Raw genomic sequence first — 228925 nt, 5'->3', positions numbered from 1 at the left:
GCCGCTCGGAGCTGTCTGGTTCCGTACCGGTGGACGTCATGCTCTTCGTCTGACCCGTACACGCCGGTTCAGTCCACCCACGCGCCCCCAACTCACGCTGTTCCCGGAGGAGTCGTGCGGGTTTCAGTCGCCGGTCACACCGTCAAGCCGCTCCCGCAGCAGGTCGGCGTGGCCGGCGTGGCGGGCGTACTCGGCAATGAGGTGGACGTGGACCAGCCGAAGAGAGTACGTCTCCCCCCGATGGACGAAGGTGTCGTCGAGCGAAGCGGCGGCGATGACCTCGTCCGCCAGCCGGACCTCCTCCAGCAGCCGTGCGTAGTCTTCCTCGGCGCGCTCGGGGACGAGGTCCTCGAAGTCCGCGTCCTTGCCCTTGGCCGGATCGTACATCGGGGGCAGGCCCTGGCCGGCGAACCGCTCGCGGAACCAGGTCCGTTCGACCTTGGCCATGTGCCGTACGAGACCGAGCAGGCTGAGGTTGGAGGGTTCGGTGGTCCGCCGTGCCAGTTGCTCGCCGGTCAGCCCGGCGCACTTGCGCAACAGGCCGCCGCGGTAGGAGTGAAGGAACGAGGTCAGGGTCTCGCGCTCCGGGGAGTTCAGGGCGTCGGGGGTGGGTTCCGGTTCAGGGGCGATCCATGTCATCGGGCGATGATGCCTGGCGGTGGCCCGGATGGCGAAGCCTTTTCACCGGTGCAGCCGGTAGGTGCCGGGGGGCTCGTCGTCGTGGGGGACAGTGGACCAGGTGACGCTGCTCGCGAGGCCGAGCACGAGGAAGAGGACGACGAACGTCCCGCCCGCCCGGCTCATGATCAGCGGGCGGGTCGCGGAGCCGTTGCCGTACGGGACGGCCTCCAGACCGTCGTCGCCGAAAAGGCCCTTGGGGTAGGCGGGAGTGAGCATCGACACGTAGGCCTCGAACCGCATCTGGTGGCGCAGGGTGGCGGCCGTGGCCTCGAACAGGGGTTTCGGCATCCGGCCGAGGATCAGGGTGACGAGCCACCAGACGAAGGAGAGGGTGAACCAGCCGGTGACGGCCAGGGCTTGGACGACGAGCGCGGGGATCATCAGGAGCAGCCGGAAGAGGACGGCGAGCCGGTTGAGCCCGGTGGGGCGCACCTCGACGCGTACGGGGTAGTCCCCCGGCGCCCGGAACGAGAAGGGCGGATAACGGTCCACCAGCAGCATCTCGTTGGCGAGGACACGCGTCTGGTAGCCGAGCCGTCCGGCGAGGAAGCGGAAGACGGGATCGGGCAGACGGCCGAGGACGAGCGCGGAGAACCAGCCGACGACGACCATGACGGCTGCCACGACGCAGAGGAAGAAGAGGACGACGAAGTGCGGCAGGAGCAGCAGGAACCGGAGCAGTACGGTGAGCCGGCGCTGGCGCGCGGGCTCCACGACGTCCAGGGCGGGCTGGAACTCCGCCACCTCGGGTGAGACGTGGCCCGGGCTCCACCGGCCGTCGGCCATGCGACTCCTCCTCGGCGGGTCCTCGGGGCGCCTCCGGCTCGGTAGACGTCACCGCCAACCTCGCGCGGCGCACTCCGGGGGGCAATCCGCCCGGGTCCGAACGGGTGTCCCCGGCGGGCCAGGGGCGGACCCGCCGGGGGGTGGAACGGCGGAGGTGCGGGGCGTCCCGTTCAACCCGCACCTCCACCTGCTCGGATCACTCACCTCAGGAGGTCGGAACACGCTCCCTGGGCGAGTGCGATGCCGGACCGGGCCCGGTGGTGGGTGAAGACCGGAGCGGCCCCGCCGTCCGGGTGGGCCCGCGCCTTCAGCCGCTCCCGGTCGTCCGTGCGAGGGGAACGGAGCGCCAGCAAGGTGGACCTGTCCTCGGCGGTCTCACCGTTCGGCATCGTGCCGGTCCGGCCGCAGGGGGCCTGGACCGGGTGGTCGAAGCGGTTGGGGCCGGCGCGGGTCTCCGGCACCCTAATGCCGGCGTCGCCCTGGCACTGGCCCCTTGCGGCATCGAGGGGCCGACGGCCTGGTCCGCCCGGGACGTCGAAGGGCCGACGGCCTCGCCCGCCCGGGACCAGGTGCCGTTCCCCTTGTTCGTGAGCCGCCGGCTCCCCGCCTGCCGGTGCGTGAGGGTTCAGCCGTCCAGGGCCGTGGCGCCGCGGTCGGTGCCTGCGATCGCAAGGCGGAGGGCCGCCCCGATACTGGATGTACCGGGGTGATACCGACCACGCGGCGAGGGTGCGTGCCGGGCGTCGCCGGACGGGCGGGACAGTCGAAACACACGCTGGACGGAGGCCGCCCGCGCCTGCGTTCCGGCCACGGCCGTCGTCCCCCGAGGGGAGAAGAAGTAGCGTCGCGAGGGCGGTCCGCAACCGGTGCGAGCGCGCTCCGCTTTTCCCGGGGCTGCCGGGTCGTGTCGATGCCCACGTACTTCGTGCGTGTCCCGATGGCATGCGTGGGTTCCTCCTCTCGGCTCTGAGGATCATGGGGGGGGTGCAGGGGGTGTGCGGGAATTGAGCACAAGCCTTGAACTAGTGGGAGCGCTCCCAGCATGGGGAGAGGGAAAATCGGAGTCAAGAGACTTGAAGAGTCGAATAAATTCGACTGATCGAGTTCAGAACTGGCCTGTTGACCAACATCAGTTGACGCTCTAACGTCATGGCCGACCAGTGGGAGCGGTTCCATCAGTCGGCGTGCCGTAGGGGGCACACCCGGCCTGACGGAGTCGCTCGGGCAACACCCTCCACTCGCCGTCCACATGCGCAGTACGTGTGACGCCTGCTTCACGGAGCAGTTCTGGCCACGGCCGGCTTCGCCGCCGAACCCGTGGCCCAGGCCTCCGGAAACCATCCCTCTCCGTACGGTGGACCACACCTTCACCGGCCAACGACGGGTGGTTTCCGGGAGACCACCGGATTTATCAACTCAGCTTCACTGTCGGCTGGTTGGAATCTCCGACTCGGCTCCCGTCCGATGACCGGACGGTGGCTCGGGGCCGGTACGCCCGGTGGTCGCGGTCCGGCGGGACCGTCACCGCCGCCGATGGATGCCAAAACGGTTCTCTCGCAGCGGGTGCGAGCGTTCCGACCGGCTCCGTCGAGAGCGGTAAGGCTCTGAACACGGCCTCGATTCAGCGGCGTTCACGATCAACGGCATGTCTCCAGCGCGGATCCGGACCCGGATCCGACCAACCCCACGGATCTCTGACCCGATCCGGCAGACCCATCGACCCGACCAACGTGGCGGTTCCCCGATCCGCCCGCGCCGGCCACCGGTGCGCCCGGGACGAGCCTCCCGGGCGATCAGCTCGCCGACGAGGACCGCGCCACCCGGCGCCTCCCCAGAGTCGACCACTCCGGCGGCGGGTTCACACGCACGGGACCCCGGAATTCCCGACGGTCCCGCCGACGACGCCCCGTCCGCACCCGCTCGGAACGGCACGTCGAAACCGCTCGAATTCCCTGACCGAGGAGTGCCGACTGGAACTGAAGGACATCGATCCGTGAAATACGGAATCAATTGCGTCGCGCCGTCGGGAAAACTCGTCCGGAGTTGCGAGAACCCACGGCAGAACGCCCGGCCGCATCGGGCCCGGGACCGGTACACCGCCGATTCGGCGGCGGGCCGTCCCCTCCTCGCTGACGCCACCTGCCGGATGCTTCACCACCGCGACCGCACCGCCCCGAAGTCCCCTTCCTCGGGCAACCGGGCAAGGACACCTGCCCCCGCCGCACGGCCGGCCGGGTCATGAGGTGTCCGCGACCGCGGACTCGTACCCCGGACGGATCCGGACCACGTGGGACTGCTCTTCGGTCCGTCCTCGACCAGTGATGACGACGGCACACCCGTCGTGTACGGAATCGGGCCGCGGGGCCACCTGCTCGCCCCCGACCCACCAACAGGAAACGGAAATCTCATGAGCCGCACCACCATGTATCGGTCACGGACCGCGCTTCTCGCGGCGGCAGCCCTCGTGGCCGCCGCCGGGACCGCCGCCGGGCCCTTCTCCGCCTCGGCTGCCGCCGCCCCGGCGTGTTCCGTGGACTACAAGATCCAGAGCCAGTGGAACGGTGGCCTCACCGCCGCGGTGACCGTGACCAACAACAGCGCCGCCGCCCCCTCCTGGCAGCTGGAGTGGACCTTCGCCGGCTCCGAGCAGGTCAGCCAGGGCTGGAACGCCACGGTGACCCAGAGCGGGTCCGCCGTGACCGCGAAGAACCTTACGTACAACGGGGCGCTGGCGACCGGAGCTTCGGCCTCCTTCGGCTTCAACGCGTCGGGCAACGGCAACAGCGCGGTGCCCTCGACGTTCAAGCTGAACGGCGTCACCTGCGACGCCGGGGCGGTCGACCCGACCGATCCGACGGACCCGACCGACCCCACGGACCCGGCCGACCCGGGCACCCCCGCGGGCTCCCTCGTGGACAACCCGTACGCCGGCGCCAAGGTCTACGTGAACCCGGAGTGGTCGGCGAAGGCAGCGGCCGAGCCGGGCGGCAGCCGTGTCGCCGACCAGCCCACCGGTGTGTGGCTCGACCGCATCGCCGCGATCGAGGGCGCGGGCGGCTCCATGGGCCTGCGCGACCACCTCGACGCCGCGCTCGCCCAGAAGGGCAGCGGCGAGATGGTCGTCCAGCTCGTGATCTACGACCTCCCCGGCCGCGACTGCGCCGCGCTCGCCTCCAACGGTGAGCTCGGCCCGGACGACCTGCCCCGCTACAAGTCCGAGTACATCGACCCGATCGCGGCGATCCTGAAGGACTCGAAGTACGCGAGCCTGCGCATCGTCACCACGGTCGAGATCGACTCCCTGCCCAACCTGGTCACCAACACCTCGGGCCGCGCCACCGCCACGGCCAACTGTGACGTGATGAAGGCCAACGGCAACTACGTGAAGGGCGTCGGCTACGCCCTGAACAAGCTCGGCGACGCGCCCAACGTCTACAACTACATCGATGCCGGCCACCACGGATGGATCGGCTGGGACGACAACTTCGGCCCCTCCGCCGACACCTTCCTGGCCGCCGCGACCGCGGAGGGTGCCACGCCCGCCGACGTCCATGGCTTCATCACCAACACGGCCAACTACAGCGCTCTGAAGGAGCCGTTCTTCACCATCGACAGCTCGGTGAACGGCACCTCCGTCCGCCAGTCGAAGTGGGTCGACTGGAACCGCTACACGGACGAGCTGTCCTTCGCCCAGGGCTTCCGGAACAAGCTGGTCTCGGTCGGTTTCGACTCGAAGATCGGCATGCTGATCGACACCTCCCGCAACGGCTGGGGCGGCACGGCCCGTCCGACCGCCGCGGGCAGCACCACGAGCGTGGACACCTACGTCGACGGTGGACGCGTCGACCGCCGCATCCACATGGGCAACTGGTGCAACCAGTCCGGCGCCGGTCTCGGCGAGCGGCCGACGGCCTCGCCGGAGCCGGGCATCGACGCGTACGTCTGGATGAAGCCCCCGGGGGAGTCCGACGGTTCCAGCTCGGCCATCGCGAACGACGAGGGCAAGGGCTTCGACCGGATGTGCGACCCGACCTACACGGGCAACGCCCGCAACGGCAACAGCCTCTCCGGCGCGCTGCCGAACGCCCCGATCTCCGGACAGTGGTTCTCCGCCCAGTTCCAGGAGCTCATGAAGAACGCCTACCCGGCGCTCTGATCCGGCACTCCGTGCTCCCTCCGGCGCCCTGCCGCCGGAGGGAGCACGACAGTGACGGCACAGAAGTACGGCACAGCAGCACGGCATGACGACGCGGATCGTGCCGGGCCGGGCGGAAAGGCCCGGCACGATCCGCGAGTACGCCGCACAGGCTCCGCGGCACCTGACGGACCGCGGTCGACCGCTGACCGGGGCGCCCTACCGTCCCGGTCAGCGGTTGCGGAGCCTCTCCAGCAGCGTGCGCCCGCCCCCGGGCCGCGCCGCTCCGGCGTTCCCGGCCCCGGCCGGAGCCTTCGAGGGACGCTTGTCCGCCACGGTGGCCGGCACTTTCGCGGTCCGGCCGTTCGCGTTCACGTCCCCGGCCCGTGCCTTCGCGGTCCGGGTCACGCCCGCCCTCGCGGTTGCCGCCGCGACCCGTTGCCTCAAGCCGGCCCGGCCGCCGGGGGACCGTCGGCCGGACGCGTCCTCGGCGACCGGGGCGGTCACCGGGGCGGGCTCGGGACGGACCCTCGCGAAGGAGTGGTAATGGTGGCTGATCCGGCGCCCGACGAACAGGTAACCGAGCAGCGCACCGGTGGTATTGAGGATCACGTCGTCGATGTCGAATGCCCGGCCCTCCACGACGGCGCCCTGGGCCAGCTCCACGACCACCATGACCACGCCGGTCAGCAGGATCATGCGGAGCATCCGGAGCCGGCGCGGCACGAGCACCGGGATCAGCACCCCGAAGGGGGCGCCGAGCAGGATGTTCCCGCCCGCCTGCTTGCAGGCGGCGAGGAAGGTGTAGTCCTCGGCGTACTGCCGGAGCGAGCGGCCCGGGGTCATGTTCGAATGGGCGATCCCCGCCGAGGCGGGTGACGGCGTGAGTGTCACCTTCGCCAGGACGACGGAGAAGGCGACGAGCCCCACGAAGGCCACCACCAGAATGCTGGCGCGCACCAGCACGTGCGCCCAACTTCTCTTCCGCACAGTGCGGTTCGCGTCTGCGGTCATGGCCCTCGGATGCCCCGGGCCCGTCCGGTCACACCTCGATCCGGCCACGTCTCCCCACCGGGCTTCGCGCGCCGGCCCCGGACCTCCGCGGGCCGCGGGCCTCCGGCCCCGCCGCGGGTCCCTCCGGCGGGCCGCGCGACGACGCCCCGCCGGAGCCTGCCACCATGTCACCCATGGATACACCGCAGAGGGACGAACTGCTGGCCGACGCCGTGCGGCTGCGTACCGGGGGCCGCCCTGAAGAGGCCCGGGAACGGCTGCTCGCCCTGACCGCGAGGTTCCCGGAGGACGCGGAGATCGCTTACCAGACGGCGTGGGCCCACGACGTCCTGGACCTGGAGGCCGAGGCGGTGGCGTACTACGAGCGCTGCCTCTCGGTCGGACACCTCGGCGAGGAGGACCGGCGGGGCGCGCTCCTCGGTCTCGGCAGCACCTACCGGGTGCTCGGCAGGTACGGACAGGCCGTCGAGACGCTGCGGCAGGGGGTGGCGGAGTTCCCCGACGACGGCGCGCTCCACACGTTCCTGGCGATGGCGCTGTACAACACCGGCGAACACCACGAGGCGATGGGCCTTCTGCTGCGGCTCGTCGCGTCGACCAGCGAGGACCCGTACGTGAGGCGGTACCGGGCCGCGATCGAGCACTACGCGAGCGGCCTGGACGGAACACCGTGACCCGGCCGGCCTCACCCGGCACTCCCCCGTACGCCTGAGAACCCGGCTTCCCCGCGGACGACCGGTACTCCCCGAAAGGCCGGTTCGCGTACTCCTGAAGGTCATCCGTGCCTCCTATCGTGCTCCTGGTTGACGCGTTCGCATCAACTTCGACGACGTGGGTGAGGGTGAGGGTCCATGAAGCAGGGATGGCGCCGGTGGGCGACCGCCGCCGCGGCCGGGGTGTTCTGCGTGGCGGTCTCGGCCGGCAGCGCGCAGTCCGCCACGGGCCCGGGCGGCAGCTCGTACGGCGCGACGACGGGCGTCGGGGTGCACAACGCGTACGAGAAGTCGACGTACACCTACTTCGCCGATGCCCTCGACTCCGGTGCGGCGATGCTCGAACTCGACGTGTGGACCAACGTGTTCGGCAGCTCCTGGCGGGTGTCGCACAGCAACCCGCTCGGCAACGACAACAACTGCGAGAACGCGGCGAGCGCCGCCGAGCTGCGCAGCAAGGCGCGCAACCAGAACCTCGCCGGCTGCCTCTCCGACATCCGCGCCTGGCACGACGCCCACCCGGGACACCGGCCCGTCGTGCTGAAGGTCGAACTCAAGGACGGGTTCCTCGCCACGAGCGGCCGCGGTCCGGCCGAACTGGACGCGCTGCTCACGGCGAAGCTCGGCGACGCGCTGTACCGTCCGGCCGACCTCGTCGGCTCGCACGCCACTCCCGACGAGGCCGTCACCGCCGGGGGCTGGCCCACGCGCGACGCGCTGGCGGGCCGCTTCCTGGTGGAGCTGATCCCGGGCACGGTCGAGGAGGGCAACCCGCTCGACACCCTGTGGACGGACCGCGAGTACGCGACCCGGCTGCGCGACCTCGCCGCTGCGGGGCGGCTGCGCGAGGCCTCGGCCTTCCCCGCCGTGCACGCGGCTCAGGCCGGTGACCCCCGCACGCGGTACACCGACACCTCGATCCGTCCGTGGTTCGTGATCTTCGACGGGGATGCCTCCGCGTACGCGGGCGGTTCCATCGACACCGCCTGGTACGCCCGCAGCAAGTACCTGGTGCTGATGACGGACGCGCACAACGTGGCGCCCGCCATCGACGGCACCGGCCCGACGTCCGCCCAGGCGCTGGACCGGCTCACCCTCCTCGCGGGGAAGCACGCCAGCATCATCTCCGCCGACTGGCACGCGCTGACCGGCGTACTGTCCACGGTGGTGCCGCGCGCGGCCGGCTGACCGGCCCTGGTACGCGCCCCCGGTACGTCACCGGGGGCGCGTACGGCCCTGTCCCGGCACGCGCGGGCGCGGGATACGCAGCCTCCCGGCATCGGCGCGCCCGAGAATGGCCGGGTGTCCTCTTCCTCCTCTTCCGCTCCTGGCCGATCGGCCGAGGACGCCCCGGCCGGTCGGGTCACCTGGGCCCTGCTGCTGCTCTCGGCGGCCTCCGGGGCGGCCGACGCGTTCGTCTTCCTCTGCGCCGGGCATGTCTTCGCGGGCGTGATGACCGGAAATCTCGTGCTGCTGGGCGCGTCGGTGACGGGAGCGGGCGACGAGGGCTCCGCACCGGGCGTGTGCGCCGCGCTGGTGTCGTACGTGGCCGGGGCCGGGTGCGGCGCGCTGATGGGACGGCGGTGGAGGTGGCCGGTGGCGGCCCTGCTGCTGGCCGAGGTGGTCCTGCTGGGTACGGCCGCGACCGCGTGGGGGCTGGGGTTCGTCACCTCGGGGGCGGACCGGACCGGGCTGCTCGCCGTCGTGGCGCTGGCCATGGGAATCCAGGGGACGGTCCGGGTGACCCCGACCAACTACTTCACCGGCACGCTGACCTCGCTGGCGGGCCGGCTGGCGCTCGGCCGGCCGGCCCGCGACGACATCCGGGTGTTCGCCAGGCTGGCCGCGGTGGTGACGGGCGCCGCGCTGGCCGCCGCGGCGACGCGGTGGTGGCCGCCGGGTGCGGCGTCCGTGGCGGCGCTGGCGGCCCTGGGGGCGCTGGCGCTGGAGACGGCCGGCCCGTGGGGGCGCCGCCCGCGGGGCTGAGCGTCTTCGGGGAGAGCGGAAGCCGCACCCGCGGCCCGCCCCGGGCAGCAAGAAGCCCCGGCCGGATCGGGGGAATCCGGCCGGGGCCGTTCATGAGGTACGAGGGGCGGTCGCCTCTCGGCGGGTTGCTCCACGGGGCTTCAGCCGAACGATCTTCCCCGTGGGCGGAAGGTGAGGCCCGGGGACACTGTCCCCCTCGCACCACGTATAGATGAACGATAAACCACACCCGGGTGTTCCCGTACCTCCGGGTCCCGGGTGTGATCCGGGGCACCCGTCCGCCGGACGACGGTCCGGCGGACGGACCAGAGGCCTCGTCAGTGTCCGGCCGCGGCGTTCCCGTAGCGGCGGCGGAACCGGTCGATCCGGCCGGCCGGGTCCAGCACCTGCCGGGTGCCGGTGTAGAACGGGTGGCTGGCGGACGAGGTCTCCACGTCGACCACCGGATAGCTCCGGCCGTCCTCCCATTCCACGCGCTCGGCAGCGTCGGCGGTCGAGCGGGTCAGGAACGCGACACCGGCGGCCCGGTCACGGAAGACGACGGAACGGGTGGCGGGGTGGATGTGCTGCTTCACGGAGTGTTCCTTCCTGGGGCGGATGTCGGGTTCGAGCGGTACGTGTCCGGCGGGGCGGGCGCACCGAAGGTGTCACCGGGTTCCGCCGGGTCAGCGGGCTTCCCGGAAGACCACGTGATGGCCGGCCACCGGGTCGAACTTCCGCAGTTCCAGCCGGTCCGGGTCGTTGCGGCGGTTCTTGCGCGTGACGTAACGATGCCCGGTCCCTGCCGTGGACCGGAGGGTGACGACCGGCCTGAGTTCACTGCGCGCCATGGATCCTCCTCCTCTGGGCGACCCCATCCCCTCTGGGCGGGATGGTTGTCGTTTTCATTCTGATGCGGTAACACGAGCAACCCACGCGGCATTCCCGCCCTCGGAGCGCCCTCCCCGGAGGAACCGGAAGATCACCCTCCGGAGGCACCCTCCCGCCCCGACACTTTCGGCACCCCCTCCCCCTCCCCTCAACACCTCATCAACGAAAGGACGTTCGAAGTCTTCCCTGTCGCGCCAGCCTCTGACATATGCCAAAAGCAAGAACGCAACGAGTGTCGGCAAACCCCTTACGAGCCCCACTCCCCTGTGTCACAGTCATCCTCGGTTCCTCTCCCGTTCCTCCCCGAGAGCCGGCAGCAGCGTCTGTATCGGAGTTCGAGATGCCGTCCCCCCTCTTCGCGGACCGCCCGGCCGCACGACCGTCCGAGCGGGACGCCGTCGACGCGATGATCAACCGCGCACGCCGACTGCGCGGAGACCTGGACTCGGTGTGCCGGGCCTCGGTGGTCATCGACGAGGACGATCCTCAAGCACGCTGGCAGCGCGCGCTCTGCGACCTCGCCGCCCACCATCTCGACGACCTCGGCGCCCGCCTCGGGCAGCTCAGGGAGGGCCCGCCCGCGCCCTCCCCGGACACCGCTCCGGCCGACCCGGCGCAGAGCCCGCTGTCGGGCAGGGCGGGCAGCGCCGAGTGGAACCTGCTCGACGACGGCGTCGAATGGTCCGCCGAGCTGTACGAGATCTTCGGGCGGGAGGTGGCCGCGGGTCCGCTCTCCCTGGACGAGCTGCCCACCATGCTCGTCCCGGAGGACCAGCCCCTGCTCACCGCCATGGTGACCCACTGCCTGATCGACGGAAAGCCGATGGACGGCGAGTTCCGCATCCGCCGTCCGGACGGCAGGATGCGGACCCTCCACGCCATGGGCGAGCCGGTACTGGACCCCGAGGGCCGCACGGTCTCCCTGTGGGCGGTCCTGCGTGACGTCAGCGCGCTGAACGACAGCCGGCAGCTGGAGGTCCGTACCCGCGACTCCCTGCAGCGCCAGGACGACATCGCGAGGACCGAACACCGCATCGCGGTGGAACTGCACCAGGCCGTCCTGCCGACGCCGCACGACTCACTGGGGCCCACGCCCGCCGTGTCCGGCGCCATGGACGTCGCGGCACGGCTTCTGCCGTCGCAGGCCTGCGGTCCGACCGGCGGCGACTGGTACGACGCCATGACGCTGCCGGACGGCCGGACCCTGCTCACCGTCGGCAGCCTCACCGACCACGGCATCCCCACGGCTTCCTCCATGGCCATGGTGCTGGGCGCGCTGCGGGGCATGGCCGTGGCGGGCATCGAGCCCCGGGCCCTGCTGACCCATCTGAACCAGCTGCTCCAGACGTCCGTCCAGCCCACCCTGGGCAGCGCCCTGTGCGGGCTCTTCGATCCTTCCACCGGCCTCCTCACCTGGGCGCAGGCGGGACACCCCGCTCCCCTGCTGTTCCGCGACGGTGCCGGCGCCCCGCTGCCCCCTCCGGAAGGGGTGCTGCTGGGCGCCGCGCCGGGGGTCGCCTACGGGCAGGAGACGGCGCGGTTGATCCCCGGCGACGTGATCCTGCTGCGCACCGACGGGTTGGCCCCGGCCGCCGGCCGTGGCACCGCCCCGGAGAAGCTGCTGGGGCTGGCACCACGGCTCTTCCGGTCCCGCACGGCAGCCGAGTGCGTACGGACCGTCGTCGACGAGTTCGGCGGGGACGAGCACCCGGCCCGGGGATGCGTGCTGGTCGCCCGCGTCGACGGCCGGAACTGACACCTGACACCTCACTGCCACCCGACAGGACACCGGCCCGCCGCAGAGGCTCCGGCCCGCCCGGACAGGGACCACGGACGTTCAGCCCGGCCGACCGGACTCACGCCTCGGAGCTCCTCGTCCGCTTGACCTGCCGGGGCATCACGAGTTCGAGCTCCTCCCGGAGATCGCGGATCGCCGGGTCGTCGGCGTACCGGTCGGTGAGGTCGTACATCTGGCGCAGCCTGTCCCAGGTGCGGTGCGAGGAGGTCTCCCCCATCGACACCAGAGCCCGCCGGGCATAGGCGTCCGCCTGCTCCGGATCGCCGGCGATGAAGCACGCCGACGCGAGCGAGATGAAGTCGAAGAGCTTGGAGCGCTGGCGGCCGTCGTTCCGCATCCCGAGGGCCTTCTTGGCATGCTGCTGCGCGAGGGCGGCAGCCGAGGGATCGTGGTCGGCCAGCGTACGGAACGCGAGCGCCTGCATGCCGTAGAGATCGGCTTCGTCGAACATCTGCATCCAGCCGGGCGCCTTCTCGACGTTCCGGTCCGAGACGAACAGTTCCTCCGCCTCGCCCAGGGCGCGGCGCATCGCCTGTCCGCGGCCCATCGAGGCGTACGCCCACGCCTCGATGGTGTGCAGCATGGCGCGGGTGCGCGGCAGGGCCTCGTCGCCCGCCCCGGAGTGGGCGAGCTTCATCAGATCGAGTGCGTCCTGCGGACGCCCCAGGTGGACCATCTGGCGTGCGGCGCGTGACAGGGCCTCGCCGGCGCGCGGCCGGTCGCCGCCCTCGCGCGCAGCGTGGGCGGCGATGACGAAGTACTTCTGGGCGGTGGGTTCGAGGCCGACGTCGTGGGACATCCAGCCGGCGAGCACGGCGAGGTTGGCGGCGACTCCCCACAGGCGCTGCTGTAGGTCCGCGGGGTGACGGTACGCCAGCAGACCGCCCACTTCGTTGAGTTGACCCACCACCGCCTTGCGCTGGAGTCCGCCGCCGCGTTGGGCGTCCCACTTGCGGAAGATGTCGACCGAGTTCTCCAGCGCGGTGACCTCGGCGGATCCGATGGGGGCGGTGTCGTAGCGGTCGAACCCCGCCGGGTCCGCGGGGAGGGGGCCGTCGGTTCGGGGCACGTCCGCCGCCGGAGCGGGATCGGCGTGCAGCCAGTCGTTCATGGCGCCGGTGAGGGCGGGGCCGGCGGCGAGCGCGGCGCCCGCGCTCACCAAGCCGCGTCGGTTGAGCATGAGGTCCATTCCCGTGAATTCGGTGAGGACCGCGGCCGTCCGTTCGGGCGCCCACGAAAGGCCGTCGGGATTCTCGTCCTTCCCGGCGACCCGCCGTTTTCCCGTGCGCCCGCGTCGGCCGAACCCGAGGTCCTCGATGGTCACGACACGGCCGAGCCGCTCGGTGAACAGAGCCGCCAGCACCTCCGGCACGGGATCGCGCGGGGACTCCCCCATGTCGATCCAGCGCCGGACCCGCGAGGTGTCGGTCGCCAGTTGGGAGTGGCCCATGGCCGCTGCCTTCCGGTTCACCATCCTCGCGAGCTCCCCCTTGGACCATCCGGCCATGCCGAACAGATCGGAAAGACGGGTGTTGGGTTCTCCGGTCACGTCAAGCCCCCAGGTTCTCGGCTGAGTTGCACACTAACCCCGAGTCAGATGCGCCGTGCATATTCGCTACCCCTTCGCCAGGGCACGCCATCTGCACTGCCACGGGCGACGCGGTGTCAGGTAGGAGTGCGCCACCCCGCCCGGCAGCCCTCGGTACTCCCCAGGGTGCCGGACGGCCGCCGGCCGGGGTGGTGCACGCAACTTGTCGGCGCACGAAGGGATCTGTTTCGCCCATGTACACAGCATCGTCCTCCGTGTCCGCCCCGCCCCGGCCGCTCCGTCCGAGGGGATCCGGAGGCGGACCGTACCTCGCCCCCCTCTCCGGCACTCCGGTGCAGGGGCTGGGCCGGACCCGGCGGACGGCGGGCCCGGGCACCCAACCGCTCAGCGGGAGAATCGACTTGTCGGGTCCCCAGGGCGCGCAGGTACGCATGGCCATCGCCTCCGTGCAGCGCATCTGCCCCGAGTTCAACCCGGTCCAGGTACTCCGGCGCAGCGGTCGCTCCGTACTGATCGTGGGCATGACCGGACGCACGACGGCGGTGGCGAAGTGTTTACTCGACCACTCGCCGGCCTGGACCGAACGCTTCCGGCACGAGATAGCTACGTACCGCTCGTTCGTCCGGCACCGCCCTCCGGTCAGGGTGCCCCGGCTGATCGCGGCGGACCCGGAGAACTGCACGCTGGTGATCGAGCGGATGCCCGGACGGGTGGCGGCGCTGACGCGCCACCCCGTGGAGCCTCCGCCCCGCACGGATGTGCGCCAGGTGCTCGGCGCCATCCGCAGGGTCAACGAATGGCGCCCGCCGGCCGGTCTCTTCGACGCTCCGCTGGACTATGCCTCGCGGATCTCCCGCTACCACGAGCTGGGGCTCTTCACCGATCGCGACCTGGGTGACCTGCAGAAGCTGCTGCACGGTCTCGCGGTCGCGGGCGGCCGGCAGGGCATGGGGCAGTTCTGCCACGGTGACGCGCTGCTCTCCAACATCCTGCTGTCGCCCACCGGGCCGGTCCTCCTGGACTGGGAGCACGCGGGCTGGTACCTCCCGGGGTACGACCTGGCGACGCTCTGGACGGTGCTGGGCAGGGACGCCATGGTGGCGCGCCGTGAGATCAGTCAGCTGGCCCAGTCGCGGGGCGCGGACGCGAGGGACGCGTTCCTGGTGAATCTGATGCTCGTGCTGACACGAGAGATCCGTACCTACGAGACGGCCGTCCAGCGGACGATGCGGGAGCCGGGACCGGCTGGGGCGACGCACGACCGTCCGGGCACCCTGTCCTCGGGCGAGGAACAGCGGCTGCTGCTGCGCCGGCTGCACGACGACTGCGCCATGGCCCGCCGGGCCGTACGGGCGGCTGTCGGCACACGCTGACCGCCGGTCGGGCGTGGTACCCGACCGGCCCTCAAGGGGGAGCGCGCTCGCGGGTGGTGCCGACACGCCGTCCCGCGGGCGCGCGGTCGTGTCCGGGCGGGCGCGGTCACGTCCGCACGCCCGGACCGGGGCGCCACGTCAGCCGACGCGGACCACGTCCACGTCGGTCGCCTTCACGAACCCGACCCGGTGGCCGATCTGGACGCTTCTGTACGTCTGTCCGCCGGCGAAGTACGTGTGGTCGTACGGGGTCGACGCGTCGATGGTCGGCGCGTAGTAGTAGCCGGTCGGGGCCTCGCCGCCGCCGGGGAAGGACTGTCCCGCCTTGATCGTGTAGACGAGCGGGGAGCCGGTGCGGGGCGTGAAGCCGGCCGGGTAGTCGGCCGCGTCCGGGTAGGCGACGCCGTAGACGGGGACGTCGGTCCGGCCCGCCTTCGGCCGGACGACGGTGCCCTTCGTGGGGACGGTGACACGTGTGCCGGCGGGAGTGCTGAGCCATGCCTTCTGGCCGTACCACCAGATCGCCGTCCAGCCGGGCACGCGTTCGGCGACGACGGCCTGCTGGCTCGCGCTGATCTTGCTGCCCCAGTCGGCGGCGCAGTCGGTTCCCGCCGAACCGTCCGGGTGCAGGCCCGGGTCGGGGAAGAGCGGGGCGTCGGCGGAGGGCGCGGTACGCAGGGGGACGGCGCTGCTGCCCTGGAGCGGCAGGTCGACGCCCTTCTCGCAGTCGCGGAACTCCTGCTCGTTCGCCCGGAAGTCCGGTGCGACGGTGACGAGTTCGCTCTTCTTCGAGCCGGAGGGCCGCACCGCCTCGCCGAGGAGGGCCATGAAGCGGTTCCAGTCCCAGTAGGGGCCCGGGTCCCAGTGCATGCCCGTGGTCCCGGCGGCACTGGTGGGCGGGACACCGTCGTGGCCGAGGATGTGCTGCCGGTCGAGCGGGATGTCGTACCGGGCGGCGAGGTGGAGGACCAGCTTGGCGGTGGAGCGGTACATCGCGTCGGTGTACCAGGCGGCCCCGTCGGCGGCGAAGCCCTCCTGTTCGATGCCGATGGAGTGGGTGTTGACGTACCAGTTGCCCGCTTGCCAGGCGATGTCCTTGGTCTTCACCATCTGGGTGACGTGCCCGTCCGAGGAGCGGACGACGTAGTGGGCGGACGTCTTGTTGAGCGGATTCTGGAAGGTCCTGATGGTTCCGTCGAAGTCGACCTCGGTGTCGTGCAGCACGATGAACTTGATCGCGTTGGTCTTCGGCCGGTCCGCGGTGTCGTAATTGCCGTACGTGGCCTTGTCGGCCGGATCACCGGTCTGCTGGTAAGCCGCCGGGACCCAGTCGCAGGCGAGGCTGCGCGGGCACTCGGGGCGCACGCCGTCGGCGTGGGCGGCCGGGGCGAGAAGGGCGGTGCACAGCGCGCCGGCCGTGATCAGCGCGAGCGCGAGCCTGGACCTCTTCTTCGACGTCATGACAACCCTTCTGGGAGCGGGACTTGCTGTGCCGTGGGGCGAGTCGATCTCTCGTTCCGTCGTGGCGGCACACTCTCCGACGCTGAATGACGGCACGTCAAGACCGTTGTGCACAGCGACGGATGAGCCAGTGGTGCAGACCACTGACAGCCACCGTGACCTGCGAAGGGCAGGAGCGCACGGGACGGGTGACGGGTTTCGTTACCGGAGTTTTACTCCACCGGCGAGAGGCCGTCGTGATTATGCGACTTATGACCGGCGTGCGTAGCCCGGATGGCCGAGGGGTAGTGCTGGCGCGCAAGACGGGTCCGCGCGAACGGCGCGCGGAGTCTCCTGGAAAGGCCCGACGCACATGGCACAGCCCTTCTCGTTGCCGGACTTCTACGTCCCGTATCCGGCACGGCTCAGCCCGCATCTGGAGGAGGCGCGGCGTCACACCAAGGAGTGGGCACGCGGAATGGGGATGCTGGAGGGATCCGGCATCTGGGACGAGAAGGACCTCGACGCGCACGACTACGCGCTGCTGTGCGCGTACACCCACCCCGACTGCTCGTCCCATGCTCTGTCGCTGGTCACCGACTGGTACGTGTGGGTCTTCTTCTTCGACGACCACTTCCTGGAGCTGTTCAAGCGCACCCCGGACCGGGAGGGCGCGAAACGTTACCTCGAACGGCTGCCCGCCTTCATGCCGATGGAGCGGGGTGCCGCGACACCGGACCCGGTCAACCCGGTCGAGGCGGGGCTCGCGGATCTGTGGGCGCGTACGGTGCCGAGCATGTCGGACGCGTGGCGGGCGAGGTTCGCCGAGGCGACCGAGAACCTGCTCAACGAGTCCCTGTGGGAACTGGCGAACATCAACGAGGGGAGGATCGCCAACCCCGTCGAGTACATCGAGATGCGCCGCAAGGTGGGCGGCGCCCCCTGGTCGGCCGGGCTGGTGGAGTACGCGGCGAACGCCGAGGTCCCCGAGGCGGTGGCGGACGCCCGGGCCCTGCGGGTCCTGCGCGACGCCTTCTCCGACGGCGTACACCTGCGCAACGACCTCTTCTCCTACCAGCGCGAGGTGGAGGACGAAGGCGAGAACAGCAACGGGGTGCTGGTGCTGGAGAAGTTCCTCGACTGCTCGACGCAGGAGGCCGCCGAGGCGGTCAACGACCTGCTCACCTCCCGGCTCCAGCAGTTCGAGAACACGGTGCTGACCGAACTCGGCCCGCTCAGCGCGAGCAAGGGACTGGATCCGGCGGAGAGTGCTGCCGTCCTCGCGTACGTGAAGGGGCTCCAGGACTGGCAGTCCGGCGGGCACGAATGGCATCTGCGCTCCAGCCGCTACATGAACGACGGTGGCTCGAAGGCCGCTTCGGGCCGCCTGGGGATGTCGGACACGTTCGGTACGGCCGCCGCGTCGATCCGCTTCACCCCCCGCTCGGAGACGGCCCGGCTGCGGGGGCTCAGCCATGTGCCGCACCAGCGGGTCGGCCCTTCCCTGATTCCGGACCTGCGGCTGCCGTTCGGGACCACGCTCAGCCCACATCTGGACGGTGCGCGGGTGCGGGTCGTCGACTGGGCGCGCCGGATGGGCGTCCTGGAGGAGCAGCCGGGGGTGCCCGGCTCGCACATCTGGGACGAGGACCGGATCCTCGCGATCGACCTCCCGCTCTGCGCGGCGGGCATTCATCCGGACGCCTCGCCCGAGGAGCTGGACCTCTCTTCGGCGTGGCTGGCCTGGGGCACGTACGGCGACGACTGGTTCCCGGTGGTGCACGGGCGCAACCGCGACCTGGCCGGGGCGCGGCTGGCCAACGAAAGGCTGTCGCTCTTCATGCCGTTGGACGGGACGGGGACGGGTGTGCCGGAGCCGGTCAACGCGCTGGAACGTTCACTCGGGGACCTGTGGCAGCGGACCGCGGGCCCGATGGACGAGGAAGGACGGCGGGCTTTCCGGTACGCGGTCGAGTCGATGACAGAGAGCTGGCTGTGGGAGCTGGCGAACCAGGCGCAGAACCGTATCCCCGACCCGGTGGACTACATCGAGATGCGGCGCATGACCTTCGGGTCGGACCTCACGATGGCCCTGTGCCGACTGGCGCACGGGAAGAAGGTGCCGCCGGAGATCTACCACAGCGGTCCGATGCGGTCGCTGGAGAACGCGGCGGCGGACTACGCGGCGCTCCTCAACGACCTGTTCTCCTACCAGAAGGAGATCGAGTACGAGGGTGAGGTGCACAACGGGGTCCTGGTCGTGCAGAACTTCTTCGGCGTCGACTACCCGACCGGGGTGGCGGTCGTCCACGACCTGATGAACGGGCGCCTGAGGCAGTTCGAGCATGTCGCCGAGGTGGAACTTCCCCTGCTGTACGACGATTTCGCGCTGGACGCGGAGTCCCGTGAGGTGCTCGCCGGTTATGTGCGCGAGCTGCGGCACTGGATGGCGGGCATCCTGATCTGGCACCGGGGCTGCCGCCGGTACCGCGAGGAGGACCTGCGCAGGGAGAACGCGGCCCGGTCGCCGTGGGGCATGCTGACGGGTCCGTCCGGGTTCGGCACGTCGGCGGCGCGGATCGCCTCGCTGATGGCGGGGGCGGTGGGCGGACGGGGGTAGCGGGGGCGGGGCGGTGGGTGTTCCCGCACGGCGCCGCTCCGCCGGCCGCGCGGTGGGTGTTCCCGCGCGCCGCCGCCCCGCCGGCCGGGGCGGCGGAGGCTCTCTCAGAACGTGTCGAGCCAGAGCACGATGCCGGTGTGTCCCGAGAGCACGGCCGCCGTCCCCGCGCGGACGGCCGCCGCGCAGCGGGCGGCGGTGAAGCTGGCGGCGTCGTACGCGGAGGACATGCCGAGGCCCTCGCCCCGGAAGGAGGCGCCCGTCCAGTCGACCGCCGTGACGTTGTGGGTGGGTTCGGCGAGCTCGGCGCCGACGACCAGGAACTCCTGGTCGAGGTGGCTCGGGGTGACCGTGGCGAGCGGGTCGATGAGGCTGTTGCCCGCGCTGATGACGAGGTCGGGGTGGAGGTCCATCGCCCTGAGGGTCGCGGGGAGCAGATCTGCGGTGTCGGCGGCGGTCACGGTCCGCAGATCGACGTCCTCGTCCTCCGCCCACTTCCGCACGGCGGTGACCAGGGTCTTCGTGGGCCGGTCGTGGCCCGCGGCGAGGAGTACGACGCGGGCTCCGTCCGAGGGGCGGACTCCGGACCAGGAGCCGGGATCGGGTGTGACGGTGGACTCCGGTGCGGGCGACTTGTCCGGGCCGATGAATCCCGCGCCCAGGGCGCCGATCGCGGAGGGGCGCGGGTGCGGCTGCGACCAGTCGGCTTCCGAGGCGCATCCGGCGAGCAGGGCGAGGGCGGCCGCGGTGGTCACGGCGGCGGCCAGAAGCGGGCGGTGCAAGACGATCGTCCTCCGGTAGGGGGCCTCCCGGCGGCACGACGGCATGCCTGTGCGGCCCGGCGAGTGCGGGCGGGCCGGTAAGGGGCGGCTTTCCCCACATCCTGCGCGGTCGGCGCACTGATCTCCAGGAAACCGACCGTCATCGAACCTTTGTTTGTTCATGCTTCGCCGACCGGCCGCTTCCGGTTCATCCACGACCTGCACGGTGCACGGGCAACCTCAAGGAGATCCATGCCTCACCGTGTACGCCGCCCCTTGCTCGCTCTCGCCGCGGCGGCCCTCTTCCTGCTCTGCCTCGCCCGGCCGGCAGCCGCCCACGGCTTCTCGTCGACCGTGTACGCGCACGTCACCGGCGACGGCGACGGGCCGCTCCGCACCCGACTCAAACTGGAGTACGACCTGCTGGTGGTGTCGGCCGCCGACACCGGTGACGACGATCCCCTCTTCCGCGCGGGCACCGACGCCTTCGACGCCGGGGACGCGGCCGCCGAGGCCGCCGCGCTCAACTCCCACCGCGAGACCGCCCTCGGGTACGTCACCCGGCGCCTCTCGGTCAGCGCCGGCGGGAAGGCCTGCACGCCCACCCCGGCCGGCGACTTCCGGATGGGCACCGAGGAGGGCGTACCGTACGCCCTGCTGGATCTCGACTGGGCCTGTGGTGCCCACGGTTCGGGCGACCACGAGGTGCGCGGCACTCTTTTCCCCGACTCCGAGGGGTACGTCAAGGGCACCAAGACGATCGTCACGTACGACGTCGGCGGCCGCTCCGGGAGCGCCGCGCTCGACTCCGGGCACCCGTCCTTCTCGATCAGCCAGGCCTGGACGCAGCGCTTCTGGGAGTTCTTCCGGCTGGGCGCGGAGCACCTGCTGACCGGCACCGACCACATCCTGTTCCTGCTGGCGCTGATCGCCGGGTCCCGGCGACCGCGCGAGGTCGTCCTCGCCGCCACCAGCTTCACGCTGGCCCACTCGGTGACGTTCCTGCTGGCCGCTCTGGGCCTGGTCGACGTGCCCTCCGGTCTGGTGGAGCCCGTCATCGCGCTCTCCATCGCCGTGGTCGCCGGCTGGCACCTGTGGCGGATACGGGGGCGGGGCACCGGGGTCGCGGAGCTCCGGTCGCCCGGTGAGGGGCGGTTCGCCCTGGACCGCGCGGGCTGGACCCGACTCGGCGTCGTCTTCTGTTTCGGCCTGGTGCACGGTCTGGGATTCGCGGGCGCGCTCGGTATCGAAGCCGCCTGGACATGGACCCTGCTGTGGTCCCTCCTGGTGTTCAACGTCGGTATCGAAGCGGTCCAACTCGGCATCATCGCGGTGGTGTTCCCGCTGCTCCTGCTGCTGTCGCGCCGCTCGCCGCGGTCCGCCGCGTGGACCACCGGCACGATCTCCGCCTGCGTCGCGGCGATGGGGCTCATCTGGTTCGTACAGCGTGTGGCCGGCGCGTGAAAACCGCAGGCCAGTGGTGATGTTCAACCCCATCCAAGATCGCATTCAGATGTCGTTCATCTCGCCCCGACAACTTGGCGATCGCCCTTGCATGCGCACCGTATGCACACAGAAGAAACGACACTTCATGAGATCGAACGCTTCCCACCAGGCCCGGGGGCCCGTGCGGACCCGCGTGGCCACCGGTGCCACCGCCGCCTTCCTCGGCCTGACCGTCGCCTTCGCGGGCGGAGTGACCTCCCCCGCCTCCGCGGCCGAGGCATCCACCCTCTCCGGCATCGTCCTGGGCGTCGGCGCCAACGAGACCCAGCGCACCGTCAGCTGGTACTCCTCCGGCGACACCGCCCAGAAGGTGCAGCTCGCCCCCACGGCGCAGCTCACCGGCGGCGAGTTCCCGGCCGACGCGGTCACCTTCGACGCACTGGGCGCCGCGAACATCGCCACCAGCGGCGGCTACAACCGCCACGCCACCATCACCGGCCTGAAGGAGAAGACCGCTTACTCCTACCGCGTCGGCAGCGAGGGCAACTGGTCGGCCGCGTACGCCTTCAAGACGCAGGACTTCGAGGGCGAGTACGACTTCCTCTTCCTCGGCGACCCGCAGATCGGCTCCTCCGGCGACCTCGCGCAGGACCAGGCCGGCTGGTCGGACACGCTGGACGTGGCGACCAAGGCCAACCCGAACGCGGAACTCCTCGTCTCCGGCGGCGACCAGGTCGAGAGCGCCAACAACGAGGACCAGTGGAAGTCCTTCCTGGCCCCCGACCAGCTGCGCCAGATCCCGTACGCCGCCACCATCGGCAACCACGACGTCGGCGGCAAGGCGTACGAGCAGCATTTCTCGACGCCGAACACGGACAACTCGGCCTCGAAGTACGCCAACGGCAACCCGGCGTCCAACACCTCGGGCGGTGACTACTGGTACATCTACAAGGACGTCCTGTTCATCGACCTGAACAGCAACAGCTACGCCACCTCGCAGGGCGGCGGCGGCGACGAGGCGCACACCAAGTACGTCACGGACGTCATCGACCAGCACGGCTCCGAGGCCAAGTGGAAGGTACTCGTCTACCACCACTCGATCTACTCGCCGGCCTCGCACGCCAAGGACGGGGACAACAAGGCCCGTCGGGTCGACTTCCCGACCACCTTCTCCAAGCTCGGCGTCGACCTGGTTCTCCAGGGCCACGACCACAGCTACTCCCGCAGCTACCTCATCAAGAACGGCCAGAAAGCCGATCCGAAGGAGCAGCCGGGCGCGGCCGACGTCTACCCGGGTCCCGGCGGCGTCATGTACGTCACCGCCAACTCCGCCTCGGGTTCGAAGTACTACGACATCACGGCGCCCGACAGCAGCGGCACCAGTGGCGCGGGCAACGGCGCCGACCCGCTGAACCCGGGCAACTACTGGTACAACTCGGTGCAGAACCAGGAGCACGTCCGCAGCTACGTCAAGGTCCAGGTGCGGGACGAGAAGCTCGTCGTGGAGAACGTCCGCAGCAGCACCTGCGCCGCTCCCAACTCCGAGGTCTCGCACGGCGACTGGTGCAACAACACCGACGCCGCGCAGCCGGTCGGCTCCGTCGTCGACAAGGTGAGCGTCCACCCGTACAACGGGGACAGCCAGTCGCTCCAGGTCAACGTGCCCGACGCGGCTCCGGGCGAGTTCGGCTGGACCGTCGACGGCTACAACGGCCTGGTGGACCTCGGCACCGCCGAGGAGAAGAACGGTGACCACTTCACCGCCTCCGGCAAGATCAACCCGATCCTCGTGTCGGACACCCGCCGCACGCTCTCCCCGTGGTCGGTCTCGGCGAATGTGAGCGCGTTCAAGGACGCCGGCAAGACGTTCGCGGGCTCCTACCTCGGCTGGTCGCCGTACGTGCTCGACCAGGGCGCGGGCGCCGTGGCCGGCTCGCCGGTCGCGTCCGGGTACGACGACCAGGGTGACGGTCTGGCCGTCTCCCGCGGTCTCGGCTCCGCGGAGCAGGGTCACGCACGGGGAACCTCCAAGCTGGGCGCCGACCTGGATCTCAAGATCCCGGACAGCGTGCAGAAGGGCGGCTACCGCGCGACCCTCACGATCACCGCGCTGAGCAGCTGACCGATCCCGCTCCACCGGTGGGGCAGGTTCCGGTCCGCCGGAGCCTGCCCCGCCTCCTCATCCCAGAGAGACCCCGAGATGCACGCAGTGGCACCATCCCGCCCGAACCCCGCCGTCGGCCTCGCCCGTGCCGTCGCCCTCGTCCTGCTCACCGTGCTGGCGCTCTCGGGCGTGTGCGCCGCTCCGGCCCGCGCGGCGGACGGTGACGTCACCTGGACCGTGCGGACGGCCTCGAACGACTTCGGGAACGACCGGTCGAGCTTCGGCTACAGCGTGAACCCGGGCGGTAAGACCGAGGACGCGATGGTCGTCGCCAACCACGGCACCACCGCGCTGACCCTCGCGGTGTACTCCGCCGACGGCTTCACCACGGACAAGGGGCAGCTCGACCTGCTGACCCGGGACAAGAAGTCCCGCTCCGTCGGTGCCTGGGTGCGCGCCGCGCACGAGACGGTGACGGTCGCCCCCGGCAAGACCGTCCAGGTCCCGTTCACGGTCTCGGTCCCGGGTGACGCCACCCCGGGCGACTACGTGGGCGGGATCCTCACTTCGCTGGGGCAGCCCGACGACGCGGAGGGCATCGCGGTCGACCGGCGTCTGGGCATCCGGATCAAGCTGCGGGTCAGCGGCGCTCTGCGGCCGAAGCTGGCCGTGGAGGACCTGCACGTCTCGTACGGCGGCTCCGCCGGGCCGTTCGCCCGGGGAGACGCGACGGTGACGTACAGCCTCCACAACACCGGCAACGCGCTGCTCTCCGGCACGCAGAAGGTCACCGTCACGGGTCCGTTCGGCACGTTCAGCACCGATGCCGGCGCCGTCGCCGCGCCGCCGGAGCTGCTGCCGGGTGAGCGCTGGAAGGTCACGGTCCCGGTCCACGAGGTGACTCCGGCGTTCCGTCTGGCCGCCACCGTCACCGTCACCCCGGTCCTCACGGACGCGGCCGGCTCCACGACCGCCCTCAGGCCGGTCGTGGCCACGGCCAGCGGCTGGGCCGTCCCGTGGACGCTGACTCTGCTGGTGGTCCTGGTGCTCGCCGCAGTCGTCGTGGCGGTCGTCCTGACCCGGCGCGGGCGCGCCCGTCGCAAGCGACTGGAGGACGAGCGGGTGCGTGAGGCGGTGAGCCGCGCCCTGCGGGAGGAGACCGGACAGCGGGCCTGAGCGGCCCGCCCGGATCGGCTCCCGGAAACACGGCGTCCCTGTGGCCGGCGGAACCCTCTCCGTCGGCCGCAGGGACGTTTCGTCGGTGCTGGGGACCCTGGGTCAGCCCTGCTGGAAGAGTTCCGCGGGCAGCGGCTTGAGCAGCGCGTAGAGGTCGTCCGTGATCGGGCGGTCCCAGCTGGCGATCGTGACGAGGACGCCGTCGCTGCGGTCGAACTGCACGCAGGCGATGCGCGTCTCGGAGAGCTTGACGCGGCGCACGATCAGCAGGTTGTCGCCCTGCATCACGGGGAGGTCCTCGGTGGCGGTGACCTCCACCGGCTCGTCGTTCTCCAGGGCGAGGAGCAGCTGCGCGACCTCGAAGGGGACCTGGCCCTCCTCGGTCTCGCGGGCCGGCGAGCCCGCCGGGAGATTCCCGATGATCATGGCCGGACCGCGGCCGCCGTAGAGGTCGTACCGGAGGAAGACGCCCTGGCAGGTGCCGTCGGGCGCGGGCAGCAGACCGGCACCGAGGTTCCCGGGCCAGTCCCCCGGGTCCATGGCGAGGACATCGAAGTCCGGGCCGGCGGGAGTGGCGGCGCTGCGACGGCGGAGGAAGGACATGCAGCCATGTTACGTGGCCCGGCTCACGTCGCGGAGCCGGGCCCGCACGGGTGCGCAGGGGAGTCGGGGCACCGCTGTCTCCGAGCGACCGGCGGCCGGGGAACGGCTACTCGGCCGCGAGGGACTCCAGTACGCCGACGGCTTCGGCGGCCCGCTCGTACGGGACGAAGAGGTGATCGTGGTGGTATCCGGCGATCACGTTGCAGCTGATGCCCACGTCCGTCAGCGCGAGGGAGACGGCGGCGGTGAGCCCCACCGCGTCGAGGGCGGAGTGCACCCGCAGGGTGATCCAGCCCGCCACGAAGACGTGGGGGAGGCCGGCCTCCCTCGCCTCGTGCTCCGGCAGGACGAGGGTCAGGCCCTCCCGCTCCATGACCGTCACGACGGGCGAGACGCCTGCCGGTACGGAGTCCCGGCGCACGCTGGTGAAGACGTACCGGCCGTCGTTCAGCTCGGGCCTCATGGTGCTCAGGAGGGTACGGAGGTCTCGCTCGCCGCTCATGGGGTCATGGTAGGTCCGACGGGTCGGGCAGGCCCGGACGGGCGGACCGGACGGGCGGACCGGACGGGCGGAGGGCTCATACCGCGTCCTTCGCGTACCGCTCGCGGAGCTCGCGCTTGAGGATCTTGCCACTGGCGTTGCGCGGCAGGTCCTGCGCGAAGATCACTCTCTTCGGGGCCTTGAAGGAAGCCAGCCGCTCACGGACGTGGGCGATCAGCCGGGCGGCGGTCGGCTCGGAGGCGGTCACCCCGTCGCGCAGGACGACCACGGCCGTGACGGCCTCGATCCAGCGTTCGTCGGGCAGTCCGACGACTGCGGTCTCGGCCACCTCGGGGTGGGTGTAGAGGGCGTCCTCGACCTGCCGGGACGCGATGAGGACGCCACCGGAGTTGATGACGTCCTTCATCCGGTCCACGACGGTGAAGTAGCCCTCCGTGTCGCGCACCGCGAGGTCGCCGGAGTGGAACCAGCCGTCGCGGAAGGCCTCCTCGGTCTCCTCCGGCCGCTCCCAGTACCCCTGGCACAACTGCGGTGAGCGGTAGACGATTTCTCCGGCGGTGCCGTCCGGGACCTCCGTGCCGTCCTCGTCCACCACGCGCGCCTCGACGAAGAGGACGGGCCGGCCGCAGGAGTCCATCCGCCCCTCGTGCTCGTCGGGCCCGAGGACGAGGGCGAGCGGCCCGATCTCGCTCTGGCCGAAGCAGTTGTGGAAGGCGAGGCCGGGCAGCCGGGCGCGCAGCCGTTCCAGTACGGGCACCGGCATGATCGACGCCCCGTAGAACGCTTTGCGCAGGGCGCTCAGGTTCCGGGTGGTGAACTCCGGGTGGTTGGCGAGGGAGATCCAGACGGTGGGCGGGGCGAAGAGGCTGTCGGCCCGCCCCGCCTCCACGAGGCCGAAGATCCGGCCCGGGTCGGGAGCGTCGAGGACGGTGTTCTCCGCGCCGACCGCGAGGTAGGGCAGCAGGAAGACGTGCATCTGCGCGGAGTGGTAGAGGGGCAGCGCGTGGACGGGCCGGTCGGCCGTGTCGAGGCCGAGCGCGGTGACGGCGCTGACGTACTCGTGCACGAGCGCACCGTGCGTCATCATCGCGCCCTTCGGCAGCGCGGTGGTGCCGGAGGTGTAGAGCAACTGGACCAGGTCGTCGGCGCCGGGGGCGCGCTCCGGGGTGAACGGGCGGGCCGTGGCGAGGCCTTCGAGCAGGGACCCGGGCGCATCACGCAGCGCCCGGACCGCGTGTCCGGCGGGGACCCGCTCGGCGAGTTCCGGATCGGCGAGCACGAGGGAACTGCCGGACTGGCCGAGCACATGGCCCAGGTCCGCTCCGGTGAGGTTCTGATTGACCGGTACGTGAATCAGACCGGCGCGGGCGCAGGCGAGGTAGGCGATCAGGTAGACGTCGGAGTTGTGGGCGTAGGTCGCGACCCTGTCCCCGAACCGCAGCCCGTGCTCCTCGGTCAGGACGGCGGCGGCGGTCGTGACGGCGGTGTCCAGTGCGGCGTAGGTCCAGGACCGGTCCGCGTACCGGATCGCGGTGCGGCCGGGGGCGCGCCGGGCGCTGCGGGTCAGTACGCCGTCGACCGTGCTGCTTCGTACACCTGTCATGGCCGAGATCCTGTGCGGGCGGGGGCCGCCGGTCAAGGGTGGCGCGGACACCGGGTCCGGGCGTCCACCCGGCCTCTTTTCTGACGGCACGTCAATTACTGCCGCGCGCAACCCGGTACGGATCAGCGGCGGCGACAGTACCCTCTCCTTCGGCAACAAGTTTCACGATCGGACGCATTTTCGGAAGTTACTTTCACGCGCGTGGCGACATGGACCGAGAGGGGTCACGGATGACCGGGGACACGAGGGGTTTCGGAATCGGCCGGCGGAGGCTGGGTGGCGGCATACTCGCGCTCGGCGGGGCTCTCGCCCTGGCGCCGCTCCCCCTGGCGGGTGTGGCGGCGGGCGCGGAGCGCGGCACGGAAGCCTCCGGGACGGCGACGGCTTCGAGCACGGGAGGGGGAACGGGCATGACGGCAGCGACGAAGCGGCCCACCCTGCGGCACGGCTCCGCCGGACGGGCCGGACTGATCGAGGAACGGCTGAGCGAACTCGTCGAGGTGGCCGGCTCCTACCTGGAGGACTCCCCCAGACACCCCTGGTACGCCGGGGCGGTCCTGCTCGCGGCACGCGGCGGCACGGTCGCACTGCACCGGCCGATCGGGATGGCGGTCCGCTACTCGTCGTACGACGAGAAGACCGACACGGGCGTGGAGTTCCCCGCCGACCAGCAGGTACCGATGACCGAGGACACCGTCTTCGACCTGGCCTCCGTGTCCAAGCTGTTCACCTCGATCCTGGCGGTGCAGCAGATCGAACGGGGCCGGCTCACGCTGGAGGCCACGGTCGCCTCGTACCTCCCCGAGTTCGCCGGCGGCGGCAAAGGTGAGGTGACGGTACGTCAACTCCTGACCCACACATCAGGTTTCCGGGCGTGGATCCCCCTCTACAAGGCGCCGACCCGGGAGGGAAAGCTCCAGCTCGTCTGGGACGAGACCCTCGTCGCCGCTCCGGGGACGGCGTACCTCTACTCCGACCTCAATCTGATCTCGCTCCAGCTGATCCTGGAGAGGATCACCGGCCGGACGCTCGACGTCCTGCTCCGGGACGAGATCACCGAGCCACTCGGGATGCGGCGCACCCGCTACAACCCGCCCGCGTCCTGGCTGCCGGACATCGCGGCCACCGAGGACGCCCGGCTGCCGTGGTCCGGACTGGACCGGGGGCTCGTCCGGGGGGAGGTGCACGACGAGAACGCGTTCTCGCTCGGCGGGGTCGCCGGGCACGCCGGGGTCTTCTCCCGCGCCTGGGACCTGGCGATCCTCGCCCGTACGCTGCTCAACGGCGGGAGCTACGGGCGCGCCCGCATCCTGTCCGAGGAGTCCGTCGAGCTGATGTTCACCGACTTCAACACCGCGTTCCCCGGCGACGCGCACGGGCTGGGGTTCGAGCTCCACCAGCACTGGTACATGGGTGCGATGGCCACCCCCCGCACGGCCGGCCACACCGGGTTCACCGGCACCAGCCTGGTGATCGACCCGACGACCGACTCCTTCCTGATCGTGCTCGGCAACTCGGTCCATCCGGTGCGCAATTGGCGCTCGGGCAGTGCGCCGCGCGTCGCCACCGCCGACCGGATGGCACGTGCCGTCGCGGTCCGCCCGGCGCGTGGACGCACCGCGTGGTTCTCCGGAATGGCGAGCGCTTCCAGCGCCCTGCTGACGCTGCCCGCGCTGCGCCCGGGCTCCGACCGGGCCCGGCTGGAGTGCGCCCTCTGGTGGGACACCGAGCCGGATTCGGACGCCCTGTACCTGGAGGTGTCCACCGACGCGGGTACCGGCTGGCAGCCGGTTCCGTTCACCACCGTGCCCGCCGGTGCCGGAGCGCACGGCACGGCGACCGCGCATCCGACGGGAGCCGTGTCCGGCTGGTCCGGGCGGGTCTGGCACACCGTGGACGCGGAACTGGGCGCCTGGCACGGCCAGGAGATCGTGCTGCGCTGGCGCTACGCGACGGACAAGCTGTACGTGGGACGTGGGGTCTACGCCGACGCCATCAGAGTGACGGACGGCGGCCGGGTGCTCTTCGACGAGGCCCGCTCGGCCGACGCGGCCCGCGTCACGGCGGTCGGCTGGGCCCCTTCGGCCGACTGAGCCGCTCCTCGGGTGCGCGTGCGCGGTGGGCGGTACCCCGGTGGTCCCCGTCAGCGCCCCAGCGCGGCCATCGCCGCGTTGTGGCCCGGGACCCCGCTGACTCCCCCGCCGCGCACCGCCCCCGCGCCGCACAGCAGGACGTTGTCGTGCGCGGTCTCCACGCCCCAGCGGCCGGTGCGCTCGGTGGCGTAGGGGAAGGAGAGGTCCCGGTGGAAGATGTGACCGCCGGGCAGGCCGAGCTCCCGCTCCAGGTCGAGCGGGGTCTTCACCTCGACGCAGGGGGCGCCGTTCTCGTCGCGGGCGAGGCAGTGGGCGATCGGCTCTTCCAGGTGGGCGTCGAGTTGCGCCAGGGTGGCGGCGAGGAGAGCGTCGCGGGTGCCCGCGTTGTCGGCGGCGAACAGCCGGGCCGGGGTGTGCAGTCCGAAGAGGGTGAGGGTCTGGTACCCGCGTTCCGCGAGTCCGGGGCCGAGGATCGACGGATCGGTCAGGGAGTGGCAGTAGATCTCGGACGGCGGCGCGCTCGGCAACCGTCCTTCCGCCGCCTCGCGGTGGGCGGCGCCCAGCGCTTCGTACCCCTCGGCGATGTGGAACGTACCGCCGAAGGCCGCGCGGGGGTCGACGGACCGGTCGCGCAGCCGGGGCAGCCGGGTGAGCACCATGTTCACCTTGAGCTGGGAGCCCTCGGGCAGGGCGGACGGTTCGCCCGCCTCCCCGGTGAGCGCGGCGAGCGCCGTGGGTGAGGCGTTGACCAGGACACGGCGGGCGGCGACGGTGTACTCGCCGCGGTCGTCGCGGGCGGTGACCTCCGCGCGGGTGCCGTCCGTCTCGATCCGCACCGCCTCGTGCCGGGTGCGGATCTCGGCACCGGCGGAACGCGCCGCTCCGGCGAGGGCGTCGGTGAGGGCGCCCATGCCGCCGACGGGGACGTCCCAGTCGCCCGTGCCGTTGCCGATGACGTGGTAGAGGAAGCAGCGGTTCTGGCGCAGCTCCGGGTCGTGGGCGTCGGCGAAGGTCCCGATCAGCGCGTCGGTCAGGACGACCCCGCGCACCAGATCGTCGGCGAACCGCTCCTCCACGGCGACGCCGAGCGGTTCCTCGAAGAGAGTCCGCCACGCGGTCTCGTCGCCGACGCGGGCCCGCAACTCGTCCCGTTCGGGGAGGGGTTCGGTGAGGGTCGGGAAGACGCGTTCGGCCACTCGGCGTGTCATGCCGTAGAACCGCCGCCAGGCGTCGTACTCACGGTCCCCGCCGGTGAGAGCGGCGAAGCTCTCCCGGGTGCGGCCGTCGCCGACGAGCAGGCCGGTGGCCGCCCCGCCGCGCACGGCCGGGGTGTACGAGGAGACCGTGCGCCTGCGCGTGGTGAAGCGCAGCCCGAGGTCGCGGACCACCCTGTCCGGCAGCAGGGAGACCAGGTAGGAGTATCGGGAGAGCCTGGCGTCGACGCCCGCGAACGGGCGGGTGGAGACGGCCGCGCCACCGGTCGCCCCCAGCCGCTCCAGCACGAGGACGGACTGCCCGGCCCGGGCGAGATACGCGGCTGCCACCAGCCCGTTGTGTCCGCCGCCCACGATCACGGCGTCATAGCTCTGCTGGAGCGTGCTTCCGGGTACGGTCATCCGCCTTGGTAACACGTGACGGCCGCGTCCTGCCAGAGGTGGGCGCCGGCGGGGCTTCCGGGCCCCAGGGGATAGTTGGGCACCCTGGGGGTCTCCGACGGCCGCCCCAAGGAGACCGCCCTGGTCCTCGGCTCCTTCCGGCGCCGTACCGGCGGTGACGGGGATGTCGTGGTGGGCGGCAGGGGGTACCGGGGCGGCCTGACCGAACTCGTCCGGGACTACGGCCTCGACGTGGACGAGAGGCGCGTGGGGGCACGGCCGCCGGCCGCGGGAGTGGCGGTGCGCCCCGTAGCCTCCTCCGGCGACCCGGACTCCCCGGGAGCCGGTCGTTGCGGCGGAACCCACGACCGCGTTTCCGCACACCGGCCCCCGGCCGGGCTCGCGTGCGAGGATCAGGCCCATGCTGCAAGTCTGTCTGAACGGTGCCCGCGTCCGCGCCGAATGCGCTCATCTCCCCGTGACTCCTGCGGAGTTGGCCACGTCGGCCCGCGCGTCCGTCGCGGCCGGCGCCCGCGACATCCACCTCCATCCCAAGAACCGTGACGGCGAGGACACCTTGGATCCCGCCGCCGTCGCCGCGGCCGTCACCGCCGTGCGGGCTGCCGCTCCCGGGGTCCGCGTCGGCGTGACGACGGGAGCCTGGACGGCGCCGGACCCCACGGAGCGTGCCGCGCAGGTCCGTTCCTGGACGGTGCTGCCCGATCACGCTTCCGTGAACTGGCACGAGGACGGCGCGGCCACGGTCGCCGCCGCCCTGCTGGACCGGGGCATCGGCGTCGAGGCGGGCATCTTCTCGGGGACGTACGCGGCAGAGCGCTTCCTCCAATGGCCGGACCGCCACCGTGTGTTGCGCGTCCTGGCCGAGATCACGGACGTCGATCCGCGGACCGCGGTCCACGCGGCGGCCGGGCTTCTGGGAGAACTAGGCGCCGCCACGGAGTCGGCGGTCCTCCTCCACGGCGAGGACGACGCCGCCTGGGCCGTCCTGGGGTTGGCGGCTTCCCTCGGGCTGGACATGCGGATCGGCCTCGAAGACGTGCTGCGGCTGCCGGACGGGACGCCCGCCGGCAGCAACGCCGACCTCGTCCGGGCCGCACGCGCCCTCACCCGGTAGGCCGTCAGTGATCGACCGGCGAAGGCCCGTCCTCGGGAAGGTCGAAGAGCCGGCCCCGTCTGCGCCCGTTCTCCTGTCGCAGGAGAGTGATCCACACCCCGAAGTCCCCCGGTCGCAGATACGGGCAGACGAGGCGGTGCGGGATGCGGCAGCGGGTACCCGGGAGGGGTTCGGAGTCCCAGAGGTTCATGGCTCTGCCGTCCGGAGTGATGATCCAGCGGTCGTGCGGGGGGACCGTGTGGGCGGCGACGGTCGTACGGGGTTCGAGGAGGACCCAGTGGTCGGCGTAGTGGGTGAGGTAGCGGTCCTGGCGGAGATCGCAGAAGGGGCAGTCGGGCGGATGGGGCGGGCGCGGGGCGATGGCACCTTCGAGGAGAGCCTGGTAGATGTGGTCGGCACTGTCCGGTCCTGGCGCGGTATTTCCGGTATCCCCCATGTATCCAGGGTCCGGACGGGTCGTCAGGTGCGGTAGGACGCGATCCGGCCGTGCCGGGAGGGGAAGGAACGCGCGGGTGTGACGTGCGGCGACCGGGGAGGTGCTCCGTTTCTCACCCGCACCACGGGGACGGGCCGATTCCGCGCGGTACGGACTTCCCTCCCGTGCGGCCGTAGCGCTCGGCGAGGGCCCGGCGCCCAACGGCGGGACGGAGCTCGACTGTGGGACGAAGCTCAGCGGTGGGGCGACGCTCCCGGTCGGGGCGGCGCGGGCGGCACCGAGGGCTGTGGCGCTTCCGTGAAAGCGGCTGAGTGGCCCAGCTGTTGGAGGCAGCGCGCCTCGTCGTCGCGGCTCGCCACCGCGTCGGGGTGGCCGACGCCGAGCACCCGGGTACGGGCCTCGGCGACCCGCCGGTAGAGGACGAGCGCTTCCGCCCAGCGGCCGAGCCATCCGAGCGAGACGGCGATCTCGCGACAGCTCACGAGGGTGTCGGGATGGCCGGGGCCCAGAGTGCGTTCTCGTGCGGCGCAGACCGCACGCGCCTCGGCCAGCGCCCCTTCCCACTGGCCCAGGCGTCCGAGGCTGACGCCCAGACCGTGCCGGGCCCGGAGCGTCTCCGCATCGTCGGGCCCGTTCGCTTCGGTCCGGTCGTGCACGAGGGCGCGGTAGAGCTCCGCGGCTTCCGTGCCCCGTCCGAGGCGGCCGAGGCAGATGCCGATCTCCTGGCGGGTGGAGAGCGTCTCCGGGTGGGTGGCGCCCAGCACGAGGGCCCGGCCCCGCGCGACCCGCGTGTAGGTGTCCAGGGCCTCCTGCCACCGCCCCGCCCGGCCGAGGGCGTACCCCACTTCGAAGAGGGTCGCGAGGGTGTCGGGGTGGCCTGCGCCGAGGACCCGGGCGCGCGCGTCGGCGACTTCGCGGGACATCCGGTACGACTCGTCCGTGCGGCCCAGCCGGCCGAGGTTGAACGCCATGTCGTGGCGGCAGCCCAGTGTGTCCGGGTGGTCGGGGCCCCCCGTGCGCTCCCGGGCGGTGAGCACCGCCGCGTACACCCGGTGCGCCTCCGCGTGCCGCCCGAGGCGTGCGAGGACGTACGCCGTCTCCTGACGGGCCGCCAGGGTATCGGGGTGGTCGGGCCCCAGAGCACTCGCCCGCCCCTCGGCCACCTGGTCGAACTCTCCCAGCGCCTCGGTGTCGTGCCCGGTGCGGCTGAGGCAGACACCTCGCTGGTACCGGCCGGCGAGTACCTCGGAATGGGCGGCCCCCAGCAGCCGGGCGCGTTCCGTCGCGACCGCTCGGTGGATCTCTCCCGCCTCCGCCCAGCGCCCGAGACGGGAGAGGGCGAGGCCCTCCTCGTGGCGTGCGGCCAGGGACCGGAGCGCGCCGGAGGTTGCACCAGCGCTCGGGGCCGGCAGCGCCGGGGGGCGGACGCCGGTCGTCCACGCGCCGGTCAGCGCGGCGGCGTGGTCGACCGGTTCGGCGTCTCCGTGCCGCGTGCCGGCGACCCGCAGGCCGGTCGTCATCGACCGGGTCCAGAGGGGCAGTTCACCCGGACCGGCGGACGGGGACAGCGCGGGGCGGGAAGCCGGCAGGAGGTACGGGGGTCCGCCCGGGCCGGCCTCCCGCTCGCCTCCGGTACGCGCGAGGACGATCCGCCGCCGCACGGAGTCCGCTTCCTGTGGCCTCTGTTCGGGAGACTTGGCCAGCAGGTCGAGTACGACCCGCTCGAAGAACTCGGGGAGCGCGGCGCGGTGGGTGCGCGGTGGACGGGGCGGTGTGTCCCGGTGGGCGACGAGGATGCCCCAGGCGTCGTCCAGGTCGAACGGCGGTACCCCGGTGGCGATTTCGTAGAGAACGCAGCCCAGCGAGTAGAGGTCGCTGCGCTGGTCGACGCCGACCCCGCCGATCTGCTCGGGCGACATGTAGTGGGGGGTGCCCATCGAGATCCCGGTACCGGTCAGCTTGGAGGTGAAGCCGATGTCCTGGGCGAGGCGCGCGATGCCGAAGTCGCAGATCTTCACCGTGCCGTCGCTGAGCCGCATGATGTTGGCGGGCTTCAGGTCGCGGTGCACGATGCCCTGCCGGTGGGTGTAGCCCAGGGCGTCGGCCATCTGTTCGGCGATGTCGATCACGTCGTCGACGGGCAGCGCCCGCCTGCCGTTGTCCTCCAGGAGCTGGCCGAGGTTGCGCCCTTCGAGCAGTTCCATCACCAGGTACAGGACGCCTTCGTGTTCTCCGAAGTCGTGGACGACGGTGACGCCTCGGTGCTGGAGGGCGGCGGCCACCCGGGCCTCACGGCGGAACCGCTCCCGCAGGACACGGGTGAAAGAGCGGTCGTGCGGGGGGCCGGAGGGCTTGAGGCATTTGACGGCGACCTGGCGGCCCAACGACTCGTCGCGAGCCCGCCACACTTCGCCCATTCCGCCGCGCCCGATCAGATCGAGCAGCTGGTACCGGCCCTGGATCAGCCTGGTCTCCGCCATGGTCCGCCCTCGCCCCCGTCGCTCCGTCACGTACGCGCCCTCCCCGGCGGATCCAGTATGGCGGCCCTTCCCGGCAGTCGGCGCGGGTCGGGTCGGCTGCCGGGGCCGAGTCGGGCCATCGCGGTCTCGATCCGGCGGGGCGGCAACTTCCGGCGCAGCCGCGCGGGTACGGCCCGCAGGAGCCGGCCGGTGGCGCGCAGCCGCCGGTCGACGGTGGCGGCGGGCGGGACGGGGCGGCCGTAGAGCTCGTGGGCGTACGGCGGCAGGGAGTCGTAGGCGAGCGCGGCGACCCGGCTCCAGACCACCGCGCGGGCGGGCACCAGCAGTGCGGGGACGGGCGGGCTGCGCAGGAAGTCGTCCACCTCCGCGGCCTCCTCAGAAGCCGCCAGTTCGGGCCGGACCCGGTCGAAGTAGGCGTCGAGCCGGCCGGTGGTGTCGGGGACGGTGGCCGGGTCGAGCCCGACGAGCCGGGCGCTGCGGCGCTGTTCGTCGACGTAGCGGTCGGCCTGCGCGTCGCTCAGCGGGTAGCCGGAGCGGCGCTGGACTTCGAGGTAGGAGGCGATTTCCGCGCAGTGCACCCACAGGAGCAATCCGGGTTCCCCGACGCCGTAGGTCTCGCCGGTCACCGGGTCGGTGGCCGTGATGCGGCTGTGGATCCGGCGGACCCGGGCCCCGGCCTCCTCCGCCTCGTCGGTGGTGCCGTAGGTGAGGACGCCCACGAAGTCGGCGGTGCGCAGCAGCCGGCCCCAGGCGTCTTTGCGGAAGTCGCTGTTCTGGGTGACGCCCCTTACGGCGCGCGGGTGCAGCGCCTGGAGGTAGAGGGCCCGCACTCCGGCGACCCACATCATCGGGTCGGCGTGCATCTGCCAGGTGACCGTACGGGTGCCGAAGATCCCGGGGTCGGCATCGTTCATCGCGTGGGCCTCCAGCTCGGAGCGGGGGCGGCTACCGGGCGCGCGGAAGATCGTGCACCATGGTACGCCGGGCGGGTCCGGGTGCACCGGGTCGCACGGGCGGTGGGCGCGGTCGCGCCGACGACGGGGAGAGCGGGGCAGCGGATGACCGTGTGGGGACTGATCGTCGAACAGAATCTCGGGCTCGGAGGTAGGCACCGGGTGTGGTCGCCGGAGGTCCTGGGGCAGCTGGAGGGCACCCGGGACGAGGCGCTGGCGGCGCTGCGGGTACGGGCCGAGGCTTTCCGGCCGATGCATCCGGGGAGTCCTAGGAGGCGGGTACTGTACCGGCACGGCGACGGTTTCCTGCTGGTGCTGACGGGTGCGTGGCAGGACTTCCACTGCCGCTTCTCGGTGGCGGAGCTGCTCTCCGACAGCGGGACGGTGTAACTGCCCACGGCGTGTCCGGGCCGGCGGCCCCTCCCGAGCGGCCACCGGAACCCGCCCGCCCGTACCGGCCGCAGCCTCCTCCGCGCCGCGCCCGTCGAGTCGGCACCGCCCGGGCCCGGAGCGCGGCCGTACACGGGGTTCCCTCATGGTTCGGGCGGAAGGCTCTCGGCTGAGGCAGGACGGCCCGGGCCCCGGAATCACGCGCGGGGGGCCATGCGTCGGGACGACGCCCGCCCGGCACGTACCACCAGCGCAGTAGGGCGGATGACGGCAGACGCACGACGCCCTCCGACGCGTGCCCGGAGAGAGTGGAGGAGTCCCCACGACTCCAACCGGAAGGCCCGTCACCGTGGCCAGTCTCCTGTACCGCCTTGGCCTCGGGGCCTTTCATCGGCGCCTGCTCGTGATCGCCCTGTGGGGGTTGGTCCTGGTCGGCGCCGCGGTCGGTTCGGCCGTCGCCCCGCAGGCGGAGGACTCCACCACCACCATGCCGGGGATCGAGTCCCAGCAGGCGTACGACCTGATGGCGGAGCGCTTCCCCGGCGCCGCCTCGGACGGGGCCACCGCCCGCGTGGTGTTCGTCGCCCCGGACGGGCAGCTCGTCACCAGTGCCGGGAACCGGGCGGTCGTCGAGGACGTGGTGTCCGAGGCCGCCGACGCCGGAGCGGTCGCGTCGGCCGTCGATCCGTTCGCGGCCGGGGCCGTCAGCGAGGACGGTGGTACCGCCTACGCCACGGTGACGTTCAAGGAGACCGCGAACGATCTCACCGACGCGGAGAAGGCGCCCGTCCAGGACGCGATCGACGAGGCCCGTGCGAGCGGGATGACCGTCGAGGTGGGTGGCGACGCCCTCGCGGACCAGGTGGAGGCGGGCGGACCCGCCGAGGGGATCGGTGTGCTCGTGGCCGCCCTGGTACTGGTGATCACGTTCGGTTCGCTGGTCGCGGCCGGTCTGCCGCTGCTGACCGCCGTCGTCGGTGTCGGCGTGTCCGTCCTGGCGATCGGGGCGCTGGCCAGTACGTTCGGCCTCTCCTCGTCGACCAGCTCGCTGGCGTCCATGCTCGGCCTCGCGGTCGGCATCGACTACGCCCTGTTCGTCGTCTCCCGCTACCGCGAGGAGCGCGGTAAGGGCCGCACGGCCCGTGAAGCCACTGGGATGGCGGTCGGGACGGCCGGCTCCGCGGTCGTCTTCGCCGGACTCACCGTGATCATCGCCCTGGCGGGCCTGTTCGTCGTCGGTATTCCCACCCTGACCACCATGGGCTTCGCCGCGGCGGGCGCGGTCGCCGTCAGCATCGTGGTCGCGCTCACCCTGGTCCCCGCGCTCCTCGGCTTCTGGCCGAACGCCGTACTGCCCCGCCGTCTGCGCAAGGTGGCACGGAACGCCAGGAAGGCGGCCCTGCGCGGCTCCGCCTCCGGTGCGGGGCGTCACGCCCGTCGGCGTGCCGCCGTGCGGGCCGCCGACGGAGCCGTCGCCGCCGCGTCTGCCGAGGACGTCCACGCGGCGCCCAGGAACAACGGTGGCAGCCGCTGGGCGCGCTTCGTCACCCGCCGGCCGCTTCCGGTCCTGATCGCGTCGGTGATCGGGCTCGGGGTGATCGCCCTGCCCGTACTGGATCTGCAACTGGGCATGCCGGGCGCCGAGTCGAAGTCCGTCTCCTCCACCGAACGCCGGGCGTACGACGCGCTGGCCGAGGGCTTCGGCCCCGGCTTCAACGGGCCGCTCACCATCGTCGTGGACGCCCAGGGCTCGGCCGATCCCCGCAGCGCGGTGACGGACATCCACGACCGGCTGGCCGGAACGGACGGCGTGGAGTCGGTGTCCGCGCCCCGCTTCAACGAGGCCGGTGACACCGCGGTCCTGTCGGCGGTGCCGTCCACCAGCCCCACCGACACGGCCACCGTCGAACTCGTCGGCACCATCCGCGGCGACCGGGCTCCGATCGAGGCCGGCACCGGAGCCACCTTCGAGGTGACCGGGACGACCGCGCTGAACATCGACGTCGCGCAGAAGATCCAGGACGCCCTCGTTCCCTATCTGATCCTGATCGTCGGACTCGCCCTGCTGTTGCTGATGGTGGTCTTCCGCTCGGTGCTCGTACCTCTCAAGGCCACGCTCGGATTCCTCCTGTCGGTGCTGGCGGCGCTGGGTGCCGTGGTCGCCGTCTTCCAGTGGGGCTGGGGCGCGGAGCTGCTGGGTGTGGAACAGGCCGGACCGATCATGAGCATGATGCCGATCTTCCTGGTGGGCATCGTCTTCGGCCTGGCGATGGACTACGAGGTCTTCCTCGTCTCCCGCATCCGCGAGTCGTACGTGCACGGCGAGAGCCCGAAGCAAGCAGTCGTCAGCGGGTTCCGCGCCAGCGGCAGGGTGGTCGTCGCCGCCGCGCTGATCATGATGTCGGTCTTCGCCGGCTTCGTCACCGCGGACGAGTCGATGATCAAGACGATCGGATTCGGTCTGGCGATCGCCGTGCTCTTCGACGCGCTCGTCGTCCGGATGGCCTTCGTACCGGCGGTACTCGCGCTCCTCGGGCGGTGGGCCTGGTGGCTGCCGCAGCCGCTGGCGAGGATTCTGCCGATGGTCGACGTGGAAGGCGAGAAGCTCACCGGCGCGGCCGGAGCGCCGAGGCCGGACTCCACGGAGCCGTCGGAGCGGCAACCCGCCGGCGTCTGAGAACCCCTGGGGTCCGTCCCCGCCGATTCAAGGCTGCCCGTGTCCCCCACGACACGGGCAGCCCGCTCGCGACCGCGTACGAAAGAGATCACGATGAGACGGACAGCCAGAAGGAGGACGCCGATGAAGGCTCGGGCCCTCGTCGCGCGCTGGGAGCGACTCGTGCGGCGGCGCACCCTGGCCGACGCCGTGCTCGCGCTCTTCCTGTTCGTGGTGACGGTCACCGGGGGTGTCATCACCAGTACGCATCCGGACGACGGCAGTCAGTGGGTCTGGGGGGCGGTGCTCGGCGGTGCGGGAAGCCTGGCCCTGATGGCCCACCGGCAACACCCGCGTGCGACGGTGGGGGTCACCGCCGTGTGCGCTGCCGGTGCCACTGGTCTGGGGTTCCTCCTGACGCCCCTGGTCCTCGGCCCGCTGATGGCGTCGCTCTACTGGCTCGCACGGGACGAGGACCGGCACGAGGCCTTCCGCTGGGCGGCCGCAGTGGCCCTGCTGCTGGTGGGTGTGTCGCTGTTCGAGGACACGGCGAACTACTCCTTCGTGCTCCAGGCCGTCAACCCGGTCGCCTGGCTGCTGCTGATGCCCTATGTGGGAGGCGCCGTCCAGCTGCGCCGGGCGTACCTCGAAGCGGTGGAGGCACGGGCCGTGTTCGCCGAGCGGACCCGCGAGGAGGAGGCCAGGCGACGGGTGGACGAGGAACGCATCCGCATCGCGCGCGACCTGCACGACGTCGTCGCCCACCACATGACTCTGGCGAACGCGCAGGCGGGCACCGCCGCGTATCTCGCCCGCCGCAACCCCGACCCGCGAGTCACCCGGGTGCTCGAAGAGCTCGCGGGCACCACCTCGTCGGCACTGCGCGAGCTCAAGGCGACCGTGGCGGTGCTCCGGGAGGCCGGTGACACGGACTCGCCTCTCGAACCGGCTCCGGGCCTGGAGGATCTGCCCGAGCTCACGGAGTCGTTCGCGCCGGCGGGACTCCGGGTGGCCCTGCGCACCGAGGGGGACCCGCTCCCGGTCTCGTCCGGGGTCGGCCTCACCGCGTACCGGATCGTCCAGGAGGCTCTGACGAACGCGGCCAAACACGCGCACACCGATGCGGCTACCGTGACGTTGCGCTACCACCGCGACCGCATCGTGCTGACCGTCACGGACGACGGCCCCACCGGAACCCAGGAACGCCCGCGAACACCGGCCGGGGCGCCCTCGGGGTTCGGGCTGCTCGGCATGTACGAGCGGGCCCAGCTCGTCGGCGGCACGCTGACGGCAGGACGCCGGGGAGCCGGCTTCGCGGTGGTGGCGGAACTCCCTCTGCTGCCGGGCGAGCTGAGCGCCGGCGACCCCACTTGCGAACAGGACCCCACCACATGACCTGCACCGTTCTGCTGGCGGACGATCAAGGGCTGCTGCGTGCGACGTTCCGCATGCTCATCGACTCCACCGACGATCTCGTGGTCGTCGCCGAAGCGTCGGACGGGGCGGCGGCGGTCGGAGCGGTGCGCACTCATCGCCCCGACGTGGTCCTGATGGACATCCGTATGCCGGGAACCGACGGTCTGGCGGCCACCGAGGCCATCTGCGCGGACCCGGACCTGGCCCCCACCCGGGTCCTGATCCTGACCACCTTCGAGACCGACGAGTACGTGGCCCGCGCACTGCGCGCCGGGGCGAGCGGCTTCCTCGGGAAGGACGCGGACCCCGACACCCTGCTCGACGCGATCAGGACCGTGGCCGCGGGAGAGGCGCTCCTGTCGCCGGTGGCGACCCGTTCGCTGATCGCCTCGTTCGTCGGGATGCCGCCACCCTCGCCGCCCGCCGACGCGGACGCGCTCGGCGGGCTCACCCCCCGGGAGCGGGAGGTGGCGGTCCTGGTCGCGGAGGGGCTCTCCAACCACGAGATCGCCGAACGGCTGTTCCTCAGCCCGCTGACCGTACGCACCCACGTCCACCGCACGCTCGCGAAGACGCACTCCCGCGACCGGGCGCAGCTGGTCGCGCTGGCCTACCGGACGGGGCTGGTACGGCCGCCCGCCTGACCCGGCGTGAAAGCCCGGCGCCGGGCTCCCGGCCTGAGTTCTGGTGGTCGTCGCAACACCCCGGCTCAGAGGATGCGACGGACTTCGGGGTCCGGGCGGATCGACGGCCACGAGGGCCGAAGAGAGCCGCGAGCGGGCGCAAGGTCACGCGTTGCGACGACCACTGGAATCCACCGGCGGCCGGGCCTTTCCGTCTTCTCCTCGTCAGCGCTTCACGGCACGCAGGACCACGAACTTCGGGTCACCCGCGACGGTGGTGCAGTTGCCGAAGATCCGGCGCAGCTGGGTGTGGTAGCCGAGGTGTCGGTTGCCGACGACCCAGAGTTCGCCGCCCTGCCGCAGCGCGGTGCGCGCGCCGTGGAACATGTTCCGGGCGGTGGCGTCGGTGGTGGCCAGATGGGAGTGGAACGGCGGATTGGTGAGGACCAGGTCCACGCTGCCCGGCTCCACGTCGGTGAGCACGTCGCCGACGACGAAGGACGCCTCGCGGCCAGGCTCCGTACCGGCCCGGAAGGTCTCCTCGGCGGAGGCGACGGCCTGGTACGACTCGTCCGTGAAGAGGACGGAGGCGTCGGGGTTGGCGAGCGCCGCCGCGAGGCCGACGACGCCGTTGCCGCAGCCGAGGTCGACGACCCGGTCGGGGCCGGAGCGCGTGGGCAGGTGCTTCAGGAAGAAGCGGGTGCCGATGTCGAGCCGCTCGGCGCAGAAGATGCCGGCGTGGTTGACGACCGTGCGGCCCGCGGCGGTCCCGATGTCCGTGGGCAGTTCGTACCGCAGCGGCCAGGGGCTGGGCGTACTCGCCGGAGCCGGGTCGGGGGTGGAGAAGATCAGCCGGGCTTTGCGGACCGCGAGCGAGGTGCGGGTCGGGCCGACGATGCGCTCGAAGAGCTTGAGGGTGGAGGTGTGGATCTCCTTGACCATGCCCGCGCCGATGACCACGGTGCCCTCGTGGAGAGAAGGCGCGAGACGGTGCAGCTGGTCTTCCAGGAACGCCAGGCTCTTGGGCACGCGTACGAGCAGGACGTCGATCCGGTCCGGCGGAGTGTCGCGCGACGACAGCAGACGCACCTCCCCGGGGTCGACGCCGTTGCGGGCGAGGTTCGCGCGGGTGGCGCTTTGGGCCAGGAAGGAGTCCGAGATCTGTACGGGCCGGTGCCGCGCCAGCACCGTGGAGAGCGCGCCCCAGCGGTCGCCCACCACCACGACGGTGCCGGAGAGATCGACCGGGCCGGCCGGTCCGGCTTCACCGGGTTCCGCCGGGCCGTCCAGTCGATTGAGGAGGTACTCGTCGGCGGCGTCCCAGGCGCGGAAGGGGTCGCGCGGGTGCTCGGGGAAACGGGCCAGGTCGACGGGGCCCTGTGACGTCGTCAAACAGTTCATTGTGCGTTCAGGCTAACCCGGGAAGGAGCACCCGCCGTGCCGGGCGCCCCGTCCCGGAGCCCGTCGGCCTCAGGGCAGGCGCTTGTCGATGGCCGAACGGCCCTCCTCCGCGAGTGTGCGCCTGGCCCATTCCAGACTCGCCGGTGTGACGTCCCGGCCCGACGCGAGGACCAGGTCCTCCGGACTGGGATGGTCCACCGCTCCGGTGTGGAGCAGCCGGTCCGGCGTGACCTCCTCACGCGTGATCGCCTGTGCGTCACGCGTGAGGTATATGGATTCGGGATCTTGGCTCATGCCGCCTCCTCGTCCTTTCGCCAATTCTCGCGCCGCGACGCGACACGCGCATCCGAGGCCGCCAGGGCCGCCGCCACGGGAGCCTCCGCCGCGCACGACGGAAGCGAACTCGACGGAAGCGGACTCGACGGACCCGAGCGCCAACTCCCCGCGTGATGCGCCGAGGGATGCGGGCCCGACGGGTGCGACTTCTGATGCGGCAGGGGCCGACGGGACCGGCCATCACTTGACCTGCACATGATGATTACTTTCCGTTCATGCATGGAGTACGGCGCGCATGGAAGGCTGCCGAACAGATCGCCCTTCAGATGACTGCCGCATCCCCTCCCTCCCCCACGAATCAGAGGGTGGCCGCAGCCCTTCCCGTCCCGGAGAGGACACCCCACATGTCCCGTCAGCCAAAAATCTACGCGCGTCCACTCCTGGCCGCCCTCGCCTCCGTCGCCGTTCTCGCCGGCACCGGCGCGGCCGCCCCGGCCGCTCCCGCCGACAGCACCCCGGCGTCCGTCGCGGCGGTGGCGCCCACTACCACCCTGGACGACACCTACTACGCCAACGCCCTCGGCAAGTCCGGCACCGCCCTCAAGGCAGCCCTGCACACCATCATCAGCAGCCAGACCAAGGTCTCCTACAGCCAGGTCTGGGAGGCGCTGAAGGACACCGACGAGGACCCCACCGACCCGGACAACGTCATCCTTCTGTACACCGGCGAGTCCCAGTCCGAGGACGACAACGGCGGGAACGTCGGCCAGTGGAACCGTGAGCACGTCTGGGCCAAGTCGCACGGCGACTTCGGTACGGCGACCGGCCCCGGTACCGACCTGCACCATCTGCGGCCGGCCGACGTCCAGGTCAACTCCATCCGGGGCAACAAGGACTTCGACAACGGCGGCAGTCAGGTGTCCGGCGCTCCGGGCAACTACACCGACGGCGACTCCTTCGAACCCCGCGACGCCGACAAGGGTGACGTCGCGCGGATGATCCTCTACATGGCGGTGCGCTACGAGGGCGACGACGCCTGGGCCGACCTGGAGCCCAACGAGAAGGTGAACAACGGCTCGGCGCCGAACATCGGCAAGCTCTCCGTACTGAAGGAATGGAGCCAGGAGGACCCGCCGAGCGCGTTCGAGAAGAACCGCAACGAGGTCATATACACCCAGTACCAGCACAACCGGAACCCGTTCATCGACCACCCGGAATGGGTCGAGTCGATCTGGTAGACCCGCCGTTCCGGGCCGGCGCCGCCATCGGCCGGTGGCGGCCCGGAACACGGCCGGGCAGCGGGCTCGCCGTTCAGGTCCCCCGCTCGCCGTCCTCCCGCGCACACCGCGCCACCGCCTCGTCGCGCGAGGGAAAGTTCGGCGGTCCGGCGGACGGCGGGCCGTCGTCCCCCGGCCGCGCACCACCGGCGGAAGCCGGGAATCCGTCACCGGGCGCGGCGCCGACGCCGTACGGGGCGCCCAGCCGCCCGGCCGGATCGACCAGGGCCACGTGGTGGCCCGCCCGCTCCAGCCGGGCCAGCCCCTGCCGGAGCATCGCGTACGCCACCGGCTCGATCCCGTTCACCTGCCGCAGATCCAGCACCACGGACGGGGCGCCGCCGGAGCCGGCCTCGTCGAGTCCGTACAGCACCCGTTCGGCGGCGGTGAAGTCCAGCGATCCCTGAGCGGCCACGACCGCCACTCGCCCCTCCGCCGCCCGGCCGCCGCCGGGCGGCGGGTCCTCGCCCGTGGTGACGAGTGTGACGGTGGACCCGGGCAGCGCGGGGTTGAGCATCAGATGGAGTCCGAGGCGTTCCGAGAGGGCGGCGAAAGCGGCCCGCCCGCGCACCGAGGTCCCCGCGGCATCGAGCGGCGGGCTGTAGGCGGCGAGCCCGAATCGCGCGGGCCCGGCGGCGATCAGACCGCCCGAGACCCCGCTCTTGGCCGGCAGTCCCACGCGCAGCAGCCACTCCCCCGACGCGTCGTACATCCCGCAGGTGGCCATGACGGCCAGTACCTGGGCCGCCACCTCCTCGGACACGACCCGGTCCTCCGTCACCGGGTTGACACCGCCGTGCGCCAGGGTGGCCGCCATGACCGCGAGATCCACGGCGGTCACCCGTACCGCGCACTGCCGGAAGTACGTCCCGGTGGCGGTGACCGGATCGACGGGAAGCCCTCCGGCGCTGCGGACGAGGTAGGCGAGCGCCCGATTGCGGTCACCGGTCGCGGACTCGGAGCGGTACACCGCCTCGTCGACGTCCAGGGCCCGTCCCGCGAACCGGCCCAGGAACGTCAGGATGCGCTCGAACCGCGGATGCTCCGGGGTGTCCGGGACCAGCGAGGAGGCGACCAGCGCTCCCGCGTTGACCATGGCGTTGGCCGGCCGGCCGGTTCCACGCTCCAGGTTGATGGCGTTGAACGCCTCACCGCTGGGCTCCGACCCGACCCAGGCCGACACCTCGTCCAGCCCCAGCTCGGCCAGCGCCAAGGCGTAGACGAACGGCTTGGAGACGGACTGCACGGTGAAGGGGGTACGCGCCTCGCCCGCGCTGTAGACGTGACCGTCCATGCTGACCAGGGCGAGTCCGAAGGCGTCCGGGTCGACCCGGGACAACTCGGGGATGTACGAGGCCACTTCGCCCTGCCTCATCCCCGCGAACCGCGCCCGCAGCTCGCCGAGGGCGACGGTCACCGCACCGGCGGCCCCCGGTCCGGCGCCGTCCGAGGGAAACGGCTCCCCGGACCGCGCCCCGAGCCGCTCCCCCGACGCCGACCGCGCCCCGGGCGGCTCCGCGCCGGCCGGACTCACCTGTCCCCGTCGGTGGCTCCGGGGCCCTCGGCGAAGACGCTGCGGAGCCTCTCCTCGCTCGCCGCGTCCAGGTTGCTGTGGAGCAGCTCGGCGCCACCGCCGGGGAGCTCGGCGCCGATGCGGTCGGTGACCTCGTCCACGGTGAGCAGGAAGAGCGCGGAAGTCCCGGGCGTGACCTGCTCCTTGACCTCGTCGATGAAGTCGTCGTCGATCCCCACGTCGGCGAGCTTGCCGCCCAGCGCCCCGGCTGCGGCGCCGATGGCCGCGCCGAGCAGCGGCATCAGGAAGAGCAGCCCGAAGAGCATTCCCCAGAAGGTGCCGCCGAGAGCCCCCGCGCCGACCAGACTGCGCAGCTGTCGGGTACGGGGCTTCGCGCGGCCGGCGGGCCAGCTGACCACCGCCGCATCGATGATCCTGATCAGCCCTTCCTTCTGCAGGGACGTGAGCGACGCCTCCACGTCCTCCGCGGCGTCCGCCGTCCGGAACTTCCACACGGTGAGGGTGGACATACCGCTGCCTCCCGAGCACGAGCGCGACATCTACTAATTGGCCCATATTAGGATCAAAAGGTATGAATTGACTCGTCGGGCCTTCCGTCACCTGGAGCGGGGAACGGCCCGGGCCCCGCGGCACGCCGCGCCGGCCCTCCACCGGAATCGAACCCCTGGGAGGGAACGATGGACACGGACGCCCTGACCACCGGAGTGCTCAAGGAATTGCGGACGACCCGCACCTATCCGGTCCTGTCCCTGACGATGCCCACGCATCGCCGCGCTCCGGACAACGCCCAGGACGCCGTACGGCTGCGCAATCTGGTCGCCGGGGCGACGAGCCGGCTGGAGGCCGATCCGCGGGTGTCGCGCGAGACCGCCGCCGCGCTGCGGGCGCAGCTGGACCGGGCGGTCGCCGAGGTGGACGCGCGCAGGGCTCTGGAATCCCTGGTGCTCCTCGTGAGCACGGAGGAGTACCAGATCTGGCAGTTGCCCCGTACCGCCCCCGAGCGGGTGGTGCTGAGCGACACCTATCTGACCCGCAACCTGGTCGCGGCCAAGGCGCAGTCGCAGCCGTACTGGGCGCTGACCGTCGCCGCCGACCACGCGGCCCTCTGGGGCGGCACGGCGGACTCCGTGCACCTGGAGGAGAAGGGGGGTTTCCCGCTGACCGCCCCCAGCGAGGCACCCAATCCGCAGCGGATGGAGCGGATCGGGGACACCCCGAGCACGTACACCGACGAGGAGACCCGCCAGTTCTTCCGTACGGCGGACGAGAAACTGCGCGCCGTACTCGCCGCCGACCCGCGTCCCCTGTACCTGGTCGGCCTGCCGCCCGCGCTCGCGCTCCTGGACGACGCCGGCGAAGGCGCCCACGCGGCCGTCGGCCGGGTCGCCAAGGGGGCGCCCGCCGACATCACGCCGGCTGCCCTGCTGGCGGAACTCGGTACGGCGATGGCGGAGCACGCGGAACGCCGCGCCGGCGAGGTGCGCGCCCGGCTGGACGGTGCGCGCGGGGCCAAGACCTTCGCGGGCGGGCTCGACGAGGTGTGGACCGCCGTGCGGGAGGGCCGCGCCGGGCTGGTCGTGGTGGAGGAACACTTCCAGGAGACGGCGCGGCTGACCGAGGGGCACCTCGTGCCCCTCGGTGACGAGGAGGTGGCCCCGGGCGACGAGACGGTACGCGAGGACGTGGTGGACGAACTCGTCGAAGCCGCCCTCGACAGCGGGGCCGAGGTCGTGTTCCTCCCGGACGACACCCTGAACGAGCACCACCGGATCGCGGCGGTGCTGCGCTACTGAGCACTGCCCCGCGACCGGCCCGGTCCGGCTCACGCCCCAGGGGCCGTGTCCGACCGTGGGCGGCGGCGGATCGGCGGGAACGGTCAGACACGGCTCAGGAGCCGGACCGGTGCGCCCGCGAGGTACGCCTCGATGTTCTCGACCGCTTCGCCGTAGTAGCGCGCGTAGTTGGCGCGGGAGACGTACCCCAGGTGCGGGGTGGCCAGCAGGCGCGGCGCGGTGCGCATCGGATGGTCCGCCGGGAGGGGCTCGGTGTCGAAGACGTCGACGGCGGCGCCCGCGATGGTTCCGGCGTGCAGGGCCGCGAGCAGGGCGTCCTGGTCGACGATGGCGGCTCTGGAGGTGTTGACGAGGTAGGCGTCCGGGCCCATCAGCGCCAGCTCCGGGGCGCCGATCAGGCCCCTGCTCCGCTCGCCCAGCGCCAGATGGACGGAGACGAAGTCGCTGGTGGCGAGCAGTTCCTCCTTGGAGGCGGCGAGTCGCGTGCCCACCTCTGCCGCCCGCTCGTCGGTCAGGTTCGGGCTCCAGGCGATCACGTCCATGCCGAAGGCGAGCCCGACCGCGGCGACCCGGCTGCCGATCCTGCCGAGTCCGAGCAGCCCCAGGCGCCGCCCGTGCAGGTCGGCGCCGACGCTCGACTGCCAGGGTCCCCCGGCGCGCAGCGCGGTAGCCTCCGGGACGAGTCCGCGGGCGAGGCCCAGCAGCAGGGCCCAGGTGAGTTCGACCGGCGGGGCGAAGGAGCTGGCGGTCCCGCACACGGTGACTCCCTTGCGCGCGGCGGCCGCGTGGTCGATGACGGTGTTGCGCATGCCGGAGGCGACGAGGAGGCGCAGCCTCGGCAGCCGGTCGAGCAGGCGCGCCGGGAAGGGGACGCGTTCGCGCAGGGTCACGACGATGTCGAAGTTCTCGATCGCCGCGGCGAGTTCGTCCTCGGTGGCGAAGTGTTGCGGGAAGGGGACGATGTCCACCCGGCCTGCCAGCGGGGACCAGTCGGCGGCCGTGGTGGAGACGGACTGGTAGTCGTCGAGTACGGCGCAGCGCAGTGTCATCGGTTCGGCTCTCCTGAGGACGGGCGTTCGGCCCGGCCATGATCGCTGACCGCCGACGGCGTGCGCAGACCGGGCCGGGGCCGCCCCGGCGTGCGGGCGGCCCCGGAAGGTACCCGTCGGGTCAGCCGGTCCAGGTCCAGTCGGTCACCTCCGGCATGTCCTCGCCGAACTCGCGGATGTAGGCGTGGTGGCGGGTCCGCGCGTCGGCCATGGCCTGGCGTACGGCGACCGCGCGGACACCGAGTCCGGGCACCCGGTCGACCACGTCCATGACGAGCCGGTACCGGTCGAGGTCGTTGCGGACCACCATGTCGAAGGGGGTGGTGGTCGTGCCCTCCTCCTTGTAGCCGCGCACGTGGAGGTTGGCGTGGCCGGCCCGGCGGTAGGCGAGGCGGTGGATCAGCCAGGGATAGCCGTGGTAGGCGAAGATGACCGGCTTGTCCCGGGTGAAGAGCGCGTCGTACTCGTTGTCGGGCATGCCGTGCGGGTGTTCGCCGTGGGGCAGAAGTCGGGTCATGTCCACGACGTTCACCACGCGTACGGCGAGGTCGGGCAGGTGGCGCCGGAGCAGGTCGGCGGCGGCCATGGTCTCCAGGGTGGGGACGTCCCCCGCGCAGGCGAGCACCACGTCGGGTTCGCGGCTTCCGTCCTCGGTGCCCGCCCATTCCCACACCCCGGCGCCACGGGCACAGTGGACGCGCGCCTGGTCCATGGTCAGCCAGTCGAAGGTCGGCTGCTTGCCGCAGACGACCACGTTGACGTAGTCGCGGCTGCGCAGCACGTGGTCGGCGGTGGAGAGCAGGGTGTTGGTGTCGGGCGGCAGGTAGACGCGCACGACCTCGGGGCTCTTGTTGAGGATGTGGTCGACGAACCCGGGGTCCTGGTGGGAGAAGCCGTTGTGGTCCTGGCGCCAGACGTGCGAACTGAGCAGGTAGTTGAGCGAGGCGACGGGGCGGCGCCAGGGCAGCCGTCGCGAGGTGCGCAGCCACTTGATGTGCTGGTTGACCATCGAGTCGACGATGTGGGCGAACGCCTCGTAGCTGGAGAAGAGCCCGTGGCGCCCGGTGAGCAGATAGCCCTCCAGCCAGCCCTGGCAGAGGTGTTCGGAGAGGATCTCCATGACCCGGCCGTCCCGGGCGAGGTGTTCGTCGGTCGGGAGGATCTTTCCCTGCCAGCCCTTGCCGGTCGCGCCGTACACGGCGTCGAGCCGGTTGGACGCGGTCTCGTCCGGGCCGACGAGCCGGAAGTCCCGGCGCTCCGACGTCGCCTCCATGACGCCTTCGAGAAGCCGGCCGAGCGCCCGGGTGGGTTCGTGGGACGAGGCACCGGGCTTGTCGACGGTGACGGCGTGCTCGTCCAGCGGGGGCACCGGGAGGTCACGCAGCAGCAGTCCGCCGTTTGCGTACGGGGTGGCGCCGAGCCGGAGGTCGCCCTCGGGGATCGCCGCGAGCACCTGGGCGGTGGGGCGGCCAGCGTCGTCGAAGAGTTCTTCGGGCCGGTAGGAGCGCAGCCACGCCTCCAGTTGCCGCAGGTGGTCGGGGTTGTCGCGGACTCCGGAGAGCGGGACCTGGTGGGCGCGCCAGGTCCCTTCGACGGGCAGCCCGTCGACCTCTTCCGGCCCGGTCCAGCCCTTGGGCGTACGCAGGACGATCATCGGCCAGCGGGGGCGCCCGGTGGACCGTCCGCCCCGTGCGGCGCGCTGGATCTCGCCGGTACGGTCGAGCGCCGCGTCCAGCGCGGCGGCCAGTGCGCGGTGGACCTCGGCGGGGTCGTCGCCGCTCACGTGGATCGGGTCGTGGCCGTATCCGCGCAGCAGCTGGTCGAGTTCGTCCTCGGGGATGCGGGCGAGCACCGTCGGGTTGGCGATCTTGTATCCGTTGAGGTGGAGGATCGGCAGGACGGCTCCGTCGTGCACCGGGTCGAGGAACTTGTTGGAGTGCCAGGAGGTCGCGAGCGGTCCGGTCTCGGCCTCGCCGTCGCCGATGACACAGGCCACGAGCAGGTCGGGGTGGTCGAAGGCGGCGCCGTAGGCGTGGGCGAGGGCGTAACCCAGCTCGCCGCCCTCGTGGATGGAGCCGGGTGTCTCCGGCGCCACGTGGCTCGGCACTCCGCCGGGGAAGGAGAACTGCTTGAACAGTGCCCCCATGCCTTCGGCGTCCCGGCCGATGTCGGGGTACGTCTCGGAGTAGCTGCCCTCCAGCCAGGAGTTGGCGAGTACGGCGGGGCCGCCGTGTCCGGGTCCCCAGACGCAGAGCGTCCGCTGGTTCCGCGCCTTGATCACCCGGTTGAGGTGGGTGTGGACGAGGTTGAGTCCGGGTGAGGTGCCCCAGTGGCCCAGCAGCCTCGGTTTGATGTGCTCGCGGACGAGCGGCTGTTCCAGCAGCGGGTTCGCCATGAGGTAGATCTGTCCCGCCGCGAGGTAGTTGGCGGCCCGCCAGTGGGCGTCGAGGGCGGCGAGTTCGTCGTCGCCCAGTGTGGTGGAGACGGGCGCGGTGGAGCCGGGCGGGGCGTCAGAGGGTGCCGGGTGCCCGGCGGTGCTGGTCACGAGGGATTCTCCTCCTGGGAGTCGGACATGGCGCCGGGCCGGCTGCGACGGCCGGCCCGGCAGTGGGCGGGGTACGGGGCGGCGGTCGGCGACGGGCGGGGCCGGGTCACGCGCCGTCGTCCCCCGTGGGGCCGTACCAGACGGTGGTCGCGTTGCAGAACTCACGGATGCCGTGGCCGGCGAGCTCGCGGCCGTAGCCGGAGCGCTTCACCCCGCCGAAGGGCAGTGCGGGGTGGGAGGCGGTCATGCCGTTGAAGAAGACGCCGCCGGCCTCCAGGTCGCGGACGCAGGCCTCCATCTCGTCCGGGTCCCGGGTCCAGACGTTGGAACTGAGGCCGAAGGGGGTGTCGTTGGCGATCTCCAGGGCCTCTTCGAGTCCGGAGACCCGGTAGAGGGTGGCCACCGGGCCGAAGGTCTCCTCGCGGTGAATCCGCATCTGCGGGGTGATGCCCGCCAGGACGGTGGGCGCGTAGAACCAGCCCTGTTCGAGTTCTCCGCCGAGGCCCCGCGGCCGTCCGCCGCCGCAGAGGGCCTCCGCGCCCCTGCCGAGGGCGTCGTCCACGAGTTCCTCCAGGTCGGCGCGGCCCTGCTCGGTGGAGAGCGGGCCGACATCGGTGGCTTCCTGGAGCGGGTCGCCCACGGTGAGGGCGTCCATGGCGGCGGTGAAGCGTTCGGCGAAGGCGTCGTACACGTCGGTGTGGACGATGAACCGCTTGGCGGCGATGCAGGACTGGCCGTTGTTCTGGACCCGGGCGGTGACGGCGGTCTTCGCCGCCCGTTCGACGTCGGCGGAGGGCATGACGAGGTAGGGGTCGCTGCCGCCGAGTTCGAGGACGGTCTTCTTCACCGTGTCGCCGGCGGTCGCGGCGACGGAGCGGCCCGCGGGCTCGCTGCCGGTGAGGGTGGCGGCCGCGACCCGGTCGTCGCGCAGGACCGCCTCGACGGCGCCGGAACCGATCAGGAGCGTCTGGAAGGCGCCGGCCGGGAAGCCGGCCCGGCGGAACAGGTCGCCGAGGTAGAGGGCGGTCTGCGGGACGTTCGACGCGTGCTTGAGGAGCCCGACGTTGCCCGCCATCAGCGCGGGCGCCGCGAAGCGGACCACCTGCCAGAGCGGGAAGTTCCACGGCATCACGGCGAGGACGACGCCGAGCGGCCGGTAGTGGACCCGGGCGCGGGTGGCTCCGGAGTCCCTGACGTCGTCGTCGGCGGGGTGTTCGTCAGCCAGCAGCCGTTCGGCGTTGGCCGCGTACCAGCGCATGGCCTTGGCACATTTGGCGGCCTCGGCGCGGGCCGCCGCGAGCGGTTTGCCCATTTCGAGGGTCATCGTGCGGGCGATGGCGTCGCGGTCCGCGTCCAGCAGGTCGGCGGCCTTCTCCAGCAGGGCGGCCCGCTCGGCGAATTCCGTGGTGCGGTAGGTGCGGGAAGTGGCGTACGCGGTGGCGATCCGTCGTTCGGTCTCCTCCTCGCCGATCGCGTCGAATGTCTTCAGCGTTTCGCCGTTCGCGGGGTTGACCGTCGCGATGGGCATGGCTGTGGCCTCCTTGCCTGGGTTCTTCGACCGTCCCGCGCCTTCGCGCCCGGCGCAACGCGGGCCCGTCGCAGCACCTACCCGGCCGTCGCGGATCATGCGCGCCGGGGGCACGCGATCCGGATCGGCCGGGCGGGGAGGAGGAGAGCGGTCAGGCGGGAGCCGCCGCCGAAGGCAGCGGACGGGCCTCGGGGGTCGTGTCGAGCGGCGCACGGGGCAGCAGGCGGGCCGGGCGGGGCACCTCGGCGTACCGGGTGAACCAGACGACTTTGCCGTCGTCCGTCCGGCAGGTGCCCCAGCTGTCGCTGAGCGCCATGACCCGGCTCAGTCCGCCGCCGGTGGCGAGCAGCCTCGGCATCCCCTCGCCGTTGTCGGCCACGGCCACCGTAAGATGGCGGCCGGTCCAGCGGAGCTCGACGACGCACTCGTTGTCGCCGCCGACGTGCCGGTGGACGTTGGTCAGAAGTTCCCCCAGCGCCCGGCAGACCGGGCGGACGTGCAGTTCGAGATTCCAGTGGCGCAGGTGTGCCGCGACGATGCGCCGCAGCTGGGAAACGCGTTCTGCCGACACCTGCAGTTCGACCAGGTAGTGCCGGTCGAGTGGAACGGTCATCGTCGGGGCTCCTCACCGCGAGGCCCACGTGCGTCTCCGTCGTGGAAGTACCGACGGCCCCTGAGCACGAAGCGTGAGCGGTCATCACTTCTGTGTCACTCCTCAGGGTGACGCCGCTGGTCCGGGTGCGCAACAGTTGGCCGTCGCCGCTGGTGGGCGCGGCGCCCACGGGGTAGGAGGCGCCCTCGGCGGCCCTCACGGCAGGTACGGCAGGACCTTGTCCGGGGTGAGCGGCAGTTCGGTCAGCCGTGCCCCGGTGGCATGGCGGACGGCGTTGCCGATGGCGGCGGCGGTGCCGACGATCCCGATCTCGCCGATGCCCTTGCTGCCCATGGGGTTGAGGTGGGGGTCGTCCTCGTCGATCCAGTGCGCCTCGACGGCCGCCGGCACGTCGGCGTTGGCCGGTACGTGGTAGGCGGCGAGGTCACTCTCGGTGAAGTCGCCGAACACCGGGTCCATGGTGCTGCCCTCGGTGAGCGCCATCCCGATGCCCATGACCATGCCCCCGATGAACTGGGAGCGCGCGGTTCGGGAGTTGAGGATGCGTCCGGCGGCGTAGACGCCGAGCAGCCGGCGCACCCGGATCTCGCCGGTGAGCGAGTCGACGGCGGTCTCGGCGAAGTGGGCGCCGAAGGCGTGCCGGGCGTACGGGGACTCCGCGCCGGTCTCCTTTGACGTGTCGGCGCGCACCGTGATCCCCTCGGCGGGCAGCGGCCCGCGGTGCGCGGCGAGCCGGGCGGCGAGACCGGCGGCGGCCTTGTGCACCGCCCAGCCCCAGGAGGCGGTGCCCGAGGAGCCGCCGGCGAGCGGCGCGGTGGGCAGACCGCTGTCGCCGACGGCGACTTGGACCCGGTCGACGGGGATGGCGAGCGCCGAGGCCGCGATCTGGGCGAGGACGGTACGGGCGCCCGTACCGATGTCCGTGGCGTTCACCTCGACGAGGCAGCTCCCGTCCGCGGCGGCGTGCGCGGTGGCCGAGGAGGGCCCGACGAGTACGGGGTACGTCGCCGAGGCCACGCCCGTGCCGATCAGCCAGCGGCCGTCCTGCCGGGAGGCGGGCCGCCGGTCGCGGTCGTACCAGCCGAAGCGCTCGGCGCCCTCGCGCAGGCAGGCGACCAGGCCGCGGCTGCTGAACGGCTTCCCGGAGTCGGGCTCGGTGGCGGGTTCGTTGCGCACCCGCAGCTCGACGGGGTCGATGCCGAGCGCGCACGCCAGTTCGTCCATCGCGGACTCCAGGGCGTACATCCCGGACGCCTCACCCGGGGCGCGCATCCACGAGGGGCTTGGCACGTCGAGGGCGGCCACGCGGTGGGCCGTCCGGCTGTGCGGGGAGGCGTACATGATCCGGGCGGGTACGGCGGCCTGCTCCACGAACTCCTTGACGGTGGAGGTGTGGGTTTCGACCTCGTGGCTCAGGGCGGTGATCGCGCCGTCGTCGTCGGCGCCGATCCGGACGCGGTGCACGGTGGGCGCGCGGTGGCCGACGACGGCGGACAGCTGCTTCCTCGGCAGGGCGAGTTTCACGGGCCGGCCGGTGTGCAGCGCTGCCATCGCGGCGAGCACCACCTGGGGGCGCGGGGTGCCCTTGGAGCCGAAGCCGCCGCCGACGTGTTCGGAGATCGCGGTCACCCGGTCCGCGTCGATCCCGAAGACGGCGGCCAGGGTGTCGCGGACCGTGCCGGAGCCCTGGCTGGAGTCGTGGACGGTCAGCCGGCCGTCCTCCCACCGGGCGGTGGTCGCGTGCGGCTCCATGGGGTGGTTGTGCAGGGGGCCGATCCGGTACACCGTGTCGATCCGGTTCTCGGCGTCCTCGAAGGCCCGCGCGAAGTCGCCGCGTTCGCGGACGGCCGGGAAGCCGCCGTTGGCCTTCTCGGGGGTGTACAGCCCGGGGTGGTCCTCGGTGAGTACGACGTCGTGCGTCTCTCGCGCGTATTCGGCGACCACGGCGTCGGCTCCGGCCCGGGCCACTTCGAGGCTGTCGGCGACCACCAGAGCGACGTACCAGCCCCGGTGCGGCACCCGGTCGTCCTGGAGCACCGCGAGGGTCGGGTCGTCGGGGGTGTGGAGGCGGGGGGCGTTGTCGTGGGTGAGCACGGTGTGCACACCGGGGAGGGCGAGCGCGTCGGCGGTCCGGACCGCGGTCACCCGCCCCTTGGGCACGGTCGCGGGGACGGGCCAGGCGTGGAGGCAGCCGGGCGGGGTGTGCTCCGCAGCGTAGCGCGCCGCCCCGGTGACCTTCTCCCGGGCTTCGCGGCGGACGACGGGTGCTCCGAGCGGCTGGGCGGCGTGGCTCATGACGGGTCCTCAGGCGGGTCGGGGGCGCAGGTCAGACGGAACGGGAAGCGGCGGTCCGCCCGGTGAGTTCGGTGAGTACGTCGACGGTCAGCCTGCGGGCGAGGCCGACCTTGAAGGCGTTGTCGCGCAGCGGCCGGGCGGCGGCGAGTTCGGTGTCGGCCGCGCGCGCGAAGGTCTCGGCCGTGGCGGGTGCTCCCCGCAGCACCGCCTCGGCGGTGATGGCCCGCCAGGGGCGGTGCGCGAGGCCGCCGTAGGCGAGGGCGGCGTGCCGGACGTGGCCGTCGCGCACCGTGAGGACGGCGGCCACGGAGACGAGTGCGAAGGCGTACGAGGCACGGTCGCGGACCTTGCGGTAGAGCTGCTCCGACCCTTCGGGGCTCGGGGGCAGGGTCACCGCGGTGATGAGTTCGCCGGGGCGGATCACGGTGTCCTGGTCCGGGTTCTCCCCCGGCAGCCGGTGGAATCCGGCGAGGGGGACGGCCCGTTCGCCCTCGGGCCCGTGGAGCAGGACGGTGGCGCCGAGGGCGGCGAGGGCGGCCGACAGATCGGAGGGGTGGGTGGCGACGCAGCTCTCGGAGTGGCCGAGGACGGCGAGGTCCCGGTGGGCGCCCTCGCGCGCGGGGCAACCGGTGCCGGGGACGCGCTTGTTGCAGGGTTTGGACACGTCCTGGAAGTACGGGCAGCGGGTGCGCTGGAGGAGGTTGCCGCCGGTGGTGGCGACGTTGCGCAGCTGTCCGGACGCCCCGGCGAGCAGCGCCTGGGTGAGGACCGGGTAGTGCTGCCGTACGAAGGGGTGGGCGGCGAGATCGCTGTTGCGGACGGTCGCCCCGATGCGCAGCCCGCCCTCGGGGGTGGGTTCGGTGCGGTCCAGGGGCAGCCGGGTGACGTCGATCAGGACGCCCGGTGTTTCGACGCCGAGCTTCATCAGGTCGACCAGATTCGTCCCGCCGCCGAGGAACCGGGCGCCGGGGTTCTCCGCCGCCGCTCGTACCGCTTCGGCGACGGAGGCGGGGCGCAGGTATCCGAAGGGTCTCATCGGGCCACGTCCTGGATCGCGTCGACGATGCGGGGGTAGGCGCCGCACCGGCAGAGGTTGCCGCTCATCCGCTCGCGGATCTCCTCGGGACCGAGGGCGACGGGGCCTCCCTCGGCGAGGGCGGCGGCAGGGGTGGCGTGGGAGGGGAAGCCGGCCTCGGCCTCGGCGAGCATGCCGACGGCGGAGCAGAGCTGGCCAGGGGTGCAGTAGCCGCACTGAAGGGCGTCGCGGTCCACGAACGCCTCCTGCACGGGGTGGAGCCGGCCGTCCTCGGCGAGTCCCTCGACCGTGGTGACGCGGGCACCGTCCTGGGCGACGGCCGGCAGCAGGCAGCTGTTGGCCCGGCGGTCGTCGACGAGGACGGTGCAGGCCCCGCACTGCCCGTGGTCGCAGCCCTTCTTCGTCCCGGTGAGCCCGAGGTGTTCGCGCAGCGCGTCCAGGAGTGTGGTGCGGTGGTCGAGCGTCACCGTCCTGGTCGCGCCGTTGACGTGGAGGGTGACGGGGGAACGGACGGGGAGTCTGCCGTCCTCCGGTGCGCGCCGGGAGAGCGGGCTCTCCGGGTCCTCGTCCGGCCGGTGGTGTTCCATGTGCGGTTGCCTTCCGTTCTGTCCGGCCGGACGGTGGCGGTGCGGGCCGGGCGCGTCAGCGGCTGGTGAGCCGCAGCCTGACTTCCTCTTCCTGGTCCCCCGCCGCGGTTCCGACGTCCTCCACCGAGAACACCTCTGCGAGACGCGCCCGGAGCCGGTCGACGGCCCAGTAGCCGCCCTGGGCGTCGAGGGTGACCTCCCCGGCGAGTGAGGCGGGGCCCGCGGACTCCTTCTGCGTGGAGACGTCGACGGTGGCTGACCACACGGTCGGGCGGGGCCCGTTCGCGTCGGCGGGCGAGTCGGCGGCGGACCGGTCGGAGGTGAAGGCCCGGCGGAGCACCTCGAACACGGTGCTCGCGTCGTCGGTCGTGCATTCGCTCAGCGAGACCAGGACGTCGTAGTTCTCCTGATGCCCGGAGGCGGCCTTGTCGCTGGTGTTCACCATGGTTCCTTTCTCGGGAGCCGGACGCGGCGGAGCCGGCCCGCTCCCAGGCTCGCCCCGTGGCCGGAAGTCGGCGACACGGGTACGGCAGTCGGCGCATTGCCCGTCCCGGTGTCCTGCCCGGGAACCCGCCGAGCAGACATGGGGCGGGCTACAGGGAGCGGAGCGCGGGCAGCAGCTTCTTCTCGGCCCAGGAGATGAAGGACTGCTGGTGCGCGCCGCCGACCTGGATGAGGGCGATCTCGGTGAAGCCCGCGTCGCGGTAGGCGCGTACCGCCTCGGTGAACTCGTCCACGTCACTCCCGCAGGGGATCGCGTCAGCGGCGTCCTCGGGACGTACGTACGCGGTGGCCTGGTCGAATCCGTCCGGTCCGGGCAGTTCGGAGTTGACTTTCCAGCCGCCCAGGGACCAGCGGAACTGTTCGTGCGCCCGGGCCACGGCGGCGCTCCGGTCGGGGTCGTAGCAGACGGGAAGCTGGCCGACCGAGGGTTTCCCCGCGCCGCCCTGGCGGGCGAAGGCGTCGAGCAGGTCCGCCTTCGGCTCGGTGGCGACGACGAGGTCCGCCAGCTCGCCCGCGATCGCGCAGGACTTCGGTCCGGAGACGGCGATCCCGATCGGCACCCGGGTCTCCGGAAGGTCCCACAGCCGGGCGTTCTCCACCTGGAAGTGGGTACCGGCATGGTTCACCACCCCTCCGTCGAAAAGGGCACCGATGATCCGCACGGCCTCCTCCAGCATGTCGAGCCGGACCCGGGCGCGCGGCCACCCGGCGCCGGTGACGTGCTCGTTGAGGTTCTCGCCGGAGCCGAGCCCCAGCCGGAATCGGCCCTCGGAGAGGATCTGGAGCGTCGCCGCCTTCTGTGCGACGACGGCCGGGTGGTAGCGCACGGTCGGGCAGGTCACGTACGTCATGAGCGGGATGGTGGAGGTGGCCTGAGCGGCGGCGCCGAGCACGGTCCACGCGTACGGGGCGTGGCCCTGTTCGGACAACCAGGGGAAGTAGTGGTCGGAGGTGACGGAGAAGTCGAAGCCCGCGCGCTCGGCGGCCACGACGTCCGCCACCAGCTCACGGGGGCCGGTCTGCTCGGTCATCATCGTGTAGCCAATTTTCACCATGCAAAACACTTATCCGGTCATATAGCTACAAAACATGAATTCAAATGAATGACTGTCTGACGGTGCGCATCCGGGGTATCCGGCATGCATGGACGTATCGAACGGAGCCCAGGCCGCCGCATCCTCCACGCTCGCCGTATCGGGAGCGCTGGGAGCCGGCCTCATCATCGCCGCGGTCGCTGTCGTGGCCCTGCTCATCGGCGCCTTCTGGTTCGGCATGCGCCGCCGCGACAAGGAACTGCCGCCCCCGCGCGCCGACGAACAGCCCGTCCCGCCGGCCCATCGCTCGCACATCCAGCAGGAGAACGTGCACGGCGAGGACCGCTTCCCCGGCGACGGCACGGCCCTGTCCCCCTACGAGCTCGGGGAGCACGGCACCGGCAGCACCCCGCCGGAGAGCGACCGGCCCCGTGACTGAGGGCATACGCACCGAGCGCCGGACCACCGGCGCTCCACCGGACGCACCCGACCCGGGGGCGGCGGGCGCGGTGAACGGGAAGGACGCCGACCGGCGGACCCGGATCACCGTGCTCGTCGCCCTCGCGGCGAATCTGGTGATCGCCGCCGCCAAGACCGTGGGCGGCCTCCTGTCGGGCTCCCCCGCCCTGCTGTCCGAGGCGGCGCACTCGGTGGCGGACAGCGTGAACGAGGTCTTCCTCCTCGCCGCCCTCCGGCGCAGCCGCCGCCCGGCCGACGCGCGTCACCCGTTCGGCTACGGCAAGGAACGGTACTTCTGGTCCCTGCTGGCCGCCGTGGGGATCTTCGTCATGGGCGGCTGCTTCTCCTTCTTCCAGGGCTTCGAGGCGCTGCGAAGCCACGAGGAGGAATCGGGCCCCTCCGGCTACGCGGTCGGCCTGGCCGTTCTCGGTGTGGCGCTGGTGGCCGAGGGCACCTCGCTTGTACGCGCCCTGCTCCAGGTGCGTGACGAGAAGGGCGGCGCGAAGGACCCGGCGCTGCGCACGGTGGTCGCGGAGGACGCCACCGCCGTCGTCGGAGTGGTCCTGGCCATGGCCGGCATGGTGCTGCACCTGGTCACCGGGAACGTCGTCTGGGAGGCCTCGGCCTCGCTCGCCATCGGACTGCTGCTCGTGTACGTGGCCTTCCGGCTCGGCCGGGACGCCCGCGACCAGCTGATCGGCGAGTCCGCCGATCCGGCGCTGCGCAGGGGCATCGAGGAGTTCCTGGGCCGCCAGGGGGAGATCGACAGCGTCGAGTCCCTCCTCACCATGCGGCTGGGGCTCGACTCGGTCCTGGTCGCCGCACGGGTGGACCTCTCGCCCGGCATCGACAGCGAGGAGGTCGAGCGGGTCTCCGTCCGCATCAGGGAGACGATCAACCGGACGTGGCCCCAGGCCGAGCACGTCTATCTCGACATCACCAATGCGCCTCCCCGCGGAGGTGTCTGAACCCGCCGGTCGTGTGTTGCGGGACCGGTCCGGTCGGCCGACGCTGGTTCTGGCCCCGCGGCAGTCTGCAGACGGGCCCGCCCGACCGGACGAAGGCAGTGTGAAGATGACCGGAAGCGATCCCCGTACACCCCCCTCCGCCGCGCCGCTGAGCGGCGCGGCGGCACCCTGCTGGGTCAACCTGCTGACCCGGGACCTGGAGGCCGCGCAGCATTTCTACGGCCTGGCACTGGGCTGGACCTTCCACCCCAGCAAACTCGGCCCCGACTTCGCCGTCGCCCGGCGCGACGGGGTGCCGCTCGCGGGCATCGGAGGCGTCTCGTCCTCGTACCAGACCGCCGTCGCCTGGCTGCCGTACTTCGCCGTCCAGGACGCGGACGTCGCGGCCGGGCGGGTCCGCGAGCGCAGCGCGACGGTGGCGGTGGGACCGCTGAAGCTCAACGAAGGGCGCGGGGTCCTGGCGTCCGACCTGGACGGAGCGGTCTTCGGTCTCTGGGAGCGCCTCACGCCACCGTCCCCCCGGTCCACACCCGTCGACCGCTCGTACGCCTGGCTGCGTCTGCGTACGCGGAACGCGTTCGACGCGGCGATCTTCTACGGCGGGGTACTCGACTGGGCCAGCGGCCGGCCCGGCGGTTGCGAGGTCTCCTACGAGGACGAAGAGGTCATCGTGCGCTGCGAGGGGCGCCCCCTGGCACGGATCAGTTCGGGGGCGGTGGAGGCTTCACCCGATCCGGTCGTGCGCCCTCACTGGCAGGTGCAGTTCCTGGTGGAGGACGTGACCGGAACGGCGGAGGCCGTCCGACGCTCCGGCGGAACGGTCGTCGCCGTCAACGAGGTCCGGGGCGGTACCGAGGCGGTGGTCCGCGACCCCGACGGTGCGGTGTTCGGCGTCACGGACGTCGGCAGCCCGGAGGTCGCCGGAGCCTGAGAAGGGGCCTGGGCGGGATCCGGGCTGCGCGGGGTCCGTTCAGGACTCCGATGACGTGGCCTCCTGCCGGTTGTCGCGGGCGATCGCCCACAGCGGGAAGACGAACCAGCAGACGGCGAACCACAGCGCCATGCCGGCGACGAGCCAGAGCGCCAGCTGGTTGTGGAGCGCCACCCTCAGGATGAGCAGCAGCGCGCTGCACATGGTGCAGAAGAGCAGCACGAGTCCGAGTATGGTCAGCCGCGCCGCCCATGCGACGGTCTGCGGCTTCATCCGGCGGCCCGAGAGCAGCCGGTGGTAGGAGACGGGGCCGATCAGGGCCGCGGCCGTCGAAGAGCCCAGTATGACCGTGACGACGTAAATGGTCCGGTCGGCCTCGGCCAGTTCGGCGAAGCGCGGCTGGAAGACCACGGCGAGCAGGAACCCGAAGAGGATCTGCACGCCGGTCTGCGCGACCCGTAGCTCCTGCAGCAGCTCCCCCCATTGCCGGTCCGCGCGCTCTTCCGGGCTTTCCTGCCGTCCGTCGTCCCGAGCGACCGCCACTGGACTTCTCCCCTCGTCGACTTGCCTGCCGGGGGTCGTCCTCCGGCCGGAGCCCTACGCCTTCCCCTCACTCCTTCCAGTGAATCCCGTGATGGTCGTACCGGCGTGGTGCCTCTCGGTGCAGTCCCTCCGGCGGGTGTACCGCGGTCGTGAGAGGGAGCGTCAGGGGCGGGATTCCGCGTGGACTTCCCGATGCCGTTCTCCCCCACCAGCGCCACGATCCGGCCGGTGGTGAGGGTGAGGCTGAGGTTCTCGGGGGCCGGGTCGTCGCCCTTGCCCGGGTAGGCGGAGGTGACGTCCCTGACCCGGAGCGCCCTCGTTCCCGTCCAGAGCGGACCGCCGAGAGCCGAGTGGGCGACGACGGGGGCGAGCCCGGTCCCGGGTGACGGGTAACCGGCGTCCTCGTCGGAGGGGCCGCCGCGTGGCTGTCCGAGAAGGCGGCATTCCAAGGCGCGCTCGACGTTGACGAGAACACGGGGTGAGGCCGCGACGCCGGCCCGCGGCCCTCGGGGACTGCGCGCGCTCCCCCGACACCATGGCAGCAGCGCGAAACAACTGCCCTTCTGGTCATGGCAGTTATAGTTACGGGCAGCGTCGCGTGCCGGTGGCGGATGGATCGTCAGGCATGGAGGCGTCGTATCGAAAGGTGGCTCCGGCCATTCCCACCCCCATTGCGCAAAGGATCACGCTTTACCCTGCCGAGGACCGGTTCTTCGGCCCGCGGCCCGCCGTCCTCGTCCTGCCCGGCGGCGGATTCCGGGAACTTCCGCCGCACGAGGGCGAAGGCTACGCGCGCTGGCTGTCCGGCCTCGGCATCCACGCGTTCGTCCTGTCCTACCGGCTGCTGCCGGACCGGTTCCCGGCCCCGCTCGAAGACGCCCGGGCCGGCTTGGACCACATCCGCAACGGCGACCACGGGCTCGACGTCGGCCGGGTCGGCGTCATCGGATCAAGCGCAGGTGGCCAACTCGCCGGCCTGCTCATGACCGGCCGGGTCCTGTCCGTCGAGGAGGACGTCGCCGACCCGCCCCGACCGGACTTCGCGATCCTGGCCTATGCGCTGGCCGATCTCGACCTGCTGCCGCCGTCGGTGGTCGAGAACCTGCTCGGCGACCTGCTGCCCATCAAGGACGAGCTGTCCCCGGCCAAGCATCTGGACGCGTCGGTGTGTCCGGCCTTCGTATGGGCCACCGCTCAGGACCCGCCGGGCCTGCCCAACGCCCTGGAATGGACCCGGGCGCTGGCGGCCGCCGCGGTACCGGTGGAGCTGCACGTCTACCCGGGCGGCAGCCACGGCATCGGCCTGGCCGACGGCGTGGAATACGGCGGCGAGCCGCACAAGTTCATCGCGCGCGAGCCGCACACCGCGTCCTGGACGACCGCGTGCGAGGCCTGGCTGCGACGGGAGGGCGTTCTTGCCGACCGACAGTGACATCGCCCCGGGCGGAAAGCCGCAGCGGGTGCACGAGAAGCTGCGCAATGCGTTGGCGCGGGCGGGACTGGACGGCACGGACGCCGACTTCGACCGCACCGAGATCTTCGGCCCGATCGGCTGAGCCGCGTCCCGGTCGCGCCGCCCGCCGACGGCGGGACCGGGAATCCACCTGGCCGGGGGCCTGCGGAAGAAGGTGGTCGATGAACAGGCGGGTCAGATGGCGTTCGCTCACCCCCGCCTCGGCTGCCAGTGCGGTTGCGGTCAGGTTGCCGGCCAAGTGGCCGGCGATGTGATCGACGACTCGCCCGACCAGGCTGTTCGTGAGTACTGGGGCCGCTGTGAACATGCCCATCTGTGCCTGGTTGCCCGGCCGTTGCAGACAGGTGACCAGGCCGCGGGCCACTGAGCGCGCCCATTCGACCAGGTCCCCGAGTCCTTCGCGCTGATCGTGCCCGGTGGGACCGAGCCGACCCTCGCCACACTGGCCGACGAGCCCCTGCTGAGCTGGATCCGCCGGGCCGCGCGGACGGCTGAGGTCGTCGGCTCGGTGTGCACCGGCTCCCTGATCCTGGGTGCCGCCGGCCTGCTCGACGGTCGCCGGGCCACCACTCACTGGGGATTCCGCGACCTGCTGGCCAAGTTCGGCGCGACGCCCGTCACCGAACGCTGGGTCGAGGCCGGCCCCGTGCTCACCGCCGCCGGGGTGCCGGCCGGTATCGACATGGCCCTCCACCTGGTCGGCCGCCTCGCGGGCGAGCAGACCGCCCGCACGGTCCAGCTCCTCATCGAGTACGACCCGCGGCCACCCCTGGGCGGCATCGACTGGCGGTCGGCCGACCTCGACTTCTTCAGGCCCCATGCCCGAGCCATGTTGAGATCGGCCCTGGCAGAACATCCCGCGCTCCTGGACCGCCTGACGACCTGAGCGCCGCCGCGGCGGCGAGGGCCCCCAGTGCCGCACCACGGCAGACCGCAAGCACGTCCCCCTCGCCTGGTGGTGTCACGGATCGAGTCGTCACCCGTGGGAGGAATGGCTCCCGGCCCGTGCGGCGGGCGCGGACCGGCTGCGGCGCGGTGACAAGGTCGGGCCACCGGGCCGTTCGACGCTTCAATGCCGGCCCCGGGACTCGCTGTCCCGGGCGGGCGCCGCTCAGGCGATGGGGAGCATCAGTTCGGGCCGGTCCCACATCACGTACGGCGGGGTCGCGGGAACGGTACCGGTGCGTTCGGCGCCGACACTGCGGTAGAAGCCCTCGGCCGGCGGGTGGGAGACCACCCGGACGGCGTCCAGGCCGGCCCGGGAGGCCTCCTCACGCAGGTGGTCGATGAGGCGGCGGCCGATCCCGCGCCCCTGGGCGGCGTCGGCGACGAACATGAGGTCCAGTTCACCGGTGGCGGCGGGGCCGTGCGGCTCGCCCGTGTCGAGCACCAGGGAGTAGAAGCCCAGCACGGGGGTTCCGGCTCCGGTACCGGGACCGGTTCCCGCTCCGGCGACCGCGACGAAGACCCGGTGGGCCTCGATGTAGTCGGGCCCGACGCGGTACCCCTCGACCATGGGCGCCCAGTGGCCCTCGTACGCCCGCGACGTCCTGACCAGGCGGGTCAGCCGCTTGGCGTCCTTGGCGACGGCCCGCCTGATGAGTACCGCACCGGGGTCGGTGCTCCGCGCGTCCATGACGCCAATTGTCGCTCAGGGACCGTACGGCGTGTCCCCCGTCCCTCGCCGCCGGACGAGGCGGAGGCCCGGCATCATGATCGGAAACTCTCTGGCGCCCCCGAAGGAGGGGGAGTTAGGATCCCCGCCATGACTGCACACTCCCTTTTCAGATTGGGGGACCCGTCCGCGCAAGGTGAGTGCTGATGCTCACTCGGATCGCGTACGGAGACTCCCGGCTCTCCTTCTGGCCGCGCGTGCGAGAGTTCGCCGTGCCGCCCTCCATGATCGAAAAAGCGACCGCCCGTCGGCACGTGGGCGACTGGGCGGGCGCGTGCGCCGCCGCGGGTATCGATGTCGGTCTCGATCTGCGCCGGCTGGCGCGTACCCACGGCCGGGAACCCGCGGCCTCGGTACGGACCGATCTGCGTCGACCGGCCCCGGATCCGCCGCGGTGGCGCATGCCCAGGATCGCCGCGCAGGGGTTGCGCCCGGGGCTGACGCTCACTCCGGCCCGGTACCCCGTAACCGGGCACGACAGGTACCGCCCCCTGGACCGGCTGCTGGGCGCGGCCGTCCGCTTTGCCGCCTCCGGTTCCGGAGCGGGCGACGACTACAGCTACGGCCGTCCCTCCCGGCGCTCCGCCGGCATTCCCGGGGCGCTGCTGCCGGGTCTCCGGCGCAGACCGCGGCCGGGCGTGGTCGCGGTCCTGACCGACGGACAGACGCCCCGGCCGAGTACGAGGCCGCCCTGCCGGCCGGTGGTGGGGCTCTTCCCCCGCTCCCGCCCGGCGGGCCACGGCGAGGACGATCCCGGCTGCGTTCCCGACACGCCGTCCGCCTGGGCACGGGTGGTGACGATCGGATGATGCCCCAGGTGCCGGATGCTCTCGTGGCTCTTCAGATGTCGGCGTACCGAAAGCGGAGTGCGCTGGCCGACTTCGTCCGGTCCAACGGTCCCGTCAGGGACGGGAGCGCTGTCGTCCGGGAGGAGGCTGACAGGCTCCAGCGGTCCCTGGAACAGTCGGAGCGCACCTTGCGACAAGCGGTGCACGGCGCCGCGCGCACGCAGGACGAGGTTCGCGCGTTGCGGCGCGCTCTGATGCGGCGGGCGGCGATCAGCCTCGCGGAGACGGGTTCGGATCCGGCCACCTGATCGGGCGTCGTGCGCTGGTCGGTGCCCGAGCCACGGCCACCGGAGGCCGGGTGGCGGCATCGATGTCAGTGCCGTGTGCGAGGCTGCTGGGCCATACAGAAGACCGAGATCTGGGGGTTGCAAAATGACCGCGAAGGCCAGTGGATCGTTCGACGTCACGTCATTCGAACCGGAGGTGCTCGACAAAGGCCCGGGTGCCGCGCTCGGCCGCGTGCGGATGAGCAAGACCTTCCGAGGCGGTCTGGCCGGCACCAGCACCGTGCACATGCTGTCGGTGGCCGACAGCGCGGGCAGCCCCGCCGCCTATGTCGCCGTGGAGCGGTTCACCGGCGAACTCGACGGCCGCACAGGCTCGTTCGTCTTCCAGCACAGCGCGCCCGGGAGCCACGGCGAGCAGATAGTGATCCGCGTGGCCCAGGGAACAGGTTCCGGGGACCTCGCGGGGATCACGGGTACCTTCGAGATCGACCAGTCCGAGCACGGCAGCCACTCCTACGTTCTGGAGTACACGCTGGGCTGACACATGCCCGCTTCACCGTCCGGACCAAGTGGTCAGCCACCGAAGGACTTCGGGCGCTGACCACTCGGTACTCCGGTCGTACGTTCCCGGCCTTCGCCCACCGGCCTTCGCCACACCGCAAACGTCCTCCCGCGCACAGGACGGCGGGCGGACGCGCGCCCCTCAGACACTGTGGGGGCGGGTGCGGCCTCCGTTGATCAACGGCGGTGGAGGCAAACGGTCACGGGACGCTCGGGCGACAGCGTGCGTGGATCCGCCGCAGCCACGCGGCCCAGCCGCCGGACGCGTTGATGCTCACCCGGGCGTCCCGCCGGCCGCGCCGGCCGTCACGAGCGGCCGGACGCGTCCTGACCGGCGCGGCCGGAGCGCGCCGCGCGCCATTCGCCGACCGTCTTCTCGACGTCGAGGCGCCCGAGGTTGAGCGGTGGGCCGGGCGGAGGCATCCGTACGGCCTCGTCGATCTTCTCGTTGACCGCCCCGATCAGTTCCCGCACCCGGCGTTCGGAAACCGCTTCGGCGATCGCACGGCGGACGTCCTCCACCTCCTTGCGCAGAGCGAGGGCGGGCGGGAGGACCGAGAGACCTTCGCGCTGCATCTTCTCCTTGATCCACCAGTCCTCGTCGTAGGTACGTCCGAGTCCGGGGAGCGGCTTGCCGAAGCCGGGCAGGGAGGCGAAGTCACCGCGCTGCTCGGCCTCGTGGATCTGCCGGTCCACCCACGAGTCGAAACTGACACCAGGGGGCTTGCGTTCGGTCACGGCACACCTCTTCTTCCGTACTCCGGTCGCGGCGCTTCCACGATACCCAGCACCTCTGTGCGAACGGCGCTGTCTCGAACCGCCGGTCGGGGGTACACGACGTCACGCACCCCGCTCGGCCGGACCAACCGGCCGGAGCCCGGATCGGAGGGAGTTGACGACCGTGCGAGAGAACTGCGTACCGGACAGCGAACGGCGGGAGACGCGCTCATGACGACCGTACTGATCATCGTTGGCGTGGTCGTCGTCGTGGCGATCGCCGGTTACTTCCTCCAGCGCGGCCGGGCGACCGGCGCAGGCGGGCTGAAGCGCCGCTTCGGACCCGAGTACGACCGGGTACTCGCCCGCCACCAGGGCGACACCAAGCTTGCCGAGCAGGAGCTCGGGGAGCGGGTGAAGCGGCACGGCTCGATCAGCGCGCAGCCGCTGTCGGCGGAGGCGCGGGAGCGGTACACCGCGCGTTGGACCCGGGTGCAGGAGCGGTTCGTCGACGCTCCCGAGGACGCGGTCGCCGAGGCCGGTGACCTCCTCGACGAGCTTTCCCGGGACCGTGGTTTCCCGGAGACGGGCAGTGCCGAGGACCGCGCTGAGGCGCTGTCGGTCCACCACGGCGCGCACGTCGACGCTTACCGCCGGGTGCACGGGGCACGCGACGGTTCGGGGGGCACCGAGGAACTGCGCAAGGACCTCGTCGGGGCCCGTGCCCTCTTCGACACGCTGCTCGGGAACCCGACCGGGCAGCAGGTCGAGCGGGGCCGGACGGACATGGACAAGCAGCACGACGCGAAGGGAAGTGTGACGTCATGACTTACGGATCTTCTACGAACGGTGAACGGGTCGACGGGGCGGCAGACGCCCGCCGCACGGACGACACGGTCTCCACGGACGACAAGGCGCGCTCAGGGGTGACTTCCGAGGCCTCCGACCGGACCCGGACCGCACCCGTTCCGGAGCGCGCGGCGGGCGCCGAGCCCGTACACGCCCCCAGGACGAAGGCGGCGGGGGTGGAGACCACGCCTGCCGACGGGAGCCGCGCCCACCGCCCCGGCAGCGGTGGCACGACGGACCACCCCGAGCGTACGGACGGTTCGGAGCGCGTGGACCGTACGGGTACGAAGAACGCGGCGGACGCGGAGCACACCGCCCGCAGCAGCCGCACGGAGGCCACCGGCGTGGACCGCACCGGGTCCCTCGGCGCGGGGACGGGCACGGACCGCACCGGCTCGCCCCGCACCCCCGGCGCGAAGACGGACGCCGCCGGCACGCGCCACGAGACCGCCGCGAACGGCGCGAACGGCCGCGGCTCCGGCCTCGACGGGGCCCTGCTCGCGGGAGCCGACCACGACGAGCTGGAACGACGGATGCGGGACGCGGTCAGCGACTTCGTCGAGGACCCGCAGCGCGCGGTCCGGGAGGCCGGTGCCACTCTGGACGCCGTGACCGAGAACCTGGTCAAGGCGCTCACCGAGCGGAGCACCGCGCTGCGCACCGAGGAGAACCCGGACGGCCCGGGCGCACGGAACGGCGAGCGGACCGAGCAGCTGCGGATCGTGCTCCAGCACTACCGCGACCTCACCGACCGGCTGCTGGCGGTCTGACCCTGGTCCGGAAGGGCCCCGGACGACACCCGGAACACGAGCGGCCGGGAGGCACACGGACACACCGTCCGCGTGCCTCCCGGCCGCTCAAGCGTTCCCCGACCGCCGCCCCGTGCCTACACCGGCACACCGACGGGGACGGTCAGCTCCGCTCGCAGCCGCTCCACCACCGGTTCCGGCAGCCTCAGCCCGCTGCGCACATAGCCGTCGAGCCCGCCCCACCTCTCCTCCACCGCGTCCAGCGCCACGTCGAGGTAGCGGGGCCGTGCCTCGATGACGGCGGAGGCGATGGCGGGATCGCCGCCCGCGTCGAGGAAGCGCTGCACCGAGGGGGCGAAGGCGAGGCGTACGGCGGGGTTCACCGCGAGGAACTCGGCCCGGACGGTCTCCCGGGAGGCCCCCAGGATCATCAGCAGTACCGCGGTGGCCCAGCCCGTGCGGTCCTTCCCCGCCGTGCAGTGGAAGAGCACCGGCCTGGCCGACGCGTCCGCCGCCGTCTCCAGGAAGGCACGATAGGCGGACGCGGCTCCCGGGGAGAGCACCATCTGGCGGTACGTCTGCGCGAAGACCTCCTCGGCCCTTCCCCCTCCCAGCGCCTCCTCCGCGGCGGCCGGATCGGCGAGGAGGGCCCTGAGCCGGGCGGGGGCGACACCAGGGTTGCCGCCCAGTACGTCCGCCACGAAGAGCCGGGCCCTCGGCGGCAGCCGGTCCGGTGCCCAGTGCCGTTCGTCGGCGGTCCGCAGGTCGACCACCGTACGGACACCGAGCGCGACGACCGCCATGTCGTGCTCCGGATCGAGTTCGCTCAGCTGACCCGAGCGCAGGAGGATGCCCTGCCGCACCCGCTGGCCGTGGCTCAGGGCGATGCCACCGAGGTCCCGCAGGTTGACGACGGTGGTGGCCGGGACGGCCCGGGCGGTCTGCACGATGAACTGCCTCTTTCCCGACGTTTTACGCATTTGCCTATCAACGTCGCACGCCAGGGGCGATTCGACAACGGAGAGCGCCGGAGCGGACCGGTCCGCCGACGACCGGGGCCCGCTGCCCGCCCCCTCCCCCGACCCGGCTCCCGGCCCTGCCCGGGCGCCGGCCGCATCGCCCGATCGAATGACGGGGCACGCGTCGGCCGACCGTAAGCCGCCGGTCCGTCGGACGGTGGCGGACGGTGCCCCCGAGGGCGGAACCGGATCGCCACCCGTCACCTGGTCCGTCGGACCCCGCTGTCACGCCCTGCCGCCGCCCACGACCACCCCGACTGTCCGGCAGTCGCCCACGGCTGCCCCGCGACACGCTCCGTGAGGGCACGGACGCGCATCGGAGAGGGATAGGTCACAGCGGCTCCCTCTGCTGGATCGTCACCGGACTGCCCTAGCATCTGGGCATGACGGTCCTGCCTGCTGACGGGCTCCCCCTGGCCGCCGAATTCGCTGACGCCTCCCCGGACCAGTGGCAGACCCTCGTCGAGGGCGTGCTGCGCAAGTCGGGCAAGGACGTCACGGGTGAGGCCGCGCTGGAAGCCCTGTCCACGACGCTGGAAGACGGGCTCATCACCCGCCCCCTGTACACCTCCCGGGACAGCGCGCCCCCGGCCGGGCTGCCCGGCTTCGCGCCCTTCACCCGGGGCGGCGGACCTGCCGGGAACGCGGCAGGCGGCTGGGACGTGCGGCAGCGCCACGCGCTGACCGACCCGGCCCGGCTCAACGAGGCCCTGCTCGCCGACCTGGAGAACGGCGTCACCTCGCTGTGGCTCGGTGTCGGCGGCCCCGGCGGCGTACCCGTCTCCGGCCTGGAGCGGGCGCTGGACGGCGTCCTCCTCGACCTCGCCCCGCTCACCCTCGACGCCGGGGACGACTCCCATGCGGCGGCGGAGCTGCTGCGGCTGTACGCGGACCGGGGTGTCGCCCCGGAGGCCGTACGCGGCGGGCTCGGCATCGACCCGCTGGGCCGGTCGGCCCGTACGGGTGCCAAGCCCGACCTCACCACGGCCGTCGAGTGGGCCGCCCGGTGCGCCGGGGAGTGGCCGGGGCTGCGGGCGCTGAGCGTGGACGCGCTGCCCTACCACGAGGCCGGTGGCGGCGCCGCCCAGGAGCTTGGCCTCTCGCTCGCCACCGGGGTGGCGTACCTCCGGGCGCTGACCGCCGCCGGGCTGTCCGTCGAGGCGGCCTGCTCGCAGCTGGAGTTCCGCTACGCGGCGACCGCCGACCAGTTCCTGACGATCGCCAAGCTGCGGGCCGCGCGCCGGCTGTGGGCGCGGGTCGCTCAGGCCTGCGGGGCGCCCGGCGCGGGTGCGCAGCGGCAGCACGCGGTGACCTCGTCGGTGATGATGACGCGGCGCGACCCCTGGGTGAACATGCTCCGCACCACGCTCGCCTGTCTGGGTGCCGGGGTCGGTGGCGCGGACGCGGTGACCGTCCTCCCCTTCGACGAGGCGCTCGGACTGCCGGACGCCTTCGCCCGGCGGATCGCCCGGAACACCTCCACCATCCTGATGGAGGAGTCGCACCTGGCACGGGTCGTCGACCCGGCGGGCGGCTCCTGGTACGTGGAGCGCCTCACCGAGGAACTGGCCGTCGCCGCCTGGGCGTTCTTCCAGGAGATCGAGGCCGCGGGCGGCCAGGAGGCGGCCGCCGCCTCGGGGCTGGTCGCCGAACGGCTCGCCGCGGCCTGGGAGAAGCGCTCCCGGGACCTGGCGCGCCGCAAGGAGCCGGTGACGGGGGTCAGCGAGTTCCCGCACCTGGCCGAACCGCCGGTGGAACGCGAGGCGGCGCCCCCTGCGCCGTCCGGAGGCCTGCCGAAGGTCCGCCGCGACGAGGCGTTCGAGGCGCTGCGGAGCCGGTCGGACGCCCATCTGGCAGCGACCGGTGCCCGCCCGAAGATCTTCCTGGCGGCCCTCGGTCCGGCGTCGGCGCACACCGCCCGTGCCTCCTTCGCCGCCAACCTCTTCCAGGCCGGCGGCATCGAGACGATCCACCGGCCGGCGACCGTGGACGCCGTCACGGCCGCGGACGCCTTCGCCGCGTCCGGTGCGTCCGTCGCCTGCCTCTGCTCGTCGGACGCGGTGTACGAGCAGGAGGCGGCCGGGGTCGCCGCGGCGCTCGTGGCCGCCGGGGCCGGCCGGGTGCTGCTCGCCGGCCGCCCCGCCGAGATGGACGGGGTCGACGCCTACGTCTTCGCGGGCTGCGACGCCGTCGCCGTGCTCTCCTTCGAACTCGACCGACTGGGAGTGGCGTGATGCGGAACCCCGTGAACCCCGAAGCCGCAGGCACGTCCGGGGCAGCCGCGAGCCCCGTGCCGGACTTCTCCGCGGTGCCCCTGGACGGGGACACTCCCCAGCCGCCCTCGGCCGACCACTGGCGGGCCGCGGTGAAGGAGTCGACCGGCAGTTCGGTGGACGACCTGCTGTGGGAGACCCCCGAGGGCATCACCGTCAAGCCGCTGTACACCGAGGCCGATCTGGCGGGCGTCGACTTCCTCGACACCTTCCCCGGCATCGCCCCGTACCTGCGCGGCCCGTACCCGACGATGTACGTCAACCAGCCGTGGACGATCCGTCAGTACGCCGGTTTCTCCACGGCCGAGGAGTCCAACGCCTTCTACCGGCGCAACCTCGCGGCCGGCCAGAAGGGGCTCTCGGTCGCCTTCGACCTGCCCACGCACCGGGGGTACGACAGCGACCACCCCCGGGTGACCGGGGACGTCGGCATGGCGGGGGTGGCGATCGACTCGATCCTCGACATGCGCCAGTTGTTCGACGGCATCCCGCTGGACCGGATGTCGGTGTCGATGACGATGAACGGCGCGGTGCTGCCCGTGCTGGCGCTGTACATCGTGGCCGCCGAGGAGCAGGGCGTACCGCCCGAGAAGCTGGCCGGGACCATCCAGAACGACATCCTCAAGGAGTTCATGGTCCGCAACACCTACATCTATCCGCCGGGCCCCTCCATGCGGATCATCTCGGACATCTTCGCGTACACCTCGCGGAAGATGCCGCGTTACAACTCGATCTCCATCTCCGGGTACCACATCCAGGAGGCCGGGGCCACGGCCGACCTGGAACTGGCCTACACCCTGGCGGACGGGGTGGAGTACCTGCGGGCCGGGCGGGACGCGGGTCTGGACGTGGACGCGTTCGCGCCCCGGCTGTCGTTCTTCTGGGCGATCGGCATGAACTTCTTCATGGAGATCGCCAAGCTCCGGGCGGCCCGGCTGCTCTGGGCCAAGCTGGTCGGGGAGTTCGAGCCCAAGAACCCCAAGTCCCTCTCGCTGCGCACCCATTCGCAGACCTCCGGCTGGTCGCTGACCGCTCAGGACGTGTTCAACAACGTCACCCGCACCTGCGTGGAGGCGATGGCCGCCACCCAGGGGCACACGCAGTCCCTGCACACCAACGCGCTGGACGAGGCGCTCGCGTTGCCCACCGACTTCTCGGCGCGCATCGCCCGCAACACGCAGCTGCTCCTCCAGCAGGAGTCCGGCACCGGGCGGGTCATCGACCCGTGGGGCGGCAGCGCCTACGTGGAGAAGCTGACGTACGACCTGGCGCGGCGGGCCTGGCAGCACATCGAGGAGGTCGAGGCGGCCGGCGGCATGGCGAAGGCCATCGACGCGGGCATCCCCAAGCTGAGGATCGAGGAGGCCGCCGCCCGGACCCAGGCACGCATCGACTCGGGCCGTCAGCCGGTCATCGGGGTCAACAAGTACCGCGTGGAGACGGACGAGAAGATCGACGTCCGCTCGGTCGACAACTCCTCCGTGCGCACCCAGCAGATCGAGAAGCTGCGGCGCCTGCGGGCGGAACGGGACGAGAGCGCCTGCCAGGACGCGCTGCGCGCGCTGACCGAGGCGGCCGGGCGAGCCCCGGGCCCCGATCTGGAGGACAACCTGCTGGCGCTGGCGGTGGACGCGGCACGTGCCATGGCCACGGTCGGCGAGATCTCGGACGCGCTGGAGAAGGTGTACGGACGCCACGCCGGCCAGATCCGTACGATCTCCGGGGTGTACCGCAAAGAGGCAGGAGAGTCCCCGTCGGTGGACCGCACCCGCGAGTTGGTCGACGCCTTCGAGGAGGCGGAGGGCCGCCGCCCGCGCATCCTGGTGGCGAAGATGGGCCAGGACGGCCACGACCGCGGCCAGAAGGTGATCGCGTCGGCCTTCGCCGACCTGGGCTTCGACGTGGACGTCGGCCCGCTGTTCCAGACGCCCGCCGAGGTGGCGCGGCAGGCGGTCGAGGCGGACGTGCACATCGTGGGCGTCTCGTCGCTGGCCGCCGGTCACCTCACGCTCGTTCCCGCGCTGCGGGAGGAGCTGGCGGCCGAGGGGCGCGAGGACATCATGATCGTGGTGGGCGGGGTGATCCCGCCGCAGGACGTCGAGGCCCTGCACGAGGCGGGCGCCGCCTCCGTCTTCCCGCCGGGCACGGTCATCCCGGACGCCGCGTACGACTTGGTGCGGCGGCTCGGTACGGCGCTCGGCCACGAGCTGTGAGCCGCTGAACCGATGGCGCCGACGATCGACATCGAGAGTTACGCGAAGGGGGTACTCGACGGGAAGCGCGCGTTCGTCGCGCGCGCCATCACCCTCGTCGAGTCCTCCCGCCCCGACCACCGGGTGCTGGCCCAGGAGTTGCTGAGCAGATTGCTGCCGCACGCGGGCCGGGCCCGTCGGGTGGGGATCAGCGGGGTGCCCGGGGTCGGCAAGTCGACCTTCATCGACGCGCTCGGCACCCTGCTCACGGGGCTGGGGCACCGGGTCGCGGTGCTCGCCGTGGACCCGTCGTCCACCCGGACCGGCGGCTCCATCCTGGGTGACAAGACCCGGATGGAGCGCCTCTCCGTGGACCCTCGCGCGTTCGTCCGCCCGTCGCCCTCGGCCGGCACGCTGGGCGGGGTGGCGAAGGCGACCCGCGAGTCCATGGTGGTGATGGAGGCGGCGGGTTACGACGTGGTGCTGGTGGAGACGGTCGGCGTCGGCCAGTCGGAGACCGCGGTGGCGCGGATGGTCGACACCTTCCTCCTCCTCACCCTGGCGCGTACGGGCGACCAGCTCCAGGGCATCAAGAAGGGCGTTCTGGAACTGGCGGACGTCATCACGGTGAACAAGGCGGACGGCCCGCACGAACGCGAGGCCCGCTCGGCCGCACGCGAACTCGCGGGCGCCCTGAGGCTGATGCACCCCGCCGACGCGGCGTGGACCCCGCCGGTCCTCACCTGCAGCGCACGTGAGGCGACGGGCCTGGACACGGTGTGGGAGAGCTTGGTGCAGCACCGCACCCTGCTGGAATCGACGGGGCGCCTGGCGGCGAAGCGGAGCGAGCAGCAGGTGGACTGGACGTGGAGCATGGTCCGGGACGAACTGCTGGAGAGCCTGCGCTCCCACCCGGACGTACGGGCGCGCGCGCCGGAGCTGGAACGGCGGGTGCGCGAGGGCGGTCTGACGGCGACGCTGGCCGCCGAGGAGATCCTCGCGGCGTTCCGGGGCGGTTCCGGGCGCGGGTGACGGGCGGTCCGGACGCCCGGGCGGGGTTACGGGCGGGGGTGTCCACTCCCTGGAAGCCCGGCCGTGGCGGGCCCCGTAACGGTCGCGCGGGGGCAGCCCCGGCGGCGGGCCGCCGCGCGGACGCGCCGGGCCGCCGCCGGCTCCTCGGGCTCCCCTCCCCCGTCACGGGGGCCCGCCACGGCCCGCGCTCGTGGAAACCAGGCGGAACACCGTTCCCTGCGAGCTCCCATCGTGGTACTCTCCGAAAAAGCACTCGTGTACGTCCCCGTCGGGACGCCGGTGCCGATTCCTCTTCATCGCTGTCGCACCTGTCGAGTCACGACCCGCGATTCAGCTCGCTCCCGAAGCAACTCACATCTTTCTTTTCCCGCACGCGCCGAGCCGGCCCGTCGTGCCCGTGACACACACGGCGTGACGCGTTCACCGCTCCCCGCGATGCCGGTCCGCGCGGCGCGCGTCGAGGCGCGCAACCACCGCCTCCGGGCCGCCCGCACCGGGCTCTCACACTCTTCCGTCCCCGAAAGGACATCCCCGTGACCACCACACTCGAACGCCCCGTATCCGCCCAGCACGCGCCCGTCGCCGCCGCCGGTGTCCTCGACACCCCGGAGAGCGGCCACGGCATGCTGCGCGGACCGCACGGGCATCCTGCCCCCGGCGACGTCCGCGTCCCGGCCGCGTTGATCAGCAGGTACGGGCTGCGCAAGGGCGACTTCGTCCAGGGCGGCTGCGACCGTCCGGGCGCGCTCACCGTCGTCGACCTTGTCAACGGGCTGCCCCCGCAGGCCCTTCGCCCACGCCCGCACTTCCACGAACTGACGCCGCTGCACCCCCGGGAACGGCTGCGCCTGGAGACCCGTACGGGCGGACCGGCGCCCCGCCTCGTCGACCTGATCGCGCCGGTCGGCAAGGGACAGCGTGGTCTGATCGTCGCTCCTCCCAAGACCGGCAAGACGGTGCTGCTCCAGCAACTGGCGGCGGCCGTCGCGACGAACCACCCGGAATGCCATCTCATGGTGGTGCTGCTCGACGAGCGCCCCGAGGAGGTCACGGACATGCGCCGGTCGGTGCGCGGCGACGTGCTCGCCTCCACGTTCGACCGTCCGGCGAAGGAGCACATCGCACTGGCCAACCTGGCCGTGGAGCGGGGCAAGCGGCTCGTGGAGCAGGGACAGGACGTCGTCATCCTCCTCGACTCGCTCACCCGGCTCTGCCGGGCCCACAACAACGCGGCGGGCCCCGGTGGGCGCACGCTGAGCGGCGGCGTCGACGCGGCGGCGCTCCAAGGCCCGAAGAAGCTGTTCGGGGCGGCGCGACTGACCGAGGAGGGCGGCTCGCTGACCATCCTGGCGACAGCGCTGGTGGAGACCGGATCGCGCGCGGACGACTTCTTCTTCGAGGAGCTCAAGGGCACCGGCAACATGGAACTCCGCCTGGACCGCGCACTGGCCGACCGTCGAATCTTCCCTGCGATCGACATCGCACCCTCCGGCACACGACGGGAGGAACTCCTGCTCTCCGAAGCGGAGTTGACGGCAACGCACGGACTGCGTCGCGCCCTGCACGGCCGGGACAGCAAGGCCGCGCTCGAAGCCGTACTGGACAAGGTCCGCAAGACGCCCGACAACGCGGCCTTCCTGCGGCAGGTGCACCAGACGGTTCCCGGCGCCTGAACACGGCACCGGCGAACGCCCTCAGGGCCTCCGCTGCCCCGGATCGGATCAGGAAGGGGGCGGGGCCCCGGCGTGACGGCCGGCGACGGCCGCCCATAGTCTGCCGGGACCACAGCCACTGGTGAAGATCCGCAGGGGGGCACGCATGGAGCACAGCTCCTTCGACCGGGGTGACGCCGACGGCGCGGCTCGCGCCCGGTACACCCAGGACATGCGGCGAGAACGCCACTCCGTGCGCGAGGCGCTGCGCTCGGACCTGCCTGCCGCCCACATCGGCCTCGGCGTGACGGTCATAACCCTGATCGTGGTCGCCAGTCTCTCCGGCCCACGATGGACCTTGATCATCGGCGGCGCCTTCTCGGCGTGGTTCCTTCTCGCGCTGGCGGTGATTCACATCGGCAGCGGTCGCGGCCGGGACGCCGTCCGGCGGGCCTGCATCGCCACGTTCGGCTGGGGCAACTGGATTTGAGCGCCCTCCTCACCCCCGCCCGCGCGTCGAAGCCGGACGACAGGGGCAGGATTGGCCCTCCGGTACGCCACTCCCCCGCAGGAGGCACCACATGACCCACCGTTCCGCCGTCGCCCTGGCCGCTCTGCTGGCCGGTGCGGGAGCGCTGCACCTCGCGGCGCCCCGCCCCTTCGACTCACTCGTCCCGAGCACCCTGCCGGGAACCCCGCGCACCTGGACGTACGCGAGCGCCGGCGTCGAACTCGCCCTCGCGGCGGGCGTTCTCGCTCCGCGGACCCGCCGTGTGGCGGCTCTCGGGGCCGCCGCGTTCTTCGTGGCCGTGCTCCCCGGCAACGTGAAGATGGCGGCCGACTGGCGCCACCGCCCCGCACCGCAACGCGCCCTGGCCTACGCGCGCGTGCCGCTCCAGGTACCCCTGGTGATGTGGGCCCGCCGGGTCGCCCGGCAGGCGTGAGCCGCCCGTCCGGGCACCCGCACCGTTCGCAACCGTCACGCCGTCACGCCGTCACGCCGTCACCTGGGCGAGGAACGCGGCGATGTTCGCGGAGGTCCGCCCGATCTTCTCCTCCAGCGTGAGCGACTCGCGCAGCCGGGCGCCGGGGCCCGCGTCCTTCTTGCCCCGGACGTACAGGGAGCAGGCGAGGTCGCTGCAGAGGTAGGCGCCCACCGAGTTGCCCTGCTGTCCCGCCTTGCCGGCCTTCGGGGCGACCATCAGGGAGACGCCGCCCGAGTGCGTGGTCAGGCACATCGAGCACATGCTCCGTCGCTGGCGGCCGGCCACCGCGCCGGAGCTGCGCAGCACGATCGCCTTCGGGCGGCCCTCCGATTCCGTGACGAGGTAGGCGCGGTCGGGCGCCTGGGGGTCGCGCCAGCCGAGAAAGTCCAGGTCGTCCCACTCGCGGTCCGCCAGGTCGCGCGGAACGGCCAGACGCTTCGCCTCGCCCTTGCTGCAGTTCACGAACGCGGCGCGGATCTCTTGTTCAGTCAGCGGATTCATGAACGCTATGCTAATTTACCTAAAGCCTGTAGGCAAATGAATAAATCGATCAGGCAGATGAGGGGGAGGTCATGGCACGCGCGGGACTCACTGCGGAGAAACTGGTCCGGGCGGGGGCGGAGATGGCCGACACCGCCGGCTTCGACCAGGTGACCCTTTCCGCGCTCGCCCGGCAGTTCGACGTCAAGGTCGCGAGCCTCTACTCGCACCTGAAGAACTCCCAGGAGCTGAGGACGCGGATCGCTCTGCTCGCACTGGAGGAAATGGCCGACCGGGCAGCCGCCGCCCTGGCGGGCCGCGCCGGACGGGACGCGCTGACCGCCTTCGCCGACGTCTACCGCGACTACGCACGCGAACACCCCGGCCGTTACGCGGCGGCCCAGCTCAGGCTCGACCCGGAGACGGCCGCCGCGAGCGCGGCACCCCGGCACTCGCTGATGACGCGGGCCATCCTGCGGGGCTACGACATCGCGGAGCCTGACGAGACACACGCCGTCCGCCTCCTGGGCAGCGTGTTCCACGGATACGTCAGCCTGGAGGCATCCGGCGGCTTCAGCCACTCCGCCCCGGACCCCCAGGAGAGCTGGATCTGGGCCCTGGACCGGCTCGACGCGCTCCTGAGGAACTGGGCCGCTCGCTGAGCCGCCGGCCCCTCCCGACACGCGACATCCACCATCCGACCGACGACCGACGGGCAGAGCACCTTGAGCACTCCACCGAGCACTTCGCACCGCTGGATCACCACACCTCTCACCGCCGCGCTCCTGCGGGGTGCCCTCGATCTGGAGCGCACCGCGCACGGTGTCCTCCCGCACCGGCTGCCGGCGTGGGCGCGCGCCCAGTACGCCGACCCCCAGCTGGCCTTCGCCGAGTCCCAGCCCTCCGGTGTCCGGCTGGCCTTCCGTACGCGGGCGACCGCCCTGGAGCTGGACACCCTGCCCACCAAGCGGGCCTACGCGGGTGCGCCGCCGCGCCCGGACGGCGTGTACGACCTGCTCGTCGACGGCCGCCCCGCGGGCCGGGCCACCGCGTCCACCGGCAACACCGTGATCGTCGACATGGTCACCGGATCGACCGAGCACCGGCCGGGTCCGGTCGCGACGATCCGGTTCGCCGGTCTGCCCGAGGGCGACAAGGACATCGAGATCTGGCTGCCGCACAACGAGACCACCGAACTCGTCGCGCTGCGCACCGACGCCCCCGTCGAACCCGCACCGGACCGGGGCCGCCCGGTGTGGCTGCACCACGGGAGCTCGATCAGCCACGGTTCCGACGCCGCGAGCCCCAGTGCCATCTGGCCCGCGCTCGCCGCGCGTCTCGGTGGCGTGGAACTGATCAATCTGGGGCTGGCCGGCAGTGCCCTGCTCGACCCCTTCACCGCTCGCACGCTGCGGGACACCCCGGCCGATCTGATCAGCCTCAAGATCGGCATCAACCTGGTCAACACCGACGCGATGCGGCTGCGCGCCTTCACCCCCGCCGTCCACGGCTTCCTCGACACGATCCGCGAGGGCCACCCCACCACCCCGCTGCTTCTGGTCTCACCGATCCTGTGCCCGATACACGAGGACACCCCGGGCCCGAGCGCACCGGATCTCTCGCAACTGAGCATGGGACAGCTGAAGTTCGTCGCCATGGGCGACGCGGCCGAGACCGCGGGTGGAAAGCTGACGCTGAACGTCGTACGCGAGGAACTGGCCCGGATCGTCGCACAGCGGTCCGCGGACGACCCGCATCTGCACCACCTCGACGGCCGCGCGCTCTACGGCCCGGCCGACGCGGACGAGCTGCCGCTGCCGGACCAACTGCACCCGGACGCCGCGACCCACCGCCTGATGGGCGAGCGCTTCGCCGCGCTCGCTTTCGCGACGGACGGCCCGTTCACGGCCACGCGCGCCTGAGGGGGCGGCGCCCCGTCAGATGGTGACGGGGCGCCGCCCTGGCCCGGCCATGCCTCAAGGGTGTGGGGACCACCAGGCGTGCAGGAACTCCCCCACCGCCTTGCTCTGATCCGCCGGCCACCGCTGCCAGTCGCCGCGGACGAACGAGCGTCGGACCTCGTCCATCCCGAACATGGGTTCCACACGGCCGCCGACCAGCGCCCTGTCGAACTGAGGCAGAATCCGGCGCAGCACCGCGCCGTGGTCACTCCAGTCGGAGGCGTCCCAGGTGCGACGCAGCAGGTCCGGGTCGAGCAGCAGGTCCGGGACCATCAATCGCGCGAGCTCTTCTTCGGTGCCCCAGTGGCAGTCGCACTGGTTCTCGTCGCTGCGGGCGGTCATCCCGCGAAATATGACGTCCAACCGGTCCGGGGCACGGTCGAGTCGGCGTCGCGCCGGAGTGTCGTCGGGGTTCGTCATCGGCCACACGACCTCGGGGGCTCCGGGCGGCTTCCACCGGCCGAAGGTCACCACCTTACCGGGTCCGCTCACCGCTCTCACCGGGTTTTCCTCCTGCCAGGCCCGGGGCCGGCGGCAGCCTGGCGGTGAGCGGTGGCGGAACACACGTGTACGGCCGGTTCCGCCGGACCGGGACCGGCCGTACACACGGGAGGGGTCAGCCCGCGGCGCCCAGGACCGTCGAGACGAGGGCCTTGGCCTCGTCCTGGACCAGGCTCAGGTGGTCGGGGCCCTGGAAGCTCTCCGCGTACACCTTGTACACGTCCTCGGTGCCGGAGGGGCGGGCGGCGAACCAGGCGCTGTCGGTGCAGACCTTGAGGCCGCCGATGGCCGCGCCGTTGCCCGGCGCCTCGGTGAGGACGGCCGTGATGGCCTCGCCCGCGAGGGTGTCGGCCGTGACCTGCTCGGGCGAGAGCTTGGCGAGTACGGCCTTCTCCTGGCGGGTGGCCGGGGCGTCGATGCGCGCGTAGGCGGGGGCGCCGAAGCGGGTGGTGAGCTCGGCGTAGTGCTGGGACGGGGTGGAGCCGGTGACGGCGGCGATCTCGGAGGCGAGCAGGGCGAGCAGGATGCCGTCCTTGTCGGTGGTCCACACCTGGCCGTCGCGCCGCAGGAACGAGGCGCCGGCGGACTCCTCGCCGCCGAAGCCGAGGCTGCCGTCGAACAGGCCGTCCACGAACCACTTGAAGCCGACCGGGACCTCCACCAGCCGGCGGCCGAGGTCGGCGGCGACCCGGTCGATCATCGAGGAGGAGACGAGCGTCTTGCCGATGCCGGTCCCGGCGGGCCAGCCGTCGCGGTGGGTGTAGAGGTACTGGATGGCGACGGCCAGGTAGTGGTTGGGATTCATCAGCCCGCCGTCCGGGGTGACGATGCCGTGCCGGTCGGCGTCGGCGTCGTTGCCGGTGGAGATGGCGTACGCGTCGCGCTGGGCGATGAGCGAGGCCATGGCGTACGGCGAGGAGCAGTCCATCCGGATCTTGCCGTCCCAGTCCAGCGTCATGAAGCGCCAGGTCGGGTCGGCCAGCGGGTTGACCACCGTGAGGTCGATGCGGTGGGTCTCCGCGATACGGCCCCAGTAGCCGACGGACGCGCCGCCGAGCGGGTCGGCCCCGATCCGGATGCCCGCGTCGCGGATCGCGTCCAGGTTCAGTACGGACGGCAGGTCGTCGACGTACCCGCCGAGGAAGTCGTGGCGCCCCGTCGTCCCGGCGGCCAGCGCGCGGGCGTACGGGACGCGGCGCACCTCCTTGAGCCCGCCCGCGATCAGTTCGTTGGCGCGGTCCTGGATCCAGGAGGTGGCGTCCGAGCCGGCCGGCCCGCCGTTGGGCGGGTTGTACTTGAATCCGCCGTCGGCGGGCGGGTTGTGCGACGGCGTGACGACGATCCCGTCGGCCGGCCCTTCGGTCCGGCCGCGGTTGTACGTCAGGATCGCGTGCGAGACCGCCGGGGTCGGGGTGTAGCCGTCCTCGGAGTCGATGAGGACGGTGGCACCGTTCGCGGCGAGCACCTCCAGGGCGGTGACCCGCGCCGGCTCCGACAGGGCGTGGGTGTCCGCGCCGAGGAAGAGCGGCCCGTCCGTGCCCTGGCGGGTGCGGTACTCGCAGATCGCCTGGGTGGTGGCGGCGATGTGGTCCTCGTTGAACGCGGTCGCGAGCGAGGAACCGCGGTGACCCGACGTGCCGAAGGCCACCCGCTGGCCGGGTTCGGCCGGGTCGGGGTGGAGGGCGTAATAGGCCGTCACCAGCCGTGCCACGTCGACCAGGTCGTCGGACTGTGCGGGTTTACCGGCCCGTGCGTGCACCATCGGTTCTCCTCGTTCGTGGGTGGCGGTCGTCGGTCCGTCGGGACCGGGCCACCACCCGGGGGGACGATCACCACGATTTGTACCCGATCCTGCCCCCTCCCTCCCGCACTGGCGTCCGGTTTCCGTCGCGGGCGAACGCGGCGTTCCTCACGTCCGCTCCCCCGCCGGAGCCCGCAGGCGCAGCTCCGTACCCGGCCACCGGGACCTGAGCCACCGGTCGTGGCTGGCGACGACGACCGTTCCGGGGCCGGTGCCGAGCGCTTCCTCCAACTCGTCGGCGAGCCGGGGCGAGAGGTGGTTGGTCGGTTCGTCGAGCAGCAGCAGGTCGGGCGGGTCCGCGACGAGGAGGGCGAGGGCGAGCCTGCGGCGCTGACCGGCCGACAGTTCGTTGACCCTGCTGTCGAGATCCCGCACGGCGAAGAGCCCGAGCCCGGCGAGCGGGACGCGTTCGGCCCGCTCCTCGCCGATCCCGAGGGCGTACGTCTGTGCGACGGTGCGGCCAGGGTGGTCGAACACCGTGTCCTGGGCCAGCAGTCCGGCCCGGAGACCCTCCCGGCGGCGCACCCGGCCGGTGGGGGCCGTCAGTCCGCCCGCCAGGATAGCGAGGAGCGTCGACTTGCCCGCGCCGTTCGGTCCGGTGACCAGCAGGCGGTGGCCGGGGTGGAGGTCCAGGCGCTCCAGGGTGAGGCGTCCGGGTACCCGGACGTCGCGGAGGGAGAGCAGCGGGGCGTCCTCGCCAGGGTTCACGGGCGCGGCGGGTTCCGGTCCCGGCGTCCGAAAGCGCAGCGGCTCCGGCGGGGCGGGGACGCGCTGCCGCTCCAGTTCGCCGAGCCGGCGGGCGGCGTTGCGCACCCGGCGGGCGATCTGGTTCTGGACGCGGCCCCCGGCGTGGCCGTACCCCATCTTCTCGTTGTCGCGCGGACCCCGGTCCGGGGCGACCCGGTGGGCCGTGACCTCCACGGCGCCGCGCAGGTCGGCGAGTTCCTTCTCCTCCTCCTCGAAGCGGCGTTGCCAGCTCTCCCGGGCTGCCCGCCGCTGGTCCTGGTAGGCGGTGTAGCCGCCGCCGTAGTGGACCGGCCCCCGCACGGCGGGATCGAGGTCGATCAGGTCGGTGCAGACGGCGTCGAGGAAGGCCCGGTCGTGGCCCGCCACCACGACGGCTCCGGGCATCTCGCACAGCCGATGTTCCAGGAAGGCGGCGGCCTCGTCGTCCAGGTGGTTGGTGGGTTCGTCGAGGAGGAGTGCGGTGGGCCGGCGGATCAGCAGCGCCGCGAGGGCGAGACGTCCCCGCTGCCCGCCCGACAGGGAGTCGAGGGTGCGTCCGTGGGGCAGGGCGCCGAGGCCGAGGCCGTCGAGCACGAGCCCGGCACGCCGGTCGGCGTCCCAGGCCTCGTGCTCCTCGGCCTGCTCCAGGCACTGCGCGTACCGGGTGAGGAGGTCGCCGTGGGCGGGCGTGCCCTCGGGTGCGGCGGCGATCTCCCGGGAGAGCAGGTCGAGCCGTGCGGGGCCGGCGCGGGACTCCGCGAGGGCGTCGTCGAGCACGTCGCTGATGCTCGCCCCTCTCTCGTACGGCATCTCCTGGTGGAGATATCCGAGTCCGGCGGGGCGGACGACGGTCCCGGAGTCGGGTTCGTCCACTCCGGCGAGGATTCTCAGCAGGGTGGACTTGCCGGCGCCGTTCTCCCCGATCAGGCCGATGCGGCGGCCGGGCGCGGCGGTGAGGGAGACGCCGTCGAGCACCCGGCGCCTTCCGAGGGTACGGACGAGGTCGTGGGCGAGCAGGGCGGGTCGGCTCATGGGGGACCACCTGGATCAGGTCGGTTGCGGTGCCCGTCGGGCAGGGCCTCGGGCGCGGGCGGGTCGGAGAGGAACGCCGGGTCGTGGGGGACGCCGGGCGGTCAGTCGTCGCCGGGCGCGTCCGCCTCCGTGAGCCGTCCGTCGGCCAGGTGGAGCCGCCGGTCGATCCGGATCTCCGCGAGGAACCGCTCGTCGTGGCTGACCACCACGAAGGCTCCCTGGTAGGCGTTGAGCGCGCTCTCCAACTGGCCGACGCTGACCAGATCGAGATTGTTGGTGGGTTCGTCCAGCAGCAGGAGTTGCGGGGCTGGTTCGGCGTAGAGGACACAGGCGAGGGTGGCGCGCAGTCGCTCGCCGCCGGAGAGCGCCGCCACCGGCAGATGCGCGCGCGAGCCCTTGAAGAGGAAGCGCGCCAGCAGGGTCATCCGTTCCGCCTCCGGCAGCGAGGGCGCGAACGCCGCGAAGTGCTCGGCGACGGTGCGTGCGGAGTCGAGCAGGTCGAGGCGCTGGGAGAGGTACGCGATGCGGCCGTCGGCCCTCCGGAGCGTGCCGCTCTCCGGCTCCTGCCCGCCCTGGACGATCCGCAACAGGGTGGACTTCCCCGCCCCGTTGGAGCCGGTGAGCGCGATCCGCTCGGGGCCACGGATCTCCAGGTGCGCTCCTTCCCCTGCGAACAGCTCGCGGTCGCCGCCGCGGACCCGTACCCCGTCGCCGAGGAAGACGGTCCGCCCGGCCGGGACGCGGGTTCCGGGCAGTTCCAGGGTGATCCGCTGGTCGTCGCGGAGCGCGCGGCCGGCCTCGTCGAGCCGGGCCCGGGCGTCCCCGACGCGGGCGGCGTGCGTGCCGTCCGCCTTGGCCGCCGACACCTGGGCACTGCGCTTCAGTCCACCCGCCACGATCTTGGGCAGCCCGGCGTCCTTGATGGTGCGGGCGGCGTTGCTCGAACGGCGCTGGGCGCGTTCGCGCGCCTGCTGCATCTCCCTCTTCTCCCGCTTCACCTCCTGCTCGGCGCTGCGGACGTTCTTCTCGGCTACCTCCCGCTCGGCGCGCACCATCTCTTCGTAGGAGGTGAAGTTGCCTCCGTGGAAGCGGACTTCGCCCCGGTCGAGCTCGGCGATGCGGTCCATCCGGTCGAGCAGTTCCCGGTCGTGGCTGACCAGGAGCAGACAGCCGTTCCACTCCTCGATCACGGCGTAGAGCTTCTTGCGCGCGTCGAGGTCGAGGTTGTTGCTCGGTTCGTCGAGGAGGAGGACGTCGGGGCGCTTGAGGAGCTGCGCCGCGATCCCGAGCGAGACGATCCGCCCTCCGCTGAGGGTGTCCAGAGGCTGTGTCAGGGTGACGTCTTCGAGACCGAGGCGGTCGAGTTGCGCCCGGGTGCGCTCCTCGACGTCCCAGTCGTCCCCGATCACGGCGAAGTGTTCCTCGCTGGTGTCGCCGGATTCGATGGCGTCGAGCGCGCGGATCACGGGGGCGACACCGAGCACCTCGGCCACGGTGAGGCCGCCGGTGAGCGGCAGGTCCTGCGGGAGGTGGCCGAGTGTTCCGCTCACGGAGACGGAGCCGGTGGCCGGCTCGTACTCACCGGTGATCAACTTGAGCAGGGTGCTCTTGCCCGCACCGTTCGGCGCGACGAGTCCGGTACGGCCGGCGCCGACGGTGAAGGAGAGGCCCTGGAAGACGGGCGTGCCGTCGGGCCAGGAGAAGGAGAGGTTCGAGCAGGTGAGGAACGCTGCGGACATGAAGACGTCCTTGTGACGTGATGCGGGCGCGCCTCAGAAGCGGCCGCCCGGCGGCGAACAGGGGTGGGGGTACGACAACGGGAGCCATCACAGCGGCGCGGAAACGCGCCGACCGGTGGCCGATCACCTTCGGGTGTCACCCGGAGATGTCGTCGTCACCCTTCACAGCTGCTCTCCTTCATCGATGATCACATCGCTGATCACGTGTCTTTCACGATAACAGCCGGCTCCGCGCGTCGCCGGGAATTGTCGAAGGGCCCGGTACGGGCGCCCCGCGCCCCCACGCCTCGGGCCGTCTCAGCAGGTAACGGCGTCGACCAGCGACTCGGGGGCTTCGGGGGCCCGGGCCGTCCGGCGTCCGGCCACCCGGCACCCGAGGCACTCCGGATGCCCCGCACGGGCCCCGGTGTCACGTACGCGCCAGCTCCACTCCCCCTCGGGCCGGGGGCCGCCCGGCTTGCCCCAGCCCGCCAGATGCAGCAGCCACGTGGCGACGCCCGCCGCGACGGTCACCGCTGCGGCCAGCACCACGCCGAGCAGGGAGGCCGCGCATACGGCGACTCCCGCTCCGGCGGCCCCGACGACGGCGAGGGCCGTTCCGGTCCAGCCGGCCAGGGTGTGCCCCAGGTCGACATCACCGTGTGCGCTCATTGCTTCCCCCGTCCAGGAAAATAGCGGCAGCAGGCTCCGAGAAGAAATTTCATCTCACGAGCTAAGTAACTTAGATGCTAAGGAGAATGCTCGTGGAGGGCAAGCCCCGCCCCTCGGCCTCGGCCGAAAAGGCACTTCAGCGCATGGACCGGTTCGTCGCGCTGAGCCTCGTGGGCCAGAGCGACGTCGCCCAGTCGCTGGGGCTCAACGTCACGGACCTGACCTGTCTCGGGCACATCCTCGGGGCGGGCCCGGACGCCCTGACCGCGGGCGACCTCGCCGAGCGGGCCGACCTCACGACCGGCGCCATCACCGGAGTGCTCAATCGGCTGGAACGCGCGGGCTTCGCCCGCCGGCAACCCGATCCGGGGGACCGCCGACGGGTCCGGATCGTCGCCGACGAGTCCGCGGCGGGCCGGGTCGTCGCCGTGTACGAGCCCTTCTACCGGCGGCTGACGGCCCTCTTCGCCGACTACTCGCCGGATGAGACGGCGGTGCTGGCGGACTGGTTCGCCCGCGCCGCGGACGAGATGCGTGCCCACCTCGCCGAACTGCGGGGCTGAGGGCTGCCCCGGACGCCTCGGCCGTCGGGCCCGGTGCGGCCCGGCGGCCCGACGATGCGCCGATGCCGCCCGCCGGAACGCCTCCGCGCGGTCTGCCGGCCAGGTGCTCCGCGAAGAACCCGGTGAGCTCGGCGACCGCGGCGGTGACGTAGGCGCCGGCGGTCTCCGACACCTGTCGGTCCCGCCCTCGCGCCGTAGACCGCATGCCGTAGACCGCACGTCGCGGGCCGCGGGCCGCACGCCAAAAAGCGGTGCGCGTCCCGTGGTGGGACGGGCACCGCCTCCCGGACGAGCCGGGGCGCTCGTACTGCGGCCGCGGGCTACAACTGCGGGTAGACGTCCCCGCTGCTCATTCCGGACTGCTGCTCGCTGCGGTCCCGCATCTTGCGGGCCTTCTCCGCGAGACGCTGCCGCTCGTCGGGGTCACTGGCCTTCTCGGCGGCCTCGCTCAGTTGTCGTGCCTTCTCCCGCATCTGCTGGGCCAGCTTGGCGGGTTCGTCCGCTCCGCTCATCACCACTCCTCGTCCGCTGGGCATCCGACGCTCCCAGCGAACCAGCAGGACGGGGCCGACGCATCTCGGCGGGCCGGCGGGGACCTCCTTCCGCCCGGCCACCGGCCCGCCGCCCGCCGCTCGCCGCTACTCCTCAGCGGTCCCCGCGGTCCCCGGCACTTCGGCGCGGGCACGTCTGCCGGCGCTGTAGTCCGCCACCGCCGCCTCCAGGCCGATGTCGTGCTGGGCCCGCTCCGAGAGGAACCACCGGTGCTCCAGCAGCTCGTGGTAGAGCTCGGCGGGGTCCATGGAGCCCCGCAGGTCGAGCGGGACGGCACGGACCGTGGGCCTGAACTGGTCGCGGACCCAGCGGTGCGCGAGCACCTCGGTACGTGCCCCGAGCGGGTCACCGGGGGCGTAGTCGTCCTGGGTGGCCATCCAGCTCTCCAGGTCGTTGAGGAGCCGCCGCGCCTGGTTCTCCTCGGTGTCGAGGCCGGTCAGCCGCAGCAGCTGGCGCTGATGGTGGCCCGCGTCGACGACCTTGGGCACGAAGGTGACGGTGTCGCCGTCCGGAGAGTTGACGATCTGCATCTCGGCGACGTCGAAGCCCATGTCGTTGAGCCGGCGCACCCGTCGCTCGATGTAGTGGTACTTGCCCGCCGGGTAGACCGAGGTACGGGTCAGCTCTTGCCACAGCGCGGCGTACCGGCGGGAGATCTCGGCGCCGAACGCGATCGGGTCCACCGAGGGGTGGAGTGCTCCGGCGGCCTCCAGGTCGAGCATCTCACCGCTGATGTTGACGCGGGCGAGGTCGATGTCGTACTCCCGCTGGCCGTCGCTGAGCCGCTCGTGGGTCTCGCCGGTCTCGGCGTCCACGAGGTAGGCGGCGTAGGCTCCCGCGTCACGCCGGAAGAGGGTGTTCGAGAGCGAGCAGTCGCCCCACGCGAATCCGACGAGGTGCAGCCGGACGAGCAGCACCGCGAGGGCGTCCATCAGCCGGTGCACGGTGGACGGGCGCATCGTGGTCTCGAACATCGAGCGGTAGGGCAGCGAGCCGTTGAGGTGCCGGGTGATCAGTACGGGCTCCAGCGCCTCCCCGTCCGGCCCGGCCCGTCCGGTGACCACGGCGAGGGGGTCGACCGCGGGTATCCCGAGCCGGTCGAGCGTACGGAGCTGGTCGTACTCGCGTACGGCCGGGCGTTCGGCGAGTTCCTTGACGGCGATCACGTCCGCCCCGGCGCGGGCGTAGCGCACCACGTGACGGGAGATGCCGCGCGGCAGCGGTACGAGGTACTTCTCCGGCCACTCCTCCAGCGGCAGGTGCCACGGCAGCTCCAGAAGGAGTGCGGGGTGTTCCGGGTTGGTGGCGCTGATCTGCAAAGCCATGGCTCGCCTCGCTCGAACGGGTGACGGGCCACCAGTGTGCGGGACGCCGTCGTACGGGCCGGGGGGCGGGGTGGTGCGGGGCGGGCCCCGGCCCGTCCCTGCCGCTCCCCTACTCCTCCCCGGGCGTGGCGCCCGGGCGTGCGGTGTGGTCGGGGCGGCCCCGGGTCCGGCGGGCCTCCTTCAGCTCCGCCTCGTACAGGTGGGTCCGTCCTGCCGCGAGTTCGCCGGTCAGACGCCGCTCGATCGCGGCGAAAGGGCGGTAGTAGGTGCGGTCGTACGCCTCGACGATCTGGAACGTCCAGTGGCCCGGGATGACGTTGCGGCCCACGATCTCCCGTTCGACCAGGTCCGCCGCCGGGTCGTGGCCGGCCTCGCGCAGGAGCCGTACCGCCTCGTCGAGCTGGAAGTCGGCGCCGCCGGTGAGCTGGTGGAACGTGTAGAGGGCGCCCCGGGCGCGCTCGGTGGTCTCCAGCGCCTCGGAGAGGGCGCCCAGGGCACGTACGGTCTCCTCGCTCACCCCTTCGGGGCGGCGGTGGGCGGTGTCGGGGCGGTCGGCGTGTTCTTCGTCCATGCCCGGTACCTGCCCGGTCCCGGGCTCCCGGTACCGGGCTCGGGGCGCCCCGGCCACCCGACCGGGCGACGCGGCCCCGTACGGCCCACGCCCCGCGCCGGGGACCGGGCGGGGCGTGGGCCGTGGGGACGGGCTCGCGGCACTGTCTGTCGCGGACCTGCTCAGAGAGCGGTCATGACGTGCTTGATGCGGGTGTAGTCCTCGAATCCGTACGCGGAGAGGTCCTTGCCGTAGCCGGACTTCTTGAACCCGCCGTGCGGCATCTCGGCGACCAGCGCCATGTGGCTGTTGATCCACACGCAGCCGAAGTCGAGGTTCTTCGACATCCGCATCGCGCGGGCGTGGTCCTTGGTCCAGACCGAGGAGGCGAGGGCGTACTCGACGCCGTTGGCGAACTCCAGGGCCTGGGCCTCGTCGGTGAAGGACTGCACGGTGATGACGGGGCCGAAGACCTCGTTCTGGATGATCTCGTCGTCCTGGCGAAGGCCGGAGACGACGGTCGGCGCCCAGAAGTAGCCCCTGTCACCGACCCGGTGGCCGCCCGCCTCGACGGTGGCGTGCGCCGGGAGGCGGTCGACGAAGCCGCTGACCTGCGCGAGCTGGCCGGCGTTGTTGAGGGGGCCGTAGAGCACGTCCTCGTCGTTGGGCAGGCCAGTCTTCGTGCCCTTGGCCGCTGCCGCCAGGGCCGCGACGAACGCGTCGTGCACCGATTCGTGCACCAGCACCCGGGTCGCCGCCGTACAGTCCTGGCCCGCGTTGAAGAAGCCGCCGACGATCAGGTCCTCGACGGCCTTCTCCAGGTCCGCGTCCTCGAAGACGACCGCGGGGGCCTTGCCGCCGAGCTCCAGGTGGACGCGCTTGACGTCCTTGGCCGCCGAAGCGGCGACCTGCATGCCCGCCCGGACGGAACCGGTGATCGAGGCCATCGCGGGGGTGGGGTGCTCCACCATCATGCGGCCGGTCTCCCGGTCGCCGCAGACGACGTTGAAGATGCCGAGCGGCAGGTCCATCCCGGCCAGTACGCCGCCGATGATCTCGGCGATCAGCACGGTCGACGCGGGGGTGGTGTCGGAGGGCTTGATCACGACGGCGTTGCCCGCGGCGAGGGCGGGGGCGAACTTCCAGACCGCCATCAGCAGCGGGTAGTTCCAGGGGGCGACCTGGGCGCAGACGCCCACCGGCTCGCGCCGGATGAGGGAGGTCATGCCCTCCATGTACTCGCCGGCCGAGCGGCCCTCCAGCATCCGCGCGGCGCCCGCGAAGAAGCGGACCTGGTCGATGGCGGGGTCGAGTTCCTCGCTCCGCGTCAGGTGGAGCGGCTTGCCCGTGTCGCGGCTCTCGGCGGCGACGAGCTCGTCGGCCCGCGCCTCCATCGCGTCGGCGATCTTGAGCAGCGCGCGCTGGCGCACGGCGGGGGTGGTGTCGCGCCACACCGGGAACGCCGCGGCGGCGGCCGCCATGGCGGCGTCGACGTCGGCCTGGCCGGAGAGGGGCGAGGTCGCGTAGACGTCACCGGTGGTGGGGTCCACCACGTCGAGGGTGCGACCGTCGGCGGCGTCCACGGATACGCCGTCGATGTAGTTGCGGAACGTGGTGCTCATGGAACGGTTCTCCTGGTCAGACGGTGGTGCGGGCGGACAGGTGCTCGTGGACGGCGGGCCAGCCGCCGTCGGCCGTGCGGGCGAAGACGATCGTCTCGCGCTCCAGCAGCGTCTCCTCGCCCGAGGACGTGGCGACGCGGGTGGCCACGTCGTGGCTGAAGACCGCGGTGTCCCCGAAGTGCTGGATCAGCTGGTCGGTGGAGGTGCAGGCCAGAACGCGGAAGTCGTCCTCGTCCACCCAGCGCTGCCACAGGGCACGGTACTCGGCGGTGGAGGTCAGCCGCTGGGGGGTGGTGTGGAAGACGAAGGTCGCGTCCGGGGCGAAGGCGCCGAAGTAGTCGTCGAGGCGGCCTTGCGCGAAGGCCGCGACGAGTGCGTCGGCGGCGGCGGCCACGTCCTCGTGTCCGGGGGGTTCGCTCATGTCGTTTCCTTGTCGGTGGGGGCGTGGGAGCTGTGCGGGCGGGCTGTACGGGCCCGCGGGGTCAGCCGGCGGCGGTCGCGGTCGCCACCGGTTCTCCGGCCGGGCCCGTGATGGGTGTGACCTCGGTGTCGGCGGCGCGGACGAGGCGGGGGCCCGCCGGGCCGTAGACCGCGCGGGGCTCGGGGAAGGCCGTGAGCAGCGCGAGGTAGATCACCGCGGCGAGGACGAGGCCGACCGGCAGGGAGATGTCCGCACCGTCGGCGAGGTCGCCGAGCGGCCCGACGAATTGGCCGGGCAGGTTGGTGAAGAGGAGGGCGACGACGGCGGAGACCAGCCAGGAGGCCATGCCGCGCCAGTTCCAGCCGTGGGCGAACCAGTACCGGCCGCCGCGCCGGCGGCGGTTGAAGACCTGGAGCGCGTCGGGGTCGTACCAGCCGCGCCGGGTGACGTAGCCCAGCGCCATGACGACCATCCACGGGGCGGTACAGGTGATGATCAGCGTCGCGAAGGTGGAGATGGACTGGGCGAGGTTCAGCGCGAAGCGGCCGACGAAGATGAAGGCGATGGAGAGCGCGCCGATGAAGAAGGTGGCCTGCACGCGGCTGAAGCGCGGGAAGACGCTGGAGAAGTCGAGGCCGGTGCCGTAGAGCGAGGTGGTACCGGTGGAGAGGCCGCCGATGAGGGCGATCAGGCAGAGCGGCAGGAAGTACCAGCCCGGCGAGATGGCGAGCAGTCCGCCGACGTAGTTCGGGGCGGCCGGGTCGACGTACTTCGCGGCCCTGGAGGCGATGATCGACGCGGTGGCCAGGCCGAAGAGGAACGGCAGCAGGGTGGCGACCTGCGCGACGAACGCGGCGCCCATCACCCGGCGGCGGGGCGCGCCGGCCGGGATGTAGCGGGACCAGTCGCCGAGGAAGGCGCCGAAGGAGACCGGGTTGGAGAGCACGATCAGTGCCGCGCCGATGAAGGACGGCCAGAACAGCGGGTCGGCGGTCGAGGCGAAGGAGCCCGCGTAGCCGGGGTCGAAGTCGCCCCAGAAGGCGAAGGCACCGAGCACGAAGAGCGCGGAGGCGGCCATCACGGCGATCTTGTTGACCAGCAGCATGAAGCGGAAGCCGTAGACGCAGACGACCAGGACGAGCCCGGCGAAGATCGCGTAGGCGATGCCGTACGACACGTCGGACTCGGGGACGTGGACGAGCCGGTGGGCTCCGCCGACGAGGGCGTCGCCGGACGACCAGACCGAGATCGAGAAGAAGGCGACGGCGGTCAGCAGCGAGAGGAAGGAGCCGACGACGCGTCCGTGCACGCCCAGGTGGGCGGAGGAGGAGACGGCGTTGTTGGTTCCGTTGGCCGGGCCGAAGAGCGCCATCGGTGCCAGCAGCAGCGCCCCGGCGACCAGGCCGAGGACGGTGGCGGCGAGGCCCTGCCAGAAGGAGAGCCCGAAGAGGATGGGGAAGGCGCCGAGGACGCACGTCGCGAACGTGTTGGCGCCACCGAAGGCGAGGCGGAACAGGTCGATCGGGCGGGCCGTGCGGTCCCCGTCCGGGATCCGCTCGACCCCGTAGGTCTCGATTTCGGTGATCGAGCTGGTCACGGGCGTGTCACCTTCCGTTCTTGTCGTGCAGCAGTGACGAGCCCACAGTCTGGCGCCCGGGGTGATCGGCGACAATTGTGTCAGGCACAGAGCGATAGGCTCCTTTCTGTGGCAAGCGACAAACTCACCGTGGAAGATCTCCTCTCATTCCCCGCTCTCCAGCTCTCCGTGAAGGCGGGTGGCGCGGGGCTGGGGCGGTCCGTCTCCTGGGCGCACGCCAGCGAGCTGGACGATCCGACGCCCTGGCTGCTGGGATCCGAGCTGATCATGACGGCAGGGCTGGCGGTACCGGCCACGGGCGCCGCACAGCGCGCCTACCTCGAACGTCTGGACGACGCCGGGGTCTCCGGCCTCGCGCTCTCCGCACAGCTGCACATGCCCGTCCTGCACGACGACTTCTTCCGGGCGGCCGAGGAGCGGGGCTTCCCGGTGCTGGAGGTGCCGCTCTCGGTTCCCTTCATCGCCGTCGCGCAGGAGGTCGCCGCGGCGGTGCAGGAGGACGCCCGGCACCGGCTCGGCGCCCAGCTCCAGGTGTTCGGCTCGTTGCGCTGGCTGGTCGCGGAGGACCTCGACACCCCCGCCCTGCTCCGGCGGCTCGAACGCCTCTCCGGGTACGACGTGTACCTCTGCACACCGCAGGGCCGCCCCCTGCTGCCGGGCGTCCCGGTGCCGGACCCGTCGGTACTGCCGGACTCCGTGGACGCGCCGCCCACCGTGCCGGGCGGCTTCGTACTGCCCGTACCCGCGCCCGGCGGTCCGGCCGGGTTCCTCGTCGCGTACGAGCGCGAGGGTGCCCGGCCCGCCGGGCTCGCGGTGGCCCAGCACATCGCCACGGTGGCCGCGCTGCGGCTGGCGATGGTGCGCAACGAGCGCGAGACGCTCCGCCGCCAGGGTGCGGAGACCCTCGCCGAGCTGCTCCAGGAAGTGCTGGACCCCGAAGCGGCCCGCCGCCGGCTCGCCCGGCACTCGATCGAGGGGGAGACCGTCCTGATGGTGGTGCGCCACACCACCGACGAGGCGCTCCTGCACGTTCTCGCGGACCAGCCGCACCTCCTGCTCACCCGGGGCGAGGACCGTTACGTGCTCGGCGCGCCGGAACTCGCGGAGGCGGTGGGCACCCTGCCCGTGGCGGCGACCGGGATGAGCCGCCCCTTCCGGCCGGGCGCGGCACTGAAGGTGGCGCAGCGGGAGGCGGTCTGGGCCGCTTCGAAGGCGGCCGAGTCGGGACGGCCGGTGGTCCGCTACGGCGACGACCTGACGGGCCGGTGGCTGCCGGACGATCCGGCGGTGCTGTCGGCCCTGGTCGAGAACGTGCTCGGCGAGGTGCTCAGGTACGACGCCGCCCACGACTCCCAGCTGCTCGTCTCGGTCCGTACGTGGATGGAGCGGGACCGGCGGACCGAGGCCGCTGCCGCCGCGCTGCACATCCACCCCAACACCCTGGCGTACCGGCTCCGCCGCTTCGGGACGCTGGCGGATCGCGACCTGGCGTCCACCGGCGCCCTGTCGGAGGTCTGGCTGGCGATCCAGGCGGCCGGCACGCTGGGGCTCGCCGACCGGACCGTCTGAGCGCGCCGCACGAACGGGTGTCCGCACGGCCGGAGGCGGCCGCGCATGTGCGGACCGGGTGGATCGCCGGACGGCGGACGGCCGGACCCCGGACAATCCGGGGAGCACCGTCCGCGAGCCTGTCCTCGCCGCCAGGAGTCGCCCGTGCGCACGCTCATCAACGTCCCCGAGACCGCACGAGGTCAGGCCGCCGGCTCCCCGGCGCCCTCCGCGGCGATCGTGAGGCGGACGCTGCGGCTGACGCCGTCGACGGTCACCGCGAGAGTGACGGTGCCCGGTCGCAGGGCTGTCAGCGTGCCGGTGGCCGGGTCGAGGAGGGCGACGGGCCTGCCACGCGCTCCGCGGACCTCCCCGATCCGCAGGTTCGGCGACCCCGTCCAGTCGGCGCTCACCGGGAAGGCGACCGGCACCTGACGCGTGCCCTGGGTGATCCGGGCGGACACCTCGGCCCGGTCTCCCGGTGCGAGCGTGGTGGGCGCGTCGAGGGTGAGGTCGTCGACGTGGGCCCGGGTCTGTACGGAGATCCAGTCGGGCCCGCCCGCCCAGGGCCGCTGCCGGGCGGCCGCCTGCTCGGCGGGTGTGACCCGGTCCGTCCCGACCAGACTCCAGCCGGTGAACCCGCCCCCGTCGACCGGGCCGGAGGGGGTTTTGCCCGAGTTGCCGTTGACGAGGTAGGGCACGCCGTCGACGTGCGAGGCGTGGAACACCCCGACGTGCCCACCGATGAAGGCGGCCCCCTTGCCGGTCGTACGGCGGAACCCGGCGAGCCACTCCTCCACGAGGGCCGCCTCCTTGCGGTCGCCCAGCTGACTGGCTTTCTGCACCGTGGGGTCGCGCGGCGGTACGTGCTCGATCAGCACGACGGACCCGATGGCCGGGTCGGTGGCCGCAGCGTCCAGTTGTTCACGGAACTCGCGGATCTGCGCGTGTCCGCCGCCCCGCAGGCTCAGGCTGGAGGTGTCGAGCGTGATGAAGCGGGTGCCCCCGTGGTCGAACGTGCGGTGGGCGGGGCCGAACCGGTCGGTGAAGTCGCCGATCGAGCCGCCCATCACCTCGTGGTTGCCCGGCACATAGGTCCAGGGCAGGTCGTCGCCGAGCTCCTCGTCCAGCACCTGGCGGGCGAAGTCGAGGTCTGCGGGCGCCCCCTCGTCCACCAGGTCTCCGTCGATGACGAGGAAGTCCGGGTGCGCGGCCTTGATCTCCCGCAGGGTGCGCCGGGCCTGGGCGACGATCGCGCTGCCGGGGTCGCGGGCGACGAACTGCGCGTCCGACATCACCGCGAACCGGGATTCGCGGCCCTCGGTGACGGCCGCCGTGTCGATCAGCGGGTCGGCCACCGGCTCCCGGGCGGGCAGGTCGGCGGTCGGCACCACCTGGGCGACGAGGTCGTCGATGACGATCTCGCCGGTGTACCGCGCGGCGGCGGCGGTCTCGGCCAGGTAGAAGCGGTGGACGATGAGCGGCGTCGGGGCTCCGGCGGGCACCGCGAAGGTGACCTGCCGCCAGCCGGTCCAGGTGACGTACGGGCCTCGGAGCAGTTGGTCCGATCCGGCGGCGTCCTTGAGATGGAGCGTGGGCCAGGCGCCCTTGCCGTCCCCGTCGATCCAGAGGGTGAAGGACTGGGGACGGCCCGGGACCGCGACCGGCTGCGGCGGGGCCGCGTAGGCGGCGCGGGTCGCGGTCGACCGGGTGAAGTCGTAACTGAGCTTCAGCCCCGTGCCGGTGTGCCCGTCCTCGGTCGCGGCCAGCGAGCCCCCGGCACGGGCCTGGCTGAATTTCCAGGCGTCCGCGTCGTCGAAGCCGGATACCGCCTGGTCGGCGAGGCCGACCGTGACGGCCAACACGGTGGTGGTGCCGTGGACCGAGGCGGTGATGAGCCCCGCGGCGCCCTGACCGGCGCGGGCCGTGACGGTGAAGGCGCCCCGCCCGTCGTCCCGGACGGCGAAGAGGGCCCGGTCGTAGTCGAGGACGACGTCGCGGGGTTCGACCGGGGCGCTGTCGCCGTGGGCGTCGGATCCGACGATGCCGAAGGTGCCGGTGGCGCCTTCTCCCTGGAGGCCGAGGCGCTCGGTGGTGGGGCTCACGCGGGCCAGTTCGTCGAGCACGGTGAGCCGGACCGAGCCCCGGGCCCTCCCCCGCTCGGCGACGGCCTCGGCCGTGCCGCCGTGCCGGGCGGTGAACAGGCCGCGCGCGTCGACGGTCCCGACGCCGGGGGCGGTGGTGCGCCAGTGCGGGGTGCCTGTCGCCGGTCCGTACGTCTCGTCGTACCCGGCGGCGGTCAGGGCCCGGGTGAGGCCGGGGAAGACCCGGTCGGGGTGGCCGCCCGCGACGGGGTCGTCCCCCGGAGCGGCGGCCGGGGGCGTGCGGGTCTCCACCCAGTAGCCCGTGAGGGTGCCGCTGCCGTCCGGCGCGGTGAGGGCGAGGCCGTTGGGGACGGTGCGTTCGCTGCCGTCGGAGGGGCTGTTCTCCACCTGGAGGGCGTCGCCGCCGGGTTCGCGCGCCACCAGGGTGGAGGAGCCGCCGCCGTCCAGGTTGAGCGCGCTGAAGGCGCCGGCCTCCCGCATCATCCGGCCGAGTTCGGTGAGGGTCGCCCCGCCGCTGTCGGCCTGCCTGCCGTCCACGGTCAGCACGTGCATGGTGCGGCCGTCCCGGGAGAACCCGACCGCGGTGCGGGGCGCCGCGGTGTTGTTGCTCTCGCCGTCGTGGTTCTGCTCGACTCCGTCCACCACGAGCGGTTCGCGCCCGCCGACGGCGGTGCTCGGCAGCGGGCCGTCGTCGCCGGTGCGCGCCCGGTACGTCAGCCCGACCGGGTCGCCCGGCCGCAGCGCCGTCAGGAGCTCCGCCCCGGCCTCGCGTCCGACCAGGACGGTGGTGTCCTCGGGGACGGGCCCGCTGCCGGGTGCCGACGACACGGAGACCACCCGGCCGTCGCGTACGACGGCCTCGGCGACCGGCCGCGCCGCGTCCACGGTCAGCGCGCGGTCCGCGTCGCCCCAGGCGGAGGTGTACGCGCCCACGGAGCCGGCGGGGACGTCGGCCGCGTTGTAGGCGCCGAGCGGATGGTCGCCGGAGGGCAGGGTGAGGGTTCCCTCGAAGTACAGGTCCAGGATCCGCCCGGCGTTGCCGGCGCCGATTCCGACCGCGTGGGAGGATCCGGCGGCCGGCGAGTGGTCGAGGGCGCCGTCGCGGACACCGGGCCCCTGCGGCGCGCCGGTCTCGTTGATGTCGAAGAAGTCGGCGTTGACGGCGGCGACGGTGCGGCGGCCCGCTCCTGGGTCGTGACCGGCCGCCAGCTCGGAGACCGTACGCCGCTCGCTGACCTTCCCGGTGGAGAGGTAGTCGGCGCGGACGTCCTTGCCCAGGTCCACGGTGAGCGCGTCGACGCGGAGCCACTTGTCGGCTTCGAGCCGGTCGTACGAGGCGAGGCCGATGCCGGGAGCGACGGGCCGGGAGGTGCGGGCGGTCTCGATGCCGTGATCGTCGATGACGGGGCCGCCGGATCGTCCGGCGCCCGTCGGGGCGCTCGCACCCGGCGGAGCCACCGGTCTCAGGACCTCGGCCGCGTTGCGCGGGTGGGGGTCGGGTGTGGTGTCGGCCGCGGCGGGGGAAACGACCCCCAGCGCGACTCCGCAGACGGTGGCGAACAACACGAACGCCCGCGCGGAGCGGACGGCGGGCCCTGGACGTCGACGCACAAGTCCTCCTGCTGAGAGGCGGGTTGGACGGTTCATCAGCGCCGGGGCGTGGTCCGGATGCGGCTTTGTCCAGCCGGAGGGCGGGCAGCGCGACTTCCGGAACACGCTCTGGTGGCGGACAGCATGCCGGGGACGCCCGGGCGGCGCCAGGGGGCGGGAGTGACGGCGGGGACAACAGAGTACGGCCGGGGCGCGTCGGCACCGCTTTCGCGACACCGCCTCGGCGCCCTCGTCCCAGGGACCGCGCGGGCGGCCGATTCCGAGGCGCCCGGTATGCCCGAACCGGTGGCGACGCAGGCGCGATGTACGGAGAATTGACGACATGTCGATGAGCAAGCGCAGTGCGGGGGTCCTTCTCTACCGGACCGGGGCCGGGACGGACGAGAGAGGTGTGGAGGTGCTGCTCGGGCACATGGGAGGCCCGTTCTGGGCCGGGCGGGAGGACGCCGCGTGGTCGATCCCCAAGGGGGAGTACGAGCCCGGCGAGGCGGCGGAGACGGCGGCCCGCCGGGAGTTCGAGGAGGAGGTCGGGCTGCCGGTACCGGACGGCTTCTGGGTGCCGCTGGGCCAGTCCCGCCAGGCGAGCGGCAAGACGGTGGTCATCTGGGCGGTGGAGGGCGAGGTGGACACGGCCGAGGCGGTGTACGGCACCTTCGCGATGGAGTGGCCGAGGGGCTCGGGGGTGGTCCAGGAGTTCCCCGAGATCGACCGGGTCGCCTGGTGCACCCCGGAGCAGGCGGCGTCCCGGCTGGTGACCGGCCAGCGGGTCTTCGTGGAACGGCTGCTGGCGCACCTGGAGCGGTAGGCGGTTCCCGCCCCCTTCCCCCCGGCCCGGGGTGTCCGGGACGGCTCGGGCGTCGCCGGGCAGTCGGGACTTTCGAACACGCCCCGGGCCGGCACCACGCTCCGGCCGTCGCCCGTCAGGCGCCGACGGGACGTCCGTCGCGCAGTTCCAGCACGTCTCCGGTGAACCGGCTGCGGAAAGCCCGGTCGTGGGAGACCACGACGACCGCTCCCCCGTACTCGGCGAGCGCGGCCTCCAGTTCCTCGACCAGGTCGAGGGCGATGTGGTTGGTCGGTTCGTCCAGGACGAGTACGTCGGCGGGTCGGGTCACCAGCCGGGCGAGGGCGAGTCTGCGCTGCTGGCCGACGGAGAGGTCGCACACCGCGACGCCGAGGTCCTCGGCGCGGAACAGTCCGAGGGCGAGCAGGTCCGCCGCGTACTCCTCGGGCGCGCCCGGCCGGCCGGCCGCGTAGGTGGCGAGGAGCGAGCGGCGGGTCAGCCTGGCCGGCAGCTCCTGGGGGAGGTATCCGACGCGGCCACGTCGGGCGACCGTCCCGGAGTCGGGGGCGAGGTCACCCGCGAGCACCCTGAGCAGAGTGGTCTTGCCCGCCCCGTTCGGGCCGGCGACCAGGAGACGCTGCCCGGGCAGCACGTCGAGCGCGGGCAGGCGCAGTCGCTCCCCCACCGAGACGGACTCCAGCGCGAGCACGGGCGCCGGGGTGCCGATGGCGTCGATGCCGCCCGTGGCCTCGATGCCGCCCATGGCCTCCACGCCGTCCGCAGAGCGGGTGGCGTACGCGGGGCCGGTGGCACCCGTGTCGTCGGTGGCGAGGGAGAGACCCGCCCTGAAGCGCAAGGGCTCCGGCGGCGGGGGCACGGGGGTGGCGAGCAGCGCGTCCCGGCGCGTCCGCGCGGCCCTGACCCTGCCGGAGAGTTTGGCGTCGTGCGAGCGGCGGTGCTTGCCGAATCCCTCCGCCGGATCCTTCCCGGAGGAGCGCAGCCGTCGGCCGGCGGATTCCACCAGCTCTTCGGCGCGGGCGAGTTCGGTGAGCCACTCCTGGTGCTCCTGCACCCAGCGGCGCCGCGCCGCGGCCTTCGCCGTCCGGTAGCCCTGCCAGCCGTCGCCGTGGCGGGTGACGGCGCGCCGATCGCGGTCCACTTCCAGGACGACGTTGGTGGTGGCCTCCAGGAACGCGCGGTCGTGGGTGACCACCACGAGGGTGCCCCGGTGGGCGCGCAGGCGGTCCTCCAGCCAGCGCACGGCGGGCACGTCGAGGTGGTTGGTCGGCTCGTCGAGCAGGAGCGACTCCGGTGCGGCGGCCAGCACGCAGGCGAGGGCCAGCCGGGACTGTTCGCCGCCGGAGAGGGTGGCCAGGGGGCGGTCGCGGGTCAGGTGTGCGAGTCCGAGGCCGTGCAGCGCCGCGTCGGTGCGGGCGTCGGCCTCGTACCCGCCACGGTCCTGATAGGCCGTCAGCAGGTCGCCGTAGGCGTCAAGGTCCGCCGCCCCCGGGGCGGGCCCGGACAGCCTGGCCTCGGCTTCGCGCATCCGGTGTTCCAGGGCGCGGAGTTCGGCGAGGGCGGTGTCGACGGCGTCCTGCACGGTGTGGTGCGGCGCCAGGGCGAGGGTCTGGGCGAGGTGGCCGACCCCGCCGGGGAACCGGGTGACGACCTCTCCGGCGTCCGGGGCCTCGGCGCCGGACATGAGCCGGAGCAGGGTCGACTTGCCAGAGCCGTTCTCACCGATGACGGCGACGTGTTCGCCGCCCCCGACGGCGAGGGAGACGCCCGCCAGGACGACCCGGTCGCCGTAGGCCAGCGTGACGTCCCGGAGAGTGATCTGGGAGCGGTCGTGCGTTGCGGACATGGGAATCTGATGCTTTCGCTGAGGGAGGACCCGGACACGGCCGTCGGGACGGGCGTGCGGCGGGGGTTGGTTCCGGTCGGCCGGAGGTACCGGGACAGCGCGCTCGGCGCGGTGCCGCGACGGTCCTCACCGGAGCGGATCAGCGGAAGTAGAAGTACGAACCCATGGCGCGAGTGTAAGGGCTGTCCCGCAATTCGTGGTGGATCAGTGCGCGGCGTCAGATGCGGTGCATCGCAAGGCGGAGGGGCGTCCGCATACTGGATGTATGTGGACGTTCCGACAACGCGGCGAGGTGCCGTAGCTGTCGTCGCGCACCCGCCAGGAATTGCGGGACAGCCCTTAGGGCTTGCAGATCATTAACACGTCGTCTTGATCTTGTTGTCCTCGCTGGTCTGTGCCTGGACCCGGTCCTGAAGGGCGGCGAGGGCCGTGGGTGGGGTTGTCGCCGGTGGGATGGTGATGCCGTGTGCCTCGAGCAGTCGCCGGTTCTTCAGGAGGGTGCGGTGCATCGCGGTGCGGCTGGTGCCGAACAGCACGGCGAGGGGTTCTGCGGCCAGGGCGTCCCGCAGGTGGAGCACGGTGGCCAGGACCTGGTCGGCGAAGGCCAGCCGAGGCGGCCGACCGCGCCGGGTATCCCCGTCCGGGGCCAGGGTCTCGGTGAGGTCGTTCAGTTGCTGGCGGGTCATCCCGGTCAGTGCTGAATCGGAGAGCAGGGCCTGGTCCCACTCCGGGTCCGGCGTCTTCGGGGCCCGGGCCGCCGGGATTCCCGGTGATGGTTGGGGGTGCAGTGCGTAGTTCCAGGCGCCCTGGAACGCGTGCCGGGTCAGCGGTAGGGCGGCCATTGCCGCGTCTTTGATGCGGACTCCGGTCGGGTAGGTGTTGGTGTCGAGTTCGGCTCTCACGCGCAGTCCGGTGCGGGTGGTGGTCGCGGCGATCGACTGCACGATGACTTCGTGACTGGTCAGCGGGCGGCCGTTCCAGTTCATGGTGATGTGCGAGAAGAGCCGGTGCTCGATCTTGTTCCACTTCGATGTGCCTGGTGGTAGGTGACACACGGTGATCGTCAGCCCGGTTTCAGCTGCGAGTTGGGCCAGCTCGAGCTTCCAGGACCGGGTGCGGTAGCCGTTGGATCCGCCGGCGTCGGCGGTGATCAGCAGCCGTGTCGCCCGCGGGTAGGCAGCCTGGCCCTGGCCGTGCCACCAGCGGCGGATCGATTCCACTGCGAACGCGGCGGTGTCGTGATCGGTGCCGACGTTGACCCAGCCGGTGTTCGCGGTCAGATCGTAGATCCCGTAGGGGACGGCTTTGCCCAGCTGCGGGTCGGCGAAGTCGTGGACGCTGACCGGGACAGGCTCGCCGGTAGGACGCCACTGGCGGCCGCTGTTCTTGAAGACGCCGACGAGCTCCTTCTTCTTGGTGTCCACGCTGATGACCGGCTGGCCGGCGTCCCGGTAGTTGCGGGCCTGCTCGTTGAGGTAGCGGAACTGGGCGTCCCGGTCCGGATGCTGACTGCCCTCGAGCTTCTTCGCGTTGGCCTGAAGACTGAAGCCTTCCTGCCGCAGCAGGTCGCCCACGGTATCGGCGCTGATCCGGTGCCCGGCCCGGGCCAGCTCCGCAGCGAGCGTACGGGTCGATTTCACCGTCCACCGCAGCGGCGACATCGGGTCGCCTCTCTCCTCGGGCTCGACCAGCGCCAGTAGTGCCGGCCGCAGCCCCGGATCCAGATCGGCGACCCGTTTGCGTCCTCCGCCGGGACGCCGGACCCGCCCCAACGGCTCCTCTCCGGATTCCAGCTCGAACACGCCGTTGCGGACCGTCGTCTCGCTGACCTGGGCCGCCCGGGCGACAGCGCGGATGCCACCATGCCCCAGCAGCCGGGCCTCGGTTCCTATCAGCAGCCGTCGCTGCCGCTCGTCCAGATGTGGGAACAACACCGCGAACTTTGCGAAGAGTTGGTCACGGGTCTCGTCCGGGATGCGCATACCAGACCAACGAGCCCCAGGTCGGGAAGCAACACCTTGATGATCTGCAATCCCTTAGGGGAACGGGCCGACGGACGTCTCCGGGAATACGGCGGACCGCCGCGTTCAGTCGCGCCCCGGGGCCGAGCCCGGCAGGCGGATGACGGCCCGGCCGCCCTCCAGGTCAACGGTCGAGCGGTGCGGCGGGGCGCCGTCCTCCTCGTCGTCACGCATCAGCAGGGCGCTGGTGCGTTCCTTCAGCTCGCTCTGCTTGCCGGGCGAGAAGGTGGCGTGCAGCTGCTCGAACCCGGTCGCGGAGACCTGGCCCCGCCGGGCACCGTTCCGCCAGGGCAGGACACCAGCGCGGGAGCCGCGCAGCATCAGCTGGTCGACGAAGGCAAGCACGGTCAGACCGACCACGAGGGTGGGGAGCGTGAGCAGCGCGGCGAATCCCATGGCCGCAGTATGACCGCGAGTGCGGGCGGAGGGCACTGATCGAACAGCACCGCCCCGCCGAGGCCGTCCCCGACGTCGCCGCCCGGCGAAGGGAGGAGGCCAGCCGTTGGCGTGTCTGGAGGCGAGAGGCGGATTGCGGCGAAGCCGCCGCCGGACTTTCCCCGTAGAGACACGGCGCAGCCGGAGGGCCGCGGCACGACGAGCCGCGGTGGGTCCGGAGGCGGTCTCGGCGCTGTTCCGTGCTCCGAGGCAGCTACTGCTTCGAGGACACCCTCACCCTGCCCTCCGGCGAAGGTCCGCCCTCCGCTTCCCGGACACGCCGACGCGGGCCGTCACCGTGGTTCGGCGGCCCGCGTCGGGTTGCTCCGTACCCCGGTCCCGTACGAGCGACGAAGGGACCGGGCCCCGCCCGTCCCGGGGGGAGGACGGACGGGACCCGGGGTGTGTGTCAGCCGTTGGGCAGGATGACCGCCCGGCCGTTGATCTTGCCGTCGTGCAGACGCTCGTAGGCGAGCGGTGCCTCGTCGATGGAGTACGTCTCGACGTGGACGTCGACGGCGCCGGCGTGCGCCAGCTCGATGACCTCGGCGAGCTCCTTGCGGGAGCCCCAGTACGGCGCGGTGACCGAGGTGGCGAACGGCAGAACGCCGAAGCCGACGGGCAGGAGACCGCCGCCGATGCCGACGATGGTGACGTCGCTGTCCACGGAGGCGACCTCTCCGGCCGTCTTCACGGTCGGGGGGACGCCGACGAAGTCCAGCACGACCTTGGCACCGGTCCCGCCGGTGAGCTCGCGCACCTTGGCGGCTGCGTTCTCGTCGGAGAGCACGGTCTCGTGGGCGCCGACCTTGCGGGCCAGCTCCAGCTTCTCCTCGGTGACGTCGAGGGCGATGACCTTGACCGCGGTCATCGCGCGCAGCAGCTGGATGGCGACGTGCCCGAGGCCGCCGGTGCCGATGACGACGGCGGTGGCGCCGGGCAGCAGCTTCGGCAGCGAACGCTTGATCGCGTGGTAGGGCGTGAGTCCGGCGTCGGTCAGGGACACCGTCTTGACCGGGTCGAGATCGCCGATCGGGACGAGGTGGCGGGTGTCGTCGACGATCATGTACTCGGCCATGGCGCCGGGGTTGCCGAGGCCGGGCGGCATGATGCCGAGCTCCGCCGCGCGCAGGCAGTAGTTCTCCCGGCCCTCGGCGCAGTTCACGCAGGTGCCGCAGCCCCAGGGGCCGTAGACGGCGACGTTGTCCCCGACCGAGACGCCCTGGGCGCCCTCGCCCAGCTCGACGACGGTACCCACGCCCTCGTGGCCCAGGGTGAGCGGCAGCGGGTAGGTGAGTTCTTCGGCGGACCAGCTCATCACGGCGATGTCGGAGTGGCAGACACCGGCCGCGGTGACCTTCAGCAGGACCTGTCCCGGTCCGGGCACGGGCTTCGGAATCTCTACGACCTCGGGTGCCGCGCCGACGGTGCGGTACTGAACTGCCTTCATGGTTCTCCCTCTGTTCTGTACCGGGCCCGCCCCCGCTTCCGGCCGGGTTACGGCCGGTCGGCGGGTGACGCGCCCCTCTTGCTGTGCCCCCGTCTTGCTGTGCCCCCGTCACCCCTGGCGCTTGTCCAGGAGGAGGCGGTCAGGAGGCGGAGTAGCCGCCGTCGACCAGGTGGTAGCTGCCGTGGACGAAGGAAGCGCGGTCGGAGAGCAGGAACGCGGCCAGCTCGGCGACCTCCTCCGACGTGCCCAGACGGCCCGCGGGGTGGAGCGAGATCAGGTGGTCGCGCGCGGGGCCGTCGGTGTTGCGCAGCAGCGGGGTGTCGATGAAGCCCGGGCCCACGGCGTTGACGCGGATGTTCTGTGCCGCGTACTCCAGGGCCGCCGTCTTGGTCAGGCCGACGACGCCGTGCTTGGCGGCGACGTAGGCCGGGGACTGGGCGAAGCCGTTGGTGCCGAGGATGGAGGAGATGTTGACGATGGCACCGCCGCCGGTCTTGAGCAGCTCCGGGATCTCGTAGCGCATCGAGTGGAAGACGCCGCTGAGGTTGGTGGCGACGACGCGGTTCCAGTCCTCGACGGCGTACTCGCCGGTCGGGGCGGCGGGGCCGCCGATGCCGGCGTTGTTCACGGCGAGGTGCAGGGCCCCGAAGGTGTCGACGGCGAACCGGACGCCCGCGTCGACGGAAGCCGGGTCGGTGACGTCCATGCGGACGGCGGCGGCGCGGGCGCCGGTGGCGGTCAGCTCCGCGACGGCCTTGCGGGCGCTCTCCTCGTCGTAGTCGGCGACGACGACCGCCGCGCCGCCGGCCGCGAGGCGCTTCGACAGCGCCAGGCCGATGCCGGAGGCACCGCCGGTGACCAGGGCGACTTTGCCGGTGAACTCGGTCGCGTAGGAAAGGGTGAGGTCAGTGCTCATGGCGTGGTGCTTCTTTCTGTGGTGCTGCGGTGCGCCGGCCCTTGTGGGGCCGGGGTCAGAAGGTCCGAGGAGAGGGCGTCGAACGCCTGGACCACGAGTTCGGGCAGGGCCGCCGGGAGACCTCCGCGGACCCATGCGGCCTGCGCGGCGAGCAGGGCTCCGGCCCCCGCGGCGACCGTCACCGCGGGACGGATGTCCTCGCGGCGGTCCACGCCGAGCCGGTCGGCGAGGATGCCGACGGATTCCTCCTGGGCGTCCACCCTGATGTGGTGGTACGCCGCGTAGAGGGTCGGTTCCTCCTCGGCCATGACCAGCAGGTCGAAGATCCGGGGGCGCAGGTGCCAGGGCCCGGCGGCGGTGTCGTCGAGCCAGTCGAGCACGGCACGCCGGTAGGCGGTGAGCGGGGGCTCGTGGGCGGGCCTGGCGCGCAGGGCCTCGTTGATGCGGTCGCCGTCGCCGCGTACGGCGTCGAGGACCGCGTCCTCCTTGCTCCGGAAGTACCGGCTGAAGGTGCGCCGGTCGACGTCGGCCGCTTCCGCGATCTCCTCGACCGTCACCGTGCGCAGGCCCCGGTCGAGTACGAGCTCGAACGCGGCTCGGGCCAGCGTGTCCCGGGTCCGGCGTGCCTTGCGGCCCCGCCTCTCCGGTTCCCTCTGCTCCGTGCTCATGTCTGCACCGTACACCTAAAAATGTCGCAGTGGGACACATGTCGCGCCGGGACTTTTGGAGGCGGTGGGACACCGCTCGACGGGTCTGTCGGATGATCCGCCCCATGACACGCGCCGACCTCGTCCTGGCCGACCGGCTGCCCACCGTGGACGAACACCGGAGGATCGCGGAGGCGGTGGGCTGGTCCACGCCTTCGCCCGGGATTTCCTGGCCGCCTCCCTCGCCGGCTCCACGGCCGGTGTCGTCGCACTGGACGGCGAGGAGGTGATCGGCATGGGACGCCTGGTGGGCGACGGCGTCTCCTACTTCTCCGTGCAGGACCTGGCGGTCATCCTTCCCGTCAGGGTGAGGGGATCGGGAGACTGCTGCTGCGCCGGCTCCTGGACCACGTGCGGGCCACCGCGCCCGCGCCCGCCTTCGTCGGGCTCTTCTCCACCGGGGAGGGTGCGGCGCTCTGCACGGACGAGGGGTTCACGCCCGGCGACATGACCGGCATGTTCCGCCTGGTCGACCCGGCCTCCTGACCGGCGCGTCCGGCCGGGTCGCCACGGCGCCCCGCCCCGTGGGTACGCGTACGTACGGGGCGGGGCGGGGCGCCGCGGCCCGGCCTCGGTGCCCCCGGCGACCCGGCCGGGGGACGAGGTCCGCCGTCAGACGCAGGTCAGCGGGCGGGCAGGACCGCGGGGGTCGTCGCCCCCCGGAACACGGTGGTGCGGCGCAGACGGAAGCCGAGTGACTCGTAGAGCCGGACGGCCCCGGTGTTCTCGGCCGCGGCATGCAGGAACGGGATGTCACCGCGCTCCGTGATCGCGTGGGCGACGGCCAGGACCAGCCGGGTCGCGAGGCCCTGGCCCCGAACGGACTCGTCGGTGCAGACCGCGCTGATCTCGCTCCAGCCCGCCGGTCGCACCCGTTCCCCCGCCATCGCGACCAGTACCCCTTCGCGCCGGACACCCAGATACGTACCGAGCTCGACGGTGCGCGACAGGAAGGGGCCGGGACGGGTGCGGTCGACCAGGGCCAGCATGTCCGGTACGTCCTCGGCGCCGAGGAGCACCGCTTCGGGGTACGGCTCCGGGCGCAGCCCCTCGCCGGTCAGCTGCACGCCCTCGATCTCGAATTCGATCTCCCAGTCCAGGGGCGGGGCCTGCTGCACGCCCATGAGCGCGACCGGGGCGCCGGGCCCGGCGAGTGCGGCGGCGTCCGCCCAGTCCCGCGCGTCGGGCTCCTGGGGAAGCGCGAACCAGGGTGCCACGTCGGCGGGGAAGCGCGCGACGCGTCCGAGCCGTTCGGCGAAGTGCGCCTGGCTACCGGTCAGTGCGGAGAGGGACGGGTTGTCCAGGGGGTGGAGGGGATGACCGGAACTCTCCCGCGCGGGGGCGGGTGCGCCCACCGTGCCGCTCCCCCTGCTCGCGGGGGCTCCGCGGTGATCGGTGACGTAGACCTCGGACATGCTTTCCTCGCTCCGGTGTTCCTCGGTGGGCGCGGCGCCGGACCGTGACACCGCATCTGGCGGAAAGCGCCTACGGCGATCCGGATATTCCCCGCTCGGACGGTGGGCATCGTCACGGACGGGGGAAGCCTGGCCGGTACGCCTCCCCGCGGCGCCCACCTGTGGCACTCTGGTGGCGACCGCCCCACCGGGCTCCCCCGTACCGGTGGGGCGGTTCTGTACGCCGAAGGGCCCTCGGCCCCGCCGGTGACGGCGGGTCCGCGCTGACACCGTCGCTTCCAGGCCAATCCCGAACTCCTGTCCTGATCCCTTTCGCTGACGGCGCATGAGCCTCCCGGCCCGGGGAAGGTGCCAGTACCTGAGGGCCTTCGACCAGGGGAGCGTGACGGGATGACCGCACACACGGCACGGATCACCAGCGCGGGCAGGGCGGAGGTGACGGACGGGCTGCCGTGGATCGAGGACGCAGGGAAGGTCGCCCCTCAGGACGCGCGCCAGCTCTCGCGCGTGTTCTTCGACCGCCTCCAGGAGCTCGAAGAGGGTACCCACGCGTACCAGTACGCGCGGAACACGCTGATCGAGATGAACCTCTCTCTCGTCCGCTTCGCCGCCGGCCGGTTCCGCAACCGGGGCAGCGGGGACATGGAGGACATCGTCCAGGTCGGCACCATCGGCCTGATCAAGGCAATCGACCGCTTCGACCTCTCGCGCGAAGTGGAGTTCACCTCCTTCGCCGTGCCGTACATCGTCGGCGAGATCAAACGCTTCTTCCGTGACACCAGCTGGGCCGTCCACGTGCCCCGGCGACTCCAGGAGCTGCGGGTCGACCTCGCCAAGGCGAAGGACCTCCTCGCCCTGGAGCTGGACCGCGACCCGACGGTCCAGGAACTCGCCGCCCATCTGGAGCTGACCCCCGAGGAGGTCACGGAGGGCATCGTCGCCTCGAACGGCTACACCGCGGGTTCGCTCGACATGCCCACCGACAGCGGTGAGTCGGGCCACCCGCACACGAACGGCCGGACCTTCGCCGACGTGCTCGGCGAGCCGGACTCCGCCATGGAGGGCGTGGAGAACCTCCAGGCGCTCGCCCCGCTCATGGACCGGCTGGACGCGCGGGAGCGCCGGATCATCGACATGCGCTTCGGCCAGGAGCTGACGCAAGCCCAGATCGGTGCCGAACTGGGCATCTCCCAGATGCACGTGTCCCGGCTGCTCAGCCGGATGCTGCGCAAGCTGCGCGACGGAATGCTGACCGAGGAGTGACCCCGCCGGGACGGGCACCGTCCGGCAGGGGAGAGCGAGGGGCGCGGCCTTCAGGTCGCGCCCTTCGCACGTGCCGCTCTCCCCGCCCCCTTCGCACGTGCCGCTCTCCCCGCGCCCCCTTCGCACGTGCCGCTCTCCCCGCGCCCCGGAACGGCGGAGGGGGACGCGGGGCGGAGAACCGCCTCGGTACGCTCAGGTCCCGGCGGGCGGGGTGGCCGCGTGGTGGGCGGCGTCCAGCAGGGCCAGATCCTCCTTCGTCAGACGCAGGGCCCCGGCGGCCACGTTCTCCTCCAGGTGCGCCGGATCGCCGGTGCCGGGGATGGCCAGCACGTGCGGGCCGCGGTGCAGCGTCCATGCCAGCCGGACCTGGGCGGCACTCGCGCCGTGCGCCCGCGCGACTTCCGCCACCTCGTCCCGCTCCGGTGCCGCACCGGCTCCCTTGTCGCGACCGGCGCCGGCGATCGAGTAGAACGGCACGAAGGCGATGCCCTGCTCCCCGCAGCTGTCGACGAACTCGTCCTGGTCGGGGCGTACTTGGATTCCGTAGAGATTCTGTACGCACACCACGGGGGCGATCTTCCGCGCCTCGGCGAGGTGCTCGGGGCGCACGTTGGAGATGCCCAGGTGGCGGATGAGTCCACGCTCGCGCAGTTCGGCGAGCGCGCCGAAGCGTTCGGCGATCGAATCCGCACCCAGTACCCGGAGGTTGACGACGTCGAGATGGTCGCGGCCGAGCTGGCGCAGGTTCTCCTCGACCTGCTCGCGCAGCCGTTCCGGGGTCGCGTGCGGGATCCACTCGCCCGAAGGGGCACGGCCGGGGCCCACCTTGGTGGAGATGACGAGGTCGTCCGTATAGGGCGCGAGCGCCCGGTTGATCAGTTCGTTGGCGGAGCGCAGGCGCGAGAAGTAGAAGGCCGCGGTGTCGATGTGGTTGACGCCGAGCTCGACTGCCCGGCGCAGCACGCCGATCGCCTGGTCGCGGTCGCGCGGGGCGGCGTCGGGGTCGAACGCGGCGCCGGTCTGCGGCAGCCGCATGGAGCCGAAGCCGATCCGGTTGACCGTCCGGTCGCCGAGGGTCCAGGTGCCCGAGGCAGCCGCTGTGATGGTGGGTGAGGTCATGGCGCCATGTTCGGTGCGGTACGGGGTTCCGGGCAAAACCTTTCGCCCCTCGACCGGCCCGCGGGGGAAACGCTCGTCGAGCAGCCGGGCGCCCCGCGGCCGGTGCCCCGGTGTTGCCGCCACATTGCAGGTTCGTGGCAGGTCGGGCGAGCGCCTTCCCGACCTGCGCGGCTCGCCCTACGGTCCGTAACCGGCCTGCGGCGAAGCCGCGTCGGCACCCCTTCTCCGCATCCTGAGGAGCACTCGTGGTTCACGCACCGCTGACCGAGTCCGCGTACGACCGGACGCGCATGCGCCAGTGGGCCGGTGGCCGGGCACGGTCGGCCGGGATCGACCGGCGGGATCTGCTGAGGCTGGTGGCCGCCGCCTCCGTGGCCGTTCCGCTGGCCTCGGCCGCCGCACCCGCGTACGCGGCGGAGTCGCTGCCCGGTGTGGTGAAGCCGCTGCCCGCGGACCTGTTCACGATCCGGGGCACCAACGCGGAGACCAACTTCGCCGCGCTGCGCGGGACGGGAGTACTCACTCCCACGGACCGCTTCTTCGTGCGCAACCACACCGCGACCCCTCGTATCGAGGCCGCCGACTGGAAGCTCACCGTGTGGGGCGACGGGCTGACGGGCGCCCCGGTGGACTTCTCGTACGACGCCTTGCGCGCCCTGCCCTCCGTCACCCGGACCGCGTTCGTCGAGTGCGCGGGCAACGGCCGCAGCTTCTACACCTCCCAGCAGAACCAGCAGGTCAGCGGCACGGCGTGGACGCTCGGCGCGATCGGTACCGCGCGCTGGCGCGGAGTGCCGCTGCGTACCGTCCTGCGCCGGGCGGGCATCGGCCGGCACGCCGTCGACGTGCTGCCGCGCGGCGTGGACGCGGAGGTCGTGACCGACGGGACGAACCTGGGGCGGGTGCGGCGGCCGCTGCCGGTGTCCAAGGCCCTGGACGACGTGCTGCTCGCCTACGAGATGAACGGTGAGCCGCTCCCGCCGGACCACGGCTTCCCGGTCCGGCTCGTCGTGCCCTCGTGGGTGGGCATCGCCAACATCAAGTGGGTGGGCGACATCGAGGTGAGCGCCGAGCCGCTGGTGTCCCCGTGGAACACCACGCTCTACCGGCTGTTCGGACCCGGCTATCCCGCTGAGGGCAGCGCCCCGCTGACCCGGCAGACGCTCAAGAGCGCCTTCGAGCTCCCGCTCGGCGCGTCCTTCACCGCGCACCGGCCGGTCCACCTGACGGGGAGGTCCTGGTCGGGCGGGGCCCCGGTCCGGTCCGTGGAGGTCAGCACGGACGGCGGCGTCCGCTGGCGCCGGGCCCGGCTGCGCGACGAACCGCGCGCGGGAAGCTGGGTGCGCTGGTCGGCTCCGTGGGTGCCGGACCGTACCGGGCCGGGCGTCCTGCTGGCGCGGGCCACCGACCGGTCCGGGCGGACCCAGCCGGAGACCGCCGCGCACAACACGCAGGGGTACCTCTTCGACGCGGTGGTCCGCCACCCGGTGACGGTGGTCTGAGGGGCGGCGGCCCGGCGGTCCGTCATCCGCGGGCGCCCCCGGGACCACCGCCCGGACGGCTCCGCTCACGCCCCTCGCGCGGGTGGGCCAGCGCACCTTCGAGTACGGCCGCGTGCACCGCCCTCGCCAGGCGTGCGCCCCAGCGGGAGCGGGGTCCGGCGAACGGTTGCGCGCCCTCGGGCCCCGGGGCGGGCACGGCGACGCAGACGGCGTCCGTGGGGGTGCCGGAGCAGTCGAGTCCGGCGTCCAGGAGCGCCTGCACCTTTGCCTCGGTGGCGGTGGCGACTGCGTTGACCAGGGCGGCGTCGCTGAGGGCGACCGGGAGCGTGACGACGATGTTGACCGTCCCGGCCGGCAGCGGGCCGGCCGTGCCCGGTGCCGGTGCGGCTGCCCAGCCGCGTACGCCGAGGCCGCTGGTGACGGTGGCCGTCACCCCCTCGTCCCGCGCCTCGGTGTACGCGCTCACGTCGGCGGCGGTCATGAGTCCGGCGCCCGGTCCGTCGAGACCCTCCGCCGCCGCGATCTGGGCGAGGTGCCGGTCGGGGTCGAGCCTCGGGTAACCGCCGGGCACCTGGGCGTTGAGGATCCAGGCGCGGTCGCCGATGCCGCCGCCCAGGACCGCGCTGCTGCAGACGCGGCTGCCGGGGGCCAGCCGCCAGACCAGATGGCCCAGCCGGTGGCCGTCCTCGTGCCGGATGCGCAGACGCCTGCGCGGCGCCGGGAGCTGGAGGGGGAGGGAGGTGATGGCGGTTCCCTGGGTGTGCGGCGGCGGCCGTGGCGGACGGCTCGCCGGTACGGACGACGATGGCCGGACGATCCTATGCGGGGCCCCGGTCGGCGGGGCACCGCCCGGTCGCCGCCCGTCCGGGGTCCCGGCCGGGGTCCCCGGGCGGTCTGTCGCCGGGCCGCCACCAGGGCCAGTCACCCGTATGGCCTAACGAGTGGTCCGGGTCACCTTTCCCGGCGGGCGCGGGCCGGGGCGGGCGCCACGCGCCCCGGCCGCCCGGGCCAGGACGGCCGGGGGGTTGCAGGGGCCATCCGGGTGAGGCGCGATGGAACCGGGCGTGCCGCACCTGAGTGGACCCACCACAGGACGCGTCCGGGCGAGGAGGCATCGGTCATGGCAGCCGCTGACGGTTTCACGGATTCCGGAGAGCTCGACGGTCTCACCGTCTACGACAACGGGGGCGAGAAGGTCGGCAATGTCGGCCGGGTGTACGTCGACGACGACACCGGCAAGCCCGACTGGGTCACGGTCAAGACCGGCATGTTCGGGATGAAGGAGAGCTTCGTTCCGCTCGCCGGAGCCCGTCGGGTCGGCTCGGACCTGCACGTGGCGCACCCGAAGGAGAGCGTGAAGGACGCTCCCCGGGTGGACGCGGACGCCCACCTCTCCGTCGCCGAGGAGGAAGAGCTCTACCGCCACTACGGACTCACGAGGAAGCCCAGGAGTACCGCGGGTACGGACATGGGCGCGGACGGCCGGACGACGGCCGGTACGGGCGCGATGGGGGGCGCGGCCGGAGCCGCCGCGGGTGCGGGAGCGGCGGGCGCGGCCCGCCCGGGCGGCACCGGCAAGGCGACCGGCGGTACCGCGGGCATGACGGGCACGGGCATGCCGGGCGCCGGCAAGCACCGGGACGCCGATGCCGCGGCCGGAACCCGGCCGCTGGTGGGCGCCGGAGCGGAGCGCTCCGCTCCCGACATGTCGAAGGCCGGTCTCGCCGGCCAGGAGGAACTCATCCGCTCCGAGGAGCAGCTGCGCGTCGGGACGGAGGAGTACGAGAGCGGGAGGGCCCGCCTGCACAAGTACGTCGTGACGGAGGAGGTCACCCGCACGGTGCCCGTCTCGCACGAGGAGGTACGCGTGGTCCGGGAGCCGCTGGCGCCGGGCGAGAAGGTGACCGGTCAGACCGCCATCGGCGAGCAGGACGTGGAGGTGACCCTGCACGCCGAGCGCGCGACCGTGCGCAAGGAGGCCGTGGCCGTGGAACGCGTACGGCTGGAACGGGACCGGGTGACCGAACAGAAGGAGGTCTCCGCCGAGGTCCGCAAGGAGAAGATCGACTACGGGGACGGGATGGACACCGGCACCGGCACCGGCAAGGACACGGGCGGCGAGTTCGGACAGGGAAGGCGCCGCTGACCCGGTCCGCCCCCGGCGGCGGACCGGGGGTGTGAACGGGCGGGGTTCGGGGCGGATCCGAAGTGACGGATCCGCCCCGAGGGCGTGTGTCGAAAGTGGCGCCGTCCGTCCGGAGGGCGGGTCCGGCGGCGTCCGGTGCGTGCGATCGCACGGCGGAGGGTCACCCCGACACTGGATGTATCGGGGTGATCGCGGCAACGCGGCGAGCGTGCGTGCCGGGCGTCGCCGCACAGGCGGGACTCCCGCAACACGCCCGAGCCCCGCCCCGAGCGCCGCGCCCCGTCCGCGTCACACTGCGGCGGGAGGCAGGGCTGGAGGCAGGAACCGCACGCTGGGCCGCCCCTGCGGGCCGTCCGGGGTGACCACCGACCGCACACGGTAGACGTCCGCGATCAGTCGCTCGGTGATCACCTCGTGCGGGGGGCCCGCGGCGACCACCCGTCCGCCGTCCATCACGGTGACCAGGTCGCAGAACATCGCGGCCAGGTTCAGGTCGTGCAGGGCGACGACGCAGGTGAGCGGGAGTGCGGACACCAACGCCAGCAGCTCCAGCTGGTGCTGGACGTCCAGGTGGTTGGTGGGCTCGTCCAGCAGGAGTTCGCGAGGCCGCTGGGCCAGGGCGCGGGCGATCTGGACCCGCTGGCGTTCGCCGCCGGACAGGGTGTGCCAGGACTGCCCGGCCCGGTCGGTCAGCCCGGTCCGTTCCATGGCCTCGCGCACGGCTTCGTCGTCCGCGGGCCCCGGCCCCGACCAGGCCCTGCGGTGCGGGATGCGCCCGAGGCGTACGACGTCCAGGACACTCAGTTCGACCTGGGTGGCCGCGTGCTGGTCGACCACGGCGACCCGCCGTGCCACCGCGCGCCGGCTCGTCGCCGCCAGCGGCTCGCCGTCGAGGGTGACGAGGCCGTCTTCCGGCGGGAGGACGCCCGCGAGCACCCGCAACAGGGTGGACTTTCCGGATCCGTTGGGGCCGATCAGGCCGACGGTGGCGCCGGGCGCCGGGGCGAGGGTCACTCCGTCGAGGATGAGGCGGCCTCCTGCCGTCCGGCTCACCCGGTCGGCCCGCAGGCCCAGGGCGGGGGCGGTCATACGACCCTCCGGGTGCGGTGCAGGACCAGTACGAAGGCCGGTACCCCGATCAGTGCGGTGACCACGCCCACCGGCACCTCCTGCGGGTCCAGGACCGTCCGGGCCAGGGTGTCGACCCAGACCAGGAAAACCGCTCCGGCCAGCGCCGTGACCGGCAGCAGCCTGCGGTGCCCGGCACCCGCGAGGGCCCGCGCGGCGTGCGGCAGCACCAGGCCGACGAAGCCGATCGCCCCGGCCGAGCTGACCAGTGCGGCGGTCAGCAGCGCGGTGGTGCAGAGCAGCACGGTCCGGGTGCGCGCGACATGGACGCCCAGGGTGGCCGCCGCGTCCTGCCCGAAGGCGAAGGCGTCGAGTGTACGGGCGTGCCCCAGGCAGATCATCAGGGTCACGAGAACGATGCCGGTGCAAAGACGTACGTCCGTCCAGCCGACCCCGCTGAGTGAGCCGAGCAGCCAGAACAGCACCCCGCGGGTCTGTTCGGCGTCGGCGGCGGTCATCACGACGAACGAAGTGAGCGCGGAGAACAACTGCATCACCGCGACGCCCGAGAGTACGACCCGGTCCGTGGTGCCGCCGAGGGTGTGGCTGAGCAGCAGGACGAGCGCGAACGAGGCGAGCGCCCCGACGAACGCGCCCGCCGAGAGGGACACCGCTCCCCCGCCGACGCCCAGCACCACGACCACGACCGCGCCGGTGGACGCGCCGGAGGAGACGCCGAGGACGAAGGGGTCGGCGAGCGGGTTGCGGAGCAGCGACTGCATGACGGTCCCGCACACCGCGAGCCCGGCGCCGCAGACGGCCGCGAGCAGGGTGCGCGGCATCCTGAGGTCCCAGACGATGCCGTCCCGGATCGGGCTGAGTTCCGTGCCGCCGAGGCCCAGATGGGCGGCGACCACCGACCACACGTCGGCGACGGAGATCCGGGCCGGGCCGATGGTGACGGCCACCGCGACGGAGGCCAGGAGGAGGACGGTGCCGCCGCCCCACAGGAGGGGTTCGGGCGCCTTCCGCAGACTCGGCAGCCCGGACGGTACGACGTGACCGGGCCGCGCACCGGAGCCGGTCCCGGCCGGGGCGTTCGCCGACGGCCGCGGGCGGACGGCTGCCGGGTCCGGGCCGGCGGTCATCCGGCGAGCCCCAACTCGCGCAGCCCGGCGGCGACGAGCTCGATGCCCTCCACCGTACGGATGGTGGGGTTCATGGCCTGGCCGCTGAGCAGGACGTACCGCTTGTTCCGTACGGCGTCCATGTTCCGGGTGACCGGGTTGGACTCCAGGAACTCGATCTTCTTCTCGGCGCTTTCGGCCGTCTGTGACGTGCGGGTGAGGTCGCCGATGACGAGGACGTCCGGGTCACGGTCGGCGATGGTCTCCCAGTTGATCTGGGGCCACTCCTCGTGGGTGTCGTCGAAGACGTTCTCGGCGCCGAGTTCGGTGGTGATGACGCCGGGTGCCCCGCAGCAGCCCGCCAGGTAGGGGGCCTCGGAGTTGGCGAACCAGTAGAGGAGGGTGGTGTGGGAGGCGTCGATGCCGTCCGTGGCCTTCGTCACCCGGGCCCGCAGGCCGGCTATGAGCTCCTCGCCCCGTTCCCGTACGCCGAACACCTCGGCGAGGTCGCGTATCTCGCCGTAGACGCTGTCGAGGGTGAGGGCGGTGGAGCGGGCTCCGTCACCGTCGCCGCTGTTGTCCTTGCCGGTGCAGTCGGAGGGCGAGACGTACGTGGGTACGCCCAGGCCCTCGAACTGCTCGCGGGGCGCGACTCCGCCCTTGCCGAGGGTTGATTCGAAGGAGGCGCTGACGAAATCGGGCTCCTGTTCCAACACCTTCTCCGAGGAGGGGGCGTTGTCGGAGAGCCTGGGGACCTTCGCGTTGGCCTTCTCCAGGCTCTTCATGACGGGGTCGGTCCAGGTCGCGGTGGCCGCGAGCCGGTCGGCGAGGCCCAGGGAGAGCAGGATCTCCGTCGATCCCTGGTTGAGGGAGACCGCGTGGTGCGGTGCGGACGTGACGGTGACGGTGCGTCCGCAGTTCTGGAGCGTCACCGGATAGCCGTCAGCGGCCTTTTGGGCGGCGGGCGCGCTGTCGTCGGCGCCGCCGCAGGCGGTCAGCAGCAGGATGCCCGCCGTCAGCAGCGCAGCGGAACGGGCGGATCGGGCCATGGGGGGCACGAGGTACCTCGGCGTCTCTGGGCCCATGCGCGGGGCCCGTTGTACGGAGTACTGCGACCCGTACGGGACGCAGGGCGCCAGCAGGTCTTCGGACTCGGGTTCGTGCGGACGGGGCGCCTTCCCAGGACACCCGTGGGTCTCCCAGTGGCCGTGGCCCCGCCCGTCCCCCTCACCGCTGCGCGTCAGTTCCGGACTCTCACCGGATTCCCTGACCCCTGTGTGGAGTGCGACTGGCACTGGGAAGCTATCACGCCCTCCGGACCACGCCGGGGGGCCGCCCGAGTCCCGTACGGCCCCCCGGCCGGGTGGCCGGGGAAGGGTGTACGACGGCGGGCGCCGCCGGGGATTCGTCCGGCGGCGCCCGCGTCCCACGGCCCTGTGGTCAGGGAAGCCGCAACGCGATCACGGCGTTGTGGCCGCCGAATCCGAAGGAGTGGCTGACGGCCCGGCTGACGGCGACGGGCCGGGGCGCCTTGGTGACGCAGTCGATGTCGAACCCGGGGGCGGGAGAGTCCAGGTTGGCGATCGGCGGGACGAGCCGGTGCTGGAGGGTCAGCACGGTGAGCGCTGCCTCGATGGCGCCCGCCGCCCCCATGCAGTGGCCGAGCACTCCCTTGGGGGCGGTGACCGGCGGCCGGTGGGGGTAGGCCCGGGCGATGAGGGCGGCCTCGGTGGCGTCGTTGAGCGGGGTCGCCGTGCCGTGCGCGTTGACGTGTCCGACGTCCTCGGCTCGCCAGTCGGCGTCCCGGAGGGCGGCGTCGACGGCCGCCTGGGCCACCTTGCCCGAGGGGTGCGGGCTGGTGGGGTGGTGGGCGTCGGTGGTGGCCCCCGTGCCCGCGATCAGCGCCCTGGGCACCGCCCCCCTGGCCACGGCGTCCTCGGCCCTCTCCAGCACCATGATGGCGGCCCCCTCTCCCATGACGAGGCCCGCGCGGTCCTCGGCGAACGGACGGCACAGCCTCGACGGGTCGCCGTCCGGCAGGGCCGCCGCCCCGGACCGGGCCAGACCGGTCATCGCCACCGGGAAGACGATCGACTCGGTGGCTCCCGCGACGGCGATGTCGCACTGGCCGCTCATCAGCATGTCCCGCGCCACCGAAAGGGCGGTGACCCCGGACGAACAGGCCGTGCACGGAGCCAGACTGGGGCCGGTGGCACCGAGCTGGATCGCGATCTCGGCCGCGGGCATGTTGGGGATGGTGAGCAGGATGCCCGCCGGTGAGGACGCCTCGGCCCCCAGCCGGTCGAGCACCACGGCCTGCTCGGAGAGGGCCGCCGATCCACCGCTGCTGGTGCCCACCACGACCGAGACCCGAGCACCGTCCCAGCCACCCGGGTCGAGTCCGGCGTCGGCGACCGCCTCACGGGCGGCGAGTACGGCGAACTTGACGTACTTGCCCATCCGGTAGGCGGTCCGGCCGCCGACGGCCTCGTCCAGATCGATGCCGGTGACCGTGCAGGCGAAGTCGACGGCGCATCCGGCCAGTTCGGGGACCGTGCGGGCCGAGGACTCCCCGGCGAGCACGCCTTCCCAGGTGGAGGCCGTGTCGTTGCCCGCCGGGGTGATCATGCCCAGTCCGGTGACGGCGATCTCGGGCCTCTTCATCGGGCGTTGCTCACCGGTTCCGTGCGGCGGGACGCCGAGCGGATGAACTCCGAGACGTCCGCGAGGGTGGCGTCCCGGTGAAGGGTGCCGACGGGCGTGTGGATGCCGAGGGTTTCCTTGATGATGACGGCGAACTCCGCCACCGCGAGTGAGTCCATCTCCAGGCTGTCCATCGTGGACTCCGGGTGAATCTCGGCCGGGGGCACCTTGAACGTATCGGTCAGCACGCCGACGATCTTCGGATGAATGGCCTTCATGATCTTCCTCTTGTGTTCGGCACGTACCTGGGGGTGGCGGGCACTTCAGCGGCCCGGAACTCGCTACAGGCCCTGAGGGTCGTCCCGCAATTCGTGGTGGATCAGTGCGCGGCGTCAGATGCGGTGCATCGCACGGCGGAGGGTCGCCCCGATACTGGATGCATCGGGGTGATCCCGACGACGCGGCGAGCGTGCGTGCCGGGCGTCGCCGGACGGGCGGGACTGTCGATACACGGCCTAACTCGCTGAGCCCCGTCTGGTTACGCATTCCGGCGAACCGATTCCTCTACGCCCACCTGCGGCTTCTTCCGCCCCATCGAGACCACGAAGGCGGTACCCCAGTACGCCAGAAGGACGGTCTTCACCCCCAGTGAGCCCATGGCCTCGCGTACCGTCCGGCCGCGCCCGTGGCGGGTGTTCATCGCCCGGACTTCCCACCGGACCACCGGCGGCCTCCTCCCCCGGTCATCGCACGGCCTCCCCGGCCGCACCGGCGGGAGCGGTCCGGTGCCAGGCGCCTTCGGGGTCGTCGTAGGCATCGGCGTACGCGGGCCCGGCGATCGGGCGCTCCGCGAAGAGTTCGTCCGGCAGCGCGAACGACTCCACCAGCGCGGGAGCGTGCGCGGCGACGGTGGCCACGGCCTCCTCGTGCAAGTCGGGCAGTGCACGTACCTGTTCGGCCGTCATCCGTCCGACGGCCAGCAGCTCTCCGGCGCTGCGGCCGACCTGCCGGAGCAGGAACAACCACTCGACCTCGGTGAGCCGTTCGCGCGCGGCCCCTTCCGGCAGGGCGGCTACGGCCTCCGCGAACGCCTCGGCCGCCTGCCGTACCGCGTACTCCTCCACCCCCCGCAGGGCGGCACCCGAAGCCGCGTTCCAGCGGCCGAGCGCGTCCCCGGGCGGAGCGGCGCCCATCCGCGCCCGGGCCCGCGCGAAACGGAGAGCCTCCACAGCGGCGAGCAGCCCACGCAGGACGGCCGGGTCCCGGAGGCCGGCCGGCGCCGTCGCCCCGTCGGCGGCGTGCGCCGGGGCCTGTGGCGCCAGGAGCAGCATCTCGGCCGCCGCCTTGGCGTGCGCGGGAAGGTTGTCGCCCTCGGCGGTGATGGTGCCCTCGATGCCGGTGACCAGTGCGGCGAGCCCGTTGTGCTCCAGCAGCCCCTGCGCGCCGCAGCGTTCACGGCATTCCACGATCACGTCCCTCGCCTGCCAGGTGATCCACCCCTTGGCGACCGCGACCAGCCTCTCCGCCGCCGCCCGGTCGGCCTCGTCCGCGCTCACCTCCCAGCGGTCGAGCGCACGGCGGTGCAGCAGGCTCATCGCGAAGACCGTCGCCAACGCCTCGGCCAGTGGGCCGTGGTGGGTGCGGTGGGCGTACACGGGAATCGCGCCGGTGCCACGCGGGCCCGCGACCGTACGGTGCCCGGCGTAGCGCACGGCGACGGCGAGCGCGACGCGCGCCGAGCCGACCGCGCAGGCACTCATGGCGAGTTTGCCGGGGGTGACCCTGCGGATGGAGACGAGCAGGCGCCGCCGCCTGCTCGGCAGCGCGCCGGCGAACTCGCCGCCCTCGCCCACGTGTCCCTGAGGTCCGGCGAGCAGTGCCGTACGGGGCACGAAGCAGTCGTCGAACGACGTGAGGCAGTGGTCCACCGGCGAACCCATCCGGGCCGGCAGCCTGCGCACCCGTACGCCCGGGAGGGCGGCGACGGCGTCGGTGAGGGGGACCAGCAGGAGGAAGACGCCGTGGTCGGCGCCGTCGACGACGAGCCGCGCGGCGACCAGCCCGCTCTTGGGGCCGCCCACCGGGCTGGTGTTGGGCATGAACTTCTGCGCGCCCGCGTGCGGGGTGCGCAGCACGAATCCGTCGCGCGCGCGGTCGTACGTGGCGCTCGTCTCCACCTCGGTCGCGTCGTTGCCGTGCGCGACCTCCGTACAGAGGAAGGTACCGATCTCGTCCATGCGCAGGGGACCGGAGAGGTCGCGGCGGCCCTCGGAGTCGTGGTCGAGCAGACTGCCGAGGAACAGGTTGTAGTGAATCCCCGCCACCGTGGCGAGGGTGGGATCGACCGGCCCGAGCCATTCGTGCATCGCGGTGAGGGCGCGTACGTCGCAGGCGAGCCGGGCCGCACTGTCGAGGGAACGGTTGATCAGCCGCAACCGCTGGTAGGAGAGAGCGAGTTGCTCCTCGGGGGTGGAGCATGTACCGCTCCGGAAGGGCTCGGTGGTGGTCAGCCGGCGCCAGAAGGCGTGCTCGCGGCGGAAGTCGGGACCGAAGATCACGGCGCTCAGCGCCTCCGTGACGGCAGACGGCGGTGCCGCGGCGGGGAGAGGGGTCATGTTCCGTTGAACGATCACGGAACGGCGAGGACACCCCCTCGCCGGCCGCCGGCCGCCGGCCGTGCCGGGCGCCCCCGCGCCGGCCGCGGAAGCGGAAGGGGGAAGGTGAGCCGCCCCGCCCGCCCGGGGCGAAGCGCGCCACCTGCATTCGGCCTGCCGCGAGTCCGGCCGGACGGGAGCGGCACGGACGTGTGACGCTCCGGGGCCGGCAGGCCCGCACCTGTGTCCGTCGCACCCGTGACGGCCCGTCAGGCGCTCCGGAAGGCCAGCGCGACATTGTGCCCGCCGAAGCCGAAGGAGTGGCTCACGGCGGTCTCGACGCACTGTCCGCGGGGCTCCTTCACCACGCAATCGAGCTCGAACGCGTCGGTCACCGAGTCGAGGTTGGCGATCGGCGGGACGAGCCCGTGTTCCAGCGTCAGCACGGTGGCCACGGCCTCGATGGCCCCGGCCGCGGCGAGGGTGTGCCCGACGACGCCCTTGGGCGCGGTGACCGTGGGCGCGTGCGGGAAGAGCCGGCCGATGAGGGCGGTCTCCATCGCGTCGTTGAGCAGGGTGGAGGTGCCGTGTGCGTTGACGTGATCGACCTCGCCGGGTGTCCAGCCGGCCTGCCGCAGGGCCTCCTCCACCGCCCGCTGCGCGCCCCGGCCGTCGGGTTCGGGTGCGGTGGGGTGGTAGGCGTCGGTGCTGGAGCCGGCGCCGACGAGCAGCGCGCGGGTGTGCCCGCTCCGGGCCCGTACGTCCGCCTCGCGTTCCAGTACGAGCATGGCGGCGCCCTCGCCCATGACGAAGCCGTCCCGGTCGGCCGCGAACGGGCGGGAGGCGCCCGCCGGGTCGTCGGACCGGGTGGAGAGGGCGCCCATCCGGGCGAACGCGGTGACGACGAGGGGGGTGAGGACGGATTCGGCGCCGCCCGCCACCACGATGTCGCACTGGCCGCTGTCGAGCAGATCGCGGGCGACACTGATGGCCGTCGCACCGGAGGCGCAGGCGGTGACCGGGGCGAGGCTCGGCCCGTGGGCCCCGAGCGCGATGGCCACTTCCCCGGCGGCGGCGTTCGGGATCATCATGGGGACCAGCAGTGGTGACACGGCGTCCGGTCCGTCGTCGGCCAGTCTGCGGGCGTTGTCGACGAGCACCGAGACGCCGCCCACCCCGACTCCGAGCACCACGCCGACCCGGCCGCCGTCCCAGCGCGCGGGATCGTGTCCGGCGTCCGCGACCGCCTGCCGGGCGGCGACGAGGGCCAGCTTCACGAACCGCGCCATACGCCACACCGCGCGTCCGCCGACCGCCGCGTCGAGGTCGACGCTGTCCACGGGGCAGGCGAAGTCGACCGGCAGCCCGGCGAGTTCCTCGCACCTTCGTGCCGTCGACCGGCCGGAGCACAGCCCCGCCCAGAAGGAGTGCTCGTCGGCGCCCGCGGGGGTGACCACCCCGAGACCGGTGACGGCGACGGCGGCACCGGCCCGGCCCCCGTGGCGCGCGCCGCGTGGCGCGGGGCGGCGGGCCGCTCTCGCCGACTCGGCGGCCCGGTCCCGAGAAGCGGCCCCGGTGCTCGGGTCAGCGGACTGCGACATGCTCTGTTCCTTCCGTCGTGGTCGTCGGCGAGGCTTCCGGCCAGCGAAGCGCCGCGGAGCCCCAGGTGAGTCCGCCTCCGAACGCGGTGATCAGCACGCGGTCCCCCGCGCGCAGGCGCCCCTGCCCCTCGGCGTCCGCCAACGCCAGCGGGATGGAGGCGGCACCGGTGTTGCCGACCCGGTCCACGTGGGTCACGCAGCGGTCCGGCCCGATGCCGACACGCTGGGCCACGGCGCTCATGATGCGGCCGTTGGCCTGGTGCGGCACGAAGTGGTCGACGTCGGCGGGTTCCCAGCCCACCGAGGCCAGGAGGGCCCGGCAGGAGGCGGCCATGCGCAGCACGGCGTGCTCGTAGACCGTGCTGCCCCGCATCCGGAAGAAGGCGTCCTGCTCGGCGGGCGGCCCGCCTGCGGCCCGGGCGCGGGCGCCGCCTCCGGGCACGGTGATCAGATCGCGGCCCGTACCGTCGCTGCCCAGGTCGAAGGCGAGGAGTTCACCGGGGTCGCCGCTCCGGCCGGCGGCGATCAGCGCGGCGCCCGCCCCGTCGCCGAAGACCACTCCGGCCGCCCGGTCCCCGGGGTCGAGCCAGGTGGAGTAGACGTCGGCGCCCACCAGCAGGACCCGGCGGTAGAGGCCCGAGGCGACCAGGCCGTGGCAGACGGCGAGTCCGTAGACGAAACCGCTGCAGACGGCCGCGATGTCGAAGGCGGGGACCGTGCCGAGACCGAGGCGGGCGGCGAGGGCGGGGGCGGTGCCCGGGCAGAGGTGGTCGGGAGTGGCCGTGGCGAGCACCAGCGCGTCCACCGGTCCGGGCGCGGCCCCGTCGACGAGCCGGCGGGCCGCCTCGTGGGCGAGGTCGCCGGTGGAGAGGCCGGGACCGGCCCGGTGCCGGCTCACGATGCCCGTACGACGACGCACCCACGCGTCGTCCACGCCCCACGCCTCGGGCAACGCGTCATTGCCCACCGGCTCTCCCGGCACCCATCCCGCGACGCCTTCCAGCACCGCCGTACGCACGCCGTCGCCACCGGCGCCCGCCGCCGCACGTCCGCTCGCCACCTGTCGCCCCACTCCCCTGATCGCCCCGTACCTTGTCATGCGAACGGCGCAACACGCGGCGAGGATGCGTTCGATACCGCCGAACGAGTGACTGACGTTCGCCTGTACGAGTGGAGATCGGCCCAATCGGTGGCGGAGTGCGTCCCGGCCGACACGCCCCGGCCATCGCTCCCCGGAACGCCCGGACCACCCCGCGACAGAGCGCCGGAGTTTCAGGAACCGTCTTCATGACCCGCTTCTCCGTACCGCCGTTCGAACTTGGCGATCTGTCCCTCCGCGTCCACGACGCGTGCCTGGCCGGTGTGGAAGGGGTGGCTCTCGGCGGAGATCTCGACGTCGACGACCGGGTAGGTGTGGCCGTCGTCCCATGCGATGGTCTTCTCGCTGGACGCGGTGGACCGCGTGAGGAAGGCGTATCCGGCCGACTGGTCGCGGAACACGACGGGGCGGTAGTCGGGGTGCTTGTCCTTCTGCATGGCTGGCTCCCGGAGGTGGAGGGTCGGACGGCTGGTCCCACCCCCCTCTTCCGGCCGGAAGGGCGGGGCGGATGCCCGGTTCTGACCACTTTCGCCAGCCCGGCGCCGGGACGCGATCCCTGACCGTCCGTACGGGGCGCGCACGGGCGGCCCGCGGCCCGGGCGGCGACACGGGCGACACGGACGGTGAGCCTCCGGGCCGCCGGAGCGGCGGCAGCCCGCCGCGCCCTCGACCCGCCACGCGGGCGGCAGCACGCGACGAACACAGCACAACAAGATCATCACCGGCCGGTGCACCGGTCATCCGCGCACGGTCGCCGGGAGTTCATCTCACGCCACTACGTTCTCGCGAGCACACATCGTGGACCGGTGCCGTCCGTGGCCCGCCCGGTCCGGGCCCGTGCGCACGTCGTCCCGGCACCGGTGCCACCGGTCCTCCGACTCGGGGAGAGGACGACCGCGGGGGCCCGGTCCCGGTCGGCCGCGGCCGGACACGCTGCGGTGTGCGCGCACCACCGAACCCCTCTCCCCCCGGAGGCTCTTGATGACGCTCGCCACGGCCGAGACCCCGCTCACCGAACCCCTGTGCCCGGAACAGACGTTCACGGAACCCGAATGCGCGGTGCGGGAACCCGTCGGCCAGGCGCCCGCAGAAACCGCGCCCGGGCCCGCCGCCGGACTCCGGCTCTCCCGGAGGTCGATGCTGCGGGGTGCCGCCGTCGCGCTCGGCGCGCTCGCCACCGGCTCCGTCGCCCAGGCCGCCGCCGCGCCCGGCGCCGAAGCGGCCGAGTACGTCCTGCCCGCGGGCTACACGGGCGACATCTCGGACCTGAAGCACGTGGTGATCCTGATGCAGGAGAACCGTTCCTTCGACCACTACCTCGGCAAGCTCCCCGGCGTGCGCGGGCACGACGACAAGCAGGCGCTGACCTTCCAGGACGGCACGAGCGTCTTCCAGCAGCGCGACGCGAACGGCACCGTCGTCGCACCCTCCGCCTCGACCGCGACCTGGGGCGACAACCACAACTTCTACGGCGCGAACGAAGGCCGCTGGAACACCTGGGTGCAGGACAAGGGCGCCAGCTGCATGCGCTATTACACCCCCGACCACATGCCGTGGATGTACTCGCTGGCGAGCCAGTACACCGTCTGCGACATGAACTTCTGTTCACTGCACGGCCCGACCATCCCCAACCGCTACTACCTGATGACCGGCACCGCCGGCGGCGAGACCTCCAACGCCGGGCAGAACAACTACACGCGCGGCTGGCTGACGGTGCCCGAGCAGCTCCAGCAGGCCGGCATCGGCTGGCGGGTCTACAGCGACAACAGCGGCAACGGCCTCGGCGGCGCGCTGCAGAGCGGCTTCGTCGGCGACTACGGCTGCAACGTCACCAACAGCTTCCGGGCGTTCGACCCCCGCACGGCCGCCCCCGAGGACCTGGAGCCGGGCACCGGCAAGGTCTGGAAGGCCAACTCCTTCCTCTACTCCGGGACGACCACACCGGACGACGACTCCGACGCGAACCTCGAAGCGGTCCTGCGGGACCTCTCCGCCGCCTGCGAGCCCGGCGCGGAGCACCCGCTGCCGGAGGTCTCCTGGATCGTCATGCCGGCTGCCTGGAGCGAGCACCCCGACTTCGACACGGTGCACGGCGAGCGTTACATGGACAAGGTGCTCCGCACCCTCCAGAGCAATGCCGGCATCTGGGACCACACCCTGGTGATCATCACCTACGACGAGAACGACGGGAAGTTCGACCACGTCCTGCCACCGCGCCCCGAGGCGGGCACGGCGGGCGAGTTCTCCGGCACCACGCCCTACGGGTTCGGCCCGCGGGTGCCGATGCTGCTGGTCTCGCCGTGGACGCGCGGCGGTTACGTAGCCTCCGAGGTCTTCGACCACACCTCGACGGTGAAGTTCCTGGAGACCTGGGCCGCCCACCTCGGCAAGCCCTTCACCTGTCCGAACATCACCGACTGGCGGCGTTCCGTCTCCGGCGACCTGACCAGCGCCATCGACTTCGCACACCCGCAGCCCGGCCCGGTCGACATCGCCGACCCGGTCGACGGCACGCCCCCGCCGCTGTCCGCGGACCGGATGAAGCCGCGCGGGCTCTCCTTCCACCCGCACGCCACGCTCACCGAGAACCGCTCCGCGGGCACGGTGACCGCCACCATGACGCTGACCGGCGGCCCGGCCGGCAAGGCGGTCAGCCTCCAGGCCTTCCCCGACAAGTACCTGCCGTTCACCAACACCCCCTACACGGTCTCCGCCGCCGCCCCGCGCACACACACCTGGGACGCCCGCAAGACCGACGGGAAGTACGCCTTCTCCGTGTACGGCCCCGACGGCTTCGTACGCTCCTTCGCCGGCCGGATCGTCCCCGCGACGCAGAAGAACATCCCCGTACCGCGTGTGGACACCGAGCTGGTCCCCGGCAAGGAGGCCGAGGTGCGCCTGATCCTGCGCAACGACGGCACCAAGCCGGTCCGCTACACCCTCACCGCCCACGACCACCTCGGCGGCGTCCAGACGTACAGCGTCGCCGGCCAAGCCGCCACCACCGTCGACTGGCCGACCCGGCTCGGGTACTACGACGTGGTCGTCACCGCCGACACCGGTACCGGCTGGACCCAGCGGTACGCCGGTCGCGTGGCGACGGTCTGAGGAGCGGGAACATGAGATCGCGCACCCGTCACCACGCCGCCCGACTGGCGGCCGCTTGGGTCCTGCTGTTCACCCCCACCACCCTGCTCGCGGGGCCGGCGGCAGCGGCGACACCCGTCCCGCAGGCCACCGCGACCGCCACGACGGCCGACGAGGCACCTTCCCCCGACGTCCTCGCCGTCGACTTCACCGACCGCACCCCGGCCGACCGCGCCCGGCAACTCGCGCCCGTGGTCAAAGGCGCACCGCAGATCACCAACGACCCGGGCGCCGGCAAGCCGGTGGCCACCTTCAACGGCACCTCGGACGCGTACACCTATCCGTTCGCCGGCCAGTGGTCCAAGCTCACCGGCGGGTTCACCGTCGGGTGCCGCTTCCGCTGGAACGGCGCCACGGTCCCTGCCACCGGGCAGAAGGCGATCTGCTCGAACGCCCAGTCCGGTGGGGCCGACCTCCAGATCGACAGCGGGCAACTGGCGTTCTCGGTGAACGCCGGAGGGTACAAGTACACCCACGCCCCGATCGTCGCCGGCCGCTGGTACGACGCGGTGGCCACCTGGGACGGCCAGAACGTCAAGCTGTACGTGGACGGCGTGCTCACCTCGGCCACGGCGGCGCCGGGCGCGCTCACCGTCCCCGCGTCCGGCGCGCAGAACTGGACCCTGGGCGCCGACTCGGCGTCCGCCGGCGGCATCGAGACCCCCTCGCCCGTCAGCATCTCCACCGCCGACGTGTGGACCGGCGCGCTGACGGCCGCTCAGGTCGCCGCCTTCTCCGCCGTGAACAGCGCCCCGCCCGCCGGAGCGTCCGACTGCACCGCCTACGAGGACGGCGTCACCGGCGCGGTCGACGCCCCGGTCGGCACGGTCGTCCTGGACGAGGACTTCTCCGGGGCCGACGCGCTCGACTGCTGGAACCAGGCCACCGGATCGGAGCCCTGGACGGTGGCCGGCGGACGGCTGACCGGCCGTTCGCCCGCCGCCGGTGACCAGCCGGTGCTGACCTTCGGGCCGCATCTGGACGACTACCTTCTGGAAACCACCGCCCGCTTCGACCAGGTGCTGCGGCCGGACGACCCGTGGTTCGCGCTGATCGCGGACACCCCCGTCGACGGGGTGCGCCCCTTCCCGGCGTTCGCGGTCCGCAGCGGCACCACGGCGGCCGACGGCGTCCGCGCCTTCGTCCAGTCGCCCACCACGGTCTCGGCCCTCGCCGGCGCACCGCTCGGCGCCGACCTGGGAATGGGCACCGACGTGCACCTCGCGCTGGAGGTGCACGGCACCACCGCCAACCTCTCCGTCGACGACCGGCTCGTCCTCGCCGGTGTGCCCCTCCCCCGCACCGCCACGGGTGTCACGGGCCTGTACCTGGACTCCGCGGCGGTCTCCTTCGACGATCTCCGGCTCACCAAGCTGGGTCCGCCGGGCACCACCGGCTTCATGACCGACACGTTCCGGCTGCCCGCCGCGCCCGTCTCCACCGTCGTACGCCAGCCGCTCGCCGGACTGTGGAAGGCGGGCTGGACGCGGCCGGGCGGGGACAGGCCCGTCTTCAGCAAGGTCTCCGGGGATTCCTGGCTGGACGTGAGCACCGACGGCGTCGTCACCGGCACCTCCCCCGCCGAGGTCCCGCAGGACGAGGGCGCGCTCAGCGTGGAGGCGACCGACGGCACGACCACCGCCGACATCCTCCTCCAGGTCCCGGTCTCGGCGGCCGGCGCGGCACCACAACTGCAGAGCGCGTCCTGGAACGCCTGGGACGGCGGCAGCCACGTCACCGACGCGGTCGCCAAGAACGTCGCCGTGATCGCCACCCAGGGCATCACGCTCGCCGGGTTCCAGGACGGCGGCGCGGCGATGGCCCGCGAGGTCGGCGCCGCCCTCGGCTGGGACGTCTACGCCTCCGGCGACCTGGGCATCGTCTCCGCCCACCCGATCGCCGACGCGGACCGGGTCGCCCCGACCGGTGCCGCCCCGGCCGCCGCCGTCACCCTGGACGTGGGCGGAATCCCGGTGCGGGTGTGGAACACCCACCTCGACGAGGCCGACTACGGCCCCTACCGCGCCTGCTTCGACGGGGCCACCGATCTCGCGGCGCACGAACGGACCACCACGCGTCACGCCCAGGCCCGCGCCGTGGCGCAGAAGATGGCGGCCGACCTCTCCGGCGACACCCCGGTGCTGCTCCTCGGCGACCTGGCCTCCCCCTCGGCCGACGACTGGACCGCGTCCACCGGCGGCTCGCACTGCGACGCCGGGGCGGTGGACTGGCCGGTGCCGGACGTCTTCACGAGCCTCGGTCTGACCGACTCCTACCGCGTCGCCAACCCCGACCCGGACACCGACCCGGGGAACACCTGGTCCCCGGTCACCTCCGCCCACGCCAACGGCAAGGACGAGCCGCAGGACCGCATCGACTACGTCTGGTACCAGGGCGACGGCCTGCACGTCGACGAGGCGCACGCGCTGACCGTCGGCCGGCCCTCCGAGGACGAAGTGGCGGACAACTCCTGGGCGAGCGACCACGCCGCCGCCGTCACCACCTTCACCCTCGGCGAGAGTGACACCGCCCCCGCCCCGGAGCTTCCGGTCGTCTCGGTGGACAAGCACACCGTCGCCTACCAGGCCGGGCACGGACCGGTGGACGCCGCCGCGTTCCTCGCCGGCGCCGGGGTCACCACCGACCCGGCCGAGGCGGCCCTGCGGGCCGACCTCTCCGGCGTCGACTTCGCCGAGCCCGGCTGGTACACCGTCCTGATCACCGCCGTCCACGGCCGCTACACGTCCGACCCGGTGGCGGTGACGGTGCGCGTCGCTCCGCGTCCAGGTCTGGTCCTGTCGGCCACGACGGCCGCCTTCACCGCGGGCGACACCGTGGACGAGGCCGCCGTGCTGGCCCGGCTGCAGCCGGTGCTCGATGTCCCGGGCACCGTCCGCGCCGACCTGACGGCCGTCAAGCCCCTGACGCCCGGCCGCTATCCGGTCACCGTGAAGGCCACGGACGAGTGGGGCTTCACCGTCACCCTGCCCGCCCTCGTCGAGATCGCCGGCGTCGTGCCGACGGCCTGGAGCCCCGCGGAGGTCTACGACACCGGCGACTCGGTGAGCTACGGCGGCGCCCTCTACCAGGCGTCCTGGTGGACCCGGAACCAGGCGCCCGGCGACCCGTACGGCCCTTGGCAGGAGATCGCCCTCACCGAGGACGGCACCGCCGTCTGGACCGCGTCGAGGATCTTCCGGACCGACGACGTGGCGGTCCACCAGGGCAGGACGTACCGGGCGAAGTGGTACACCCGCAACCAGGCTCCGGGCGACCCCTACGGCCCCTGGGTCGCCGTCGGCTGACCACCCGGCCGGTGAACGGCCACCGCACGCACGGCGGAGCCCGGCCCCTGATCCCCGAGGGGCCGGGCTCCCGCCGTCCGCGCGACGGCCGCCTCTCAGTCCGCGCGTACGGAGTCCAGGGCGTCGGCGACCGTCGAGAGGAAGCGGGCGTGCGCGTGCGGGCTGCACAGCGGTTCCGGGTTCCACGGCACGACGAGCGTCCCGGCGTCGAGCAGCGCCGCCCAGTCCGGCTGGTCGCGGAGGGCGCTCAGCGGTGCCGCGTTGACCCGGACGTCCGTCAGCAGGATCCGGGGTGCGAGTGCGGCCACCTCGGCCCAGGGCGCGGTGTGCCAGTTGACGCCCGGGCCGGGCGGCGGATCGACGAGGCCGAGGCCCAGCTCGTCCAGGGCCGCCAGTTCGGGCCAGAGGGCGGGCCGTGCCACGTACGCCTGGTCCTGGTCGGCCGGGGAGAGCGCCACCACCCGGACGCCGGCCGGAACCGCCTCGCGCAGCCGGGCCCGCGCGGCTTCGAGTTCCGCCTCCGCACCGGCGGTCGCGGCCGAGCCGAGCGAGCGGGCCAGCTCGGCGAAGCGGTCGGAGGTACCGGCGAGCGTGCGCGAGCGGCCGACGTCGATCACGACCACCGGGACGTGTTCCTCCAGGTGCTTGGCGGTGTCGGGGTCGAGTCCGTACACCTGGCCCCCGCCGTAACTGACCGCCACCACGAGGTCCGGCGATCCCCGCAGCAAGGTGTCCACGTCGAGGGCGGCGCCCGCCCCCAGGTAGACCACCTCGTCCGGCGGGAGCTCCCCCGCCTTCGCCCGGTCGATCTCGGCGCCGTCGTGGCCGGATCCGAAGACACCCCAGGAGCGGACGCCCAAGTCCCACAGCGTGGCGCCCGCCTGGACGTACGCCAGCACCCGGCCGGGTTGCCTTTCCGTCTCCGCGACCCTGCCCCGGTCGTCCGTGAAGCGCCATCCGCTCTGTCCCGTCACGTCTCCCACCCCTCGATCCGTACTCGTCCGCGCAGTCGTCCACCCCTTCGCACAGATGTACCTGCCCAACTCCTCCTCGCTGCACCCCTCGCTTTTCGGACCGGCGGCCGGTGCGCCCGGGGAAGGCCCCGAGCAGCGCAAGGGCGGCCTCGACTCCCCCTCCACGCAGCCCACTTGAACCGTGCACCCGGACCCGCCCCGGCCGGACCGGCCGCGGCGGGTCCGGGTGCACGGTTTCGCGACCCGCCGATCACGAAACACTCTTGGCGACCGCTCCACCCCGCCCCGCCCCGAAAGGACGCGCCCCATGCCCGCGACCGCGCTCAAGGCGGCCTGGTCCCTCCCACTCGTCGCCGCCCTCGGTTTGGCGCCCGCGGCAGGAGGCACGGGCTCCAGCCGGGGGACCGCGACGAGCCTCACCCACGAGGCGCCGGACCGGCCGGCCGGCCGCTGCCCGGTGGTGGACGTACTGGCCGTGTACACGCCGAAGGCCGCGGCAGCCGTGGGTGGCGCACACCGGGTACAGGTGTCGGCGCAGGAGATCGCCACCCGGATGAACGAGTCCCTGCTCGCGAGCGAGGTCTGCGGCTCCATCCGGATCGTCCACCCGTACACGGCGAAGGGGTACGAGGGCTCCGACGAGTTCGACCCCGCGTACGACGGGCTCCGCGAGGGTGACGACCCCGCCCTGGGACCGAGGGCCCGGCAGCGCCGCGACCGCTACGGCGCCGACCTGGTGACGCTCGTGGTGGACGCGTCCGGCCGGGGCGGCGGCACCGGGGACTACACCCCGGACCTGACCGCCTCCTCGGACGCGTACGCCTACGCGGTGGTGGACGTCCAGGGCATCGTGCTCGACTCGGCCAGCCATGAGATCGGCCACAACCTGGGCCTGGCCCACGACCGAACGACGCTCGCCGACGGGTCCGAGGGCGCCATGCAGGTCAGCAGCACCCGCCCGTACAACACCGGCTGGGTCACCGAGGACCGCGAGTACTACACGATCATGGCCTACCGGTCCTCCTGCGGTGACGGCTGCCGCCGCGTCAGCCGCTTCTCCAGTGCCGAGGGCACGTGGAAGGGACGGCGCCTCGGAGACGCGGCCAACGACAGTGCCCGGGTGCTGCGGGAGACGATGGCGATCGTGGCCGGGTACCGCACCGCGCCGTGAACCGGCGCGCCCCGCGGCCCCACGCCGCCCTACAGCCCCGCGCTGTCGGTGCTCCGGCCCAGATAGGTCAGCACCCCGGGGTCGGGCACGTCGATCTCGTGGAACCCGAGCCGGTCGTAGAAGTGCCTGGCCGGCTTGTTCGCCGTCAGCATCGAGAGGTACACGTCGGCGATCCCCTTGGCCCGCAGCGCGTCGAGGAACGCGCGCATCAACTCCCGTCCGTGGCCCTTGCGCTGCCAGGGCGGCAGGAGGTCGATGTGCAGATGGGCGGGGTAGTCGGCGACCTGTGGGCCGAGCATGTGCTCGGGGCGGTGCAGGAGCGCGATCATCTCCTCGGCCGGCGTGGTGGGCGGTTCTCCGGAGGCCGGGAACCGGCCGGCCACCAGCGGCAGCCAGCGCTCCCGGAAGGCGGCGGCGAACGCCGTGGTGTCGGCCGTGCCCAGGACGTAACCCACCGCCTGGCCCGAACCGTCGTCCAGTACGAACGCCAGATCGGGTTCGAGGTACGCGTACGGTGCGGCGAACAGCGAGGGCATCAGCTCCTGATCGGCGTACAGATGCCGGGAGTCACCACCGTTGTCGGCGGTCCGGACACAGATGTCGGCGAGCGCGGCGCGGTCGCCGGGTCGGTACGAGCGTATGTACGCGAGCTGTCCCATGGCGGGGAGCATGCCACCCTGGGAGCGCTCCCACAAGGTCCGCGCAACGGCGCCCGGCGCGTCCGAGCGGACGCTCCCCGCCGACCGGTCAGGCTTCCCCGGCGGCCCCTTGACCGGAGCCTTGCGGCGGCACCGACGGACGGACGCTCCGGGCTTTCCGCTCCGCCGCCAGCTCGGCGTTGAACTGCGCTCCGGCCAGCAGGGCCAGGTTGGTGAACCACACCCAGATGAGGAAGACGACAAGTCCGGCGAGCGAGCCGTACAGCCGGCTGTAGGTGCCGACGTGCGTGGCGTAGAGCGCGAATCCCGCGGAGGCGACGAGCCAGAGCACGGCCGCGAGCACCCCGCCGGGCAGCCCTTGCCGCGTGCCGCGCACCGAACGCGGCCCCGTCCGGAAGAGGACCGTGATGAGACAGGTGACCAGCACCAGCAGGACGGGCCACTTGAGGAACCACCACAGGGTCTGTCCCGCTTCCGCGAGCCCGATCCGGCGGGCCGCCCAGCGGGCGAGCGGCCCCGTGAGCACCAGCACGAACGCGCTGGTCAGCATCAGGAGGAGCAGCCCGATCGCCGAGGCGACGATGGTGTGCGCGTTGCGCAGCGCGGGCCGGGTGTCGCGCTCGTGGTGCATGGCGTGCAGGGCCCGGCGGAAGACCGCGAGGTAGCTGGAGGCCGACCAGACCGCGCTGACGCTGCCGGTGGCGACCAGGACCCAGCCCGCGGCGCGCTGCTCGGTCGCGGCCAGGAGCGGCTGCCGCAGCGCCGCGCCGGACTCCGCCGGAGCGAAGGCCGTGATGTCCGCGATCAGCGCGGCGGTGGCGCCGGGGCTGGCCAGCCCGATGACGGAGACCGTGACCAGCAGGGCGGGCAGCAGGGCGAGGATGGCGTAGTACGTCTGAGCGGCCGCCCAGTCGGATATGTCGTCGTTCCACAGTGAGACGGGGGTCCGCCGCAGCGCGGCGGACCAGGCGGCGGCGCGGCCGGCCGGGTGGGCGCCGCCCGCCTCGCGGGCAGGGGCAACGGACTTGCGGAACACGCGTCGCTCCGGGGGACGTGGTCGGGATGGGACACACCGGAGACCCGTGCTGGTCGCACGGGCACGTGGACGGTGCCGTCCTTTCTCTCATGCCTCCGTTTCGCGGGAGTACACCGCCACCCCGCGCGTCCGGTTGCGGCCGCCGCCGGCGCGGGGACGCCGTCGCCCGTCAGTCGTTGACGGCCGTGAGGAGAACGACGGCGTCCTCCAGCGCCAGCAGCCCGTGCCGCTCCCTCGGGATCGCGCCCAGGCCGCCGGCGGTCAGTTCCACGTCACCGGAGGGCGCGGTGATGCGGACCGCGCCGCGGAGCACCTGGAGGGAGGCGGCGAGCGGTGCGTTGTGCTCGTCCAGCGAGGAACCGGAAGTGAGGGCGATCACCGTCTGCCGCAGCGGAGGCTGCTGGAGCAGACGGTGCGCGCTGCGCCCGTGGGGGGAACTGCGCGCCGCGGCGAGGTGCTCGTCCGCGAGGGCGTTGAGGTCGTTCATACCGCCACTCTGCCGCAGCACGCGCGGGGCCGCCGCCGGAGCGTGGCGTCGCACGGACCTCGTGGGGCGGCGCGACGCACCCCGTAGACTCGGCGGATGGCTAAGTATTTCGACGTGCATCCCGAGAACCCTCAGCGACGCACGATCAGCACGGTGGCCGGTCTCATCCGTTCCGACGCCTTGGTCGCGTACCCGACGGACTCCTGCTACGCCCTGGGGTCCCGGCTGGGCAGCCGGGAGGGGATCAACCGCATCCGTTCGATCCGCCGTCTCGACGACCGCCACCACTTCACTCTGGTGTGCGAGAACTTCGCCCAGCTGGGCCAGTTCGTTCAGATCGACAACGACGTCTTCCGTGCGATCAAGGCGGCGACGCCCGGCCGGTACACCTTCATCCTGCCCGCGACGAAGGAGGTGCCGCGTCAGCTGCTGCACCCGAAGAAGAAGACCGTGGGCGTCCGCATCCCCGATCACGCCGTGGTCCAGGCACTACTGAGCGAGCTGGGCGAGCCGCTGCTCTCCAGCACGCTGCTGCTGCCGGACGAGGAGGAGCCGCTGACGCAGGGCTGGGAGATCAAGGAACGGCTCGACCACGAGGTGGACGCCGTGCTGGACTCCGGCGACTGCGGTACGGAACCGACGACGGTCATCGACTTCTCGGACGGCGAGGTCACCATCGTGCGCGAGGGTGCGGGAGACATCTCCCGCTTCGAGTGAGTGTGTGGCGTCCGGCTGTCCCGCACGGTCCCGTGTGCCGCACGGGGGTGTGCGGCACGGGGGTGTGCGGCACGGGGGTGTGCGGCCGTTCCCGCCGGACGGCTCAGCCGAGCAGCGCGCCGCCCGGCGCGGGCAGCACACCGCTCGACGCCAGGTGTGTGTCCGCCCGGCCGAGGTCGTGCTCGGGCCGGCGCACCCAGCGTCCGACCGCGCACTCCGCCGTGATGCCTGGCCCGAATCCGGCGATGAGTCCCTGCGCGGCGTCCTCGGCGCCGCCGTCCTCGAAGAGCCGGGCCAGCGCGTCGAAGACCACCGAACTCGCGATGTTGCCCCGCTCGGTGAGGGTGGCCCTGCTGTAGCGGAACATCCCCGGCGGGAGCTGGAGGTAGTGGCAGAGGTCGTCGAGGATGCGCGGGCCGCCCGCGTGCACGATGAAGAAGTCCATGGCCTGCACGGACCATCCGTGCAGGTCGACCAGGTTCCGCAGGACCGGCGCGAGCATTTCCATGGTGCCGGGGACCCGCCGGTCCAGCAGGAAGTGGAAGCCGGTGTCACGGACCGCGTAGGAGATCCAGTCCTCGGTGCCGGGCACCAGGTGCGAGCCGTTGCGTTCCAGACGCATCCCGGTACCGCCCTCGCCGCGGACGACGGCCGCCGAGACGGCGTCGCCGAACAGGCCGTTCGAGAGCAGAGATCCGACCCCGATGTCGGCGGGCTGGTAGCAGAGCGAACAGAACTCGCAGGACACGATGAGGACGTTGGACTGCGGGTAGGCACGGCAGAAGTCGTGGGCACGGTTGATGGCCGCCCCGCCCGCCGCGCAGCCGAGCTGGGCGATCGGCAGCTGCCTGGTCTCCGGCCGGAAGCCCATGGTGTTGATCAGCCAGGCGGTCAGCGACGGCATCATGAAGCCCGTGCAGGAGACGTAGACGATGAGGTCGATCTCGGCGGCCTCGACCTCGGCGTACTCCAGTGCCCGCCCCACCACTTCTGGGACCCTCTTCTTGGCCTCGGCCTCGTACACCTTGTTGCGCACCTCGAAGCCGGGGTGGCGCAGCGTCTCCTCGATCGGCTGGACGAGGTGGCGGGTCCGGACGCCGGTGTTGCGGATGAGCCTCAGGACCAGGTCGCGCTGGGGGTGGCCGTCGTGGGTCTCGCGGGCGAGGTCCAGGGTCTGCTGCATCGTGATGACGTGTTCGGGCACAGCGATGGCCGGGCGGCACAGGGTCGCCATGGGGTCTCCTCAAGTCCGGGAGCGGAGGCTCTCGTCACCACGTGACGGGCAGGGCGAGCGGGTAGCGCCAGATCGACGTGGTGTTCCACCGGATGTCCTCCGCGGACACGTCGAGGCGCAGGTCCGGGAACCGGCGGAGCAGCGACGAGAACGCGGTCTCCAGTTCCATCGTGGCGAGCGGGGCTCCGAGACAGTGGTGGGCTCCCCAGCCGAAGGTCATGTGGGGGATGGACGGCCGGTCGGGGTCCAGGTCGTCCGGTCGCTCGAACTTCCCGGCGTCGCGGTTGGCGGTCAGGTAGGACACGTGCACCACGTCGCCGGCGGGGATGCTGACGCCACCGAGTTCCACGTCCACCAGGGCGACCCGGGGGATGCCGACGCCCTTGCGGAACGGAATGTGGCGGAGGAGTTCCTCCAGGGTGCGGGGCAGGCGTTCCGGGGAGTCGCGCAGGGTGCGTGCCAGTTCGGGCCGGGTGAGCAACGAGTAGGCGATGTTGCCGAGTTGATAGGTGGTGGTGTCCTGTCCTGTGATGAGCAGGACCATGGCCATGACGGTCAGTTCGTCGTCGCCGAGGAGTTCGTCTCCGTCCCGGGCGGTGGCGAGTGTGCTGATGAGGTCCTCGCCGGGCGAGCGGCGGCGGCGGGCGGTGAGTTCACCGAAGTAGGCGCGGAGTTCGGCCTTGGCACGGATCGCGTCCTCCTTGCCGGCCGCTCCGACGTTCATCATGGTGAGGGCGTGCGAGCGGAGCCAGGGCCGGTCGGGCTCGGGGATGTCGAGCACCTCGCAGATGGTCACGAGCGGCAAGGGCGCGGCGACCGCCTTCATGAAGTCGGCGGTGGTCGCGCCGTCCTCCATGGTGTCGAGCAGTCGGTCGACGATGCGCTGGGTGCCCGTCCGCATGGCGTCGATCCGCCGGGCGGTGAAGCTCTTCGCCACCAGGCTGCGGAGCCTGCTGCTGGCCGGCGGGTCCATGAGATTGATGGCCTCGTCCTGGACGATGGGTTCGGGGGTCATCCGCGGGAAGTCCCGTCCGGTCACGGCGCTGCGGCTGAAACGCCGGTCGGTGGTGACCGTCCGCACGTCTTCGTACCGGGTGACCAGCCAGGCGTCCCCCTCGCCGTACGGCATCCTGATGCGGGACACCGGCGCGGTGGTCAGCAGCTCCTTGAGCTGGGGGTCGAACTCCAGCCGGTGCGCGAAGTCGAAGGGGCAGCTGCGTACGGTTTCCGTGTTCTCCACCGAGGTTCTCCCAGGGACCGGGCCGGCTGATTCAAGGGCGGATCCGTCCCCTGCCGGGTCCGGACCCCGGCTGTATTCCCGTTACCCTCCGAAACATGTTCACCACGCTGAGTAGTCGCCCGATCAGGGGGTGGTGAGGTCGGCGCGCGGGACCGAAGGGCGCACGGCGGTGACGCGCAGGAATGAATTCGCGCCCGGGCGCACGCCTCGCTGGTAAGGCTCACTGGGCCGTGTCCGACCACCGCGTCGGATCGGCCCGGCAGGGGACGGTCGGACACGGCCCGGCCAGACACATCGAGCACGTGGAAGAGGCGCGACCATGACAGACATCGACGACCGTCCGATCCCCGCCGGCACGCACAACCTCCACGGACGCCGGGGGTTCGTGCTGACGGGGGTCGGTCTCGCCGGGGCGGTGGCGGGCGCGCCCGACGCCTTCGCGGCACCGGCGGGGCGGCCCGAGGGGGCGCCGGCCGCGGCCCGGAAGGCCGCGGTGCCGTTCCACGGGCCGCACCAGGCGGGCGTCGTGACACCGCAGCAGGCGTTCGCCGCGTTCGTCGCGCTGGACCTCGTCGGCACGGACCGGAGCGCGCTGGTCCGCGTCTTCGACGTGGTGACGCAGCGGGCGAGAGCCCTCACCTCCGGCGCCGGGCAGGGTGGCCCCGACGACCGCCTGACCGTCACGGTCGGCGTCGGGGCGTCCCTCTTCGACGAGCGCTTCGGACTTCAGGGGCGCCGTCCGGCGGGACTGCGGACGATGCCCGCCTTCCCCGGGGACGACCTCGACCCCGCGTCCTGCCACGGTGACCTGTCGGTCCAGGTCTGCGCGGAGCACCCCGACGCCGTCCTGGAGGTGATGCGTGATCTGCAACTGGCGCTGCGGGGGCTGGCGGCCCCGAGGTGGCGGAGCGACGGGTTCCTCAACCCGCCCCGGCCGAGCGGCGCGCCGCGCAGCATCGTCGGCTTCAAGGACGGCATCTCCCACCCGGACACGAAGTCCGAGCGCGAGATGGACCGGGTGCTCTGGCTGGGTTCGCGGGGCGGAACCCCCGCGTGGGCCCGGGGCGGCTGCTATCAGGTGCTGCGGATCACCCGGCTGCGTGTCGAGGCCTGGGACCGGCTGCCGGTGTCCGAGCAGGAGCGCGCCTTCGGCCGGAACAAGGCGACCGGCGCTCCGCTGACCGGCACCAAGGAGACGGACGTTCCCGACTACCGGTCGGACCCGGACGGCCGGAAGATCTCCTTCGACTCGCACATCCGCCGGGCGAACCCGCGAACCCCGGAGACGGCCGACTCGCTCCCGCTGCGGCGCAGTTACAACTTCGACCGCGGTCTGGCGCCCGACGGCGGGCTCGACGTGGGGCTCAACTTCTGCTGCTACCAGCAGGACATCGCGCGGCAGTTCGAGGCGGTTCAGCGGCGTCTGGACGGCGAGCGCCTCGCGGACTTCACCGTCACGCGGGGCGGCGGCTACTTCCTGGTGCTGCCCGGCGTGAGGGACGCGAGCGACAAGATCGGGGCGAGCCTGCTGAAGCCCTGAGGCCTCCTGAAGGGCTGAGGCTGACCGAACGGGGAGCCGACGGACAGCTACGGCCCCGGGAGGAGCGACCGCGGGTGCGGCGCCCCTTCCGGGGCCGTAGCTGTCAGAACTCTTTACGAACCTGACATGCACGGGTAATTTTCTGGACGCAAGAGATTGCAGAAAGATTCTGACAGCTGTTGCCATCGGTTTCTTTCCGCTCGCCCGAACCCCGAGGCGCGTCCGGGTTCTCCGGCGGGATCTCGGCCGGTGCCCTTACCGGACACCGGCGTTGTCGGCAGCCGCGGCCTCCCCCGCCACGGCCTCCCCCTGGAGACATGATGAAACGCTCCCCCCTACGGCTGCTGAGACGCCCCGTGGCGGCGGCCGCGACAGCGACCGCTCTGCTGGGCCTGCTCACCGCGATACCCGAGACCCCACAGCCGTCGTCCGTGGCTCCGGTCGCCGCCTCCGAGAACTCGGCGACCGTCTTCTACTGGACGAAGACGAAGAACTGGTCGGCGTACAAACTCCATTGGGCACCCGACGGCGGCTCCTGGACCACCGTGCCGGGTACGGCGATGACCGCCGCCTGTACGGACTGGGTGAAACTGACCGTTCCGCTCGGCAGCGCCACGGGTTTGGCCGCGACCTTCAACAACGGCCAGGGCGTCTGGGACAACAACTCCGGCAACAACTACGCGCTCGGCACCGGGAACATCACGGTCAAGGACGGCGTGGTGGCCCACAGCGACCCGTGCGCGGACAGCGGTACGACTCCGAGCCCCTCGCCGACCGGCACGAACGGCGCAGAGGTCTACTACTCCACCGCCACGGTCGGCTGGACCACCACCAACCTCCACTACCAGCCGGTGGGCGGCGCGTGGACCACCGTCCCCGGGGTGGGCATGGAGGCGGCCTGCACCGGGTGGGTGAAGCGGACCGTCGACCTCGGGACGTCCACGGCGCTCAACGCCACGTTCAACAACGGCAACGGAGTCTGGGACAACAACAACGGGTCCAACTACGCTCTGGTGAGCGGGCGTTCCACGGTGAAGGACCACAAGGTCACCTCGGGCGCGGCCGATCCGTGCGCCGCCGCGGTACCGGACACCACGGCCCCGTCGGCCCCGGCGAAGACGGCGGCCGCCGCGGACGGCGTCTCGGTGGTCCTGACCTGGGAACCCTCCACGGACGACGTGGGCGTGACGAAGTACCAGGTCACCCGTACCGGCGGGACGAAGGGCTCCCTGGTGGCGGACACCGGCTCCACGGTGTTCTCCGACACGGGACTTGAGGAGCGGACCGCGTACAGCTACACCGTCAAGGCGGTGGACGCCGCGGGCAACGTCTCGGCGGCCTCCGCGGCGGCGACCGCCACCACCGGTGACAAGCCGCCCGTCGCGGCCTCGGGGCAGCCGCTGGGCACCGACCCGCGCAAGGACCCGATCTACTTCGTCCTCACCGCCCGTTTCAACGACGGTGACAGCACGAACGACCGGGGCGGCAGCCAGGACGTGAAGTCCGGCAACGCGGCCAACAACGACCCCATGTTCCGGGGCGACTTCAAGGGCCTGGTCAAGAAGCTCGACTACATCAAGGGGCTGGGCTTCTCCGCCATCTGGATCACACCGGTGGTGCTCAACCGGTCGGACTACGACTACCACGGCTACCACGGCTACGACTTCTACAAGGTCGACCCGCGCCTGGAGTCCGCCGGCGCCTCCTACCAGGACCTCATCAACGCGGCGCACGCCAAGGGGATGAAGATCTACCAGGACGTCGTCTACAACCACTCCTCCCGGTGGGGCGCCAAGGGCCTGTTCACCCCGACGGTCTACGGCGTGCGGGACTCCCAGTGGAGCTGGTACTACGACGAGAAGAACGAGGGCTTCGAGTACGACGGCCTGACCGTCGAGACGAAGTCGGGCAAGTCCTACTACAACGGCGACCTGTGGTCGACCGCCGAACCGGCGGGCAACACCTGCCTCAACTGGGGCAAGCCCACGGGCGGTACCTCCGCCGAGGGCTACAAGGTCTACAACTGCCAGTGGCCGAACGCCACTTCCGGGATGTTCCCGAAGGCGTACTACCACAACTGCTGGATCGGCAACTGGGAGGGCGAGGACTCGCGCAGCTGCTGGCTCCACGAGGACCTCGCGGACTTCAACACCGAGAGCGCCCCGGTGCAGAACTACCTGATCGGCGCCTACGACAAGTACATCGACATGGGAGTCGACGGCTTCCGGATCGACACCGCCGTGCACATCCCCCGCACCACCTGGAACCGCCGTTTCCTGCCGGCGATCCAGGAGCGCGTCACCTCGCGGTTCGGCGCCGAAGCCGCGAAGAACTTCTTCGTCTTCGGTGAGGTCGGCGCCTTCGTCAACGACAAGTGGAACCGGGGCTCGGTCAACCACTCGGCGCAGTTCTTCACCTGGAAGGAGCGCAAGGAGTACAGCGCCGACGACGCCGCCGCCTCGCTGGAGATGTACAACTACGAGGAGCAGTTGGGCACCGGGCAGCAGCCGGTCTCCGACAACGCCTTCCTGAAGGGGAACAGCTACCACACGCCGGACCACAGCCAGTTCTCCGGGATGAACGTCATCGACATGCGGATGCACATGAACTTCGGTGACGCCAACAACGCCTACAGCAACGGCAAGGACTCCGACGACAGCTACAACGACGCCACCTACAACGTCGTCTACGTCGACAGCCATGACTACGGCCCCAACAAGAGCAGTGAGCGGTACGCGGGCGGCACGGACGCCTGGGCGGAGAACATGGCCCTGATGTGGACGTTCCGCGGCATCCCGACCCTGTACTACGGCTCCGAGGTCGAGTTCCAGGCGGGGAAGAAGATCGACTGCGGGCCCACCTGCCCGCTGGCGACCACCGGGCGGGCGTACTTCGGCGACCGCATCGCCGGTGACGTGACGGCCTCGGACTTCAGCAAGGTCTCCTCGGCGAGCGGTGCGGTGGCGGACACCCTCGCACAGCCGCTGGTCAAGCACGTGCAGCGGCTCAACCAGATCCGGCGGGCGGTCCCGGCGCTCCAGATGGGCCAGTACTCCACGGAGGGCATCAGCGGTTCGATGGCCTACAAGCGCCGGTACACCGACGCGGCGAGCGGAGTCGACTCCTTCGCCCTGGTGACCGTCACCGGCGGCGCCTCGTACACCGGGATCCCGAACGGCACCTACAAGGACGCGGTCACCGGGGCCGTGCGGACCGTGTCCGACGGCACTCTCACGGTGGCCGCGCCGGGCAAGGGCGACATGCGGGTGTACGTGCTCGACCTGGGGGGCAAGAACGCCGCTCCCGGCCAGGTCGGCACCGCGGGGCCGTACCTGAAGTAGGACAGCGGTTCGCAGGGGAGCGCCGGTACGGGCCCGTGGTCGGGGCCGTACCGGCGCTCTCTCGCGTGTGCGGGGCGGGCTAGCGGGGCACGGTCAGGTGCGGGAAACGCCACTCCGTGCGGGTGTGGAGCGTCTGGCCGGGGCGCAGGACGGTGGTGGGGAAGGCGGCGCGGTTGGGCGAGTCGGGCAGGTGCTGGGTCTCCAGGCAGACCGCGCCGTGGCGGTCGTGCACCCGGCCCTCGCCGTCGGTGAAGGTACCGTCCAGCAGGTTGCCCGTGTAGACCTGGATGCCCGGTTCGGTGGTCCACACTTCCATCACGCGGGATGCGTCGGGCGCGGTGAGCCGGGCGGCGCGGCGCAGGCCGTCGCCGGGGGCCGCGTCGCGCAGGACCCAGCAGTGGTCGAAGCCGCCGGCCGAGGCGAGCTGCTCGTGCGGAAGGGAGAGGCGCTCGCGGAGCACCTGAGGGCCGGTGAGGTCGAACGGCGTGCCGAGCACCTCGGCGGGGTCCCCCTCGGGAATGCCCTCGGCGTCCACGGGGAGGTAGTGGTCGGCGTCGACCTGGAGGGTGTGCCCGAGGACGTCGTCGTCGCCCAGGTTGAAGTAGGCGTGCTGGGTGAGGTTCACGACGGTGACCCGGTCGGTGGTCGCGGTGCAGTCGAGCGAGAAGGTGCCCGAGGCGTCGACGGCGTACGTGGCACGGACGTCCAGGGCCCCTGGGAAGCCCATGTCGCCGTCGGGGCTGTGCAGACGCAGGTCGACGAAGGCGGCGTCGCCGTCCTCCCGGGAGGTCGCCTCCCAGACTCTCGTGTGGAAGCCCTCGGGTCCGCCGTGCAGGGCGTGGCCGCGGTCGTTGACGGGGATCTCGTGGGTGGTGCCGTCGAGCGCGAAGCTGCCGTGCGCGATGCGATTGGCGTAACGGCCCACGAGCGCCCCGAAGTAGGGGTGGTCCTTCGCGTATTCGTCCATCGCCGAAAGGGATCTGACGATCTGTCGGCTCTCGCCATGGGTGTCCGGCACCGTGAGGCGGTGCAGGATCCCTCCGTAGGTGAGGACTTCGGCCCGCACTCCGGTTCCGGAATCCAGCGTCCAGAGGTCTGCTTCGGCGTTTCCGGGAGCGGTACCGAAGGGGGTGCGGTGCGCGGTGGGGCGGGGCATCGGCGTTCCTTGGTGGAATGCGGCCGGCCGGTACGGGTGGCGCAGCGGTCGGCCGGAGGGACGGCGGCCGACGGCCGTCGTGGACGGGTGGGGGTGGCCGCGCGGACCGGGTCCGGGCCGTCGGCGGGACGGCCCGGGCCGCCGGGGCGCGGTGCCCCGGCGCGCGCCGGCCGGGCGGCCCGGTCAGGCGGCCGGGCCGGACGGCCCGGGGGCCGTCGACTCGCGGACGACGAGCCGGTAGCCGGGGCGCGGGCGCCGGGGTTCGCTCACCGGTACGCCTCCGAGGCGCTCGACGAGGCTGTCGACCGCGAGGCGCGCGATGGCCTCCTTGTCGGGGGCGATGGTGGTGAGGGTGGTGGTGCCGTAGCTGCTTTCCTCGATGTCGTCGAAGCCGACGAAGGCGATGTCGTCCGGGACGGACAGCCCGCGCGCGGTGACGGTGCGCATGGCCCCGATCGCGATCAGGTCGTTGTAGGCGAAGACCGCGTCGGGCCGCTCGCCCCGGTCGAGCAGGGACGCCATCGCGATGGCTCCGTCCTCACGCCCGAATCCGTCCGTGACCACGACCAGCGCTTCGTCCGGTTCGATGCCGGCGGCCGTCAGCTCTTCGCGCCAGCCGCGCAGCCGGAGGTGCGCGGGCTGGCGTTCACGGCCGGTGCGGGATCCGAGGAAGGCGATCCTGCTGCGTCCGTGGTCGAGCAGATGGCGTACCGCGGTACGGGCCGCGGCGACGTTGTCGATGGCGATGTGGTCGTACGGGGCCTCGTACTCCCGCTCCCCCAGCAGGACCAGGGGGGCGGTCTCCTCGCGGGCCATCAGGTCCTCGGTCTCCAGATGGATCGGGCTCATGATGAGCCCGTCGATCACGTGGGACCGGAACCCCTGGCTGACCAGCAGTTCCTTCTCGCGGAGCCCTGCCGTGTGGTCGACCAGCACGGTGTAGTCGTGCCGGGCGGCGGCGTCGACGACGGCTCCGGCCAGTTCGGCGAAGTACGGGTTGCCGAACTCGGGGACCGCCAGCGCGATGATGCCGGTACGGCCCTTGCGCAGGTGGCGGGCGGTGAGGTTCGGCCGGTAGCCGAGCTCGTCGATCGCCTGCTGCACTTTGGCACGCATCTTCGGGGTGACGTGCTGGTAGTTGTTGACCACATTGGACACGGTCTTGATCGACACGCCCGCCCGCTGCGCTACGTCCTTGAGGCTGACGCCCACGGCACTCCTTCACTCGGTCCGGCTATGAGAGTTGGCTCCGCTCACGTGGTTCTGCGGTTGCGCGCCAGATAGCGCTGCGCCACCACGACAACGATAAGGAAGCCGCCGCTGACCACCGACTGGTAGGAGGAGTTGAGGGTACCGATCTGGTTGATCAGATTCTGGATGACGGCGAGCAGCAGCACGCCCCAGAGGGTTCCGCTGATCGATCCGGCGCCACCGACCAGCAGCGTTCCGCCGATGACGACGGCGGAGATCGCGTCGAGTTCCATGCCCACGCCGACGATGGTGACGCCGGAGGTGAGCCGGGCCGCGTTCAGCGCGCCGGCGAGGCCGGCGAGCAGACCGCTGAGGGTGTAGACGAGGATCTTGGTACGGGCGACGGGGAGGCCCATCAGGGTCGCGGCGTCGCTGCTGCCGCCCACGGCGAAGATCGACTGTCCGAACGAGGTCCGCTGGAGGACGAGTCCGCCGATCCCGAAGAGGACGAGGGCGATCAGGAGCGGGTATCCGAAGCCCCAGACGTCGCCCTGTCCCAGGTCGGCGAAGGCCGAGTCCTTCGGTACCAGGTAGGTGGTGCCGCCCTCGTCGGTGAGGGAGAGCAGCAGACCGCGGGCGCCGAGCAGAGTGGCGAGGGTGACGATGAAGGGGGCCATTCCGGCACGGGCGATGAGGAACCCGTTGAGCAGGCCGATCGCCGAGCAGACCACGAGCGGTACGAGCAGCGCGGGCAGGAAGCCGTACTGCGAGGCCCAGGCGGCGAGCACGCCGCCGAGGGCGAAGACGGAGCCGACCGACAGGTCGATGCCGCCGGTGATGATGACCATGGTCATGCCGAGGGCGACCACGGCGAGGAAGGACGCCTGCACGGTGACGCCGCGGGCGTTGTCCAGGCTGTGGAACGTCGGGTAGATGCAGGAGGCGACGACGATCACGGCGATCAGCACGGCGAGGACGCCTTGGCGCTGAAGGATGTCGAGGGCGCGCTGCCCCGTGGTGGGGCCGGTGGAGCCGGCGCCGTCCCGGAGCTCGGGCGCCTTGGCCGGTGCGGGGTTCGTCTGCGGGGCCATGGTCCGGGCCACCGGGGCGGAGGAGGTTTCGTTCATCGGGACCGGCGCTCCCGGGCGACGTAGACGGCGGCGATGATGATGGCTGCCTGGGCGATCTGGGCGGTGGAGTCGGGCAGGTCGTGCTTGACGAGAGTGGCGCGCAGGAGCTGCATCAGCAGGGCTCCGGCGACGGTGCCGAGCACGCGGACGGAACCGCCGGTGAGCGGGGTTCCGCCGACCACGACGGCGGTGATGGCGGAGAGCTCCATCAGGGTGCCGAGCGAGGACGGGTCGCTGGCGGTGAGCCGGGCCGTGGCGAGCACACCGGCCAGCGCGGCCAGCACGCCGCAGAGCACGTAGACGCCGATGAGGACACGCTTGACGGGCAGTCCGGCGAGTTTGGCGGCGGCGCGGTTGCCGCCGACGGCGACGACCTGGCGGCCGAAGGTGGTGCGCCCGATCAGGAAGGCCACGGCGACGGCGAGGACGCCGGCGATGAGCACGACCAGCGGAATACCGAGGAAGGAGTCGGTGCCGAGCGCGAGCAGGTCGGGGTTTTCGATCTGCTTGAGCTGGCCGTCCGCCATCACCAGGGCGAGGCCGCGGCCGCCCACGAAGAGCGCGAGGGTGGCGACGATGGGCTGGAGCCCGACGAGCGAGACGAGCGATCCGTTGACCGCGCCGACGACCGCGCCGGCGAGCAGAGCGATGCCGAGCGCCGGTACCAGCCCGTACCCGAGGTAGAGCGGAAGGAGGGCGGCGGCCACCGCCATGGTGGAGCCGACCGAGAGGTCGACGCCCTCGGTACCGATGACCAGGGCCATGCCCAGGGCGACGATGACGATGGGGGCGACCTGGACGAGCTGCGTGCGCAGGTTGTCGGTGGTCATGAAGTGGTCGGTGAACAGCGCGTTGAAGATCAGCAGTACGGCGACGGCCGCGTAGACGCCGTACTCCTGCCACCACGCGGGGGTGCGCAGCCGGGCCAGCGGGTTCGCTGCGGGCGGGGCCAGGGTGGCCTGGGTCATCGGGGTTCCTCCTGTGCGACCGGGGTCTTCTCCGGCGTGGCCGGCGCGTTCGTGGGCGACGCGTCCGGGGCGTGGTCGGCGAGCACTTCGAGCAGCCGGCTCTCGGCCACCTCGTCGCCGGCGAGCTCGCCCGCCACGGCTCCGCCGCGCAGGACGACGATGCGGTCGGCGCCCTCGATGAGCTCCTCGATGTCGGAGGAGATGAGCAGCACAGCCAGGCCCTCGCCCGCGAGTTCGTCGATGAGGCTCTGGACCTCCGCCTTGGCGCCGACGTCGATGCCGCGGGTGGGCTCGTCGAGGAGCAGGACCTTGGGCTCCAGGCAGAGCCAGCGGGCGAGCAGTACCTTCTGCTGGTTGCCGCCGGAGAGTTCGCCGACCTTCTGCTCGGGGCTGGAGCACTTGATGCGCAGGCGCTTCATGAAGATCTCGACGACGCGGTCCTGCTTGGCGCGGGAGACGACTCCGGCACGGGAGAGGCGGGGCATCGCGGCGAGCACGATGTTCTCGCGCACCGACAGGCCGGGGACGATGCCCTCGGCCTTGCGGTCCTCGGGCAGGAGGCTGATGCCGGCCTTGATCGCGGCAGCCGGCGTGAGCCGGCCGAGGCTCTTGCCGTCGACGGTGATGTCACCGGCGTCGACGGGCAGTGCGCCGGAGAGCGCCTTCGCCGTCTCGCTGCGGCCGGAGCCGAGGAGGCCGCCGAGTCCGAGCACCTCTCCGCCGTACAACTCCAGGGAGATGTCGTGGAGGTGGTGGCGGCTGGAGACGCCGGCCGCGGTGAGGACCGGCTTACGGGTGGTGTCGTGGCCGCCCTCGGTGAAGTTGGTGAGGCCCGACCGCTTGACCTCGGCCATGTCGCGGCCGAGCATCATCGACACGAGCTGCATCCGGTTCAGGTCGGCGAGGTCACCGGTGTGGATGTGACGACCGTCGCGCAGTACGGTGACCCGGTCGCAGATGCGGTAGAGCTCGTCCATGCGGTGGCTCACGTAGAGGACGGCGATGCCGCGCTCACGGAGGTTGGCGATGACGCGGAAGAGCGTCTCGACCTCGCGGGGCTCCAGCGAGGAGGTGGGCTCGTCCATGATGACGACCTGGGCGTTGACCGAGACGGCGCGGGCGAGCGCGACCATCTGCTGGGTGCCGATGCCGAGGGTGTTCAGCGGACGCTTGGGGTCGGCGCGGACGCCGAAGCCGTCGAGCAGTTCGGTCGTCTCGCGGTGCATCCGGGCGAAGTCGATCAGCCCGAAGCGGTTCTTGGGCTCGCGCCCGAGGAAGATGTTCCGCGCCACGCTCATCAGCGGGACGAGGTTGACCTCCTGGTAGATGGTGGAGATGCCGGCCTGCTGGGCCTCGAAGGGCCGGGCGAAGCGGACGGCTCCGCCGTTCATCCGGAGTTCGCCGCCGTCGGGCCGGTAGACCCCTGTGAGCACCTTGATGAGGGTGGACTTGCCGGCACCGTTCTCACCGACCAGGGCGTGGGTCTCCCCCGCCCTCAGGGAGAACGACACGTCGTCCAGGGCGACGACGCCGGGGAACCGCTTGCTGACGCCGCGGGCTTCGAGGACCGTGCCGGCTTCCTGGGCGGGGCCCGGAGCGGATGCGACGGGCTCGGGCGGCTGGGTTACTGCTTCGGGTGGTGCCATGAATCCTGGCCTTCCAAGTTCCAAGGTGCCGAAAGGGCGGGCACGGGGGTGGAGGGTCCCCCGTACCGGTTGGCGACGGAGGGAACTCCCGGCCGCCGTGGCACGGTTCGCGCCACGGCGGTCGCGGGAGAGCCTCAGGTGGTGTCCGGCGGGACGACGGATCAGTACGCGCCGCCGACCGACGCCTTGGCGTTGGTCTCGTCGTAGGCGCGGTCCGAGATGATGACGTTCTCGGGGATCTCCTCGCCGCCGTAGAACTTCTGGGCGGTCTGGAACGCCAGCGGGCCGAAGCGCGGGTTGGACTCGATCACGGCGTTGTACTCACCGTTGACGACGGCCTGGACGGCGTTGCGGGTGCCGTCGACCGACACGATCTTGACGTCCTTGCCCGGCTTCTTGCCGGCGGCCTTGAGCGCGGTGACGGCGCCGAGGCCCATCTCGTCGTTCTCGGCGTAGACGGCGGTGATCTCGGGCTTCGACTGGATCAGCTGCTCCATGACCTGCTGGCCCTTGTCACGGGCGAACTCGCCGGTCTGCTGGGCCACGATCTCCAGTCCCGGAGCCTTCGCCGCGAGCTGGTCCACGAAGCCCTTCGTACGGTCGGTGGTGACGCCGTTGCCGGAGGTGCCGAGGAGGATGGCGACCTTGCCCTTGCCGCCGGTCGTCTTGATCATCGCGTCGGCGGCGCGCTTGCCCTGCTCCACGAAGTCCGAGCCGAGGAAGGCCACGTAGTCCTTGCAGGCGCCGGCGTTGAGCTTGCGGTCGATGGTGAGGACCGGGACCTTCTTCGCCGCGGCGGCCTTCAGCGCGGGCTCCAGGCCGTCCGAGTTGAGCGGGGCGACGATGAGGAACTGCGCACCCTGGGACAACATGTCCTGGATGTCGCTGATCTGCTTCGACAGCTGCGACTGGGCGTTGGTGGTGAGCAGCTTCTTCACACCGACCTTGGCCGCCTCGTCCTTGATGGACTGGGTCTCGGCGATACGGAACGGGTTGGCCTCCTTCTCCGACTGGGAGAAGCCGACGATCGCGTTCTTGAGGTCGAGCTTGGGCGCCCCGTAGGTCTGGAGGGAGCAGCCGGAGCCGGAGGTGCTGTCGGGGGCCGTGGTGGCTGCCTGGGCGGCCTGCCCCGTGTCGGAGGAGGCGGAGGTGTCGTTGGTCTCCGACTTCGAGCAGCCGGCCGCGGTGAGCATTGCGGTGGCGGCGAGCACGCAGGCCGCGGCGATGGTACGGGATCGGCGCTGGATCATCATGCGCGGGACGCTCCTTGGGCGGGATGACGGCACGCGGAACCACGTGCGGTCGGGCTGTTTCTGATGAGGCATCAGCTCATCTGCGGCTGATGCCGGGTGCCTGTCCTCGACTTCGTCCGTGGGTACGGAAGGGGGTCGGGAGGGGCGGCGCGGCCTGTCGGCGGCTCGGTTTACAACGTTATATATGCGGCTTCGACGCGACGGCAAGAGCACGACGGATGCGTTTCCAAAATGTGTCGTGGGGCGGGGGACGGGGCCTTTGCCCGGCTCGCACCCGCCCACACGCCCGCGCCGCTCAAGGGCGCGCTCCCACGCCGCGTACGGGCGCGCGACAGCACCGCTGCCGCCCGAGAGGGGTCAACACCGGTGTTGTGGCGTTAGGTTCATGACCGGCGGGGGCGGCCCGCACGGAAGCGGCCCGCCCCACCGGGAGGGTGGCCCGCCGACGCCATGGACGCGCCGGCGGGCCACCGTCGGATCAGGCCTTCGGAGCGTGAGCGGCGTACAGCGCGCTCACGTCGGCGGCGCCGAGCGCCTTGTCGAAGACCTGTACCTGGTCGACCGAACCGTTCCAGAAGTCGGTCGGGTTGCCGTTCCACTTGGCGCGGCCCACGGAGAGCGGACCGGTGCTCACGTCACCCGCGCCGCCGGCCGGGGCGGAAGCGGCGAGCTTGCCGTCGAGGTAGATCGAGATGGTGTCGCCCTGGCGCACACCCACCAGGTGGTACCACTTGCCCAGTTCGGGGGTGGTGACCGCACGGGCACGGTTGCCGCCCGGCAGGGAGAAGGCGAACGCGCCCTGTCCGTACTGGAGGTAGAACGGGCTCTCGGTGCGCCGGCCGTCCTGGCTGACGGCAGAGGCGTAGTTGCTGGGCAGCTGGTCCAGGGTGACCCACGCGGAGACCGAGTAGTCCTTCGTGGTGTCCACGACCGGACCGGCGGTCTGCGCGTACTGGGCGTCACCCGAGAACTTCAGCGCGGAACCCGAGACACCCTGCGTCCACGAGGCGCCACCGGTCAGGGTGAGCGGCGCGTGGTTCGGACCGCTGTCGGCGGCCTTGGTGCCCTTGTTCTCGTCGAGGTTCCAGGCGGCTCCGCCCTTGACCTCGTCGCGCTGACCGGCCGCGGCACCGGCCGCGATGACCTTCTCGTTGATCGCGCGCACCGCGGCGACGTCGACCTTGGCCTCACGACGGTCGTACGTCCACAGGCCGTTCAGCTCGTGCTCCAGGTCGGTGACCTGGGTGTAGACGGAGCCGGAGAGCTCGGCTCCGGCCGCTTCGAGGTAGTACTTCTCGGTGTTCTCGACGTACTTGGCGGTGAGTGCGGCCTTGTCGTTGACCCCGCTGTAGATCACCGTCGGTGCGCCCGGCCACATGTGCCCGGGAGTGCGCAGGGTGAAGCCGCCGTGCTCGCCGTCCATCGCCGCCCGGGTGGCGTCCGGGAAGGCGGGGTCGGTGTTGCCGTAGTCGTGGTGGTCGATGATGTCGCCGGCGCCCGAGTCACCCTTCGAGTTGCAGCAGTTCACGCCACTGTGGGCGTTCACGACGCGCGAGGGGTCGGCGGCCTTGACGGCCTCGGTGAGCTTGCCGGTCGCGGTGCGGTCCCACTCGCCCCAGCCCTCGTTGAAGACGATCCAGCCACCGATGGAGGGGTAGTTGTGCAGCTGGGTCATCTCCTCCTGTGCCTGGGAGACGAAGGCCTGCTGGCCGGCCTCGTTGTTGATGCCGGCGGAGACGAAGTCCTGCCAGACGAGGAGCCCGAGCTGGTCCGCGTGGTAGTACCAGCGGGGCGACTCGACCTTGATGTGCTTGCGCACGGCGTTGAAGCCGAGGTCCTTCTGCGCCTTCAGGTCGAAGACGAGGGCGTCGTCGCTGGGCTGGGTGTAGAGACCGTCGGGGTAGAAGCCCTGGTCCAGCTGGGCGAGCGAGAAGAACGGCTTGCCGTTGAGGGTGAGCTTCTGGTAGCCGCCCACCTTCTCGACCTTGAGCGAGCGCATACCGAAGTAGCTGCCCACCTTGTCGGTGGCGTGACCGTCGGTCAGCGTGACGTCGAGGTCGTAGAGGTAGGGGTCGTCGGGCGACCAGAGGTGCTCCTTGGCCACCGGCAGGCTGAGCTCACGGTTGGCGGGACCGGAGACCGTACCGACGACCTTGCCCTTCTTGTCCCGGGCGACGGCCGTGATCCGGGCGCCGGCCGAGGCGTCGTCGGAGTTGACGGTGACGGCGAGCCGGCCCTTGTCGATGTCCGGGGTGGTGGTCAGCGAGTCGATGGAGGCGGTGGAGACCGGCTCCATCCAGACGGTCTGCCAGATACCGGAGGTGGCCGTGTACTCGATGCCGCCGGGGTTCGAGGACTGCTTGCCCTTGGGCTGGTTGGCCCCGGTGGTGTCGGTGACGGCCACCACGATCTCCTGCTGACCGGTGCCCTTGAGGGCGTCGGTGATGTCAGCGTCGAAGGCGGTGTAGCCGCCGGTGTGCTCGGCGACCTTCTTGCCGTTCACGAAGACGGTCGCGTTGTAGTCGACCGCGCCGAAGTTGAGCTTCAGCCGCTTGTCCTTGCCGGACTTGCCCACCTTCCAGTTCTTGGGCACCGTCACGAGCTTGCGGTAGAACATGTGGTCCTCGTGGCGCTCCAGACCGGAGAGCTGGGACTCCACCGCGAACGGCACGGTGATCTTCTCGCCGAGCTTCTTGCCGAAGACGGGCTGCTCGCCCGCGGCGGCACCGGCGAACTCCCAGGTGCCGTTGAGGTTCTTCCACTGGGAGCGGACCTGCTGCGGCCGGGGGTACTCGGGCAGCGGGTTGTTGCGGTCGAGCTTGTCGCCCCAGACCGTGGTGAGGCGCTTGGTCGACAGGTTCTTGGCGTTGCGGCTGATGTCGGGGACGGTCTCGCCGCCCACCGTGAGGCCACCCTCGGTGCCGTACGTGACCTTGACCTGCTGGTCCTTCTGGATGGCCTCGGACAGGGTCACGATGAGCGAGTTGCCCTTGCCGGACGCCTTGACGACGGACTTGACCGGCATCGGCGTGGTGTCCGCCTCGACGACGAGGTGGTCCTTCACAGCGGCGAGGTTGCCGACCTTGTCGTCGAACGTGGCCTGGAGGCGCTTGCCGTCCTCGGCGACGGTCAGGGCGACCGGGTAGACCTCGTAGTCCGCGGGCGGGGTGAACGCCGACTCCGGGATGATCTGCTTGGCGAGCGCCGGGCTCGACCAGCGCAGGAACATGTTGGCGCCGCCGATGTCCTGGAACATCTCCAGCTTGAAGTCGTGCTTCACGCCCGCTTCCAGGTGAACCGGCTTGCTCGTCTGCTCGACGTCCCAGTCACCCACCCAGTGGTCGATGACCGCAACGCCGTCGATCAGCAGCCGGAAGCCGTTGTCGCCGCTCGCGGCGAAGGTGTAGTCACCGGTCGCCGGGGCCTGGATCTGGCCAGTCCAGCGCGCGGTGGTGTTCTCGGTCTGACCTGTGGCCGACTGGAAAGTACCCGTGAGGTCCCCGAAGTTGACCTGCGGATCCAGGGCGGTGGCGCCGAGCTTGGCGAAGTCCCGCGCCCCGGGGGCGGACATCGCGTAGTACTCACCCTTGAGCCCGTGGACCAGAGTGGCCGGGTTCTCGGATACGAACGTCGGCGCCGTGGCCTCGGACGCAAAGTGGCCGGCGGGAGCCGCGGCGGCCGCCGGGACCATGGTGATGCCGAGGGGCATCGCCAGCGCCGCCGTACAGGCGAGCGTCGTCAAAGCCGCACGTCGGCGCGGTAGTTGTCGTCTCATGGCATTGTCCTCACGAAGGAGCTGAGTGCCTCGGACGAGCGAGGCACAGCACATGGTCGATCATTGAGCCACAGCCCAAGCCCTGTCACAACGGTCGTGCACAGAAAATTTTCAACGATAGAAATTCGTGACCTGAGCGCGTACCGTTCACACGACGGAAACGGGCCCGGCAGGCCGGTGGAACGCAGGGCTTCGCACAGGGCGGACAGTCGAGGGGGGCTTCACTCCGACTCGCCGCCGACGCGAACGCCCTTGCTCCCCATTCGCGGACAAGGTCCGCAAGTGACTTTTGAGCCAATCCCCTGCTTGGGGTGACCGCCCAGCGGTCGGCACCCTCCGTCCCCGTGCGCGACCCGAAGGCGCTGCGACGTACGGCGGATGCGCTTGCCGACGGCAGGGACACACGGGACCAGCGGCGCCGAGCGGGGGTCACCCGCCACGCGGACGTCCGGCGTGAAGCCCCGCCCGGGGAGCGCGCCCACTCGCCGATCGGTCACCTCCCGGCTCCGGGCGGGGTCCGGCGCGAGTGGCCGTCACACGGACCGAGCCCTGATCGGAGTCACCACACGCGTCGAAACTTTCGGTCGTCGTGGCTCCACTCCGACGCGCCCGCCCCTGCGCTTTCCGCGTCCCCCAGAAGGGCGCGACCGGCATACGCCCGTGACCTGCTGGTACTCCCGATACGGCCCGATGGAGCCACTTCGAAGCTTTCGACATCGCGACCGAAACCATTGACAGCCCATGGAGCCACGTCAACACTGATCGCCGACCCGGAACCCCTGACGCGTCGAGCCGGACGCTTTGCACAACTCCACATACGAGCAACGGACTTGACCAGAATCACTGCGCCGCGGAGACCGTCGTCCGACATGGTCCGACCGCGGCGCACCTTCCCCACGGAGGAACACATGCGAACCCCCTCGGTGCTCTCGCCACGCTCCCTGGCCGCCGGCCTCGCGGCGATCATGACGACGGTGACCACCGTCGCCGCCCTCACGACAGCCGCCTCCCCGTCGTACGCCGCCACGTGCAACGGCTACGTCGGGCTCACCTTCGACGACGGCCCCTCGAACGACCACACTCCCGCCGTGCTCAACGCCCTCAAGCAGAACGGGCTGCGGGCGACCATGTTCAACGAGGGCCAGTTCGCGGCCTCCTACCCGGCCCAGGTGAAGGCGCAGGTCGACGCCGGTATGTGGGTCGGCAACCACAGCTACACCCACCCGCACCTGATCCAGCAGACCCAGGCACAGATGGACTCGGAGGTCTCCCGGACCCAGCAGGCCATCGCGGCGGCGGGCGGCGGGACTCCGAAACTTTTTCGACCTCCGTACGGTGAGACCAACGCGACGTTGCAGGCCGTCGAGGCCAAGTACGGTCTGACGCAGGTGATCTGGGACGTCGATTCGCAGGACTGGAACGGCGCGAGCACCGACGCGATCGTCCAGGCCGCCGGGCGACTCACCAACGGCCAGGTCATCCTCATGCACGAATGGCCCGCCGCCACCCTCGCGGCGATCCCGCGCATCGCCCAGGGGCTGGCGGCCCGCGGTCTGTGCGCCGGCATGATCTCCCCGCAGACGGGACGCGCCGTGGCACCGGACGGAGGCACCAGCGGCGGCGGGGGCGGCACCGGCGGCTGCTCCGCGACACTCTCCGCGGGCCAGCAGTGGAGCGACCGCTACAACCTCACCGTCTCCGTCACCGGTTCCGCCAACTGGACCGTCACCATGAACGTCCCCTCCCCCGAGAAGATCATCGCGACGTGGAACATCGCGGCGTCCTATCCCAGCGCCCAGGTACTGACCGCCAAGCCCAACGGCAGCGGCAACAACTGGGGGGTGACGATCCAGACCAACGGCGCCACGACCTGGCCCACGGTCTCCTGCAGCGCGGGCTGACCCTCGACGAGGTCGACGAGAAGCCGCCTCGTCCCGGAACGACGAAGGCGGGTACCGGACCGCCGTCCGGCACCCGCCTCGCCGGGTGACACCGGCCCGACAGCCGGTGTCACCCGTCAATCACCCCGGAATCAGCCGGAGAAGTTCGTCACCATGGACGGAACGGTGTCCGTCCCGAACGCGGGGGCACCCGTGTCGTTGATGACGTGGTTGTACCGCCCGGCCCCACCGAGCGAGACAGCCAGGATGCTGTGGAACTTCACACCGGGCTTCACCGGGACCTGGAAGCCCCGGTCCGTCTCGATGCTCGTCAGGGTGAAGGCGCAGTAGCTTCCCACGCCCCAGGCCTCGTGGGTGTTGACGGCGGGGTCGACCTTGTACGCCGCGTACCCCTTGCTGCTGCCGTCCATCCACTCGGCCTGGCTCGGCACGTCGTACGCCTTCTCGTTCTGGAAGAAGATCGTCCGGCCACGCTCGCCGAACCACTCGACGTCGTACTTCTTGAAGTGCTCGACGAAGAGCCCGGTGGCGAGTACGTCGTCGCCGTGGACGAGCAGCCCGTTGTCGGAGGCGTTGACGTTCCAGCCGACGCCGGACCCGTGGTCGGCCCGCCAGATCCAGGTGTGGTCGATGAGCGTGTCGTCGCTGTAGATCTCGACGGCCGTCGTGGCCTTGCCCGCGAACTGGCCGCCCACCCGCACGAACACGTCCTGCATCGAGGTCGGGTTGTTCGCGTGGTCGGTGTGCACGCCCTGCTTGCCGATCTCCAGCAGCGTGGGCGAGTTGGTGGTGCCCGCGTCGATCAGGAAGCCGGCGAGCTTGACGCCGTCGACGTCGGCGACCTTCATCGCGGTGACGCCGTTGTCCGGGACGAGGGTGGCGAGACCGAGGCCCAGGACGACCGTGTCGGCGCGGTTGACCGAGATGGTGCTGTCGAGGTGGTAGACGCCCGGGGTGAACAGCAGGTTCAGACCCTGTGCGAGCGCCTGGTTGATGGTGGCGGCGGAGACGCCCGGCTTGGCCACGTAGAACTGGTCGAGTCCGATGGCGGTGCCGGGGGTCGAGCCGTTGGCCCAGCTCACCCCACGGGCGTTGACCCGCTTGGAGGGCACGAACACCTTGTAGGTGGAGCCGTCCAGGTAGAGGTAGGGCTTCTCACGGCTGACCGGGGTGGTGTCCAGGGTGGTGTACCGGGGCTCGGGGAAGGAGGTCGCCGGGGCGCCCTCGGTGCCCGAGAAGACCATGTTCCACACGGAGTTGGTCCAGCCGCCGATGGAGCTGTCGCGGGTGTACCACTGCTGCTGCGAGTACGGGCCGACGGTACCGTCGATCTTGGAGTCGGCGATGTACCCGCCGCTCGCCCAGCCGTAGCCGGAGGGAGCGAGGTTGAGGCCGCCCTTGACGTGCATCCGGCGGAACGGAGCCGCCTGCGCGACCGCCCAGCGGTTGGTGCCGTCGTACGGGGCGATGGAGAGGTTCTCCGTGGAACGCCAGAAGTTCTGCGTCGCGTTGCCGTTGAACCAGCCGGCGTCGACACTGACTCCCTTGACGGTCACGTCGTCGGGGTTCTTCCCGAGGCCGAGGACCGAGGTGTAGAAGCCGGTGTTGACGTTGACGTCGTAACTGCCGGGCTTGAAGGCCAGCGCGTAGCGGCCCTCGCCGAACTGCGCCGACTCCTGCTGCGCGTAGATCGCGTCGATCTGCTGCTGGATGGCCGCGGACGACATGGAGGGGTCGAAGACCTTGACGTTGGGGCCGAGGTCACCGCCGCCCTGGATCGGCGTCGTGGAACCGTCCTGCACGTGGACGGCCGCCTCCCAGAGGGAGTAGCCGTACGCGGTACCCCGGGCCGTGCCCGCGATGCGGAGGTAACGGCCCGAACCCTGCACCTGGTAGGACGAGTTGCCGCCGGTGGCGCCGGTGACCTTCTTCAGGTCGGTGAAGGTGGTGCCGTCGGTGGACGCCTGGATGGCGAAGTCCTTGCCGTAGGCCGCCTCCCAGGAAAGGTCCACCTGGCAGATGTTCTTGACCGCGCCCAGGTCGACCTGGATCCACTGGGTGTCGGTCGCCTGGCTGGACCAGCGGGTGGCACCGTTGCCGTCGAAGGCGGAGGAGGCCGGGGTGCCGGCGCCCTCCACGGAGGACGCCGTCGCCGTGCGGTTCAGCGCCGCGTTGGCCGTACCGCACTGGCCCGAGCCCGTACCCGGGTCCGTGGTCCCCGAGGCGGAGCCGAAGACCTGGAACTCCCAGAGGGAGTAGCCGTACTGCGTCGCCCGCACGGTGCCCTGCACCCGCACGTAACGGCCGGCTCCGCTGACGTCGAGGGTGTCGACGCCGCCGTCCCCGTCCGTCACCGTGCGCAGGTCGGTCCAGTTGGAGCCGTCCCCGGAGACCTGGATGCGGTACCCCTTGGCGTACGCGGCCTCCCAGTTCAGCACCACTTTGCTGATGGTGGAGGACGTGCCGAGGTCCACCTGCAGCCACTGGTTGTCCGACGCGGCGCTGGCCCAGCGGGTGCCGGTGTCGCCGTCGACCGCTTTCGCGGCCGTGGTGCCGCCGTTCTCTTCCGAGGACGCCGTCACGGTTCGGCCCTGCGACAGCAGGACCGGTGCGTCGGCGCCGAACGCCGGAGCTCCCAGGACGGGGATGGCGAGGATGCCTGCCACCACTGCCGCCGCGGCTCGGCCGGGTCTGAATCTCATACGTCGCTGCTCCTTCTCGGAACGCACACCGCGGTCCGCCGACCGGCGGACCACCCCTACGGGAGAGCGCTCTCTCGCCCAGCCGCACACCCCGCCCGTCAGAGTGCGTGAGGGTTCACCGGAACCGATGCGAGAGGAAGAACTCGGAGAGAGCGCTCTCCCGGCGCATACCGTAGGAGTAGCCCACAGGGCCGTCAATAGATGCAGCAGAGATCGGTCGGCGGTTTCCGCGAACGCGGCTGAGCGGCTGTCCGCGAACCGCATCCCACCTGCTCACATGTCTTTTCGTGCAAAGGAGTTGACGGCGTGACGGCGTGCGGGAATTGGACGCGTCCGCGCGCCGGGCGGGGCCTTTGCGTTCATCCTCGCAAGTTCCGAAGCCGTCGGCGGAACCGGCGGCAGCCCACCGCGGGCGGCCCGACGACAGGGGTCGCCACAAGGACCACCGCAGCCCGTGAGACCCACCTACCCTCGGAGAATGATCGAGATTCCGGACACCTTCGCCCGTGTCACCCTCGGGCGCGAAGGCGCACACGGGAGAGCGTGGCTCGACGGACTCCCGCTGCTCGTCGAAAACCTCCTCGACCGGTGGAACTGCGTCCAGGACGGGCGGATCGCGCACGGTGGCATCGGAGTCGTCGTCCCGGTCCGGCGGCGGTCCGGGGGCGCGGCCGTGATCAAGGTGTCCTTCCCGCACCCGGGCAACGTCCACGAGCCCGACGGTCTCGCGGCGTGGCGCGGTCGCGGCGCCGTGCTGTTGCACCAACGGGACGACGAACGGTTCGCCATGCTCCTCGAACGGGCGGGGACGTCCACCCTGGCGGAGTCGGCGGATCCCGACACGGTCGCGGCGGTCGCCGGGGCCCTCAGCCGCAGGCTCGCCGTCCCCGCTCCGGCCGGCCTCCCCCGACTGCGGGAGCGAGCGGACGCCTGGGAGGAGGAGCTGCGTTCCGACGCCGAGCTGATGCCGGACGCGATACCGGTCCGGGCACTCGATCACGCACGGGCGACCGTCCGGGAGCTCGGCCGGTGCCAGCCGGACACGGTCGTCCACGGCGATCTGCACGGCAGGAACATCCTGCGCGCCGACCGCGAACCGTGGCTGGCGGTCGACCCGAAGGGATACGCCGGTGAACCCGCCTACGACGCGGGGACCTTACTCAAGTCGCGGGCCTTCTCCCTCATCGAGTCGGACGACCTGCGCCGTGCGGTGAACCGCACGCTGGACATCTACGCCGAGGCGGCGGAGCTCGACCGTGAACGCGTCCGGCGCTGGGCCCAGTGGCATGCCGTCACCGCCACCTTCCACGGATTCCGTCACGGCTTCCGCGTCGCCCGGACCGGACCGGAGCGCGATCGCCTCACCGGCTTCACCGCGCACCTCTCGGAACTGCTCACCCCTGACTCGTGAGCGTCCGCGTTCCGCCCGTCGGCGGTCGCGGGTGCACGACGCGGGCGGCCCCGGTGACATCACGTCACCGGGGCCGCCCGCGGACCGGCAGTGGGTCAGGAATCCGTCCCGTCACACATGTCGGACCGGATTCGTCACCAGCGGTACCAGCGTCCCTTCCGGCCACTGGAGGCCGGGCGCACGAAGAAGCCCAGCAGCCACACCACCAGTACGATCACGGCGATCCACCACAGTATGTTAAGAGCGAATCCGGCACCGAAGAGAACAAGAGCGAGAAGCAGCACAAGAAGAAGCGGGACCATGATTATCAACCTCCGACCACTCATGTGCCCGCACGCGCGGACGACACACCTCCTGGGTTCGACGAGCTCTTCCCGGCTCACCGCCCCACCCTGCCAGTACTGCTGTGACCAGGTGCGACTCTCTCCGCGGTGATCGAGTACACCGCGCACCCCGAGAGACTTCACGCGCCCCGCACAATTCCGCGCACTCTCCGCAATCGATCAATGGGAGCGATCCTTGAACCCTTTTCGTCTGGGTACATGAAGAGGGACCACGGAATTCTCTTGACGGGGTAATTCACATGCACCATCAGGTTCTGACCAACGATTCCTCTTCCCACGGGCCGACTGACTCACGGGTCGAATTCGTCTGCCGTCCGCAGCGTGCCGCCGAAGCCCGGGACGCGATCGCCGCCTTTCTCGAACGGCTCGATCCACCGCCCCGTTCCGACACGGTCCAGAACCTGCTCCTGCTCGTGTCGGAACTGGTGACCAACGCGATCCGCCATGCCGGGGGTGTGTCCTCGCTCCGGTTCGCAGCGGATCGCCGGGCCCTGCAGATCCGGGTCTCCGACCGCAGTTCCGCCCACCCCCAGGACCGCACCCCCGACCTCACGGGCCGGACCGGCGGCTTCGGCTGGCCCATGATCCGGCGGCTCGCGCACGACGTGCAGGTGCGGAGCCGGGAGGGTGGCGGGAAGGTCGTCGTGGCCACGATCGGCCGCTGAGAGGGACGCGCGCCCGGCCCGGGCCCGGAAGGCCCCCCGGGGAAATCACGCCTCGCAGCCACCGGACGCACGGGCCCTGAGGCACATGGGCGCCCTCGCCCCGTGCCCGACCGCACCGCGCACCCGCCTGGCGGGCGGGTGCGCGCACCCCGAAGCCGGTCGCGCGCTACGCGCGGGTGGCCGGTCGTGCACCGCCGGGACCGGTACCGGTCGAAGCACCTGTGACCGGGTGGCGTTTCTCCACCGTTCCCGCCCGAGGTCATACTGCGACCATGAAGCATCCGCCGAGCGACGACGGGAAGACCGCCCGCCCGTACGTCGCCCACCTCCGGGGCACCGGGGAGCCGAGCCGTGCCTGACGACCTCGTGACCTTCCTCCGCGCCCGTCTCGCCGAGCGCGAGGCGGCGGCGCTCGCGGCGAGCGGCGCGGGCCCGGCCCCGTCATGGCAGGCTCTGGGCACAGGCGTGTACTCCCTGACGGACTCCCTCGCGGACGATGCCCCGCCGCTCGCCACGACCGGCCCCGAAATCGGCGGTTCCGACGAGGACGCCGCACGTGCCGAGCACATCGCGCTGCACGATCCGGCGCGCACCCTGCGGGAGGTCGAAGCGGTGCGGGGGCTGCTGGACCGGTGCGGGAGGCCCGGTCCGGGCGAGACTTCCTCGGACCCGGTGAGCCGCTCCTCGACCGGTGGGGAACGCGCGGACGTCGACATCGCCGCGCGTCACCTCGCGCTGTCGTACTCCGATCACCCGGACTACCTCGTCGAGTGGCGTCCGTAGAGCACGGGGGACGCGAGCAGGGCCCGGAGGAGTGGATCGAACGTTGGCGGGCCGCCGCGGATTTCTACGTCGAGGCCACGCACCCGCGAACGAGAGTCGGAATCGTCGTCAGCGGCGGCGGCTGAGCGGCAAGTCACCCACGAACGGGGGGGGGGAGGCGGCCGCGGGTGGCTTCCACCCGCGGTCGCCTCCCCCACGGTCCGTCGGGGCTGGGTCGCCTTCCCCGAGCCGCACCGGGACGGGCTGTACCGGGACGGGCTGTACCGGTGCGTCACCCGGGACGGCCACTGCGCCCCGGGTGACGCACCGGAACGCTACGGCGTCGTGATCGCCGGCCGCGGGGCTGTCGGCATCCCGCTGCCGATGGCGAAGCTCGGGTGCGGGGGCTGGTTGTAGGCCGTGTTCTGCCAGGCCAGAGCGGTGCGGTACTGGGTGTCGTGGAGCAGCGTGGTGATGCGGGTCGTGGTCTCGTACGGCGTGGAGTAGATCCGCAGGGCGGTGTTGTTGGTCGTCGGCCAGACGACTTCTTCGCGCCAGTCGCCGAAGAGGTCCCCGGAGATCGCGGGGGTGGCCTTCGTGCCGTTGTTGGCGTGCACGGAGGCACCGGTGAGCAGCCGGGTGTCGGACGAGGTGCCGTACTTGTCGATGTGGGTGGAGTCGAGCAGTTCGCGTGTGGTGTCGCCGTCCCACCAGGTCAGGAAGTTGGTGCTGGACGGCTTGCGGGAGGCGACGACGGCGCCGGAGGGGCTGCGCACGCCGTCCGCGGCCGAGGACCAGGACTCGGCGCCGGGGCTGCCGGACCAGATGTCGCCGGAGACGCCGCGGCCGTTGTCACCGCTGGCGGGGGTCGACCAGAGGATCTGTCCGGTGCGCGCGTCGGCCATCCAGGACGAGGGCTTGGAGCTGTCCTCGTCCACTTTGAACTCCTCCAGGCCTGCCCGGGAGGGGTCGAGGTCGCCGACGTGCTGGGCGTCGCCGTGGCCGTTCTTGGTGGTCCACAGAGAGGCGCCGTTGTCGTCCACCGCCATGGCACCGTACACGATCTCGTCCTTGCCGTCGGCGTCGACGTCGGCGACGGACAGCTGGTGGTTGCCCTGGCCGTCGTATCCCCGGCCGGTGTTGGTGGAGCTGCTGGTGTCGAAGGTCCACCGCCGGGTGAACGCGCCGCCCCGCCAGTCCCAGGCGGCGATGACGGTACGTGTGTAGTAGCCGCGCGCCATGATGAGGGAGGGCCGGGAGCCGTCGAGGTAGGCCGTCCCGGCGAGGAAGCGGTCGACCCGGTTGCCGTAGGAGTCGCCCCACGAGGAGACGGTGCCGCGGGCGGGGACGTAGTCGACGGATCCCATGGCCGCGCCGGTACGGCCGTTGAACATGGTCAGGTACTCGGGGCCGGTGAGGACGTAGCCCGAGGAGTTGCGGTGGTCGGCGGAGGCGCTGCCGATGGTGGTTCCCTTGCCGTCGACCGTGCCGTCCGAGGTCTTCATCGCGACTTCGGCCTCGCCGTCGCCGTCGTAGTCGTACACCTGGAACTGCGTGTAGTGCGCGCCCGAGCGGATGTTGCGGCCCAGGTCGACGCGCCACAGCCGGGTGCCGTCGAGTTTGATTCCGTCGACGACGGTGTTGCCGGTGTAGCCGGACTGAGAGTTGTCCTTGGCGTTGGTGGGCTGCCACTTGAGGACGAAGTCGAGGGCTCCGTCGCCGTCCAGGTCGCCCACGGAGACGTCGTTGGCCTCGTAGGTATAGGCGACGCCGTCCGGGGTGGTGCCGCCGGCGGGCGGGCTGATCGGCACGTCCTTGTATCCGGAGCGGAACTGGACGGCGTGGACGGAGTCGGCCTGTTCGACGCCGCCGACCACGGCGCGGACGGTGTAGTCGGCCGTGGCGGGGGCGTCGGCGTGGAAGTAGTTGGTCGAGCCCGTGATGGGTGAGGCGTTGACCTTGGTACCGGCCCGGTAGACGTTGAACGCGACGGCGTCGGGGTCCGTGCCGAGCCAGCGCCAGCTGATGAGGTTGCCGGTGTCGGTGTGCACGCTGACGACGCCCCGGTCCAGCGCCTCGGCCTGCCGCAAAGTGGCGGCGTGCGAGGTCTGTCCCGCGGCGACGAGGCCGGCGGCGGCGAGGAGAGCGGCGGTCAGCGAGCTGACCAGCGTGCGGGTCCGGGCGGTCCGGCGGCGCCTGCCACGAGGGTGGGGGGAACGGGCAAAAGCGGATGTGGGGTTCACGGTACGCACTTTCGGCCGGGGGCGGGTGACGGGTTGCGTACGTCAGTCGCCCCCGGCCGGACAAAGGTTGCCGCCCCGGCCGTCCCCCGGCCGGGCCAAGGCCGCACGCTTTCCACGCCGGCACGGCACGCCCCGGCGGCGCCGCCGCCGTATCCGCTCAGCCGCCGTCGGGCGTGACCCTGGGCAGCGTCTTCTCGCGGCTCCGCCGGCCCGCGCCCGCCCGCGTCCCGATGCCGGCCGCGCTCGCGGCCGAGTGCAGGGAGCGGAGGGCGACGAGGAGGAAGCCGATGTCGTCGAGGTAGACGGGATCGGGGATGAGGTCGACGGGCGAGATCGTGTAGATCACCGCTGCCCAGAACAGGGCCTTGGAGCGGAGCGGGATCCCGGCCTGGGTGAGGAGTTTGCGCGCACGCACCACGCGTACGAGCAGGACGGCGGCGACACCCATGGTGAGCAGCGCGGCGACAGCGCCGATGACGAGCCAAGCGGTGAGGTCCATGGCTCATCGTGTACCCGCTCCCGGGCCGCGCAGAGCACTCCCGTCGGTACGTTCCGCGGCCGGGCCGCCGCGTCCTCGGCCCGCACGGGACGGCCCCGCTCCTCAGCCGCGCTGACCCACCCTGCGGCGGTCGCGGCGCTTGAGCGCGCGGCGTTCGTCCTCCGCCAGTCCGCCCCACACCCCCGCGTCCTGGTTGTTGTCGAGGGCCCATCGCAGGCACTGCTCCCGTACGGGGCAGGTGTGGCAGACGGCTTTGGCTTCCTCGGCCTGGACGAGCGCGGGCCCGGTGCTCCCGATCGGGAAGAAGAGGTCCGGGTCCTCCTCGCGGCAGGCCGCTCGTGTGCGCCAGTTCTCCATGGTTCCCACTTCCGGTGGCCGGTCGGGTGTTTTCGTCTCTGGTGTCGGGTGACCGACAGCCGGGGGCCGAAACCACCTACCACCGAAAAGTTGCTTCCGGCGGGCGGTGCAGGGCGAGCAGTGCCTGGTCGTCCTGCGGCCGGTCGCCGGTGTGGCGCCGGACGTCGCGGATCAGCGCGTCGAGGATCTGTCCCGGGGCGACCGGGTCGCCCAGGGCGATGCGGCGCCTGGCCAGGACGGGCAGTCGCAGGGTGGCGTCGTAGAAGGTGCCGGCGCTGTCCCGGGACTCGCTGACGCCGTCGGTGTAGAGGATGAGGGTGGCGCCGGGCGGGAAGTCGAAGGTGTCGATGGGCGCCGTCCAGTCCTGCAGCGCGCCGATGCCCAGCGGGGGCGCTTCCTCGGACGGAACGAGCAGCGTCGCGGCGCCCTGCACGTCGAGCAGGACCGGTGGGGGATGCCCCCGGTTGACGAGGCGTACGGACGAGAGGTCGGCGGCGAATTCGGCGAGCAGGCCCGTCGTGAAGCCCTCCGCCCGTTCCAGTCCGCCGCGCCGGTCGCCCTCCCGGGTGAGGGCCCGTTCCATGGCTCGGGCCAGGGCGGCGAGGTCCTCGGCCTCGTCCGCCGCGTACCGGAAGGCACCGAGGTCGGAGCAGACCGCGCTGACCGCACCGAGGCCCTTGCCCCGTACGTCGCCGATCAGGGCGCGGATGCCGTGCGGGGTGTCCTGGACGACGTAGAGGTCGCCTCCGATGAGTGCCTCGTCCTCGGCGGGTACGTAGCGTGCCGCGACGCGCAGGGCCCCGATCCTCTCGGGCGGGTCGGGCAGGACGGCGCGTTGGGCCACGGCGGCCACCTGCCTGGCGCGCAGGGTGTGGGCGTTCTGGCGGTCCAGCCTCCGGTTGATGAAGAGCGCCAGTACGGTCACGGCCAGCAGGGTGAGCTGGTTGGCGACCCCCCGGTGCCAGCCGAAGGTGCCGTCGACGCGTGCGAGCACCGCGTGCACGGCCATCGAGGCGAGCCCGGTCAGAACGATGCCCCGGGGCCGCAGGAGCGGGCCCGCGATGACCGGTGCCGCGATGAGCAGCGGCGCCGAGGTCACGTCGTGCGGGGTCAGCAGGTCGACGACGACCGCCAGAACGATGACGACGGCGGGGATCCACTGCACACTCCTCGACTGCACCACTCCCCCACGCTGCACGCACCGCTTGCGGTCCGCATCCCGGCACGACGCGATCGGGCGGTGCCGCGCGAGGCGGCAAGACCGGCCCCGTTCGGCGCTCTGGGTAGGGCGTTGGCCAATGCGAGGAGGATTCATTCACCGTTTTCAACTGAATTGACCGGATAAGTGGACGTTAAATCTTCCACCGCCTTGGCTCGGCGCTGATCCGGCCGGATAGGGTGAGCGATCCGGTGCACCGACCACGGGGGGCGATCCTCGAAGCCAGTGTCTGGTGACACCTTGTACGAGACCCGAGTGCCTTCAGGGGGAAGGCACCGCGTGGCCCCGACGGAGGATTCGGACACCGTGGACGCGCAAGGCCGTGGGCGGGCGGACGACATCGATCCCGCAGACCAATGGGTGCTCAACCCGAGCACCGGCGAATACGAACTGCGACTGACCCCTTCCGCGCCGCGACCGGGGAGAGCCGGCGTACCGAGCCCGAGAGGGCCCGTCAAGGCGGAGGGCAGCCGCGGATCCACGCCGGCCCGGCCCGACCGGGAGACCCGGGCGCCCGGCCGTACGGAGTCGCCCGCCGGCCTTCCGGGACCCCGCGGACGCCGGGGAGCTCGCGCCGAGCCACCGGGGCGCCGCGGGGCGCGGAACAAGCGGAGGCCGCGGAGCAAGCGGGTCCTGCTCTGGACCGGCGGCTCGATGGCCTTCGTGCTGGTGGCCGTCTCGGCCGCCGGCTACGCCTACCTCAAGCACCTCGAAGGCAACGTCACGACCACGGACGTGGGCAACGCCGGTGCCGCCGGTTTCAGCAAGGACAAAGCCTTCAACATACTGATCATCGGCACCGACAAGCGCACCGGATCCGGTAACGAGGGATACGGGGATGCCGGCAGTGTCGGTCACGCCGACACCAACATCCTGCTGCACGTCTCCGAGGACCGGACGAACGCGACGGCGCTGAGCATCCCGCGCGACCTCATCGTCGACGTACCCGACTGCCCGACGAAGCAGGAGGACGGCACCGAGAAGATCGTGCCGGGGACGCAGCACGTCCGCTTCAACACCAGCCTCGGCCAGGACGGCCGCGACCCGGGCTGCACCATGCGTACCGTCAAGGCGGCCACCGGCATCTCGGTGGACCACTTCATGATGGCGGACTTCAACGCGGTGAAGACGCTGACGACCGCGGTCGACGGGGTCGAGGTGTGCCTCGCCAAGGATGTCGACGACGCCGACTCGCACCTGAAGCTCGACAAGGGAAAGCACACCATTCAGGGCGAGCAGGCGTTGGCCTTCCTCCGTACCCGGCACAGTTTCGGCAACAGGGGCGACCTCGACCGCATCGCGGTCCAGCAGCAGTTCCTCGGCTCGCTGATGCGCAAGATGTCCTCCGGCGACACGCTCACGAGCCCCACCAAGCTGGTGAAGCTCGCGGAGGCGACCACCAACGCGCTGACCGTGGACACCGGCATCGGCAAGCCCAGCACGCTCAAGGACATGGCACTGGAGCTGAAGAAGGTCCCGCCGAAGAACATCTCCTTCACCACGGTGCCGGTGCTCGACAACCCGGAGGAGCACCCCCCGGTGACGGTGATCCTCAACCAGGCAGCCGCGCCTCCGGTCTTCCAGGCCGTCGCCGACGACGTCTCCTTCACCGAGGTGAAGCAGAAGAAGAAGGAAGAGGCCGCTTCGGTCGCCGCCCGCCTCAAGGGCACCCAGTCCGCCGCGGGCGACGTGCGGGTGCGGGTCCTCAACGGCGGCGCCGAGGGCGGCTCCGCGGGGAAGACCGTGGAGTGGCTGCAGAACGAAGTGGGCGTGACCAAGTCCGAGAACGGCGCCAACGCCCCGGAGAAGCTCGCGAAGACGACGCTGGAGTACGCCCCCGACCAGGCGGACCAGGCCCGTCGGCTCGCCGCCCTGATGGGCCTGTCCGGATCGGCGATGAAGCCGGGCGAGAGCGTCGTCAACGACCAGGGCATGCCCGCCATGACGCTGACCCTCGGCAAGGACTTCAAGGGTCCCGGGGTCTCCCTCACCGCCCCCGCGAAGGCACCGGACAACGTGACCAAGTCCACGGCCGACCAGGTGACGTGCGCGAAGTAGTCCGCTGACGGTCCACTCCGCCAGACACGAACGGGCCGGGCCCGCCGCTCCTGGCGGCCGCCCGGACCCGTTCGCGCACGGCGGTCCGGGCGGGTCAGGCGGGCTCGGTGCGGCACTCCGGGTGGCCCCAGCCCGCCGGGTTCTTCGCGATCATCTCCTGAGCCGCGTAGGGCTTGCCGCAGCGGCACCGACCGGCGAACTTGGCCCGGATCGTGGCCCCCGCGCGGGCTCCGCCGGAGGACGCCTTCGCGGTCTTCCCCGGCGCGCTCTTCACCGCCCGTGAGGGGGCCGGCTCGGGCAGGGCGGCCGTCCCGTGGGCGGTACCGGCGGGCAGCTGCGTCACGGCCGCCTCACTGGCGGCCTGGTCGGCCAGCGCGTTCAGCGGATCGCCGCCGACCTGGTGGGCGGGTACGTACTGGAAGCGCACCCGGCGGCCCGCCAGCAGCTCGTCGATGCGGACGACCAGCTCCTTGTTGGCGACCGGCTTGCCGCCCGAGGTCTTCCAGCCGTTGCGCTTCCAGCCGGGCAGCCACTTGGTCACCGCGTTCATGGCGTACTGCGAGTCCATGCGCACCTCGACCGGCACCGCCGGGTCGGTCGACTCCAGCAGTGAGCGCAGGGCGGTCAGCTCGGCGACGTTGTTGGTGGCGGTGCCCAGCGGTCCCGCCTCCCAGCGCTGCGGGCGCCCCGCCGCGTCCGCGACCACCCACGCCCAGGCGGCGGGCCCGGGGTTGCCCTTCGACGCCCCGTCACACGCGGCGATGATGCTCTCGTCCATACCCCCGATCATGCCAGCCTCGCGGGGCCTCTCCGGCCGCCGTACCCCTTCCGGTCCTTCGCTCCGGGGAGGACGGCGGTGACGGCGAGGACGGCGAGGACGGCGGCGACGGCGACGGCGACGGCGACGGCGACGGCCGGGGCGACGGCGGCAGCCGTCAGGGCACGATCGAGTCGACGTATCCGCCGTCCACCCGGACCGCCGCCCCCGTGGTGGCGGAGGCCTGGGCGGAGCTGAGGTAGACCACCAGGTTGGCGATCTCCTCGGGTTCGATGAGGCGCTGGAGCAGTGACTGGGGCCGGTGCAGGCGCATGAACGCGCGCTGCGCCTCGTCCCAGGGCAGGTCCTCGTCCACGAGTTCGTACACGAACTTCTCCACGCCTCCGGTGTGGGTGGGGCCGGCGATCACCGAGTTGACCGTCACACCGGTGCCGGCCGCTTCCTTGGCGAACCCCCGGGAGACCGCGAGCAGCGCGGTCTTGGACACGCCGTAGTGGATCATCTCGGCGGGGATCACGATCGCCGAGTCGCTCGCGATGTTCTGCACCCTCCCCCAGCCTCTGTCCTTCATCCCGGGCAGATAGCGGCGGATCAGCCGGACCGCGCTGAGGACGTTCGAGTCGAAGTAGGTCCGCCACTCCTCGTCGGTGATCTCCAGCGGAGGGCGCGCCCCGAAGATGCCGAGGTTGTTGACGAGGACGTCGGCCTCCGGAACGGCCCGCTGGAGCTGCTCGGCGCCCTCCTCTGTGACCAGGTCGCAGGCTACGCTCCCGACGTCCGCGTTCGGGGCCCCGTCACGCAGGGTCCGCGCCGCCGACTCCAGGCGGTCCGCGTCGCGTCCCGTCAGCACCACCGAGGCGCCCGCGGCGGCCAGGCCCGACGCGATGGCGAGACCGATGCCCTGCGACGATCCGGAGACGACCGCCTTCTTGCCCGTCAGGTCGATACGCACCTCGTGGTTCCTTCCGCCGGGTTCCGGGTGCCGCACAGTGGCACGCGTGTCCACCGTCGCACCGCGCGGGGCGGACCGCTTCCGGAGCGGTGGACACTGATCCGGGTCCGGCCCGGCGTGTCCGCACGGCCGGGCCCGGTCCCGCGCGACGATGAACCCCCTTGACCTCAACAATGCTTGAGGTCCTAGTTTCCTGTCCCACGGGCCCTCGCGGGCCGTACGTCGGTCGGAAGAACCCGGAGCCTTTGCATGGACATGGAATTCACCGCCTGGTCGTCGCTGCACAGCGTGATGAACGCCGAGCGCGACCGTCGGCCGTTCTCCGGGGCGACCCTGCGCCGCATCCTCGACTTCGCCCGCCCGCACCGCCGCCGTCTGCTGCGGTTCCTGGTCGTCAGCGTGGCGGGAGCCCTGCTCGCGGTGGCCACCCCGGTCCTCGCGGGCAAGGTGGTCGACGCGATCGTGCGGGGTGGCCCGAGCGACACCGTCGTCCGTCTCGCGCTCCTCATCGCGCTCATCGCGGTGGCCGACGCGGGCCTCGGCCTGGTCACCCGCTGGCTGTCGTCCAACCTGGGCGAGGGGCTCATCCTCGATCTGCGGACGGCGGTCTTCGACCACGTCCAGCGGATGCCGGTGGCCTTCTTCACCCGTACGCGCACGGGGGCGCTGGTGAGCCGGCTGAACAGCGACGTCATCGGGGCGCAGCGGGCCTTCAGCAACACCCTCTCGGGCGTGGTCTCCAACCTCGTGACCCTGGTCCTGACGCTCGCCGTGATGCTCGGCATCTCCTGGCGGATCACGCTGCTCGCCCTGGTGCTGCTGCCGGTGTTCGTCGTCCCGGCCCGCCGCCGGGGCGCCCGGATGGCTTCGCTGCAACGCGAGGCCGCCGCGCACAACGCGGCGATGGCGACGCAGATGACGGAGCGTTTCTCGGCGCCGGGCGCGACCCTCGTCAAGCTGTTCGGGAGGCCGGCGGACGAGTCCGCCGAGTTCGCCGCCCGGGCCCGCCGGGTACGGGACATCGGTGTCCGTACGGCCATGGCGCAGTCCGGCTTCATCACCGCCCTCACCCTGGTCTCCGCGCTGGCGCTCGCGCTGGTCTACGGACTCGGCGGCCACTACGCCCAGCAGGGCACGCTCGAACCCGGTGCCGTCGTCTCGCTCGCCCTGCTGCTGACCCGTCTGTACGCGCCGCTCACCTCGCTCGCCGGGGCGCGGGTGGAGGTGATGAGCGCCCTGGTGAGCTTCGAGCGCGTCTTCGAGATCCTGGACCTGAAGCCGCTGATCGCCGAGAAGCCGGACGCACGGCGGGTGCCGGACGGGCCGGTCTCGGTGGAGTTCGACGGCGTCTCGTTCGGTTATCCGTCCGCCGACAAGGTCTCCCTGGCATCGCTGGAGGCGGTCGCCGCGCTGGACGACCGGGGCGGCGCCGAGGTGCTGCACCAGGTGTCCTTCACGGCGCGACCGGGCCGGATGGTCGCGCTGGTCGGCTCGTCGGGGGCGGGGAAGTCCACCATCGCGCAGCTGCTCCCCCGCCTGTACGACGCCGACGCGGGGGCTGTCCGGCTGAACGGCGTGGACGTCCGCGACCTGACCGCCGACTCGCTGCGCGAGACGATCGGCATGGTGACCCAGGACGGGCACCTGTTCCACGAGTCCGTGCGGGCCAACCTGCTGCTGGCCCGGCCGGAGGCCACCGAGGACGAGATCTGGGACGCCCTGCGCCGCTCGCGGCTCGACGGGCTGGTGGCCTCGCTCCCGGACGGGCTGGACACGGTGGTCGGCGAGCGCGGCTACCGGCTCTCGGGTGGCGAGCGGCAACGGCTCACCATCGCCCGGCTGCTGCTGGCCCGTCAGCGGGTGGTGATCCTCGACGAGGCGACCGCGCACCTCGACTCCACCTCGGAGGTGTCGGTGCAGGAGGCGCTGGCCGAAGCCCTGGAGGGCCGGACCGCGCTGGTGATCGCCCACCGGCTCTCGACGGTGCGCGCGGCCGACCAGATCCTCGTCGTGGAGGCGGGGCGCATCGTCGAACGCGGCACCCACGAGGAACTCCTCGCCGTCGGCGGACGGTACGAGGAGCTGTACCGCACCCAGTTCGAGCGCCCGGACACCGCGCCGCACGCGGTGGGGTGACCGGTCGTGCCGCGGTGGCTTCCGGGCCGGTCGCCCGGAAGCCGGCCCGTCAGTCCAGACCGAGTCGACGCGTCGCCGCTTCGACCGTCTGGTCGAGGAGCACGGCGATGGTCATCGGCCCGACACCTCCGGGCACCGGGGTGATCAGCCCGGCCCGTTCACGGGCGGACTCGAAGTCGACGTCCCCGACGTTGCCGGGGCTGTAGCCCGCGTCGATCACCACCGCCCCGGGCTTGATGTCCGTACCGGCGATGAAGCGCGGCCTGCCGACCGCGGCGATCAGCACGTCGGCCTCCCGCACGAGCCCCGGCAGGCCGACCGTACGGGAGTGGCAGTACGTCACCGTGGCGTCCCGGCCGAGCAGGAGCATGCCGGCGGGCTTGCCGAGGATGGCGCTGCGCCCCACGACGACGGCGTGCTTGCCGGCGAGGTCGACCTCGTACGCGTCGAGCAGCCGCATGATCCCGCCCGGGGTGCAGGAGACGAAGCCGGGCAGGCCGAATCCCATGGCGGCGAAGGAGTGCATGGTGACGCCGTCGACGTCCTTCTCCGGCGCGATCGCCTCGAACGCGGCGCGCTCGTCGATGTGGGGGCCCACCGGGTGCTGGAGCAGGATGCCGTGCACTCCGGGGTCTTCGGAGAGCTCCGTGATCGTCTCGACGAGCCCGGCGGTGGAGACCTCGGCGGGCAGAGCCACATGACGTGACTCGATGCCTGCCTTCGCGCACCGGGCGCGCTTCATCCGTACGTAGGTCACCGAAGCGGGGTCCTCGCCGACGAGTACGGTCGCCAGGCAGGGGGCCGTCCCCGTTCGCCGCAGGATGTCGGCCGCCGAGGCGGAGACCGCTTCGAGGGTACGACGGGCGAGGGCGGTGCCGTCCATGAGACGGGCTGTCTGTGTCGGGGCCACGTGCTGCTCCTGAGCTTCACTGTGGAGTGCCCAGGCGTACGGCAGCGACAAGGTGTCAGTCCGCTCCCCGGTGGTACTCCACCTGAACGCCAGTCACGGCCCGCCCACCATCATAGTGCCGCGACCGGACGATTGCCGGTGTCCTGAGATGATCGGTGAATGAGCGAGCGTGAGTGGCAGGGGGAATTGACCAAGTCCGAGGGCGCGTTCATGGTCAATGCATGCGAGATCGACATCTTGGCCGGTGTCTGGGGCGACCTAGACGATGCCGATCGGTCCCGCCCCGTCGAGGAGCTGGCGGGGATCCTGCTCGCTCTCGTCGATCGTGGCTGGATCGAGGTTCGTCGAGTCGCCCCGTGGGCGACCTCGTCAGGGGGGAAGGGCTTCCAGCCCGGGGAGCTGGTGCCGCGGGATCAGCTCCGGGCGGTCCTGGAGAACCCGGCCAACTGGGAGTACCCGGATGACTTCAGCTGGATCGGTGCGGTGACCCTGGTGGAGACCGAAGCGGGTAAGAAGATCATCAGATGACCGAGTGGACCACCGTGGCAAGGTCTCTTCGGACAGTGGGGCTGGGGTGGTCCGAGCCGGCCAGGGTGGACTGTCGCAGGAGCCCGACGTGGGCCCCGACCGGGAGGCGGAACGCCGCCATCACGCGCGCGAGGACCCGGCGAGGTCCGGACCACCGCGCGGGGTCCGCCGGAGCGGGAGCTCGCCGAGGGCTCGGCGCCCGGGTCAGTCGCGTCCGGCCCGTGCCGCACGCACGAGCTTGGCGGCACCGCTCGCCATGCGCCCCGCCCCCGCACCGCCCGCCCTGCTCCGGTGCAGCACCGCGCGACCGCAGCCGCGCCACTGCGAGGGCGGTACGGGACTGCCGGGCCCCGTGCGGGTGAGCAGTGCGTTCACCGAGGCCATCGGGTCTCCGGCGGCCATCCTCGCCAGCAGGACACCCGCGACGAGCGGGAGGAGGGCACCGGCCAGGGCGGAGCCGGCCACGGTGACGTGGCGGATGCGCGGGCTCGAAGCGGCAACCGCAGAACCGGAGACCGTCGAACCGGTGGGCCCTGAATCGGTGGGCCTCGAAGGGGTGGGCATGGTCCCATTCGACCGCCGGTGGACCGACCGCCGGATGCGCCGCCCTACTCAGTTTGCTGCGGCCCGGTACTCAGAAGTCCGGTCAGGCCACACCGTTGTCCGCGCGCAGCAGCCGCAGGAACGCCTTGAGACCGGTGATGATCTCCTCGTTGCTGGTCAGCCGGTTCACCGTCGACTCGAACTCCCGCGCCAGGGCCTCGAACCGGCGGTCGGCCTCATCGGACCGCCGGTGCGCGGAGAGTGCCGAGGCGTCGGCGGTGCGCCGGAGTTCGGCGAGGGCCCGGTACTGTTCCTCCGCCCGCTCCTCCAGGGCCTTCGTGCCCGCCGTCAGGCTGTCCACCCGGCCCCGCAGTTCCACCACGTCGTCGCGCGGGAAGGTGACGTCCTTGAGGAGGGAGCCGAGTCGCTCCCTCAGTTGGGCGAAGTAGGCACCAGCAGGCCGGAAGACGGTGCTCAGCAGGAAGAAGGCGGCCACCCAGTAGCCCGCCCTGCCGCCGAGCAGGACGGTGGCCACGAGGACCAGCAGCGCCGTCACGGCATGGCCCGCCACCGCCACCCGCAGCATCATCCGCGCGATGCGCTCCGCCTCGTCGTCGCGGGCCCGGCCGATCGCCAGACCTTTGTCCCGGCTGACGGCGATCTCGGCGAGGACGGACCGCGCCCGGAAGTAGAGGTTCCAGGGGAGGGTCAGCAGCAGAAGCAGCCAGAGCAGGCAGGCGATGCCGGCCCCCACCCCCAGGACCGTGGCGAGGGGTGCGTCGGTGGCGTACAGCAGCGCCACCGAGCCCGCCAGAACGGCGACGGCGAAGACCGCGCCCGTGAACTTTCTCATGCTGCCCCCCGGTCTCGACCACGCCGACGTGACGCCCCGTCATGGTCGTCCGGAAAGCCGCGCATACGCATGAGTACGGCTACTCAGCACCCTCGGCCCGCAGGTCGGCGTAGACGGCGACGGGCAGATGGTCGCTGCCGGTGGCGGGCAGGGTCCGGATGCCGGTGAGGCGGACGGACCGTGCGAGGACCTGGTCGATCCTGGCCACCGGGAAGGCCGCGGGCCAGCTGAACGCCACACCGGAGCCGGGGGCGTCCAGGCGCGCGAGCAACGGGCCGAGCCCCCGGTCGTCCACGGTGCCGTTGAGGTCGCCGAGCAGCAGGACCCGCGCCAGTGGTTCGTCGCGGATCGCGGTGGCGAGGAGGGCGGCGCTCTCGTCGCGGGGTCCTGAGCGCAGGCCCGTCGCGCCGAGGCGGATGGAGGGGAGGTGGGCGACGTACACGGCGAGGTCGCCGTCCGGGGTGTGCGCGGTGGCCCTCAGACCCCGGTTCCAGTCCTCCGCGATGCCGTCCGGCCGGATGTCCACGGGGCGCACGTCCGTCAGGGGGAAGGCCGACCAGAGCCCCACGGTGCCGCTCACCCCGTGGTGCGGGAAGCGCGACGCGAGAGCCTTCCCGTACACCGGCAGGGCCTGCGGCGTGAGCTCCTCCAGGGCCACGATCCGCGCCCCGCTCTCCGCCAGGGCCGCCGCGGTGCCCGCCGGGTCGGCGTTCTCGTCGCTCACGTTGTGCTGGACCACGATCAGGCGGCCGGAGTCGTCCGTCCCCGTGAGGAAGAGGCCGCCGAACCGGACGCCCCAGACGAGGGCGGGCAGCAGTGCGGCCGCGACGGTGAGCGGTGCCCTCCTCAGGAGCCCGGCGCAGAGCAGTACCGGCACCGCGAGGCCGAACCACGGCAGCAGGGTCTCCAGCAGACTTCCCAGCCGGCCGGGGGTGTCGGGTATCAGCCGGGGTGCGGCGAGCAGCGCGGCCAGCACCCCGGCCGACACCGGCAGCAGCGCATTCCGGCGCCCGGGACGGTGCCACCTTCGCCGGGCGGGCGCGGGCGCATGGGCCCGCGGTTCACCCGGAGGCACGGGCGAGGGTGTCCTTGCCGGTCGCATCGCTCTCCTCGATCCGTACGGGTGTGCCGGGGCGTCCGGCTCCGCGCCGCGCCAGGGGTGGCTCGGCCGGTGCCCGGGGCCGGACGCCGCTCCGGGTCGCACCGAAGGAGGACGACGCGGCAGGAACGACGTCCGGTTCCGCCGGGGGTCCGCTCCTTCGTCGAGCGGGAACACGGGTGGCGGTGCGGCGGATTCGTCGGGGCGGGGCACGGAACCGGGTCGATGGCGTGCGCGGCGGAATACTCCGGTGCGGGACGGCCGGAGCATTCGGCCGCACGGATCGGCTCTCCGGGTGAGCGGTGCTGTCGCCACCGGCGAATTCGGTGAAGCCCCCCCGGCCGGGAAAGGGACCCGAGCAAAATCACCGGCGAAGGCTGCTCGCCCTTCGGGCGAATGGGCCGGGAAGCACCCAGGAAGCGCCTCCCCTTACTCAAGAGAAACGTTTCTGCACAAGCGGGACAGGAGCGTTACGGCGTCCGAACAGCTCAGTGGGGCGCGGCATTCGAGTCTGGCGCGGCCGGTCGCACGAGCGAGTCATACACGCATTCCGGCTGACAGTCTGTCAAAGTGCACTTCTGTTTAACCCATTTTCCATCCTCGCGCGAAAGCGCGATGCGAACAGCCCCGCCCGGAAAGGCGGGCACCTCCGACCGCTCGCCGAAAATCACACAGAACGCACGTGCACATCTTTCGACCGGCCGCGCCCCTTCGACCGATCACGTCGAGTTGTGCGTACGAAAAACTGCCGAAGGCGCCGCGAGAACGTCACCCCGGAGCAATTCTGTTGAAGATTCTTCACCTCGTTCAGCCTGTGGAGGGCGGCGTCGCCCGGGTCGTGGTCGATCTCGTGCGGGCGCAGGTACGCGCCGGACTCCGGCCCGTCGTGGCGTGTCCGCCCGACGGACCGCTGGCCGCGCGGGCATCCGCCGCGGGGGCGGAGGTCCACGACTGGCGGGCCGTTCGCGACCCCGGTCCCGGACTGGCCCGTGAGATCGCCGGAGCCCGGTCCCTGGTACGGGAACACCGCCCGCAGGTGGTGCACGCGCACAGCGCGAAGGCCGGTCTCGCGGGCCGGATGGCGGTACGCGGCCGGATTCCCACCGTCTTCCAGCCGCACGCCTGGTCGTTCGAGGCAGTACGGGGTGGGACCGCCTGCACCGCCTTGAAGTGGGAGCGATTCGGGACACGTTGGGCGGACCGGGTGCTCTGCGTCAGCGCTTCGGAACGTCTGGCGGGCGAACGGGCGGGCATCGCGGCCCGCTGGTCGGTGATCCACAACGGCATCGATCTCGCCCACTTCCGCCCGGCCGGTCCCCGGGACCGCGCCGCCGCCCGCGCCGCGCTCGGTCTCCCCGACGGACCGCCGCTGCTGGTCTGTGTGGGTCGCCTGAGCCAGCAGAAGGGGCAGGACGTCCTGCTGGAGGCATGGCGCACGATGCGTCCGGGAGCCGCCCGGCTCGCCCTGGTGGGCAGTGGACCGGAGGAAGCCCGGCTCCGCGAAGCGGCCCCGGCCGACGTGCTGTTCGCCGGGGCGGCCGACGACGTGCGTCCCTGGATCCACGCGGCCGACGCCCTCGTCCTGCCCTCGCGCTGGGAGGGCATGGCCCTCGCTCCGCTGGAGGCGATGGCCTGCGGCAGACCGGTGGTGATGACCAACGTGGCAGGCGCCCGGGAGAGCCTGCCACCCGGGCAGGACGCCCACTGCCTCGTCCCGCCGGACGACCCGGCGGCCCTCGCCGCCGCACTCACCGCCCTGCTGTCCGACCCTGCGCTCCGTACGCGTCTCGGCCTCGCCGCCCAGTTCCACGCCCGCGCGGTCTTCGACGTACGCAGGACAGCCGCGGAGGTCACCCGCCTCTACCAGGAACTTGTCCACCCGTCCGGCACCACGACGAGAGAGCGCACCGAGCGATGACGACGGAGAGTGCATCACTGCCTGGCACTGCCCGGGAGACCACGCTGCCCCCTGCTTCTTCCACCGTCCATCGGCCACGCGGCGGCGTCCGGCGCTACTCCGAGCCGGTCGCCCGGCAGGTCGGCCGTCACCGGCTGACCGTGCTGCTCGTGGCGGCGGACGGGCTCGTCGCGGGCCTCACCCCGGCGGTGGGCCCCGCGCCGCGGTGGCCGGTCGCCGTCTTCGCCGTCCAGGCCGCCGCGCAGTTGCTGCTCCACTCGTCCCGCGGCCTGTACCGGCCCCGGCTGTCGCGCTCCGCGGCGGCCGAGTTCCCGGCGGTCCTCGGGCTGACGCTGCTCCAGTGGTTCGTGACCGCCGAGACCCTCACCACGTACCACCCCCGCTACGCGATCGGCTGGACCACGCTGTTCTGCGCGGTGGGGGTGCAGACGCTCTTCTGCTGCGTGGCGCGCGGTGTGCTGTACCGGGCCGGCGCGCGTTCCGCCGCCCGCCACCCCCGGCCGGTCCTCGTCGTCGGATCCGGCGCGCTCGCCCGGAGCACCACGACCGCGCTCAGGGACCGCGCCGAGTACGGCCTCCGGGCGGTGGGCCGGGTCGCGCTGTGCGCGGCGGACGCGGACCCGGCGGCGGACGACGGGCCTGCGGGCGGGACTCCGGTCCTGCGCACCCGGGAGGAGGTGGGCCGCACCGTCGTACGCAAGCGCGTGGGCCACGTGCTGTTCACCGAGCATCCTGCGGCGACGCCCGAGAACACCGACCTCTTCGCCCTTCTCGCCGGCCACGGCTGCCGCATGTGGCTGCTCGAACCTCCGGCGACGGGGGCGGCCCCCGAGCACCGGCCCACGCGTCCGGACCACTTGTGGGGGTACTCCGCGCACCGCCTGCACGCCGGGCGCCGGCATCCCTTCTCGCACGCGCTCAAGCGCGCGATGGACATCGTCCTCGCTTCCGCCGCGCTGCTGGCCGCCTCCCCCGCGCTGGCGGCCTGCGCCTTCGCGGTACGGCTCTGCGACGGGCCGGGCGTGCTCTTCCGGCAGGAGCGAATCGGCCAGCACGGAAAGCCGTTCACCCTCCTCAAGTTCCGGACGCTGCGGCCTTCCGACCCCCACGAGTCGGCCACCCGGTGGAACGTCGCCGGGGACCGGCGGATGAGCGCGGTCGGCAGGGCGCTCCGCCGCACCTCGCTGGACGAACTGCCGCAGCTGTGGAACGTGTTGCGCGGCGACATGAGCCTGGTCGGGCCCCGCCCCGAACGCCCGTTCTTCGTCGCCCAGTTCAGCAGCATCCACCCCGGTTATCAGGCGCGCCACCGGATGCCCGTGGGCATCACCGGGCTCGCCCAGGTGAACGGGCTGCGCGGCGACACCTCGATCGAGGACCGCGCGCGCTTCGACAACCGGTACATCGAGACCTGGTCACTCTGGCAGGACGTCTGCGTACTCGCCCGCACCGTCCTCTCCCTTTTCCGGTGCGGAGGCAGCTGAGCATGACAACCCCCACGACCGACGCTCCGGTCGCAATCGCCGCGTCGCACGCGTCCACCGCGGCAGTGGCCCCGCCTGCGAAGACAGTGCCGTCAGCCGGGACCGGGCCCGCCCGTCCCTCGTCCGGTGCCCTGGATCTGTGGGCCCTGCTGCCGCTGGTGGCGACCGTCCTGCTGCTCGCCCTCCCCGCCCCCGGCGCCGGAACGCCCGACTCCGGCGGCGCGCACCCGGCCGACCTCGCGTCCGGCGTGGCGGTGCTGTGCTGCCTGGGCAGGCTGCTGGCGCGGCGCGTCCGCCCCCTTCCGGCGGGCGCGGTGCTCGTCGCGGCTCTCGCCGTCACCGGGTTCGCCGTGGCGACCGTCACCGCCTCGGACCCGCTGGCGGCACTGCCCGGCTTCGTGCGCTACCTCCAGATCTTCGTCCTCGTGCCGCTCGCCGTGTGCCTGACGGTCCGGGACGCCCGCGGCTTCCGGCTCCTCACCGCGGCACTCGTCCTGCTCGCACTGGTCCAGGGATTCATCGGAATCCGCCAGTTCGCCACCGGCACCGGAGCCTCGTACATGGGCGAGGAGGTCCGCGCGGTCGGCACGTTCGGCCCCGGCGACATCATGGGCATGGCGACGGTCGTCGCGTACGGACTGCTCGCCGCCGTTCCGTACGCGCTCTGCCCGCCCGCCTCCGCCCGCCGCCGGCTGCGTCCCTGTGCGCTCGCCGTCACGGTGGGGCTGCTCGTGGCCCTCGCCGTCTCGTTCAGCCGGGGCTCGTGGATCGCGGCCGCGCTGGCCGCGCTCACGGTCGTGGTTCTGACCGGGCGGCGCACCGCGACGCGGTCCCTGCTGATCCTGGGCGCGCTGTCGGTGGTCCTGGTCGGCGGGTTCGGCGTCGGCTCCGACATGGTCCGGGAGCGGCTCTCCAGCGTCACCGACGTGGCGCGGGCCCCCGATCGCTCGGTCAACGACCGCTACGCGCTGTGGGAGGCGGCCGGGAGCATGTGGCGGGAGCGTCCGGCGACCGGCGTCGGCCTCAAGGCCTTCCCGGAGTTCCGTGACGGACACGCCTCGATCGGTCTGTCCTCCGGCAGCGACACGGAGGGGGCGGGCCAGGAGTTCCGCAGGCAGTCCCTGCTCTCCCCGCACAACATGTACCTGCTGGTCCTCGGCGAGCAGGGGCTGATCGGGTTCGTCACCGTCGTGGGCGGCTGGCTGGCGGTACTCGTCGCCTCGGTGCGCGCCCTGTTCCTCGCCCGCCGCCGGCGGGCCGGCGCGGTCGACTGCGGGCTGGTGGCCGTGGGACTGGTGGTGTGGCAGACCGTCGACTTCCTGTACGCGGACATCGGCGGGCCCACGACCGTGCTCACGGGTGTCGTGCTGGGGCTGGGCGCGTGGTGGGCGCTGAGCGCCCCGGAGAAGGCGGCCGGCGCGTGAGCGACACCACCACCGGGGCCGGGCGCGGCGCCGGGCCGCCGCCCGGGGCCGAGGAACCCGGGGTGGCGGCGCCCCGCCGCGCGTCCGGCCCGGATCCGGGGCCGCCGGTCGCCGGACGCCCGGCGGTGGATGCCGTCGCCACCGGCGGGAAGGGACCAGGCGGGTCCGCCCCGGTGCTGTCGCGGTTCCTGGCGCGCGCCGCCGCGGCGACCGCGGGGCTGACGCTGGTCGGCGCCGTACTGGGACTGCTGCGCGACCAGACCGTCGCCCACTTCTTCGGCGCGGGCGGCGACAGCGACGCGTTCCTGGTCGCCTGGACCGTCCCGGAGATGGCGGCGACGCTGCTGATCGAGGACGGGATGGCACTGCTGCTGGTCCCTGCGTTCAGCCAGGTGCTGGCCCGCCGGGCGGCCGCGGCCGGACCGGAGGGCAGTGCGGACGAGCCGGTCCGCGCGTTCGTGGCTGCGACGCTCCCGAGGCTCTTCACCCTGCTGGCCGGGGGTGCGGCGCTGCTGTTCGCGGGCGCTCCCTGGGTGGTCGGCATGCTGGCACCCGGACTGGCCGATCCCCGGCTGGCCGTGGACTGCACCCGGCTGACCGCCGTCACGGTGCTCACCTTCGGCGTCACCGGGTACTTCAGCGCGGCACTGCGGGCGCACGGGAGTTTCGGGCCACCGGCCGCCGTCTACGTCGCGTACAACGCCGGCATCATCGTGACGACCCTGGGTCTGCACTCGGTGTGGGGGGTGCGGGCCGCTGCGGTGGGGGTGGCGGTCGGCAGCGCGCTGATGGTCCTGGTCCAGGTCCCCTCCTTCTGTTCCCGGGTGCTCGGCCGGGAGAGGGCCGGGCGGCCGGAGGCCGGGAGCACGGCCGTACCCCGCCTCCCGCGACGTGCCCCGCGACTGCCCGGCGCCGTCGTCCTCGCGCCCGTACTGCTGTTCGTGGTGGCCCGTCAGGCGCAGGTGCTCGTCGAACGGTTCCTCGCCTCCACGCTTCCGGCCGGTTCGATCTCGCACCTGAACTACGCGCAGAAGGTCGCGCAGATGCCGATGGTGCTGTCGTTGATGATCTGCACGGTGACCTTCCCGGTGGTCGCGCAGGCGATGGCGGACGGCGACCGGGAGAGCGCCCGGCTGCGGGTCGAACGTGATCTGGCGCTGGCCGCGCTGGTGGTCCTTCTCGGCACCGCGATGGTCATCGGTTACGCCCCACAGATCATCGAAGTCCTCTTCCAGCGCGGGGCGTTCGACGCGCAGGACACACGCGCCACCGCCGAGGTGATGCGGGTCTACGCACTGGGACTCCTCGGCCACTGTCTCGTGGGCGCGCTGGGCCGGCCGTTCTTCTCCAGCGGGCGCCCCACCTGGTTCCCCGGCTTCGCGATGGCGACCGGGCTGGTGGTGACGGCCGGAACCGGGTTCGCCGTGACGTACTCCTTCGGCGTTCTCGGCATCGCCGCAGCGAACGCGGCGGGAATCACGGTCACGGCGGCGCTCCTGCTCCAGGGGCTCGGCTCCCGGGTGGTCGCCATCGAGGTACGGACCGTGAGCCTCTCCCTCCTGCGCCTTGCGGTGCCCGCCGCGGTCGCCGCCGCGGCCGGCTGGGTCTCGGCGGGCGCCTCCACCGATCCCGTCCTGGGTCTCGCGGCCGGGTGCGTCCTCGTGCCCTGCGTCTTCCTCCTCACCGGACGCGCGTGCCGGGTTCCCGAAGTCGTCCATCTGCTGGCCCTGACCCGACAGAGGTTCGTCCATGGCAAATGATCCGTCGGCGCGCGTCGCCGCACCCCGTTCCCCCCGCCCGGCCGCCGCGGGCCGGCCGTGGATCTGGACCTACCACTCGGTGGGCGATCCCTCGGACGACCCGTACGGCATCACCGTCTCCCCGGAGCGCCTGGAAGCCCAACTGGCCTGGCTGCGAGGCCGTCGGCTGACCGGCGTGGGGGTGGGGACCCTGCTGCGGGAGCACGCCCGGGGCAGGCGCGGCCTGGTGGGCCTGAGCTTCGACGACGGGTACGCGGACTTCGTGGACGAGGCCCTGCCGCTCCTTCGCCGGTACGGCTTCACCGCCACCGTGTTCGTCCTGCCCGGCCGCGACGGCGGAACCAACGACTGGGACCCGAAGGGCCCGCGCAAGCCACTCCTCACCCATGCCCAGGTCCGGCAACTCGCCCGCACGGGAATGGAGGTCGGCTCCCACGGCCTCTACCACCGGGACCTGACGGCGCTGCCCGACGAGGAACTCCACGCGGAGACCCGGCACAGCCGCGAACTCGTCCGCGAACTCACCGGGACCGCCCCGGAGGGCTTCTGCCACCCGTACGGCTACGCCGACCAGCGGGTGCTCGACTCGGTGCGCGAGGCGGGGTACGCGTACGGCTGCTCCCTGCAACCCGGCTCTCTCGTGGGCGTGTTCGCGCTGCCGCGCACCCACGTGAGCCACGCGGACCAGGGCTTGCGGCTGCGCGCGAAGGAGTTGCGGCACCACATGCGCCACCGGGCGGGCCGCACCCCTTCCGGCCCGGTTCCCGCAGGTCCGCTCGCGGAGGCACGCCGGTGAAGGTACTGCACGTCATCACGGGCCTGGGAATCGGTGGCGCCGAACAGCAGCTCCGCCTGATGATCCGTCATCTCCCGGTCAGCTGCGACGTGGTGACGCTCACCAACCCCGGCCCCGTGGCCGAAGGACTGCGCGCCGACGGGGTCCGCGTCACCCACCTCGGCATGGCGGGCAACCGTGACCTGAGGGCCGTGGGCCGGCTCGCCCGGCTCGTCCGTCGCGGCGCGTACGACCTCGTGCACACCCACCTCTACCGGGCCTGCGTCTACGGGCGGGTCGCCGCGCGGCTGGCCGGGGTCCGCGCGGGCGTCTCCACCGAACACTCCCTGGGGCACGCGGAGATCGAGGGCCGTCCGCTGACCGCCGGCACCCGCGCGCTCTATCTGGGCACCGAACGGCTGGGTTCCGCGACGGTCGCGGTCTCCCCCACCGTGGCCGGCCGGCTGCGGCAGTGGGGGGTGCCCGACGAGCGCATCCACGTGGTGCCGAACGGCATCGACGCGCGGGCTTTCCGGTTCGACGCCCACTCCCGGCGCGCCACCCGGGCGAGCCTCGGCCTGTCCCCGGACGCCTTCGTGGTCGGGGGCGTGGGCCGGCTCGTCCCGGGCAAGCGGTTCGACGTACTCGTGCGGGCCGTCGCTGCGCTGCCCGGCGTCCGGCTGGTACTGGCCGGGGAGGGGCCCGAACTCGCCTCGCTGCGCGCCTTGGCGCAGCGGCTCGGGGCGGGCGACCGCGTTCTCTTCCTCGGAGCGTGCGACGCCTCGGGGCCCGGCCCGGACGTGCCCGCGGTGCTCGGCGCGGTCGACGTGTTCGTGTCCGCGTCCCGCGAGGAGTCGTTCGGACTGGCCGTCGTGGAGGCGCTCGCCTCGGGTCTGCGCGTCCTGCAGCACACCTGCCCCGCGCTCGACGACCTCCCCGCCGGCAGCGCCCCCGGCGCCCGCCGGATCACCGGCGATCCCGTCGAACTCGCCTCCGCCCTGAAGAGTCTGGCGGAACTCGGTCCCCAGCGGCTTCCCCCGCCCGCCGCCGTCGCCGCGTACGACATCCGGCGCAGCAGCCACCACCTCATGGACGTGTACCGCCACGTCCTCGCCACGTCCCGTCCCCTGGAAAGAGCAGAGTCATGACCGAAACTCCCGCCCAGACCCCGGCCGCTCCCGGGCGGACCCGCCGCCTCCGTTCCGCCCTCCGTCCGCCCGTCTGGTGGCCGTTGCCCGCCTGCGCCCTGCTGGGCGCCGCCTGCGGGATCTCGTACGGTCTGCTCACGCCGAAGAGTTACGAGGCCACCGGGTACGCGATGACCGTCGCGGCGACGAAGACGACCGACCCGGTGGCAGCGCTCGGGTACGCGCAGTCGTACGGCCGGCTGGCGACCGGCGACGCGACCCTCGGCTACGCGCAGGGCGCGGCGGGCGAACCGTTGCGGAAGCTGCGGGGCCACGTCCGTGCGGAGACCTCCCCCGACTCGCCGATGATCGCGGTCACCGGCACGGCGTCCCGGCCCCGGCAGGCGGCCGAGATCGCGGACGCCGTGGTCGAGGCCCTCATCGTCAGCGGGGGCCACGTCTCCAAGGACACCGGGGTGAAGTTGATCCAGTTCACCCACGCGGTCGCGCCGAACGACCCGGCCTCGCCCTCCGTGCCGCTCTCCGCGGCGGTCGGCGGCAGTGCGGGCGGGCTCGTCGGCGGCCTGCTGCTCCTCGTCCGGCGGCGCCCCGAGGAGCACCCGGCCCAGGCTCCGGCCCAGGTACCGGGACCGGCGCACGAGGCCGAGTCGCTGATGCCCGAGGAACGGGAGCCCGCGCGATGACACCCGTACGACAGGATCCGCTGGGCGTCACGCTCTGCCGGGACGGCCGGGTCTTCGCCGCCCTCGCACCGGAGTGGGACGCGCTGCACCGCCGCTGCCCTTCGGCCACGCCGTTCCAGAGCCACGCCTGGCTGCACTCCTGGTGGCTGTCGTACGGGCAGGACCGGAATCTCAGGGTCCTCCTGGTGCGGCGCGGCGGGGTGCTGGTCGGTGCGGCGGCTCTGCTGCTCGCCCACCGTCCGATGCCCGTGCTGATGCCGATGGGCGGGGCGATCTCGGACTTCTTCGACATCCTCGTCGACGAGGGGTCCGGGGAAGCCGAGACCGATGCGGTGGTCGACGCCCTGGCCCGCGGCCTCCACCGGGCCGCCCGCTCCACCGTGATCGATCTGCGCGAGGTGCGCCCGGACGCCCTTGCGCAGCGGCTCTTCGCCGGCTGGACGGGGCCCCGGGTCCGGCTCACGGACTCCACCTGCATGGAGTTGCCGGCCGCGCCGCTCGCCACGCTGGTCCTGGAGATGTCGGGCTCCCGCGCCCAGCGGGTGCGGGCCAAGCTCAGGAAGGTCGAGGCGCTGGGCGTCGTGTGCCGGGAGGTGCCGGTCGAGCGGGTGCCGGGGACCGTGGGTGATCTGTTGCGGCTGCACGCCCTGCAGTGGAGCGGGCGGGGCGTCAATCCCGAGCACCTGCGCCCCCGGTTCGCGGCCCATCTGACGCACGCGGCGGTGCGGATGGTCCGCGACGGCGGGGCGACGCTCACGGAGTTCCTGCTGGACGGGGAGGTGCTGGCGGCGAACCTGTCGCTGCACTCGGGTCCGCTGACCGGCTGCTACCTGTACGGCGCGCATCCCCGGCTGCGGGAGCGGAAGGTGGACGTGGCGACCCTGCTGCTGCGCGAGGTCTCGCGGCAGGCGGCGGCCGACGGGCGCCGGACGCTGAGCCTGTTGCGTGGCGCGGAGCAGTACAAGAGCTACTGGCAGCCGGTCTCGGTGGTCAACCAGCGGCTGCTGCTGTCGCGGCCGGCGCTCGAGCCGGTGCTCCGGCTGCGTGCGTCGCAGGTGGCGGCGAGGGACCGGGCGGCGAGGACGGTGAAAGCGCGCTTCCCCGCGGCGCGGGAGTGGCACGAGCGGCTCACCGCTCTGGCGGGGGTGGGCCACTGAGCCATCCGGCGGAGCCGTACCCAGAACTCCGCGCGGATCCGTTACCGCTCGCCGTCCCCCGCGTTGGTCAGTCGGTACGGGGCCGCAATACCCCGTAGCTCCACAACGAAACGTTCTTCCATAGGAGTTCTTGATGTCGCGTATCACGAAGGTCGCCGCCGTCCTGGCGGGAACCGGCGCCCTCATCGCCGGCGGCGCCGGCTTCGCCTCGGCCGACGCCGGGGCCGGTGCGGTCGCCGCGGGCTCCCCCGGTGTCGTCTCGGGCAACGTCATCCAGGTGCCCGTGCACGTCCCGGTCAACGTCTGCGGCAACACGATCAACGTCGTCGGCCTGCTGAACCCGGCGTTCGGCAACACCTGCGTCAACGGCTCGGCCCAGCCGCAGCCGCTCCACGAGGACGCGTACGGTCACTGACCCGGACACACCGACGGCGGCCGTTCTCCCCTCCTCATCCCCGGAGGGGAGAACGGCCGCCGTGCTGTGCGGCGCCGTACGGGGAACGTACGGGTCAGGCGTAGCGGTAGACGCGGCTGTGGTCGAGCAGCCGGGACGGCGCGATTTCCCAGGGCGGCAGCGGCTCGTTCCGTGCGAACACCCGGCCGTGTTGCGGATCGTCGCCGGCGAGTCCGCGGGCGGGCAGGTAGCCGGACCCCGGATGGGCTCTCTGCCAGCGGTCCCAGAGCCTGTCGATGAACGCGTGGTGCAGCCAGAACACCGGATCGTTCGGGGAGCCGGCCCCCGCCATCGCGCCGCCGACCCAGCGGTGCACCTGGTTGTGGTTGCTGATGGCCCGAGCCCCTCGGACGCCCCATCCCTCCACCCGGTTGCGGAAGCCGGTCCGGCTGAGGCTGTTCCACGGTTCGGCGTCGTACAGCGGGTCGTCCAGCGCCTTCTGGACGTCCCCAGCCGTGGGCAGTGCCACCGGATCGGCCGGCCTGCCGAAGTCACGGGTCAGGAAGAGGCCGTCCGTGACGCCGTTGCTGAGGGACCAGTTCCCCTCGCGGTGGGCGAAGGGCCCCGTCGTGACCTGCCGGTCCCCCTCCCTCCCGTTGCCGCCCAGGAAGTCCGGCGTCCACGGCGGACCCCCGGGTGAGCGGTCGAGGGTCCAGTCCCAGTACGGGACGGAGACCGCGGGGTCGGTCTCGCGCAGAGCCTGCTCGAACTCCAGCAGGTACTGACGGTGCCAGGGGAAGAACGACGGGGTCATGTGTGCCGCCCGGGGCCGGTCCTCCCCGTCGGTGACGTAGAACTCGCGGTGCATCGCCACGAAGTCGTCGTACCTACCCGAGCGCTTGATCGTCAGTACGGCGTCGACGAACCTCCTCCGTTCGGTCCGGGTGAGATCGCGCTGGTTCTTTCGGCTGTACACCATCCACCTGTCCTTCGGTCAGATGCCCCGGGGCGCGGCGGACAGCCGTGCCGTGCCCAGTACGTCGACCGCGGCGCGCGCGGCTGCGAGGGGCGTCGGATGCGACTCGTAGTGGGCGACCATGCTGACGCAGCTCCCGTCGGCCCGGCGCATGAGGTGCAGGGGGTCGCCGTCGATGCTGACCTCGGGGTGGAGCCCGGCGCTGCTCGCGGAGCGGACGCCGGTCCGGCCGGCGCCGCCCGGACCCGCGTCCGCGCGCACCCGGATCGTCCTTCCCCGGTACGTCTCGGTGACCTCCCCCGGGGCCGCGGCCCGAGCCGTGCCGTCGCCGCTCTCCGGGCCGCGGGCGACGATCGGCTCCCAAGCGGCTCCGGTCCCGGCCACGACTCCCACCCCGAACAGGGCGCGCAGCACACCCCTGCGGGTGGCCGCGATCCGCTTGCCCGCGGGACCTCGGGCCTTCCTGCTCGAACCCATCTGCGTCCGCCTCTCCGTAACCATCGGTGATCTTTTCGGTCAAGCCGCTTGTCGGTGCGGCTGGTGCCGACGCCCATCAGACGGTGCGTGCCGCCCTGCCGCCCGTAACGGCTCGCCGTACCGCCGGTCAATCCCTCAACCGTGGGAAATCGGGGCAGTTCGCGGCCACGTCGAGCCTCGGGCGTGTAAGGCCGGGACAGCATGGGAGACCCGACTGCCGAAGGTGGTGGACATGAGCGTGCCCGGACAGGTCCCCGGTCTGCGTACGGAGCGGCCGAAGGACATCGATCTGGCGGACCCCGCGTTCTGGCGGCTGCCGCGTGCCGAGCGGCTGCGGGCGTTCGCGCTGCTGCGCGAACTCGACGCTCCGGTGCGGTTCACCGCGCGTACCGGCCGGGAGAACGGGCTGTCCTTCTACGCGCTGGTGAAGCACGCCGACGTCAAGGCCGCGAGCCGGCGGGCGGACGTCTTCGCGAGCGCGCCGGGCGTCACCGTCCCGGAACCCGCCCGCTGGGCCAAGGCCGTCTTCGGCAACTCGATGGTGAACATGGACGGCGCCGGCCACGCGGGGCTGCGCCGGATCGTCTCCCGTGCGTTCACCCCGCGCCTGCTCGCGGAGGCGGAGGAGAACATCGCCCGGGTGACTCGCCGGCTGGTGGACGAGGCGGTGGCCGGCCGTTCCACCGACTTCATGCGGTCCGCCCCCGCCCGTCTGCCCTTCGAGGTCATCTGCGACCTGATGGGCATTCCGGCGACGTTCCGGCCGTGGATCGCCGCCCAGATCGACCACGCGTCGAGCCACGTCGGCGTGGAGCGGCGCGGACTGGCACGGATCCGGGTGCCTGGCCGGGGGTTGCGGTCGCTCGCCCGGATGCAGCTCGTGATGGCGCGCCTCGCGCACGAGCGGCGTCGCCAGCCCACCGGCGACCTGATCTCGGCCCTGGTCCGCGCCGACGTGGACGGCCAGTCGCTCGGCGCCCGCGAACTCGGCGCCTTCTTCTCGCTGCTGCTGGTCGCGGGGGTCGAAACGACGAGGAACGCGCTGGCGCACGGAATGGCCCTGCTGTCCCGGTTCCCGGATCAGCGCGCGCTGCTGGTGTCCGGTCTCGACCGGCACATCGACGGGGCGGTGGAGGAGATCGTCCGCCACTCCACACCGATCATCCAGTTCCGGCGGACGGTCACCACCGAGCACGAGCTCGGCGGGCGTGTCTTCCGCCGGGGTGACAAGGCCGTTCTCTTCTACGCCTCCGCCAATCGCGACGAGTCCGTGTTCGCGGAGCCGGACCTCTTCGACGTCACCCGCTCGCCCAACCCGCATCTCGGGTACGGGGGCGGCGGCCCGCACCACTGCCTCGGCGCGCACCTGGCCCGACTGGAGATGCGGGCCCTCTTCACGGAGGTCCTCGCCCGGACCGACACCGCGCGGGCGCTCGGCGATCCGGAGCTGGTGGACTCCAACTTCGACAACCGGGTCCGGGGTCTGCCGCTGACCTTCGATCCGGTCCCGATGCCGTAGTCGGTGTCCGCCCGAGCCAGCCCGCCCATGGAGCCGAGCCGCCGCCGGACCGGCCGAAGACCACCGATACCGAGGAGCACTCGTGTCCCGTAGTCGCCGTATCGTCAATCTCTGTGTGGGAACGGTCGCGGCCGGTGTGCTCGCCGTCAGCGGTGCCTCCGGTTTCCGGGTCACCGGGACCGGTTCCACCGACGGTGCCGGACCGCATGCCGATCCGAGCAGCACGGCGGTCGGCGCCTACCTGGACTACGGGCCCGAAGGCGTCGCCCGCATGGCGGAGATGTCCCAGTGGCTCGGTGGGAAGGAGTTGCGGGTCGGGCACAGCTACCTCCCGGGCGACCTCTGGGTGAACATCGAGGGCTCCGTCGACTTCCTGGGAGCGTGGGCGGCCTGGCGGCAGGCGCGTCCCGACCGGATGTTCGTCCTCAACACGCCGATGCTGGAGCGGAACGAGGTGCGGGTGTCGGACACCGCGGTGCGCAGGCGGCTGCTGTCCGGCGCTGCGGGCCTGTACGACCGGCATTTCCGCAAGCTCGCCGAGCGGCTGGTCGGGCTGGGGATCCCGGACACCGTGATCGTGCTGGGCTGGGAGATGAACGGCACCACCTACGCCCACCGGTGCGGGCCCGACCCGGCGGCCTGGAAGGCGTACTGGCAGCGGATCGTCACCGCCATGCGCTCGGTCGCGGGCCAGCGGTTCCGCTTCGACTTCGCGCCGAGCCGTGGGCGGGACGCCGTTCCCTGGACCGACTGCTATCCCGGTGACGACTTCGTGGACATCGTCGGCATGGACTCGTACGACCAGCCGCCGGGCGAGAACTTCGACGACCAGGTACACGGCGAGTACGGGCTCCAGAAGCACGTGGACTTCGCGGCCGAGCACGGGAAGCCGATCTCATATCCGGAGTGGGGCCTCTTCCGCAACGGCGACAACCCCGAGTACATGCGCCGGATGCTCGAATGGATGGACCTCCACCCGCCCGTTTACCAGACGATCACGGACTACTGCCCGCACGGGGTGTGGGGGTGCACCGGGAACCCTGAGGCGTCGAAGCTCTACCGGTCCTTCCTCATGGACGAGAACCGGCCGGTCCCCGGCCCTGCGGGCAACTCCCCCGGCCCCGGCGAATGGTGCTTCCCGCTGTCGCTGAGCGACTGGATCACCGACTGGGCGAAGAGCCGGCGGATCTGCGTACGGCTCTGAGTCCCGAGGTCGCCGGCGCCGGCCTCAGCCGAGGTCGGCGCCGTCCGCGGCCCTGAACCAGGTGGGTCCGTCGGTGAGGGACTGCTTGATCCGCAAGCGTGCGAACTCGGCCAGCGGCGGCAGCGCGTCCAGGGCGAACCAGCCCACCTCCAGCGACTCGTCGTCGTTGACGCGCGGTTCTCCGCCCGTCGCCCGGCACCGGAAGGTGACGTCGAGGTACTGGCAATGGTCCCCGTTGGGGTACTCCACCGGCTCCAGCGCCTCGGTGAGCACCACGCGTTCGGCCACACAGCGCACGGCGGTCTCCTCGTACACCTCGCGTTCGGCGGTCCGCGCGGGCTGCTCACCCGGTTCCGGGATGCCACCGATGATCGACCATTTGCCGGTGTCGGCCCGCCTGCCGAGGAGGACCCGCCCGTCGTCGTCGAAGACGACCGCGCTCACCCCGGGCAGCAGGAGCAGCTGGTGGCCGGCCGTGGCCCTGATGGCGCGGATGAAGTCGGGAGTAGCCATGCGTGAAAGCCTAACGTGATATTCGAACAGTACGACGGTCAGACAGAACGACGGGCCCTGCGGGAGCGGACCGCGGCAAGGACGAGACCGGCGGCGGCGAAGAGCGCGACGACCCCTTCGGGCAGTGCGCCCATCCGGGTGGCGGGGGTCAGCGAGGACCGCAGGGGCACCTCGTCCACCAGGGCGGCGGGGGTGAAGAACCCGGACCTCTCCATGATCGTGCCGTCCGGCCGGATGATGGCGCTGACCCCGCTGGTGACCGGTACGACGACCGCACGCCCGTGCTCCACCGCCCGCACCTGGGACATCGCGAGCTGCTGGTAGGTCATCTCGCTGCGGCCGAAGGTGGCGTTGTTGCTCGGTACGGCGATCAGCTGGCCGCCGGCCTTCACGGTGTCGCGCACGGCGTCGTCGAACGCGGCCTCGTAGCAGGTCACCAGGCCGACCTTGGTGCCGGCCAGGTCGAACACGCCGACCTTGGTGCCGGAGCCGAAGTCGCGCTGGACACGGTCGACGTCCTTGCTGAAGACACGGGCGACCGAGCGCATCGGCATGTACTCCCCGAACGGCTGGATGTGCCGCTTGTCGTACGTGTCCAGGGGGCCCTTCTCCGGGTCCCACTGGATCAGGGTGTTGCGCAGCTTGCCGGTGTCGGGTTCGACGACCGCGCCGATCACCGTGGGGACTCCGATGGCCCGGACCGCCCGGTCGATGACCTCCCGGGCGTCGGGGTTGCGGTAGGGGTCGAGGTCGGAGGAGTTCTCCGGCCAGAGGACGAAGTCGGGCTGCGGTACCTTGCCCGCCTTCACGTCCGCCGCGAGCTGCTCGGTGACCCGGACGTGGTTGTCGAGCACGGCGCGCCGCTGGGAGTTGAAGTCCAGCCCCAGGCGCGGCACGTTGCCCTGGATCGCGGCGACGGTCGCGGTGCCGTCCTCCGCGGAGTTGTCGACCAGCGCGAGCGAGCCGAAGGCGCCTGCGACGGGGACCAGCACCGCGGCGGCGGCCATCGCGGTCGCCGCGCGCGGGAGCTCCCCGGTCGAGCGGTACGCGCGTACCTGCCGGGCCGCCTCGAAGAGACCGAACCCGCAGAGGACCACGGCGAAGGAGAGGAGCGGGGTGCCGCCGAGCGCGGCGATCGGCAGGAAGGCGCTCTCGGCCTGGCCGAAGGCGATCTTGCCCCAGGGGAACCCGCCGAACGGCACCCGGGCCCGGACCGCTTCGTCCAGGGTCCAGACGGCCGCCGCCCAGAACGGCCAGTACGCGAGTCTGGACACGGCGGCGATGCCGACGCAGCCCACCGCGACGAAGAGCGCCTCGGCCGCGGCCAGAGCCAGCCACGGCACCGCACCGACGTCCTCGCCGGTCCAGTGCAGCAGCGGCAGCATGAAGCCGAGTCCGGCCAGCAGGCCCAGACCGAACGCCGCGCGCGGGCGGCGTTCGCGCAGGACCCAGCCGAGCAGGGCGAAGCCGGGCAGGACCAGCCACCACAGGGGGCGGGGCGGGAAGCTCAGGTACAGCAGCACTCCGGAGAGTACGGCCGCGGCGGGCCTGGCCCGGGTGAGCCATGGCCTGCGGGGGCGGGACTCGGGAACGGGCGACGGTTCCTCGACGGAGGTGATGGTGGCGCTCACCTGCGGGAGTCTACGGGCGACGGCTGCGCACGCGGCAACGGGGAGACCGGGTGTTCCAGGGACGCCTGCTCGCGGAGTGGGCGTCCGGGCGGTCGGGTCCTGCGGTCAGGCCTCGGCCGGCTTGCCCGCCGCCGGGAGGCGGAGCCGGTCGCGGATGAACCGCACGGCGGCCTCCGCGTTGTCCACCGTGACGGTGAACGACATGCCGTCGCCGAGCCGGAGCAGCAGCGCCTCGCCCCGGCGCACCACGACGGCGGTGCCCTGTTCGGGGCGCCAGCGGTAGCCCCATCCGCCCCACTGGCGCGGGGTGACGCGGGGGACGAACTCGGCCCCCACGACATGGGTGAGCAGGATGCGGCGGCGCGGCAGCCCCATGTGGCCGCAGCGGACCTCCAGGGCGTCGCCGTCCACCTTCACCGCGACATGGACGAAGGCGAGGGTGCCGTAGAGCATCAGGAGCCCGGCGGCGACGCAGCCGACCACCGACATCACCAGAGGTACGACGCCGGAGGTCCAGTTGGAATCGAGGGCGATCTCGACCCCGAGGGCCAGGCACGCCGCCCCCACGAAGGCGAGCAGCCACTGCGCGCGGTTGGTCGCCTTGCCGGTCCACACCGTGGACGGCGCCTGGGTCGAGCCGTGCGCCGCACGGCCGGGGTGGTCCGTCATGCTCAGCAGCGTACCCATGACCCGCGCCGGCGCGGCGGGCGTCGCCGGGCCGATCGGGCGGTCGCAGCGGTCAGCCGGAGGCGACCACGCCCCGCAGCAGCCGGCCTTCGGCGTAGGTGAGAGCGGCATCCGGCAGGCCGGCCTCGTGGCCGCTGAGGAGGACGGTGAGAGTTCCGGTCGGTTCGGCCGACGGGGCGGGTTCGGCGCCGACGCGGCGCAGCGCTTGCGCGGCCACGGCCCCGGCGGAACCGTGCAGGACGACCGGAGGGCGGCCGGGCCGCCGGAGGGCGTCGGCGACGCGGTCGGCGACCAGTTCGTAGTGGGTGCAGCCGAGGACGACGGTGCCGGCGTCGGCCGGGGTGAGGGCTGCGGCGGCGGCGACGGCGCGGTCGATCGCGTCCTCGTCGGCGTACTCGATCGCGTCGGCCAGTCCCGGGCAGGGCACCTCGGTGACGTCCACTCCGGCCGCGAATTCGCTGATCAGCCCGCGCTGGTAGGGGCTGCCGGTGGTGGCGGGGGTGGCCCAGATGGCGAAGGGTCCGCCGCCGGCGGCCGCGGGCTTGATCGCCGGTACGGTGCCGATGACCGGCAGCGCGGGCTCCAGTTCGGCGCGGAGCGCGGGCAGCGCGCGCACGGACGCCGTGTTGCAGGCGACGACCAGGGCATCCGGCCGGAGCGCCGCTGCGGCGCGGGCCACGGCGAGCGCGAGCGCGGTGACGTCCTCGGGCGTGCGCGGTCCCCAGGGCATGGTCCCGGGGTCCGAGGACAGCACCAGATCGGCGTCGGGGCGCAGTCGGCGCACCTCGGCGGCGGCCGCCAGCAGGCCGATTCCTGAGTCCATGAGCGCGATCTTCACCCGGTCACCTTATGCCACCCCCCTCCGCGGCCGGTCGGACTGGGGCAGACTCGGCGGATGAGCGCCGTTGCCTGGATCGCCGTGGGTTCCTTGATCGCGTGGGTGTGGTTGTTGCTCGGCCAGGGTTTCTTCTGGATCACGGACCAGCGGTTGCCCGTGCGGGCGGAACCGGCGCGCTGGCCCTCGGTCGCCGTCGTCGTACCGGCCCGGGACGAGGCCCCGGTCCTGCCGGTGAGCCTTCCCTCGCTGCTGGCGCAGGACTATCCCGGCGAGGTCTTCGTCGTCCTCGTCGACGACTGCAGTACGGACGGCACCGGAACTCTCGCGCGGGAGCTGGCGGACCGCTGCGGCGGGCTGGAGCTCCGGGTCGTCCACCCGGGCGAGCCGGAACCGGGGTGGACGGGCAAGCTGTGGGCGGTGCGGCACGGGATCGCCGTGGCGCGGCGGCGGAACCCGGAATTCCTGCTGCTGACCGACGCGGACATCGCCCACGAGCCGGACAGCCTGCGGGAGCTGGTGGCGGCGGCGGGTCCCGCGGGTCCGGACGGCTACGCCCTGGTCTCCCAGATGGCCCGGCTCCGGGTGGAGAGCTGCTGGGAGCGGCTGGTGGTGCCGGCCTTCGTCTACTTCTTCGGGCAGCTCTTCCCCTTCCGCCGGGTGAACCGGCAGGGGGCGCGGACCGCCGCGGCGGCCGGCGGCTGCGTGCTGCTGCGCGACGAGGCCGCGGTACGGGCGGGAGTCCCGGAGTCCATCCGGCAGGCGGTGATCGACGACGTGTCGCTGGCGCGGGTGGTGAAGCGCACCGGCGGCCGGATCTGGCTGGGGCTCGCGGAGCGGGTGGACAGTGTCCGCCCCTACCCGGGGCTCGGGGAGCTGTGGCGGATGGTCTCGCGGAGCGCGTACGCGCAGCTGGGCCACAGTCCGTTGCTGCTCGCGGGGACGGTGCCGGGTCTCGCGCTCGTCTACCTCGCGCCGCCGGCGACGCTGGTGACCGGTTCGGTCCTGGACGACCCGGCGGCCGCGTGGGCCGGAGGACTGGCGTGGGCGGTCATGACGGGGACGTATCTGCCGATGCTGACGTACTACCGCCAGTCGCTCTGGCTCGCGCCGCTGCTGCCCTTCACGGCCTCGCTGTACCTGCTGATGACGGTCGACTCGGCCGTCCAGCACTACCGGGGGCGGGGCGCGGCCTGGAAGGGGCGTACCTATGCCCGGCCGGAGGCCGCCCCGGAGCCGTGAGGGCACGCCCACCGGGCCGTGGCGGACGCGAGTGGGGGAAACGGCCTACCGGGATTCCTCCCGGGCGCGCAGCAGCCGGGTGATCTGCTCTACGAGCTCGTCGTCGCTGGTCACAGGCTTCCCGGAGACCAGTGCGCCGAGGCGCTCCGCCGTCTGGAAGTCGTACGCGCGTTCCTGCTCCTCGCCCGGCACCCCTTCGTACTCGGCCTTGTCGCGGAAGCCGACGGTCAGGTCGACGAGTTTGGCGATGAGCCAGGTGAGGACGAAGGAGAACGCGATCACCGCGAGGACGGCGAGGACCTGCTTGCCCAGCAGGCCCCAGCCACCGCCGTAGAAGAGCCCTTTCTTGCCGCTGATCCGGGCGGTGGCGAACAGGCCGACCATGATCAAGCCGATCAGGCCGCCGACGCCGTGCACGCCCACCACGTCCAGGGTGTCGTCCACCCCGAAGCGGTACTTCAAAGTGATGGCGAAGGCGCAGACAGCGCCCACCACCAGTCCGGTGACGACCGCTCCGAGGGTGTTGATCTCGCCGCAGGCGGGGGTGATGGCCACCATGCCGGCGACGGCCGAGGAGACGACGCCCATGGTGGTGACCTTGCCGGTACGCCATTTCTCGACCAGTGGCCAGGTGACCATCGCACCGGCGGCGCCGAGCTGGGTGTTGATGAACGCCGCCGCCGCGGTGCCCTGGTCGCTCAGCGCGGAGCCGGAGTTGAATCCGAACCAGCCGAACCAGAGGAGGCCCACACCGATCACGACGAGCGGGATGTTGTTGGGCCGTTCCTCACGCCGGGCGAAGTCGCGCGGTGCACGCAGCACCAGCGCGACGGCGAGTCCGGCCACCCCGGAGTTGAGCTCCACCGGGAGACCTCCGGCGAAGTCGAGTGCCCCCAGGTGCTTCACGATCCAGCCGTCGGTGTCGAACACCCAGTGGGCGAGAGGGATGTAGACGATCAGGAGCCACAGGACGACGAAGACGAGCCAGCCCCTCATCGTGGCGCGGTCGGCGATGGATCCGCTGATCAGGGCCACGGTGATGATCGCGAAGCCCATCTGGAAGGTGCTGTACACGTAGGTCGGGATGTGTCCGGACAGGGTGGTCAGTTCGATTCCGCGCATGAAGACGTGGTCGAGGTTTCCGATCAGGCCGGCGCCCCCGACGTCCGGACCGAAGGCGAGGGTGTAGCCGATGACCCACCAGAGGAGCGTGCCGAACGCGAGTGCGGCGAAGCTCATCTTGATCATCATCAGGATGTGCTTGGTGCGCACCATGCCGCCGTAGAAGAACGCCAGTCCCGGCGTCATCAGCAGCACCATGGCGGTGGAAGCGAGCAGCCAGGCGGTGTCGCCGGAGTCGTACGCGGGCGGCATCGGCGCGGGAGCGGTGTTCATCGGCGGGCACCTCGGGGGTGTGGGGGCTGCTTCTTACGGGCAGGGCTCGGCAGGACTACGGTTTGCGCAGGTTCGGCGCGAGGTGGCCGGTGAGGAGACGGTGCACCGCTTGGCGTACGGCCTCGTGCGCCGCGGCGACGCGGACGGGACTGTCGTCCAGGAACCGGACCCAGGTGCCGCATTCCCGGGGCAGTGTGCTGACTCCGAAGAGGACGCCCGAGCCGGCCAGCGCGGTGTGCAGGGTGTCGGCGATCTCGGTGGCCGGGGCCCGGTCGGTCACGACGAAGACCGAGGCGACGTGGTCATGCCCGGCGAAAACGCCCGGCCCCACCACTCCCCCGCCGGGTCCGCCCGGTGTCAGACGCACCGTGTCGACACCGAGGAGGGTGCCGTCGGGACGGGTGAACCGCAGATCGGTGGCGAGGGTGCGGTAATCGTGGCGCTCGCCGCGGGCGAGCCGCCCGGCGGTGAGAGTGTCGCCGAGCACCACGGTCGCGCCGGGGGCGACCACGACTTCGCTGCACTGGTAGAACCGTGAGTCCTTGAACAGGATCAGCGGGTCCGGCAGGTACTCGACGTAGCTGCCCTCCTCCGCCCTCAGGTGCACACGCTGGCTGGCGAAGTCGTGCTCCATCCGGAAGACCTTGGTGGCCGCCTGAGTGGTGAGATGCAACTGGGTTCCCGGCCCGCAGCGGACGTCGATCCGGTAGCGATCCGCCTGGGCGACCCCGCCGCCGGTCGCCATCATGTAGACGTGGCTCATGCCGGGCATGGCGGGGTCGATCCACAGCGGGCGCATGATCTGCAGGGGCGACTTCTGGTAGCGCTCGACAAGTTCGGTGCGTCCGTCCCGTACCTCGAAGGCGAGGTCGAGGATGCCCACCTTGGCCGGGGAGCCGGCCGCGAGTGTGTCGGGCACGGAGGCCAGGGCCGCCACGTCCGGGGGGAGGCGGGACGCCGCGTAGTACGCGGGAGCCAGCCGGTCGGTCGTGGCGGCGGGCGGCGTGGACGGCATGTCAGATCAGGACCTTGCGGCGCGATTCGAGGTAGAGCGCGATGTCCTCGATGCCCACGCCGGTGAGGCAGTCGGTGAGGACGACTGGACCGTCACCGCGGACCCGGTGGGCGTCGGACTCCATGACCCCGACGTCGGTCCGGACGTACTGCGCGATGTCGATCTTGTTGATCACCAGCAGATCGGATTCGGTGATGCCGGGTCCCCGCTTGCGCGGCATCTTCTCGCCCTCGGCGGTGTCCAGTACGAAGAGGAAGAGGTCGACGAGTGCCGGGCTGAAGGTGAGGGTGAGGTTGTCGCCGCCGGACTCGTAGAGCAGAGTGTCGGTGTCCGGAAAGCGCTCCAGCATCTCTGCCCCTGCGGCGAGGTTCATGGTGGGGTCGTCCCGTACGGCGGTGTGCGGGCAGGCGCCCGTCTCGACGCCTACGACCCGCTCCGGGTCCAGCACCCCGGCGAGAGTACGGCGAACGTGTTGGGCGTCCTCCTGGGTGTAGATGTCGTTGGTGATGACGGCGGGGCGGCGGCCCCGCGCGATCAGCACGGGGACCAGCGCTTCGATGAGAGCGGTCTTGCCGGAACCGACCGGTCCGCCGATTCCGACGCGCAGTACGTTGTCGTCCATGGGTGCTCCGTGAGTTGTGGGGAGTCAGCTGGCGAACAGCCGGGCTTCGGCCCGTTCGTGACGGCCCGACATGACGTCCGAGGCGAAGGCGGAGGCGCCGACGTCCGCGAGTTCGCGCCGCAGCGCGGCCTCGACGGCCGTGCGGATGACGGGGGCGGCTCCCCGCAGCAGGGTCTGCGCCCTGCGGTGATCGGTGAGCCGCAGGCGTAGGGCCGCGCCCGCGAAGCTCGCGCAGAATGCGAAAAGGTCCGAGGCGACGGCCTGACGGACCGCGACGCCGGATGCCGCGTAGATGATCCCGGCGGCGACGGCCTGGGTTCCGGGTGCTTCCCGGCGTACGACCCGGCCGAAGTAGTCGCCGATCTCGGGGTGGCCGAATACCTCCTGGGAGAGGTCGAGGAGTTGCCGTCCCGTGCGGGTGGCGGCCTGCCGCATCTCCCGGCCGAGCTTGCTCGCGAACAGGTGCTCGTCAATCCGGACGACGGCCTCCATGTCACCCGCGAGTGTCGCCCGGTGGGCGAGAGCGAGAGCGGTTGCGTCGGCCGGTCCGACGGCGTGCAGCAGCAGGTCCTCCAGGAGCGACGGCAGGCTCCCGGCATCGACCGCTCCGGCCTGCGCGAAGCCCTCCAGACTGTGCGAGAGCGTGTAAAAGCCGCTCGGGAAAGCCGAGTCGGTCAGCTGGAGGCTGACCAGGAGCGGTCCGAGCCCTTGGGTGTCGCTGGTGGACCCCGCCGTCCTGACCGCGGGATCGCCCTCGTCCTGGTACACGCGTCCGCCCTAAACCAGGAAGAACAGGTGGTTGAGGGGAAGCTTCTCGGCCGGGTCGATCGTGGCCACCTTGCCGTTGAGCGTGACCTTGAAGGTCTCCGGGTCCACCTTGATGTCGGGCAGGGCGTCGTTGCGGACCATGTTGTGCTTGCCGATGGTCCGGGTCCGGCTCACGGGGAGGATCATGCGTTCCAGTCCGAGTTCGGCCGGCACCCCGGCGGCGATGCCCGCCTGCGACATGAAGGTGGCGTGGGTCGCCTGGAGAGCCTTGCCGTACTGCCCGAACATCGGCCGGTAGATCACCGGCTGCGGCGTGGGCAGCGAGGCGTTGGGGTCGCCCATCTGCGCCCAGGAGATGATGCCGCCCTTGATCACCATTTTCGGCTTGGCGCCGAAGGAGTGGATGGGCCAGAGCACGATGTCGGCGATCTTGCCCTTCTCGATCGAGCCGACGTGGTCGGAGATTCCGGTGGCGATGGCCGGGTTGATGGTGACCTTGGCGAGGTAGCGCAGCACCCTCTGGTTGTCGTTGCGGGCGGAGTCACCCTCCAGGACACCGAGCTTGTCCTTGCAGTGGTGGGCGGTCTGGAAGGCCCGGGTGACGGACTCACCGACCCGGCCCATCGCCTGTGAGTCGGAGGAGAACATGCTGATGACGCCGAGGTCGTGCAGCACCGATTCGGCGGCGATGGTCTCGGCGCGGACCCGGCTGTCGGCGAAGGAGACGTCCTCGGGGATGTCGTGGCTGAGGTGGTGGCAGACCATCACCATGTCGAGCAGTTCGTCCACCGAGTTCTTGGTGTACGGCAGAGTCGGGTTGGTGGAGGAAGGCAGCACGTTGGGCTCGCCCGCGACACGCATGATGTCCGGTGCGTGACCGCCGCCCGCGCCCTCGCTGTGGAAGGTGTGGATGGTGCGGCCGTCGATCGCCGAGCGGGTGTCCTCGAAGAAGCCGCTCTCGTTGAGGCTGTCGGTGTGGATGGCCACCTGCACGTCGTGCCGGTCGGCGACGTTCAGGGCGTTGTCGATGACGGCCGGAGTGGCGCCCCAGTCCTCGTGGACCTTGAGGGCGCAGGCCCCGGCCGCGATCTGCTCGTCGAGCGCCTCCGGCAGGCTGCCGTTGCCTTTGGCCATGATGCCCAGGTTGACGGGAAAGGTCTCCGCCGCCTGGAGGAACCGGGCGATGTTGTACGGCCCGGGAGTACAGGTCGTCCCGTTGGTGCCGTCGGACGGGCCCGTGCCGCCACCGATGAGGGTGGTGATGCCGTTGGTCAGTGCCTGCTCGGCCTGCTGAGGTGCGATCAGGTGGACGTGCGTGTCGATGGCCCCGGCGGTGGCGATGAGGTGTTCGCCGGCGATCGCCTCGGTGCCGGGACCGATGACGAGATCCGGGTGGACGTTGTTCTGGGTCTGCGGGTTGCCCGACTTGCCGATGCCCGCGATGAAGCCGTTCTTGATGCCGATGTCGCACTTGACGACGCCCACGACGGGGTCGATGAGGACGACGTTGGTGATGACGGTGTCCAGCGCTCCCTGGGCACTGGTGGCCTGCGGGTCCGAGGCCATTCCGTCACGCATGGTCTTGCCGCCCCCGTAGAGGACCTCGTCGCCGTACTGGCCCTCGCTGAAGTCCTTCTCGACCTCGACGACGAGGTTGGTGTCGGCGAGGTGGAAGCGGTCGCCGACGGTGGGACCGAACATGTCCGTGTACTGCTTGCGCGGGAGGATGGGCATCAGCGTGACCCCTTCTTCTTTGCCTTGTCCTTGGCCGGCTTGTCGGTGGAGGCCTTGGTGCCCTTGCTGCGCGGCGTCGCTTTGGACCGCGTCTCGCCGTCGTCGGCCCAGGTACGCCGGGGGCCGGCTCCCTCGAAGCCCTGCTCGATGGCCTTGCGTACCGCCTCGACCTTCGCGGGGTGGGAGGCGAGACTGCCGTTGAGCAGGCCGCTGAAGCCGACGAGGCGGCCCGTTCCCGCATAGGTGCAGAGTTCCACCTCGCGCTGACCGCCGGGCTCGACGCGTACCGAGGTGCCGGCGGGGATGTTGAGGTGCATGCCGAGCGCCTTCTGGCGGTCGAACGAGAGCGCCGAGTTGACCTCGAAGAAGTGGTAGTGCGAACCGATCTGGATCGCTCGGTCTCCGGTGTTGCTGACGGTCAGTCTGACCGTGCGCCGGCCCGCGTTGATCTCGATGGGGTCCTCGCCGTAGAGGTACTTCTGGCGGTCGGTCATACGGAACTCCTGACAGCGCGGTCCGCACCTTCGACGATCACGTGGGGGTGCGGGCGGGGGTTCGAATGGCTGTGGTCGTCGTGGTGGTGATGGTGTGGGTCCCGGTGGCTGTGGGGGTGCTCGTGCTCCTCGCCCGAGGGGTGCCTGTGCATGTGGCTGTGGGCGTGGCCGTGTTCGTGGCCCTCACCCGGCGGGTGGGCGTGGTCGTGCTCGTGGTCATGGGCTTGGTCATGGGTGTGGGCGTGGTCGTGCTCGTGGTCATGCCCGTGCCCGTGGTCGTGGCCCTCGCCCGGCGGGTGGGTGTGGCCGTGCCCGTGGTCGTCGGCCGCGGCGAGGCCGGCGGTGATCCCGTCGTCGGCCCGCTCGTTCCATCGGCGCCTGGCGTCGGCGACCCGCTCGGCGAGGACCCGGGTCAGTGCGGCCCGCGACACCGGGGGGCCGGCGCACTCGATCCGTGCTCCTGGCCGATCGGCCGCGTCGGGGACGGGGGGCGCCTCCGGTGCGGCGAATGCCGCCGGGAGCAGCACCACCCGGTCCGCACCGAGGAGGAGGCAGCGCCGGACACCTTCGGCGGTATCCGGTTCGCCGCCCGTGAACGCGACCTCGACCAGGCAGTGGTGGCCGTTGCGTTGGACCAGGCTCGCCACCCGGTACAGCTCGGCGTCGTCGAAGGGGTCTCCCGCCGGGGCGGTGACGAGCAGCGCCGAGGTGACGGGTACGCGGCGGGCCGCCGCGCGCAGCCAGGCGATCAGATGTGTGGTGGTGCCGAAGGGCTCGGCGAGCAGGGCTCGAGGTTTCCGGGAGCCCTCGCCGGTGGGCAGCGCGCGAAGGGTTCGGGCCGAGTCGGCCACGAGCCGAGGGTCCCGCCCCAGGGTCATCGGGACCACGCACAGCTGCTCGGGTCCGGGCCCCGGTCCGGCCACGGCACGGTAGAGCTCACGCCCGCTGGACACGACGACGACCCCGAGTGCCTCCAGGTCCCGGAGCGCCTCTCCGTACGCGGTCTCGTGACCGCAGACGGCGACCACGCGGCAGTCGTCCTGCAGCACGTTCATCCGCCGATGGGGTCGTGACAGGACACCAGTTTGGTGCCGTCGACGAAGGACGCCTCGATCTGCAGCAACCCGAGCATGTCCCGCACGCCGGGCATGGTGGCGTCCTCGGCGACGACGTGACGGCCGAGTTCCATGCAGTCGGCGACGCTCTCGCCGTCCCGGGCGGCCTCCAGGATCGCCTCGGAGATCAGCGCCACGGACTCGCTGTAGTTGAGCTTGAGCCCGCGGTCCTGGCGCTTGCGCGCCAGGTCGGCCACGACGTACAGCAGCAGTTTGTCGATCTCGCGTGGTGCGAGGTTCATCGTCGGTACCTCTCGGTGCGTGGGGAGGGTCGTCGAGGGAAGGGCTCGTGCCCGACGGGGTCAGCTGCTCGGGCGGAAGCGCGGCAACAGGGGGACGGCCGCCATGAGCGCCCAGGTCGTGAGGATGAACGGCCAGGTGAAGGTGTGGCCGCCGAAAGGTTTGAAGAGCGAGGTGAGCGAGGCGGTCAGCCCGGTGGTGGCGGCTGCTCCGAACAGGGCGTACGCGCCGTTCCACACCGTGGGGGCGAGGAACACGGCACCGACGGCGATGGCGACGAGCACGGCGTTGTAGCCGTAGATGCCCTCGGCGATCGACGCGGTGGGGGCGCCCAGCGCCCAGGCCGCGACGATCCCGACCACGCTGCCTGCGGCCGCGTACAGGAGCACGTGCACCCCGGCGAAGGCGAGCCCGACGAGCATGATCAGCCCCACGTACCACGCGTCGACCAGGAAGATCTGCGACACGTTGGTGAAGAACGCGTGCCACAGGTCGCTCCAGGAGATGCCGGTGTCCCCGCTCGTGGTGCTGGACACGGCGTCGGGGGCACCGTGCCAGATCCTGGCGAACGAGGGCGCGCCGAGCACCATGACGCCGGACGAGTGCGCGCTGTGCTGCGGAGGGCTCGGTGCCGCTCCACAGGTTCGGCTGATGACCCCGACACCGTTCACTCGTCACCGACCGCACCCCGACCACCCGCCCGAGGTCCGGATCGCCGTCGTCGCCGCGGTCGCGGTCGGGGGTGCGGCCGGCGCGGCGGCGCGCTACGGCGCCGAACTGCTCTGGCCGACCGGCTCTGCCTCGTTCCCGTGGACGGTCCTGCTGATCAACGTCGTCGGCTGCTTCCTCATGGGCGTCCTGATGGTCACCGTGAAGCTCCGTCTTCCCGGGGGCCACCCGCTGATCAGCCCACTCCTGGGCACCGGCGTGCTCGGCGGCTTCACCTCGTTCTCGCACTACGTGGACGATGTGCGGGAGCTGTTCGAAGGCGGCCGGCCCGGCTACGCGCTCGGCTGTCTGCTGCTGACGGTGGTGGCGGCGCTGGCCGCCGTCACGGTGGGAGCCTTCGCCACGCACGCGCTCCTCGGAGACCGCCGCGACTCCCGGGAGAAGGCGTGATCGCCGACTGGCTGCTCGTCCTGGTCGGTGCGCTGGTGGGCGCCCCGCTGCGTTATCTGCTCGGAGTGGGCGCCTCCCACCGTCTGCGCTCAGCTTTTCCCTGGGGCACCTTCGCAGCCAACGCGGCCGCCTCACTGGTGCTGGGCTTCGTCGCCGCCACGGCGTCGGACGGAGATCTGGGGCCCCGGACCCAGCTCCTCCTCGCCACCGGCTTCTGCGGGGCGCTGTCCACCTGGTCGACGTTCTCGTACGAGCTGCTGACCCTGACATCGACACGGCGCCTGGCGACGGCCGGGAGTTATCTGATGCTCAGTGTGGGCGCGGGTGTCGGGCTGTCCTTCGCAGGTGCGGCGGTGGCCGGAGTCATCTTCTGACGGCGCTCGGCACCTTGTTCCGGGCCGCCGGGGCGGATTCCGAGCGTCCTCCCAAACCGGGACGCGGCAGGATCTTACGACAGCGGGCGATGCGCTCTTTACACGATCATTACAGCCCACGGTGACCCTTTTGAGGAAGTTCGCTCGCATTGCTGAACTCAGCTGGCGCACAACTCGCGAAACAACCTTCTGGGCGGCCTCCCCAACTGGCACATCGTGGGCTTAACTTAGGTGGCATGACCTCCCCCCGCTCCAGCTACGGCAGCGGCTACTACGCCGCACCGTCGTTCGCCGACACTCCGATCTACGACTCCCTGGTCGCGGAGCGAGGCACGCCTCAGATCGCGCCGATCCGAGTGCCCGCCGCCTACGAGACCGGCAACAGCTACCTCCCCGCGCTGCCGTCCTCCCTGCCGGCCCTTCCTGCCGCTCCTTCCCAGCCCGCCGGTTCTTATGGCTATCAGCAGCCGATGGCGCAGCCGTACCAGCCGCAGGCTCCGATGCACCCCGCGCAGATGCAGCCCGCACAGCTGCAGCACGCCCCCGCGCCGTACATCCCGCAGCAGCCCTCGCCCATGCGGGGCTATCCGCAGCAGCAGACGCCCGCCCGGGGGTTCCCCGCGCAGCAGACCCCTGCGCGCGGCTTCCCGCAGCAGCAGGCTCCGGGGCGCGGTGGCTACCAGCAGCAGCAACAGCCGCCGCGGCCCGCGCCCGCGCCCGCCACCGGCTACGAGGCGATGCGGCCGGCGGCACCCCGCCCGGCGCCGGCACCTTCCCCGTACGAGGACCCGTACGACCGTCCGTACCAGGGCCGGGGGTACTGACCTCCCCCGCCCGGAGGGGCGGTTCCGGGCGTGCGCGGGGTGGCGGAGGACCCTGACAAAATGGGTGGATGGCACCTCCCGTTCTGCACTCCATCCACCTCCATCCCGTCAAGTCGCTGGCGGCACTGACCGTCGACGAGGCCGTTGTCGAGCCGTGGGGACTCGCGGGCGACCGTCGTTGGATGCTGGTGAGCGGGGCGGGCACAGCTGTCACACAGCGTCAGGAACCCCGTCTGGCGGGGATCTCCGCGGCGGCGCTGCCGGGTGGTGGGGTGGAGCTGTCCGCGCCCGGCAGGGAGCCGCTGGCGGTGGCGGTGCCGGAGCGCTCGGACACGGTCGTCGTGGAGCTGTTCGGCAAGAAGTGCGAGGTGGTCGAGGCGGCGCCGGCCGCGCACGCCTGGCTGAGCGGCTTCCTCGGGGCGGAGGTCCGGCTCGTCCACCAGGACGAGCCGTCGTTCCGGAGGCCTGTCGACCCGGCGTACGCGCGGCCAGGGGAGACCGTCAGCCTCGCGGACGGGTACCCGCTGCTGGTGACCACCACCGCGTCGCTGGATGCCCTCAACGCGCTGATCGCGAGCGGCGACCACGCGCGGGAGGGACCGCTGCCGATGAACCGGTTCCGGCCCAACGTCGTGGTGGACGGCACCGCCCCCTGGGAGGAGGACGGCTGGCGGCGGATCGCGATCGGCGCGGTCGCCTTCCGGGTGGTGAAGCCGTGCGCGAGGTGCGTGGTCACCACCGTCGACCAGTCGACGTCGCAGCGGGGCAAGGAGCCACTGCGCACGCTCGCCCTGCACCGCAGGTCGGGGGCGAAGCTGCTCTTCGGCCAGAACCTCGTCCCGGAGGGTACGGGGACGGTCCGCGTCGGTGAACCCTTCCGCGTTCTTGAGTGAACGTTTCGCGGACGACCGGGAACAGTCGGGGAGCGCGAGCGCGTTGGGTGTGGTGGTGAGGCGGCTCTCCGCACTCCCCCGGAGCGCACACGAGCGCTTCGGGCAGTGCGTGACAAAAGGGGCGAAGGGGGCGAGGGCTGTGCGGGCGGTCTGGGGGGTCTGGCGCTGGCGGCACAATCCCCTGTGCCGGGGAACGGACCGCCGCGAGGCGTGGCTGGCGCTCTGCGCCCTCCTCCTCGTGGTGGTCGTCGCGCCCGCCGTCGGCTGTCTCTGCGGACTGCTCACCGATTCGGCGCTGCGCGACACGATCCGGGAGCAGCAGGCGCACCGCCACCGGACGAGCGGGGTCGTGCTGAGCGTGTCCGCGGGCCCGGCCGCGTTCGCCGGTGACCCGGAGAGCGGCGCCGGCCCCGCGACCCGGCAGACGGTGACGGCGAGGTGGAAGGCCCCGGACGGCGGTGAGCGGCACGGCGCGGTCCCGACCGCGGCGCGTGTGCGCGAGCCCGGTGAGCGGGTGCTGATATGGATCGACGACCGCGGCGCTGTCGCTCCGCGCCCCATGGACGTGCCCACCGCGCACATACATGCGGGCCTGGCCGGGGCCGGTGCGTTCGGGTTGACGGCCGGAGTCGTGGAGGCGGTCCGGCGGACCGTGGTGCGGTGCATGGTGCGACGGCGGTACGAGCGACTGGACCGGGCCTGGGCGACGGCGGGCCCCGACTGGGGCAGAACCGGAACGGGCTCCTGAGCGGCTCGCCGACAGCGCCCCGAACGATTCCCGAGCACCCCGCGAGGTTCCCCGTACGGCCTCGGGACCATCGTCCGCAACAGGCTCCCGGTATCGGTGAACCGCGCTCCGGACCGGGCCGACGGCCTTGTCCGGGGCCCCACTTCGGCGAGGTGGGGGACGGAGTCGTCAACTGCCGCCCGCCGCGCGCGCTACGGTGGACCGGCCCGCCCTTCCCCTCGGCAGGGCGGACCCGCCAGCGCCGTCGTCGAAAGGCCGACGGCACCTCGCGGTCGCACGACCGTGCGCACGGACACGAGGGATCGCACACAGCACGAGGTGGGGGCAGAACAGCGCCATGGCACAGGGCACGGTCCAGGTGACGCACACCGGCACATCGCGATGGCGGCGCCGCACCGGCGAGTACCCCTCGCTCGGCGCGGCCCTGGAAGCGGCGGCCGAGGGCGATGTCCTCACGATCGCTCCGGGAACGTACCGGGAGAATCTCGTCGTCCAGCGCGCGGTCACGCTGCGCGGTCCCGAAGGGGCCGTCGGTTCGGTCCGCATCGCACCGGTGGACGGCGTGCCGCTCACCGTGCGGGCTTCCGCCGTCATCCAGGACCTGCACGTGGAGGGCCAGGACTCGGCGGCCCCGGCGGTGCTGGTGGAGGCAGGCGCCCCCGACCTCGTGGACCTGCGGATAGTGACGCGCTCTGCGTCCGGGATCGAGGTACGCGGCGCCGGTCGCCCCACCGTGCGGCGGTGCACCGTCGACAACCCGGCGGGGGTCGGGATCGCGGTCCTGGACGGCGCGGGCGGTGTGTTCGAGGAGTGCGAGGTCGTCTCGGCGGGGCAGTCCGGCGTGTCGGTGCGCGACGGCGCCCACCCCCGGCTCGACCGCTGCCGCGTCCACCACGCCTCCGGCTCGGGGCTGAGCGTGACCGGCGAGGGCAGCGGGCTGGAGGCCGTGGGCTGCGAGGTGTACGAGGTCAAGGGCAGCGGGGTCCAGGTGACCGCGCGCGCCTCCGCCCATCTCACCGACTGCACCGTGCACCGCACCTCCGGCGACGGCATCACGCTCGACACCGACGCCGTGCTGACGCTCGCCGACTGCGACATCCACGACATCCCGGAGAACGCGATCGACCTGCGTTCCCGTTCGGTGCTGACGCTGACCCGTTCCACGGTCCGGCGGTTCGGCCGCAACGGGCTCTCGGTGTGGGACCCCGGTACCCGGGTCGACGCCAACCAGTGCGAGATCCACGACAGTACGGGTGACTACCCGGCCGTCTGGGTCAGCGACGGCGCCACGGTGATACTCGACGCCTGCCGCGTCCACGACGTGCCCGACGCCCTGTTCGTCCTCGACCGCGGTTCCCGCGCCGACGTGGTGGACAGCGATCTCACCCAGATCCGCAACACCGCCGTCTCCGTGAGCGACGGAGCCACCGCGCAGCTGGACGACTGCCGCATCCGGGAGGCGTCCACCGGCGCCTGGTTCCGGGACCACGGCAGCGGCGGCACTCTCAACAACTGCACCATCGACGCGGCGCAGACCGGTGTCATCGTCACCAAGGGCGCCGACCCCACCATCGAGCGGTGCACGGTGACCTCGCCGGCCGAGGCCGGTTTCTACGTCTCCGCCGAGGGCCGGGGTACCTTCCACGGCTGCCGGGTGACCGGCAGCGAGGGGTACGGCTTCCACGTGATGGACGGGTGCCGCACCACCCTCACCCGGTGCCGTACCGAGCGGTGCGCGCGGGGCGGTTACGAGCTCCCCGAGGGCACCTCCCCCGACGGATCGGGCGGCGCGGGACCGGTCGTGGAGGACTGCTCCAGCGACGAGAGCGCCCTGCGCGGGCCCGCCGCCGCCCCCGCCGCGCCCGTACTCACCGCGACGCAGGCGGCGCCGGTGCTGCTCGGCTCGATGCCCGCGCCACGCGCCGCGGCGCCGTCCGCCGCGCCCGTGCCCGATCCGCCGGCCGAACCGGTCCGCGACTCCGAAGCCGTCCTCGGCGAACTGGACGCGCTGGTGGGCCTGGACAGCGTCAAGCGGGAGGTCCGCGCGCTCACCGACATGATCGAGGTGGGCCGCCGACGGCAGCGGGCGGGGCTCAAGGCCGCCTCCGTCCGCCGCCATCTGGTCTTCACCGGCTCCCCCGGCACCGGGAAGACCACGGTGGCCCGGTTGTACGGCGAGATCCTGGCCTCCCTCGGCGTACTGGAGCGGGGCCACCTGGTCGAGGTCTCCCGGGTGGACCTGGTCGGCGAACACATCGGCTCGACCGCCATCCGCACCCAGGAGGCGTTCGACCGGGCCCGTGGCGGGGTGCTCTTCGTGGACGAGGCGTACGCCCTCTCCCCCGAGGACTCCGGCCGGGACTTCGGGCGGGAGGCCATCGACACGCTGGTCAAGCTGATGGAGGACCACCGCGACGCCGTGGTGGTGATCGTCGCCGGGTACACCCAGGAGATGGAGCGGTTCCTCACCGTCAACCCCGGTGTGGCGTCCCGCTTCTCCCGGACCATCACCTTCGGCGACTACCAGCCGGGCGAACTCCTGCGGATCGTCCAGCAGCAGGCCCAGGAGCACGAGTACACCCTCGCCGAAGGCACCGGCGAGGCCCTCGCGAAGTACTTCACGGAGCTGCCCAAGGGGCCCGCCTTCGGCAACGGCCGCACCGCGCGCCAGACCTTCGAGTCGATGGTGGAACGGCACGCGGGCCGGGTCGCCCAGTTCACCGAGACGAGCACCGACGACCTGACCCTGCTCTACCCGGAGGATCTGCCCGAACTCCCCTGACCCTGCGCGCCCTCCGTGCTCGGGTGCCCGGCCCCGTCGCCCTGCCGGGGCAGTACCGGGCCGAGTTCGGCGAGCAGCGCGGCGCGCTCCCGGGCGAACACCGGGTCGGCCTGGTAGTCGGAGTGCCCCAGAATGGGCTCGGGCAGGGGCAGTTCGGCGGTGCGGCCGTGCACCAGCGGGTCCTTCAGCGGTCCGCGGTCGACCTCGGGGCGTCCTGCTCCCTCGTCGATCCGGACGGGTCCCCCTATCGGGTCGGTGGCCCGCCACAGGTTGCGCCAGCAGTGGACCGAGCCGTGCAGCCCGCGCAGCGCGGCGGGACCGAAGTACGCCGGAAACCAGCGGCCGTACAGCCGTTCGGCGGGTGATCCGTAGGTGAGGAGCGCAACCCGGCGGCGGGTGACGGCCGGAAGCTGCCAGACGGCGGAGGCCGCGAGCACACTGCCCTGCGAGTGGCCCGAGATGACGAGCCTGCCGCCGGTCCTGGCCGTCCAGGCGGACATCCGGGAGGCGAGGTCGGGCACGGCCCGCTCGGCGTAGCAGGGCGGCGCGAAGGGATGGGCGGCGCGCGGCCAGTACGTGCCGACGTCCCAGAGGATGCCGATGGTCCGCCGGGCCGAGGCGTCGCGGTAGGCGCGCCGGCCGGAGGCGACGAAGAGTATGAAGCCGAAGCCGACCATCCAGGACCCCGTCGACTGCGCGGCCTCGGCCGCGGATTCGAGGAACGGTCCGGTCCCGTCCATGGCCCGGCCCGGCACCTGCCCGGTGGACCAGGAGCCCGCCAGGGCCGCGGCGCCCAGCAGCAGAGTGGCCCCGGACACCAGTCCGATGATCCAGGCCGCCTCGTCGGTGAGCCGGGCGGTGGCGCGGACCCGCGCGATCTGCCGGGTACGGCCGCGCTCCGGTGTGCGGCCCCGGTACTCCGGGGCGTACTCGGCGGCGACGGCCGGTTCGAAGCGGCGGGCGAGGCGGGCGGTGCGGACGAGGAGCACACCCACGGGCACCAGCAGGACGAGGAGCAGTACCGGGAGCACCGACGCCTGCCAGCTCAGCAGGACGGGCGGACCTCCTATGGCGGAGCCCGCTCCCATGCCGGGGGTGCCCGGGCCGTCGAGCCAGTCGGCGACCCGCTGGGCGAGCCCGCCGGTCATGACCCCGCCCAGCGCGCAGGCCAGCATGGCGATCGCCGGGCCGCCCAGCCCGTACAGCGCGGTGCGGGCGTCGGGGGCGTGGCGGTGGAGGCTCACGGCGACGGCGGCGAGCGCGACCACCAGGACACCCTGGCCGACGGTGAGCGCCCGGAAGGTGTCCGCGCCCGCGACGAGAACGCCCGAGGAGGTCCAGCCGGGCCGCGACCAGGCCGCGTGGAGGAGGGACACGGCCAGCAGCACGAGGGCGGCGGAGGGGAGGAAGTTGATGACCGCCCCGTCGAGGCGGTGGTCGAGACGGCGCTCGCTGCGGCCCCGGCTGCAGACGACGGCCACGACGAGGAGGGCGCAGGACGCCAGGGCTACGGTGAGCAGGCGGCCGAGGAGTACGGGGCCGGGGCCGGAGTGGGCCAGGTCGTAGTCGGCGGCGGCCCGCTGGACGAAGACGGCGACGGTGAGCAGCCCGGCGGCGGTGTGCGCGGCGCGCAGCCGGGCGACGAGGCGGCGCCCGTACCAGAAGCCGGGGCGGCCGAGCGCGGCTCGCGCGGCGGGTGCGGCATCCGCGGTGTCGCCGCGGTCGGGGAGCTTCGGCTCCGGCGTGTCGCCACCGTCCCCGACGCCGCCCGGTGGGCTGTCCCGGGCGCTCCTCGCGTCACCGTCCGTGTCCGGGACCTCGTCCGGGCCTCCGCGCGCGTCGCCTCGCGAGTCGGTGCCCGGGAAGGGGCGCTGGGACTCGTACGCGCTCCACGTGCGGTTGGACAGGTACCAGAGCAGGGTGACGAGGGCCGTGGGCAGCGCGGCGGCGAGGGCGAGCCGTCTGCCGGGCTGGGACCACCAGCCGCCCTGTTCGGCGGAGAGGAAGCCGAGCCAGGACCGCCGGTCCGAGCAGGCGGACACACCGGCGCACTGCCAGGCCACGAGGTCGAGCGCCACTTCGCAGGCCGCGGCCGTCAGCAGCACGGTGAGGCTGAGCGCGAGGACCCGGACCAGCACACCGTAGAACCGGACCGCGTGGGTGCGTCCCCTCGCGGCGGGCCGCATCCAGTGCGCGAGGTTGACCACCATGAACGGCAGGAGCAGCAGCCACAGGGCGCGGGAGCCGTTGCCGGAGGTCAGGTTGGACCAGCAGTAGGCCTCGGCGACGGGCTTGTCGCGGTAGCGCTCGGGATGTTCCTCCGCGTCCACGTCCTCGGGGCGCCGGTACATCGCGGCGGTGAAGTCGCCGGTCACGCGCACCGTGCGCGGGTCGCCGAGCATCTCCTGCGGCGTGGTGCCGCCGACGCCGTGGACGAGCAGTTCGAGCGCGATCCCGGTGGACCGGGAAACCTGGGGAGCAGGGGCCAAGGGAGTACTCGCTCTCCGGTGTGCCCGGCCGTCCGGCGGGCGTGGAAGGGGGTGGCGGGCGGCTCGGCGAGGACCGGCGCCCGTTCCACCAGAATCGCCGAGATCGTCGTCGGGTGACGGCCTCTCACCGAATCTCCCCACGTCGGACCTCGGTGGCCCCTCCCGTGAGGCGCGTGGGAGGATTGGGCGGGCGTTCCGCGGTGCCGCGGAACGCTACGGCCAGAGGGAAGGACCGGACCCCGCGTTGAGCGAGAATCAGAATCTGCTCGCGGAGCAGCGGCGTGCCCTGATCCTCGACGAGGTCCGCAAGCGCGGCGGCGTCCGCGTGAACGAGCTCACCCGTCGGCTCAACGTGTCCGACATGACCATCCGGCGGGACCTGGACGCGCTGGCACGCCAGGGCGTCATCGAGAAGGTGCACGGTGGCGCGGTACCGGTCGTGGACACGAGCACCCACGAGCCCGGTTTCGAAGCGAAGTCGGCCCTGGAGCCGGGCGCCAAGGAGGACATCGCCCGGGCGGCGGCGGCGATGGCCGTGCCGGGCAGCGCCATCGCGCTCTCGGGCGGTACGACCACCTACGCGCTGGCACAGCGGCTGGTCGACGTACCGGACCTGACCGTGGTGACCAACTCGGTGCGGGTGGCCGACGTGTTCCACGACGCCCATCGCCCGGCCTCCTCGGGCGCCGCCCGCGCGGGCGCGGCCACGGTGGTGCTGACGGGCGGGGTGCGGACCCCTTCCGACTCGCTCGTCGGGCCGGTCGCGGACCGCGCCATCGGCTCGCTCCACTTCGACGTGCTCTTCCTCGGGGTGCACGGCATCTCCGACGAGGCCGGCCTCTCCACGCCGAATCTGGCGGAGGCGGAGACGAACCGGCGGTTCGTGTCGGCCGCGCGCCGGGTCGTGGTGGTGGCCGACCACACCAAGTGGGGGACGATCGGGCTGAGTTCGTTCGCGACGCTGGCCGAGGTGGACACCTTCGTGACGGACGCGGGTCTGTCGGGGTCGGCGCGGGCGGAGATCGAGGAACTGCTGCCCGGTGGCCTGCTGGTCGCGGGGCCGACCGGGGCACCGGAACCCGGCGCGCGACCGACCGCCGAGCGCTGACCCGCTCCCCCGCGGCGCCGCAGGACCGCCCGAGTACCTCCGGTGCGGTGCGGGCGGCCTCGGGCCTGCCACGGCCCACGGCCCTGCGCCGGCCCGGAACGGGCCACGCCGGCCGGGACCGCTCCGGCCCGGACCGCGCCGCGCCGGGGGCCTTCCGCTTGTCCGCCGCAAAGTGGCGGACACGGCCTACGATCGGACGGTGGCCGTCTTCCGGATCGAGCGATTCACGTCCCTTCCAGCCGCCGAGGCCTGGCGCCGGGTGACCGACTGGGAGCGGCACGGTGCGTATGTGCCGCTCACCTCGGTGCTCGTCCCGGCCGGCGCGCGGACCGAGGTGGGCACGGTGTTCGTCGCCCGGACCGGAGTGGGTCCCCTCACCTTCGACGACCCCATGGAAGTGGTGCGCTGGACGCCACCCGAGGCGGGCCGTGCGGGGCTCTGCCGTCTGGAGAAGCGCGGGCGTACGGTCCGGGGGCGGGCGTCGATCGACGTGATGCCGACCCGGACCGGCTCCCATGTGGTGTGGGTGGAGGACGTCCGGCTGTTCCTTCCTGGCAGGTGGATCGATCCGCTGCTCCTGGCGGCGGGGCGGCGGATGTTCGGCCGGGTGCTCGACGGCCTCCTCGAAGCCCCGGCGCGCACGCCGCGGTAGCCGAGGCCACCGTAGCCGTAGCCGTGGCCACGGCGTACGGGCCGCCCGCCGGCGCGGTTCCGCCGTCCGGCCCGCACGCCGTGAGAAGCGGCGCGGGAGTCAGGCCGGCCAGACTCCGGTGCGCAGGAACGTGTCGAGCGTGGCGGCGTACGGGGCGATGTCGAGGCCCTGCTGGTTCAGCCAGGCGTCGGAGTAGTACTTGTCCAGGTAGCGGTCGCCGGAGTCGCAGATCAGCGTGACGACACTGCCCTGCTCACCCCGCTCCACCATTTCCGCGATGATCTTGAAAGAGCTCCAGAGCCCGGTCCCGGTGGAGCCGCCCGCCCGGCGTCCCATCACCCGCTCCAGGGCGCGTACCGCCGCGACGCTCGCCGCGTCCGGGACCTTCATCATCCGGTCGATGGCCCCGGGGACGAAGCTCGGTTCCATCCGCGGCCGGCCGATCCCCTCGATGCGGGAACCGCAGTCGCTGCTCGCCAGCGGGTCGTGCCGCGTCCAGCCGTCGAAGAAGCAGGAGTTCTCGGGGTCGGGGACACAGATCCGGGTGTCGTGCTGCATGTAGTGGACGTACCGGGCGATGGTCGCCGAGGTGCCGCCGGTCCCCGCCGTGGCGACGATCCACGCGGGCTCCGGATAGCGTTCCAGCCTCAGTTGCTGGTAGATCGACTCGGCGATGTTGTTGTTGCCGCGCCAGTCGGTGGCCCGCTCCGCGTAGGTGAACTGGTCCATGTAGTGACCACCGGTTTCCTTGGCGAGCACGGCCGACTCCTCGTACATGGCCCGGGGATCGTCGACGAAATGGCAGCGGCCACCGTGGAATTCGATCAGACGGCACTTCTCGGGACTGGTCGTCCGCGGCATCACCGCGACGAAGGGAACCCCGATCAACTTGGCGAAATACGCCTCGGAGACCGCCGTCGAACCACTGGACGCCTCGATGACCGGCTTTCCCGGGCGGATCCAGCCGTTGCAGAGTCCGTAGAGGAAGAGCGACCGGGCGAGGCGGTGCTTGAGACTGCCGGTCGGGTGGGTGGACTCGTCCTTGAGATACAGGTCGATGCCCCACTCCTCGGGCAGCGGAAAGCGCAACAAGTGGGTGTCCGCCGACCTGTTGGCGTCGGCCTGCACCTTGCGCACGGCCTCTTTGAGCCATGACCGGTACGCGGAGTCACTGCGGTCGACGTCAGTCGTCGTGACGGCCTCGCCATCGCGTCCGTGCCCGCTGATGCCCATCGCTGATCCTCCTGGTGGAGACGGTGCTGCCTTCCCCCTACGATATTCCTCCCACCTGCACAAACAGGGACTTGGGCCTGCCCCAGGAATCGCTTGGGTACGGAGCACGGATCGCGGGCACCCGGCAAGCCGACACACGTCGCCCGGCGTCACCTTGCGTACACGCGATTCAGCCCGACACGCGCACGTGAACACGTGCCAGGACGGGAAGAATCCCCCCAGGAGCCAATGTGCGAAGGGGGGCGACCGAGCGGTGGACGACGTCGAGTTCAGCGCACGGGGGGTGCGGATCGAGCGATGGGCCCGTTCGCTCACACGGGCCGGGCAGGTCATCGTCAAGGACGGCCGAGTGGCTCTCCTGACGAGCAACGGCCGGGAGATCGACAGCGCCCCGGTGGGGGCGGTCAGTGCGTGGAAGCGGTGGTTCTCCCAGGCCGATTCGGCCGTCGCGCGGGTCAACGGCGTGCGCTACCGCCTCACGATGGGACAGCGGGGCCGGCTGCCGGACGGGGCGGCACCGATACATCACTTCCTCGAGGTCCTGCGCAGCGCGGGCTGCCGGCACCGCTGACCCGACGAGCGCGCCGCACGGCCCCACCCCCGCTGCACCCCACTACACCCGCCCACGGCCCGGACTCCGGCGGTCCGGCCCCGTCCCCCGTGCGGTACCAGCCCTCGCGCGGTCCCGGCCAGGCGATACCAGCCCCCACGCGGTACCAGCCCCTCACGGAGCCCCCTGCGCAGCCCCGGGCCAGCCCCCTCTCATCACCCCCGGACCGGCCCCGGATCGTCCCCCGAGCGGGTTCCACGGCCGCGAGTTGCGGCGCGGGGCGCCCTGAGCGACGCTGAAGTCACGTCACGGACGGTTCAACGACGGTCACCCTCGCGACGGAGGGGCCGGCAGCCGCGACGGACCACAGAGCAGACCAGAAACACCAGCCAGCCAGATGCTGGATCCGTTCCTCCGTCTTCTTCCGGACCTCTTTCGGGGAGTCGCAGCCGTGATCAGCGAGCCAAGCAGGCACTGCACGGTGGAGCTCCAGGCACTGCCGTCGCGGATCGGTCAGGTCCGCAGAATCATCTCGGCACAATTGCGTTACTGGCATCTCGATCCTCTGATCGACCATGCAGCCCTGGGCGTCACCGAGCTTCTCACCAACGTCCACCGCCATGCGGAGCCGGACAAGTCGTGCACCGTCGACATCGAGCTGCTGCTCGATCGTCTGACGGTCTCCGTACACGACCACGACCCACGATTGCCCACTGTGAACGTGGCGGAGACCTTCGCCACCTCGGGGCGCGGGCTGGCCCTCATCGCCGCCGTCAGTGAGAGCTGGGGTGTCCGCCCGGGCGAGAACGCGGGCAAGATCGTCTGGTTCACCCTGCCGACCCCGTCCACCACGGCGACGGTGCTGCCACCGCTCGCGGTGTACGGATCGATGACCGACGGCCCCTTCGCGGGGCGTTACGCGGGGGCGGTGGAAGCCTCCGCGCAGTTCCCCAGCCGCTCCGCGGTTCTCGGCTGACGCGGAGACAACACCGTTTGCCCGGTGCGGGTTTCGCCCTGCGGCCGGTGTCCGGGCAACCGTAACGTCGCCCGGACACCGGCCGCGGGGGTGATGCGGGGCCGCCTTCGGAACCGGCAAGGAAGGACGGCCGGACCAGGACGTTCCACGCGTCGGACGAGCACGCCCCGGCGGGTCGTGCCGCGCGTCAGACGAGGACGGTCAGCGGGTCGTCGAGCACTGGCTGCCAGGCCAGTTCGGCCGCGCCCACCAGGCTGTCGTGCGCGAGCGTGCACGGCAGGATCGGCACACTGCCGCTGCGCCCCCACAGGCTGCGGTCGGCGACGACGGCCCTCAGCCGCTCGGGGTCGGCTTCGAGCAGATCCCGATGGAGTCCCCCGAGGATGACCCGATCGGGGTTGAGGATGTTGACGAGCCCCGCGAGCCCCAGCCCCAGACGGTCGATGAGCGCCTCGGAGGCGCGGCGCACCTCCCCGTCCTCGTACTCCGTACGCAACAGGTCGCCCGCCTGCTTGAGCAGCGACTCCTCCGGGCCGGGGGGCCGGCCCGCCGCGAGAAGAAAGGCCAGCGGGTCCGCCTCGACGTCGAGGCAACCCCGGCCACCGCAGTGGCACGCACGGCCCTCCGGGTTCACCGTGAGGTGTCCGACTTCGAGGGCGAGCCCCGAACTCCCGCTGTGCAGACGGCCGTCGAGCACCAGAGCGCCACCGACCCCCCGATGGCCGGTGGCCACGCAGAGCAGGTGCTGAGCGCCGCGCCCGGAGCCGTGCCGGTGTTCGGCGAGCGCCGCGAGGTTGACGTCGTTCCCCGTGAACACCGGCCCCTCGATCCCCGCCTCACGCACACAGGCGCGGAAGATCTCGCGCACCGGGGCACCGGCGGGCCATGCGATGTGGATCGGGTTCAGGGCCGTTCCCTCCGGTTCGGCCACCGCCGAGGGGACGGCGAGTCCGGCACCCACGCAGCGCAGCCCACTGCCGCGCAGCAGTTGCGCGCCGGCCTCGACCACCTCGCCGAGCACCTGCGCGGGGTCGGCCATGACGGTGCCGCAGCCCGGTGCGGTGGCGACGATCCTGCCACCGAGGCCGACCAGCGCCGCACGGAAGCCGTCGGAGTGCACCTGTGCGGCGAGTACGACGGGCCCGGCCTCGTACACCGACAGCCGGTGCGAGGGGCGACCCTGCGAGCCGGCGGCCGAACCGGGGCTGGAGTCGACCCTGATGAGCCCCAGCGCCTCCAGTTCGGCCGCGACCGCGCCGGCGGTGGCGCGGGTGACGCCCAGTTCGGAGGTCAGCACGGCACGCGTGGGCGCACGCCCCGTGTGCACCAGTTCCAGGGCCGGCCCGAGCGCGCTGCGGCCCCTCTCCAGCTTCGTCCGCGTGGTGGACACCTTGCCGTTCATGGGGGCGAGTCTCCCACGATCCCGAGGCGTCCCTGACGCTTCGGCACCAGCTCACGACGTGCTCCGGGTCACGTCCGCATCCGTCTTGTGCCCTTGCCGGGCCCACCCCTATGCTGACTTTGTGCCGCACCTAAACAAACTGCGGACGGTCCGAACGGGGGGACATGGCGGAGACACCGCCCCACCCTCCGCGGCCCGGCTCCGCACCGCGCTGACCGCGTTCTTCGCTCTCGACGGTTTCCTCTTCGCAGGCTGGGTCGTACGCATCCCGGCCATCAAGCACCACATCGGCGCCTCCGCCTCCTCGCTCGGGCTCGCCCTGCTGGGCGTCTCGGCGGGCGCGGTGATCACGATGGTCCTCACCGGCCGGCTCTGCCACCGCTTCGGCAGCCACCGGGTCGGCGTCTGGTGCGGCATCCTGCTCTCCCTGAGCATCGCCCTGCCCGCGCACGCCGGTTCGGCGCTCACGCTCGGACTGCTGCTGCTGGTCTTCGGTGCCGCCTACGGCGGGATGAACGTCGCCATGAACAGTGCGGCGGTGGACCTCGTCGCCGCCATCCGCCGGCCCGTACTGCCCAGCTTCCACGCCGCGTTCAGCTTCGGCGGCATGGCCGGCGCGGGCATCGGCGGCATCGCCGCGAGCCACCTCTCCCCCGTCGCCCACCTGACCCTGCTCGCCGCGACCGGCCTGCTGGTCACCGCGGTCATGGGGCCGGTCATGCTCCGCAACACCCCGGACGACGCGGCCACCGCGCCGGGCGCGCCTTCCGCGCCCTCCGCGCCCTCCGCGCCCTCCGCGCCCTCCGCGCCGGACAACCGCGATCCGTCTTCTCCCCGCATGAGCCCGGCCGTCCGCCGGGTGGTCTTCCTCTTCGGCGTGATCGCGCTCTGCACCGCCTACGGCGAGGGGGCACTCGCGGAGTGGAGCGCACTGCACCTCTCTCAGGACCTGCACGCCGCACCGGGCACCGCCGCTGCCGGCTATTCACTGTTCGCCCTGGCCATGGGAGTTGGCCGACTCACCGGCACGATCTTGCTGGAACGTTTCGGCCAGACGCGGACGCTGGTCCTGGGCGGTGCGGCGGCAGCGGCCGGGATGCTGCTGGGCTCACTCGCCCCCACGGTTCCGCTCGCGCTCGCCGGCTTCGCCGTGACAGGGCTCGGACTGGCCAACATCTTCCCGGTCGCGGTCGGCAGGGCGGGCGCGTTGGCGGGTCCCGGCGGTGTCGCCGCGGCGTCCACCCTCGGCTACGGCGGCATGCTGGTCGGGCCGCCCGTCATCGGTTTCCTCGCGGACTGGCTCTCGCTGCCGATGGCCCTGACGACGGTGGCCCTGCTCGCCGCGGCGGCCGGCGTGCTCGGGTACGTCTCCCGCGCCGCTTCGCCGCACGTCTGAGAGCCTTTCGGCCGCCCTTCGGCGGAGCGGAACGGTCTTCCCGCACCGGGCGCCGTCCGGCGGCGGAGTGGCCCCGCCCGTCATCGCGCGCGGCGTCGTCGGCCGTCGCTCCAGGCATGGCCGGGCTCCTGTTTTGCGGACCGGGCCCGGAACGGCCCGCGGGCGAAATGCCGGGCCGTAGCGGGGGCGCTCGACTCGGCGGCGAACGTAGTGCGGGACCTGTCGGCTCCGCAGGGCGGACGGAGCGCCATGCACCGCCTCGGGGCCTGCGAGGAGCAACTCCTGTTCAGCGTCCGAGACTTCCCCGGACAACGTGGGCGGCCGCACCCGGCGCCTGCCACAATCCGCAGCATGGACATGCCCGAACAGATCACGCAGCTCGACGAGGAAGGCCGACTGCTCACGGCGGCGGCCTCGAAGACGGGGACGAGCGCTCCGGTGCCGACCTGCCCGGGCTGGCGCGTGCGCGACCTGCTGCGCCACACCGGCACGGTGCACCGCTGGGCGACGGCCTTCGTCGTCGAGGGGCACACCCATTACGTTGCCGAGCAGGACGAACCGGACCTGGACGGGGAGGAGTTGCTCGGCTGGTTCGGCGAGGGACACCGGACGCTGGTCGCCGCGCTCGAAGCCGCTCCGCGCGACCTCGCCTGCTGGACGTTCATGCCGGCGGCCTCCGGATCGGCGTTCTGGGCGCGCCGCCAGCTGCACGAGACGACGGTGCACCGGCTGGACGCCGAGTCGGCGCTCGGGACGCCGTACTCCCCGGTGGACACGGTCCGCGCGCTCGACGGCATCGACGAGTTGCTGGTCGGCTTCCACGCCCGCGCCAAGAGCCGGGTACGCACCGAAGCCCCTCGCACCCTGCGGGTGCACGCGGTCGACGCGGACGCCGCCTGGACGGTACGGCTCTCGGCCGGACCGCCGCAGGCCGTGCGCGACGACGGCCGCGGGGCCGCGGCCGACTGCGTGCTGAGCGGCAGCGCGGAGGCTCTCTACGCGGCACTGTGGAACCGTCTGCCGCTCTCCTCCGTCACCGTCGACGGCGACGAGTCCGTGGCGCGGCTCTGGACGGAGAACTCCGCCGTCGTCTGACGAACCGGGAGCGGCGCCGGGGAGGCCGCCCGTCTCGCCGGTGACGTCCCGCACCCTGCGGGCGGGGCCTCCCGGTGACCGGTGCGGACGCGGTACGGGGAGGCCCCCTACCGACCGACGGTCGGATTCTGCGCGACGTTCCCGAGCCCGAGCCGGATACGTGAACCGTCCGCGCACACCAGGAGGTGCTGGGCCCCCGGCGGTGACCGGTGCCCGGTGGACGGCGACGCCCCTGTCCCGGACGCCGGAGCTTGAGGCCTTCGACGACGTCCCCGAGGTCCGGCGACTTCGGTTCCCGGCTCGCCGTGGTCGCCCAGCGCCCCATGGCCATGGGCGCATCGGCGGGCGCCATCGCGGTGGGACGTCTCGGCGGGGACCGCTGGGGGCGCACCGTCATGGTGGAGACCCGCCTGGTGACCCGCGGTTCCGGCGAACTCCCCGCGGCTCGTCCGGCTGGGCGCTCACCCTCCGGCCGGCCCCCCGGGTGCCGTGAGGCCGACCGAGTGCGCGAGCCCGTCAGCCGCCTGACGGAACAGCGCCTCCCGGTCCTCCACCACCCCGTTGAACTGGCCGAAGACCTCGAAGGAGACGAGTCCGAAGAGCTGCGCCCAGGCGATGACGAGCGCCGCGGCGTTGGCCGGAGGCAGGTCCGGCGCGAGTTCCGCCGCCATGCGGACCGCCTCGGGGCGCAGCGCGGCGGAGAGCGGCGGGGTGGTGACGCCCCCGGCCCGGTGGGCCTCGCGGACCAGGCCGATGAGGACGAGTCCGACGCGGGAGGCCGGGGCGACGGTGTCCTGGGGTGCGACGTAACCGGGTACGGGCGAGCCGTGGATCAGAGCGTACTCGTGGGGGTGCGCGAGAGCCCACTCCCGTACGGCGCGGGCGGCGGCCGTCCAGGCGACGGCGGGGGAGCCGTCCGGGCGGGCGGTCGCGTCGCGGGCTGCCGTTTCGGCGGCTTCACCGACGGCGTCGTAGGCGTCGACGATCAGCGCCGTCAGCAGTTCGTCGCGGCTGGGGAAGTAGCGGTAGAGCGCGGAGGAGACCATGCCGAGCTCGCGGGCCACGGCGCGCAGCGAGAGCCTGGAAGCGCCCTCCGCCGCGAGCTGCGCCCTCGCCTCGTCCTTGATGGCGGCCGTGATCTCGGTACGGGCGCGTTCCCTGGCTCCCTTGATGGCACTCATGACGCCCATTCTGCCATGCGGGCGGAACGCCGAACAGAAACGAGAGCACCGCTCTTGCGGTCCCATTCCCGAAGAGGCACACTGATCTCGACAGAGAGCACCGCTCTCGAAAAGGCTCGGCGAAGCCGGACCACTTCGCGTTCAGGGACTGGGGACACCATGTCGCAGGCACAGCCGTACTACTTCAGAGCCGGTGCGATCGGCACCCGTTTCAACAGCGTGGTCGGGTGGCTCGCCCGCCACGGCCTCAGCCTCCTCGGCACGGCGGAGATGTCCGTCCGGGGGCGCAAGAGCGGCAAGATGCAGCGGGTCCCGGTGAATCCGCACGTCCACGACGGCGAGCAGTACCTGGTCTCCGCCCGTGGCCACTCCCAGTGGGTGCGCAACATGCGGGCGGCCGGCGGCGGCGAGCTGCGGGTGGGACGCAGGACGCGCACCTTCACCGCGGTGGAGATCGCGGACGACGCGCAGAAGGCACGCATCGTCCGCGCCTACCTGAAGCGCTGGGGCTGGGAGGTGAACCAGTACTTCCAAGGCATCACCGCCACGTCGACGGACGCGGAACTCCTGGCGTCCTGCCCCGACCACCCGGTCTTCCGGATCACCGTCGAGGAGCGCGGAGCCTGACGGGTCGTCGCCACCGATCGGAGGATCAGCACAACCATCCGTGGCCCGGTGTTGTCACACCAGGCAGCCGGTGTGACAACACCGGCCCACGGAAAGGGAAACACCAGATGTCATCAGTACGACTGCGTGGCTGGCCCGCGGTACTCACCGCTGCGGCCGTCACGCTGCTCCCGGCCGTCGTGGCGGCGCCCACGGCCCACGCCGAGGACGCTCCCGCGCTGACGCTCGTGCCCAACCACAGCAAGGTGGGGCTGCCCCAGCCGGCGGTCCGGGGGGACTCGTCACAGATCGGCTGGGGCATGGCGGGCGAGGCAGGCGGGAGCACGGCCAAGGACGTGGTCGTCAAGGTCGACGTCTCCGGCATCTCCGGATTCGCCGACGTCACCGGCCTCTCCTGCGTGGACGACATCTGCTCCTGGCCCAGTCGGGACATCGCCCCCGGTGAGTCCACCGGCGGCATCGTGGACGTCAACGCCAAGCCGGGCGCCGCGCTCGGCACGAAGGGCACCGCACGACTGTTCGCCACTTCGTCCAACGCCACCGTCGCGGAGACGACCGTCGAACTCACCGTCGGTGCGGTGGACCTCGGCATCGCCAGGATCCCGGACACGAAGGACGCGGCCCCCGGCTCGACCCTCGCCGCCCCGATCACGGTGTCCAACTCCGGTTCGCTCACCGCCGACGCCGTGACCCTCTCGCTCGCCGCCACCCCCGGTCTCGGATTCGCCCAGAAGTTCTCCAACTGCACGTACGGGAAGTCCACCGACATCCCCTCGGCACACGGACACGCGCTGGACACCGCCGTGTGCCATCTCACCACCCCGGTCGAGCCGGGCAAGGCGTACCGGCTCTCCTCGGAGGTCGGCATCGAGGTCGATCCGACGGCGCTCTACGAGTTCGTCGACTACCAGGTCGAGGCCGTCTCCTCGTCCGTGCCCAAGGCGGCCGCCACCGACGGGCCGGTGCTCTCACTCGTGGAGAACGGCACGCCGCCGGTCGTGAGGACCGATCACGCCCAGTGGCGGATCGATGTCGACAACACCGCCGACATCGCCCTCACCGGCTCCACCGCTAACGCCGCCCCGGGTGACGAGACCGTGCTGACCGCGAAGGTCCGCAACAACGGTCCCGCGACCTTCAACCTGCTGAATTCCGACGCCCAGGTCGGGGTGCTGGTCGAGATACCCAAGGGCACCACCGCCGTGAAGATCCCGTCGGAGTGCGACGTGTGGACGGGTGGCGGAATGGACGAACACACGCCGGGAGCCCCCGAGTACATGTGTGAGGTCGAATCGCCGTTCACCGTCGGCGAGACCGTGGAGCTGCCGTTCACCGTCAAGGTCGAGCAGGGCGCCCCCGCCACCGCTTCGGGCGACATCGCCGTCACCACCGTATGGGGAACCAAGCTGAGCGCCGACACCGACAAGGCCAACGACACCGCGAAGTTCACGGTGAAGACCACGACCTCCACCGCGACCCCGGGGTCCGCCGATCCGTCGTCGGACGTGGATGCCGACGGGACCGGGGCCCCCGCGTCGGACGGGCCCGCGGCGGCCGCCACGGGCACCCCGAACGCCTCGGGGACCATGGCATCGACGGGCAGCGGTTCCACCCCGGCCATCGCGGCGGCCGCCGCCCTGGCACTGGTCGCGGGTGGCGCGATCACGCTCGTGGTCCGCAGGCGCAGGAGCCGTACCGGCGGAGGAGCCGCGGCCTGACCCTGCCCGCCCGCGTGTGCCGCGCCCGCCTCGCCGTCCGGTTCCTGACGGCGGGGCGGGCGCGGTGCTGCCACCCGGCGGGGCAGGGAGTGACCGCAGTCCCGTCCCAGCGTGCCGCGATGCCTGACAGCGGCGTTCGGTCACCCCTGGTGCGGGAGCCGGTCAGCCGTTGTCGGCCGCCCGGCGGTCCATCACGGAGAGCGCGCGGTGTGCCAGGGGGTGCGTACGGACCAGATCGGCCAGCGACGTCGTCCCCCGGGTGATCCCTGCGAACGCCTTCCAGGCGGGCCTGAAGGTCGTGAGCACCGCGTGCAGGACTCCGGGGCGGCGCTCGAAAAGCTTGAGCATCCGGCGTCCGACGTTCATCTCGACGCCGAGTCCGGCCTTGATGGCGAAGGCGTAGTTGAGCGCCTGGCGCCGGGCGTCCACCGCGTCGCGGGCCTCTGCGATGCGTACCGCCCACTCCCCCGCCAGCCGCCCAGAGCGGAGCGCGAAGGAGATGCCCTCGCGCGTCCAGGGCTCCAGGAGGCCAGCGGCGTCTCCGCAGACCACGACCCGGCCCCGGGAGAGCGGCGAGTCCTCGCTGCGGCAGCGGGTGAGGTGGCCGGAGGAGATCTTCGGCTCGAAGCCGGCCAGCCCGAGGCGGGCGACGAAGTCCTCCAGGTACCGCTTCGTCCCGGCGCCGTCGCCCCGGGCGGAGATCACCCCGACGGTCAGCGTGTCGCCCTTGGGGAAGACCCACCCGTAACTGCCGGGCATCGGGCCCCAGTCGATGAGTACGCGCCCCGCCCAGTCCTCGGCGACCGTCTCGGGGACGGGGATCTCCGCCTCCAGGCCGAGGTCCACCTGGTCGAGCTTCACCCCTACGTGAGCGCCTATGCGTCCGGCACTGCCGTCGGCGCCGACGACGGCCCGCGCGAGCACCGTCTCTCCGCCGGCCAGCACCACCGCGACGGTGCGCCGGTCCGGTACGGACGAACCGTGCTGCTCGACCCGCGCGACGGATGCGCCCGTACGCAGTTCGGCGCCGGCCTTCTGCGCCTCCTCGACCAGCTGGGCGTCGAATTCGGGCCGGTTGATGAGGCCGAAGAGCATGCGCTTCGACTTGCGGGTGCGCACCAGCTTCCCGTTGAGGGAGAAGGTGACGGCGTGCACGCGGTCACGCAGGGGAAGTTCGAATCCCGGCGGGAGCGAATCGCGCGAATATCCGATGATCCCGCCGCCGCATGTCTTGTAGCGGGGCAGCTCCGCCTTCTCCAGCAGCAGGACCCGACGGCCCGCGACGGCCGCCGCGTATGCCGCCGAGGCACCGGCCGGCCCTGCACCGACTACCACGACGTCCCACACCGACGACTCTTCGTGCTCACGCCCGGCGTCTGCGTTCTCGCTGCTCACGATGTGCTTCTGCTCCCGATCCGACCAGTTGCCCCAGCTACTGACGGCATCCTACGGCGCGTTCCGGCCAAGGTCCGCTGTGGGAGGATCGGCAGTGATTTCGTCGTACGGACAACGCCGGACAAACGGCGTCGTCCACGGTCGCGCACGACCTGCGCGTCCGCACCCGGCACCGCGCTATGAAGGAGCCTTCCCATGACCGCCCGTCCGATCTCCGAAACCGTTGCCTCGCTGATGCCCCGTGCCAAGACGGAGCTGAGCGAGCTGGTGGCGTTCCAGTCGGTGGCGGATCCCGCGCAGTTCCCGAAGAGCGAGTGCGAGGCCGCGGCAGGCTGGGTCGCCGACGCGCTCACCGCGGAGGGCTTCCAGGACGTCGCCCTGCTGGACACGCCCGACGGGACCCGGTCCGTGTACGGATACCTCCCCGGCCCGGCCGGAGCTCCGACCGTACTCCTCTACGCCCACTACGACGTGCAGCCGCCGCTCGACGAGTCGGCCTGGCTCTCCCCGCCGTTCGAGCTGACCGAGCGGGACGGACGCTGGTTCGGCCGGGGCACGGCGGACTGCAAGGGCGGCCTGATCATGCATCTGCTCGCGCTCCGCGCGCTGAAGGCGAACGGCGGTGTGCCGGTCGGCGTGAAGGTGGTCGCAGAGGGTTCCGAGGAGCAGGGCACCGGCGGGCTGGAGCGGTACGCGGAGGAGCACCCGGAGCTGCTTGTCGCCGACGCGATCGTCATCGGCGACGCGGGCAACTTCCGGGTCGGCCTGCCGACCGTCACCGCGACCCTGCGCGGCATGACGATGCTGCGCGTGACGCTCGACACCCTTGAGGGGAACCTGCATTCCGGGCAGTTCGGCGGCGCTGCCCCGGACGCGCTCGCCGCGATGATCCAGCTGCTCGCCTCGCTGCGGGCCGAGGACGGCACGACGACGGTGGACGGACTCGCCGGGGGCGCCTCCTGGGACGGGCTGCAGTACCCGGAAGAGGACTTCCGCAAGGACGCGAAGGTGCTGGACGGGGTGGAGCTGATCGGCACGGGTACGGTCGCCGACCGCATCTGGGCGCGACCCGCGGTGACCGTGATCGGGATCGACTGCCCGCCGGTCGTCGGTGCCACCCCGTCCGTCCAGGCGAGCGCGCGGGCACAGATCAGCCTGCGGGTGCCGCCGGGGCACGACGCCGACGAGGCGACGAAGCTGCTGACCGCGCACCTGGAGTCGCGTGCCCCCTGGGGAGCGCGCGTCGCCGTCGAACAGGTGGGCCAGGGCCAGCCGTTCCGCGCGGACGTGACCAGCCCCGCGTACACCGCCATGGCCGCGGCCATGCGGATCGCGTTCCCCGGCGAGGAGATGCAGACGGCGGGCATGGGCGGGTCGATCCCGCTCTGCAACACGCTGGCCGAGCTCTACCCGGAGTCGGAGATCCTGCTCATCGGGCTGAGCGAGCCCGAGGCGCAGATCCACGCGGTGAACGAGAGCGTCTCGCCCGAGGAGCTGGAACGCCTCGCGGTCACCGAGGCCCTGTTCCTGCGGAACTACGCGGCGTCCCGCCAGGGCTGACGGGCACGCGGGGCGGGGGCCGCGCCCTGGAGCCGGGTCCCGCTCCCCCACCGGCCGGTACCGCCCATGGGCTGTCCCGCGATTCGTGGTGGATCAGTGCGCGGCATCGGATGCGGTGCATCGCAAGGTGATGGGCCGTTCGCGTACTGGGCGTGTGCGGACGTTCCGACAACACGTCGAGGTGCCGTAGCGGGCGTCGCGCACCCGCCGGGGATCGCGGGACAGCCCTCAGGTGTACTGCCCCGTGGAGCCGACCGGCACCCCTGCCTCCAGGTTGAGGACGCTGGAGCGCTCGCGGGCCCTGAGCGCCCAGCACAGCCGGGTGTAACGGGTCGGCGGGAGGAGCCCGGCGGCCTCCTCCTCGGTGACGAAGCGCCAGTCCCGCAGCTCGGAGTTCTGGAGCAGCAGCCCCTGCGCGTCCTCGTCCCGGAGCACCCCGCCGTCGAAGAGGAACCGCAGGCCGCCGTAGCCGGGCGGTCTCGGAGCCTCCCAGTCGACCACGAGCAGCCTGGGCTCGGTGGTCAGGACGAGGCCGATCTCCTCGGCCACCTCCCGGACTCCGGCCCTGGCCGGTGCCTCGCCCGCCTCGACTATCCCGCCGGGGAACTCCCAGCCCGCCTTGTAGGTGGGGTCGACGAGGAGGACCCGGCCGCGTTCGTCGAAGAGGAGCACTCCGGCGGCGACCGTCTCGGCGGTGGGGGAAGGGTTCTGGACGATCCCGCACTCCCCGGCGGCGCCGGTACGTACCGCCTCCTCGATCCGCAGCGCGGTCTCGCGCGGGGTGAGGGAGCCGTTGTCGATGACGTGGGCGTCGGCGGTGAGCCACGGGAGGGCCGCGCGGTAGGGCTCGATGTGTTCGAGGCACCAACGGCGGGTGCGCACGCTCCGTCCGGGGTCTCCGGAGAGCTCGTGCCGTTCCGAGATCCACTGGCGCAGGATCGTTTCCTCTGGGCGGAGCAGCACATGGTGCACGGGGATGCGACGCGCGGCGAGCCCACCGAACATCTCGTCCCGGTACTCCTGCCGCAGCAGCGTCATCGGCACCACGAGCGTGCCGGGCACCTCGGCGAGCAGGGCCGCCGCGGTGTCCACGACCAGGCGCCGCCAGATGGGCAGGTCCTGGAAGTCGGTCACCTCAGCCAGCCGCTTGCGGGGCAGCAGCCCGCGCAGCGCGGCGCCCGTCAGCCCGGGGTCGTACAGCGTGCTGTTCGGGATCAGGTCGAGCAGTTCGCAGGCCGCGCTGGTCTTGCCCGCACTGAACGCACCGTTGACCCAGACGATCACGGCTCCCCCTTCACCAGGCATCTCTTCCGGTCCGGGCCGCGCTCGCGCCCCGGCGCCGTCCGGGCCGCCCCGTCCGAGGCCCGCGACGCGGATCCCGTCCCCCGGCGCGGCCCGGCCGTCCGCAGACGCTCCGGCCCTCTGTGGCTTGCCCGGAACACCCTGGGGCGAAAACCCGGCGCGACGAACCTGTTGTACGGAGCCGTGGACGGGGTACCCGTCGGCAGACGTCCCGCCGGAAGGCCGGACGGTCACCGGAGACGGGACCGGTGGCCCGGGTCG

General features: G+C 72.1%; 194 protein-coding genes, 4 pseudogenes and 2 riboswitches (1 of these 200 only partly in view). Of the genes and pseudogenes, 86 read left to right on the top strand and 112 right to left on the bottom strand.

The genetic code is table 11. From position 1 onward, the window contains the following. The 4 genes from OHT52_RS30610 to OHT52_RS30595 form a co-directional block, all read right to left on the bottom strand. Nucleotides 1-40, bottom strand: partial view of a DUF4230 domain-containing protein gene (locus OHT52_RS30610; protein ID WP_328723426.1) — the start only. 677 nt of this gene lie to the left of the window's left edge; 40 of the gene's 717 nt are visible here — the first part of the coding sequence; it begins with the start codon at nt 38-40; its stop codon lies beyond the left edge, outside the window. A gap of 83 nt (nt 41-123) precedes the next feature. Next, on the bottom strand, nt 124-639 hold the full coding sequence (locus OHT52_RS30605) for a DinB family protein (RefSeq protein WP_328723425.1): 516 nt from the start codon (nt 637-639) through the stop codon (nt 124-126). Nucleotides 640-681: 42 nt separating this feature from the next. Then, a complete protein-coding gene (locus OHT52_RS30600; protein ID WP_328723424.1) occupies nt 682-1467 on the bottom strand; it encodes a DUF4389 domain-containing protein in 786 nt (261 codons plus the stop codon). 200 nt (nt 1468-1667) lie between these two features. Further along, complete coding sequence (locus OHT52_RS30595) at nt 1668-2411, bottom strand: glycoside hydrolase family 48 protein (RefSeq protein ID WP_328723423.1); 744 nt, start codon at nt 2409-2411, stop codon at nt 1668-1670. A 1478-nt stretch (nt 2412-3889) separates the two neighbouring features. On the opposite strand from OHT52_RS30595, the gene OHT52_RS30590 reads away from it, so the two are divergent. Further along, nucleotides 3890-5623, top strand: coding sequence for a glycoside hydrolase family 6 protein (locus tag OHT52_RS30590; RefSeq protein ID WP_328723990.1), 1734 nt, complete (start codon nt 3890-3892; stop codon nt 5621-5623). Between the two features lie 210 nt (nt 5624-5833). On the opposite strand, the gene OHT52_RS30585 is transcribed toward OHT52_RS30590, so the two are convergent. Then, nucleotides 5834-6616: a VanZ family protein gene (locus OHT52_RS30585; RefSeq protein ID WP_328723422.1), complete on the bottom strand. Its 783-nt coding sequence runs from the start codon at nt 6614-6616 to the stop codon at nt 5834-5836. Between the two features lie 173 nt (nt 6617-6789). Between OHT52_RS30585 and OHT52_RS30580 the strand changes: the two genes are divergently transcribed. The 3 genes and pseudogenes from OHT52_RS30580 to OHT52_RS30570 form a co-directional block, all read left to right on the top strand. Beyond that, nucleotides 6790-7290, top strand: coding sequence for a tetratricopeptide repeat protein (locus OHT52_RS30580; RefSeq protein ID WP_328723421.1), 501 nt, complete (start codon nt 6790-6792; stop codon nt 7288-7290). Nucleotides 7291-7467: 177 nt separating this feature from the next. Then, entirely contained in the window at nt 7468-8517 is a 1050-nt protein-coding gene (locus OHT52_RS30575; protein ID WP_328723420.1) for a phosphatidylinositol-specific phospholipase C domain-containing protein, read from the top strand. Nucleotides 8518-8706: 189 nt separating this feature from the next. Next, nucleotides 8707-9403, top strand: a pseudogene (locus OHT52_RS30570) (YoaK family protein); the annotation flags it as partial. A gap of 229 nt (nt 9404-9632) precedes the next feature. Here the strand turns inward: OHT52_RS30570 and OHT52_RS30565 are convergent. Both OHT52_RS30565 and rpmG read right to left on the bottom strand, forming a co-directional pair. Beyond that, the gene (locus OHT52_RS30565) at nt 9633-9890 is read right to left on the bottom strand and encodes a type B 50S ribosomal protein L31 (RefSeq protein ID WP_328723418.1); all 258 of its coding nucleotides are present in this window, start codon (nt 9888-9890) and stop codon (nt 9633-9635) included. Between the two features lie 90 nt (nt 9891-9980). After that, nucleotides 9981-10145: a 50S ribosomal protein L33 gene (gene rpmG / locus OHT52_RS30560; protein ID WP_328723417.1), complete on the bottom strand. Its 165-nt coding sequence runs from the start codon at nt 10143-10145 to the stop codon at nt 9981-9983. 380 nt (nt 10146-10525) lie between these two features. On the opposite strand from rpmG, the gene OHT52_RS30555 reads away from it, so the two are divergent. Then, a complete protein-coding gene (locus OHT52_RS30555) occupies nt 10526-11941 on the top strand; it encodes a PP2C family protein-serine/threonine phosphatase (RefSeq protein ID WP_328723416.1) in 1416 nt (471 codons plus the stop codon). Nucleotides 11942-12041: 100 nt separating this feature from the next. Here OHT52_RS30555 and OHT52_RS30550 read toward each other — a convergent pair whose 3' ends face one another. After that, nucleotides 12042-13532 (bottom strand): DNA-binding protein NsdB, encoded by a 1491-nt coding sequence (locus OHT52_RS30550; RefSeq protein WP_328723415.1) that lies wholly within the window; start codon nt 13530-13532, stop codon nt 12042-12044. A gap of 233 nt (nt 13533-13765) precedes the next feature. On the opposite strand from OHT52_RS30550, the gene OHT52_RS30545 reads away from it, so the two are divergent. After that, entirely contained in the window at nt 13766-14905 is a 1140-nt protein-coding gene (locus OHT52_RS30545; RefSeq protein ID WP_328723414.1) for an aminoglycoside phosphotransferase family protein, read from the top strand. 138 nt (nt 14906-15043) lie between these two features. Here the strand turns inward: OHT52_RS30545 and OHT52_RS30540 are convergent, their stop codons facing one another. Next, nucleotides 15044-16366: an N-acetylmuramoyl-L-alanine amidase gene (locus OHT52_RS30540; protein ID WP_328723413.1), complete on the bottom strand. Its 1323-nt coding sequence runs from the start codon at nt 16364-16366 to the stop codon at nt 15044-15046. Nucleotides 16367-16718: 352 nt separating this feature from the next. On the opposite strand from OHT52_RS30540, the gene OHT52_RS30535 reads away from it, so the two are divergent. Next, nucleotides 16719-18965 (top strand): terpene synthase family protein, encoded by a 2247-nt coding sequence (locus OHT52_RS30535; protein WP_328723412.1) that lies wholly within the window; start codon nt 16719-16721, stop codon nt 18963-18965. A 104-nt stretch (nt 18966-19069) separates the two neighbouring features. Here OHT52_RS30535 and OHT52_RS30530 read toward each other — a convergent pair whose 3' ends face one another. Further along, nucleotides 19070-19744 carry a hypothetical protein gene (locus OHT52_RS30530; RefSeq protein WP_328723411.1) on the bottom strand — a complete coding sequence of 225 codons (675 nt, stop codon included), beginning with the start codon at nt 19742-19744 and terminating at the stop codon, nt 19070-19072. Nucleotides 19745-19975: 231 nt separating this feature from the next. Here OHT52_RS30530 and OHT52_RS30525 point away from each other — a divergent pair, with 231 nt between their 5' ends. The 3 genes from OHT52_RS30525 (at nt 19976) to OHT52_RS30515 (ending at nt 24449) form a co-directional block, all read left to right on the top strand. Continuing rightward, the gene (locus OHT52_RS30525; protein WP_328723410.1) at nt 19976-21187 is read left to right on the top strand and encodes a HupE/UreJ family protein; all 1212 of its coding nucleotides are present in this window, start codon (nt 19976-19978) and stop codon (nt 21185-21187) included. A gap of 127 nt (nt 21188-21314) precedes the next feature. Then, nucleotides 21315-23291: a metallophosphoesterase family protein gene (locus tag OHT52_RS30520; RefSeq protein WP_328723409.1), complete on the top strand. Its 1977-nt coding sequence runs from the start codon at nt 21315-21317 to the stop codon at nt 23289-23291. Nucleotides 23292-23369: 78 nt separating this feature from the next. Further along, nucleotides 23370-24449: a WxL protein peptidoglycan domain-containing protein gene (locus OHT52_RS30515; protein WP_328723408.1), complete on the top strand. Its 1080-nt coding sequence runs from the start codon at nt 23370-23372 to the stop codon at nt 24447-24449. Between the two features lie 102 nt (nt 24450-24551). On the opposite strand, the gene OHT52_RS30510 is transcribed toward OHT52_RS30515, so the two are convergent. The 3 genes from OHT52_RS30510 to OHT52_RS30500 all read right to left on the bottom strand — a co-directional run bounded on the left by OHT52_RS30510 (nt 24552) and on the right by OHT52_RS30500 (nt 27157). Beyond that, entirely contained in the window at nt 24552-25052 is a 501-nt protein-coding gene (locus OHT52_RS30510; protein ID WP_328723407.1) for a hypothetical protein, read from the bottom strand. Between the two features lie 106 nt (nt 25053-25158). Next, nucleotides 25159-25554, bottom strand: a complete 396-nt coding sequence (locus OHT52_RS30505) for an ACT domain-containing protein (RefSeq protein WP_328723406.1) — start codon at nt 25552-25554, stop codon at nt 25159-25161. Nucleotides 25555-25630: 76 nt separating this feature from the next. Next, nucleotides 25631-27157, bottom strand: coding sequence for a fatty acyl-CoA synthetase (locus tag OHT52_RS30500; RefSeq protein WP_328723405.1), 1527 nt, complete (start codon nt 27155-27157; stop codon nt 25631-25633). A 230-nt stretch (nt 27158-27387) separates the two neighbouring features. Here OHT52_RS30500 and OHT52_RS30495 point away from each other — a divergent pair, with 230 nt between their 5' ends. Continuing rightward, nucleotides 27388-29250: a serine hydrolase gene (locus OHT52_RS30495; RefSeq protein WP_328723404.1), complete on the top strand. Its 1863-nt coding sequence runs from the start codon at nt 27388-27390 to the stop codon at nt 29248-29250. A gap of 50 nt (nt 29251-29300) precedes the next feature. Here OHT52_RS30495 and OHT52_RS30490 read toward each other — a convergent pair whose 3' ends face one another. Beyond that, complete coding sequence (locus tag OHT52_RS30490) at nt 29301-30866, bottom strand: phytoene desaturase family protein (RefSeq protein ID WP_328723403.1); 1566 nt, start codon at nt 30864-30866, stop codon at nt 29301-29303. A gap of 75 nt (nt 30867-30941) precedes the next feature. Between OHT52_RS30490 and OHT52_RS31580 the strand changes: the two are divergent. Together OHT52_RS31580 and OHT52_RS30485 are read left to right on the top strand one after the other, a co-directional pair. Next, a pseudogene (locus OHT52_RS31580) lies at nt 30942-31103 on the top strand (TerD family protein); the annotation flags it as partial. Nucleotides 31104-31266: 163 nt separating this feature from the next. Continuing rightward, nucleotides 31267-31980, top strand: coding sequence for a 3-keto-5-aminohexanoate cleavage protein (locus OHT52_RS30485; RefSeq protein WP_328723402.1), 714 nt, complete (start codon nt 31267-31269; stop codon nt 31978-31980). A 4-nt stretch (nt 31981-31984) separates the two neighbouring features. Here OHT52_RS30485 and OHT52_RS30480 read toward each other — a convergent pair whose 3' ends face one another. The 3 genes from OHT52_RS30480 to OHT52_RS30470 all read right to left on the bottom strand — a co-directional run bounded on the left by OHT52_RS30480 (nt 31985) and on the right by OHT52_RS30470 (nt 35810). Next, the gene (locus OHT52_RS30480; protein ID WP_328723401.1) at nt 31985-32416 is read right to left on the bottom strand and encodes a DUF6083 domain-containing protein; all 432 of its coding nucleotides are present in this window, start codon (nt 32414-32416) and stop codon (nt 31985-31987) included. 233 nt (nt 32417-32649) lie between these two features. Continuing rightward, nucleotides 32650-34896 (bottom strand): serine/threonine-protein kinase, encoded by a 2247-nt coding sequence (locus OHT52_RS30475; protein WP_328723400.1) that lies wholly within the window; start codon nt 34894-34896, stop codon nt 32650-32652. 26 nt (nt 34897-34922) lie between these two features. Then, nucleotides 34923-35810: an oxygenase MpaB family protein gene (locus tag OHT52_RS30470; protein WP_328723399.1), complete on the bottom strand. Its 888-nt coding sequence runs from the start codon at nt 35808-35810 to the stop codon at nt 34923-34925. Between the two features lie 144 nt (nt 35811-35954). On the opposite strand from OHT52_RS30470, the gene OHT52_RS30465 reads away from it, so the two are divergent. The 4 genes from OHT52_RS30465 (at nt 35955) to OHT52_RS30450 (ending at nt 40955) form a co-directional block, all read left to right on the top strand. Next, nucleotides 35955-36239, top strand: coding sequence for a hypothetical protein (locus OHT52_RS30465; protein WP_328723398.1), 285 nt, complete (start codon nt 35955-35957; stop codon nt 36237-36239). A gap of 349 nt (nt 36240-36588) precedes the next feature. Continuing rightward, the gene (locus tag OHT52_RS30460; RefSeq protein ID WP_328723397.1) at nt 36589-38916 is read left to right on the top strand and encodes an MMPL family transporter; all 2328 of its coding nucleotides are present in this window, start codon (nt 36589-36591) and stop codon (nt 38914-38916) included. Between the two features lie 123 nt (nt 38917-39039). Next, nucleotides 39040-40290 (top strand): sensor histidine kinase, encoded by a 1251-nt coding sequence (locus OHT52_RS30455; RefSeq protein ID WP_328723396.1) that lies wholly within the window; start codon nt 39040-39042, stop codon nt 40288-40290. Beyond that, nucleotides 40287-40955 (top strand): response regulator transcription factor, encoded by a 669-nt coding sequence (locus OHT52_RS30450; protein ID WP_328723395.1) that lies wholly within the window; start codon nt 40287-40289, stop codon nt 40953-40955. The genes OHT52_RS30455 and OHT52_RS30450 overlap by 4 nt, the downstream gene beginning before the upstream one ends. 204 nt (nt 40956-41159) lie before the next feature. On the opposite strand, the gene OHT52_RS30445 is transcribed toward OHT52_RS30450, so the two are convergent. Both OHT52_RS30445 and OHT52_RS30440 read right to left on the bottom strand, forming a co-directional pair. Continuing rightward, nucleotides 41160-42335, bottom strand: coding sequence for a methyltransferase (locus OHT52_RS30445; RefSeq protein ID WP_328723394.1), 1176 nt, complete (start codon nt 42333-42335; stop codon nt 41160-41162). 69 nt (nt 42336-42404) lie between these two features. Beyond that, nucleotides 42405-42629 carry a hypothetical protein gene (locus OHT52_RS30440; RefSeq protein WP_328723393.1) on the bottom strand — a complete coding sequence of 75 codons (225 nt, stop codon included), beginning with the start codon at nt 42627-42629 and terminating at the stop codon, nt 42405-42407. A gap of 386 nt (nt 42630-43015) precedes the next feature. Between OHT52_RS30440 and OHT52_RS30435 the strand changes: the two genes are divergently transcribed. Beyond that, nucleotides 43016-43849, top strand: coding sequence for an endonuclease I family protein (locus OHT52_RS30435; RefSeq protein WP_328723392.1), 834 nt, complete (start codon nt 43016-43018; stop codon nt 43847-43849). Between the two features lie 73 nt (nt 43850-43922). Here OHT52_RS30435 and glsA read toward each other — a convergent pair whose 3' ends face one another. Next, nucleotides 43923-45263: a glutaminase A gene (glsA, locus tag OHT52_RS30430; RefSeq protein ID WP_328723989.1), complete on the bottom strand. Its 1341-nt coding sequence runs from the start codon at nt 45261-45263 to the stop codon at nt 43923-43925. A 155-nt stretch (nt 45264-45418) separates the two neighbouring features. Further along, nucleotides 45419-45931 (bottom strand): DUF1269 domain-containing protein, encoded by a 513-nt coding sequence (locus tag OHT52_RS30425; protein WP_328723391.1) that lies wholly within the window; start codon nt 45929-45931, stop codon nt 45419-45421. 168 nt (nt 45932-46099) lie between these two features. Between OHT52_RS30425 and OHT52_RS30420 the strand changes: the two genes are divergently transcribed. After that, complete coding sequence (locus tag OHT52_RS30420) at nt 46100-47215, top strand: baeRF3 domain-containing protein (RefSeq protein WP_328723390.1); 1116 nt, start codon at nt 46100-46102, stop codon at nt 47213-47215. Between the two features lie 83 nt (nt 47216-47298). Here OHT52_RS30420 and OHT52_RS30415 read toward each other — a convergent pair whose 3' ends face one another. From OHT52_RS30415 to OHT52_RS30375, 9 genes are all read right to left on the bottom strand, one after another. Next, nucleotides 47299-48264, bottom strand: coding sequence for a D-2-hydroxyacid dehydrogenase family protein (locus OHT52_RS30415; RefSeq protein ID WP_328723389.1), 966 nt, complete (start codon nt 48262-48264; stop codon nt 47299-47301). A gap of 121 nt (nt 48265-48385) precedes the next feature. Next, nucleotides 48386-50809, bottom strand: coding sequence for a phosphoketolase family protein (locus OHT52_RS30410; protein ID WP_328723388.1), 2424 nt, complete (start codon nt 50807-50809; stop codon nt 48386-48388). A gap of 106 nt (nt 50810-50915) precedes the next feature. Beyond that, entirely contained in the window at nt 50916-52337 is a 1422-nt protein-coding gene (locus OHT52_RS30405; RefSeq protein ID WP_328723387.1) for an NADP-dependent succinic semialdehyde dehydrogenase, read from the bottom strand. A 151-nt stretch (nt 52338-52488) separates the two neighbouring features. Further along, nucleotides 52489-52950, bottom strand: coding sequence for an ATP-binding protein (locus OHT52_RS30400; RefSeq protein ID WP_328723386.1), 462 nt, complete (start codon nt 52948-52950; stop codon nt 52489-52491). A gap of 195 nt (nt 52951-53145) precedes the next feature. After that, a complete protein-coding gene (locus OHT52_RS30395; protein ID WP_328723385.1) occupies nt 53146-55245 on the bottom strand; it encodes a xanthine dehydrogenase family protein molybdopterin-binding subunit in 2100 nt (699 codons plus the stop codon). A 31-nt stretch (nt 55246-55276) separates the two neighbouring features. Next, the gene (locus OHT52_RS30390; protein ID WP_328723384.1) at nt 55277-56281 is read right to left on the bottom strand and encodes an FAD binding domain-containing protein; all 1005 of its coding nucleotides are present in this window, start codon (nt 56279-56281) and stop codon (nt 55277-55279) included. Next, the gene (locus tag OHT52_RS30385) at nt 56278-56868 is read right to left on the bottom strand and encodes a (2Fe-2S)-binding protein (RefSeq protein WP_328723383.1); all 591 of its coding nucleotides are present in this window, start codon (nt 56866-56868) and stop codon (nt 56278-56280) included. Before OHT52_RS30385 ends, OHT52_RS30390 begins: the two co-directional genes overlap by 4 nt. 55 nt (nt 56869-56923) lie before the next feature. Next, nucleotides 56924-57313: a hypothetical protein gene (locus OHT52_RS30380; RefSeq protein ID WP_328723382.1), complete on the bottom strand. Its 390-nt coding sequence runs from the start codon at nt 57311-57313 to the stop codon at nt 56924-56926. Between the two features lie 148 nt (nt 57314-57461). Continuing rightward, nucleotides 57462-58427, bottom strand: a complete 966-nt coding sequence (locus tag OHT52_RS30375; protein ID WP_328723381.1) for an LLM class F420-dependent oxidoreductase — start codon at nt 58425-58427, stop codon at nt 57462-57464. 88 nt (nt 58428-58515) lie between these two features. Here OHT52_RS30375 and OHT52_RS30370 point away from each other — a divergent pair, with 88 nt between their 5' ends. The 3 genes from OHT52_RS30370 (at nt 58516) to OHT52_RS30360 (ending at nt 60764) form a co-directional block, all read left to right on the top strand. Beyond that, nucleotides 58516-58845: a DUF6479 family protein gene (locus OHT52_RS30370; protein WP_328723380.1), complete on the top strand. Its 330-nt coding sequence runs from the start codon at nt 58516-58518 to the stop codon at nt 58843-58845. Between the two features lie 70 nt (nt 58846-58915). Continuing rightward, entirely contained in the window at nt 58916-59833 is a 918-nt protein-coding gene (locus OHT52_RS30365) for a cation diffusion facilitator family transporter (protein ID WP_328723988.1), read from the top strand. Nucleotides 59834-59939: 106 nt separating this feature from the next. After that, nucleotides 59940-60764, top strand: a complete 825-nt coding sequence (locus OHT52_RS30360; protein WP_328723379.1) for a VOC family protein — start codon at nt 59940-59942, stop codon at nt 60762-60764. Nucleotides 60765-60803: 39 nt separating this feature from the next. On the opposite strand, the gene OHT52_RS30355 is transcribed toward OHT52_RS30360, so the two are convergent. Next, nucleotides 60804-61307: a DUF6328 family protein gene (locus tag OHT52_RS30355; protein ID WP_328723378.1), complete on the bottom strand. Its 504-nt coding sequence runs from the start codon at nt 61305-61307 to the stop codon at nt 60804-60806. Between the two features lie 625 nt (nt 61308-61932). Between OHT52_RS30355 and OHT52_RS30350 the strand changes: the two genes are divergently transcribed. The 3 genes from OHT52_RS30350 to OHT52_RS30340 all read left to right on the top strand — a co-directional run bounded on the left by OHT52_RS30350 (nt 61933) and on the right by OHT52_RS30340 (nt 63667). Next, nucleotides 61933-62739, top strand: coding sequence for an alpha/beta hydrolase (locus OHT52_RS30350; RefSeq protein WP_328723377.1), 807 nt, complete (start codon nt 61933-61935; stop codon nt 62737-62739). Next, nucleotides 62723-62863, top strand: coding sequence for a hypothetical protein (locus tag OHT52_RS30345; protein ID WP_328723376.1), 141 nt, complete (start codon nt 62723-62725; stop codon nt 62861-62863). Before OHT52_RS30350 ends, OHT52_RS30345 begins: the two co-directional genes overlap by 17 nt. A 327-nt stretch (nt 62864-63190) precedes the next feature. Then, a complete protein-coding gene (locus tag OHT52_RS30340; RefSeq protein ID WP_328723375.1) occupies nt 63191-63667 on the top strand; it encodes a DJ-1/PfpI family protein in 477 nt (158 codons plus the stop codon). 225 nt (nt 63668-63892) lie between these two features. Here the strand turns inward: OHT52_RS30340 and OHT52_RS30335 are convergent, their stop codons facing one another. After that, entirely contained in the window at nt 63893-64417 is a 525-nt protein-coding gene (locus OHT52_RS30335) for a GNAT family N-acetyltransferase (RefSeq protein ID WP_328723374.1), read from the bottom strand. Between the two features lie 185 nt (nt 64418-64602). Between OHT52_RS30335 and OHT52_RS30330 the strand changes: the two are divergent. Together OHT52_RS30330 and OHT52_RS30320 are read left to right on the top strand one after the other, a co-directional pair. Continuing rightward, nucleotides 64603-64938, top strand: a pseudogene (locus tag OHT52_RS30330) (hypothetical protein); the annotation flags it as partial. Nucleotides 64939-65676: 738 nt separating this feature from the next. Then, on the top strand, nt 65677-66072 hold the full coding sequence (locus OHT52_RS30320) for a DUF3224 domain-containing protein (RefSeq protein ID WP_328723373.1): 396 nt from the start codon (nt 65677-65679) through the stop codon (nt 66070-66072). Between the two features lie 326 nt (nt 66073-66398). On the opposite strand, the gene OHT52_RS30315 is transcribed toward OHT52_RS30320, so the two are convergent. Further along, complete coding sequence (locus tag OHT52_RS30315) at nt 66399-66830, bottom strand: J-domain-containing protein (protein WP_328723372.1); 432 nt, start codon at nt 66828-66830, stop codon at nt 66399-66401. Between the two features lie 210 nt (nt 66831-67040). Between OHT52_RS30315 and OHT52_RS30310 the strand changes: the two genes are divergently transcribed. Both OHT52_RS30310 and OHT52_RS30305 read left to right on the top strand, forming a co-directional pair. Further along, the gene (locus tag OHT52_RS30310; RefSeq protein WP_328723371.1) at nt 67041-67637 is read left to right on the top strand and encodes a hypothetical protein; all 597 of its coding nucleotides are present in this window, start codon (nt 67041-67043) and stop codon (nt 67635-67637) included. Further along, nucleotides 67634-68428: a hypothetical protein gene (locus OHT52_RS30305; protein ID WP_328723370.1), complete on the top strand. Its 795-nt coding sequence runs from the start codon at nt 67634-67636 to the stop codon at nt 68426-68428. Before OHT52_RS30310 ends, OHT52_RS30305 begins: the two co-directional genes overlap by 4 nt. 116 nt (nt 68429-68544) lie before the next feature. On the opposite strand, the gene OHT52_RS30300 is transcribed toward OHT52_RS30305, so the two are convergent. Continuing rightward, nucleotides 68545-69354: a tyrosine-protein phosphatase gene (locus OHT52_RS30300; protein ID WP_328723369.1), complete on the bottom strand. Its 810-nt coding sequence runs from the start codon at nt 69352-69354 to the stop codon at nt 68545-68547. Between the two features lie 455 nt (nt 69355-69809). Here OHT52_RS30300 and OHT52_RS30295 point away from each other — a divergent pair, with 455 nt between their 5' ends. The 6 genes from OHT52_RS30295 to OHT52_RS30270 all read left to right on the top strand — a co-directional run bounded on the left by OHT52_RS30295 (nt 69810) and on the right by OHT52_RS30270 (nt 77519). After that, nucleotides 69810-71660: a methylmalonyl-CoA mutase family protein gene (locus tag OHT52_RS30295; protein WP_328723368.1), complete on the top strand. Its 1851-nt coding sequence runs from the start codon at nt 69810-69812 to the stop codon at nt 71658-71660. Continuing rightward, a complete protein-coding gene (gene scpA, locus OHT52_RS30290; protein WP_328723367.1) occupies nt 71660-73912 on the top strand; it encodes a methylmalonyl-CoA mutase in 2253 nt (750 codons plus the stop codon). The genes OHT52_RS30295 and scpA overlap by 1 nt, the downstream gene beginning before the upstream one ends. Nucleotides 73913-73924: 12 nt before the next feature. Continuing rightward, nucleotides 73925-74923: a methylmalonyl Co-A mutase-associated GTPase MeaB gene (gene meaB, locus OHT52_RS30285; RefSeq protein WP_328723366.1), complete on the top strand. Its 999-nt coding sequence runs from the start codon at nt 73925-73927 to the stop codon at nt 74921-74923. 533 nt (nt 74924-75456) lie between these two features. Next, entirely contained in the window at nt 75457-76596 is a 1140-nt protein-coding gene (gene rho, locus OHT52_RS30280; RefSeq protein ID WP_328723365.1) for a transcription termination factor Rho, read from the top strand. 145 nt (nt 76597-76741) lie between these two features. Then, nucleotides 76742-77065 carry a hypothetical protein gene (locus OHT52_RS30275; RefSeq protein WP_328723364.1) on the top strand — a complete coding sequence of 108 codons (324 nt, stop codon included), beginning with the start codon at nt 76742-76744 and terminating at the stop codon, nt 77063-77065. Nucleotides 77066-77156: 91 nt separating this feature from the next. Further along, nucleotides 77157-77519 (top strand): DoxX family protein, encoded by a 363-nt coding sequence (locus OHT52_RS30270; RefSeq protein ID WP_328723363.1) that lies wholly within the window; start codon nt 77157-77159, stop codon nt 77517-77519. 51 nt (nt 77520-77570) lie between these two features. On the opposite strand, the gene OHT52_RS30265 is transcribed toward OHT52_RS30270, so the two are convergent. Beyond that, complete coding sequence (locus OHT52_RS30265) at nt 77571-78062, bottom strand: FBP domain-containing protein (protein WP_328723362.1); 492 nt, start codon at nt 78060-78062, stop codon at nt 77571-77573. Nucleotides 78063-78133: 71 nt separating this feature from the next. Here OHT52_RS30265 and OHT52_RS30260 point away from each other — a divergent pair, with 71 nt between their 5' ends. Continuing rightward, nucleotides 78134-78703: a TetR/AcrR family transcriptional regulator gene (locus tag OHT52_RS30260; RefSeq protein ID WP_328723361.1), complete on the top strand. Its 570-nt coding sequence runs from the start codon at nt 78134-78136 to the stop codon at nt 78701-78703. A 63-nt stretch (nt 78704-78766) separates the two neighbouring features. Beyond that, nucleotides 78767-79963 (top strand): GDSL-type esterase/lipase family protein, encoded by a 1197-nt coding sequence (locus OHT52_RS30255; protein ID WP_328723360.1) that lies wholly within the window; start codon nt 78767-78769, stop codon nt 79961-79963. A gap of 54 nt (nt 79964-80017) precedes the next feature. On the opposite strand, the gene OHT52_RS30250 is transcribed toward OHT52_RS30255, so the two are convergent. From OHT52_RS30250 to OHT52_RS30230, 5 genes are all read right to left on the bottom strand, one after another. After that, a complete protein-coding gene (locus tag OHT52_RS30250; protein ID WP_328723359.1) occupies nt 80018-80344 on the bottom strand; it encodes a hypothetical protein in 327 nt (108 codons plus the stop codon). Nucleotides 80345-80618: 274 nt separating this feature from the next. Then, nucleotides 80619-82265 carry a phosphoglucomutase (alpha-D-glucose-1,6-bisphosphate-dependent) gene (pgm, locus tag OHT52_RS30245; RefSeq protein WP_328723358.1) on the bottom strand — a complete coding sequence of 549 codons (1647 nt, stop codon included), beginning with the start codon at nt 82263-82265 and terminating at the stop codon, nt 80619-80621. A 147-nt stretch (nt 82266-82412) separates the two neighbouring features. Then, nucleotides 82413-84062, bottom strand: a complete 1650-nt coding sequence (locus tag OHT52_RS30240; protein ID WP_328723357.1) for an ABC-F family ATP-binding cassette domain-containing protein — start codon at nt 84060-84062, stop codon at nt 82413-82415. A 101-nt stretch (nt 84063-84163) separates the two neighbouring features. Continuing rightward, a complete protein-coding gene (locus tag OHT52_RS30235; protein ID WP_328723356.1) occupies nt 84164-85801 on the bottom strand; it encodes an ABC-F family ATP-binding cassette domain-containing protein in 1638 nt (545 codons plus the stop codon). A 297-nt stretch (nt 85802-86098) separates the two neighbouring features. Next, on the bottom strand, nt 86099-86452 hold the full coding sequence (locus tag OHT52_RS30230; RefSeq protein WP_328723355.1) for an HGxxPAAW family protein: 354 nt from the start codon (nt 86450-86452) through the stop codon (nt 86099-86101). 92 nt (nt 86453-86544) lie between these two features. Here OHT52_RS30230 and OHT52_RS30225 point away from each other — a divergent pair, with 92 nt between their 5' ends. Beyond that, on the top strand, nt 86545-87015 hold the full coding sequence (locus tag OHT52_RS30225) for a MarR family transcriptional regulator (RefSeq protein WP_328723354.1): 471 nt from the start codon (nt 86545-86547) through the stop codon (nt 87013-87015). 320 nt (nt 87016-87335) lie between these two features. Here OHT52_RS30225 and OHT52_RS30220 read toward each other — a convergent pair whose 3' ends face one another. From OHT52_RS30220 to OHT52_RS30195, 6 genes are all read right to left on the bottom strand, one after another. Then, nucleotides 87336-87527 carry a DUF6381 family protein gene (locus OHT52_RS30220; protein ID WP_328723353.1) on the bottom strand — a complete coding sequence of 64 codons (192 nt, stop codon included), beginning with the start codon at nt 87525-87527 and terminating at the stop codon, nt 87336-87338. 126 nt (nt 87528-87653) lie between these two features. Then, nucleotides 87654-88892 (bottom strand): DUF4032 domain-containing protein, encoded by a 1239-nt coding sequence (locus OHT52_RS30215; protein WP_328723352.1) that lies wholly within the window; start codon nt 88890-88892, stop codon nt 87654-87656. Between the two features lie 109 nt (nt 88893-89001). Then, nucleotides 89002-89463: a hypothetical protein gene (locus OHT52_RS30210; protein ID WP_328723351.1), complete on the bottom strand. Its 462-nt coding sequence runs from the start codon at nt 89461-89463 to the stop codon at nt 89002-89004. A gap of 161 nt (nt 89464-89624) precedes the next feature. Beyond that, entirely contained in the window at nt 89625-91064 is a 1440-nt protein-coding gene (locus OHT52_RS30205) for a gamma-aminobutyraldehyde dehydrogenase (RefSeq protein ID WP_328723350.1), read from the bottom strand. Nucleotides 91065-91080: 16 nt separating this feature from the next. Continuing rightward, nucleotides 91081-91485 carry a YybH family protein gene (locus OHT52_RS30200; protein ID WP_328723349.1) on the bottom strand — a complete coding sequence of 135 codons (405 nt, stop codon included), beginning with the start codon at nt 91483-91485 and terminating at the stop codon, nt 91081-91083. Nucleotides 91486-91546: 61 nt separating this feature from the next. Next, complete coding sequence (locus tag OHT52_RS30195) at nt 91547-93082, bottom strand: purine-cytosine permease family protein (protein WP_328723348.1); 1536 nt, start codon at nt 93080-93082, stop codon at nt 91547-91549. A gap of 108 nt (nt 93083-93190) precedes the next feature. On the opposite strand from OHT52_RS30195, the gene OHT52_RS30190 reads away from it, so the two are divergent. Next, a complete protein-coding gene (locus OHT52_RS30190; protein WP_328723347.1) occupies nt 93191-94651 on the top strand; it encodes a PucR family transcriptional regulator in 1461 nt (486 codons plus the stop codon). Between the two features lie 182 nt (nt 94652-94833). Here the strand turns inward: OHT52_RS30190 and OHT52_RS30185 are convergent, their stop codons facing one another. Then, a complete protein-coding gene (locus OHT52_RS30185) occupies nt 94834-98346 on the bottom strand; it encodes a phosphodiester glycosidase family protein (protein WP_443046725.1) in 3513 nt (1170 codons plus the stop codon). A gap of 322 nt (nt 98347-98668) precedes the next feature. Here OHT52_RS30185 and OHT52_RS30180 point away from each other — a divergent pair, with 322 nt between their 5' ends. Next, complete coding sequence (locus tag OHT52_RS30180; protein WP_328723346.1) at nt 98669-99151, top strand: NUDIX domain-containing protein; 483 nt, start codon at nt 98669-98671, stop codon at nt 99149-99151. A gap of 115 nt (nt 99152-99266) precedes the next feature. Here the strand turns inward: OHT52_RS30180 and OHT52_RS30175 are convergent, their stop codons facing one another. From OHT52_RS30175 to OHT52_RS30150, 6 genes are all read right to left on the bottom strand, one after another. After that, nucleotides 99267-100994, bottom strand: a complete 1728-nt coding sequence (locus OHT52_RS30175) for an ABC-F family ATP-binding cassette domain-containing protein (RefSeq protein WP_328723345.1) — start codon at nt 100992-100994, stop codon at nt 99267-99269. A 356-nt stretch (nt 100995-101350) separates the two neighbouring features. Continuing rightward, the gene (locus OHT52_RS30170) at nt 101351-102976 is read right to left on the bottom strand and encodes an ISAzo13 family transposase (RefSeq protein WP_328723344.1); all 1626 of its coding nucleotides are present in this window, start codon (nt 102974-102976) and stop codon (nt 101351-101353) included. 105 nt (nt 102977-103081) lie between these two features. Further along, the gene (locus OHT52_RS30165; protein WP_328723343.1) at nt 103082-103411 is read right to left on the bottom strand and encodes a DUF6191 domain-containing protein; all 330 of its coding nucleotides are present in this window, start codon (nt 103409-103411) and stop codon (nt 103082-103084) included. A gap of 448 nt (nt 103412-103859) precedes the next feature. Then, the gene (locus OHT52_RS30160) at nt 103860-104900 is read right to left on the bottom strand and encodes an NAD(P)-dependent alcohol dehydrogenase (RefSeq protein ID WP_328723342.1); all 1041 of its coding nucleotides are present in this window, start codon (nt 104898-104900) and stop codon (nt 103860-103862) included. Nucleotides 104901-105039: 139 nt separating this feature from the next. Beyond that, entirely contained in the window at nt 105040-105816 is a 777-nt protein-coding gene (locus tag OHT52_RS30155) for an SDR family NAD(P)-dependent oxidoreductase (protein WP_328723341.1), read from the bottom strand. After that, nucleotides 105813-106484: a TetR family transcriptional regulator gene (locus OHT52_RS30150; protein ID WP_328723340.1), complete on the bottom strand. Its 672-nt coding sequence runs from the start codon at nt 106482-106484 to the stop codon at nt 105813-105815. The genes OHT52_RS30155 and OHT52_RS30150 overlap by 4 nt, the downstream gene beginning before the upstream one ends. A 104-nt stretch (nt 106485-106588) precedes the next feature. On the opposite strand from OHT52_RS30150, the gene OHT52_RS30145 reads away from it, so the two are divergent. Together OHT52_RS30145 and OHT52_RS30140 are read left to right on the top strand one after the other, a co-directional pair. Beyond that, the gene (locus OHT52_RS30145) at nt 106589-106753 is read left to right on the top strand and encodes a hypothetical protein (RefSeq protein ID WP_328723339.1); all 165 of its coding nucleotides are present in this window, start codon (nt 106589-106591) and stop codon (nt 106751-106753) included. Between the two features lie 121 nt (nt 106754-106874). Continuing rightward, the gene (locus OHT52_RS30140; protein WP_328723338.1) at nt 106875-107009 is read left to right on the top strand and encodes a hypothetical protein; all 135 of its coding nucleotides are present in this window, start codon (nt 106875-106877) and stop codon (nt 107007-107009) included. Nucleotides 107010-107146: 137 nt separating this feature from the next. Here the strand turns inward: OHT52_RS30140 and OHT52_RS30135 are convergent, their stop codons facing one another. Beyond that, nucleotides 107147-107938, bottom strand: coding sequence for a GNAT family N-acetyltransferase (locus OHT52_RS30135; protein WP_328723337.1), 792 nt, complete (start codon nt 107936-107938; stop codon nt 107147-107149). 390 nt (nt 107939-108328) lie between these two features. On the opposite strand from OHT52_RS30135, the gene OHT52_RS30130 reads away from it, so the two are divergent. After that, nucleotides 108329-109201, top strand: a complete 873-nt coding sequence (locus tag OHT52_RS30130; protein WP_328723336.1) for an RNA polymerase sigma factor SigF — start codon at nt 108329-108331, stop codon at nt 109199-109201. 192 nt (nt 109202-109393) lie between these two features. Here OHT52_RS30130 and OHT52_RS30125 read toward each other — a convergent pair whose 3' ends face one another. Next, on the bottom strand, nt 109394-110320 hold the full coding sequence (locus OHT52_RS30125) for an oxidoreductase (protein WP_328723335.1): 927 nt from the start codon (nt 110318-110320) through the stop codon (nt 109394-109396). Between the two features lie 290 nt (nt 110321-110610). Here OHT52_RS30125 and OHT52_RS30120 point away from each other — a divergent pair, with 290 nt between their 5' ends. After that, complete coding sequence (locus tag OHT52_RS30120; RefSeq protein ID WP_328723985.1) at nt 110611-111822, top strand: sulfite oxidase; 1212 nt, start codon at nt 110611-110613, stop codon at nt 111820-111822. 22 nt (nt 111823-111844) lie between these two features. On the opposite strand, the gene OHT52_RS30115 is transcribed toward OHT52_RS30120, so the two are convergent. Next, nucleotides 111845-112567: an adenosylcobinamide amidohydrolase gene (locus tag OHT52_RS30115; RefSeq protein ID WP_443046826.1), complete on the bottom strand. Its 723-nt coding sequence runs from the start codon at nt 112565-112567 to the stop codon at nt 111845-111847. A gap of 375 nt (nt 112568-112942) precedes the next feature. Here OHT52_RS30115 and OHT52_RS30110 point away from each other — a divergent pair, with 375 nt between their 5' ends. After that, nucleotides 112943-113968: a PRC and DUF2382 domain-containing protein gene (locus OHT52_RS30110; protein WP_328723334.1), complete on the top strand. Its 1026-nt coding sequence runs from the start codon at nt 112943-112945 to the stop codon at nt 113966-113968. Between the two features lie 288 nt (nt 113969-114256). On the opposite strand, the gene OHT52_RS30105 is transcribed toward OHT52_RS30110, so the two are convergent. From OHT52_RS30105 to OHT52_RS30060, 10 genes are all read right to left on the bottom strand, one after another. Continuing rightward, nucleotides 114257-115057, bottom strand: coding sequence for an ABC transporter ATP-binding protein (locus OHT52_RS30105; protein WP_328723333.1), 801 nt, complete (start codon nt 115055-115057; stop codon nt 114257-114259). Beyond that, complete coding sequence (locus OHT52_RS30100; protein WP_328723332.1) at nt 115054-116184, bottom strand: FecCD family ABC transporter permease; 1131 nt, start codon at nt 116182-116184, stop codon at nt 115054-115056. The genes OHT52_RS30105 and OHT52_RS30100 overlap by 4 nt, the downstream gene beginning before the upstream one ends. Continuing rightward, nucleotides 116181-117212, bottom strand: a complete 1032-nt coding sequence (locus OHT52_RS30095) for an ABC transporter substrate-binding protein (RefSeq protein WP_443046722.1) — start codon at nt 117210-117212, stop codon at nt 116181-116183. Before OHT52_RS30095 ends, OHT52_RS30100 begins: the two co-directional genes overlap by 4 nt. 71 nt (nt 117213-117283) lie before the next feature. Then, nucleotides 117284-117471, bottom strand: a riboswitch (cobalamin riboswitch). Nucleotides 117472-117603: 132 nt separating this feature from the next. Further along, entirely contained in the window at nt 117604-118827 is a 1224-nt protein-coding gene (locus tag OHT52_RS30090; RefSeq protein WP_328723330.1) for a beta-ketoacyl-[acyl-carrier-protein] synthase family protein, read from the bottom strand. Beyond that, a complete protein-coding gene (locus tag OHT52_RS30085) occupies nt 118824-119084 on the bottom strand; it encodes an acyl carrier protein (protein WP_328723329.1) in 261 nt (86 codons plus the stop codon). The genes OHT52_RS30090 and OHT52_RS30085 overlap by 4 nt, the downstream gene beginning before the upstream one ends. A gap of 260 nt (nt 119085-119344) precedes the next feature. Next, nucleotides 119345-119530 (bottom strand): hypothetical protein, encoded by a 186-nt coding sequence (locus tag OHT52_RS30080; RefSeq protein WP_328723328.1) that lies wholly within the window; start codon nt 119528-119530, stop codon nt 119345-119347. 19 nt (nt 119531-119549) lie between these two features. Then, nucleotides 119550-121421, bottom strand: a complete 1872-nt coding sequence (locus OHT52_RS30075) for an acyl-CoA dehydrogenase family protein (protein WP_328723327.1) — start codon at nt 121419-121421, stop codon at nt 119550-119552. A gap of 248 nt (nt 121422-121669) precedes the next feature. Next, nucleotides 121670-123001 (bottom strand): beta-ketoacyl-[acyl-carrier-protein] synthase family protein, encoded by a 1332-nt coding sequence (locus tag OHT52_RS30070; protein ID WP_328723326.1) that lies wholly within the window; start codon nt 122999-123001, stop codon nt 121670-121672. Further along, nucleotides 122985-124007 carry a beta-ketoacyl-ACP synthase 3 gene (locus tag OHT52_RS30065; RefSeq protein ID WP_443046825.1) on the bottom strand — a complete coding sequence of 341 codons (1023 nt, stop codon included), beginning with the start codon at nt 124005-124007 and terminating at the stop codon, nt 122985-122987. The genes OHT52_RS30070 and OHT52_RS30065 overlap by 17 nt, the downstream gene beginning before the upstream one ends. A 266-nt stretch (nt 124008-124273) precedes the next feature. Beyond that, nucleotides 124274-124537 carry a type B 50S ribosomal protein L31 gene (locus OHT52_RS30060; RefSeq protein ID WP_328723324.1) on the bottom strand — a complete coding sequence of 88 codons (264 nt, stop codon included), beginning with the start codon at nt 124535-124537 and terminating at the stop codon, nt 124274-124276. A 544-nt stretch (nt 124538-125081) separates the two neighbouring features. On the opposite strand from OHT52_RS30060, the gene OHT52_RS30055 reads away from it, so the two are divergent. Together OHT52_RS30055 and OHT52_RS30050 are read left to right on the top strand one after the other, a co-directional pair. After that, nucleotides 125082-127208 (top strand): alkaline phosphatase family protein, encoded by a 2127-nt coding sequence (locus OHT52_RS30055; protein WP_328723323.1) that lies wholly within the window; start codon nt 125082-125084, stop codon nt 127206-127208. Nucleotides 127209-127219: 11 nt separating this feature from the next. Further along, complete coding sequence (locus OHT52_RS30050; protein WP_328723322.1) at nt 127220-130552, top strand: LamG-like jellyroll fold domain-containing protein; 3333 nt, start codon at nt 127220-127222, stop codon at nt 130550-130552. 95 nt (nt 130553-130647) lie between these two features. On the opposite strand, the gene OHT52_RS30045 is transcribed toward OHT52_RS30050, so the two are convergent. Beyond that, nucleotides 130648-131526 (bottom strand): ABC transporter substrate-binding protein, encoded by an 879-nt coding sequence (locus OHT52_RS30045; protein WP_328723321.1) that lies wholly within the window; start codon nt 131524-131526, stop codon nt 130648-130650. 55 nt (nt 131527-131581) lie between these two features. On the opposite strand from OHT52_RS30045, the gene OHT52_RS30040 reads away from it, so the two are divergent. Beyond that, nucleotides 131582-131704 (top strand): hypothetical protein, encoded by a 123-nt coding sequence (locus tag OHT52_RS30040; protein ID WP_328723320.1) that lies wholly within the window; start codon nt 131582-131584, stop codon nt 131702-131704. A gap of 129 nt (nt 131705-131833) precedes the next feature. Beyond that, nucleotides 131834-132697, top strand: coding sequence for a M12 family metallo-peptidase (locus OHT52_RS30035; protein ID WP_328723319.1), 864 nt, complete (start codon nt 131834-131836; stop codon nt 132695-132697). A 29-nt stretch (nt 132698-132726) separates the two neighbouring features. On the opposite strand, the gene OHT52_RS30030 is transcribed toward OHT52_RS30035, so the two are convergent. The 3 genes from OHT52_RS30030 to OHT52_RS30020 form a co-directional block, all read right to left on the bottom strand. Beyond that, on the bottom strand, nt 132727-133356 hold the full coding sequence (locus OHT52_RS30030) for a GNAT family N-acetyltransferase (RefSeq protein WP_328723318.1): 630 nt from the start codon (nt 133354-133356) through the stop codon (nt 132727-132729). Between the two features lie 88 nt (nt 133357-133444). Then, a complete protein-coding gene (locus tag OHT52_RS30025; RefSeq protein ID WP_328723317.1) occupies nt 133445-134392 on the bottom strand; it encodes a YihY/virulence factor BrkB family protein in 948 nt (315 codons plus the stop codon). A gap of 169 nt (nt 134393-134561) precedes the next feature. After that, nucleotides 134562-134879 carry a cupin gene (locus tag OHT52_RS30020; RefSeq protein ID WP_328723316.1) on the bottom strand — a complete coding sequence of 106 codons (318 nt, stop codon included), beginning with the start codon at nt 134877-134879 and terminating at the stop codon, nt 134562-134564. A 96-nt stretch (nt 134880-134975) separates the two neighbouring features. Here OHT52_RS30020 and OHT52_RS30015 point away from each other — a divergent pair, with 96 nt between their 5' ends. Then, nucleotides 134976-135596, top strand: coding sequence for an L-threonylcarbamoyladenylate synthase (locus OHT52_RS30015; RefSeq protein ID WP_328723315.1), 621 nt, complete (start codon nt 134976-134978; stop codon nt 135594-135596). A 103-nt stretch (nt 135597-135699) separates the two neighbouring features. On the opposite strand, the gene OHT52_RS30010 is transcribed toward OHT52_RS30015, so the two are convergent. Then, nucleotides 135700-136830, bottom strand: a complete 1131-nt coding sequence (locus OHT52_RS30010; protein ID WP_328723314.1) for a type III polyketide synthase — start codon at nt 136828-136830, stop codon at nt 135700-135702. 34 nt (nt 136831-136864) lie between these two features. Beyond that, nucleotides 136865-138070: a cytochrome P450 gene (locus OHT52_RS30005; protein WP_328723313.1), complete on the bottom strand. Its 1206-nt coding sequence runs from the start codon at nt 138068-138070 to the stop codon at nt 136865-136867. A gap of 319 nt (nt 138071-138389) precedes the next feature. Between OHT52_RS30005 and OHT52_RS30000 the strand changes: the two genes are divergently transcribed. Then, nucleotides 138390-139610 carry a Dyp-type peroxidase gene (locus OHT52_RS30000; protein ID WP_328723312.1) on the top strand — a complete coding sequence of 407 codons (1221 nt, stop codon included), beginning with the start codon at nt 138390-138392 and terminating at the stop codon, nt 139608-139610. Between the two features lie 320 nt (nt 139611-139930). Further along, nucleotides 139931-142951 (top strand): carbohydrate binding domain-containing protein, encoded by a 3021-nt coding sequence (locus OHT52_RS29995; protein WP_328723981.1) that lies wholly within the window; start codon nt 139931-139933, stop codon nt 142949-142951. Between the two features lie 79 nt (nt 142952-143030). Here OHT52_RS29995 and OHT52_RS29990 read toward each other — a convergent pair whose 3' ends face one another. The 7 genes from OHT52_RS29990 to OHT52_RS29960 all read right to left on the bottom strand — a co-directional run bounded on the left by OHT52_RS29990 (nt 143031) and on the right by OHT52_RS29960 (nt 154070). Further along, entirely contained in the window at nt 143031-144107 is a 1077-nt protein-coding gene (locus OHT52_RS29990; RefSeq protein WP_328723311.1) for an aldose epimerase family protein, read from the bottom strand. Between the two features lie 183 nt (nt 144108-144290). Further along, nucleotides 144291-145319, bottom strand: a complete 1029-nt coding sequence (locus tag OHT52_RS29985; protein WP_328723310.1) for a LacI family DNA-binding transcriptional regulator — start codon at nt 145317-145319, stop codon at nt 144291-144293. Between the two features lie 41 nt (nt 145320-145360). Continuing rightward, the gene (locus tag OHT52_RS29980; RefSeq protein ID WP_328723309.1) at nt 145361-146425 is read right to left on the bottom strand and encodes an ABC transporter permease; all 1065 of its coding nucleotides are present in this window, start codon (nt 146423-146425) and stop codon (nt 145361-145363) included. Next, on the bottom strand, nt 146422-147396 hold the full coding sequence (locus OHT52_RS29975) for an ABC transporter permease (protein ID WP_327174041.1): 975 nt from the start codon (nt 147394-147396) through the stop codon (nt 146422-146424). The genes OHT52_RS29980 and OHT52_RS29975 overlap by 4 nt, the downstream gene beginning before the upstream one ends. Next, nucleotides 147393-149042 carry a sugar ABC transporter ATP-binding protein gene (locus tag OHT52_RS29970; RefSeq protein ID WP_328723308.1) on the bottom strand — a complete coding sequence of 550 codons (1650 nt, stop codon included), beginning with the start codon at nt 149040-149042 and terminating at the stop codon, nt 147393-147395. The genes OHT52_RS29975 and OHT52_RS29970 overlap by 4 nt, the downstream gene beginning before the upstream one ends. 161 nt (nt 149043-149203) lie before the next feature. After that, entirely contained in the window at nt 149204-150295 is a 1092-nt protein-coding gene (locus tag OHT52_RS29965) for an ABC transporter substrate-binding protein (protein ID WP_328723307.1), read from the bottom strand. A gap of 478 nt (nt 150296-150773) precedes the next feature. Beyond that, nucleotides 150774-154070, bottom strand: a complete 3297-nt coding sequence (locus OHT52_RS29960; protein ID WP_328723306.1) for a LamG-like jellyroll fold domain-containing protein — start codon at nt 154068-154070, stop codon at nt 150774-150776. Between the two features lie 908 nt (nt 154071-154978). On the opposite strand from OHT52_RS29960, the gene OHT52_RS29955 reads away from it, so the two are divergent. Further along, nucleotides 154979-155971, top strand: coding sequence for a polysaccharide deacetylase family protein (locus OHT52_RS29955; protein ID WP_328723305.1), 993 nt, complete (start codon nt 154979-154981; stop codon nt 155969-155971). A gap of 131 nt (nt 155972-156102) precedes the next feature. On the opposite strand, the gene OHT52_RS29950 is transcribed toward OHT52_RS29955, so the two are convergent. Beyond that, a complete protein-coding gene (locus OHT52_RS29950) occupies nt 156103-158673 on the bottom strand; it encodes a discoidin domain-containing protein (protein ID WP_328723304.1) in 2571 nt (856 codons plus the stop codon). 478 nt (nt 158674-159151) lie between these two features. On the opposite strand from OHT52_RS29950, the gene OHT52_RS29945 reads away from it, so the two are divergent. Next, entirely contained in the window at nt 159152-160084 is a 933-nt protein-coding gene (locus OHT52_RS29945) for an aminoglycoside phosphotransferase family protein (protein ID WP_328723303.1), read from the top strand. Nucleotides 160085-160218: 134 nt separating this feature from the next. Here the strand turns inward: OHT52_RS29945 and OHT52_RS29940 are convergent, their stop codons facing one another. Beyond that, nucleotides 160219-160386, bottom strand: coding sequence for a DUF5670 family protein (locus OHT52_RS29940; protein ID WP_328723302.1), 168 nt, complete (start codon nt 160384-160386; stop codon nt 160219-160221). Between the two features lie 281 nt (nt 160387-160667). Here OHT52_RS29940 and OHT52_RS29935 point away from each other — a divergent pair, with 281 nt between their 5' ends. Both OHT52_RS29935 and OHT52_RS29930 read left to right on the top strand, forming a co-directional pair. Then, nucleotides 160668-161093 (top strand): ATP-binding protein, encoded by a 426-nt coding sequence (locus OHT52_RS29935; protein WP_328723301.1) that lies wholly within the window; start codon nt 160668-160670, stop codon nt 161091-161093. A 351-nt stretch (nt 161094-161444) separates the two neighbouring features. After that, a complete protein-coding gene (locus OHT52_RS29930) occupies nt 161445-161876 on the top strand; it encodes a DUF6221 family protein (RefSeq protein WP_328723300.1) in 432 nt (143 codons plus the stop codon). Nucleotides 161877-162190: 314 nt separating this feature from the next. Here the strand turns inward: OHT52_RS29930 and OHT52_RS29925 are convergent, their stop codons facing one another. From OHT52_RS29925 to OHT52_RS29910, 4 genes are all read right to left on the bottom strand, one after another. Further along, nucleotides 162191-164098 (bottom strand): rhamnogalacturonan lyase, encoded by a 1908-nt coding sequence (locus tag OHT52_RS29925; RefSeq protein WP_443046718.1) that lies wholly within the window; start codon nt 164096-164098, stop codon nt 162191-162193. A 157-nt stretch (nt 164099-164255) separates the two neighbouring features. Beyond that, entirely contained in the window at nt 164256-164597 is a 342-nt protein-coding gene (locus tag OHT52_RS29920) for a YkvA family protein (RefSeq protein WP_328723299.1), read from the bottom strand. Between the two features lie 102 nt (nt 164598-164699). Beyond that, entirely contained in the window at nt 164700-164954 is a 255-nt protein-coding gene (locus tag OHT52_RS29915; protein ID WP_328723298.1) for a WhiB family transcriptional regulator, read from the bottom strand. A 76-nt stretch (nt 164955-165030) separates the two neighbouring features. Continuing rightward, nucleotides 165031-166137, bottom strand: coding sequence for a PP2C family protein-serine/threonine phosphatase (locus tag OHT52_RS29910; RefSeq protein ID WP_328723297.1), 1107 nt, complete (start codon nt 166135-166137; stop codon nt 165031-165033). Nucleotides 166138-166479: 342 nt separating this feature from the next. Here OHT52_RS29910 and OHT52_RS29905 point away from each other — a divergent pair, with 342 nt between their 5' ends. Further along, on the top strand, nt 166480-168231 hold the full coding sequence (locus OHT52_RS29905; protein ID WP_328723977.1) for an LCP family protein: 1752 nt from the start codon (nt 166480-166482) through the stop codon (nt 168229-168231). 94 nt (nt 168232-168325) lie between these two features. Here the strand turns inward: OHT52_RS29905 and OHT52_RS29900 are convergent, their stop codons facing one another. Together OHT52_RS29900 and OHT52_RS29895 are read right to left on the bottom strand one after the other, a co-directional pair. Next, nucleotides 168326-169009 (bottom strand): ribonuclease H family protein, encoded by a 684-nt coding sequence (locus tag OHT52_RS29900; RefSeq protein ID WP_328723296.1) that lies wholly within the window; start codon nt 169007-169009, stop codon nt 168326-168328. Between the two features lie 157 nt (nt 169010-169166). Then, nucleotides 169167-169961, bottom strand: a complete 795-nt coding sequence (locus tag OHT52_RS29895) for an SDR family NAD(P)-dependent oxidoreductase (RefSeq protein WP_328723295.1) — start codon at nt 169959-169961, stop codon at nt 169167-169169. Nucleotides 169962-170210: 249 nt separating this feature from the next. On the opposite strand from OHT52_RS29895, the gene OHT52_RS29890 reads away from it, so the two are divergent. Further along, nucleotides 170211-172097 carry an ABC transporter ATP-binding protein gene (locus OHT52_RS29890; protein ID WP_328723294.1) on the top strand — a complete coding sequence of 629 codons (1887 nt, stop codon included), beginning with the start codon at nt 170211-170213 and terminating at the stop codon, nt 172095-172097. Between the two features lie 49 nt (nt 172098-172146). On the opposite strand, the gene OHT52_RS29885 is transcribed toward OHT52_RS29890, so the two are convergent. Next, nucleotides 172147-172980, bottom strand: coding sequence for a bifunctional 5,10-methylenetetrahydrofolate dehydrogenase/5,10-methenyltetrahydrofolate cyclohydrolase (locus tag OHT52_RS29885; protein WP_443046824.1), 834 nt, complete (start codon nt 172978-172980; stop codon nt 172147-172149). 48 nt (nt 172981-173028) lie between these two features. Beyond that, nucleotides 173029-173114, bottom strand: a riboswitch (ZMP/ZTP riboswitch). Nucleotides 173115-173166: 52 nt separating this feature from the next. On the opposite strand from OHT52_RS29885, the gene OHT52_RS29880 reads away from it, so the two are divergent. Then, nucleotides 173167-173535, top strand: coding sequence for a hypothetical protein (locus OHT52_RS29880; RefSeq protein ID WP_328723292.1), 369 nt, complete (start codon nt 173167-173169; stop codon nt 173533-173535). A gap of 204 nt (nt 173536-173739) precedes the next feature. Here OHT52_RS29880 and OHT52_RS29875 read toward each other — a convergent pair whose 3' ends face one another. The 3 genes from OHT52_RS29875 to OHT52_RS29865 all read right to left on the bottom strand — a co-directional run bounded on the left by OHT52_RS29875 (nt 173740) and on the right by OHT52_RS29865 (nt 175928). Further along, nucleotides 173740-174099, bottom strand: coding sequence for a hypothetical protein (locus OHT52_RS29875; RefSeq protein WP_328723291.1), 360 nt, complete (start codon nt 174097-174099; stop codon nt 173740-173742). Between the two features lie 82 nt (nt 174100-174181). Beyond that, the gene (locus OHT52_RS29870; protein WP_328723290.1) at nt 174182-174931 is read right to left on the bottom strand and encodes a hypothetical protein; all 750 of its coding nucleotides are present in this window, start codon (nt 174929-174931) and stop codon (nt 174182-174184) included. Between the two features lie 79 nt (nt 174932-175010). Beyond that, nucleotides 175011-175928, bottom strand: coding sequence for an endonuclease/exonuclease/phosphatase family protein (locus OHT52_RS29865; RefSeq protein ID WP_443046823.1), 918 nt, complete (start codon nt 175926-175928; stop codon nt 175011-175013). 889 nt (nt 175929-176817) lie between these two features. Here OHT52_RS29865 and OHT52_RS29860 point away from each other — a divergent pair. The 9 genes from OHT52_RS29860 to OHT52_RS29820 all read left to right on the top strand — a co-directional run bounded on the left by OHT52_RS29860 (nt 176818) and on the right by OHT52_RS29820 (nt 186794). After that, nucleotides 176818-177948, top strand: coding sequence for a glycosyltransferase family 4 protein (locus tag OHT52_RS29860; protein ID WP_328723288.1), 1131 nt, complete (start codon nt 176818-176820; stop codon nt 177946-177948). Further along, nucleotides 177945-179432, top strand: a complete 1488-nt coding sequence (locus OHT52_RS29855; protein ID WP_328723287.1) for an exopolysaccharide biosynthesis polyprenyl glycosylphosphotransferase — start codon at nt 177945-177947, stop codon at nt 179430-179432. The genes OHT52_RS29860 and OHT52_RS29855 overlap by 4 nt, the downstream gene beginning before the upstream one ends. A gap of 2 nt (nt 179433-179434) precedes the next feature. Continuing rightward, nucleotides 179435-180856, top strand: a complete 1422-nt coding sequence (locus tag OHT52_RS29850) for an O-antigen ligase family protein (protein ID WP_328723286.1) — start codon at nt 179435-179437, stop codon at nt 180854-180856. Beyond that, a complete protein-coding gene (gene murJ, locus OHT52_RS29845; RefSeq protein ID WP_443046714.1) occupies nt 180853-182616 on the top strand; it encodes a murein biosynthesis integral membrane protein MurJ in 1764 nt (587 codons plus the stop codon). The genes OHT52_RS29850 and murJ overlap by 4 nt, the downstream gene beginning before the upstream one ends. Continuing rightward, nucleotides 182606-183412: a polysaccharide deacetylase family protein gene (locus OHT52_RS29840; RefSeq protein WP_328723285.1), complete on the top strand. Its 807-nt coding sequence runs from the start codon at nt 182606-182608 to the stop codon at nt 183410-183412. The genes murJ and OHT52_RS29840 overlap by 11 nt, the downstream gene beginning before the upstream one ends. Beyond that, a complete protein-coding gene (locus OHT52_RS29835) occupies nt 183409-184539 on the top strand; it encodes a glycosyltransferase (protein ID WP_328723284.1) in 1131 nt (376 codons plus the stop codon). The genes OHT52_RS29840 and OHT52_RS29835 overlap by 4 nt, the downstream gene beginning before the upstream one ends. Further along, nucleotides 184536-185222 (top strand): lipopolysaccharide biosynthesis protein, encoded by a 687-nt coding sequence (locus OHT52_RS29830; protein ID WP_328723283.1) that lies wholly within the window; start codon nt 184536-184538, stop codon nt 185220-185222. The genes OHT52_RS29835 and OHT52_RS29830 overlap by 4 nt, the downstream gene beginning before the upstream one ends. After that, nucleotides 185219-186379, top strand: a complete 1161-nt coding sequence (locus OHT52_RS29825) for a GNAT family N-acetyltransferase (protein ID WP_328723282.1) — start codon at nt 185219-185221, stop codon at nt 186377-186379. Before OHT52_RS29830 ends, OHT52_RS29825 begins: the two co-directional genes overlap by 4 nt. Before the next feature lie 133 nt (nt 186380-186512). Continuing rightward, nucleotides 186513-186794: a chaplin gene (locus OHT52_RS29820; protein ID WP_328723281.1), complete on the top strand. Its 282-nt coding sequence runs from the start codon at nt 186513-186515 to the stop codon at nt 186792-186794. Between the two features lie 94 nt (nt 186795-186888). Here the strand turns inward: OHT52_RS29820 and OHT52_RS29815 are convergent, their stop codons facing one another. Both OHT52_RS29815 and OHT52_RS29810 read right to left on the bottom strand, forming a co-directional pair. Further along, nucleotides 186889-187749: a tyrosinase family protein gene (locus OHT52_RS29815; protein ID WP_328723972.1), complete on the bottom strand. Its 861-nt coding sequence runs from the start codon at nt 187747-187749 to the stop codon at nt 186889-186891. A gap of 18 nt (nt 187750-187767) precedes the next feature. Continuing rightward, a complete protein-coding gene (locus OHT52_RS29810) occupies nt 187768-188226 on the bottom strand; it encodes a tyrosinase family oxidase copper chaperone (RefSeq protein WP_328723280.1) in 459 nt (152 codons plus the stop codon). Nucleotides 188227-188458: 232 nt separating this feature from the next. Here OHT52_RS29810 and OHT52_RS29805 point away from each other — a divergent pair, with 232 nt between their 5' ends. Further along, nucleotides 188459-189745, top strand: coding sequence for a cytochrome P450 (locus tag OHT52_RS29805; protein ID WP_328723279.1), 1287 nt, complete (start codon nt 188459-188461; stop codon nt 189743-189745). A gap of 82 nt (nt 189746-189827) precedes the next feature. Further along, nucleotides 189828-190949, top strand: a complete 1122-nt coding sequence (locus OHT52_RS29800) for a glycoside hydrolase family 26 protein (protein ID WP_328723278.1) — start codon at nt 189828-189830, stop codon at nt 190947-190949. Nucleotides 190950-190973: 24 nt separating this feature from the next. On the opposite strand, the gene OHT52_RS29795 is transcribed toward OHT52_RS29800, so the two are convergent. The 4 genes from OHT52_RS29795 to OHT52_RS29780 form a co-directional block, all read right to left on the bottom strand. Then, entirely contained in the window at nt 190974-191462 is a 489-nt protein-coding gene (locus tag OHT52_RS29795; RefSeq protein ID WP_328723277.1) for an NUDIX hydrolase, read from the bottom strand. A gap of 38 nt (nt 191463-191500) precedes the next feature. Next, nucleotides 191501-193093: an apolipoprotein N-acyltransferase gene (lnt, locus tag OHT52_RS29790; RefSeq protein WP_328723276.1), complete on the bottom strand. Its 1593-nt coding sequence runs from the start codon at nt 193091-193093 to the stop codon at nt 191501-191503. A 105-nt stretch (nt 193094-193198) separates the two neighbouring features. Then, nucleotides 193199-193762 (bottom strand): hypothetical protein, encoded by a 564-nt coding sequence (locus tag OHT52_RS29785; protein WP_328723275.1) that lies wholly within the window; start codon nt 193760-193762, stop codon nt 193199-193201. Nucleotides 193763-193832: 70 nt separating this feature from the next. Beyond that, complete coding sequence (locus tag OHT52_RS29780; RefSeq protein ID WP_328723274.1) at nt 193833-194618, bottom strand: glutamate racemase; 786 nt, start codon at nt 194616-194618, stop codon at nt 193833-193835. Nucleotides 194619-194675: 57 nt separating this feature from the next. Between OHT52_RS29780 and OHT52_RS29775 the strand changes: the two genes are divergently transcribed. Beyond that, nucleotides 194676-195857 (top strand): glycosyltransferase, encoded by a 1182-nt coding sequence (locus tag OHT52_RS29775; RefSeq protein WP_328723273.1) that lies wholly within the window; start codon nt 194676-194678, stop codon nt 195855-195857. A 45-nt stretch (nt 195858-195902) separates the two neighbouring features. Here the strand turns inward: OHT52_RS29775 and OHT52_RS29770 are convergent, their stop codons facing one another. From OHT52_RS29770 to OHT52_RS29730, 9 genes and pseudogenes are all read right to left on the bottom strand, one after another. Further along, on the bottom strand, nt 195903-197252 hold the full coding sequence (locus OHT52_RS29770; RefSeq protein WP_328723272.1) for an ammonium transporter: 1350 nt from the start codon (nt 197250-197252) through the stop codon (nt 195903-195905). Nucleotides 197253-197307: 55 nt separating this feature from the next. Then, complete coding sequence (locus OHT52_RS29765; protein ID WP_328723271.1) at nt 197308-198267, bottom strand: urease accessory protein UreD; 960 nt, start codon at nt 198265-198267, stop codon at nt 197308-197310. Nucleotide 198268: 1 nt separating this feature from the next. Beyond that, complete coding sequence (gene ureG / locus OHT52_RS29760; RefSeq protein WP_328723270.1) at nt 198269-198889, bottom strand: urease accessory protein UreG; 621 nt, start codon at nt 198887-198889, stop codon at nt 198269-198271. A 24-nt stretch (nt 198890-198913) separates the two neighbouring features. Next, a complete protein-coding gene (locus tag OHT52_RS29755; RefSeq protein WP_328723269.1) occupies nt 198914-199657 on the bottom strand; it encodes an urease accessory protein UreF in 744 nt (247 codons plus the stop codon). Nucleotides 199658-199666: 9 nt separating this feature from the next. Continuing rightward, complete coding sequence (gene ureC / locus OHT52_RS29750) at nt 199667-201391, bottom strand: urease subunit alpha (RefSeq protein WP_328723268.1); 1725 nt, start codon at nt 201389-201391, stop codon at nt 199667-199669. Further along, entirely contained in the window at nt 201391-201885 is a 495-nt protein-coding gene (locus OHT52_RS29745) for an urease subunit beta (protein ID WP_328723267.1), read from the bottom strand. Before OHT52_RS29745 ends, ureC begins: the two co-directional genes overlap by 1 nt. Next, nucleotides 201882-202931, bottom strand: a complete 1050-nt coding sequence (locus OHT52_RS29740; protein WP_443046822.1) for a cobalamin biosynthesis protein CbiX — start codon at nt 202929-202931, stop codon at nt 201882-201884. The genes OHT52_RS29745 and OHT52_RS29740 overlap by 4 nt, the downstream gene beginning before the upstream one ends. Before the next feature lie 5 nt (nt 202932-202936). Then, complete coding sequence (locus OHT52_RS29735) at nt 202937-203242, bottom strand: urease subunit gamma (RefSeq protein ID WP_328723265.1); 306 nt, start codon at nt 203240-203242, stop codon at nt 202937-202939. A 60-nt stretch (nt 203243-203302) separates the two neighbouring features. After that, nucleotides 203303-203839, bottom strand: a pseudogene (locus OHT52_RS29730) (urea transporter); the annotation flags it as partial. 52 nt (nt 203840-203891) lie between these two features. On the opposite strand from OHT52_RS29730, the gene OHT52_RS29725 reads away from it, so the two are divergent. From OHT52_RS29725 to OHT52_RS29700, 6 genes are all read left to right on the top strand, one after another. After that, on the top strand, nt 203892-204359 hold the full coding sequence (locus OHT52_RS29725; RefSeq protein WP_328723264.1) for a fluoride efflux transporter FluC: 468 nt from the start codon (nt 203892-203894) through the stop codon (nt 204357-204359). Beyond that, nucleotides 204359-204733 (top strand): fluoride efflux transporter FluC, encoded by a 375-nt coding sequence (locus tag OHT52_RS29720; RefSeq protein ID WP_328723970.1) that lies wholly within the window; start codon nt 204359-204361, stop codon nt 204731-204733. Before OHT52_RS29725 ends, OHT52_RS29720 begins: the two co-directional genes overlap by 1 nt. Before the next feature lie 236 nt (nt 204734-204969). Further along, on the top strand, nt 204970-205557 hold the full coding sequence (locus OHT52_RS29715; RefSeq protein ID WP_328723263.1) for a DUF6643 family protein: 588 nt from the start codon (nt 204970-204972) through the stop codon (nt 205555-205557). Between the two features lie 68 nt (nt 205558-205625). After that, complete coding sequence (locus OHT52_RS29710) at nt 205626-206450, top strand: MOSC domain-containing protein (protein WP_328723262.1); 825 nt, start codon at nt 205626-205628, stop codon at nt 206448-206450. Next, nucleotides 206443-207198 (top strand): Rv1733c family protein, encoded by a 756-nt coding sequence (locus OHT52_RS29705; protein ID WP_328723261.1) that lies wholly within the window; start codon nt 206443-206445, stop codon nt 207196-207198. Before OHT52_RS29710 ends, OHT52_RS29705 begins: the two co-directional genes overlap by 8 nt. A gap of 337 nt (nt 207199-207535) precedes the next feature. Beyond that, nucleotides 207536-209980: a right-handed parallel beta-helix repeat-containing protein gene (locus OHT52_RS29700; RefSeq protein WP_328723260.1), complete on the top strand. Its 2445-nt coding sequence runs from the start codon at nt 207536-207538 to the stop codon at nt 209978-209980. Here the strand turns inward: OHT52_RS29700 and OHT52_RS29695 are convergent. Then, a complete protein-coding gene (locus OHT52_RS29695) occupies nt 209950-212469 on the bottom strand; it encodes a hypothetical protein (RefSeq protein WP_443046712.1) in 2520 nt (839 codons plus the stop codon). The two genes, OHT52_RS29700 and OHT52_RS29695, sit on opposite strands and share 31 nt — an antisense overlap. A gap of 244 nt (nt 212470-212713) precedes the next feature. On the opposite strand from OHT52_RS29695, the gene OHT52_RS29690 reads away from it, so the two are divergent. Both OHT52_RS29690 and OHT52_RS29685 read left to right on the top strand, forming a co-directional pair. Continuing rightward, a complete protein-coding gene (locus OHT52_RS29690) occupies nt 212714-213577 on the top strand; it encodes a DeoR/GlpR family DNA-binding transcription regulator (protein ID WP_328723259.1) in 864 nt (287 codons plus the stop codon). Between the two features lie 199 nt (nt 213578-213776). Beyond that, nucleotides 213777-214229, top strand: coding sequence for an SRPBCC family protein (locus tag OHT52_RS29685; protein WP_328723258.1), 453 nt, complete (start codon nt 213777-213779; stop codon nt 214227-214229). A gap of 99 nt (nt 214230-214328) precedes the next feature. On the opposite strand, the gene OHT52_RS29680 is transcribed toward OHT52_RS29685, so the two are convergent. Next, nucleotides 214329-215462, bottom strand: coding sequence for a PLP-dependent cysteine synthase family protein (locus OHT52_RS29680; protein ID WP_328723257.1), 1134 nt, complete (start codon nt 215460-215462; stop codon nt 214329-214331). 253 nt (nt 215463-215715) lie between these two features. Here OHT52_RS29680 and OHT52_RS29675 point away from each other — a divergent pair, with 253 nt between their 5' ends. Continuing rightward, complete coding sequence (locus OHT52_RS29675; RefSeq protein ID WP_328723256.1) at nt 215716-216033, top strand: hypothetical protein; 318 nt, start codon at nt 215716-215718, stop codon at nt 216031-216033. A 430-nt stretch (nt 216034-216463) separates the two neighbouring features. Beyond that, nucleotides 216464-216988, top strand: coding sequence for an ATP-binding protein (locus OHT52_RS29670; protein WP_328723255.1), 525 nt, complete (start codon nt 216464-216466; stop codon nt 216986-216988). A gap of 187 nt (nt 216989-217175) precedes the next feature. Here OHT52_RS29670 and OHT52_RS29665 read toward each other — a convergent pair whose 3' ends face one another. Continuing rightward, nucleotides 217176-218390, bottom strand: coding sequence for an ROK family protein (locus OHT52_RS29665; RefSeq protein WP_328723254.1), 1215 nt, complete (start codon nt 218388-218390; stop codon nt 217176-217178). A gap of 121 nt (nt 218391-218511) precedes the next feature. Between OHT52_RS29665 and OHT52_RS29660 the strand changes: the two genes are divergently transcribed. Both OHT52_RS29660 and OHT52_RS29655 read left to right on the top strand, forming a co-directional pair. Next, the gene (locus OHT52_RS29660) at nt 218512-219786 is read left to right on the top strand and encodes an MFS transporter (protein ID WP_328723253.1); all 1275 of its coding nucleotides are present in this window, start codon (nt 218512-218514) and stop codon (nt 219784-219786) included. A gap of 351 nt (nt 219787-220137) precedes the next feature. Beyond that, a complete protein-coding gene (locus OHT52_RS29655; protein ID WP_328723252.1) occupies nt 220138-220881 on the top strand; it encodes a maleylpyruvate isomerase family mycothiol-dependent enzyme in 744 nt (247 codons plus the stop codon). Nucleotides 220882-221342: 461 nt separating this feature from the next. Here the strand turns inward: OHT52_RS29655 and OHT52_RS29650 are convergent, their stop codons facing one another. Continuing rightward, nucleotides 221343-222062 (bottom strand): TetR/AcrR family transcriptional regulator, encoded by a 720-nt coding sequence (locus OHT52_RS29650; protein ID WP_328723251.1) that lies wholly within the window; start codon nt 222060-222062, stop codon nt 221343-221345. A gap of 159 nt (nt 222063-222221) precedes the next feature. Between OHT52_RS29650 and OHT52_RS29645 the strand changes: the two genes are divergently transcribed. Then, on the top strand, nt 222222-222689 hold the full coding sequence (locus OHT52_RS29645) for a nitroreductase family deazaflavin-dependent oxidoreductase (protein WP_328723250.1): 468 nt from the start codon (nt 222222-222224) through the stop codon (nt 222687-222689). 107 nt (nt 222690-222796) lie between these two features. Next, nucleotides 222797-224407, top strand: coding sequence for a hypothetical protein (locus OHT52_RS29640; RefSeq protein ID WP_328723249.1), 1611 nt, complete (start codon nt 222797-222799; stop codon nt 224405-224407). A gap of 162 nt (nt 224408-224569) precedes the next feature. Here OHT52_RS29640 and OHT52_RS29635 read toward each other — a convergent pair whose 3' ends face one another. After that, on the bottom strand, nt 224570-225802 hold the full coding sequence (locus OHT52_RS29635) for a geranylgeranyl reductase family protein (protein ID WP_328723248.1): 1233 nt from the start codon (nt 225800-225802) through the stop codon (nt 224570-224572). A 195-nt stretch (nt 225803-225997) separates the two neighbouring features. Between OHT52_RS29635 and OHT52_RS29630 the strand changes: the two genes are divergently transcribed. Next, entirely contained in the window at nt 225998-227362 is a 1365-nt protein-coding gene (locus OHT52_RS29630) for a dipeptidase (RefSeq protein ID WP_328723247.1), read from the top strand. A 228-nt stretch (nt 227363-227590) separates the two neighbouring features. Here the strand turns inward: OHT52_RS29630 and OHT52_RS29625 are convergent, their stop codons facing one another. After that, nucleotides 227591-228646: an NUDIX hydrolase gene (locus OHT52_RS29625; RefSeq protein ID WP_328723246.1), complete on the bottom strand. Its 1056-nt coding sequence runs from the start codon at nt 228644-228646 to the stop codon at nt 227591-227593. Nucleotides 228647-228925 lie beyond the last annotated feature (279 nt).

Source organism: Streptomyces sp. NBC_00247 (genome assembly GCF_036188265.1).
Taxonomy (GTDB): domain Bacteria; phylum Actinomycetota; class Actinomycetes; order Streptomycetales; family Streptomycetaceae; genus Streptomyces.
This window is presented reverse-complemented; position numbering and strand designations above follow the sequence as displayed.

Excerpts from the sequence above, each read along its gene's own strand:
- OHT52_RS30605 (WP_328723425.1), bottom strand. The coding sequence starts at position 639 with ATGACATGGATCGCCCCTGAACCGGAACCCACCCCCGACGCCCTGAAC.
- OHT52_RS30600 (WP_328723424.1), bottom strand. The coding sequence starts at position 1,467 with ATGGCCGACGGCCGGTGGAGCCCGGGCCACGTCTCACCCGAGGTGGCG.
- OHT52_RS30595 (WP_328723423.1), bottom strand. The coding sequence starts at position 2,411 with ATGCCATCGGGACACGCACGAAGTACGTGGGCATCGACACGACCCGGC.
- OHT52_RS30590 (WP_328723990.1), top strand. The coding sequence starts at position 3,890 with ATGTATCGGTCACGGACCGCGCTTCTCGCGGCGGCAGCCCTCGTGGCC.
- OHT52_RS30585 (WP_328723422.1), bottom strand. The coding sequence starts at position 6,616 with ATGACCGCAGACGCGAACCGCACTGTGCGGAAGAGAAGTTGGGCGCAC.
- OHT52_RS30580 (WP_328723421.1), top strand. The coding sequence starts at position 6,790 with ATGGATACACCGCAGAGGGACGAACTGCTGGCCGACGCCGTGCGGCTG.
- OHT52_RS30575 (WP_328723420.1), top strand. The coding sequence starts at position 7,468 with ATGAAGCAGGGATGGCGCCGGTGGGCGACCGCCGCCGCGGCCGGGGTG.
- rpmG (WP_328723417.1), bottom strand. The coding sequence starts at position 10,145 with ATGGCGCGCAGTGAACTCAGGCCGGTCGTCACCCTCCGGTCCACGGCA.
- OHT52_RS30555 (WP_328723416.1), top strand. The coding sequence starts at position 10,526 with ATGCCGTCCCCCCTCTTCGCGGACCGCCCGGCCGCACGACCGTCCGAG.
- OHT52_RS30545 (WP_328723414.1), top strand. The coding sequence starts at position 13,766 with ATGTACACAGCATCGTCCTCCGTGTCCGCCCCGCCCCGGCCGCTCCGT.
- OHT52_RS30540 (WP_328723413.1), bottom strand. The coding sequence starts at position 16,366 with ATGACGTCGAAGAAGAGGTCCAGGCTCGCGCTCGCGCTGATCACGGCC.
- OHT52_RS30535 (WP_328723412.1), top strand. The coding sequence starts at position 16,719 with ATGGCACAGCCCTTCTCGTTGCCGGACTTCTACGTCCCGTATCCGGCA.
- OHT52_RS30525 (WP_328723410.1), top strand. The coding sequence starts at position 19,976 with ATGCCTCACCGTGTACGCCGCCCCTTGCTCGCTCTCGCCGCGGCGGCC.
- OHT52_RS30520 (WP_328723409.1), top strand. The coding sequence starts at position 21,315 with ATGAGATCGAACGCTTCCCACCAGGCCCGGGGGCCCGTGCGGACCCGC.
- OHT52_RS30515 (WP_328723408.1), top strand. The coding sequence starts at position 23,370 with ATGCACGCAGTGGCACCATCCCGCCCGAACCCCGCCGTCGGCCTCGCC.
- OHT52_RS30510 (WP_328723407.1), bottom strand. The coding sequence starts at position 25,052 with ATGTCCTTCCTCCGCCGTCGCAGCGCCGCCACTCCCGCCGGCCCGGAC.
- OHT52_RS30505 (WP_328723406.1), bottom strand. The coding sequence starts at position 25,554 with ATGAGCGGCGAGCGAGACCTCCGTACCCTCCTGAGCACCATGAGGCCC.
- OHT52_RS30500 (WP_328723405.1), bottom strand. The coding sequence starts at position 27,157 with ATGACAGGTGTACGAAGCAGCACGGTCGACGGCGTACTGACCCGCAGC.
- OHT52_RS30495 (WP_328723404.1), top strand. The coding sequence starts at position 27,388 with ATGACCGGGGACACGAGGGGTTTCGGAATCGGCCGGCGGAGGCTGGGT.
- OHT52_RS30490 (WP_328723403.1), bottom strand. The coding sequence starts at position 30,866 with ATGACCGTACCCGGAAGCACGCTCCAGCAGAGCTATGACGCCGTGATC.
- OHT52_RS30485 (WP_328723402.1), top strand. The coding sequence starts at position 31,267 with ATGCTGCAAGTCTGTCTGAACGGTGCCCGCGTCCGCGCCGAATGCGCT.
- OHT52_RS30480 (WP_328723401.1), bottom strand. The coding sequence starts at position 32,416 with ATGGGGGATACCGGAAATACCGCGCCAGGACCGGACAGTGCCGACCAC.
- OHT52_RS30475 (WP_328723400.1), bottom strand. The coding sequence starts at position 34,896 with ATGGCGGAGACCAGGCTGATCCAGGGCCGGTACCAGCTGCTCGATCTG.
- OHT52_RS30470 (WP_328723399.1), bottom strand. The coding sequence starts at position 35,810 with ATGAACGATGCCGACCCCGGGATCTTCGGCACCCGTACGGTCACCTGG.
- OHT52_RS30465 (WP_328723398.1), top strand. The coding sequence starts at position 35,955 with ATGACCGTGTGGGGACTGATCGTCGAACAGAATCTCGGGCTCGGAGGT.
- OHT52_RS30455 (WP_328723396.1), top strand. The coding sequence starts at position 39,040 with ATGAAGGCTCGGGCCCTCGTCGCGCGCTGGGAGCGACTCGTGCGGCGG.
- OHT52_RS30450 (WP_328723395.1), top strand. The coding sequence starts at position 40,287 with ATGACCTGCACCGTTCTGCTGGCGGACGATCAAGGGCTGCTGCGTGCG.
- OHT52_RS30445 (WP_328723394.1), bottom strand. The coding sequence starts at position 42,335 with ATGAACTGTTTGACGACGTCACAGGGCCCCGTCGACCTGGCCCGTTTC.
- OHT52_RS30440 (WP_328723393.1), bottom strand. The coding sequence starts at position 42,629 with ATGAGCCAAGATCCCGAATCCATATACCTCACGCGTGACGCACAGGCG.
- OHT52_RS30435 (WP_328723392.1), top strand. The coding sequence starts at position 43,016 with ATGTCCCGTCAGCCAAAAATCTACGCGCGTCCACTCCTGGCCGCCCTC.
- glsA (WP_328723989.1), bottom strand. The coding sequence starts at position 45,263 with ATGAGGCAGGGCGAAGTGGCCTCGTACATCCCCGAGTTGTCCCGGGTC.
- OHT52_RS30425 (WP_328723391.1), bottom strand. The coding sequence starts at position 45,931 with ATGTCCACCCTCACCGTGTGGAAGTTCCGGACGGCGGACGCCGCGGAG.
- OHT52_RS30420 (WP_328723390.1), top strand. The coding sequence starts at position 46,100 with ATGGACACGGACGCCCTGACCACCGGAGTGCTCAAGGAATTGCGGACG.
- OHT52_RS30415 (WP_328723389.1), bottom strand. The coding sequence starts at position 48,264 with ATGACACTGCGCTGCGCCGTACTCGACGACTACCAGTCCGTCTCCACC.
- OHT52_RS30405 (WP_328723387.1), bottom strand. The coding sequence starts at position 52,337 with ATGCCCATCGCGACGGTCAACCCCGCGAACGGCGAAACGCTGAAGACA.
- OHT52_RS30400 (WP_328723386.1), bottom strand. The coding sequence starts at position 52,950 with ATGACCGTTCCACTCGACCGGCACTACCTGGTCGAACTGCAGGTGTCG.
- OHT52_RS30395 (WP_328723385.1), bottom strand. The coding sequence starts at position 55,245 with ATGAGCCACGCCGCCCAGCCGCTCGGAGCACCCGTCGTCCGCCGCGAA.
- OHT52_RS30390 (WP_328723384.1), bottom strand. The coding sequence starts at position 56,281 with ATGAGACCCTTCGGATACCTGCGCCCCGCCTCCGTCGCCGAAGCGGTA.
- OHT52_RS30385 (WP_328723383.1), bottom strand. The coding sequence starts at position 56,868 with ATGGAACACCACCGGCCGGACGAGGACCCGGAGAGCCCGCTCTCCCGG.
- OHT52_RS30380 (WP_328723382.1), bottom strand. The coding sequence starts at position 57,313 with ATGGTGAACACCAGCGACAAGGCCGCCTCCGGGCATCAGGAGAACTAC.
- OHT52_RS30375 (WP_328723381.1), bottom strand. The coding sequence starts at position 58,427 with ATGGTGAAAATTGGCTACACGATGATGACCGAGCAGACCGGCCCCCGT.
- OHT52_RS30370 (WP_328723380.1), top strand. The coding sequence starts at position 58,516 with ATGGACGTATCGAACGGAGCCCAGGCCGCCGCATCCTCCACGCTCGCC.
- OHT52_RS30360 (WP_328723379.1), top strand. The coding sequence starts at position 59,940 with ATGACCGGAAGCGATCCCCGTACACCCCCCTCCGCCGCGCCGCTGAGC.
- OHT52_RS30350 (WP_328723377.1), top strand. The coding sequence starts at position 61,933 with ATGGAGGCGTCGTATCGAAAGGTGGCTCCGGCCATTCCCACCCCCATT.
- OHT52_RS30335 (WP_328723374.1), bottom strand. The coding sequence starts at position 64,417 with ATGGACGCGCGGAGCACCGACCCCGGTGCGGTACTCATCAGGCGGGCC.
- OHT52_RS30320 (WP_328723373.1), top strand. The coding sequence starts at position 65,677 with ATGACCGCGAAGGCCAGTGGATCGTTCGACGTCACGTCATTCGAACCG.
- OHT52_RS30310 (WP_328723371.1), top strand. The coding sequence starts at position 67,041 with ATGACGACCGTACTGATCATCGTTGGCGTGGTCGTCGTCGTGGCGATC.
- OHT52_RS30305 (WP_328723370.1), top strand. The coding sequence starts at position 67,634 with ATGACTTACGGATCTTCTACGAACGGTGAACGGGTCGACGGGGCGGCA.
- OHT52_RS30295 (WP_328723368.1), top strand. The coding sequence starts at position 69,810 with ATGACGGTCCTGCCTGCTGACGGGCTCCCCCTGGCCGCCGAATTCGCT.
- scpA (WP_328723367.1), top strand. The coding sequence starts at position 71,660 with ATGCGGAACCCCGTGAACCCCGAAGCCGCAGGCACGTCCGGGGCAGCC.
- meaB (WP_328723366.1), top strand. The coding sequence starts at position 73,925 with ATGGCGCCGACGATCGACATCGAGAGTTACGCGAAGGGGGTACTCGAC.
- OHT52_RS30275 (WP_328723364.1), top strand. The coding sequence starts at position 76,742 with ATGGAGCACAGCTCCTTCGACCGGGGTGACGCCGACGGCGCGGCTCGC.
- OHT52_RS30270 (WP_328723363.1), top strand. The coding sequence starts at position 77,157 with ATGACCCACCGTTCCGCCGTCGCCCTGGCCGCTCTGCTGGCCGGTGCG.
- OHT52_RS30265 (WP_328723362.1), bottom strand. The coding sequence starts at position 78,062 with ATGAATCCGCTGACTGAACAAGAGATCCGCGCCGCGTTCGTGAACTGC.
- OHT52_RS30260 (WP_328723361.1), top strand. The coding sequence starts at position 78,134 with ATGGCACGCGCGGGACTCACTGCGGAGAAACTGGTCCGGGCGGGGGCG.
- OHT52_RS30250 (WP_328723359.1), bottom strand. The coding sequence starts at position 80,344 with ATGACCGCCCGCAGCGACGAGAACCAGTGCGACTGCCACTGGGGCACC.
- pgm (WP_328723358.1), bottom strand. The coding sequence starts at position 82,265 with ATGGTGCACGCACGGGCCGGTAAACCCGCACAGTCCGACGACCTGGTC.
- OHT52_RS30240 (WP_328723357.1), bottom strand. The coding sequence starts at position 84,062 with ATGAGCCGACCCGCCCTGCTCGCCCACGACCTCGTCCGTACCCTCGGA.
- OHT52_RS30235 (WP_328723356.1), bottom strand. The coding sequence starts at position 85,801 with ATGTCCGCAGCGTTCCTCACCTGCTCGAACCTCTCCTTCTCCTGGCCC.
- OHT52_RS30230 (WP_328723355.1), bottom strand. The coding sequence starts at position 86,452 with ATGAGCGCACACGGTGATGTCGACCTGGGGCACACCCTGGCCGGCTGG.
- OHT52_RS30220 (WP_328723353.1), bottom strand. The coding sequence starts at position 87,527 with ATGAGCGGAGCGGACGAACCCGCCAAGCTGGCCCAGCAGATGCGGGAG.
- OHT52_RS30215 (WP_328723352.1), bottom strand. The coding sequence starts at position 88,892 with ATGGCTTTGCAGATCAGCGCCACCAACCCGGAACACCCCGCACTCCTT.
- OHT52_RS30210 (WP_328723351.1), bottom strand. The coding sequence starts at position 89,463 with ATGGACGAAGAACACGCCGACCGCCCCGACACCGCCCACCGCCGCCCC.
- OHT52_RS30205 (WP_328723350.1), bottom strand. The coding sequence starts at position 91,064 with ATGAGCACCACGTTCCGCAACTACATCGACGGCGTATCCGTGGACGCC.
- OHT52_RS30200 (WP_328723349.1), bottom strand. The coding sequence starts at position 91,485 with ATGAGCGAACCCCCCGGACACGAGGACGTGGCCGCCGCCGCCGACGCA.
- OHT52_RS30180 (WP_328723346.1), top strand. The coding sequence starts at position 98,669 with ATGTCGATGAGCAAGCGCAGTGCGGGGGTCCTTCTCTACCGGACCGGG.
- OHT52_RS30175 (WP_328723345.1), bottom strand. The coding sequence starts at position 100,994 with ATGTCCGCAACGCACGACCGCTCCCAGATCACTCTCCGGGACGTCACG.
- OHT52_RS30170 (WP_328723344.1), bottom strand. The coding sequence starts at position 102,976 with ATGCGCATCCCGGACGAGACCCGTGACCAACTCTTCGCAAAGTTCGCG.
- OHT52_RS30165 (WP_328723343.1), bottom strand. The coding sequence starts at position 103,411 with ATGGGATTCGCCGCGCTGCTCACGCTCCCCACCCTCGTGGTCGGTCTG.
- OHT52_RS30160 (WP_328723342.1), bottom strand. The coding sequence starts at position 104,900 with ATGAAGGCAGTTCAGTACCGCACCGTCGGCGCGGCACCCGAGGTCGTA.
- OHT52_RS30155 (WP_328723341.1), bottom strand. The coding sequence starts at position 105,816 with ATGAGCACTGACCTCACCCTTTCCTACGCGACCGAGTTCACCGGCAAA.
- OHT52_RS30150 (WP_328723340.1), bottom strand. The coding sequence starts at position 106,484 with ATGAGCACGGAGCAGAGGGAACCGGAGAGGCGGGGCCGCAAGGCACGC.
- OHT52_RS30145 (WP_328723339.1), top strand. The coding sequence starts at position 106,589 with ATGACACGCGCCGACCTCGTCCTGGCCGACCGGCTGCCCACCGTGGAC.
- OHT52_RS30135 (WP_328723337.1), bottom strand. The coding sequence starts at position 107,938 with ATGTCCGAGGTCTACGTCACCGATCACCGCGGAGCCCCCGCGAGCAGG.
- OHT52_RS30130 (WP_328723336.1), top strand. The coding sequence starts at position 108,329 with ATGACCGCACACACGGCACGGATCACCAGCGCGGGCAGGGCGGAGGTG.
- OHT52_RS30125 (WP_328723335.1), bottom strand. The coding sequence starts at position 110,320 with ATGACCTCACCCACCATCACAGCGGCTGCCTCGGGCACCTGGACCCTC.
- OHT52_RS30120 (WP_328723985.1), top strand. The coding sequence starts at position 110,611 with ATGCGCCAGTGGGCCGGTGGCCGGGCACGGTCGGCCGGGATCGACCGG.
- OHT52_RS30110 (WP_328723334.1), top strand. The coding sequence starts at position 112,943 with ATGGCAGCCGCTGACGGTTTCACGGATTCCGGAGAGCTCGACGGTCTC.
- OHT52_RS30105 (WP_328723333.1), bottom strand. The coding sequence starts at position 115,057 with ATGACCGCCCCCGCCCTGGGCCTGCGGGCCGACCGGGTGAGCCGGACG.
- OHT52_RS30100 (WP_328723332.1), bottom strand. The coding sequence starts at position 116,184 with ATGACCGCCGGCCCGGACCCGGCAGCCGTCCGCCCGCGGCCGTCGGCG.
- OHT52_RS30095 (WP_443046722.1), bottom strand. The coding sequence starts at position 117,212 with ATGGCCCGATCCGCCCGTTCCGCTGCGCTGCTGACGGCGGGCATCCTG.
- OHT52_RS30090 (WP_328723330.1), bottom strand. The coding sequence starts at position 118,827 with ATGAAGAGGCCCGAGATCGCCGTCACCGGACTGGGCATGATCACCCCG.
- OHT52_RS30085 (WP_328723329.1), bottom strand. The coding sequence starts at position 119,084 with ATGAAGGCCATTCATCCGAAGATCGTCGGCGTGCTGACCGATACGTTC.
- OHT52_RS30075 (WP_328723327.1), bottom strand. The coding sequence starts at position 121,421 with ATGACCCCTCTCCCCGCCGCGGCACCGCCGTCTGCCGTCACGGAGGCG.
- OHT52_RS30070 (WP_328723326.1), bottom strand. The coding sequence starts at position 123,001 with ATGTCGCAGTCCGCTGACCCGAGCACCGGGGCCGCTTCTCGGGACCGG.
- OHT52_RS30060 (WP_328723324.1), bottom strand. The coding sequence starts at position 124,537 with ATGCAGAAGGACAAGCACCCCGACTACCGCCCCGTCGTGTTCCGCGAC.
- OHT52_RS30055 (WP_328723323.1), top strand. The coding sequence starts at position 125,082 with ATGACGCTCGCCACGGCCGAGACCCCGCTCACCGAACCCCTGTGCCCG.
- OHT52_RS30050 (WP_328723322.1), top strand. The coding sequence starts at position 127,220 with ATGAGATCGCGCACCCGTCACCACGCCGCCCGACTGGCGGCCGCTTGG.
- OHT52_RS30040 (WP_328723320.1), top strand. The coding sequence starts at position 131,582 with ATGTACCTGCCCAACTCCTCCTCGCTGCACCCCTCGCTTTTCGGACCG.
- OHT52_RS30035 (WP_328723319.1), top strand. The coding sequence starts at position 131,834 with ATGCCCGCGACCGCGCTCAAGGCGGCCTGGTCCCTCCCACTCGTCGCC.
- OHT52_RS30030 (WP_328723318.1), bottom strand. The coding sequence starts at position 133,356 with ATGGGACAGCTCGCGTACATACGCTCGTACCGACCCGGCGACCGCGCC.
- OHT52_RS30020 (WP_328723316.1), bottom strand. The coding sequence starts at position 134,879 with ATGAACGACCTCAACGCCCTCGCGGACGAGCACCTCGCCGCGGCGCGC.
- OHT52_RS30015 (WP_328723315.1), top strand. The coding sequence starts at position 134,976 with ATGGCTAAGTATTTCGACGTGCATCCCGAGAACCCTCAGCGACGCACG.
- OHT52_RS30010 (WP_328723314.1), bottom strand. The coding sequence starts at position 136,830 with ATGGCGACCCTGTGCCGCCCGGCCATCGCTGTGCCCGAACACGTCATC.
- OHT52_RS30000 (WP_328723312.1), top strand. The coding sequence starts at position 138,390 with ATGACAGACATCGACGACCGTCCGATCCCCGCCGGCACGCACAACCTC.
- OHT52_RS29995 (WP_328723981.1), top strand. The coding sequence starts at position 139,931 with ATGAAACGCTCCCCCCTACGGCTGCTGAGACGCCCCGTGGCGGCGGCC.
- OHT52_RS29990 (WP_328723311.1), bottom strand. The coding sequence starts at position 144,107 with ATGCCCCGCCCCACCGCGCACCGCACCCCCTTCGGTACCGCTCCCGGA.
- OHT52_RS29980 (WP_328723309.1), bottom strand. The coding sequence starts at position 146,425 with ATGAACGAAACCTCCTCCGCCCCGGTGGCCCGGACCATGGCCCCGCAG.
- OHT52_RS29975 (WP_327174041.1), bottom strand. The coding sequence starts at position 147,396 with ATGACCCAGGCCACCCTGGCCCCGCCCGCAGCGAACCCGCTGGCCCGG.
- OHT52_RS29970 (WP_328723308.1), bottom strand. The coding sequence starts at position 149,042 with ATGGCACCACCCGAAGCAGTAACCCAGCCGCCCGAGCCCGTCGCATCC.
- OHT52_RS29965 (WP_328723307.1), bottom strand. The coding sequence starts at position 150,295 with ATGATGATCCAGCGCCGATCCCGTACCATCGCCGCGGCCTGCGTGCTC.
- OHT52_RS29960 (WP_328723306.1), bottom strand. The coding sequence starts at position 154,070 with ATGAGACGACAACTACCGCGCCGACGTGCGGCTTTGACGACGCTCGCC.
- OHT52_RS29955 (WP_328723305.1), top strand. The coding sequence starts at position 154,979 with ATGCGAACCCCCTCGGTGCTCTCGCCACGCTCCCTGGCCGCCGGCCTC.
- OHT52_RS29950 (WP_328723304.1), bottom strand. The coding sequence starts at position 158,673 with ATGAGATTCAGACCCGGCCGAGCCGCGGCGGCAGTGGTGGCAGGCATC.
- OHT52_RS29945 (WP_328723303.1), top strand. The coding sequence starts at position 159,152 with ATGATCGAGATTCCGGACACCTTCGCCCGTGTCACCCTCGGGCGCGAA.
- OHT52_RS29940 (WP_328723302.1), bottom strand. The coding sequence starts at position 160,386 with ATGGTCCCGCTTCTTCTTGTGCTGCTTCTCGCTCTTGTTCTCTTCGGT.
- OHT52_RS29935 (WP_328723301.1), top strand. The coding sequence starts at position 160,668 with ATGCACCATCAGGTTCTGACCAACGATTCCTCTTCCCACGGGCCGACT.
- OHT52_RS29920 (WP_328723299.1), bottom strand. The coding sequence starts at position 164,597 with ATGGACCTCACCGCTTGGCTCGTCATCGGCGCTGTCGCCGCGCTGCTC.
- OHT52_RS29915 (WP_328723298.1), bottom strand. The coding sequence starts at position 164,954 with ATGGAGAACTGGCGCACACGAGCGGCCTGCCGCGAGGAGGACCCGGAC.
- OHT52_RS29900 (WP_328723296.1), bottom strand. The coding sequence starts at position 169,009 with ATGGACGAGAGCATCATCGCCGCGTGTGACGGGGCGTCGAAGGGCAAC.
- OHT52_RS29890 (WP_328723294.1), top strand. The coding sequence starts at position 170,211 with ATGGACATGGAATTCACCGCCTGGTCGTCGCTGCACAGCGTGATGAAC.
- OHT52_RS29885 (WP_443046824.1), bottom strand. The coding sequence starts at position 172,980 with ATGGACGGCACCGCCCTCGCCCGTCGTACCCTCGAAGCGGTCTCCGCC.
- OHT52_RS29880 (WP_328723292.1), top strand. The coding sequence starts at position 173,167 with ATGAGCGAGCGTGAGTGGCAGGGGGAATTGACCAAGTCCGAGGGCGCG.
- OHT52_RS29875 (WP_328723291.1), bottom strand. The coding sequence starts at position 174,099 with ATGCCCACCCCTTCGAGGCCCACCGATTCAGGGCCCACCGGTTCGACG.
- OHT52_RS29870 (WP_328723290.1), bottom strand. The coding sequence starts at position 174,931 with ATGAGAAAGTTCACGGGCGCGGTCTTCGCCGTCGCCGTTCTGGCGGGC.
- OHT52_RS29855 (WP_328723287.1), top strand. The coding sequence starts at position 177,945 with ATGACGACGGAGAGTGCATCACTGCCTGGCACTGCCCGGGAGACCACG.
- OHT52_RS29850 (WP_328723286.1), top strand. The coding sequence starts at position 179,435 with ATGACAACCCCCACGACCGACGCTCCGGTCGCAATCGCCGCGTCGCAC.
- OHT52_RS29840 (WP_328723285.1), top strand. The coding sequence starts at position 182,606 with ATGGCAAATGATCCGTCGGCGCGCGTCGCCGCACCCCGTTCCCCCCGC.
- OHT52_RS29830 (WP_328723283.1), top strand. The coding sequence starts at position 184,536 with ATGACCGAAACTCCCGCCCAGACCCCGGCCGCTCCCGGGCGGACCCGC.
- OHT52_RS29825 (WP_328723282.1), top strand. The coding sequence starts at position 185,219 with ATGACACCCGTACGACAGGATCCGCTGGGCGTCACGCTCTGCCGGGAC.
- OHT52_RS29820 (WP_328723281.1), top strand. The coding sequence starts at position 186,513 with ATGTCGCGTATCACGAAGGTCGCCGCCGTCCTGGCGGGAACCGGCGCC.
- OHT52_RS29810 (WP_328723280.1), bottom strand. The coding sequence starts at position 188,226 with ATGGGTTCGAGCAGGAAGGCCCGAGGTCCCGCGGGCAAGCGGATCGCG.
- OHT52_RS29805 (WP_328723279.1), top strand. The coding sequence starts at position 188,459 with ATGAGCGTGCCCGGACAGGTCCCCGGTCTGCGTACGGAGCGGCCGAAG.
- OHT52_RS29795 (WP_328723277.1), bottom strand. The coding sequence starts at position 191,462 with ATGGCTACTCCCGACTTCATCCGCGCCATCAGGGCCACGGCCGGCCAC.
- OHT52_RS29785 (WP_328723275.1), bottom strand. The coding sequence starts at position 193,762 with ATGACGGACCACCCCGGCCGTGCGGCGCACGGCTCGACCCAGGCGCCG.
- OHT52_RS29775 (WP_328723273.1), top strand. The coding sequence starts at position 194,676 with ATGAGCGCCGTTGCCTGGATCGCCGTGGGTTCCTTGATCGCGTGGGTG.
- OHT52_RS29770 (WP_328723272.1), bottom strand. The coding sequence starts at position 197,252 with ATGAACACCGCTCCCGCGCCGATGCCGCCCGCGTACGACTCCGGCGAC.
- OHT52_RS29765 (WP_328723271.1), bottom strand. The coding sequence starts at position 198,267 with ATGCCGTCCACGCCGCCCGCCGCCACGACCGACCGGCTGGCTCCCGCG.
- ureG (WP_328723270.1), bottom strand. The coding sequence starts at position 198,889 with ATGGACGACAACGTACTGCGCGTCGGAATCGGCGGACCGGTCGGTTCC.
- ureC (WP_328723268.1), bottom strand. The coding sequence starts at position 201,391 with ATGCCCATCCTCCCGCGCAAGCAGTACACGGACATGTTCGGTCCCACC.
- OHT52_RS29745 (WP_328723267.1), bottom strand. The coding sequence starts at position 201,885 with ATGACCGACCGCCAGAAGTACCTCTACGGCGAGGACCCCATCGAGATC.
- OHT52_RS29735 (WP_328723265.1), bottom strand. The coding sequence starts at position 203,242 with ATGAACCTCGCACCACGCGAGATCGACAAACTGCTGCTGTACGTCGTG.
- OHT52_RS29725 (WP_328723264.1), top strand. The coding sequence starts at position 203,892 with ATGACCCCGACACCGTTCACTCGTCACCGACCGCACCCCGACCACCCG.
- OHT52_RS29715 (WP_328723263.1), top strand. The coding sequence starts at position 204,970 with ATGACCTCCCCCCGCTCCAGCTACGGCAGCGGCTACTACGCCGCACCG.
- OHT52_RS29710 (WP_328723262.1), top strand. The coding sequence starts at position 205,626 with ATGGCACCTCCCGTTCTGCACTCCATCCACCTCCATCCCGTCAAGTCG.
- OHT52_RS29700 (WP_328723260.1), top strand. The coding sequence starts at position 207,536 with ATGGCACAGGGCACGGTCCAGGTGACGCACACCGGCACATCGCGATGG.
- OHT52_RS29680 (WP_328723257.1), bottom strand. The coding sequence starts at position 215,462 with ATGGGCATCAGCGGGCACGGACGCGATGGCGAGGCCGTCACGACGACT.
- OHT52_RS29665 (WP_328723254.1), bottom strand. The coding sequence starts at position 218,390 with ATGAACGGCAAGGTGTCCACCACGCGGACGAAGCTGGAGAGGGGCCGC.
- OHT52_RS29655 (WP_328723252.1), top strand. The coding sequence starts at position 220,138 with ATGGACATGCCCGAACAGATCACGCAGCTCGACGAGGAAGGCCGACTG.
- OHT52_RS29650 (WP_328723251.1), bottom strand. The coding sequence starts at position 222,062 with ATGAGTGCCATCAAGGGAGCCAGGGAACGCGCCCGTACCGAGATCACG.
- OHT52_RS29645 (WP_328723250.1), top strand. The coding sequence starts at position 222,222 with ATGTCGCAGGCACAGCCGTACTACTTCAGAGCCGGTGCGATCGGCACC.
- OHT52_RS29640 (WP_328723249.1), top strand. The coding sequence starts at position 222,797 with ATGTCATCAGTACGACTGCGTGGCTGGCCCGCGGTACTCACCGCTGCG.
- OHT52_RS29630 (WP_328723247.1), top strand. The coding sequence starts at position 225,998 with ATGACCGCCCGTCCGATCTCCGAAACCGTTGCCTCGCTGATGCCCCGT.